Origin of the sequence: Mesorhizobium sp. INR15 (assembly GCF_015500075.1) — a bacterium.
In the GTDB taxonomy this organism is placed as follows: Bacteria; Pseudomonadota; Alphaproteobacteria; order Rhizobiales; family Rhizobiaceae; genus Mesorhizobium.
This window is the reverse complement of sequence record NZ_CP045496.1, coordinates 3295790-3524572: the sequence shown is the minus strand read 5'-3', so window position 1 is coordinate 3524572 and position 228783 is coordinate 3295790. Positions and strand designations below refer to the sequence as shown.

General features: G+C 63.1%; 213 protein-coding genes, 1 tRNA gene and 1 pseudogene (2 of these 215 only partly in view). 105 read left to right on the top strand and 110 right to left on the bottom strand.

Annotation, left to right across the window (positions count from 1 at the left end; all coding sequences use genetic code 11):
• Positions 1-311, bottom strand: the beginning of a protein-coding gene (locus GA829_RS17175; RefSeq protein ID WP_195173905.1) for a cystathionine gamma-synthase family protein. Its footprint begins 973 nt before the window's first position; 311 of the gene's 1284 nt are visible here — the first part of the coding sequence; it begins with the start codon at positions 309-311; the stop codon falls past the left edge of the window.
• Positions 312-432: 121 nt separating this feature from the next.
• Here GA829_RS17175 and GA829_RS17170 point away from each other — a divergent pair, with 121 nt between their 5' ends.
• Positions 433-891 (top strand): Lrp/AsnC family transcriptional regulator, encoded by a 459-nt coding sequence (locus tag GA829_RS17170; RefSeq protein ID WP_195173904.1) that lies wholly within the window; start codon positions 433-435, stop codon positions 889-891.
• 49 nt (positions 892-940) lie between these two features.
• Here the strand turns inward: GA829_RS17170 and GA829_RS17165 are convergent, their stop codons facing one another.
• The 4 genes from GA829_RS17165 to GA829_RS17150 all read right to left on the bottom strand — a co-directional run bounded on the left by GA829_RS17165 (position 941) and on the right by GA829_RS17150 (position 5060).
• On the bottom strand, positions 941-1912 hold the full coding sequence (locus tag GA829_RS17165) for an ABC transporter substrate-binding protein (RefSeq protein ID WP_195173903.1): 972 nt from the start codon (positions 1910-1912) through the stop codon (positions 941-943).
• 42 nt (positions 1913-1954) lie between these two features.
• Positions 1955-3109, bottom strand: coding sequence for an ABC transporter permease (locus tag GA829_RS17160; RefSeq protein ID WP_195173902.1), 1155 nt, complete (start codon positions 3107-3109; stop codon positions 1955-1957).
• The gene (locus tag GA829_RS17155) at positions 3106-3984 is read right to left on the bottom strand and encodes an ABC transporter permease (RefSeq protein WP_195173901.1); all 879 of its coding nucleotides are present in this window, start codon (positions 3982-3984) and stop codon (positions 3106-3108) included. The genes GA829_RS17160 and GA829_RS17155 overlap by 4 nt, the downstream gene beginning before the upstream one ends.
• Positions 3985-4268: 284 nt before the next feature.
• Positions 4269-5060 (bottom strand): ABC transporter ATP-binding protein, encoded by a 792-nt coding sequence (locus GA829_RS17150; RefSeq protein ID WP_195173900.1) that lies wholly within the window; start codon positions 5058-5060, stop codon positions 4269-4271.
• A 145-nt stretch (positions 5061-5205) separates the two neighbouring features.
• Between GA829_RS17150 and GA829_RS17145 the strand changes: the two genes are divergently transcribed.
• Positions 5206-5610, top strand: a complete 405-nt coding sequence (locus tag GA829_RS17145) for a cupin domain-containing protein (protein ID WP_195173899.1) — start codon at positions 5206-5208, stop codon at positions 5608-5610.
• 17 nt (positions 5611-5627) lie between these two features.
• On the opposite strand, the gene GA829_RS17140 is transcribed toward GA829_RS17145, so the two are convergent.
• From GA829_RS17140 to aptA, 6 genes are all read right to left on the bottom strand, one after another.
• A complete protein-coding gene (locus tag GA829_RS17140; RefSeq protein WP_195173898.1) occupies positions 5628-6005 on the bottom strand; it encodes a hypothetical protein in 378 nt (125 codons plus the stop codon).
• Between the two features lie 22 nt (positions 6006-6027).
• Positions 6028-6399, bottom strand: coding sequence for a hypothetical protein (locus GA829_RS17135; RefSeq protein ID WP_258051632.1), 372 nt, complete (start codon positions 6397-6399; stop codon positions 6028-6030).
• Positions 6400-6401: 2 nt separating this feature from the next.
• A complete protein-coding gene (gene hydA / locus GA829_RS17130; RefSeq protein WP_195173897.1) occupies positions 6402-7853 on the bottom strand; it encodes a dihydropyrimidinase in 1452 nt (483 codons plus the stop codon).
• Between the two features lie 64 nt (positions 7854-7917).
• Entirely contained in the window at positions 7918-9168 is a 1251-nt protein-coding gene (locus GA829_RS17125; RefSeq protein ID WP_195173896.1) for a Zn-dependent hydrolase, read from the bottom strand.
• Positions 9169-9609 (bottom strand): endonuclease domain-containing protein, encoded by a 441-nt coding sequence (locus GA829_RS17120; protein WP_195173895.1) that lies wholly within the window; start codon positions 9607-9609, stop codon positions 9169-9171.
• A gap of 112 nt (positions 9610-9721) precedes the next feature.
• A complete protein-coding gene (gene aptA / locus GA829_RS17115) occupies positions 9722-11050 on the bottom strand; it encodes an omega-aminotransferase AptA (protein WP_195173894.1) in 1329 nt (442 codons plus the stop codon).
• 239 nt (positions 11051-11289) lie between these two features.
• On the opposite strand from aptA, the gene GA829_RS17110 reads away from it, so the two are divergent.
• On the top strand, positions 11290-11913 hold the full coding sequence (locus GA829_RS17110) for a TetR family transcriptional regulator C-terminal domain-containing protein (protein WP_195173893.1): 624 nt from the start codon (positions 11290-11292) through the stop codon (positions 11911-11913).
• Positions 11914-11932: 19 nt separating this feature from the next.
• On the opposite strand, the gene GA829_RS17105 is transcribed toward GA829_RS17110, so the two are convergent.
• Positions 11933-12820 (bottom strand): helix-turn-helix transcriptional regulator, encoded by an 888-nt coding sequence (locus GA829_RS17105; protein ID WP_195173892.1) that lies wholly within the window; start codon positions 12818-12820, stop codon positions 11933-11935.
• Positions 12821-12922: 102 nt separating this feature from the next.
• Here GA829_RS17105 and GA829_RS17100 point away from each other — a divergent pair, with 102 nt between their 5' ends.
• Together GA829_RS17100 and GA829_RS17095 are read left to right on the top strand one after the other, a co-directional pair.
• Positions 12923-13768, top strand: a complete 846-nt coding sequence (locus GA829_RS17100; RefSeq protein ID WP_195173891.1) for an SDR family NAD(P)-dependent oxidoreductase — start codon at positions 12923-12925, stop codon at positions 13766-13768.
• Positions 13765-14487 carry an SDR family oxidoreductase gene (locus tag GA829_RS17095; RefSeq protein ID WP_195173890.1) on the top strand — a complete coding sequence of 241 codons (723 nt, stop codon included), beginning with the start codon at positions 13765-13767 and terminating at the stop codon, positions 14485-14487. Before GA829_RS17100 ends, GA829_RS17095 begins: the two co-directional genes overlap by 4 nt.
• 61 nt (positions 14488-14548) lie before the next feature.
• On the opposite strand, the gene GA829_RS17090 is transcribed toward GA829_RS17095, so the two are convergent.
• From GA829_RS17090 to GA829_RS17065, 6 genes are all read right to left on the bottom strand, one after another.
• The gene (locus GA829_RS17090) at positions 14549-14926 is read right to left on the bottom strand and encodes a DoxX family protein (protein ID WP_195173889.1); all 378 of its coding nucleotides are present in this window, start codon (positions 14924-14926) and stop codon (positions 14549-14551) included.
• A gap of 68 nt (positions 14927-14994) precedes the next feature.
• The gene (locus GA829_RS17085) at positions 14995-15453 is read right to left on the bottom strand and encodes a carboxymuconolactone decarboxylase family protein (protein ID WP_195173888.1); all 459 of its coding nucleotides are present in this window, start codon (positions 15451-15453) and stop codon (positions 14995-14997) included.
• A 27-nt stretch (positions 15454-15480) separates the two neighbouring features.
• Positions 15481-15999 (bottom strand): RrF2 family transcriptional regulator, encoded by a 519-nt coding sequence (locus GA829_RS17080; RefSeq protein ID WP_195173887.1) that lies wholly within the window; start codon positions 15997-15999, stop codon positions 15481-15483.
• A 111-nt stretch (positions 16000-16110) separates the two neighbouring features.
• Positions 16111-17424 (bottom strand): NAD-dependent dihydropyrimidine dehydrogenase subunit PreA, encoded by a 1314-nt coding sequence (preA, locus tag GA829_RS17075; RefSeq protein ID WP_195173886.1) that lies wholly within the window; start codon positions 17422-17424, stop codon positions 16111-16113.
• A gap of 2 nt (positions 17425-17426) precedes the next feature.
• Positions 17427-18791 (bottom strand): NAD(P)-dependent oxidoreductase, encoded by a 1365-nt coding sequence (locus GA829_RS17070; RefSeq protein ID WP_195173885.1) that lies wholly within the window; start codon positions 18789-18791, stop codon positions 17427-17429.
• A gap of 116 nt (positions 18792-18907) precedes the next feature.
• Positions 18908-19633, bottom strand: coding sequence for a gamma-glutamylcyclotransferase (locus tag GA829_RS17065; RefSeq protein WP_195173884.1), 726 nt, complete (start codon positions 19631-19633; stop codon positions 18908-18910).
• A gap of 179 nt (positions 19634-19812) precedes the next feature.
• Between GA829_RS17065 and GA829_RS17060 the strand changes: the two genes are divergently transcribed.
• The gene (locus GA829_RS17060; protein WP_195173883.1) at positions 19813-20589 is read left to right on the top strand and encodes a VOC family protein; all 777 of its coding nucleotides are present in this window, start codon (positions 19813-19815) and stop codon (positions 20587-20589) included.
• 36 nt (positions 20590-20625) lie between these two features.
• Here the strand turns inward: GA829_RS17060 and GA829_RS17055 are convergent, their stop codons facing one another.
• Positions 20626-21114, bottom strand: a complete 489-nt coding sequence (locus tag GA829_RS17055) for a hypothetical protein (RefSeq protein ID WP_195173882.1) — start codon at positions 21112-21114, stop codon at positions 20626-20628.
• Between the two features lie 185 nt (positions 21115-21299).
• On the opposite strand from GA829_RS17055, the gene GA829_RS17050 reads away from it, so the two are divergent.
• The gene (locus GA829_RS17050) at positions 21300-21692 is read left to right on the top strand and encodes a DoxX family protein (protein WP_195173881.1); all 393 of its coding nucleotides are present in this window, start codon (positions 21300-21302) and stop codon (positions 21690-21692) included.
• Between the two features lie 40 nt (positions 21693-21732).
• Here the strand turns inward: GA829_RS17050 and GA829_RS17045 are convergent, their stop codons facing one another.
• Positions 21733-24159, bottom strand: a complete 2427-nt coding sequence (locus tag GA829_RS17045) for a GcvT family protein (RefSeq protein ID WP_195173880.1) — start codon at positions 24157-24159, stop codon at positions 21733-21735.
• Between the two features lie 233 nt (positions 24160-24392).
• On the bottom strand, positions 24393-25931 hold the full coding sequence (locus GA829_RS17040) for a trimethylamine methyltransferase family protein (RefSeq protein ID WP_195173879.1): 1539 nt from the start codon (positions 25929-25931) through the stop codon (positions 24393-24395).
• A gap of 217 nt (positions 25932-26148) precedes the next feature.
• On the opposite strand from GA829_RS17040, the gene GA829_RS17035 reads away from it, so the two are divergent.
• Positions 26149-26739 carry a transglycosylase SLT domain-containing protein gene (locus tag GA829_RS17035; protein WP_195173878.1) on the top strand — a complete coding sequence of 197 codons (591 nt, stop codon included), beginning with the start codon at positions 26149-26151 and terminating at the stop codon, positions 26737-26739.
• A 12-nt stretch (positions 26740-26751) separates the two neighbouring features.
• On the opposite strand, the gene GA829_RS17030 is transcribed toward GA829_RS17035, so the two are convergent.
• From GA829_RS17030 to GA829_RS17000, 6 genes are all read right to left on the bottom strand, one after another.
• Entirely contained in the window at positions 26752-29082 is a 2331-nt protein-coding gene (locus GA829_RS17030; protein WP_195173877.1) for a dipeptide ABC transporter ATP-binding protein, read from the bottom strand.
• A gap of 63 nt (positions 29083-29145) precedes the next feature.
• The gene (locus GA829_RS17025) at positions 29146-30303 is read right to left on the bottom strand and encodes an ABC transporter permease (RefSeq protein ID WP_195173876.1); all 1158 of its coding nucleotides are present in this window, start codon (positions 30301-30303) and stop codon (positions 29146-29148) included.
• 12 nt (positions 30304-30315) lie between these two features.
• Positions 30316-31350 carry an ABC transporter permease gene (locus tag GA829_RS17020; protein WP_195173875.1) on the bottom strand — a complete coding sequence of 345 codons (1035 nt, stop codon included), beginning with the start codon at positions 31348-31350 and terminating at the stop codon, positions 30316-30318.
• Between the two features lie 224 nt (positions 31351-31574).
• Positions 31575-33227, bottom strand: coding sequence for an ABC transporter substrate-binding protein (locus GA829_RS17015; RefSeq protein WP_195173874.1), 1653 nt, complete (start codon positions 33225-33227; stop codon positions 31575-31577).
• A gap of 265 nt (positions 33228-33492) precedes the next feature.
• Positions 33493-39540, bottom strand: a complete 6048-nt coding sequence (locus GA829_RS17005; protein WP_195173873.1) for a translocation/assembly module TamB domain-containing protein — start codon at positions 39538-39540, stop codon at positions 33493-33495.
• A 3-nt stretch (positions 39541-39543) separates the two neighbouring features.
• Positions 39544-41469, bottom strand: a complete 1926-nt coding sequence (locus GA829_RS17000) for an autotransporter assembly complex protein TamA (protein WP_195173872.1) — start codon at positions 41467-41469, stop codon at positions 39544-39546.
• 270 nt (positions 41470-41739) lie between these two features.
• Between GA829_RS17000 and GA829_RS16995 the strand changes: the two genes are divergently transcribed.
• The 7 genes from GA829_RS16995 (at position 41740) to GA829_RS16965 (ending at position 54340) form a co-directional block, all read left to right on the top strand.
• The gene (locus tag GA829_RS16995) at positions 41740-47220 is read left to right on the top strand and encodes an alpha-2-macroglobulin family protein (RefSeq protein ID WP_195173871.1); all 5481 of its coding nucleotides are present in this window, start codon (positions 41740-41742) and stop codon (positions 47218-47220) included.
• 216 nt (positions 47221-47436) lie between these two features.
• On the top strand, positions 47437-49527 hold the full coding sequence (pbpC, locus tag GA829_RS16990) for a penicillin-binding protein 1C (protein ID WP_195173870.1): 2091 nt from the start codon (positions 47437-47439) through the stop codon (positions 49525-49527).
• An 18-nt stretch (positions 49528-49545) separates the two neighbouring features.
• On the top strand, positions 49546-50268 hold the full coding sequence (locus GA829_RS16985) for a M15 family metallopeptidase (protein ID WP_195173869.1): 723 nt from the start codon (positions 49546-49548) through the stop codon (positions 50266-50268).
• 242 nt (positions 50269-50510) lie between these two features.
• The gene (locus tag GA829_RS16980) at positions 50511-51542 is read left to right on the top strand and encodes a sulfate ABC transporter substrate-binding protein (protein WP_195173868.1); all 1032 of its coding nucleotides are present in this window, start codon (positions 50511-50513) and stop codon (positions 51540-51542) included.
• Between the two features lie 16 nt (positions 51543-51558).
• Complete coding sequence (cysT, locus tag GA829_RS16975) at positions 51559-52410, top strand: sulfate ABC transporter permease subunit CysT (protein ID WP_195173867.1); 852 nt, start codon at positions 51559-51561, stop codon at positions 52408-52410.
• Positions 52403-53287: a sulfate ABC transporter permease subunit CysW gene (gene cysW / locus GA829_RS16970; RefSeq protein ID WP_195173866.1), complete on the top strand. Its 885-nt coding sequence runs from the start codon at positions 52403-52405 to the stop codon at positions 53285-53287. The genes cysT and cysW overlap by 8 nt, the downstream gene beginning before the upstream one ends.
• Positions 53288-53299: 12 nt before the next feature.
• Entirely contained in the window at positions 53300-54340 is a 1041-nt protein-coding gene (locus GA829_RS16965) for a sulfate/molybdate ABC transporter ATP-binding protein (protein ID WP_195173865.1), read from the top strand.
• Between the two features lie 30 nt (positions 54341-54370).
• Here the strand turns inward: GA829_RS16965 and GA829_RS16960 are convergent, their stop codons facing one another.
• Together GA829_RS16960 and GA829_RS16955 are read right to left on the bottom strand one after the other, a co-directional pair.
• The gene (locus GA829_RS16960; protein ID WP_210337672.1) at positions 54371-54766 is read right to left on the bottom strand and encodes a type II toxin-antitoxin system VapC family toxin; all 396 of its coding nucleotides are present in this window, start codon (positions 54764-54766) and stop codon (positions 54371-54373) included.
• Complete coding sequence (locus GA829_RS16955) at positions 54766-55038, bottom strand: antitoxin (RefSeq protein WP_195173863.1); 273 nt, start codon at positions 55036-55038, stop codon at positions 54766-54768. The genes GA829_RS16960 and GA829_RS16955 overlap by 1 nt, the downstream gene beginning before the upstream one ends.
• A 223-nt stretch (positions 55039-55261) precedes the next feature.
• Here GA829_RS16955 and GA829_RS16950 point away from each other — a divergent pair, with 223 nt between their 5' ends.
• The 3 genes from GA829_RS16950 (at position 55262) to GA829_RS16940 (ending at position 58169) form a co-directional block, all read left to right on the top strand.
• A complete protein-coding gene (locus GA829_RS16950) occupies positions 55262-56248 on the top strand; it encodes a sulfate ABC transporter substrate-binding protein (RefSeq protein ID WP_195173862.1) in 987 nt (328 codons plus the stop codon).
• 254 nt (positions 56249-56502) lie between these two features.
• On the top strand, positions 56503-56952 hold the full coding sequence (locus GA829_RS16945) for an RrF2 family transcriptional regulator (protein ID WP_006202816.1): 450 nt from the start codon (positions 56503-56505) through the stop codon (positions 56950-56952).
• 161 nt (positions 56953-57113) lie between these two features.
• Entirely contained in the window at positions 57114-58169 is a 1056-nt protein-coding gene (locus GA829_RS16940; protein WP_308462067.1) for a hypothetical protein, read from the top strand.
• On the opposite strand, the gene GA829_RS16935 is transcribed toward GA829_RS16940, so the two are convergent.
• The 7 genes from GA829_RS16935 to GA829_RS16905 form a co-directional block, all read right to left on the bottom strand.
• Positions 58164-58643 (bottom strand): gluconokinase, encoded by a 480-nt coding sequence (locus GA829_RS16935; protein ID WP_195179700.1) that lies wholly within the window; start codon positions 58641-58643, stop codon positions 58164-58166. The genes GA829_RS16940 and GA829_RS16935 overlap by 6 nt on opposite strands.
• Positions 58644-58714: 71 nt before the next feature.
• Entirely contained in the window at positions 58715-59701 is a 987-nt protein-coding gene (locus tag GA829_RS16930) for an ABC transporter permease (protein ID WP_195173860.1), read from the bottom strand.
• The gene (locus tag GA829_RS16925; protein ID WP_195173859.1) at positions 59698-60678 is read right to left on the bottom strand and encodes an ABC transporter permease; all 981 of its coding nucleotides are present in this window, start codon (positions 60676-60678) and stop codon (positions 59698-59700) included. Before GA829_RS16925 ends, GA829_RS16930 begins: the two co-directional genes overlap by 4 nt.
• Entirely contained in the window at positions 60675-62216 is a 1542-nt protein-coding gene (locus GA829_RS16920) for a sugar ABC transporter ATP-binding protein (protein ID WP_195173858.1), read from the bottom strand. Before GA829_RS16920 ends, GA829_RS16925 begins: the two co-directional genes overlap by 4 nt.
• A gap of 77 nt (positions 62217-62293) precedes the next feature.
• Positions 62294-63421 (bottom strand): sugar ABC transporter substrate-binding protein, encoded by a 1128-nt coding sequence (locus tag GA829_RS16915; RefSeq protein ID WP_195173857.1) that lies wholly within the window; start codon positions 63419-63421, stop codon positions 62294-62296.
• A 301-nt stretch (positions 63422-63722) separates the two neighbouring features.
• Positions 63723-64751: an HTH-type transcriptional regulator GntR gene (gntR, locus tag GA829_RS16910; protein WP_195173856.1), complete on the bottom strand. Its 1029-nt coding sequence runs from the start codon at positions 64749-64751 to the stop codon at positions 63723-63725.
• Positions 64752-64919: 168 nt separating this feature from the next.
• Positions 64920-66089: an MFS transporter gene (locus tag GA829_RS16905; protein ID WP_195179699.1), complete on the bottom strand. Its 1170-nt coding sequence runs from the start codon at positions 66087-66089 to the stop codon at positions 64920-64922.
• 306 nt (positions 66090-66395) lie between these two features.
• Between GA829_RS16905 and iolE the strand changes: the two genes are divergently transcribed.
• The 3 genes from iolE (at position 66396) to mocR (ending at position 69235) form a co-directional block, all read left to right on the top strand.
• On the top strand, positions 66396-67307 hold the full coding sequence (gene iolE, locus GA829_RS16900; RefSeq protein ID WP_195173855.1) for a myo-inosose-2 dehydratase: 912 nt from the start codon (positions 66396-66398) through the stop codon (positions 67305-67307).
• A 232-nt stretch (positions 67308-67539) separates the two neighbouring features.
• Positions 67540-67746 (top strand): LacI family DNA-binding transcriptional regulator, encoded by a 207-nt coding sequence (locus GA829_RS16895; RefSeq protein ID WP_195173854.1) that lies wholly within the window; start codon positions 67540-67542, stop codon positions 67744-67746.
• A gap of 7 nt (positions 67747-67753) precedes the next feature.
• Positions 67754-69235: a rhizopine catabolism transcriptional regulator MocR gene (mocR, locus tag GA829_RS16890; protein WP_258051628.1), complete on the top strand. Its 1482-nt coding sequence runs from the start codon at positions 67754-67756 to the stop codon at positions 69233-69235.
• Here the strand turns inward: mocR and GA829_RS16885 are convergent.
• The gene (locus GA829_RS16885) at positions 69225-69668 is read right to left on the bottom strand and encodes an SRPBCC family protein (RefSeq protein ID WP_195173853.1); all 444 of its coding nucleotides are present in this window, start codon (positions 69666-69668) and stop codon (positions 69225-69227) included. The genes mocR and GA829_RS16885 overlap by 11 nt on opposite strands.
• 218 nt (positions 69669-69886) lie before the next feature.
• On the opposite strand from GA829_RS16885, the gene GA829_RS16880 reads away from it, so the two are divergent.
• Entirely contained in the window at positions 69887-70678 is a 792-nt protein-coding gene (locus GA829_RS16880; protein ID WP_195173852.1) for a pyrroline-5-carboxylate reductase family protein, read from the top strand.
• Here the strand turns inward: GA829_RS16880 and GA829_RS16875 are convergent.
• Entirely contained in the window at positions 70675-71919 is a 1245-nt protein-coding gene (locus tag GA829_RS16875) for a DegT/DnrJ/EryC1/StrS family aminotransferase (protein WP_195173851.1), read from the bottom strand. The two genes, GA829_RS16880 and GA829_RS16875, sit on opposite strands and share 4 nt — an antisense overlap.
• Positions 71920-72200: 281 nt before the next feature.
• Between GA829_RS16875 and GA829_RS16870 the strand changes: the two genes are divergently transcribed.
• From GA829_RS16870 to GA829_RS16850, 5 genes are all read left to right on the top strand, one after another.
• Positions 72201-73157, top strand: coding sequence for a polysaccharide deacetylase family protein (locus tag GA829_RS16870; protein WP_258051627.1), 957 nt, complete (start codon positions 72201-72203; stop codon positions 73155-73157).
• A gap of 89 nt (positions 73158-73246) precedes the next feature.
• Positions 73247-74215, top strand: a complete 969-nt coding sequence (locus tag GA829_RS16865; protein ID WP_195173850.1) for a rhizopine catabolism ABC transporter substrate-binding protein — start codon at positions 73247-73249, stop codon at positions 74213-74215.
• 145 nt (positions 74216-74360) lie between these two features.
• Positions 74361-75476 (top strand): ABC transporter permease, encoded by a 1116-nt coding sequence (locus tag GA829_RS16860; protein WP_195179696.1) that lies wholly within the window; start codon positions 74361-74363, stop codon positions 75474-75476.
• Positions 75473-76324: an ATP-binding cassette domain-containing protein gene (locus GA829_RS16855; RefSeq protein WP_195173849.1), complete on the top strand. Its 852-nt coding sequence runs from the start codon at positions 75473-75475 to the stop codon at positions 76322-76324. Before GA829_RS16860 ends, GA829_RS16855 begins: the two co-directional genes overlap by 4 nt.
• Positions 76325-76340: 16 nt before the next feature.
• A complete protein-coding gene (locus tag GA829_RS16850) occupies positions 76341-77450 on the top strand; it encodes a Gfo/Idh/MocA family protein (RefSeq protein ID WP_195173848.1) in 1110 nt (369 codons plus the stop codon).
• A gap of 8 nt (positions 77451-77458) precedes the next feature.
• On the opposite strand, the gene GA829_RS16845 is transcribed toward GA829_RS16850, so the two are convergent.
• Together GA829_RS16845 and GA829_RS16840 are read right to left on the bottom strand one after the other, a co-directional pair.
• Positions 77459-78247, bottom strand: coding sequence for a FadR/GntR family transcriptional regulator (locus tag GA829_RS16845; RefSeq protein WP_195173847.1), 789 nt, complete (start codon positions 78245-78247; stop codon positions 77459-77461).
• A 152-nt stretch (positions 78248-78399) separates the two neighbouring features.
• Positions 78400-79296 (bottom strand): NAD-dependent epimerase/dehydratase family protein, encoded by an 897-nt coding sequence (locus GA829_RS16840; protein WP_195173846.1) that lies wholly within the window; start codon positions 79294-79296, stop codon positions 78400-78402.
• A gap of 118 nt (positions 79297-79414) precedes the next feature.
• Here GA829_RS16840 and GA829_RS16835 point away from each other — a divergent pair, with 118 nt between their 5' ends.
• Complete coding sequence (locus tag GA829_RS16835) at positions 79415-80353, top strand: NAD(P)-dependent oxidoreductase (protein WP_195173845.1); 939 nt, start codon at positions 79415-79417, stop codon at positions 80351-80353.
• A gap of 13 nt (positions 80354-80366) precedes the next feature.
• On the opposite strand, the gene GA829_RS16830 is transcribed toward GA829_RS16835, so the two are convergent.
• Positions 80367-81149: a FadR/GntR family transcriptional regulator gene (locus tag GA829_RS16830; RefSeq protein ID WP_195173844.1), complete on the bottom strand. Its 783-nt coding sequence runs from the start codon at positions 81147-81149 to the stop codon at positions 80367-80369.
• 184 nt (positions 81150-81333) lie between these two features.
• Positions 81334-82323, bottom strand: a complete 990-nt coding sequence (locus GA829_RS16825) for a sugar-binding protein (RefSeq protein ID WP_195173843.1) — start codon at positions 82321-82323, stop codon at positions 81334-81336.
• Positions 82324-82781: 458 nt separating this feature from the next.
• Between GA829_RS16825 and GA829_RS16820 the strand changes: the two genes are divergently transcribed.
• The 12 genes from GA829_RS16820 (at position 82782) to GA829_RS16765 (ending at position 93796) form a co-directional block, all read left to right on the top strand.
• Complete coding sequence (locus tag GA829_RS16820; protein WP_195173842.1) at positions 82782-83522, top strand: ATP-binding cassette domain-containing protein; 741 nt, start codon at positions 82782-82784, stop codon at positions 83520-83522.
• Positions 83523-83562: 40 nt separating this feature from the next.
• Entirely contained in the window at positions 83563-84561 is a 999-nt protein-coding gene (locus GA829_RS16815) for an ABC transporter permease (protein ID WP_195173841.1), read from the top strand.
• Between the two features lie 13 nt (positions 84562-84574).
• Positions 84575-85342, top strand: coding sequence for an SDR family oxidoreductase (locus GA829_RS16810; RefSeq protein ID WP_195173840.1), 768 nt, complete (start codon positions 84575-84577; stop codon positions 85340-85342).
• 182 nt (positions 85343-85524) lie between these two features.
• A complete protein-coding gene (locus tag GA829_RS16805) occupies positions 85525-86352 on the top strand; it encodes an AraC family transcriptional regulator (protein WP_195173839.1) in 828 nt (275 codons plus the stop codon).
• A gap of 111 nt (positions 86353-86463) precedes the next feature.
• Positions 86464-86907 carry an SRPBCC family protein gene (locus GA829_RS16800; RefSeq protein WP_195173838.1) on the top strand — a complete coding sequence of 148 codons (444 nt, stop codon included), beginning with the start codon at positions 86464-86466 and terminating at the stop codon, positions 86905-86907.
• 12 nt (positions 86908-86919) lie between these two features.
• Positions 86920-87735, top strand: a complete 816-nt coding sequence (locus tag GA829_RS16795; RefSeq protein WP_195173837.1) for an FAD binding domain-containing protein — start codon at positions 86920-86922, stop codon at positions 87733-87735.
• Between the two features lie 52 nt (positions 87736-87787).
• Positions 87788-88270: a (2Fe-2S)-binding protein gene (locus GA829_RS16790; protein WP_195173836.1), complete on the top strand. Its 483-nt coding sequence runs from the start codon at positions 87788-87790 to the stop codon at positions 88268-88270.
• A gap of 11 nt (positions 88271-88281) precedes the next feature.
• Complete coding sequence (locus GA829_RS16785) at positions 88282-89649, top strand: xanthine dehydrogenase family protein molybdopterin-binding subunit (RefSeq protein WP_195173835.1); 1368 nt, start codon at positions 88282-88284, stop codon at positions 89647-89649.
• A 1-nt stretch (position 89650) separates the two neighbouring features.
• Positions 89651-90655, top strand: coding sequence for a xanthine dehydrogenase family protein molybdopterin-binding subunit (locus GA829_RS16780; RefSeq protein WP_195173834.1), 1005 nt, complete (start codon positions 89651-89653; stop codon positions 90653-90655).
• 9 nt (positions 90656-90664) lie between these two features.
• Entirely contained in the window at positions 90665-91546 is an 882-nt protein-coding gene (locus GA829_RS16775) for an AAA family ATPase (protein WP_195173833.1), read from the top strand.
• A 226-nt stretch (positions 91547-91772) separates the two neighbouring features.
• Positions 91773-92909 carry a vWA domain-containing protein gene (locus GA829_RS16770; protein ID WP_195173832.1) on the top strand — a complete coding sequence of 379 codons (1137 nt, stop codon included), beginning with the start codon at positions 91773-91775 and terminating at the stop codon, positions 92907-92909.
• Positions 92909-93796 carry an amidohydrolase family protein gene (locus GA829_RS16765; protein WP_195179695.1) on the top strand — a complete coding sequence of 296 codons (888 nt, stop codon included), beginning with the start codon at positions 92909-92911 and terminating at the stop codon, positions 93794-93796. The genes GA829_RS16770 and GA829_RS16765 overlap by 1 nt, the downstream gene beginning before the upstream one ends.
• A gap of 219 nt (positions 93797-94015) precedes the next feature.
• Here the strand turns inward: GA829_RS16765 and GA829_RS16760 are convergent, their stop codons facing one another.
• The 7 genes from GA829_RS16760 to GA829_RS16730 all read right to left on the bottom strand — a co-directional run bounded on the left by GA829_RS16760 (position 94016) and on the right by GA829_RS16730 (position 103511).
• Positions 94016-94423: a carboxymuconolactone decarboxylase family protein gene (locus GA829_RS16760; protein ID WP_195173831.1), complete on the bottom strand. Its 408-nt coding sequence runs from the start codon at positions 94421-94423 to the stop codon at positions 94016-94018.
• 365 nt (positions 94424-94788) lie between these two features.
• Positions 94789-96285 (bottom strand): sugar ABC transporter ATP-binding protein, encoded by a 1497-nt coding sequence (locus GA829_RS16755; protein WP_195173830.1) that lies wholly within the window; start codon positions 96283-96285, stop codon positions 94789-94791.
• Positions 96285-97340, bottom strand: a complete 1056-nt coding sequence (locus GA829_RS16750) for an SMP-30/gluconolactonase/LRE family protein (protein ID WP_195173829.1) — start codon at positions 97338-97340, stop codon at positions 96285-96287. The genes GA829_RS16755 and GA829_RS16750 overlap by 1 nt, the downstream gene beginning before the upstream one ends.
• Positions 97337-99460, bottom strand: coding sequence for an ABC transporter permease (locus GA829_RS16745; protein ID WP_195173828.1), 2124 nt, complete (start codon positions 99458-99460; stop codon positions 97337-97339). Before GA829_RS16745 ends, GA829_RS16750 begins: the two co-directional genes overlap by 4 nt.
• 256 nt (positions 99461-99716) lie before the next feature.
• On the bottom strand, positions 99717-100742 hold the full coding sequence (locus GA829_RS16740) for a sugar ABC transporter substrate-binding protein (RefSeq protein WP_195173827.1): 1026 nt from the start codon (positions 100740-100742) through the stop codon (positions 99717-99719).
• 62 nt (positions 100743-100804) lie between these two features.
• Positions 100805-101791: an ABC transporter permease gene (locus GA829_RS16735; RefSeq protein ID WP_195173826.1), complete on the bottom strand. Its 987-nt coding sequence runs from the start codon at positions 101789-101791 to the stop codon at positions 100805-100807.
• A gap of 271 nt (positions 101792-102062) precedes the next feature.
• Entirely contained in the window at positions 102063-103511 is a 1449-nt protein-coding gene (locus GA829_RS16730; protein ID WP_374940356.1) for a DHA2 family efflux MFS transporter permease subunit, read from the bottom strand.
• Positions 103512-103708: 197 nt separating this feature from the next.
• Between GA829_RS16730 and GA829_RS16725 the strand changes: the two genes are divergently transcribed.
• Both GA829_RS16725 and GA829_RS16720 read left to right on the top strand, forming a co-directional pair.
• Entirely contained in the window at positions 103709-104710 is a 1002-nt protein-coding gene (locus GA829_RS16725) for an ornithine cyclodeaminase family protein (protein WP_195173825.1), read from the top strand.
• Positions 104707-106188, top strand: a complete 1482-nt coding sequence (locus GA829_RS16720) for an HAL/PAL/TAL family ammonia-lyase (protein ID WP_195173824.1) — start codon at positions 104707-104709, stop codon at positions 106186-106188. Before GA829_RS16725 ends, GA829_RS16720 begins: the two co-directional genes overlap by 4 nt.
• A gap of 18 nt (positions 106189-106206) precedes the next feature.
• On the opposite strand, the gene GA829_RS16715 is transcribed toward GA829_RS16720, so the two are convergent.
• The 4 genes from GA829_RS16715 to GA829_RS16700 all read right to left on the bottom strand — a co-directional run bounded on the left by GA829_RS16715 (position 106207) and on the right by GA829_RS16700 (position 110421).
• Positions 106207-107295 carry a fatty acid desaturase family protein gene (locus tag GA829_RS16715; protein WP_374940355.1) on the bottom strand — a complete coding sequence of 363 codons (1089 nt, stop codon included), beginning with the start codon at positions 107293-107295 and terminating at the stop codon, positions 106207-106209.
• A 25-nt stretch (positions 107296-107320) separates the two neighbouring features.
• The gene (locus GA829_RS16710) at positions 107321-108235 is read right to left on the bottom strand and encodes a sugar phosphate isomerase/epimerase family protein (RefSeq protein ID WP_195173822.1); all 915 of its coding nucleotides are present in this window, start codon (positions 108233-108235) and stop codon (positions 107321-107323) included.
• Positions 108236-108291: 56 nt separating this feature from the next.
• Positions 108292-109380: a Gfo/Idh/MocA family protein gene (locus GA829_RS16705; protein WP_195173821.1), complete on the bottom strand. Its 1089-nt coding sequence runs from the start codon at positions 109378-109380 to the stop codon at positions 108292-108294.
• 93 nt (positions 109381-109473) lie between these two features.
• Positions 109474-110421 (bottom strand): heme/hemin ABC transporter substrate-binding protein, encoded by a 948-nt coding sequence (locus tag GA829_RS16700; RefSeq protein WP_195173820.1) that lies wholly within the window; start codon positions 110419-110421, stop codon positions 109474-109476.
• A gap of 192 nt (positions 110422-110613) precedes the next feature.
• Here GA829_RS16700 and GA829_RS16695 point away from each other — a divergent pair, with 192 nt between their 5' ends.
• Together GA829_RS16695 and GA829_RS16690 are read left to right on the top strand one after the other, a co-directional pair.
• Entirely contained in the window at positions 110614-112740 is a 2127-nt protein-coding gene (locus GA829_RS16695) for a TonB-dependent hemoglobin/transferrin/lactoferrin family receptor (RefSeq protein WP_195173819.1), read from the top strand.
• A gap of 5 nt (positions 112741-112745) precedes the next feature.
• Positions 112746-113828 (top strand): siderophore-interacting protein, encoded by a 1083-nt coding sequence (locus tag GA829_RS16690; protein WP_195173818.1) that lies wholly within the window; start codon positions 112746-112748, stop codon positions 113826-113828.
• Here the strand turns inward: GA829_RS16690 and GA829_RS16685 are convergent.
• The 10 genes from GA829_RS16685 to GA829_RS16640 all read right to left on the bottom strand — a co-directional run bounded on the left by GA829_RS16685 (position 113825) and on the right by GA829_RS16640 (position 122602).
• Positions 113825-114244, bottom strand: a complete 420-nt coding sequence (locus GA829_RS16685; RefSeq protein WP_195173817.1) for an aconitase X swivel domain-containing protein — start codon at positions 114242-114244, stop codon at positions 113825-113827. The genes GA829_RS16690 and GA829_RS16685 overlap by 4 nt on opposite strands.
• On the bottom strand, positions 114241-115491 hold the full coding sequence (locus GA829_RS16680; protein ID WP_195173816.1) for an aconitase X: 1251 nt from the start codon (positions 115489-115491) through the stop codon (positions 114241-114243). The genes GA829_RS16685 and GA829_RS16680 overlap by 4 nt, the downstream gene beginning before the upstream one ends.
• 72 nt (positions 115492-115563) lie before the next feature.
• On the bottom strand, positions 115564-116631 hold the full coding sequence (locus GA829_RS16675) for an ABC transporter ATP-binding protein (RefSeq protein WP_195173815.1): 1068 nt from the start codon (positions 116629-116631) through the stop codon (positions 115564-115566).
• Positions 116631-117419 (bottom strand): ABC transporter permease, encoded by a 789-nt coding sequence (locus tag GA829_RS16670; protein ID WP_195173814.1) that lies wholly within the window; start codon positions 117417-117419, stop codon positions 116631-116633. Before GA829_RS16670 ends, GA829_RS16675 begins: the two co-directional genes overlap by 1 nt.
• Positions 117419-118288, bottom strand: coding sequence for an ABC transporter permease (locus GA829_RS16665; RefSeq protein ID WP_195173813.1), 870 nt, complete (start codon positions 118286-118288; stop codon positions 117419-117421). The genes GA829_RS16670 and GA829_RS16665 overlap by 1 nt, the downstream gene beginning before the upstream one ends.
• A 65-nt stretch (positions 118289-118353) precedes the next feature.
• Positions 118354-119415, bottom strand: a complete 1062-nt coding sequence (locus GA829_RS16660; protein WP_195173812.1) for an ABC transporter substrate-binding protein — start codon at positions 119413-119415, stop codon at positions 118354-118356.
• Positions 119416-119454: 39 nt separating this feature from the next.
• Positions 119455-120438, bottom strand: coding sequence for a PfkB family carbohydrate kinase (locus GA829_RS16655; RefSeq protein WP_195173811.1), 984 nt, complete (start codon positions 120436-120438; stop codon positions 119455-119457).
• Positions 120435-121475: an ADP-ribosylglycohydrolase family protein gene (locus tag GA829_RS16650; protein WP_195173810.1), complete on the bottom strand. Its 1041-nt coding sequence runs from the start codon at positions 121473-121475 to the stop codon at positions 120435-120437. Before GA829_RS16650 ends, GA829_RS16655 begins: the two co-directional genes overlap by 4 nt.
• 3 nt (positions 121476-121478) lie before the next feature.
• A complete protein-coding gene (locus GA829_RS16645) occupies positions 121479-122204 on the bottom strand; it encodes a GntR family transcriptional regulator (RefSeq protein ID WP_195173809.1) in 726 nt (241 codons plus the stop codon).
• A gap of 128 nt (positions 122205-122332) precedes the next feature.
• The gene (locus tag GA829_RS16640) at positions 122333-122602 is read right to left on the bottom strand and encodes a DUF982 domain-containing protein (RefSeq protein WP_195173808.1); all 270 of its coding nucleotides are present in this window, start codon (positions 122600-122602) and stop codon (positions 122333-122335) included.
• An 85-nt stretch (positions 122603-122687) separates the two neighbouring features.
• On the opposite strand from GA829_RS16640, the gene GA829_RS16635 reads away from it, so the two are divergent.
• The gene (locus GA829_RS16635; protein ID WP_195173807.1) at positions 122688-122945 is read left to right on the top strand and encodes a hypothetical protein; all 258 of its coding nucleotides are present in this window, start codon (positions 122688-122690) and stop codon (positions 122943-122945) included.
• Positions 122946-123170: 225 nt separating this feature from the next.
• Positions 123171-123464, top strand: a complete 294-nt coding sequence (locus tag GA829_RS16630; protein WP_195179693.1) for a hypothetical protein — start codon at positions 123171-123173, stop codon at positions 123462-123464.
• 447 nt (positions 123465-123911) lie between these two features.
• Here GA829_RS16630 and GA829_RS16625 read toward each other — a convergent pair whose 3' ends face one another.
• From GA829_RS16625 to GA829_RS16615, 3 genes are all read right to left on the bottom strand, one after another.
• Complete coding sequence (locus GA829_RS16625; RefSeq protein ID WP_195173806.1) at positions 123912-124076, bottom strand: DUF3309 family protein; 165 nt, start codon at positions 124074-124076, stop codon at positions 123912-123914.
• Positions 124077-124323: 247 nt separating this feature from the next.
• Positions 124324-124857 (bottom strand): hypothetical protein, encoded by a 534-nt coding sequence (locus tag GA829_RS16620; protein WP_374940354.1) that lies wholly within the window; start codon positions 124855-124857, stop codon positions 124324-124326.
• A 474-nt stretch (positions 124858-125331) separates the two neighbouring features.
• A complete protein-coding gene (locus tag GA829_RS16615) occupies positions 125332-125553 on the bottom strand; it encodes a hypothetical protein (protein ID WP_195173804.1) in 222 nt (73 codons plus the stop codon).
• A 1-nt stretch (position 125554) separates the two neighbouring features.
• Here GA829_RS16615 and GA829_RS16610 point away from each other — a divergent pair, with 1 nt between their 5' ends.
• From GA829_RS16610 to GA829_RS16600, 3 genes are all read left to right on the top strand, one after another.
• Positions 125555-128317, top strand: a complete 2763-nt coding sequence (locus GA829_RS16610; RefSeq protein WP_195173803.1) for a tetratricopeptide repeat protein — start codon at positions 125555-125557, stop codon at positions 128315-128317.
• A gap of 22 nt (positions 128318-128339) precedes the next feature.
• Positions 128340-129128, top strand: a complete 789-nt coding sequence (locus GA829_RS16605) for a hypothetical protein (RefSeq protein WP_195173802.1) — start codon at positions 128340-128342, stop codon at positions 129126-129128.
• A 78-nt stretch (positions 129129-129206) separates the two neighbouring features.
• Complete coding sequence (locus tag GA829_RS16600) at positions 129207-129893, top strand: cytochrome c (RefSeq protein WP_258051626.1); 687 nt, start codon at positions 129207-129209, stop codon at positions 129891-129893.
• Positions 129894-129920: 27 nt separating this feature from the next.
• On the opposite strand, the gene GA829_RS16595 is transcribed toward GA829_RS16600, so the two are convergent.
• The 3 genes from GA829_RS16595 to GA829_RS16585 form a co-directional block, all read right to left on the bottom strand.
• Complete coding sequence (locus GA829_RS16595; RefSeq protein ID WP_195173801.1) at positions 129921-130835, bottom strand: formyltransferase family protein; 915 nt, start codon at positions 130833-130835, stop codon at positions 129921-129923.
• A gap of 447 nt (positions 130836-131282) precedes the next feature.
• Entirely contained in the window at positions 131283-131801 is a 519-nt protein-coding gene (msrA, locus tag GA829_RS16590; RefSeq protein ID WP_195173800.1) for a peptide-methionine (S)-S-oxide reductase MsrA, read from the bottom strand.
• A gap of 119 nt (positions 131802-131920) precedes the next feature.
• Positions 131921-133501, bottom strand: a complete 1581-nt coding sequence (locus GA829_RS16585) for a glycosyltransferase family 39 protein (RefSeq protein ID WP_258051625.1) — start codon at positions 133499-133501, stop codon at positions 131921-131923.
• 151 nt (positions 133502-133652) lie between these two features.
• Between GA829_RS16585 and GA829_RS16580 the strand changes: the two genes are divergently transcribed.
• Positions 133653-134234, top strand: a complete 582-nt coding sequence (locus GA829_RS16580; protein ID WP_195173799.1) for a DUF4337 family protein — start codon at positions 133653-133655, stop codon at positions 134232-134234.
• A gap of 55 nt (positions 134235-134289) precedes the next feature.
• The gene (locus GA829_RS16575; protein ID WP_195173798.1) at positions 134290-134997 is read left to right on the top strand and encodes a hypothetical protein; all 708 of its coding nucleotides are present in this window, start codon (positions 134290-134292) and stop codon (positions 134995-134997) included.
• A gap of 205 nt (positions 134998-135202) precedes the next feature.
• Here the strand turns inward: GA829_RS16575 and GA829_RS16570 are convergent, their stop codons facing one another.
• Positions 135203-135673 (bottom strand): GNAT family N-acetyltransferase, encoded by a 471-nt coding sequence (locus GA829_RS16570; RefSeq protein ID WP_195173797.1) that lies wholly within the window; start codon positions 135671-135673, stop codon positions 135203-135205.
• 147 nt (positions 135674-135820) lie between these two features.
• On the opposite strand from GA829_RS16570, the gene GA829_RS16565 reads away from it, so the two are divergent.
• The gene (locus GA829_RS16565) at positions 135821-136732 is read left to right on the top strand and encodes a hypothetical protein (protein ID WP_210337670.1); all 912 of its coding nucleotides are present in this window, start codon (positions 135821-135823) and stop codon (positions 136730-136732) included.
• Between the two features lie 335 nt (positions 136733-137067).
• On the opposite strand, the gene GA829_RS16560 is transcribed toward GA829_RS16565, so the two are convergent.
• From GA829_RS16560 to GA829_RS16545, 4 genes are all read right to left on the bottom strand, one after another.
• Positions 137068-138039: an IS110 family RNA-guided transposase gene (locus GA829_RS16560; RefSeq protein ID WP_195173796.1), complete on the bottom strand. Its 972-nt coding sequence runs from the start codon at positions 138037-138039 to the stop codon at positions 137068-137070.
• Positions 138040-138326: 287 nt separating this feature from the next.
• Positions 138327-138881 (bottom strand): terminase large subunit domain-containing protein, encoded by a 555-nt coding sequence (locus GA829_RS16555; protein WP_258051624.1) that lies wholly within the window; start codon positions 138879-138881, stop codon positions 138327-138329.
• 79 nt (positions 138882-138960) lie between these two features.
• The gene (locus GA829_RS16550) at positions 138961-139305 is read right to left on the bottom strand and encodes a hypothetical protein (RefSeq protein ID WP_195173794.1); all 345 of its coding nucleotides are present in this window, start codon (positions 139303-139305) and stop codon (positions 138961-138963) included.
• 2 nt (positions 139306-139307) lie between these two features.
• Positions 139308-139661 carry a hypothetical protein gene (locus GA829_RS16545; RefSeq protein WP_195173793.1) on the bottom strand — a complete coding sequence of 118 codons (354 nt, stop codon included), beginning with the start codon at positions 139659-139661 and terminating at the stop codon, positions 139308-139310.
• 75 nt (positions 139662-139736) lie between these two features.
• Between GA829_RS16545 and GA829_RS16540 the strand changes: the two genes are divergently transcribed.
• The 3 genes from GA829_RS16540 (at position 139737) to GA829_RS16530 (ending at position 141615) form a co-directional block, all read left to right on the top strand.
• Positions 139737-140552 carry a class I SAM-dependent methyltransferase gene (locus GA829_RS16540; RefSeq protein WP_195173792.1) on the top strand — a complete coding sequence of 272 codons (816 nt, stop codon included), beginning with the start codon at positions 139737-139739 and terminating at the stop codon, positions 140550-140552.
• 345 nt (positions 140553-140897) lie between these two features.
• Positions 140898-141167 carry a hypothetical protein gene (locus tag GA829_RS16535; RefSeq protein ID WP_195173791.1) on the top strand — a complete coding sequence of 90 codons (270 nt, stop codon included), beginning with the start codon at positions 140898-140900 and terminating at the stop codon, positions 141165-141167.
• Between the two features lie 142 nt (positions 141168-141309).
• Positions 141310-141615 (top strand): hypothetical protein, encoded by a 306-nt coding sequence (locus tag GA829_RS16530; RefSeq protein WP_195173790.1) that lies wholly within the window; start codon positions 141310-141312, stop codon positions 141613-141615.
• Between the two features lie 119 nt (positions 141616-141734).
• Here GA829_RS16530 and GA829_RS16525 read toward each other — a convergent pair whose 3' ends face one another.
• On the bottom strand, positions 141735-142163 hold the full coding sequence (locus GA829_RS16525) for a DoxX family protein (protein WP_195173789.1): 429 nt from the start codon (positions 142161-142163) through the stop codon (positions 141735-141737).
• Between the two features lie 853 nt (positions 142164-143016).
• On the opposite strand from GA829_RS16525, the gene GA829_RS16520 reads away from it, so the two are divergent.
• The 4 genes from GA829_RS16520 (at position 143017) to GA829_RS16505 (ending at position 144282) form a co-directional block, all read left to right on the top strand.
• Entirely contained in the window at positions 143017-143196 is a 180-nt protein-coding gene (locus GA829_RS16520) for a DUF3606 domain-containing protein (protein ID WP_195173788.1), read from the top strand.
• Between the two features lie 68 nt (positions 143197-143264).
• On the top strand, positions 143265-143711 hold the full coding sequence (locus GA829_RS16515; RefSeq protein ID WP_195173787.1) for a GFA family protein: 447 nt from the start codon (positions 143265-143267) through the stop codon (positions 143709-143711).
• Positions 143712-143785: 74 nt separating this feature from the next.
• Positions 143786-144037, top strand: coding sequence for a DUF982 domain-containing protein (locus tag GA829_RS16510; RefSeq protein ID WP_195173786.1), 252 nt, complete (start codon positions 143786-143788; stop codon positions 144035-144037).
• The gene (locus GA829_RS16505; RefSeq protein WP_258051623.1) at positions 144034-144282 is read left to right on the top strand and encodes a DUF982 domain-containing protein; all 249 of its coding nucleotides are present in this window, start codon (positions 144034-144036) and stop codon (positions 144280-144282) included. Before GA829_RS16510 ends, GA829_RS16505 begins: the two co-directional genes overlap by 4 nt.
• A gap of 65 nt (positions 144283-144347) precedes the next feature.
• Here GA829_RS16505 and GA829_RS36700 read toward each other — a convergent pair whose 3' ends face one another.
• The 3 genes and pseudogenes from GA829_RS36700 to GA829_RS16495 form a co-directional block, all read right to left on the bottom strand.
• Positions 144348-144482: a hypothetical protein gene (locus tag GA829_RS36700; protein ID WP_258051622.1), complete on the bottom strand. Its 135-nt coding sequence runs from the start codon at positions 144480-144482 to the stop codon at positions 144348-144350.
• A gap of 92 nt (positions 144483-144574) precedes the next feature.
• Positions 144575-144880, bottom strand: coding sequence for a hypothetical protein (locus GA829_RS16500; RefSeq protein WP_195173785.1), 306 nt, complete (start codon positions 144878-144880; stop codon positions 144575-144577).
• A gap of 173 nt (positions 144881-145053) precedes the next feature.
• Positions 145054-145577: pseudogene (locus GA829_RS16495) on the bottom strand (MgtC/SapB family protein).
• 566 nt (positions 145578-146143) lie between these two features.
• Here GA829_RS16495 and GA829_RS16490 point away from each other — a divergent pair.
• Both GA829_RS16490 and GA829_RS16485 read left to right on the top strand, forming a co-directional pair.
• Positions 146144-149035 (top strand): autotransporter outer membrane beta-barrel domain-containing protein, encoded by a 2892-nt coding sequence (locus GA829_RS16490; protein WP_258051621.1) that lies wholly within the window; start codon positions 146144-146146, stop codon positions 149033-149035.
• A 150-nt stretch (positions 149036-149185) separates the two neighbouring features.
• On the top strand, positions 149186-149374 hold the full coding sequence (locus GA829_RS16485) for a hypothetical protein (protein WP_195173784.1): 189 nt from the start codon (positions 149186-149188) through the stop codon (positions 149372-149374).
• A gap of 117 nt (positions 149375-149491) precedes the next feature.
• On the opposite strand, the gene GA829_RS16480 is transcribed toward GA829_RS16485, so the two are convergent.
• Entirely contained in the window at positions 149492-149914 is a 423-nt protein-coding gene (locus GA829_RS16480; protein WP_195173783.1) for a VOC family protein, read from the bottom strand.
• A gap of 306 nt (positions 149915-150220) precedes the next feature.
• Between GA829_RS16480 and GA829_RS16475 the strand changes: the two genes are divergently transcribed.
• From GA829_RS16475 to GA829_RS16455, 5 genes are all read left to right on the top strand, one after another.
• The gene (locus tag GA829_RS16475; RefSeq protein WP_195173782.1) at positions 150221-150703 is read left to right on the top strand and encodes a pyridoxamine 5'-phosphate oxidase family protein; all 483 of its coding nucleotides are present in this window, start codon (positions 150221-150223) and stop codon (positions 150701-150703) included.
• Positions 150704-150764: 61 nt separating this feature from the next.
• On the top strand, positions 150765-151127 hold the full coding sequence (locus tag GA829_RS16470; protein WP_195173781.1) for a VOC family protein: 363 nt from the start codon (positions 150765-150767) through the stop codon (positions 151125-151127).
• Positions 151128-151470: 343 nt separating this feature from the next.
• A complete protein-coding gene (locus tag GA829_RS16465) occupies positions 151471-151764 on the top strand; it encodes a hypothetical protein (RefSeq protein ID WP_195173780.1) in 294 nt (97 codons plus the stop codon).
• Positions 151765-151855: 91 nt separating this feature from the next.
• Positions 151856-151929 (top strand) — tRNA-Gln (locus tag GA829_RS16460).
• Positions 151930-152015: 86 nt separating this feature from the next.
• Positions 152016-152222, top strand: coding sequence for a hypothetical protein (locus tag GA829_RS16455; protein ID WP_195173779.1), 207 nt, complete (start codon positions 152016-152018; stop codon positions 152220-152222).
• A gap of 105 nt (positions 152223-152327) precedes the next feature.
• Here the strand turns inward: GA829_RS16455 and GA829_RS16450 are convergent, their stop codons facing one another.
• Positions 152328-152570, bottom strand: coding sequence for a hypothetical protein (locus tag GA829_RS16450; RefSeq protein WP_195173778.1), 243 nt, complete (start codon positions 152568-152570; stop codon positions 152328-152330).
• A gap of 279 nt (positions 152571-152849) precedes the next feature.
• Here GA829_RS16450 and GA829_RS16445 point away from each other — a divergent pair, with 279 nt between their 5' ends.
• The gene (locus GA829_RS16445; RefSeq protein ID WP_195173777.1) at positions 152850-153155 is read left to right on the top strand and encodes a hypothetical protein; all 306 of its coding nucleotides are present in this window, start codon (positions 152850-152852) and stop codon (positions 153153-153155) included.
• A gap of 381 nt (positions 153156-153536) precedes the next feature.
• Here GA829_RS16445 and GA829_RS16440 read toward each other — a convergent pair whose 3' ends face one another.
• The 4 genes from GA829_RS16440 to GA829_RS16425 form a co-directional block, all read right to left on the bottom strand.
• Positions 153537-155501, bottom strand: a complete 1965-nt coding sequence (locus GA829_RS16440; protein WP_258051620.1) for an AI-2E family transporter — start codon at positions 155499-155501, stop codon at positions 153537-153539.
• Between the two features lie 40 nt (positions 155502-155541).
• Positions 155542-156624, bottom strand: coding sequence for a D-alanine--D-alanine ligase family protein (locus GA829_RS16435; protein ID WP_195173776.1), 1083 nt, complete (start codon positions 156622-156624; stop codon positions 155542-155544).
• A gap of 23 nt (positions 156625-156647) precedes the next feature.
• Positions 156648-157271, bottom strand: a complete 624-nt coding sequence (locus GA829_RS16430; protein WP_195173775.1) for a C39 family peptidase — start codon at positions 157269-157271, stop codon at positions 156648-156650.
• Between the two features lie 113 nt (positions 157272-157384).
• Positions 157385-157813 (bottom strand): VOC family protein, encoded by a 429-nt coding sequence (locus tag GA829_RS16425; RefSeq protein ID WP_195173774.1) that lies wholly within the window; start codon positions 157811-157813, stop codon positions 157385-157387.
• Positions 157814-158061: 248 nt separating this feature from the next.
• On the opposite strand from GA829_RS16425, the gene msuE reads away from it, so the two are divergent.
• From msuE to GA829_RS16400, 5 genes are all read left to right on the top strand, one after another.
• The gene (gene msuE / locus GA829_RS16420) at positions 158062-158619 is read left to right on the top strand and encodes an FMN reductase (protein ID WP_195173773.1); all 558 of its coding nucleotides are present in this window, start codon (positions 158062-158064) and stop codon (positions 158617-158619) included.
• A gap of 67 nt (positions 158620-158686) precedes the next feature.
• Positions 158687-160057 (top strand): LLM class flavin-dependent oxidoreductase, encoded by a 1371-nt coding sequence (locus GA829_RS16415; protein ID WP_195173772.1) that lies wholly within the window; start codon positions 158687-158689, stop codon positions 160055-160057.
• Positions 160058-160081: 24 nt separating this feature from the next.
• Positions 160082-160933: an ABC transporter permease gene (locus tag GA829_RS16410; RefSeq protein ID WP_195173771.1), complete on the top strand. Its 852-nt coding sequence runs from the start codon at positions 160082-160084 to the stop codon at positions 160931-160933.
• Positions 160934-161002: 69 nt separating this feature from the next.
• Positions 161003-162001 carry an ABC transporter substrate-binding protein gene (locus tag GA829_RS16405; protein ID WP_195173770.1) on the top strand — a complete coding sequence of 333 codons (999 nt, stop codon included), beginning with the start codon at positions 161003-161005 and terminating at the stop codon, positions 161999-162001.
• A 7-nt stretch (positions 162002-162008) separates the two neighbouring features.
• Entirely contained in the window at positions 162009-162773 is a 765-nt protein-coding gene (locus tag GA829_RS16400) for an ABC transporter ATP-binding protein (RefSeq protein ID WP_195173769.1), read from the top strand.
• An 84-nt stretch (positions 162774-162857) separates the two neighbouring features.
• On the opposite strand, the gene GA829_RS16395 is transcribed toward GA829_RS16400, so the two are convergent.
• The 3 genes from GA829_RS16395 to GA829_RS16385 form a co-directional block, all read right to left on the bottom strand.
• Positions 162858-163667, bottom strand: a complete 810-nt coding sequence (locus tag GA829_RS16395) for a hypothetical protein (protein WP_195173768.1) — start codon at positions 163665-163667, stop codon at positions 162858-162860.
• A 44-nt stretch (positions 163668-163711) separates the two neighbouring features.
• Positions 163712-164428: an outer membrane protein gene (locus GA829_RS16390; RefSeq protein ID WP_195173767.1), complete on the bottom strand. Its 717-nt coding sequence runs from the start codon at positions 164426-164428 to the stop codon at positions 163712-163714.
• Positions 164429-164618: 190 nt separating this feature from the next.
• On the bottom strand, positions 164619-165578 hold the full coding sequence (locus GA829_RS16385; protein WP_195173766.1) for an AraC family transcriptional regulator: 960 nt from the start codon (positions 165576-165578) through the stop codon (positions 164619-164621).
• Positions 165579-165928: 350 nt separating this feature from the next.
• Between GA829_RS16385 and GA829_RS16380 the strand changes: the two genes are divergently transcribed.
• From GA829_RS16380 to GA829_RS16365, 4 genes are read left to right on the top strand one after another with little or no spacing between them, the layout of a single operon-like run.
• A complete protein-coding gene (locus GA829_RS16380; protein ID WP_195173765.1) occupies positions 165929-166261 on the top strand; it encodes an ArsR/SmtB family transcription factor in 333 nt (110 codons plus the stop codon).
• Positions 166258-166773, top strand: a complete 516-nt coding sequence (locus GA829_RS16375) for an SRPBCC family protein (protein WP_195173764.1) — start codon at positions 166258-166260, stop codon at positions 166771-166773. Before GA829_RS16380 ends, GA829_RS16375 begins: the two co-directional genes overlap by 4 nt.
• A 25-nt stretch (positions 166774-166798) precedes the next feature.
• Entirely contained in the window at positions 166799-167674 is an 876-nt protein-coding gene (locus GA829_RS16370; protein ID WP_258051619.1) for an alpha/beta fold hydrolase, read from the top strand.
• A 39-nt stretch (positions 167675-167713) separates the two neighbouring features.
• The gene (locus tag GA829_RS16365; protein ID WP_195173763.1) at positions 167714-168106 is read left to right on the top strand and encodes a VOC family protein; all 393 of its coding nucleotides are present in this window, start codon (positions 167714-167716) and stop codon (positions 168104-168106) included.
• 85 nt (positions 168107-168191) lie between these two features.
• Here GA829_RS16365 and GA829_RS16360 read toward each other — a convergent pair whose 3' ends face one another.
• The 5 genes from GA829_RS16360 to GA829_RS16340 all read right to left on the bottom strand — a co-directional run bounded on the left by GA829_RS16360 (position 168192) and on the right by GA829_RS16340 (position 173779).
• Positions 168192-169379, bottom strand: a complete 1188-nt coding sequence (locus tag GA829_RS16360) for an aminotransferase-like domain-containing protein (RefSeq protein WP_195179685.1) — start codon at positions 169377-169379, stop codon at positions 168192-168194.
• A 178-nt stretch (positions 169380-169557) separates the two neighbouring features.
• Entirely contained in the window at positions 169558-170016 is a 459-nt protein-coding gene (locus tag GA829_RS16355; protein WP_195173762.1) for a GNAT family N-acetyltransferase, read from the bottom strand.
• Positions 170017-170036: 20 nt separating this feature from the next.
• Entirely contained in the window at positions 170037-171242 is a 1206-nt protein-coding gene (locus GA829_RS16350; RefSeq protein ID WP_258051618.1) for a GNAT family N-acetyltransferase, read from the bottom strand.
• A 36-nt stretch (positions 171243-171278) separates the two neighbouring features.
• Positions 171279-172583: a polysaccharide biosynthesis protein gene (locus GA829_RS16345; protein ID WP_258051617.1), complete on the bottom strand. Its 1305-nt coding sequence runs from the start codon at positions 172581-172583 to the stop codon at positions 171279-171281.
• Positions 172580-173779 (bottom strand): glycosyltransferase family 4 protein, encoded by a 1200-nt coding sequence (locus tag GA829_RS16340; RefSeq protein WP_195173760.1) that lies wholly within the window; start codon positions 173777-173779, stop codon positions 172580-172582. The genes GA829_RS16345 and GA829_RS16340 overlap by 4 nt, the downstream gene beginning before the upstream one ends.
• A 436-nt stretch (positions 173780-174215) precedes the next feature.
• On the opposite strand from GA829_RS16340, the gene GA829_RS16335 reads away from it, so the two are divergent.
• Together GA829_RS16335 and GA829_RS16330 are read left to right on the top strand one after the other, a co-directional pair.
• A complete protein-coding gene (locus GA829_RS16335; protein WP_195173759.1) occupies positions 174216-175385 on the top strand; it encodes a DUF1972 domain-containing protein in 1170 nt (389 codons plus the stop codon).
• Complete coding sequence (locus tag GA829_RS16330) at positions 175382-176641, top strand: glycoside hydrolase family 5 protein (protein ID WP_195173758.1); 1260 nt, start codon at positions 175382-175384, stop codon at positions 176639-176641. Before GA829_RS16335 ends, GA829_RS16330 begins: the two co-directional genes overlap by 4 nt.
• Here GA829_RS16330 and GA829_RS16325 read toward each other — a convergent pair.
• Both GA829_RS16325 and GA829_RS16320 read right to left on the bottom strand, forming a co-directional pair.
• Positions 176604-177932 (bottom strand): VpsF family polysaccharide biosynthesis protein, encoded by a 1329-nt coding sequence (locus GA829_RS16325; protein ID WP_210337669.1) that lies wholly within the window; start codon positions 177930-177932, stop codon positions 176604-176606. The genes GA829_RS16330 and GA829_RS16325 overlap by 38 nt on opposite strands.
• The gene (locus GA829_RS16320; protein ID WP_258051616.1) at positions 177932-179944 is read right to left on the bottom strand and encodes a GumC family protein; all 2013 of its coding nucleotides are present in this window, start codon (positions 179942-179944) and stop codon (positions 177932-177934) included. Before GA829_RS16320 ends, GA829_RS16325 begins: the two co-directional genes overlap by 1 nt.
• Positions 179945-180308: 364 nt before the next feature.
• Between GA829_RS16320 and GA829_RS16315 the strand changes: the two genes are divergently transcribed.
• Both GA829_RS16315 and GA829_RS16310 read left to right on the top strand, forming a co-directional pair.
• Positions 180309-181820: a glucosamine inositolphosphorylceramide transferase family protein gene (locus GA829_RS16315; RefSeq protein WP_195173755.1), complete on the top strand. Its 1512-nt coding sequence runs from the start codon at positions 180309-180311 to the stop codon at positions 181818-181820.
• A 111-nt stretch (positions 181821-181931) separates the two neighbouring features.
• Positions 181932-183116 (top strand): FAD-dependent oxidoreductase, encoded by a 1185-nt coding sequence (locus GA829_RS16310; RefSeq protein ID WP_195173754.1) that lies wholly within the window; start codon positions 181932-181934, stop codon positions 183114-183116.
• A 106-nt stretch (positions 183117-183222) separates the two neighbouring features.
• On the opposite strand, the gene GA829_RS16305 is transcribed toward GA829_RS16310, so the two are convergent.
• The gene (locus GA829_RS16305; RefSeq protein WP_195173753.1) at positions 183223-183975 is read right to left on the bottom strand and encodes a pyridoxamine 5'-phosphate oxidase family protein; all 753 of its coding nucleotides are present in this window, start codon (positions 183973-183975) and stop codon (positions 183223-183225) included.
• A gap of 5 nt (positions 183976-183980) precedes the next feature.
• Between GA829_RS16305 and pdxR the strand changes: the two genes are divergently transcribed.
• On the top strand, positions 183981-185420 hold the full coding sequence (pdxR, locus tag GA829_RS16300) for a MocR-like pyridoxine biosynthesis transcription factor PdxR (protein ID WP_195173752.1): 1440 nt from the start codon (positions 183981-183983) through the stop codon (positions 185418-185420).
• Between the two features lie 249 nt (positions 185421-185669).
• Here pdxR and GA829_RS16295 read toward each other — a convergent pair whose 3' ends face one another.
• Complete coding sequence (locus tag GA829_RS16295) at positions 185670-186173, bottom strand: hypothetical protein (RefSeq protein WP_258051615.1); 504 nt, start codon at positions 186171-186173, stop codon at positions 185670-185672.
• 160 nt (positions 186174-186333) lie between these two features.
• Here GA829_RS16295 and GA829_RS16290 point away from each other — a divergent pair, with 160 nt between their 5' ends.
• The gene (locus GA829_RS16290; protein WP_195179682.1) at positions 186334-186906 is read left to right on the top strand and encodes a DUF922 domain-containing Zn-dependent protease; all 573 of its coding nucleotides are present in this window, start codon (positions 186334-186336) and stop codon (positions 186904-186906) included.
• A 118-nt stretch (positions 186907-187024) separates the two neighbouring features.
• Here GA829_RS16290 and GA829_RS16285 read toward each other — a convergent pair whose 3' ends face one another.
• On the bottom strand, positions 187025-188560 hold the full coding sequence (locus GA829_RS16285) for an acid phosphatase (protein ID WP_195173751.1): 1536 nt from the start codon (positions 188558-188560) through the stop codon (positions 187025-187027).
• 199 nt (positions 188561-188759) lie between these two features.
• Here GA829_RS16285 and GA829_RS16280 point away from each other — a divergent pair, with 199 nt between their 5' ends.
• The gene (locus GA829_RS16280) at positions 188760-190034 is read left to right on the top strand and encodes a cytochrome-c peroxidase (protein WP_195173750.1); all 1275 of its coding nucleotides are present in this window, start codon (positions 188760-188762) and stop codon (positions 190032-190034) included.
• A gap of 50 nt (positions 190035-190084) precedes the next feature.
• Here GA829_RS16280 and GA829_RS16275 read toward each other — a convergent pair whose 3' ends face one another.
• Positions 190085-190792, bottom strand: coding sequence for an SDR family oxidoreductase (locus GA829_RS16275; RefSeq protein WP_195173749.1), 708 nt, complete (start codon positions 190790-190792; stop codon positions 190085-190087).
• A 128-nt stretch (positions 190793-190920) separates the two neighbouring features.
• Between GA829_RS16275 and GA829_RS16270 the strand changes: the two genes are divergently transcribed.
• The 4 genes from GA829_RS16270 (at position 190921) to GA829_RS16255 (ending at position 196007) form a co-directional block, all read left to right on the top strand.
• Complete coding sequence (locus GA829_RS16270; RefSeq protein ID WP_195179458.1) at positions 190921-191814, top strand: LysR substrate-binding domain-containing protein; 894 nt, start codon at positions 190921-190923, stop codon at positions 191812-191814.
• Positions 191815-191907: 93 nt separating this feature from the next.
• A complete protein-coding gene (locus GA829_RS16265) occupies positions 191908-193038 on the top strand; it encodes an NAD(P)/FAD-dependent oxidoreductase (protein WP_195179457.1) in 1131 nt (376 codons plus the stop codon).
• A 52-nt stretch (positions 193039-193090) separates the two neighbouring features.
• Complete coding sequence (locus GA829_RS16260; RefSeq protein WP_195179456.1) at positions 193091-194695, top strand: ABC transporter substrate-binding protein; 1605 nt, start codon at positions 193091-193093, stop codon at positions 194693-194695.
• A 208-nt stretch (positions 194696-194903) separates the two neighbouring features.
• Positions 194904-196007: a serine hydrolase domain-containing protein gene (locus tag GA829_RS16255; protein WP_195179455.1), complete on the top strand. Its 1104-nt coding sequence runs from the start codon at positions 194904-194906 to the stop codon at positions 196005-196007.
• 8 nt (positions 196008-196015) lie between these two features.
• Here the strand turns inward: GA829_RS16255 and GA829_RS16250 are convergent, their stop codons facing one another.
• Both GA829_RS16250 and GA829_RS16245 read right to left on the bottom strand, forming a co-directional pair.
• A complete protein-coding gene (locus GA829_RS16250) occupies positions 196016-196729 on the bottom strand; it encodes a 3-keto-5-aminohexanoate cleavage protein (protein ID WP_195179454.1) in 714 nt (237 codons plus the stop codon).
• A 169-nt stretch (positions 196730-196898) separates the two neighbouring features.
• Entirely contained in the window at positions 196899-198989 is a 2091-nt protein-coding gene (locus tag GA829_RS16245; protein ID WP_195179453.1) for an EAL domain-containing protein, read from the bottom strand.
• A 289-nt stretch (positions 198990-199278) separates the two neighbouring features.
• Here GA829_RS16245 and GA829_RS16240 point away from each other — a divergent pair, with 289 nt between their 5' ends.
• The 6 genes from GA829_RS16240 (at position 199279) to GA829_RS16215 (ending at position 203976) form a co-directional block, all read left to right on the top strand.
• Complete coding sequence (locus GA829_RS16240) at positions 199279-199728, top strand: ester cyclase (protein ID WP_195179452.1); 450 nt, start codon at positions 199279-199281, stop codon at positions 199726-199728.
• 256 nt (positions 199729-199984) lie between these two features.
• Positions 199985-201076 carry a phosphatase PAP2 family protein gene (locus tag GA829_RS16235; protein ID WP_195179451.1) on the top strand — a complete coding sequence of 364 codons (1092 nt, stop codon included), beginning with the start codon at positions 199985-199987 and terminating at the stop codon, positions 201074-201076.
• A gap of 93 nt (positions 201077-201169) precedes the next feature.
• Positions 201170-202303: a bifunctional DNA-binding transcriptional regulator/O6-methylguanine-DNA methyltransferase Ada gene (ada, locus tag GA829_RS16230; protein ID WP_195179450.1), complete on the top strand. Its 1134-nt coding sequence runs from the start codon at positions 201170-201172 to the stop codon at positions 202301-202303.
• Positions 202304-202319: 16 nt separating this feature from the next.
• Positions 202320-202559, top strand: a complete 240-nt coding sequence (locus GA829_RS16225; protein WP_195179449.1) for a hypothetical protein — start codon at positions 202320-202322, stop codon at positions 202557-202559.
• A gap of 116 nt (positions 202560-202675) precedes the next feature.
• Positions 202676-203236 (top strand): methylated-DNA--[protein]-cysteine S-methyltransferase, encoded by a 561-nt coding sequence (locus GA829_RS16220; protein WP_195179448.1) that lies wholly within the window; start codon positions 202676-202678, stop codon positions 203234-203236.
• Positions 203233-203976, top strand: a complete 744-nt coding sequence (locus tag GA829_RS16215; RefSeq protein WP_195179447.1) for a 2OG-Fe(II) oxygenase — start codon at positions 203233-203235, stop codon at positions 203974-203976. Before GA829_RS16220 ends, GA829_RS16215 begins: the two co-directional genes overlap by 4 nt.
• Before the next feature lie 38 nt (positions 203977-204014).
• Here the strand turns inward: GA829_RS16215 and GA829_RS16210 are convergent, their stop codons facing one another.
• On the bottom strand, positions 204015-204602 hold the full coding sequence (locus GA829_RS16210; protein WP_195179446.1) for a dihydrofolate reductase family protein: 588 nt from the start codon (positions 204600-204602) through the stop codon (positions 204015-204017).
• 107 nt (positions 204603-204709) lie between these two features.
• Between GA829_RS16210 and GA829_RS16205 the strand changes: the two genes are divergently transcribed.
• Complete coding sequence (locus GA829_RS16205; protein ID WP_195179681.1) at positions 204710-205126, top strand: winged helix-turn-helix transcriptional regulator; 417 nt, start codon at positions 204710-204712, stop codon at positions 205124-205126.
• A 118-nt stretch (positions 205127-205244) separates the two neighbouring features.
• Positions 205245-206492 (top strand): DNA polymerase IV, encoded by a 1248-nt coding sequence (dinB, locus tag GA829_RS16200; protein WP_195179445.1) that lies wholly within the window; start codon positions 205245-205247, stop codon positions 206490-206492.
• Between the two features lie 119 nt (positions 206493-206611).
• Here dinB and GA829_RS16195 read toward each other — a convergent pair whose 3' ends face one another.
• The 4 genes from GA829_RS16195 to GA829_RS16180 form a co-directional block, all read right to left on the bottom strand.
• Positions 206612-207640, bottom strand: a complete 1029-nt coding sequence (locus GA829_RS16195; RefSeq protein ID WP_195179444.1) for a cupin domain-containing protein — start codon at positions 207638-207640, stop codon at positions 206612-206614.
• Positions 207641-207771: 131 nt separating this feature from the next.
• Positions 207772-208758 carry a L,D-transpeptidase gene (locus tag GA829_RS16190; RefSeq protein ID WP_195179443.1) on the bottom strand — a complete coding sequence of 329 codons (987 nt, stop codon included), beginning with the start codon at positions 208756-208758 and terminating at the stop codon, positions 207772-207774.
• Between the two features lie 81 nt (positions 208759-208839).
• A complete protein-coding gene (locus tag GA829_RS16185; RefSeq protein ID WP_195179442.1) occupies positions 208840-209127 on the bottom strand; it encodes a hypothetical protein in 288 nt (95 codons plus the stop codon).
• 718 nt (positions 209128-209845) lie between these two features.
• Positions 209846-210370: a hypothetical protein gene (locus GA829_RS16180; protein ID WP_195179441.1), complete on the bottom strand. Its 525-nt coding sequence runs from the start codon at positions 210368-210370 to the stop codon at positions 209846-209848.
• A gap of 278 nt (positions 210371-210648) precedes the next feature.
• Between GA829_RS16180 and rsgA the strand changes: the two genes are divergently transcribed.
• A complete protein-coding gene (gene rsgA, locus GA829_RS16175; RefSeq protein WP_258052343.1) occupies positions 210649-211701 on the top strand; it encodes a ribosome small subunit-dependent GTPase A in 1053 nt (350 codons plus the stop codon).
• Between the two features lie 194 nt (positions 211702-211895).
• Here the strand turns inward: rsgA and GA829_RS16170 are convergent, their stop codons facing one another.
• Together GA829_RS16170 and GA829_RS16165 are read right to left on the bottom strand one after the other, a co-directional pair.
• On the bottom strand, positions 211896-212426 hold the full coding sequence (locus GA829_RS16170) for a sterol desaturase family protein (protein ID WP_195179439.1): 531 nt from the start codon (positions 212424-212426) through the stop codon (positions 211896-211898).
• Between the two features lie 50 nt (positions 212427-212476).
• Entirely contained in the window at positions 212477-213664 is a 1188-nt protein-coding gene (locus GA829_RS16165; RefSeq protein WP_195179438.1) for a Gfo/Idh/MocA family protein, read from the bottom strand.
• Between the two features lie 298 nt (positions 213665-213962).
• On the opposite strand from GA829_RS16165, the gene GA829_RS16160 reads away from it, so the two are divergent.
• The 8 genes from GA829_RS16160 to GA829_RS16125 all read left to right on the top strand — a co-directional run bounded on the left by GA829_RS16160 (position 213963) and on the right by GA829_RS16125 (position 223345).
• Complete coding sequence (locus GA829_RS16160; protein ID WP_195179437.1) at positions 213963-214856, top strand: MurR/RpiR family transcriptional regulator; 894 nt, start codon at positions 213963-213965, stop codon at positions 214854-214856.
• Positions 214857-214926: 70 nt separating this feature from the next.
• On the top strand, positions 214927-215709 hold the full coding sequence (locus GA829_RS16155) for an SDR family oxidoreductase (RefSeq protein ID WP_195179436.1): 783 nt from the start codon (positions 214927-214929) through the stop codon (positions 215707-215709).
• Positions 215706-217238, top strand: a complete 1533-nt coding sequence (locus tag GA829_RS16150) for a mannitol dehydrogenase family protein (protein WP_195179435.1) — start codon at positions 215706-215708, stop codon at positions 217236-217238. The genes GA829_RS16155 and GA829_RS16150 overlap by 4 nt, the downstream gene beginning before the upstream one ends.
• Positions 217239-217278: 40 nt before the next feature.
• On the top strand, positions 217279-218193 hold the full coding sequence (locus GA829_RS16145) for a sugar phosphate isomerase/epimerase family protein (protein ID WP_195179434.1): 915 nt from the start codon (positions 217279-217281) through the stop codon (positions 218191-218193).
• Between the two features lie 158 nt (positions 218194-218351).
• Positions 218352-219389, top strand: a complete 1038-nt coding sequence (locus GA829_RS16140) for an ABC transporter substrate-binding protein (RefSeq protein WP_195179433.1) — start codon at positions 218352-218354, stop codon at positions 219387-219389.
• Positions 219390-219637: 248 nt separating this feature from the next.
• Positions 219638-221179, top strand: a complete 1542-nt coding sequence (locus tag GA829_RS16135; RefSeq protein WP_195179432.1) for a sugar ABC transporter ATP-binding protein — start codon at positions 219638-219640, stop codon at positions 221177-221179.
• A complete protein-coding gene (locus GA829_RS16130) occupies positions 221176-222150 on the top strand; it encodes an ABC transporter permease (RefSeq protein ID WP_195179431.1) in 975 nt (324 codons plus the stop codon). The genes GA829_RS16135 and GA829_RS16130 overlap by 4 nt, the downstream gene beginning before the upstream one ends.
• 208 nt (positions 222151-222358) lie before the next feature.
• Positions 222359-223345 carry an ABC transporter permease gene (locus GA829_RS16125; protein ID WP_195179430.1) on the top strand — a complete coding sequence of 329 codons (987 nt, stop codon included), beginning with the start codon at positions 222359-222361 and terminating at the stop codon, positions 223343-223345.
• Between the two features lie 6 nt (positions 223346-223351).
• Here GA829_RS16125 and GA829_RS16120 read toward each other — a convergent pair whose 3' ends face one another.
• Positions 223352-224572 carry a YcaO-like family protein gene (locus GA829_RS16120; RefSeq protein ID WP_195179429.1) on the bottom strand — a complete coding sequence of 407 codons (1221 nt, stop codon included), beginning with the start codon at positions 224570-224572 and terminating at the stop codon, positions 223352-223354.
• Between the two features lie 325 nt (positions 224573-224897).
• Here GA829_RS16120 and GA829_RS16115 point away from each other — a divergent pair, with 325 nt between their 5' ends.
• Entirely contained in the window at positions 224898-226820 is a 1923-nt protein-coding gene (locus GA829_RS16115) for a hypothetical protein (RefSeq protein ID WP_195179428.1), read from the top strand.
• A gap of 25 nt (positions 226821-226845) precedes the next feature.
• Here the strand turns inward: GA829_RS16115 and GA829_RS16110 are convergent, their stop codons facing one another.
• Complete coding sequence (locus tag GA829_RS16110) at positions 226846-227247, bottom strand: hypothetical protein (RefSeq protein ID WP_195179427.1); 402 nt, start codon at positions 227245-227247, stop codon at positions 226846-226848.
• Between the two features lie 53 nt (positions 227248-227300).
• Positions 227301-228783, bottom strand: the 3' portion of a protein-coding gene (locus tag GA829_RS16105; RefSeq protein WP_195179426.1) for a peroxidase family protein. It continues 188 nt past the right edge of the window; the window shows 1483 of its 1671 coding nt (coding positions 189-1671); its start codon lies beyond the right edge, outside the window — the gene reads right to left on this strand; its stop codon occupies positions 227301-227303.

Genomic DNA, 228783 nt, shown 5'->3' with positions numbered 1-228783 from the left:
AACAGGATGCAGGCATCCGTGCCCTCGTAGATCGCCAGCCGGTCCTCCACGATCTCGCTGTTGGGGTGGTTGAAGCGCGAATAGACCAGGCCGGATGCCGTTCCGCTCGGCGGCTCCTTGCGGCCGGAAGCGTAGTCGAAGAAATCGCGCCCCTCTTCCGCTGACTTGAACACGAAGGTCGAGGTGAGGAACACCGGCGGCTTGACCGCCCCTTCCGAAAGCTGCGGGTCGAAACCATAGCTCAGCATCAGCGTCTCCGGATGGAGCTTGTGGTTGCCGATATGGGTTTTCGAAGGGCGTGGTGCGGTCATGGCTTTTCCTGCTTCATGAGAGTATCGCGCGGCAATTTATGCGATCCCCATCACGCAGTCCTTGCTATTTCCGGACTTCCATGGCTGCACTCTCGCTATAAATTGCCGGAAGAGACCAAAAGTGCAGCAGAAGATAGCCGACGACTTCGACCGCAAGATCCTGCGTGAACTGCAGGCCGATGCGCGCATCACCAACAACGAACTGGCCGAACGCATCGGCCTCTCGCCATCACCTTGCTTGCGGCGGGTGCGGCGGCTGGAAGAAGCCGGTGTTATCAGGGGCTACACCACGCTGGTCGACCCCGCGGCCTTCGGCTGGAGCATGGTCGCGATCGCCACCATCCGCCTCGGCCGTCAGAACGAGGACGAGATCGTCATGTTCGAGGACGCGATCCGTGGCTGGGAGGAAGTGCTGGAGTGCCACCTCGTCACCGGTTCGCGCGACTATGTGCTGAAGGTGGTGACCGGCAGCCTCGAACAATACGAGCGCTTCATCAAGGAAAAGATCGCGCGGCTGAAATGCGTCGCGTCGATCGAGACCAGCTTCGTCATGAACACCATAAAGGAACGGCGCCTCTGACACTTGGTCGGAGGCGCCGTTTTCAACATCGAACTGTAGCCTGAGAGGCCTACTTGATCGCCTTGTCGGTGATGGCGGTCGTGTAGGCGCCGGTCGGCTCCTTGGTGATGATCTTCTGGTCGAGCAGCGCCTTGGCGGTACGCTCGTAGGTCGCCGGATCGAGCTTGCCGTCGGCATTGTCGACCAGCTTGGCAACTTCGCTCATCATGCGCTTCTGGTGGTTCTCGTCCTGGCCACCGCCGTCCATGACGATGCCTGCCGCCTCGTCATTGTGATCGACGGCATATTTCCAGCCCTTCATCGAGGCGCGCACGAAACGCACCATCTTGTCCTCGAAAGCTGGGTCCTTGAGCTTGTCTTCCGAAGCATAGAGCCCGTCCTCGAGCAGATCGTTGCCCATCGCCGAGTAGTTGAACACGGTCAGCTGTTCCGGCTTGTAGCCGGCGTCGATCAGCTGCCAATACTCGTTGTAGGTCATGACCGAGATGCAATCCGCCTGCTTCTGGATCAGCGGCTGCACGTCAAAGCTCTGCTTCAGCACGGTGACGCCGTCGGCGCCGCCTTCGGTCTTCAGGCCAAGCTTGTTCATCCAGGCATAGAACGGATATTCGTTGCCGAAGAACCAGACGCCCAACGTGTGACCCTTGAAGTCGGCTTCGGTCTTGATCGGGCCGTCCTTCGGGCAAACCAGCTCCATGCCGGCCTTCTTGAACGGCTGGGCGATGTTGACCAGCGGCACGCCTTTTTCGCGGGCGGCGAGCGCACCGCCCATCCAGTCGACGATGACATCGGCGCCACCGCCGGCAATCACCTGCTCCGGCGCGATATCGGGACCGCCCGGCTTGATGTCGACGTCGAGGCCTTCGGCCTCATAGAAGCCCTTGGCCTTGGCAACATAATAGCCGGCAAACTGGGCCTGCGTGACCCATTTCAGCTGCAACGTCACCTTGTCGGCCGCCATTGCCTGGAACGCGGCCAGCGACATCGCGCCGGCCAGAACGGGAATAATCAGTTTTTTCATCTTTTTTACCCTCTGAAGTTAGCACCCTAAAACCCACCGCCCCTATCCACCACGGACAGAGGGATGCCAAAACGTGGCTGCTCTTTCGAAGAGCGCGACCACGCCATAAAAGACCGAACCCGCAAGTGCTGCAACTGCGATTTCGGCCCAGACCATGTCGATGTTCATCCGCCCGACTTCCGTCGAAATGCGGAATCCCATGCCGACAACAGGCGTGCCGAAGAACTCGGCAACGATGGCGCCGATCAGGGCCAGCGTCGAATTGATCTTCAGCGCGTTGAAAATGAAGGGGGCCGCCGCCGGCAGCCGGAGCTTGAACAGCGTCTGCCAGTAGCTCGATGCATAGGTGCGCATCAGGTCGCGCTCCATGTGCCCGGAGGCGGCAAGACCGGCCACCGTGTTCACCAGCATCGGGAAGAAGGTCATGATGATGACCACCGCCGCCTTGGACTGCCAGTCGAAGCCGAACCACATGACCATGATCGGCGCGACACCGATGATCGGCAGCGCCGAGACCATGTTGCCGATCGGCAAAAGCCCGCGCCGCAGGAACGGCACACGGTCAGCGAGAACAGCCGTGACGAAGCCGGCGCCGCTGCCCACGACATAGCCGAAGATGACCGCCTTGAAGATCGTCTGCCGCACGTCGGCGGCGAGCACCGGCAGCGAATTGGCGATGCGCACGCCAATGGCACTTGGCGGGGGCAGCAGGATAAAGGGAACGCCCGCCCCTCGCGTCACCGCTTCCCAGATGATCAGGATCCAGGCGCCGAAGATGGCGGGGATGATCAGGCGCAAGCCTGTCCGCGCCCATTTCGCCATCGGCCGCAACGACGACAGCACCGCCACGCAGCGCCAGCCGAGCAGCCAGGCAGCCGTCAGCAGCAGGAAATACGGCGCCAGCGCGGTCCCTTCGAAACCTGCAATCCCCGATATCAGCATCCAGGCAACGATGTGGGCGCCGGCAAACAGCACCAGGGCTTCGGCGGCTGCCGGTATCCTGACCATCGAGATCAACGCCGCCACCACGGCGAGGCCGAGCATCAGCCCCTTGGTTCCGAGATACGGATAGTTGAAACTGGCTGTCGGGTCGGCAAGCGCGGCGGCTTCCGGTTTCGACATGGCGCCAAGCGCGACCGCGACCAGGCACAGCGCGATGGCCAGTACCGCTTGCCAGGATGGTTTCAGCCAGGTCATGCCGGCCTCCCGCCCATGGCGCGGTCGACGAGGCGGCCGGCAATGCCGACCACCATGACCAGCAGGGCCGCCACCACCGAGCCGGCGACCAGCGCTGACCAGATATCGATGGACTGGCTGTAATAAGCACCCGCCAGAAGCTTGGCGCCGATGCCGGCGACCGCGCCGGTCGGCAATTCGCCGACAATGGCGCCGACAAGGCTCGCCGCCACAGCAACCTTCATCGAGGTGAACAGGAACGGCACCGAAGCCGGCACGCGCAATTTCCAGAAAGTCTGCATGCGGCTGGCATTGTAGGTGTGCATCAGGTCGAGATGCATGATCTCTGGCGAACGCAGGCCCTTCACCATGCCGACAGTCACCGGGAAGAATGACAGATAGGTCGATATCATCGCCTTCGGGATCAGGCCGGTGACGCCGATAGCAGCCAGCACGACAATGATCATCGGCGCCACCGCCAGGATCGGAATGGTCTGCGAAGCAATGATCCAAGGCATCAGGCTGCGGTCAAGCGTCGCTACGTGCACGATGCCGACAGCAATGACGATGCCGAGCGCCGTGCCGAAAGCGAAGCCAAGCAGCGTCGACGACAGCGTTATCCAGGCATTGTAGACGAGGCTGCGGTTCGAGGTGATCGGCCGCAGGAATGTATTCTCGAAGAAATTCACCGCCACCTGGTGCGGCGCCGGCAGTGTCGGCTTCGGCTGCGACAGCGTCTTTCCGACGAGTTCGCTGAACGTGGACGTCTCGTTGGCACGACGGTCGAGATCGCGCTGGAACGGCGCGTTGAGAATGACGGCGAAAACATACCAGAGCACCACCACGCCCGCGAGGATCGAGGTGACGGGGACGAGCTTGTCGCGGAAGCTATCCATGGAGTTGCCCTCGCGGGCCACGCGCCTTCGTCATCCTAGGGCGAAGCAAGGAGCGAAGCGACGCGGCGCAGGCCCTAGGATCCATGCCGTCACCTGCACGCTCCGCGACGGTGCCCGACAAGGCTCTCTCCGCCTCGCTCCGCCCAATGGGCATCCTAAAACGCTTGTACCCTTCGACCGACGTCACGGCATGGATCCTAGGGTCTGCGTACGCCGCTCCGCGGCTACTTCGCCCTAGGATGACGAAGGCAAGGGTGGCCCCTTCATCGCCGATGGAGCACCCCTCAATCATCATAACTATGCCCTGCCCTTAAGCCGTCGCGCACGCGTGCGGCGATCGCCAGGAACTCCGGTGTCTCGCGGATATCGAGCGGCCGCTCCTTCGGCAAAGTCGATTCGATGATGTCGCTGACACGGCCCGGCCGCGGCGACATCACGACGATGCGCGTCGACAGGTACACCGCCTCGGGAATGGAGTGCGTGACAAAGCAGATGGTTTTGTTGGTGCGTGACCAGAGCTCCAGAAGCTGTTCGTTGAGATGGTCGCGCACGATTTCGTCCAGCGCGCCGAACGGCTCGTCCATCAGGAGAAGGTCGGCATCGAAGGCCAGGGCACGAGCGATCGAAGCGCGTTGCTGCATGCCGCCCGACAGCTGCCAGGGATACTTCTTCTCGAAACCCGAGAGGTTGACGAGATCGAGCGTGCGCTTGATCCGCTCCGCCTGTTCCGACTTGGAAAGGCCCATGATTTCCAATGGCAGCGCCACGTTGCGCTCGATGGTGCGCCATGGAAACAGCGCCGCCGCCTGGAAGACATAACCATAAGCGCGTTTCTCGCGCGCCTGTTCAGCCGTCATGCCATTGACCGAAATCGTTCCCGAAGTCGGCTTCTCCAGGTCGGCAATGACGCGCAGCAAGGTGGTCTTGCCGCAACCGGAAGGGCCGATGAAGGAGACGAACTCGCCCTTGCCGATGGTCAGGTCGACGTTCGACAGCGCCTGCACTGGCCCGTCATTGGTCTGGAAGGTGAGGCCAAGTTTGCTTGCCGCTACCACGGCTGGCGAAGTTCCCGTCATCGGCCGCGGCCTGCCAGTCCCCGCCACTGTGACGTCGGCCGGATTCCGATTGCTTTTATCGCGATGTTGTTTTCCACTCGCCCCGTCCCATTGGCCTCAGTCCCACTAACCTTGTTCCGTCAGATCGACGCCCGGAGTTTCCCCGATGTCGCCCAAGCCGACTTGCCATCTTATCCGCCCTGGAAGCACTTATGAAGGCAAACAGGGACTGACCTATTTCGCCGGCATTGCCACGGAGTCGGTCGGCGCCTCCGGCATCTGCATGCATATCCTCACGATGCCGCCCGGCGCACGCGCCAAGGCGCATATGCACGAAAGCCATGAGACGGCGATCTACGTGCTCTCCGGCGAAGTTCACACCTGGTACGGCGACCGGCTCGAACAGCATATCGTCGTCAAGGCTGGCGACCTCTTCTACATTCCGGCTGGCGTGCCGCATCTGCCGGCCAATCTGAGCGGCGCGCCGTCCTCGGCCGTCATTGCCCGCACCGATCCCAACGAACAGGAAAGCGTCGTCCTGCTGCCGGAACTGGACGCCCTGGTCGCCTGAGATCGATGGGGCGAGGCTTATCGGCACAAGGAGACTTCCCCCATCTTGTTGCCGTCTTCGTCGGTCACCACCAGCTTCCTAGGGTTTTTCTTGGCTCGTTTGATGGTGAACTGGGCTGGCGATTGCCCGTCTTCACCTTCCGCCTCGCATTGTGCCTTTATCACCAGCGAACCGTCGGCTTGCGCCTTCGTTTCCGTGAACGTGCAGGCGCTGGCCGCCGTGATCAATTCCTTGTCGGTCAAAAGCAGCATCTGATCGGCGGCGACTTCCTGGCCGTTCCTGTTGATGCAGCCATATTTGTCGCCATAGGGCTTCGACAGATCGATACCAGCCGCTGAAGCGTGGCCAGCGGCCAGAACGGCAACCATCGCAACGGAAAGACCAAAACCACGCATGCTCAACCCCCAATGACCAACGTTACGAACATGATTGCAGCGGCCCCATTTCTTCAAGGCCGGGAATGGTCACGAAGAAACCGTCCGCCCCTCTGTTGGTGACCACAACGGTTTCGGCCGTCGTCCCAGCCTCGCCTTCGGCCGAACAGGTAGCATCAAGCGATTGCGCGCCGGGCACCGATGTCAGCCGCTGCGCAAACCGGCAGCCGCTGCCATAGGTCTCGATACCCTCGGCGGTCAGCAGGATATAGGCGTCACTGTCCTGCGAACCGGCCTTGATGCCGGCGCAACCGGCTTCATTGCCCCAGGCGCCAGCCAGCACGCTGGCCGCCGACGCCGGACCGGCGGCAGCCATTGTCATGGCCAATAGGAAGAACGCGGTGGAACGCGCCAAGCCTAGACCCCGCTCACTGGGATACCGGTGCGCTCCACCTTGCGCGGCGCGGTGATGTCCTTCCACGTCGACAGCGCCCGGTTGACCGCTGCGTTCGGCTCGCGGCCGACGAATTCGCCATGCCCGGGCTTGGCCTTGACCTCGTTTTCCTGGATCGAGAGTTCGCCGCGCGAGAACACGAAGCGCGGCAGGCCGGTCACCTCAAACCCCTCGAACACGTTGTAGTCGATCGCCGACTGCTGCTTCTTGGCCGAAATCGTCTTTTTGCGCTTGGGGTCCCAGACCACGATATCGGCATCGGCGCCTTCGACGATGGCGCCCTTTTTCGGATACATGTTGAGTATCTTGGCGATGTTGGTCGAGGTCACCGCGACGAACTCGTTCATGGTCAACCGGCCAGTGGCGACCCCCTTCGTCCACAACACGGACAAGCGGTCCTCGAGCCCGCCGGTTCCGTTCGGGATCTTGGTGAAATCGCCGACGCCGTTGCGCTTCTGTTTGGTGGTGAAGGCGCAATGGTCGGTCGCAACGACCTGCAGCGATCCGGCCTGCAGGCCTGCCCACAGTGAATCCTGATGCAGCTTGTTGCGGAAAGGCGGGCTCATCACGCGGCGCGCCGCATGGTCCCAGTCCTTGTCGAAATACTCGCTCTCATCCAGCGTCAGGTGCTGGACCAGCGGCTCGCCGAACACCCGCATCCCCTTCTGCCGCGCCCGGCGGATGGCTTCATGCGCCTGTTCGCAAGAGACATGCACGACATAGAGCGGCACGCCGGCCATGTCAGCGATCATGATGGCGCGGTTGGTCGCCTCGCCCTCCACTTCCGGCGGGCGCGAATAGGCGTGGCCTTCCGGGCCATTGTTGCCGGCGGCAAGCAGCTTCTGCGACAGCGCGGCGACGACGTCGCCATTCTCGGCATGCACCAGCGGCAGCGCGCCCAACTCGGCGCAGCGCTGGAACGAGGCGTACATCTCGTCGTCGTCGACCATCAGCGCGCCCTTGTAGGCCATGAAGTGCTTGAACGAGGTGATGCCCTTGTCGACCACCGTCGCCATCTCGTCGAACACCTGCTTGCCCCACCAGGTGATCGCCATATGGAAGGAATAATCACACGACGCCTTCGAGGTCTTGTTGTCCCACATCTGCAAGGCTTCAAGCAGCGACTGCTGCGGCGCAGGCAGGCAGAAGTCGACCACCATCGTGGTGCCGCCGGCCAAGGCCGCACGGGTCCCGGATTCGAAATCATCGGCCGAATAGGTGCCCATGAACGGCATTTCGAGATGGGTGTGCGGATCGATGCCGCCCGGCATGATGTAGCAGCCGGTGGCGTCGAACTCATGGTCGCCATGCAGATTGGAACCGATGGCAACAATCTTGCCATGCTGCATCAGCACATCGGCCTTCCACGTGCGGTCGGCCGTGACGATGGTGCCGTTTCGGATGACTTTGGTCATTTCTGTGTTCCCTTGTTCTCTTCGCGCTTCTTGATGAGCGGCGTTTGGAATTCTGGTTGCTAACTCACTCCACGATAACAGCCGTCTCCACCACCGCGTGGAACAACACATCGCAGCCGGCGGAAGCCCATTCCTTGGAGATTTCCTCGGCCTCGTTGTGGCTGAGACCGTCGACGCAGGGGCACATCACCATCGCGGTGGGTGCCACGCGGTTGATCCAGCAGGCGTCGTGACCGGCGCCGGAGACAATGTTGCGATGCGTGTAGCCAAGCCGTTCGGCGGCGTCGCGGATCGCCTTGACGCAGCCAGCGTCGAAGGTGACCGGGTCAAAAGCGCCGACCTGCTCGATCTTGTACTGGATGTCGAGCGCATCGCAGATCGTGTCGATGCCTTCGCGGATGCGGCCATCCATGGCATCCAGCACTTCCTTCTCGGGCGAACGGATATCGACGGTGAAGACAGTGCGGCCGGCGATGATGTTGCGCGAGTTCGGAAACACTTCCATGTGGCCGACAGCGCCGACAGCATCGGGCTGGTAATCCATGGCGATCTCATGCACCAACTCGATCACGCGCGCCATGCCGAGCCCGGCATTGCGGCGCTTGGGCATCGGCGTCGAGCCGGTATGGGCTTCCTTGCCGGTCAGCGTCACCTGCAGCCATTTCAGGCCTTGGCCGTGGGTGACGACGCCGATGTCGATGTCTTCATCCTCCAGGATTGGTCCCTGCTCGATATGCAGTTCGAAGAAGGCATGGATCTTGCGCTCGCCAACCTTCTCGGCGCCCTTCCAGCCAATGCGTTCAAGCTCCTCGCCGAACTTTTTACCTTGCTTGTCGGTGTGCTGGTAAACGTCGGCCTGGTCGAGCACGCCGGCGAAAACGCCAGATGCCATCATCGCCGGGGCGAAGCGGGAGCCTTCCTCATTCGTCCAGTTGGTGACGACGATGGGGTGCCTGGTCTTGATGCCGAGGTCGTTGAGCGAGCGCACCACTTCCAGCCCGCCCAGCACACCCAGCACGCCATCATACTTGCCGCCGGTCGGCTGCGTGTCGAGATGGCTGCCGACATAGACCGGCGGCAGGCTGGGGTCGGTGCCTTCGCGGCGGGCAAACATGGTGCCCATCTCATCGAGGCCCATTTCGAGCCCGGCGGCCTCGCACCAGCGCTTGAACAGATGCCGGCCCTCGCCGTCTTCGTCGGTCACGGTCTGGCGATTGTTGCCGCCGGCAATGCCGGGGCCAATCTTCGCCATATCCATCAGCGAATCCCACAAGCGGTCTGAATTGATTCGCAGATTCTCGCCGGGTGCGGCCATTCAAAACCTCATCGATTGCGGGGCGTCCCCCTCCCCCTCGAGGGGAGGGTGGCCGCGAAGCGGTCGGGTGGGGTCGCCGCTCATGCGCTCGACCTTTTCCTTGACCACCTGCGCGACATGCCAAGCGCTGTTTATGACATCAGGTTCGTCGACACGGAAGACGTCGAACCCGAGTGATCTTAGATAGGCGTCACGAATGGCATCGTGCCGCTTGCCCTTTTCGTGCTCGTGCAAATCGCCATCGACTTCAACGATCAGCTTCGCGGCGAGGCAGGCGAAATCGACAATATAGGGGCCAATCGGGCATTGGCGACGGAACTTGATACCGCTCGGTTTTAGCTCACGCAGTTCATACCAAAGAAGAGATTCCCCCTTGGTCGCGTGAACTCGAAGCGCGCGCGCCTTCTGGCGCATTTCGAAGCTCACGCGGGTACGGGGCATCAGCAGCAACCTTGCGGCAAAAGATCAGGTCGGCGCACTGCCGCACCGACCCCACCCGACCGCTTCGCGGCCACCCTCCCCTCGAGGGGGAGGGATATCCGCGCCCAGTTCTTCAATCGATCATCCTCAGCACTTCACGCACGTGATCGACCAACTCGTTGATCTGGCCCTTGGTGATGATCAGCGGCGGCGACAGCGCGATGATGTCGCCGGTGGTGCGGATCAGCGCGCCGCGCTCGAACGCCTTCAAAAAGGCCGAGAAGGCACGCTTGGTCGGCTGGCCGGGAATAGGCGCCAGCTCGATCGCGCCGATCAGGCCGATGTTTCTGATGTCGATGACGTTCGGCTCGCCCTTCAGCGAATGCAGAGCATCTTCCCAATAGGGCGCCAGCTCCTCGCCACGGGTCAGGAGCCCCTCTTCCTTGTAGGTGTCGAGCGTGCCGAGTGCCGCCGCGCACGCAATCGGGTTGCCCGAATAGGTGTAGCCGTGGAAGAACTCGATCATGTGCTCGGGGCCGGTCATGAAGGCGTCGTGGATTTCCTTCTTCACGAACACCGCGCCCATCGGGATGACGCCGTTGGAGACGCCCTTTGCGGTGGTCATGATGTCGGGCGTGACGCCGAAATAGTCGGCGGCGAACGGCGTGCCGAGGCGGCCAAAACCGGTGATGACCTCGTCGAAGATCAGCAGGATGCCGTGCTTGGTGCAGATTTCGCGCAGCTTCTCGAGATAGCCCTTGGGCGGCAGGATGACGCCCGTGGAGCCGGCGACCGGCTCGACAATGACGGCGGCGATGGTGGAGGCGTCATGCAGGGCGACGATGCGCTCCAGCTCATTGGCCAGCTCCGCGCCATATTCCGGAACGCCCTTGGTGAAGGCGTTCTTCTCCGGCAGATGGGTATGCGGCATATGGTCGACGCCGCCAAGCAGCGTACCGAACATCTTGCGGTTGGTGACGATGCCGCCGACCGAGATGCCGCCGAAATTGACGCCATGGTAGCCGCGCTCGCGGCCGATCAGACGGGTGCGCGCGCCCTCGCCCCTGACGCGGTGATAGGCGATCGCCATCTTCAGCGCGGTGTCGACCGATTCCGAACCGGAGTTGGTAAAGAAGACGTGATCCATGCCCTTCGGTGCGATGTCGACCAGCCGGTTGGCCAGTTCGAACACGATCGGGTGGCCCATCTGGAAGGCGGGTGCATAGTCGAGCTCGGCGGCCTGATGCTGGATCGCTTCGGTGATCTTGGGCCGGCAGTGGCCGGCATTGACGCACCACAGGCCGGCGGTGCCGTCGAGCACCTTGCGGCCATCGCTTGTCGTGTAATGCATGTCCTTGGCGGACACCATCATGCGCGGTGCCTGCTTGAACTGCCGGTTTGCCGTGAACGGCATCCAGAATGCACTGAGATCGTTCGGCGTGACTTTCAGCCGGTTGGACATGACCAAGACTTCCCCTTGTAAACTGTTTCGGTGCGGCCAACGCTTGGTCTTGCTTGCGTTTTCGTGCTACGCAAATTTTTGACCGATTGGACAAACGTTAGCACCGCCCTGTCGGCGGTCAAGGGATTACTAGCGGAAATGCAGCACCTGAAGTGCGTTCCACAGGCCAGAGAAAAACTGGTCCAGAGAATTGGTCCAGATGACAGTCAAAGCGAGGGCTTGCAACGGTGACGACCAGCATGGAGGCCCCTCGCCGCACCCGCATCCAGCAGGAAAAGCGCGAACTGATCCTGGAGGCGGCGCTCGAGGTTTTCTCCACCAACGGCTTCCGTGGCTCGACCATCGACCAGATCGCCGAAGCCGCCGGCATGTCGAAGCCGAACCTGCTCTATTATTTCCGCCGCAAGGAAGACATTCACGAGACGCTGATGCAGCGCCTGCTCGACACCTGGCTGGCGCCGCTGCGCGAACTGGACGATATCGGCGATCCCCTGACCGAACTCAGGAGCTACATCAGGCGCAAGCTTGAGATGGCGCGGGATTTTCCGCGCGAGAGCCGGCTCTTCGCCAACGAGATCCTGCAGGGTGCGCCGCGCATCATGCCGCTGCTGGCGGGCGAACTGAAGACACTGGTCGACGAGAAGGCGACAGTCATCAAGGGCTGGATGCGCGCCGGCAAGATCGCCAAGACCGACCCCTGGCACCTGATCTTCTCGATCTGGGCGACAACCCAGCACTATGCCGATTTCGACGTTCAGGTCCGCGCGGTGCTTGGTGCGGACCGTGGCGGCGATGGCCGTTTCGAGGACGCCGCAAGGTTCCTGGAGCAGTTGTTCATCGACGGGTTGAAGCCGAAGGCCTGACGCTTCCCCGCATCGCGTCCTAGGCGCTACGCCGCTCAGGCGGCATGGCATCCAGCAACGCCCGCAGCTTGGCGATCGAGTTCTGTTCGGCCAGCGGCGTATAGACGATCAGCCTGATATCCGAGCCGTCATCGATCGAAAGGCTCATATGCTCGAAGGCCATCATGCCGGCAATTGGGTGCCGGACATGCTTCACGCCAGTCAGCCTCCGCGCCACGTCGCGCCGGGGCCACCAATCCCTGAACTCCGGACTTGAGCGCATCATCAGCGCGATCAACCGGTCGAAATCCGGATCGCCGACATATTTCGCACTCTCGGCACAGAACGAAGCGAGCACCACGTGGGCGAGTTCTTCCCAGTCGACCAGCAAGTGGCGATGCTGGGGATTGGTGAAAACCATATGGACGATGTTTCTGTTATCACCCTCAAGCAGACCGTAGTCGCCGAAGACAGCTGCCGCCGCCGGGTTCCATGCCAGCACGTCCCAGCGCCGGCCAACCACATAGGCGGGCTGCAGGACCAGGCTCTCCAGCATATGCAGCAATGGGCCGTCGGCCTTTTCAGGCGCCGCTATGCGACGCTCCGGCTGCTGGCGGCCGGCGAGGATGAACAAATGCCGCTTCTCGACGGCATCAAGGCGCAGCGCTTCGCAGAGCGCGGTCAGCACTTCCACCGAAGGCCGGACGTCCCTGCCCTGTTCCAGCCATGTGTACCAGGTGGTGCCGACGCCGGCGATCATCGCCACTTCCTCCCGCCGCAAGCCCGGGGTGCGGCGGCGCAAGCCCGTTGCGATGCCGGTGACCGCAGGCGTCAGCCTTTCGCGACGCGATCGCAGGAAGGCACCGAGCTCGCGCCGGCGGCTCTCATCGGCCGATTGGGTGGAGGCGGAGGAAATGGGACCGTTCATGCGTCTATTATAGCAGTATTGATACCAGGATAAAGTTTGAACTGTTTGGGATGCCCCAGGCGGACCATCTTCCGTTCAGAGCAGCAACAGGAGGCTCTGAACATGGACTTGAAGAACAAGACAATTCTGATCACCGGCTCGACCGACGGCGTCGGCCGCGTCGTCGCGCGAAAGCTTGGCGCCGCCGGCGCCCGTGTGCTGGTGCATGGCCGCGATACGGCGCGCGGCAAGGCGGCCATCGCTGAAATCGAAGCCCTGGGCGGCAAAGCCGAGTTTCTCACCGCCGACCTCTCCTCACTGGCCGAGATCCGCGGGCTCGCCGAGGCCGTGCGCGCCAAAACCAGTCGGCTCGACATCCTCATCAACAATGCCGGCGTCGGCACATCGGGCCAGGATGCGAAACGGCAGCTCAGCGCGGATGGCTATGAACTGCGCTTTGCCGTCAACTACCTCGCCGGCTTCCTGTTGACGGCAGAGCTCCTGGCGTTGCTGAAGGCGAGCGCACCGGCGCGCATCGTCAATGTCGCCTCCGCCGGCCAGCGGGCAATCGACTTCAGCGATGTCATGCTCACCCGCTCCTATGATGGCGTGCGTGCCTACTGCCAGAGCAAGCTGGCGCAGATCCTGTTTACCGTCGACCTGGCGGAGCAGTTGAAAGGCAGCGGCGTCACCGTCAATGCCCTTCATCCGGCCAGTTACATGGACACAACGATGGTTCGCCAAGCCGGCGTCACGCCGTGGAGCTCGGTCGAAACCGGGGCCGACGCCATTCTCAACCTCGCGGCGTCGTCCTCCCTCGAAGGGCGAAGTGGTCTCTATTTCGACGGCTTGCAGGAATCCCGCGCCGACGCGCAGGCCTATGACCCCAAGGCGAGACAGCAATTGCGGGCCTTGAGCCTCGACCTCGTCGGGCCAATCTCCCAGACATCGAAGGAACAGCACGCATGACGCAGACAATCCAGCACACTGTCATTATCGGCGGCTCATCCGGCATCGGCCTTGCCACGGCCCGCAAACTGGTTGGCCCGGGCATGAAGGTAACCATCACCGGCCGCAGTCCGGAACGGCTGAAGAGTGCGTGGGAAAGCCTTGACGGCATGGCGGAGAAAGCAGCTTTCGATGCCTCCAAGCCGGACGAGGTCAAGCGCTTCTTCAGTGAACTCGGGCCTTTCGACCATCTGGTGCTTGCAGCCAGCGGCGGCAAGGGTCTTGGGCCGTTCGAAACGCTTGACCTCGCCGACATCGGCGCAGGTGTCGAGGAGAAGGTTCGGCCGCAGCTTTCCTGCCTGCAGGCGGCCCTGCCGACCTTGAACAAAAGCGGCTCGGTTACCTTCATCTCGGCGGTGTCGGCCCAGGTCTCGATGCCTGGCGTCGCCGGCATAGGCGCTATCAACGGCATGCTCTTGACCGTCGCGCCGATCCTGGCCGTCGAACTGAAGCCGCTGCGTGTCAATGTCGTGGCGCCCGGTGTCATCGACACGCCATGGTGGGATTTTCTGCCCGACGAACAACGGCAGGCGATCTTTGCCGAATACGCCGGGAAGACACCCGTTGGCCGCGTCGGCCAGGCGCAGGACGTCGCCGACGCCATCGCCTTCCTCGTCTCCAACGGCTTCATGACTGGTCAGGTACTGACCTGCGATGGCGGCCTGCGGTTCGCGGCGTAGAAATGCGTGCGGGGCAGCGGCTCGAAAGCCGCTGCCCCGACAAGTCCTTCCAGCCAGCGTATCAAACCGACTGCGCTATCAGCGTCAGAACGCCTCCCGTCAGCGCGACATTGCCGACAAAACCATTGATGCGGGCGGCGCGGTCAGGGCCCTGATGGTCCCAGAAATTGTGAAACATCGGCGTGGCGACGATCAGGAACAGCACCAGCACCGCAGCGGCAATGGCGGTCCAGGTGCCAATGACGACAAGCACGCCGGCGATGACCTGCAGCACGATGCCGGCCCACAAGGCCAACCGCGCCTGCGGCACGCCACGCGCTGTCATCAGACCGGTCAGGAAAGCCGCGTTCTGGATGTTGCGCAGGCCGGCGAAGACAAAGGCGCCGCCGAGCAGCAGGCGGCCAACAAACAGCAGGATCGAAGGAAAATCGGCAGGCATGAAACTCTCCCTTTTGAAAAAGCTGGAGCGCCGCACGTCCGGCGGCGCTCCAAAACATATTTGACCAATCAGGCGGCCTTGGCCGCCGGCATTGGGTGAATGGCGTGGAACGGGATGCACAGCCGGTTCCAGATGTTGATCATGCCGAGCGCCACCGACAGCTTGACCAGTTCCTCGTCAGAGAAATGCTCGAGCGTGCGTGCATAAAGCTCATCCGAAACGCCATTGTTGGCAATCAAGGTGACAGCCTCGGTCCAGGCGAGAGCAGCGCGCTCGCGCTCTGAAAACAGCGGCGATTCCTTCCAGGCCGAGACCAGATAGAGCCGTTGTTCGGTTTCACCGTCATGCCTGGCTTCACGGCTGTGCATCTCGACACAGTAGGAGCAGCCATTGATCTGCGAGGCCCTGAGCTTGATCAGGTGCAGCAGGCTTACCTCAAGCCCGCACTCATCGACCGCCTTGTTGAGTGCCGACACCGCTTTCATGATCTCGGGCGCCTTGGCGAAGAATTGCATTCTTGGTTTCATCGTCTTTCCTTTCACATATGACGGGTTTTAGATCTGCTTGGGTGAACCGGGTTTCCGCGGCCGCTGGTGGCGCTCGACGAAGGCGCAGCTTGCGGCAAGCGAACGGGGATCGCCTTCCCGGTTGAATGTCGCCACGATGTCCGACAGTCTGGTTTCCGCGAGCGCGGCGCGATAGGCGCGCTCCGCCTTCAGCATCGCGGCATTGATGCCGCAGGGTTTTACATAGGCCGAGCCATCCAGCTTGACCGGGCCGTTGCGGCGGATTTCGCCGCAACGAAAAGCCGGCTGGCGCCCTTCTATGGCTAGCACGACATCCAGCAGCGTTATGCTGTCCGCCGCCTTGGCCAGCCGGTAGCCGCCGGATGGCCCCGGCACGGATTCCAGGATGCCCGCCGCACTCAGCATATTGAGGTGTTTCAGGAGATAGCTCGGCGACAGGCCAAAGGCCTCGGCAAGTGCCGCGCCCGGCATTGTGCTGTTGGCCTCAACGCTGGACAGCGTCGCCACGCAGTGAATGGCCGCCTCAACGCCCTCGCCCAGCTTCATGATATCCATCTCCAATTCATGGATATCTTTTATCGTGGATATTTTTTATCTGCAATAGGAAAGTTGAAAAAGCGGCATCGATGATGCCGCTTTTTCTCGAACTCTCTGGTGCTACTCGGCAGCCACCTTGGCCATCGGATTGTTCGGATGCGTCGTCCAGTTTGCATAGATCGGCGACACCGGCTTGCCGGTGCGTTGGTCCATCACGCCAACCGCCAGCGGCTCCATCGTGATGCAGTTCTCGACCGGGCAGACATTGACGCAGAGGTTACAGCCGACGCACTCGGCCTCGATCACCTCGAAATGCCTGGCGCCATCGACCATGCTGGTGATCGCCTGATGCGAGGTGTCCTCGCAGGCGATATGGCAGCGGCCGCATTTGATACAGGCTTCCTGGTCGATACGCGCCTTGGCGATGTAGTTGAGGTTGAGATACTGCCAATCCGTGACGTTTGGCGTCGCGCGGCCGACGATGTCGTCAAGCGAGGCATGGCCCTTCTCGTCCATCCAGTTTTCGAGGCCCGCGATCATCTCCTCCACGATCTTGAAACCGTAGGTCATCGCCGCCGTGCAGACCTGCACATTGCCGGCGCCCAGCGCCATGAATTCGGCCGCGTCGCGCCAGGTGGTGATGCCGCCGATGCCGGAAATCGGCAGACCCCGCGTTTCAGGGTCGCGGGCAATCTCGGCCACCATGTTCATGGCGATCGGCTTCACCGCGGGGCCGCAATAGCCGCCATGCGAGCCCTTGCCGTCAATGGTCGGCTCCGGTGCGAAACTGTCGAGATTGACGCCGGTGATCGAATTGATGGTGTTGATCAGCGACACCGCGTCGGTGCCACCGGCATGCGCGGCACGGGCCGGCTTGCGCACGTCGGTAATGTTGGGCGTCAGCTTGGTGATAACAGGCATGCGGGTGTTGGCCTTGCACCAGCGCACCACCATTTCGATATATTCCGGCACCTGGCCGACAGCGGCACCCATGCCGCGTTCCGACATGCCGTGCGGGCAGCCGAAATTGAGCTCGATGCCGTCGGCCTCGGTCTCCTCGACCACCGGCAGGATCGCCTTCCAGCTTTCCTCGACGCAAGGCACCATCAGCGAGACGACGATGGCGCGGTCTGGCCAGTCCTTCTTGACCTGCTTGATCTCGCGCAGATTGACCTGCAGGTCGCGGTCGGTGATCAGCTCGATGTTGTTGAGACCGAGCAAGCGGCGATCGGCGCCCCAGATCGCACCGTAGCGCGGTCCGTTGACGTTGACGACCGGCGGCCCTTCCTCGCCCAGCGTCTTCCAGACAACGCCGCCCCACCCCGCCTTGAAGGCACGGATGACGTTGTAGGCCTTGTCGGTCGGTGGCGCCGAGGCCAGCCAGAACGGATTGGGCGACTTGATGCCGACGAAATTGTTACGGATGTCTGCCATGCTCATGCCCTCCCATTCGAGGCCAGTGCCCGGTTAATCGATTCCGCCGCGTCGCGGCCTTGCGCCACGGCCGAGACCGTCAGGTCGTCACCGCCGAAGATGCAATCGCCGCCGGCCCAGACGTTGGCAAGCGAGGTGCGCCCTTCCGCGTCGACCTTGATGCGTCCGGCTTCGAGGTCGATCGATGCACCGCTGCCGTTGAGCGCGGCCGGCACGAAACTCTGGCCGATCGCCTTGAACACCTGGTCGGCGACCAGCGTCAGTGCCTCGCCGGTGCCGGCAAGCTTGTCACCCTTCATGGCCGTGTATTCGAGTTCGATGGCCGACACCTTGCCGCCTTCGGCGATAACGCGCTTCGGCTGCAGCCAGTGGCGGATGGTGACGCCGTTGGCGGCGGCCAGGTCCTGTTCGAATTCGGACGCGTTCATGTGCTCCTGGCCACGCCGGTAGCAGATCGTCACCTCCTCGGCGCCGAGCAGCTTCGATTGAACCGCGGCATCGATCGCCGTCATGCCGCCGCCGATGACGACGACACGGCGTCCAACCGGCAGGCTTGCGAGATCGCTGGCCTGGCGCAGTTCCGAGATGAATTCCACAGCGTTTGTCACGCCATCCGCGTCCTCGCCGTCGGCACGCAGCGCATTGACGCCGCCAAGGCCCATGCCGAGGAACACGGCGTCATAATTGCGCATCAGGTCCGACAATTGGTAGTCGCGGCCAAGCGCCTTGCCATTCTGGATGTCGATGCCGCCGATCGAGGTGACATAATCGACCTCGGCCTGCGCAAAATTGTCGACGCTCTTGTAGGCGGCGATGCCATATTCATTGAGGCCGCCGGCCTTCGGTCGGGCTTCCAGCACCGTGACTTCATGGCCATGGCGGGCGAGCCGGTGCGCGGCGGCAAGGCCGGCCGGTCCGGCGCCGACGACGGCGACCGACTTGCCGGTCGAGTCGGCGCGCTTGTAGAACTGCTTCTGTTCGGCCATCGCCACATCGGTGGCGTAGCGCTGCAGGCGGCCGATCTGCACCGGCTTGCCTTCCGCCACCTCGCGTACGCAAACTTCTTCGCACAGCGTCTCGGTCGGGCAGACGCGGGCGCACATGCCGCCCAGGATATTCTGGTCGAAAATCGTCTTGGCCGAACCGATCGGATTGCCGGTCGATATCTGGCGAATGAACAGCGGAATGTCGATCGAGGTCGGGCATGCATTCATGCACGGCGCATCATAGCAGAAATAACAGCGGTCGGATTCGACCAGCGCCTCGTGATGGTCGAGAGGCGGGTGCAGGTCGGCGAAATTGTCGGAATATTGTTCAGCCGAGAGCCGTCCGCCGGCAATGCCTTCCCTATACTGGCCTTCTGGCATCGTCAGTTCCCCATGTTTTCGTTTTGAGGAAGGCTAGCACGTTTTATTTTTTTATCAATTGGTCAATTTTTGGCATAAGTCATTGAAAAGCATCGATAAAAATATGATTATTTTACTCATGTTATGGGCAGCCCTGCCCCTGGGGCAGAACCGCGTTGGCCACCATGGATCGACCTGATCTCTTCGGCGACCAGTTGCTGCAGCCGCCACAGATTGCGGTCGCGAATGCCGAACTCTTCCAGGTGGAGCACGGTGTTATAGAGATATTCGGCACCGGAGCCAACATGGCCGCAGGCCCGGGCCAGCACCCTTGCCACCATTTCCAGGGCCAGGTTGAGCGAAGTGCCCTCGCCCGAGACCCCGACCCAGAAGCACAGGGCTCGAAGCTTGCCTTGCGCCGTGTGCACGGGAACCCATCGAACCGAACCGACGCTTTCACGGTCGCTGATCTCGCGCCGCAGCAGCGTTTCGATCTGCATCGCTCTGTCGTCGTCGGGCAAGCGGTAGATGACGCCATCGCAGCGGCCACCGCGTTCCAGCGCCATCATCAACCCTGGCTGCTCCGCGCTGCCGCGCCAGCGCACCATGTCAAGGCAGAACGACCGGTGCCAGCCGAAAACGGTGGCGCGTTGCTGCTCGACGGCTTCGAAGGCCGGCTTCCAGATCAGCGAGCCATAGGCGAAAACCCAAAGCGGCCCTTCGTCCGCCTCTCCCGCCAGCCGCTCAGCAATGATCCTGTAGTCTTCGTCGGAAAGCTCGGTCCATTTTGGATCTGGCCCGGGGTCGGGCTCGTCACGATGACAGAGCGCGACAAGCTCCGAAGTAAGCGACATCTGGCGCATGCGAATGGCGACCCCTCTCCCGGCTTCAGGAGAACCGAAAGCCGCAAGGCACGCAAGTGCTGGAACGCCAGGCCTTTGCCATCGTTATTTTCTGGTCCAGCTGTCGGATTCCTGTCCCTATGATCGTCCTGGGATGGATCGCACGGCGATCGATACCTGAACCGGTGAGGAGACCGACAATGCCAAAATCCCCAATGCCCTTCTTCTGGTATGAATTGATGACCACCGACCTCGACGCCGCTGAGGCGTTTTACACCGCCGTGGTTGGCTGGAAGGCGGAACCCTTCGACAAGGCGCCCGGCATGCCGCGCTACATCGTGGTGAATTCCAGCGAGCGTGGCGTGGGCGGGTTGATGACGATGCCCGAGGACGCCGCGAAGATGGGCATGCCGCCCGCCTGGATCGGCTATATCCATACCAAGGATGCCGACGCCTCGACAAAGGCCCTCAAGGATGCCGGCGGCGCCGTCCATCGCGAACCCGACGATATCCCCGGCGTCGGCCGCTTCTCGGTCGTCGCGGACCCGCAAGGCGCGACATTCATGTTTCTGCAGCCGAACAGGCCTGACCAGCCCACCCTTCCAGCCACCACACTGGGCCATGTCGGCTGGCATGAACTCTTCGCGTCGGAACGGCAGGCGGCCTTCGACTTCTATGCCAGCCAGTTCAGCTGGACCAGCGCAGGCGATTTCGACATCGGCGAAATGGGCATCTACCAGACCTTCAAGGCCGGTCCGGAATCGGGCGGCGGCATCATGAACAAACCGCCACAGCTTCCCGTCCCCGTGTGGCAATTCTACTTCAATGTCGACGCCATTGATGCGGCGGCCAAGCGCGTTGCCGACAATGGCGGCAAGGTCATCATGGGTCCGATGGCGGTTCCGACCGGCCAGTGGATTGTCCAGTGCCAGGACCCGCAAGGCGCGCATTTCGCGCTGCTCGCCCTGACACGTTAGCCATCCGGCAAAATTTTGCCGCTGGTTGGCGCCGGATTATTCTGGCGCCAACACCGCGACCTTGAGATCCTCAGTGTTCGCGCCACTGAGTTGGATCGTTGCCTGACCGGCCGACAGCTTGAACCGCAGGCTTTTGCGAATGCCCGGACAGGTTTTTATCCTGCTGAAACCCACGGACTTGATCGCGTGGCCATCCTGGATCACGTCGACCCATGCCTCATCGGAAAGGCTCAACTGCAGTTGCCCTTCCGACGGCACGGTCACGCTTGCCAACGCACCGAATGTGCCTGCAACCGGGGCGTGTTCTGGCGGTACAGCGAAGCTGATCGTATCGACCGGCGCGAGCGCGAAATTCACCGCTTGTCCAACCGCAAGGGAAGCGCCGGGCTGCGCCACGGGCGCGGCCAGGAAGAGCGTCTGCTCGCGTGTCACCGGCCATTTGAAGGCGGAACAGCCGGCGTCTTCAGCCATGGCGCAGCTGATGCCGGCAAGCGTTGCGAAGAGGCTCAGAACAAGTTTTTTCATGGCGAAGGGCGTCCATATGATTTGGTGTGACTACACTTTGATGCAACTATAACGAGAAAAATAGAAAACGCCAGAGGCGAATGAGTGGGCAATCACCGATTGTTGATGGCAGGCCGCGGGAAGTGAATGGTCCACCACAGGACGATCATCTATGGCCGAACCGGGAGGGTAAAATGGAGTTTCGGATGAAGCTTTTCGACGGCCTTTCCCAATACCAGCCGCTGGCGCTCGGCGTGCTGCGCATCGTGACCGCTTTGCAGTTCATCGAACACGGCTCGCAGAAACTGTTCAATTTTCCCGTCAGCGCCCGTCCTGGCGCCCTTAACGGGCTGACGACGACAGCCGGCATTCTTGAATTCGCGGGCGGCATCCTGCTGGCGCTCGGCCTGTTCACCCGTCCGGTCGCCTTCCTGCTGGCCGGCGAAATGGCGATCGCCTATTTCATGGCCCACTTGCCGCGCGACTTCTTTCCCGTCAACAACAGCGGCGATGCGGCGATCTCCTTCTGCTTCATCTTCCTCTATCTGGTGTTTGCCGGCGCCGGCGCCTTCGCGCTGGACAATCGCCGCAACGCATAACCCCAACGGCGCGCCTGACCTTGAGGCGCGCCCAGGGTCCTCAGCCGCGCATCCGCTCGAAATTGGCATCGAACAGCGGTGCCGGCTGCATGCGCGCGGCATGACGCTTGCCGAGAAGCTCGATCTCGAAACCGTCGCTCTCGTCGGCGATCTCCTTTGGCACATAGCCGATGGCGACGGACTTCTTGGAATGATGCGCGTAGCCGCCTGATGTGACCCAGCCGCGCACCGAACCGCCGAACCAGATCGGCTCGTCGCCAATCATGTCGGCGTCGTCGGCATCAACGACAAAGACGCGCAGGCGCAACTTGCCACCTTGGCTGCGCTCGGCCAAAGCCGCTTCCTTGCCGATGAAGCCGGCCTCCTTGCCATAGGCGACAAAACGATCGAGCCCGGCTTCGAGCGGCCCGTAGATCGGCCGGTATTCCCGCCCCCACGAGCCGTAATTCTTCTCCAGCCGCAGCGCATTCAACGCCCGCGAGCCGAACAGCCCTATGCCGAACTCCTCGCCCGCCGCCATCAGCGCCTGGAACGCGGCACGCTGGTATTCCGGCGCCACCCATATCTCATAGCCGAGATCGCCTGTGTAGCTGACGCGGCCGACCAGGCATGGCGCCATGCCGATGTCCATCCGGCCTATGGCCATGAAGGGAAACGCCGCGTTCGCGACATCCGAACGCGTTACCTTTGCCAGTACGTCGCGCGCCCTTGGCCCGGCAATCGACAGGCCTGTGAGCTTTGCTCCGAGGGCTTCGAGGCGAACAGAGCCATCTCCAGGCAGATGCTTTTCGAACCACCGCATATGATATTGCTCGGCAATGCCCGAACCAGCTAGGAACCAGCCCTCGTCGCCCAGATTGGCCAGGGTGAAATCACCGATCAGCCTGCCATCTTCCTTCAGCATCGGCGCCAGCGTCATGCGGCCTGGTTTCGGCAGTTTGCAGGCAAGCATCCGGTCAAGCCACGCGGCGGCGCCCTCACCCGTCACCTTGTACTTGGCAAAGCTCGAAATCTCCGAAAGGCCAACGCCGTCCCGCACGGTGCCGACTTCCTTCGCGACATGGGCAAAATCGCTCGAACGCCGCCAGGAGAACTCGTCCCTCACGCCCTCCGGCGCATACCACAGCGGCACTTCCAGCCCATAGGCCACGCCCCATTGCGCGCCGCTGGCCGACAAAAGGTCGTAGACCGGCGTTGTCTTGAGCGGCCGCCCGGCGGGCAGTTCCTCATTGGGGAAGCGGATGGAAAACCGCCTCGAATAGTTCTCGCGCACCTTGGCGTTGGTATAGGCCATCGTCGCCCAGTCACCATAGCGCGCGACATCCATGGCCCATATGTCGGCGCCGGGATCGCCCTCGATCATCCAGTTCGACAGCGCCAGCCCGACACCGCCGCCTTGGCTGAAACCGGCCATGACGCCGCATGCCACCCAGAAGCCCGGCAGGCCGCGCACAGGGCCAACCAGCGGGTTGCCGTCAGGCGCGAAGGTGAAGGGGCCGTTGATGATCTGCTTGATGCCGGTGTTCTGGAAAGCCGGGAAATGGCGGAAGCCGACCTCCAGCGACGGCGCGATACGGTCAATGTCGGGCTCCAGCAATTCATGGCCGAAATTCCACGGCGTCTGGTACTCGGACCACGGCTTGTTGGCCTTCTCATACGTGCCCATCAGCATGCCGCCGCGTTCCTGGCGCAAATAGAGCTCGCCGTCGAAATCAACCGCGTGGATGATCTCGGTGCCGGTTTTCTGGTTCCAGGCGGCAACCTCGGGCATGTCCTCGGTGATCAGGTACATGTGCTCCATGGCAAGGATTGGCAGCTCCAGTCCGACCATGCGGCCAACCTCGCGCGCCCACAGGCCGCCGGCATTGACGACATGCTCGCAAACCACCTCGCCCTTGTTGGTGATGACCCGCCACATCCCATCGGGACGCCGCACGATGTCCTCGACCTTGGTGAAGCGCTCGACTTCAGCGCCGAGCTTGCGCGCCGCCTTGGCATAGGCGTGCGTGACGCCGGAAGGGTCGAGGTGACCATCCTCCTTGTTGCGCACCGCGCCGACGAATTGCTTGGGGTCAATCAACGGCATCAGTTCGGCCGCTTCGTTGGCCGAGATTTCTTCAAGATCAATGCCGAGGTAGCGGCCCTTGGCGACGACGCCGCGCAGCCAGTCGAGCCGTGCCTCGGTCGCGGCCAAAAGCACACCGCCGGTCAGGTGCACGCCAGTCGCCTGGCCGGAGAGTTCCTCTATCTCCTTGTAGAGCGAGATCGTGTATTTCTGCAGCTTGGCGACGTTGGGGTCGCCATTGATCGTGTGCATGCCGCCGGCCGCGTGCCAGGTGGATCCGGACGTCAGTTCGTCGCGCTCCAAGAGCACGACGTCGGTCCAGCCGTGACGGGCGAGGTGGAACAGCACGGAGCAACCGACGACACCGCCGCCAATGACCACGACCTTTGCATGCGATTTCATGGGGTTTCTTCTCTGATATCAGGGAGTTGGATGGATTATTGGATTCTGAGCGAAAGCGGGCCGGATTAGTGTTGCGCTCCGTCCAGCAACCCTCATCCGACCGAGCTTTGCTCGGCCACCTTCTCCCACAAGGGGAGAAGGAAGAGCGGGCCTGACCTTCTCCCCTTGTGGGAGAAGGTGGATTGGCGCGAAGCCCCAAGACGGATGAGGGGTGCTGGACGGAGTGCTAACTGTCACGGCTCGCCCTGCCCGATCGCCTCGCGCCGCCTGGCCATATAGGCCTCAAGCTCCTCGCGTATGGCGATGTCCATGACGGGTTCGACATAATCCTCCAGAGCCTTCTTCCACAGCCGCGTCGCGCGGGCGGTTGCGTCGAGCCCGCCGGCCTCCTGCCAGGCCTCGTAATTCTGCCAGTTCGAGAGCATCGGCTGATAGAAGGCGGTGGCGTAGCGCTCCAGCGTGTGCGGCTCGCCGAAGAAATGGCCACCGGTCGGCACCGCGCCCAGCGCTTCGACGGCAAGCTCGGCCTCGTTGACCTCGATCGGCCGCAGGAACTCCATCATGTGCTGGATCATCTCGACATCGATGATGAATTTCTCGAACGACGCCGTCAGCCCGCCCTCCTGCCAGCCGGCGGCGTGGTAGACGAGATTGCCGTGCCCGAGCACCGCGCCCCACAGCGCCATCAGCGTCTCATAGGCGCCTTGCGCATCGGCGGCATTGGAGGCCGAGCCCGGCGTCGTGCGATAGGGCAACGCATAGCGCCGCGCCAATTGCCCCGAGGCGATATTGGCCTTGGTGTTCTCCGGCGTGCCGAAGGCGGGCGCGCCCGTCTTCATGTCGACATTGGAGGTGAAGGCGCCATACATCACCGGCGCGCCGGGCCGCACAAGCTGCGTCAGCACCACGCCGAACAGTGCCTCCGCGTTCTGCTGCGCCAGGGCACCGGCCAGCGTCACCGGGCTCATCGCCCCCATCAGCGTGAACGGCGTTACCGCCACCGACTGGCCGAACTCGGCCATGGTCATCAGCCCTTCCGCCATCATCTCGTCGAAGCGGCGCGGCGAGTTGACCGAGATGATGGTGGTGATGCCTGGATCGTCAGCCATTTGGTCGAGCGTCAGCCCGCGCGAAATCGCCATCATCTCGATCCCGTCCAGCGCCCTGCCCCGGCCGATCGCCGAGACATGAAAACTCTTGTCGGTCAGCGTCAGGTTGGCGAAATAGGTGTCGAGGTGGCGGGAATTGGCCGGCAGCTCGACCGGCGCACACACCTGGTTGCCGAGCATGTGAATGCAGTTGAAATGCTGCGCCAGCCGGACCAGATCGGAATAGTCGCGCAGATTGCCGGCGCGGCGGCCGCGCTCCATGTCGTGCACATTGGGCGGACCGGCCACGAGGGTAAAATTGATGGTGTTGCCGCCGAGGTGAACGGCATTGGCCGGGTTGCGCGGCGTCAGCGTGTAGTTGGACCGCGTGGTCTTCAGCACCTCTTCGATCAGTCCCCGGTCGAGGCGGACATTCGCGGTTGCATGATCGACCTTGGCGCCAGCTTTCTCGAACAGCGACAGCGCCCTTGGGCTCATCACCTCGATGCCGAAATTCTCCAATATATGCATCGACGCCTGATGAATGGCCTCGACCTGATCGGCTGAGAGCATCGCCATCGGCGGATACGGGTTTGTCACCCGCCGCCGTGGCAATTGCGGAATGGCGGCGGGACCCCTGTTGCTGGTCCGGTCAGCGCCGCGTTTGCGTCTTGGTTCGTTCATGCCGGCATCAAAGCCCCGGCAAACCATTCAGGCTGTCAGGAATACGCCATCTGCGGACGTGATTTTAGCCAAGGCGGCATTTCTGGACAATCTGTTTATAAAATCCGACACAAAGCGTCGGAATATCCATACTCTATCGTTCAACCACAAACGCACCGGTGCGGTGTTAACAAACGGCGCAAGATTCCTTTTATGTTTTCGGCCTATTGCTCTTCGCATGCGTAGTTCGAGTTTGAGTAAAATTGTAGCGGTTGGCGTGCTGCTGGCGTTGTCGGCATGCGCAACGGCGCCCAGCCACATCAACAATGTCTGCGCCGTCTTCGACCAGAATGACGGCTGGTTCGACAACTGGCAGTCGGCCGCCGAACGCACGCAGCAGAAATACGGCATTCCGGTTCCCGTGCTGATGGCGACAGTGCGCAAGGAATCCGGCTTCAAGAGCAACGCCCGGCCACCGCGCACCAAGCTGCTCGGCTTCATTCCGTGGAAGCACGTCTCCAGCGCCACCGGTTTCTCGCAGGCGCTCGACGGCACATGGTCGCAATATCAAAGCGAAACCGGCAACTGGGCGGCGCGGCGCACGAAATTCGCAGATGCCGTCGATTTCGTCGGCTGGTATCATTCCAAGACAGCCGACACATTCGGCATCGCCCGCAACGACACCTTCAATCTCTATCTCGCCTACTATCTCGGCTGGACCGCCTACCAGCGCGGCAATCGTGGCGATGCCGGTGTCCAGGGTTATGCCCGAGCCACCGACAAGATGGCGCAGGATTACGCAGCGCAGCTACGGCAATGCGGCTCCTGACGCCTGTCTGGGTCAGTGCCGCCTTGTCGTATCCTTTGGCTTTGACACACCGGTTTCCGAAACCTCGTCACGCACTTCATGGCGACGGGCTCGCATGCCGGCTTCACCCTGCTCCACGGCGTCCCCGATCTGGTCGGCTCCCGCGCTGCCCGTTTTGCCATGCGGCCGGTTGGGCGCTGTCCCGGCCAAACCCGGCCCGGTGCCGTGCGCATCCGGCGGCACGCCCTCAGGGGCCGCGTGCTCCTTGCCGAGCTTGATCACCGGCTCCATCGTTGCCAGCACGTCGTCGGCCAGCCAGCACAGGCTCATATGGCCGTCGCCCAGATGTTTGACCGGCGGCACCTTGGTTTCGCACAGATTGTCCGGCACCAGCTTCTTGTAGCCGCAGCGGGTCTGGAACGGACAGCCGGATGGCGGGTTCATCGCCGACGGAATGTCGCCTTCCAGCACGATATGCCGCTTGACCACGCTGGTGTCGGCGATCGGGATCGCCGACAGCAACGCCTCGGTATAGGGGTGATAAGGCGGTGCGAATATCTGGTCGGTCGTGCCTTGCTCGACGATATAGCCGAGATACATGACGACGACGCGGTCGGCGATGTAGCGCACCACGGACAGATCGTGGCTGATGAACAGCATCGTTGTCTTGTTCTTGCGCTGGATGTCCATCAACAACTCGGTCACCGCCGCCTGCACGGACACGTCCAGTGCCGAGACCGGCTCGTCGGCCACCACCACCTTGGCATCGCCGGCGAAGGCGCGCGCCACGCCGATGCGCTGTTTCTGGCCGCCCGAAAGCTGGCGCGGCTTGCGAGTCTCGAAGGCTCGCGGCAGCTTCACCAGATCAAGCAGTTCGAGCATGCGCTTGCGCCGATCGGCAACTGTCTTGCCAACGTTGAACTTTTCCAGCGTGCGGATGATCTGCGAGCCGACCGAATGGCTGGGATTGAGCGTATCGAACGGGTTCTGGAACACCATCTGGATCGACGACACGGTATCGACGCTGCGCTTCTCGATGCCGGTCGACTGGATTTCCTTGTTGCCAAGCGTCACGCTGCCGGAGCTTGCCGTTTCCAGCCCGAGCAGTACCTTGGCCAGCGTCGACTTTCCGCAGCCGGATTCACCAACGATGGCGACCGTCTCGGATTCGCGCGCCATGAACGAGATCGTCTCGTTGGCCTTGACGACACGGCCTTCGCTCGAGCCAAACACCTCGTTGCCGCCGACCTTGTAGTATTTCCGGAGGTCCTCGATCTTGAGCACCGGCGCGCCGGGCACCACACGCTCGTTCACCTTCTTGGCGCCGGGCGGCAGCGCCTCCCAGTCGATCTCGTTGAAGCGCACGCAGCGCGAGAAATGGCCTTCGTGGCCCTCGACTTCGATCATCGGGATCTCGGCGGCGTTGCAGACACCCTCGACGAAATGGTGACAGCGCGGACCGAAATTGCAGCCCTTGGGCCGCTCATGCGGCAATGGCAGCTGCCCTGGTATGGCAATCAGCGGCCGCGAATTCTTGTCGGCGCCGGGCAGCGGGATCGAGCGGAACAGCCCCTGCGTATAGGGGTGCCGCATCCGGTCGAACACATCCTTGATCTTGCCGGTCTCGACGGCTTCTCCCGAATACATCACCGTGATGCGATCGCAGGTTTCGAGGATCAGGCCAAGATTGTGCGAGACGAAGATCATCGAGGTGCCGAACTTTTCGCCCAGTCCCTTGACCAGTTCGACGATGCCGGCCTCCACCGTCACGTCGAGTGCCGTGGTCGGCTCGTCGAGCAGCAGCAGCGCCGGCTTCGACAGCAGCGCCATGGCAATGACAATGCGCTGCTGCTGGCCGCCTGAGAGCTGGTGCGGATAGGAGCGCATCATGCGCTCGGGATCTGGCAGCTTGACCGAGCGCACCATCTCGAGCGCCCGTTTGTAGGCCTCTTCCTTCGACACCTTGTCGTGGATCAGCGGCACTTCCATCAACTGCTGGCCGACCTTCATGGCCGGGTTGAGACTGGCCATCGGCTCCTGGTAGATCATCGCGATCTTGTTGCCGCGGATGGAGCGCAGCTCCTCATCGGAGAGCTCGCCCATGTCCTTGCCCTGGAACTTGATCTTGCCGCCGACGATCTTCCCGATGTTGGAGAGGTCGCGCATAATGCCCAGCGACACGGTCGACTTGCCGCAGCCGGATTCACCGACGATGCCCATCGCCTCGCCCGGCATGACCGTGCAGGAAAAATCCATGACGGCCGGTATCTCGCCCTTGCGGGTGAAGAACGAGATCGACAGGTTCTCGATCTCGATGATCGGCCCAGAGTTCGGCTTGCCGGGATTTCGAACTGCCTCGTTCATGGGTCGCTCCAATCCTAGGTTTTCGTCGGGTCGTTCAAGGCACGCCGGATCAAGACCCGGCGATCAGTCTTTCATCGATTGTTCGCGCAGCGAGTCGGCGAGCAGGTTCAAGCCCAGCACGAACGACATCAACGCGATTGTCGGCGGCAGCGCCGGGTGGATGAAGGAGCGCAGCAGGCGGCTGGCATCCTTGATGGCGGTGCCCCAGTCCGGGCTTTCCGGTGCAAGGCCAAGGCCGAAATAGCCGAGCGTGCCGAGCAGGATGGTGGTGTAGCCGATGCGCAGGCAGGCATCGACGATCAGCGGCCCGCGCGCATTGGGCAGGATCTCCCACAGCATGATGTACCAGGGGGATTCACCGCGCGTCTGCGCCGCCGCCACATAGTCGCGTGTCTTGATGTCCATCACCAGGCCGCGCACGATACGGAACACGCCGGGGCTGGAGGCGAACACAACCGCCACGAAGATGTTGAGCTGGTTGGGATCGATATGGACGATCTTCAGCGGATCCTTGTCGAAGACCAAGCCGGTATAGATCCAGCCGCCCAGGATCAGGGTGATGCCGAGCAGGATGTAGATCCGGTCGGGCCGATTCTTGTAGCGCGTCCAGAACAGCACGCTGAAGAAGATGATCGGGAACAGGAAGAACACGCCCGCCATGGCGTAGGGGATCGGCGTGTCCATGATGCCGGGCGTTACCAGCAGGTAGAACAACAGGATGACCGGGAAGGCCAGGACGAGGTTGGCCAGGAACGACAACACGGTGTCGATCTTGCCGCCATAATAGCCGGCAGGCAGGCCAAGCGTGATGCCGACCATCAGCGCGAAGCCGGTGGCCGCCGGCGCGATGATCAGCACGATCTGGCTGCCATAGACCATGCGGGAAAACACGTCGCGCGCCAGCTTGTCGCCGCCGAACAGATAGACCAGCCCCGATTGCGGCTCGATTGCTCCGGGCAACGCGTCCTTCATCACCGGGATCTGGGCCAGCGGATCGAAGGGGGAGATGGTCGCGGCGAAAATCGCCGTGAACAGCCAGAACAGGCAGATGCCGACACCGACGATGCCAACGCCGCTGTCGAACAACTGGCCGTAAAGCGCCAGCTTCTTCTTGTAGGCGAAGCTCGCCCCCATGACGATGACGAGCGCGATCCAGACCGGCCAGAAGCGCGACAGCACTTCGAGCACGATGGTGAAGGCGCTGATATATTGGACCTGCATCCTCTTCGCCCCCTACTGGACTCTGATACGCGGATTGAGAAACGCGTAGCCGACATCGGAAATAAGCTGCGTGATCAGGACGATGAACACCGAGACCAGCGAGCAGCCGAGAAGCAGATCGATATCATTGTTCCCAGCAGCTTCGACCAGCGTGTAGCCGAAGCCCTGGTAGCGGAACATGACCTCGACAATGACGACACCGGTGAGCAGCCAGGGAAACTGCAGCATGATGACGGTGAAAGGCGCGATCAGCGCGTTGCGCAGCGCGTGTTTCACCACGACGTTGCCGAAGGAGAGGCCTTTCAGCCGGGCGGTGCGGATATATTGCTGCGTCATCACTTCGACCATCGACGCACGCGTCATGCGGGCAATGTAGCCGATGCCGTAGATTGCCAGCGTCATGACCGGCAGCGTGAAATTGTAGAACGTGATGCCCTGGCTGGCCGAGGCCGCCGAGCCGTTCAGCCAGCCAAGCCACGAGGCGAAGATGACGGTGAAAATGACGCCCGACACATATTCGGGCGTCGCCGTCGAGGCGATCGAAGCGACCGACAGCACGCGGTCGGTGCGCGACCCTTCGCGCATACCGGCCAGGATGCCGATCAACAGCGAGATCGGCACCATCACCACCAGCACCCAGAACATCAGCAGGCCGGTGGCGCCAAGCGCCGGGAACAGTTTTGAGGCTACCGTTGCCTTGAACTTGGTCGAGCAGCCGAAATCGCCCTCGAAAACTCCGGAGAATGTCGGCACGAGCGGATCATTGCAGAAAGAGAAACGTTGCGCCGGCTTGCCGGTCGCCGGGTCGGTCACCGGCTGCTTGGGCATGACACCCAGCCACTGGCCGTAGCGGACGAAGAAGTTCTGCCGATAGCCGTGATTGACCAGCCAGCCCTCGAGCTGCTCGGCGGACGTATGCATCTCGGTCTGGCTGATCGCCAGTTTCTTCAGGTTCGGCTCAAGATTGATCAGGAAGAAGACGACCATCGTCAGACACAGCATCGTCAATGCCATGGTGCCAAGACGCCTGATAACGAAAGAAAGCATGGCGGCCCCCTGCCGGTGGGTTGGGGTTTGAGCCGGCTATGAAAACCAACCCTGCCGTGACTGGCGGGGCTGGCTGTCAAACAGGCCTTCGGATGCGATCAACCCTGTATTTGCTGCATGGCCCTGCCGGACGGAACCGCATTTCAAGACACGCGGATCCGAGACGGCAAGATTGCGCAACAAGCGAGGGAAAGGGGCCAGGGCCCCTTCCCCCTCCGGTCCCATCAAGCCTGGTCGAGCCAGACCTTGCCGTAGTCGCGCTCGAAGGTCGGATGCATCTTGTAGTTCTGCACCGCCTTGACCGAGTGGCTGTAGAGCTTGCGCCAGTACGGCTGGATCATGATGCCGGAATCCTGCAGGATCTGCTCGATGTCCTTCATCATTTCCTTGCGCTTGGCGGCGTCGGCGACGGCAAGCGCCGCATTGAGCTTGGCATCCCAGTCCGGGTTCGAATAGGCAGCCTCGTTCCAGGCCTCACCGGTGCGGTAGGCGATGGCCAGAACCTGCACGCCGAGCGGGCGCATGTTCCAGTTGGTCATCGACAGCGGATACTTGGTCCAGTCGTTCCAGAACGTCGAGCCCGGCAGAACCGTACGCTTCACCTTGATGCCGGCGTCGCGCATCTGCGCGGCGATGGCATCGCCGGTGTTCTTGTGCCAATCCTCGTCAACGGTGATCAGCTCATGCTCGAAGTCGGCCTGGCCGGCTTCCGCCATCAGCGCTTTCGCCTTTGCCGGGTCACGGGCAATCTTGGGCAGCTCGTAATATTCCGGATGGATCGAGCAGACATGGTGGTTTTCAGCCACAGAGCCGGCATTGCCGTAGCCGAGCTGGAGGACGACGTTGTTGTCGACCGCGAGCTGCAGCGCGTTGCGCACCTTCTTGTCGCCATAAGGCTTGTTGTTGATGTTGGTGCGGCAGACGATGGTCGACGCGGTGACGATTTCCGACTTGACCAGGCTCATGCCGTCGAGGATCGACACGTAGTCGGCCGAGGTCTCGAAGTTGGTGTGGACTTCGCCAGCTTCGAACGCGCTGACCATGGCGGCCGGGTCGGTGCCGTAGTCGATGAATTCGATACCGTCGAGGAAGACTTCGCCGTCCCACCACTTGTCGTCGGTGCGGCGCTTGTAGACCACCTTCTGGCCGACATCGTAGGAGACGAGCTCGAACGGACCGGTGCCGATCGGGCAGGCTTTGAAGTCGCCGCCCTTCTCATCGAAGCTCTTGTGCACGATGAGGCCGGGATAGTCGCACATGTTGGGGATCAGCGCGATGTCGGGCTTGCTGAGCTTCAGCACGACCGTGTGGTCGTCCGGCTTGGTCACGGCGCTCTCGTCGAGCTTGTCGTCCTTGACCAGCGAGCCGAGACGGCCAGGCATCGAATTGCCCTCGGCCTTCTTGTCGGCCCAGCGCTTGAGATTGAAGATGACGTCATCGGCGGTGAAGGCATCGCCGTTCGACCAGGTCACGCCCTTGCGCACATGCAGCGTGTACTGCGTGGCGTCGTCGTTGACGTCCCAGCTCTCAAGCAGGTACGGGCGGAACGTGTATTCGGAGGTGTACTTGACCAGCGGCTCGAGTGCCTGGCGCTCGGCATTGGCGATTTCAGACCAGTCGGCCTTGCGCGGGTCCTTGGGATCCTTGATCCACTGCGCGACCTTCAGCGTGCCGCCCTTCTTGCCTTTTACCTCTTCGGCCTTGGCCGGGGTCGGGTCGGCGAGGCCGAGCAAACCATAAGCCATCGCCGTCGACGCACCAAAGACGCTGGCCATGGCCAGGAATTCGCGGCGGTCCACCTTGCCTGCCTTGGCGTCTTCGGCCATGGCCAGGATGTGATCCGGAACGCTGTCGCCATTACTCTTGTAGATTGTCATGACTAACTCCCATTGTTGGCTTTCTGCCTTTTAACATTCCGCATCCGGGCCGTGATGTCAAAGACGGCATGGATTGAGAACATGTTAGAGAATGTGCAACTTTGGAAGGGGGGCGGTTCGCGTGATAACGACAGTCTTGACGCAAAAGTGCTACTGCCCGGCAGATTCCGCAGGAATCTCTATAGTCGATTAAATTGAGACATTTGCCCAAGATTGGGCAGCGCCAGTTCCGAGGCACCGTGAGGCCAAAGCCCCAGCTGAAACCTCAATATTCCTTCTCGTAGAATATGCCGCCCTTGGCTTCACCGGCGTCGTTGGCCTCGCCGCGCAGCTTGACGCCGCGCCCGACATTGAGGTCGATCGTCGCCTTGCCCGAGCCTGGCTTGTCGCCTTTCTGGATCGTCACATAGGTGCGGTCGTTGAGGTATTTGCCCGCCGAAACGGCCGTGCCGCCCTTGTCGTCGGTGGTCACGTCGAGGTCGTCGACGCCGATGGCGCTGCGCAGGTTCTCGAGCAGAGAGGTCGAGCCGCCAATGCCGGCCAGTTGCCCGGCGGCTTCGGCAAGCTGGGCGATCTGCAGCGGCGACAGGTTCGACATCGAGCGGCCGAAGATCAGCTGCGCCAGGACCTCGTCCTCCGGCAGCGCCGGAACCGAGGAGAAGCTGAATTTCGGGTTGGTCGCCTCGCCTGAAACCACGATGGTGACCGTGGTGCTCGTCGTCGTCGTTTCGGCGGTCAGGTTGAGATAGGGCACCAGCGAGCCCGAGAAGCCGACCGTGCCTTCTGTGAAAGTCAGCCGCTTGCCGAGGATCGACAGCCGCCCGCGCTGCAAGGTGAAGGTGCCGACCGCCTGTGGCGACGAGGCCGGGCCGGTCAGCCGGAGTGAGCCGCCAAGTTCGGCGTCGACGCCCCTGCCCTGGATGAAGATCTGATTCGGCGCGTTGACCGTGACATCGAGGTTGAGCCCGCTGCCGCCGCCCCCGCTGGCGGTGGCCGGGCGCAGCGCCTTGTCTTGGCGCTGCACATCGGCAGGCGCGTTCTTGTGTTTGACGTCGAGCGCCGACAGCGACCCCGGGAGTTTCTCGGGGACGGTGATCACGGTTTTCGCCAGATTGATGGTGCCGGCAACCACAGGCGCCGAGGTGAGCGGCCCCTTGATCGTCAGGTCGCCCCCGAGATTGGCCGTGACCACGCGGCCGTCGGTGTAGCGGCCATCGGTCAGCTTGATCGAGAGGTCGGCCGGAAAGCCTTGCGCCGGATTGATGCCGACCGTGCCGCTGGCCGACAGGCTGCCGCGGGTCGATAGCGTTCCGGTCAGCCGGTTGATTCGGGCGACCCCTCCGCCGATCGAGATGTCGGCGGCGATATTGTTGACGGCAAGGCCGGAGCGCGCATCGACAAGGCGCGCGCCGGAGGTGCTAATTGTGCCGCCGATAACAGGCGATGTGGCGGGGCCACGCACCTGCACGTTGACATTGGCCGTGCCCGTCAGCGACAGGCCTTGGGCGGCCAGCTTCTGGCTAAGGAAGCCGAACGGCACGCCGCCGTTGAAATCGAGTACAAGTGCCGGCGTGCCAGCGGTGGTTACCGTGCCGCCGCCCTTGAGACCAAGGCCGGCGCCGTCGGCCAGGTTGGCGTTGAAGGTCAGCTTGTTGCCGGCGAAGGTGCCGGAAGATGAAACGCTCACCGCGCCAAGGCCCGCGCCGCGCGTCTGTGACGTCTGCACGCCTCCGGCGTCGATGTTGAAGGCAACCGCCGGGTTGGCTGGAGCTCCTGTCACCTTCACCGTGCCGGAGATCGAACCGGCAGCATCGAGGCCTGGTGAAAAACTGTTGGCGAGCGAAACCGGCACCTTGGCCAGCAAAGCATTGATGTCGAGCGCCTGCCCGACCTTGCCGGTTACTGTCGCCGTGCCGCCGCCGAGATTGAGCACCAGCCGGTCCAGTGTCGTCGTGCCATTGGCGATGCTGATGGTCGAGGCCTGGGCAATGGCTGCCTTGATGCCCTGGACGGTTGCCTGGCCGGAGGCGATCTCGATGGTTGTCGTGCCGTTGGCGACCTTCACGCGGCCAGCCGCCTTGGCCGGAATGCCCTTGACGGTGGCGCCGCCGGAAAAGCCGGTCCAGTCGCCATCCTGGCTCAGGTCGACGTTGATGCCGCTGATGACCGTGCCGCCGGAAGTGATGGTATCGGCGCGGACCGTCCCTGATATCACCGGCGCGGCAAGATAGTTGGCGATCAGCGCATCGATTGACACTGTCTTGGCCGACAGATCGCCACGCGAGATCGAAGCCGTGGCCGCCTTGACCGTCACCTCAGGTGTCGTGCCCTTCTTCGTGAAGGCGATCGTGCCGCGCACATCGCCTTCGGCTTTCTCCAGCGCTAGCGCTGCCAGCGGGCCGATGTCTGGCAGGTCGAGCGACACGGTTCCGACTGGGACGAAGGCCTCGTCCAGCGCCAGGTCGCCGGATATTCTGTTCTTGCCCAGCGACAGCAGCAGCCCGTTGATGGCGCTCTTGCCGTTGGCCGTCGCCAGCACCGCGCTGCCTTGCAAGGCCTGGCCCGCGACATTGCCGGTCAGTTGCACATTCGCCGCCGGATTGGCGGCGTCCGCCTTGCCCGTGGCGGTCAGCTTCAAGCCGGTGATTTCGCGCGCTGCCACCAGAAGCCGGTCGCTGTTGACGGTTAGAGACAGGTCGGGCGCCGTGGCCGATCCTTGTGCATTCAAGGCAAAGGCAATCGCACCCTTGGCGTCCTTGGAAAGCAAGGAAATGTCCGACAGCGCGCCCCTGATGTCGGCCGCGACCTTGCTGTCGGCAAGGCTTGCCTGCCCATCCGCGGTCAGTGCACCCGATGCCAGCTTCAGTCCATCGACGGTGACATTGCCCGCGGCGTCGCGCTTCAGCATGGCGCTGACCTCGGTGCGCTCGGCAAGCACACCGCGCACGGCAGCCGGCAGCGCCGCTGATGCAGCGTCGGCCTTCAGGTTGAGGTCGATCGCGCCGTCGGCCAGCGAGACGCGGCCCTTGAAGCCGCTGTTCAGCGCATCGCTCTTGATCGAGCCGCTATCGATGGTGATGGCATCGGCGGCAAGGCTGCCGGCGACTTCGGCTGTAACCTTTCCAGCGATCAGCGGAGCGATCGTCGGATTGTCGAGCCCGATCTTGTCCACCGACACGGTGCCAGAGATCGGTCCGGTCCGGCCTTTGAGATCAAAAGCGTCCGAATGCAGGGCGACCGCGATACCTTCGACCTTGGCCAGCTTGGTGGCGATAGAGGGCAGCGTTGCCGAGATATCGAGTTTCGGCTGGGTGCTCTGGCCCGCAACCTTCACCGCCAGAGCCTGAAGCTCGATCTTGATCGGGCTTTCAGCACTGCCGAACGACAGTGGCAGACTGGCGCCTGTCGATGCGAGATCGAGCGCGAAGTCGCTGGCGCCGTTCGGATTGATGGTGCCCGCCGCCTTGCCGGAAATCTTGTCGCCGGACAGCGCTGCGTGATCGATGACCACGCCGGCTGCCGTGGTGAAGCCGCCGGCGGCGTCGACAGCCAGCGCTCCCAAGCCGGCCTGCCGGGTCTGGCTGGTTTCGACGCCGTTGAGCTGCGCATTGAAACGAACATCGGGCGCCTCGGGCGATCCGGTCACACGCGCCGTGCCGCCCAAGGTGCCGACAGCATCCAGCCCCGGCGAAAAATCATTGGCAAGCGCTGCCGGCAAGGCAGCGAATTCCGCCGCGAGGTCGAGCGTCTGGCCGGCGGTGCCTGAGACCGTCACCGAGCCGCCACCGATATCAAGCGCCAGCTTGTCGATGCTCGTCGTGCCATTGGCGATGGAAACCGTCGATGGCGCGGAGATCGCCGCCTTGATGCCGCGAACCGTGGCCTCACCCGAGGCAATCTCGACACTGGTCGTGCCGTCGGCGATCTTGACCCGGCCGGCGGCCGTCGCCGGAATGCCCGCGATGGTGGCGCCACCGGTAAATCCGGTCCAATCACCATCGCGCTTCAGATCGACCCCAATGGCGCTGATTTCAGTTGTTCCTGAAGTGACAGTGTCGGCCTTGATGGCGCCCGAGATCGCCGGAGCCTTGAGATAGTTGGCGATCAGCGCATCAACCGTGATGGCCTTGGCCGCTGCGTCGCCGCGCGAAATCGATCCGCTCGTGGCGTTGACGGCGACGGTCGGCGCCTCGCCGTCCTTGGCAAACGCGATCGTGCCGTTGATATCGCCCGTCACATTTTGACCGGCAAGCGCCGCCAAAGGCGCGATGTCCGGCGCGGCAAGCGTCAGTGTGCCGAGCGGCATGAACTTGTCATCCAGTGCGAGATCGCCCGAAACCTTGTTGTCGCCGAGCGAAATCAGCAGACCGTTGACCGAACGCTTGCCTTCGCTCGTCACCAGCGCCGCCTTGATATCGAGCGGCTGGTCGTTGGCGGAGCCGGTCAGCGACACATTGGCGGCCGGATTGGTGATGTCGGCCTTGCCGCTCGCCGTCAGCTTGATGTCCTTCACCGTGCGGCCGGATGCCGTCAGGCTGCCGCTGGTGGCCGAGACCGAGAAATCTGGCGCCGTGCGCGCGCCGCTCGCCGTCAGCGAGAAATCGATGGCGCCGGCAACCGGCACGCCGACTGTCGGCGACAACACCGAGACGTCGCCCAGCGTGCCCTTGATGTCGGCCTGGATATCGGTGCCTTGCGCGCTTGCTGTGCCGCTGGCGCTGAGCTTGCCGGAGGTGAATTCGAGTGCGTTGGCGGCAAACGATCCCTTCGGATCGCGGGTCGCCGTGGCCGAGAATTTCACACGGGCGCCGAGAACCGAACTGATCTGCGGCGGCAATGCCGTCGACATGGCATCGGCGTTCATCTTCAGCGTCATCGACAGATCGGCCAGCGCCACGGCCGCGGTCAGCGAGGCGTTCAGCGCGTCGCTGCGCAGCGTGCCGGTGTCGATCGTGATGGCATCCTTGCTGATCGAGCCAGCCAGATCGACCACCACCTTGCCGGTGACCAGCGGCGCCAGTGTCGCAAGGTCGGTGTTGAGACCGCCGGCCTCCAGTTTGACGGAAACCGGCCCGCTGCGGTTCTGGATGTCGAACCCGTCGGAATGGATCTGTGCAGCCAGATCATCGAGCCGCGTGCCGCCGGCGACGATCGATACAAACGATGCGCCGATATCGACCATTGGCGCCTTGCCGTCGCCGAAGGCGCGCGCCGTGGCGTTCTTGATGGCTACGGTGACCGGCTGCGCCTCGCTGCCAAGGCTCACCACCACTGGCGGTCCCTTGGCTGCGAGCTCGACGGAAAGATCACTGGCGCCGTTGGGATCGACGAGGCCCGCCGCTGAGCCATGCACGGCTTCGCTGTCGACGGTGGCATGCTCGATATCGACGCCACCCGCGGTGGTCGCGGTCCCCGCGACATCAAAGCTGGTCTTGCCGGAGAACAGCTGCTTCAGGTTCTCAGGCACGAGGCGCGCGAAGTCGCCGTCGCCCTTGGCCTCGATGTGATTGCCCTTGTCGGTCAGTTGATGGCGACCGGTGAGCTGGGTGACGATCTGGCCGTCGACGACAAAAGTACCGACACCACTCCAGTTGGCCAGTGGCCCCGAGCCCGACACGACAATGTCGACCGGTGGTGCATCCGGCAATTTAAGCAGGTTGGCAATGATGCCGCCCGCCGGCTCCGACGCCTTCAGATCAAGATCGAGCTTGTTGTCGGCTGGTGCGAAATGGATCTTCGCATCGACATTGCCTTGCTTGCCGTCATGGCGGGTGATGTTGAGCGCGGTTTCGACCGCCAGCGGCGAGGCATCGGCCTTGAGCATCCCCTTGGCGGCGAGTTCGGCGATGCCGCTGCCGGCCAGCTCCTGTCCGAGTGCGATTTCCGGCAGGTCGATCTGCCTGATGTCGAGCGAGACTGGCAGCGTCGTCGTGCCGCTTTGCGCGGGCTGTGTGCTGGCCACCGGCAACCTCGCCAGTTCGATGCGCTCGGCAGCGATGCGATCGGCGCTGAAGTTTTTCGACAGCAGCGCCAGCGGCGACCAGTCGACAGCGACCTTGCGCGCCACCAGCCAGGCGCCCTCGCGGTCCTCAAGCACGACATGGTCGACGCTCAGCGCCCCCGACCAGATGCCGTCGATGCCGCTGACCGTGACTTTGCGATCGTCGCTCGATGCCATGCGCGAAATGATGCCGGCGAGATTGTCGCGGCCACGCTCGGTCTTGGTCAGCACGACAAGCGCGCCGATCGCACCGGCGACGACGATCAGCAGCGCGTAAAAAGCAATACGGAGGATGCGTTTGAACAATTTCATGGCTCAGAAGGCCTGGCCGATGCCGGCATAGATGCCGAAACGTGGATCGCCGGGATCACGGTTGAGCGGCAACGCCGCGTCGATGCGCAGCGGGCCGAACGGCGTGACATAGCGCAGGCCGACGCCCGCGCCGACCTTGACGTCGGAGAAGTTGGGGACCGACTTTGTCGACACCGTGCCGGCATCGATGAAAGGCACGATGCCGATCGTGTCGGTGATGGCAATGCGCATCTCGACCGAGGTTTCGAAGAACGAAAGTCCGCCGATCGGCTGGCCGGTGGGGTCCTTGGGGCCGATGCCCTGATAGGCGTAGCCGCGCACCGAGCCGCCGCCGCCGGAATAGAAGCGCCGGTCAGCCGGCACATGTTCGAGCCCGGTGCCGACAATCGAGCCGACGGCAACACGCTCGGCCAGCACGAATTTCGAAGCCGAATCCAGCGACTGGTAGGCCGACCCCTCGCCTTTCAGCTTCAGGAAGGCAGCGCCGCTCATGATATCGTAGCTCGGCTCCGCATAGGCCAGCACCCGGAAGCCCGTGGTCGGGTTAAGCCTGTTGTCCCTGTTGTCATAGACATATTGCAGCGGAATGCTGGCGATCAGGTATTTGTGCTTGCCGAAAGCATCGGTGATCCTGGAATAGTCGAGCGCCACCTCTGCCGAAACCGTCTGCTTCTTGGTCAGTTCGTAGGACAGGCCGGTGCTCCCCTTGACCGAGAAATGGTCATAGGCATCAGGGTGTTCGAGCACAGTCTTGACGCTGGCGAAGAATTTCGACGCCGGCCCGATGACGCCGGGCTTCTCGAACATAACGCCGGCGTTGTAGTTGAGCTTGCTCAGATCGTTGCTGCCGATGCCGGAGATGGCGCCGTCGATGCGCAGCTTCTCGGCCCGGCCGAACAGGTTGCGGTGGCCCCAATAGCCTTCGAGGCCGAGGCCGTCGGTGTTTGAGAACGTGCCGCCGACGCCGAAATAACGCGGCTTGCGCTCACTGACCTGGACGCCGATTGGAATATTGCCGTCGGCGTCGAGCTTGTCGGCTTCCTTCAGCGTCACGCTGTTGAACACCTCCAGCGCCAGCAGCCGGTCGCGTGCGTCACTGATCTCCTGCGGCGAATATTGCCGGCCGCGCTTCAGGCCGGTCATATATTCGGTGAAGTCACGATCGACCTTTTCCGTGCCTTCGACCGTGGTGTCGCCATAGCCGGCGACCGGCCCGGCGGCGACCGTCAGCGTCACGTCAAGCGTCGAGGTGGCGTGGTCGGCGACGATATGGCGATCGGCCACCTTGGCCAGCGGCCTGCCTTCCTGCTTCAGCGCCCGCACGATCAGCGCTTCGGCCTTGAGCACGGCGCCCGAACCGGCATCGCCGCCTGATATCAGGCCGTAATCGGCGCCCATCAGCCCGGCCGCATCGCCTTCCAGCCGGATATTGCCAAGGGTGAATTTCGGCCCGCTGGCAATGTCGATGACGACGGGGATCGGCTGCGGTCCCTTGAATTCGGCATCCGGCGGCAGATCGTCCAGCGGTGTGCCGTCGATGGTGATGTTGACGACGCCTTCATAGCGCGCGTCGGCATAAAGTGCTGCAACCAGCTGCTCGCGGTCGCTGCGCGCCTTGGCCATCAGACCGAGCGAACCGGATACCGGACGCTCTTCGTCCCCTTTCAGGGCCGAAGCGTTTTCGAGCTTCTTGATCAGATCCTTGTCGGCGTCGGGAACCGAAATTGTCACGCCATAACGCAGCGGATCGACGATATCGGCGTCCTCGCTCGATGCCCCCCACAACTTTATGCCGAAAATCTCGAAGGCAGCCGCCGGCCTTGATTCTGCGACGAGCGCGGTCGCGCACATCATGGCCAACAGCAGGGCGCGCGGAAGCACGCGCCCTGGCGCGGTACCTCCTGACATCTGCTCTTCATGCGCCGGCATTAAGACAACCTAGGTCATAAAACTAAAATTGGAATGAAGTTCTGAAGTGCTCGTAAAGGGGCCACAATCCAATTGTCTCAAATAGGACGGGCTTGGAATTCACACCTTTTGCGTCGCCGCAAGAAAGCGTGATCCCTGTCCTATGGAGGTACTACCGGCCATCGGCCGGAAAGGAAACCGTTGGCAGGCGGAACCCTGCCTCGTCCTCGTGTTGACAAGCCTGACTGAAGCTTGAACATGCCTGGACGTCAGCTGTGTCTGGAGGGTGTTATGGCAATGCGCGCGGCTCGTGGTCTTTCGATCCTTATCCTTCTCTTTTTCGCCTGGGGCAGCGTCGCGCAGGCGGCCGAGGCCCGGCGAATCGCAACGACCAACAATTCCGATTATTTCGGTTTCGATCTGCGATCCGACCAGAATGTCAGCCTCGACCAGTGCAAGACGACATGCCTCGGCGACCCGGCCTGCCGCGCCTTCACCTACAACACCAAGGCCAAATGGTGCTTCCTCAAGTCCGACTATAACCAGATCAAGACGTTCAACGGCGCTGTTGCCGGCAAGGTCGTCAATGTCGATGGCGACCCCGACATCGGTGCGCCGCCGGAACTGGCCTTCTTCCCCAACTGGATGGCCGATCAGGCGCAGCAATATATCAACAAGCTGTTGGGCCCGGGCTACACCAAGCCGACCGATGGGCTGACCGCGCTGCGCACCGCCGCCGAACAGGCCGTGCTGACCGGCGACCATCGTTCCGCCATGCTGAAATACGAAGCCGCGGTCTCCGTGCTGCCGGAAGACGGCCCACTCTGGCTTGCCCTGGCGCGCGAAACGCTGGCCGTGCAGCCTGCCGCCAACACCTCCGAAGCCTCCACTTTGCCGGCAAACGGCACCTCCGCCGCCTTCAACGCCTACAAGCTGTCGCGCACCACCAAGGCCCGCGCCGAGGTGCTGGCCCTGCTCGGCAATGGCCTCGACAAGCGCGACCTCTACCGGCCGGCCCTGCAGGCCTATGAGGCCAGCCTCGCACTGGTCACCTCGCCATCGGTCCAGGCCGACTATGCCGATCTCAAGGCGCGCAAGGGTTTCCGCGTCATCGACCATTCCGTCGATGCCGACACCAGTGCACCGCGCATCTGCGCGCAGTTTTCAGAGGATCTGGTCAAGACCGGTGTCGACTACGCGCAGTTCGTCACTGTCGACAACGCGCCGCCGAAGGGCGTCGAAGCCAAGGACAAGCAGATCTGCGTCGAGGGGCTCGAACACGGCCAGCATTATGACGTGACCTTCCGCGCCGGCCTGCCGGCCGCGATCGGCGAAGTCACCGCCGCTCCCGTGGTGCTGTCGATCTACGTGCAGGACCGGGCGCCGTCGGCCCGCTTCACCGGCGACAGCTTCGTGCTGCCGGCCGGCGCGCGCCGCGGCATCCCGGTCGTTACCGTCAACATGAACGCCGCCCGGATGAAGCTCTACCGCATTGGCGACCGTTCGCTGGCGCAGCTTCTGTCCGGCTACCAGTTCCTGAAGCAGCTCGACGGCTACGACCTTTCCAACATTTCCGACCAGATGGGCTCGCCGGTCTGGCAAGGCCAGCTCGATATCGCCAGCGATCTCAACAAGGAGGTCACCACTTCCTTCCCGATCGATGAGGCCATCCCCCAGCGCAAGCCCGGCGTCTATGTGCTGACCGCCCAGGCGGTCACCGACAAGAGCGACGACTACAACTCGATCGCCACGCAGTGGTTCGTCGTCTCCGACATTGGGCTCTCGACCTATACCGGTCAGGACGGCCTCAACGTCTTCACCCGCTCGCTGGGGTCAGCCAAGCCGATTGCCGGCGCTGAGCTGACGCTTCTGGCCCGCAACAATGAAATCCTCGGCACCGCGACGTCGGATGCGGAGGGTCATGCTGTCTTCAATCCGGGCCTGACCCGTGGCGACGGCGGCATGGTGCCGGCCGTGCTGATGGCCAAGCAGGGCGACAACGACTTTGTCTTCCTCGACATGGGCAAAGCGGGCTTCGACCTGTCCGACCGTGGCGTCACAGGGCGCGCCGCGCCTGGCGCACTGGATGTCTATGCCTGGACCGAGCGCGGCATCTACCGCGCCGGCGAGGACGTGCATGTCGCGGCCCTTGCCCGCGACGGTGCGGCCAAGGCGGTCGAGAACCTGCCGCTGACCTTCATCTTCTCGCGCCCCGATGGTGTCGAGGACCGCCGCATCATCAGCGACGGCGCGTCCGCCGGCGGCCACGCGGTCGACCTCGGGCTCGAACCCAACGCCATGCGCGGCACCTGGTCGGTGTCGATCTACACCGATCCCAAGCAGGCAGCCGTTGCCACCCAGATGTTCCTGGTCGAGGACTTCGTGCCGGATCGCATCGAATTCGACATGACCGCCGACAAGCAGGAGATCGCACAGGGCGAAACCGCAAACATCAACATCGACGGCCGCTTTCTCTATGGCGCACCGGCGGCGGGCCTGGCGCTCGAAGGCGAGATGACGCTGTCGACGTCCCGCGACTGGGACCGCTTCCCGGCGTTCTCGTTCGGCCTCGCCGACGAGCAGTCGGCCCAGCCGACGGTTACCCCTTTCACCGATCTGCCGGTGGTTGGCGATGACGGCAAGGTGACCTTCCCGGTCTCGGTCGAGCAACTGCCCTCGACCACCAAGCTGGTCGACGCCAAGGTCACGGTGCGCATGCGCGAAACCGGTGGCCGCGCCATCGAGCGTTCGCTCAACATCGGCATCCGCCCGCAAGGCCACATGATCGGCATCCGGCCGGATTTCGCCGACAATGAAGTGCCGCAAGGCGGCACGGCGAAGTTCAGCCTGATCGCCGTCGACCCAGACGGCAAGCGCGAGGCGCTGAAAGGCGCGCAGTGGACGCTGGTCAAGGTTGAACGCAATTACCAGTGGTACCGCTCCAACAACTCCTGGAACTACGAGCCGGTGACCTTCACCAAGTCGATTGCCAACGGCCAGGTTGATCTCAGCGCCGATGGCGATGCGACGGTCTCCGTGCCGGTCGACTGGGGCCAGTACCGGCTTGAGGTCGAAACATCAGATCCCGAAGGGCCGGCGACCAGCTATGAATTCGATGCCGGTTGGTATGTCTCCTCGACCACGACCGAAACCCCTGACGGCCTCGAGATCGCCCTCGACAAGGATACCTATGCCGCTGGCGAAGTGGCCAAGCTCAAGGTCTCGCCGCACTTTGCCGGCGAACTTCTCATCAACATCGGCGCCGACAAGCTGCTGAAGACCATCACGGCCACCGTGCCGGCCGGCGGCAGCACGGTCGATATTCCTGTTGGTGACGACTGGGGCGCCGGCGCCTATGTCACGGCCACCCTGTTCCGGCCGGGCGATGCGCAGGAGACGCGCATGCCGGCCCGCGCCATCGGCGTGAAATGGCTGAAGGTCGATCCGGGCTCGAAGAAGCTCGCCGTAACCTTGACGCCGCCGGGCAAGACCATGCCGCGCCAGCAGCTGTCGATCCCGGTCGCCGTGGCCGGCGTGCAGCCCGGCGCCAACGCCTATGTCATGGTCGCGGCTGTCGATGTCGGCATCCTCAACCTGACCAACTACAAGGCCCCGGATCCGGAAAACTGGTTCTTTGGCCAGCGCATGCTGGGCATGGAAATCCGCGACATCTACGGCCGCCTGATCGATGGCTCGCTCGGCACCACGGGCAAGCTGCGTACCGGCGGTGACGGCTCCAACATGCAGACGCAAGGCAGCCCGCCGACCGAAAAGCTGGTCGCCTTCTTCTCCGGCCCCGTTCAGCTCGACGCCGACGGCAAGGCACGGATCGACTTCGACATCCCGCAGTTCAACGGCACCGTGCGCGTCATGGCTGTCGCCTGGACCAAGGAGTCCGTCGGCCATGCCCAGACCGATGTGATCGTGCGCGATCCGGTGGTGATCACCGCCGGCCTGCCACGCTTCCTGGCGCCGGGCGATGCCGCTGTCATGCGCCTCGACGTGGCCGACACCGATGGTCCGGCCGGCGACTACAAACTGTCGATCGAGACAACCGGCGACCTGTCGACCGGCGACAAGCCGCTGCCTGAAAAACTGACGCTGGCCAAGGGCAAGCGGCAGACATTGACCGTACCGCTGATCGCACAGACGGCCGGCAATGCCTCGCTCACCATCAAGCTGGCGCATGCCGATGGCACCGCTGTCGAACAGACGCTCTATGTGCCGGTGCGTCCGGCGCAATTGCCGGTCACCACCCGCCTGGTGGTCGACCTCAAGGGCAATGGCGGCGCGCTTCGCGTCGACAAGGAGCTTCTCGCGGCAAGCCTGCTCGACGGCGCGTCCGTCAGTGTCGGCGTGTCGCAGGCGGCTGCCTTCGATGTGCCGTCGCTTCTGATGACGCTCGACCGCTACCCCTATGGCTGCGCCGAGCAGACGACCAGCCGCGCCATGCCGTTGCTCTACGTCAACGAGATGGCGTCCGGCATCGGAATGACCAGCGATCCTGAGCTGCACACCCGCATCCAGGATGCCATCTACAAGGTCCTGAGCTACCAGGCCTCGGCCGGCAGCTTCGGCCTGTGGGGTCCAGGCTCCGGCGACCTGTGGCTCGATGCCTATGTCACAGACTTCCTGACCAGGGCGCGCGAGCAGAAATACGACGTGCCGAGCCTGGCCATGAACCAGGCGCTGAGCAACCTGCAGAACTCGCTCGGCTACGACCAGAGCGTACAGGACCGTGGCAGCGAGATTGCCTACGCCCTCTATGTCCTGGCCCGCAACAAGAAGGCCTCGGTCGGTGATCTGCGCTACTACGCCGATACGCAGCTCGAAGCCTTCTCGAGCCCGATGGCCGTCGCCCAGTTGGCGGCGAGCCTGGCGCTCTACGGCGATACGCCACGCGCCGAAGCGACCTTCCAGACCGCCTTGCAACTGGCCAAGTCGAGCACCGACTATGATTACTACCGCTCCGACTATGGCTCAGCGCTGCGGGATGGCGCCGCGATGCTGGCGCTGGCGGCGGAATCCAAGCCGGTGCCGACCATTGTGCCGGAACTGATCAAGCTGGTGGCCAGGGAACGCGCCCAGGCCCGCTGGACCAGCACCCAGGACGATTCCTGGATGCTGCTGGCGGCCCGCGCGCTGAAGGAAGGCAATGATTCGATCACGCTTTCCGTCAACGGCGCTCCGCACTCCGGCGGCTATTCCAACCAGGTCAAGGGCAGTGACCTGGTCGATAGCCCGCTGACCATCGCCAACACCGGCAAGACCCCGCTGCAGGCCGTCGTCACCACCGTGGCGTCGCCGAGCCAGCCTCTGCCGGCAGGCGGCGACGGCTTCACCATCAGCCGCACCTACTACAAGCTCGATGGCACCGAAGCCAATGTGACGGAGGCAACCCAGAACGAGCGCTATGTCGTCGTGCTCAAGGTCAATGAACAGAACACCTGGCCTTCGCGCCTGCTGATCACCGACCTGCTGCCAGCCGGCTTCGAGATCGACAACCCGGGCCTGGTCTCCAGCGCCCAGTTGACGAACTTCTCCTGGCTGGCACAGACCGACGCCGCTCATCTCGAATTCCGCGACGACCGTTTCATTGCGGCCTTCAACCCGAGCGACGGCGACCATGACCACAATCTAACGCTCGCCTATGTCGTGCGCGCGGTGACGCCGGGCACCTATGCCCATCCGGCGGCAACGGTGGAGGACATGTACCGGCCGCAATACTCGGCCCGCACAGCCACCGGCATGATGGAGATCAAGGCGCCGTAAGGCACCGATGGTGGCGATGATGAACATGGCGATGGCGCTGCCCCTCATTGCCCTGCCGGGCATTTCTCCCCGTATAGCGACGGGGAGAAAGGGGCTTTTGTCGACGATTTCGCCAATAGTCGGTGTTGCAGAACAGGCAACGACGTTGCGGCCAGTTCCCTTCTCCCCGCCACTATGCGGGGAGAAGGTGCCGGCAGGCGGATGAGGGGCAGCACCATGCTCTCCAGAAAACTCTTGCACCGTTTGGCGATTACCACCGCCTCCCTCGCCGGCATCCTCGCCCTTTCCGTCGCCACCCTTTGGGAACTCGACCGCGCCTTTCCGCCACCACTGCCGGCGGAACTCACGGTCTCCACCGAAGTGCAGGACCGCGACGGCGCCCTGCTGCGCGCCTTCGCCACGCCGGACGGCTACTGGCGGCTCGAAACCAGGCTGGACCAGGTCGACAAGCAGTTCGTCGACATGCTGGTCACCTATGAAGACAAGCGCTTCTGGGACCATGAGGGCGTCGATCTTCTGGCGCTGGCGCGTGCTGCCGGTCAATTCGCCAGCAGTGGCCATATCGTTTCCGGCGGCTCGACCCTGTCGATGCAACTCGCCCGGCTGATCGAACCGCGCGAAAGCCGCAGCCTCGGCTCCAAGATCAAGCAGATGCTGCGCGCCATCCAGATCGAGCGCCGGCTGTCCAAGCGCGAGATCCTCGAACGCTACCTGACGCTGGCGCCCTATGGCGGCAACCTGGAAGGCGTGCGTGCCGCTTCGCTGGCCTATTTCGGCAAGGAGCCGAAGCGGCTCACCGTTTCGGAATCAGCCCTGCTCGTCGCCCTCCCGCAATTGCCCGAGAGGCGCCGGCCCGACCGCAACCTCCAGATCGCCCACGCAGCCCGCGACCGCGTGCTGACCCGCATGGTCTCCTCCGGCCTGCTGGGCGAGCGCGAGGCCGCGCGCGCCGCGCTCGATGACGTGTCTGGCCTGCGCCGCACATTGCCGGCACTCGCCGCCCATGCCGCCTACGCGATGTTGCCGAGGGCTGTTCCCGGTCAGCCGCTGAAGCTGACGATCCGCAAGAGCGTCCAGGAAGGGTTGGAACAGGTTGCCAGGGACGCCGCGACAAAACTTGGCCCTCGCCTGTCCGTCGCCATGGTTATGGCCGACGCACGCACCGGGGACATTCTCGGCGAAGTCGGCTCGGCCAATTTCTTTGACGCCAGCCGCTCCGGTTGGATCGACATGACCAAGATCGTGCGCTCGCCAGGCTCGACCTTGAAGCCTTTCATCTACGGGCTCGCTTTCGAGCAGGGGCTGGTGGCGCAGGAAACGCTGATCGAGGACAGCCCGGTCGACTTCTCCGGCTACCGGCCGAAGAATTTCGACATGGGCTATCAGGGTGATGTCAGCATCCGGCAGGCGCTGCAACTGTCGCTCAATGTTCCAGCGATCCGCGTGCTCGATGCTGTTGGCCCGGCGCGGCTGACGGCGCGCTTCCGCCAGGCCGGCGTCAGCCCGATCCTGCCGATCAACGAGGCGCCGGGCCTTGCCATCGGCCTCGGCGGCGTTGGCGTGACGCTGCGCGATCTCGTTCAGCTCTACACTGGCCTCGCCAATGGCGGCAAAACGCACACGCTGCATGACGGCACCGAGCCGGCGAATGCCGAACGCACCAGCGCCACCATCCTCGATGGCCAGGCGAACTGGCAGATCACCGACATCCTGTCCGGCGTCAAGCCGCCGGAGGGTGCCTCCCAGCGCGGCATCGCCTACAAGACCGGTACATCCTATGGCTACCGCGACGCCTGGTCGGTGGGCTTCGACGGCCGCTATGTGCTCGGCGTCTGGGTCGGCCGGCCCGATGCGGGTGCCGTGCCCGGCCTGTCCGGCTACGTCTCGGCCGCGCCGATCCTTTTCGAGGGCTTTGTCCGCTCGGGCATTGCCACCGTTCCATTGCCGGGCAAGCCGCCCGGCGTCTTCAGCCCAAAGCGCAACGACTTGCCTGTCACGCTTGCCCGCTTCGGCGCCGGCTCGGACGGACTGGTGCAGGCAACGCAGACCGAACCGGCGCCAACCATCATCTTTCCGCCAGACGGCGCCCGCGTCGATCTCGGCACCAATTCGGCCGACGCCTCGCCGCTGGTGCTGAAGCTGCAAGGAGGCCGAGCACCATTCCGCTGGCTGGCCAACGGCAAGCCACTGCTCGGCATCGATCGACGCCGCACGGCGACCTGGCTGCCTGACGGCGCCGGCTATTCGACGCTGACCGTCATCGACGCCGTCGGCCGCGCGGCCAGTGTGAAGATCTTCGTCGAGTGAATGCTTCCGTTGAATAGAATGCGCCAGGCGATTCAGCGCGTTGGGTTTTATGCCTTGATGGTCACGGCTGCCATTCCGGCGGCATATGCCGACACCCTACCCGCCGGCTTTGTCCGTCTCGCGGACGTCGATGCATCGATCCGCCAGGATATCCGCTACGCCGGCTCGGACAATTTCCTGCACCGCAAGGCCAATGGCTATGAGGCGCCGGTGTGTATCCTGACCCGGCAGGCGGCAGAGGCTCTGGCCGGTGTCCAGAGGTGGGTCACCGCCAAGGGGCTGACGCTGGTCGTGTTCGACTGCTACCGCCCTGCCCGCGCCGTCACCGACATGGGCGCATGGACCCGCGCCGGCGGCCCCGCTGACCCGCGATGGTATCCGAAGGTCAAGCGCGACGACCTGATCGCCAAGGGCTATATCGGCGAATTGTCGACCCATTCGCGCGGATCAACCGTCGACGTCGCCCTCGCGCGAACCGGCGATGCATCCAACCCCGGCCCGGCCTGTGGTGCTCCAGATGCCGACACGCTCGATTTCGGCACCGGCTTCGACTGTTTCGATCCGCTGAGCGAAACCACGCACCACCCGCTTGGCAAGGAAGCGGCGGCAAATCGCCTGTTGCTGGTCGAAGCCATGCGCGCCGCCGGCTTCAAGAACTATGCGCGCGAGTGGTGGCATTTCACTCTGGAACACGAACCGTTCGCAAAACAGCGCTTCGACTTTCCCGTTACCGCTGAGTGAACCTGCCCGGCCACGGTCGTGCCGCGCCATCGCATTCACAAACGTTTTTCGAACCCGTGACCTCTAGCTGGAGCACGCATCCGCTTCGCGTGGATTCCGGTCGCCAGCATTTCGAGGAAAAAATTTCTGTATAGCCCGGAATATCGGCGGGAATTTCCTTCTGGGGACCGAAAAAGGCAACATTGAATGCATCTAAATTCTATCAATTCGGTAGAGTTCGCTCCAGTTCAACGGAGGCGGAAATGACCAACCCTCATCATTTCAGGAAACTGCTCGGCGCACTGGTCGCCACATCTGTACAGTTCGGGACGCTCGGTTTCGCGTTTGCCGATACAACCATTCTCAACGTCTCCTACGATCCGACGCGCGAGCTTTACAAAGCCTATGACGAAGCCTTCGTGGCGCACTGGAAGGCCGAGACCGGCGAAACGGTCACCATCCAGCAGTCGCATGGCGGATCGGGCGCACAGGCCCGCGCCGTGATCGATGGCCTCGACGCCGACGTGGTAACGCTGGCGCTGGAGGGCGACATCAACGCCATCGTCTCCAAGTCGAAGAAGATCAACCCGGATTGGCGCACCAAGTTCGAGAACAATTCCGCCCCTTACACCTCGACCATCATCTTCCTCGTCCGCAAGGGCAATCCCAAGGGCATCCATGACTGGAACGACCTGGTCAAGGATGGCGTCCAGGTGATCACGCCAAACCCGAAGACCTCGGGTGGCGCGCGCTGGAACTACCTGGCCGCCTGGGCCTATGCCAACGCCAATGACGGCGGCGACGAAGCCAAGACCAAGGAATTCGTCGGCAAGCTCTATGCCAATGCCCCGGTGCTCGACACCGGAGCGCGCGGCTCCACCGTGACCTTCGCGCAAAAGGGCCTCGGCGACGTGCTGATCGCCTGGGAAAACGACGCCTATCTGGCGCTTGACGAGTTTGGCTCCGACAATTTCGACATCGTCTACCCCCCGACCTCGATCCTGGCCGAGCCGCCTGTTGCCGTGGTCGATGCCAATGTCGATGCCAAGGGCACGCGCAAGGTCGCCGAAGCCTATCTGGGCTACCTCTATTCCAAGGAAGGCCAAACGATCATTGCCAAGAACCACTATCGCCCGTCGAAGCCAGATCTGGTGCCGCCGGAGGATCTCGCCAAGCTGCCCGCCATCAAGCTGATTACCATCGACGATCCGCTCTTCGGCGGCTGGAAGAAGGCACAGCCTTATCATTTCGGCGACGGTGGTATATTCGACCAGATTTACAAGCCGGCCCAATAGGAAGATCCAGGACCACATGAGCATAGCACCCGCCCAGGCGGGGTGGCGGTTCAGACAGCCGAGCGTCATTCCGGGTTTCGGATTGACGCTCGGCTTCTCGCTTGCCTACCTCACGCTTATCATCCTCATCCCTCTTTCCGGGCTTGTATGGCGTTCGGCTGCCCTCGGCTGGGCTGAATTCTGGGCAATTGCCATCGACCGACGCACCATCAACGCGCTTCAGATCAGCTTCGGAACCGCGTTCATCGCGGCGGCCGTCAATGTCGTCTTCGGCACGCTCGTCGCCTGGGTGCTGGTGCGCTACCGCTTTCCCGGCCGCCGCGTCGTCGATGCCATGGTCGACCTGCCTTTCGCCCTGCCGACCGCCGTGGCCGGCATCGCGTTGACCACGCTTTATGCGCCGAACGGCTGGATCGGCCACCTCCTGGCGCCGCTCGGCATCAAGGTTGCCTACACGCCGCTCGGCATCGTCGTCGCGCTGATCTTCATCGGCCTGCCCTTCGTCGTGCGCACCGTGCAGCCGATCATGGAAGAGATAGACAAGGAGGTCGAGGAAGCCGCCGCCACGCTCGGCGCCAGCCGCTTCCAGATCATCACCCGCATCCTGTTTCCGGGCCTGGCGCCGGCCATCATCACCGGCTTTTCTCTGGCCTTCGCGCGCGGCGTCGGCGAATACGGCTCGGTCATCTTCATCGCCGGCAACCTGCCCTACAAATCCGAGATCGCGCCGCTTTTGATCGTCATCCGGCTTGAGGAATACAACTACCCCGCCGCCACCGCGATCGCGGCGATCATGCTGATCTTGTCGTTCGTCATGCTTCTGGTCGTCAACCTGGCGCAGACATGGAGCCGCAAGCGCTATGGCTGATCCCGAAATCAAATCCTACGAGCCCTACCACGAAAGCCGCTCGGCAGCGGTCACCGAGAGCCGTCCGGCACAAGCCGTGCTGATGCTGATTGCCTTTGCCTTCCTTGGCATCTTCCTGCTCTTGCCGCTGATCATCGTGTTCCACGAAGCGCTCGCCAAAGGCATCGGTGCCTATACGCAGTCGCTGAGCGACGCCGACACGCGTTCGGCGATCCGGCTGACATTGCTGGTGGCGGCGATCTCGGTGCCGCTCAACATCGTCTTCGGCATTTCCGCTGCCTGGGCGATCGCCAAGTTCGAGTTCAAGGGCAAGGCCTTCCTGACCACATTGATCGACCTGCCCTTCTCGGTCTCGCCGGTCATTTCAGGCCTCGTCTATGTGCTTCTGTTTGGCGCGCAAGGCTTGCTCGGCGGCTGGCTGAAGGCGCATGGCATCGTCATCCTGTTTGCCGTGCCCGGCATTGTGCTCGCCACCGTCTTCGTCACCTTTCCCTTCGTCGCCCGCGAGCTGATCCCGCTGATGCAGGAACAGGGCAATGGCGACGAAGAGGCAGCCCTGTCGCTCGGTGCCAATGGCTGGCAGACCTTCTGGTACGTCACCTTGCCCAACATCAAATGGGGCCTGCTCTACGGCGTGCTCCTGTGCAACGCCCGCGCCATGGGCGAATTCGGCGCCGTCTCGGTGGTGTCGGGCCACATACGCGGCCTGACCAACACGATGCCGCTGCATGTCGAAATCCTCTATAACGAATACAACGCCGTCGGCGCCTTTGCCGTCGCCTCATTGCTTGCGGGCCTGGCGCTCGTCACGCTGGTCTTGAAAACACTTCTCGAGATGCGCTACGGCGCCGAGATCGCCGCAGCGCGCGGACATTAGAAGGTTCAATCGATGGAAGTTCGCGTTGCCAATGTGCGCAAGGAGTTTGACCGGTTTCCGGCGCTGCACGACGTGTCGCTCGACATCAAGTCGGGTGAGCTGATCGCGCTGCTGGGGCCGTCCGGTTCCGGCAAGACGACGCTGCTTCGGCTGATCGCCGGGCTGGAGCGGCCGACACGGGGAAAAATCTTCTTCGGCGATGATGATGCCTCGCAGAAGTCGATCCAGGAGCGCAATGTCGGCTTCGTCTTCCAGCATTATGCGCTGTTCCGGCACATGACAGTGGCTGACAATATCGGCTTCGGCCTCAAGGTCCGGCACGGGTCGACGCGCCCGCCGGCACAGGAGATCCGCCGCCGCGCCTCCGAGTTGCTCGATCTCGTCCAGCTTTCAGGTCTGGAAAAGCGCTATCCAGCGCAACTCTCCGGCGGCCAGCGCCAGCGTGTGGCGCTCGCCCGCGCCATGGCGATCGAGCCAAAGGTTCTGCTGCTCGACGAACCGTTTGGCGCGCTGGACGCGCAGGTGCGGCGCGAACTGCGCCGCTGGCTGCGCGAAATCCATGATACCACCGGCCACACCACCGTCTTCGTCACCCACGACCAGGAAGAGGCGCTGGAGCTTGCCGACCGCGTCGTGGTGATGAGCCAGGGCCGCATCGAACAGGTCGGCACCGCCGACGATATCTACGACACGCCGAACTCACCCTTTGTGTATGGCTTCATTGGGGAATCGAGCTCGATCCCGGTCAAGGTCGAGAATGGCGAGGTCTGGATCGCTGATCGCCCGATCGGGCTGTCGGCGCCAAATGCCCCTCCCGGCGAAGCGACCCTGTTCTTCCGCCCGCATGATGTCGAACTTTTGGACGGCTGCAGCGGCTGCATTGCTGGCACGGTCGCCGCCAGCCGCCGCGTCGCCGGCACAAGACGCGTCGAGCTCGAGATCGGCGGCGCGCGCCAGCGCGTTGAGATCGAATTGCCCGTCGACCATCCGGCGGCGCAGAAGAGCCGGGTGGCCTTCCGCCCGGGACGCTGGAAGCTGTTCCCGGCTGCTTGATCCATAGAGGCCACGACGGTCTCCATGGCATCAAGCCAGCCAGTTCTCGACCTTCAGGCCTCTGATCCGGGTGAACTCTCCCCAATTCGCGGTCACCAATGTAATTCCTAGGACATAGGCGTGGGCGGCAATAAACAAGTTGTGGCCGATGGCCTGGCCCGCACCTTCCAGCTCGGCACGAATAGCGCCGTACTCGGCATCGACCGGCACATCGAGCGGCAAGACAGGAATCTCAGCCAGCAATTGCTCAACTTTGCTGAGCAGCTTGGCGGATCCCTTTTTGGCGCAGCCATATCTCAGTTCCGAGGCGACCACGATGCTGGTGCAGACGGCATCGTCGCCCTCGCGGGCCATGGCGCTCGCGGCATTTCCCGCCGGGTTTCGGATCATGTCGCTGATGATGCTGGTGTCCAGCATGAACCGCATCAAAAAATGTCTTCTGGGTGAATTGGCGCATCGCCGATCTCGGGAAAATCATCCTCAGGACCGAGCGGCGCCTCTTTCGCCCACTGTGAGAGCAATGCGGTGAGGCCAGGTTTGCGAACTGCCTCGATGACGAGGCGGTCCCCTTCCCGACTGATCAAAACCTTGTCGCCAGGAAGCTCGAACTCAACCGGAATGCGCACCGCCTGGCTGCGATTGTTGCGGAATAGTTTTGCCTCCTTGGGCAGCGTTGTCGAATGACGGTGCTGAGGCATCGCGGCTCCCTTGTATATGCCATATGTATATGCCTTGCGACACCATCATGCAACCTGTCAGGCCGCGATGAAGACTCAACTTGGAAGGAAATCCTAACAACGGGCTGTTTCGGCGATATCTTTTCTCACAGCGCTTCCGCGGAGCCGCAAGGCGTACCTCGTCGCGCGCCACTGCGCCGCTATGTTCGTGCTATAAACGCATTGCATCCGGAGCCTTGTTTTCATGAAGCGATTTCTCGTTGCCACCGCCGCTTTGGCCGGCCTGTTCCTCGCATCCTCCCAAGCCTGGTCAGCCGACAAATTGTTGAACGCATCCTATGACGTCGGCCGCGAATTGTTCGTGCAGGTCAACAAGGCCTTCATTTCCGGACATCCCGGCGTCACCATCGACCAGTCGCATGCCGGAACTTCGGCCCAGGCACGCGCTATCGCCGAAGGGCTTGGCGCCGACGTCGTCACCTTCAACCAGGTCACCGACATCGACTTCCTGGTCAAGAAGGGTCTGGTCTCCGCCGACTGGCAGAAAGATTTTCCCGACAACGCTTCGCCCTTCTACTCGCTGCCGTCCTTCCTGGTGCGCGCCGGCAATCCCAAGCATATCAAGGACTGGAACGATCTCGTCCGCGACGACGTGCAGGTGATCTTCCCCAACCCGAAGACCTCTGGCAATGCGCGCTATACCTACCTGGCGGCCACCGCCTACGCCAAGGAAGCCTTCAAGGGCGACGATGCCAAGGTGAAGGAGTTCATCACCAAGCTGTTCAACAACGTGCCGATCTTCGACACCGGCGGGCGCGCCGCGACCACCACCTTCGTGCAGCGTGAGATCGGCGATGTGCTGATCACCTTCGAATCCGAGACACGCGGCATCCGCAAGGAGTATGGCAACGACAAGTTCGAGCAGGTCACGCCTTCGGTCAGCCTGCTGGCGGAATTCCCGGTGGCGATCGTCGACAAGGTCGCCGACGAGCACGGCTCGCGCGATCTCGCAAAAACCTATCTCGACTTCCTCTACACGCCCGAAGGCCAGGACATCCTGGCGCAGAACGGCAACCGCGTTCGCGACGCCGCCGTCGCCGCCAAATACAAGGCCGACTTTCCAGATGTCCGCCTGCTGACGGTTGAAGACGTCTTCGGCGGCTGGGACAAGGTCCAGCAGGAGCATTTCGCCGCCGGCGGCCTGCTCGACCAGACCTACGGCAGCCGCTAGGAATCAGGATCCTTCGAAAGGATTGAAAGCCGGCGTTTTGCCGGCTTTCTTCGTTTCCAGGCCTCGAGCGGTGATTTCCCGTGCATTGCTCGCGCCAATGATCAAAACGTTACAAAGAATCAACGCGTTTGTGCCTAACGTGTCGTCCTGCGGCTAGTTTTGTGCGAAACGGCTCCGCGCGGCCAAATTGTCATCATTTGCACACAAACAGTCGCCAGATGCGGGTTGTTGGGGCTTTTTGGGTTGAACAGGGCATGCTGACAAAAAAAGGCAAATACGGCCTCAAGGCCCTCGTGCATCTGTCCGGCCTGCCGGTTGGCCAATTGGCCTTCGTCAACGACATCGCAGTCGCCAACAACATCCCGAAGAAATTCCTCGACGCCATCCTGGGCGAATTGCGCAATGCCGGCTTTGTCCAGAGCCGCAAGGGCAAGGAGGGCGGCTACCGCCTCGCCCGGCCAGCCTCCGAGATCAAGATCGGCCATGTCGTGCGCGTGCTCGACGGGCCGCTGGCGCCTATCCCTTGCGCCAGCCGCACCCAGTATCAGCGCTGCGAGGATTGTGACGAGGCGACCTGCCAGGTCCGCCACATGATGCTGGAAGTGCGCCAGGCCATCGCCGAGGTACTCGACAACCGCAGCCTCGCCGCCATGCGTGACGCTGACAATGACGACTTTCCGGTCGAGCTGACCTCGCAGATCTAGTTTGTATCGCCTAAAAGTGCGTCGCAACTTTAGAAAGACGACATGCACAGAATGAAGGCACCGGCTGGATGAGGCTATTCTGGTTCACAAAACCCGAAAAAGCCTTTCGTGGATTACCACCAGGCGACATCTATCACACTGAAATCATCGCCGATGTTGCCGTGCCCGAGAGCGCGGAAACGGTTCGCTTTTTCAGCCGCAAGCCGGTGCGAACCTCTGGGGATCGCGTTCTCTCCAGCAAGGATCTTCGCGAGACGGTGCTCTTGGCTTTCTATCTCGGAGTAGCAGCCTTGCTGCCGGTGCGCTGGTGGGCGCCGGTTTGCAACTGGGTGTCCGGCCTTCGTCTGAAGCGCCATATGCGCAAGGATTTCCCGCGCTACGCCGCCGCCATGCGCGCGACCCTCGGCCAAGATGTCGACGCGGAAGGGCTGTTCAGGCGCCTCCTTGCCGCGGGGCACCGCCGGCGCCTGCAACCCATCGCGCATCTGGTCAGCGCGCGATGGTCGCCGTCAATCCGGTTGGAGGGCCTGGAAGGCTTGCAGGAAGCCCTGCTGCGTGGCCGCGGCGCCATCATCTGGTGCGATCAATTCACCGCCCAGACCATCATGGGCAAGCGCGCACTCCATGAGGCGGGCATCGAGGCGCATCAGGTCAGCGTGCGCAATCACGGGGTATCGAGCACAAGATTTGGCGCGCTCCTGCTCAACTTGCCGATGGTCAATGTAGAGAACCGTTTCCTGAAAAGCCGGCTCGTCTTCGAGCGGAACGATGCCTACCAGGTCACCGCCCGGATGCAGAAGATCCTGAAGTCCAATGGCGTTGTCCTGATGACCAACAACATCCACGCCGGATCGACGTTCACGGAGGTTGCCATTGGAGAGAGCGCCTGGGCCCAGCTTGCCTCCGCGCCCGCGAATTTCGCCGCGAGGAACGGGACAGCGCTGTTTGCCATGTCGACTTTCGAGACCGCTCCGTTCCGCGAGTATCTCGCGATGATCAGCCCGGAGCTGGCCCCGACCCCGGCGGGCGAAGCCGTGATTCCGGTCAAGGACGGCGCGAAGAACATGGCCCTCCAGGCGCGCTACATTCTGCTCAAGCGCGACCGTCTGCTCGAGGCCGCGAAACGCCACCCGGAGCAACTGATGACGTGGTTCGCCGGGCACCGGATGAGCGAGCAGGCCGATAATATCGTCGCCGATGATGAAACAGCTTCATGAGCGCAGCGCACGGGCAACGGTTCGCACCAGATCACCGATAGGGCGCGTGGCATCGAGCGTCAGCGCACGCTCGTCCGATCCTGGCGCTTCGAGAATGGCGAACTGGCTGTCGACCAGGCTTGCCGGCATGAAATGGCCCTTGCGGTTGCCAACGCGGCGCCTGGCTGTGGCTCGGTCGACCTCCAGATAGACGAAGACGATGTCCCCGCAGAAACCACGCAGCCGGTCACGATAGCTACGCTTCAGCGCCGAGCAGGCAGCGACTACGCCTTGCCCCTCGCCAACCAGCGTTGCGATACGCTGGCCGATCGCATCGAGCCAGCCTTCGCGCAGGGCGTCGGTAAGCGCCTCGCCGCTGGCCATGCGCTTGACGTTCTCAGGCGGATGCAGCTTGTCGCCCTCGACGAAGGCAACGCCAAGCGCGGAAGCCAGAGCGATGCCGACAGCCGACTTGCCGCAACCGGCGACACCCATCACCACGATGGCCGGCGCCGGCCGGATAGCGCCCGTCGGCGAGTGGACGATATCCACACCCACGATGCGGATCAGCGGCTTGCCGGCGCGCGGCCGTAGAGCAGCAGCATGGCAACGATGACGACGCCATAGATGATCTGCCGCCCGGCCTCCGGCATCTGCATGACCGAAAGAATGGATTGCAGCAGCGTGATGAGGATGACGCCGGCGACAGTGCCGAGATAGGAGCCGCGCCCGCCACGGATGGAGGTGCCGCCGAGCACCACGGCGGCGATCGACGGCAAGAGATAGGCGTCGCCCATCGATTGCGCCGCCTTGGAGGCATAGCCGGCCAGGAGCACGCCGCCGAAGGCTGACAGACCACCGGAGACGGCAAAGGCGATCATCACCACGCGCCGCGTGTCGATGCCGGAGAGATAGGCGGCGCGCTCGCGGTTGCCGATGCCGTAGACGGTGCGGCCAAAGCTGGTCCGGGTCAGCACGAAAACCATGGCCGCGCCGATCAGTGCCCAGATGATCACAGCGTTAGGCACACCCGGAATGATGAAGCCGGTGGCCAGGTAACGCATCGCGCCAGTGGCCGAATCCTGCGGTGAGTAGCCTCCGGTGTAGACGACCATCAACCCTTGGGCGACGGCGTTGGTGGCCAGCGTGATGATCATCGAGGGAATGCGCAGATAGGCGACACCGATGCCGTTGACGATGCCGATCCCGACGCCGCAGAGAATGCCGAAGGGAATGGCCAGCGCCACGCCGACCGGTCCATACGCCGCCGCCGCGCAGGCCATCATGGCGCCCGCCGCCACCGCCCACGGCACCGACAGGTCGATCTGGCCGAGCAGGACGACCAGCATCATGCCGGTGGCGATGACGCCGAGAAACGATGCCACCTTGAGCTGCTGCAGAAGATATTCGGGCGACAGGAAGCTGCGCGAATAGAGACTGCCGACGAAAAGCAGCAGCACGATGCAGGCAAAGGCTGTCAGCACCGCCGGATCGGCGCGGCGGATGAATTTCGGCATGTGCCCGGCGATGCCGTTCAAGGTCGTTTCGCTCACAAGAACCACTCCAGCCGGTTGCGGACCCGAAACAGGGCGAAAGCGCCGAGACTGACCGCGACCAGCAGGATAACGCCCTGGAACAGGGGCTGCCAGAGCGGATCGAAATCGAACACGAACAAAAGGTCGCCGATGGTGCGGAAGGCCAGTGCGCCGAAGATGGCACCGATGGCGCTGCCCTTGCCGCCGAACAGCGAGACGCCGCCAAGCACGACCGAGGCGATCGAAAACAGAGTATAGGCGTTGCCGCTCGCATACGCCGCATCGCCCGTGTAGGTGAAGAAGGTGAGGAACAGCCCGCCGATAGCGGCCAGCAAACCGGCCAGGGTGTAGGCGGCGAACTTGCCCCGGCGGATCGGCACACCGGACATATAGGCTGCCGTCTCGGACGATCCGGCGGCGTAGGCGGCACGGCCAAGCACCGAGCGGCTGAACGGCACCCAGACCACCAGCACGACGGCAAGCAGCACCACCAGGCTGGCCGGCACGACACCGAACACACGGCCCGTCAGCGCGTCGGCCAGATCCTCATTGACCGAACCGCCCGGGAACGGCCGCAGCAACAGGCCGACGCCGTAGTAGACCGCACCCGTGGCAATGGTGGCGACGATCGGCTGCAGCCGGCCATAAATGACAATGGCGCCATTGATCGCCCCGCACAGCAGCCCAACAGCCAGCACAGCCACGACGCCAAGCGCCGTCTGTGTTGGCGTGCCCACCACCAGCCACGAGGCAAGGCAGTTGGTCAAAAGGAAGATCATGCCGACGGACAGATCGATACCGGCGGTGATCACCACCAGCGTCTGCGCCATGGCGACGAAGGCAAGCAGGACGCCCTTGTTCGATGCCGTCTGCACGACATTGGCGGTGAAGCCCGCCGGGTGGTTCGCGGTGTAGATGATGAACATGACGATGAAGATGCCGAGCGCCAGCAGCGTTCCGCGCTGCTCGGCCAGCCAGTAGCGCCAATCTTTCACGCATCCGCTCCTTGGCTCACAGTGCTCTCATGGATGTTGAGCGCGCTGGATATCAGCGCGCGCTCGGTGATCTCGGCCCCAACCAGTTCACGCTTGACCGCCCCGTCATAGAGCACCAGCACCCGGTCGCAGCAGCCGATCAGTTCGTCATAGTCGGTCGAATAAAACAGGATCGCGGCGCCGGCATCGGCGAGCTTGCGCATCAGTTGGTAAAGCTCCTGCTTGGTGCCGACATCAATGCCGCGCGTCGGATCGTTGAGCAGGATGATGCGCGGCTGGCGCATCAGCCATTTGGCGATGACCACCTTCTGCTGATTGCCGCCGGACAGCGCGCCAACCGGGATGTCGAGACCCGCCGTCTTGATCGCCAGTAGCCCGACCATGTCGTCGATCAGCCGTTGCTCGGTGGTACGGTCGATGATACCGGCCTTCGACAGCCGGTCGAGCGCGGCAAAGGACAGGTTTTCGCGCACAGTCATTGGCAGCATCAGCCCCTCGGTCTTGCGGTCCTCGGGAATGAGCGCCATGCCGATGCCGTCCTCCCGCGCTTTCGAGGGGCTGGCGATCGTCACCGGCTTGCCGTCGATCAGGACCTCGCCGGACAAGCCGCGCAACACGCCGAAGAACGCAAGCAGCAATTCGCGCTGGCCCTGGCCGTCAAGCCCGCCAAGGCCGACAACCTCGCCTGCCCTGACGGTCAGCGAGATATTGTCCAGCCGGTCCGTCCAGGAGAGCTTGCGCGCTTCGAGCACGGGCGCGGTCGTGGCTGCCACGGCCGGCGGCTTGGCCGGGAAGATGTGGCTGTATTCGCGGCCGATCATCAGTTCGACCACCTCGTTGTCGCTCTTCGAACCGGCAGGATAACTGGCGACATTGCGGCCGTTGCGGAACACCGTGCACTGGTCCGCCAGTTCGGCGATCTCGTTCATGCGGTGCGAGATATAGAGCAGCGCCAGTCCCTCGGAGCGCAGGCGTTTCAGCACGCCGAAGATCTTCGAGACATCCGTCGCCGTCAGTGCCGAGGTCGCCTCGTCGAGGATCAGGATGCGTGGCTTTCTAGCCAGCGCCTTGGCGATCTCGACCATCTGGCGCCGCGACAGCGGCAGGTCCTTGACCAGCGCCAGCGGATGAATGTCGGCGGCTCCCGCGCGCGCCAGGGCTTCCTCGGCAATGCGGCGCTGCGCCTTGCGGTCGATCATGCCGAAACGCGTCGGCGGATCTGAAATGACAATGTTGTCGGCGACGCTGAGTTCAGGCACCAGCGACAGTTCCTGGAAGATACAGACGATGCCTGCCTTGTTGGCGGCACCCGGTGAGGCAAAGGTCACTTCGCGTCCGTCCAGCATCATGCGGCCTTCGTCGGCAGCGACAACGCCAGCCATGACCTTGATCAGCGTCGACTTGCCGGCGCCATTTTCACCAAGAACGGCATGGATGCTGCCGGCCTCAACCGTAAGCTCAGCCTGTTCCAGCGCGCGCACGCCGCCATAGCGCTTCGATATGCCTTCCATGCGAAAGAGCGGCACCGCACCGTTCATGGCCCCTCCCAAGGCGCTTGGACAAAATCAGGGGTAGGTTCGGCGCCGCGGCAAAGCCGCGGCGCCGAGTGACAGGCCTATTGATTTTCCTTGGTCTGACCCATGATTTCCTGCGCCGTGAAATTGATGCCGCAGGTCGGGAAGGAATTGCCGACGAAGAAGTTGTCGGACTGGTCGGGGAAGAAATCCTGACCTGCCTTGAAGTTCGGATCCTCGACGATCGCCAATGGCAGCTTCACCGACTGCGGAACGACATTGCCTTCAAGCGCGGCGATCGCCGTCTTGATGGCAACGGCAACCTGCGCAGGGCCGGTGCCGGCCGATGAGCACTTCAAACCATCGGCAGCATGCGCCGCGCAGAACTTGCGGAAGCCGTTTTCGGTTTCACCGCCAAACGGCACGAAAGGCTGCTTGGCATCGATCATCGCCTGGACAATGCCAGTGTCGCCACCTTGTCCGGTGACGCCGTCGAAGGGCCCGTTGGTCGCGATCGCGTCGGCAGATGCCTTTTGCGCCACGCCGTCATCCCACTTGCCGACGACCTCGGTGACGGCCCATTTCTTGCCGGAGGCGTCGAGCACCTCATGGATGCCATTGTGGCGGTCGGTGTCGACCGAAGTACCGGCAACGCCGCGCACTTCAAGCACCTTGCCGCCGTTCGGCACATGCTTGACCAGCCAGTTGCCCCAAAGCGCGCCAAGGCCTTTCTGGTCGACATTGACGTTGATGGCGTCCTTGGTGTCGAGAATGTTGTCGAAGGCGACCAGCACCACGCCAGCTTCCTTGGCGCGCTTGATGACCGGCCCGAATGCGGTCGGGTTCTGGGCATTGACGACGATCGCGTCATAACCGGAATCGATGAAGTTGTTGATCGCCGATATCTGTGCCGGCACATCCTCGCCGGTCGAGACGACCTTGAATTCCTTCAACTTCGCCGCGACGTCCTTCTGCGCCGCATAGGCTTTCGCCGTCTGCACCATCTGGATACGCCAGGTGTTGGCGATATAGCCATTGGCGAGCGCGATCCGGTATGGGCCGGCTTTCTTGGGGAACTTGAAGAACTGGGTGTCGGCGGCCCACGGCGTGAAGCAAGCCGGTTCGGCGGCGGGGCCTGATACGATCTCGGGGCCGGCGGCCATGGCGGCTGAATTGAGCGTGACGAATGCAGTGGCGGCAATGATGCCACCAACAAGTGACTTGATCATCGATAGTCCTCCCATTTGCAGTTCTGATTGTCGTTTGCTGTATGAATTCTCGCGCATGGGCCGGCACCTCCTGCCTTGTCCATACGCGCATTCCGGCGGCTGAATGCCGACCCGCACCCTCCCCTTCGCGGCCTCCATCAGGTGCAGGAAATTATCATATTATCCATAATAAACAAGTATCAGTTGTCGCTTATGTATAATAAACAGGCTTGGCACCTTTGCTCCCGCACCTGCTCGCCCAAAATGGTAGCGCTACCATGACGTTGTGTAAAGCACCATTTGCAGAGCGTCTAAAGTAAGTTCAGCGGGCTGTGCTCTCGCGGCGCATGAGCTCGAAACCGAGATCAACGACACGCTCTTGCGGCCTGTTGCCGGCGATCGCCGCCAGCGCCATGGCGACCGACCGCCGGCCGATTTCATAGCGATAGGTGCGGATACTGGTGATCGAAGGGAACGCCACCTGCATCATGTCGAAATCGTTGAAGCCGACGATGCCGATCGTCTTCGGCACGGCGATGGCGGCGCGATGGCATTCAAACAGCACGCCGACCGCGATATCGTCATTGTTGCAGAACACCCCGTCGAGCGTCGGCATCTTGGCCAGCGCGTCACGGAACAGTTCGCGCCCGAGGGTGACGCTGGACGGCACCGGCGTGGTGGTGATCAGGCGCGGATCGAACAGGCCGGCCTGCTCCATCGCCGCGCGATAGCCGGCAAGGCGCCGCTGCGAACGCGGGTCCATGCGTGCGCCGATGAAGCCGATACGGCGGTAGCCCGCCTCGATCAGATGTTCGGTCGCCCGCCTGCCCCCGTCGAGATGCGAGAAACCGACCATCATGTCGACCGGATCGGGCCCGGTCTCCATCACCTGCACAACCGGGCAGCCCGCAGTTTCCAGCAGCTTTCGCGATGTCGGCGTCTGGTCGATGCCGGCGACGATCAGCGCCGCAGGGCGTTGCGGGCCGAACACTTGCAGGAGGCGCTCTTCCTCGAGCCCGGAATAGTGGGTGTTGCCAAGCTGGATGCGGAATGGGCTGTCCGACAGGCTGTCATAGATGCCGCGCACCACCTCGGCGAACACGTTGTTGGTCAGCGACGGCACCAGCACGCCGAACACCTCGGCCCGCGCCGAGGCCAGCGCCCGCGCATTGGGATCAGGCACGTAGCCAAGCTCGTCAACGGCGGCCTGGATCTGGCGGCGCAGGTCTTCCGAGACACGTCCCGGTTCGCGAAGCGCGCGGGACACCGTGATGGCGCCAACGCCGGCCTTGCGCGCCACGTCGGCGATGGTCGGCCGGCCGCCGCCACGGCGTGAGCGCGGCTTGATCAAGAGGCGGCCCTTCGGTCAAATCCACCAAAGCGCGGCCGAGAAACAATCGTCGCTGTTGTCGCCATGTCACCGGCCCGTTGCCGCACCCCGTCGGCCACTGGCGTCGCTCAGCCCTCGCACAATGTCAAGCGGAGCCGATCTCCAGGTACCCCAGGCTGGCGCCGGCGCTCAGGCCATCGCCATGGCGCTGCGCCTTGCCCTCCAGAACACCATCAGCATGACCACCAGGTTCAGCACGTTCCAGGCGATGCCGTTCAGGAAAGCCGCTGCGTAGGAGCCGGTCAGATCGTAGATCCAGCCTGACATCCAGCCGCCGATCGCCATGCCGAAGATGGTCGCCATGATGACGATGCCGACCCGCTGGCCGGCTTCCTTGGCAGGCATGTATTCCCGCACGATGATCGCATAGCAAGGCACGATGCCGCCTTGCGACAGGCCGAACACCAGCGACACGATGTAGAGCGAGGCGAGCCCATCGAAAGGAATATAGAAGAACAGCGACAGGCACTGCAGCACCGAACCGATCAGCAAGGTTTTGACGCCGCCGATGCGGTCCGCGACAAAGCCGGAAACCAGGCGGCTGACCACGCCTGCTGCCATCATGATCGACAACATGTCGGCGCCATGCGCCACGCCATAGCCGAGGTCCATGCAATAGGCGACGATGTGCACCTGCGGCATCGACATTGCCACGCAGCAGCCGAGACCGGCAATGACGAGCAGCACCTGAAGGGCGGTCGGTGACAACGAGATCGGCTGCACCACGCGGCTGCCAGCGGAACCGGCCGCTACGACAGGGGCGCCGCGGCGCAGCATCAGCACCAGCGGCACCATGGTCACCAGGCAGGCGAGGCCGATGGCGACATAGGTGAAGCGCCAGCCTTCGGCTTTCATCAACGGCGGCATGATGGTTGGCCAGATCGTTCCCGCGAGATAGCTCCCGGCGGCGGCAGCAGCCACGGCAACACCGCGCCGGCGGTTGAACCAGTGCGAGATGTCGGCGATCAACGGCCCGAAGATCGCCGAAGTGCCGACACCGATCAGCAACCCTTGAACGAGGGTAAATTGCAGGATGGAGGTCGAAAGCGCCGCCAGCAGGAAGCCGGCAACCAGCGCCATCGAGGACACAAGCGCCGGGATCCAGTAGCCGACACGATCAATGGCGCGCCCGACGAGCACATTGCCGGCGGCGAAACCGACCATGGTTGCCGTATAGGGCATCGATGCCGCGGCGCGATCGACCCCGAACTCGGCCTGCACGGACGGCAGGACGATGACCACCGCCCACATGCCGACGCCGCCGATCGTCCCCAGCAGCATGGAAATGCCGAGCCGCATCCAGGCGTAAGGACTGTCGATCGCTGGGCTGTCTCCAGCCTGGGCAGAAAAGATGGAGGGCAAGGCGTATCCTGTCGGCGGTTCGGATCGACCGCGCTGGCACCACTATGGCGCATTCGCGATGGAGAGCAGCGCCACGTCAGGCAATTCGTCGCGCCAGCGCTGGCTATGACCTGCGCCCCCGCCGGTGGCAGGCTCGACCGCCTCCTAAAGCGGTTCTGTCAAACTCATCCCAACTGGACCTAGTGACAGAACCTCTTTGCCGCCAGTTTGCAACCTCTGCATTGCTCTAGCGAGTCCGGCCGCATGACAGTCAAGATCGGCATCAATCCCATCACTTGGAGCAATGACGATGTGCCCGCGCTCGGTGGCGACACGCCGCTGGAGACGTGTCTCTCCGAAACCGCCCAGGCCGGCTATCGCGGCACGGAACTTGGCGGAAAATTCCCCCGCAAAAGCGCCGAGCTTGCACCGATCCTGTCTTCCCATGGGCTCGAGCTTGTCTCCGGCTGGTATGACGGTCGCATTTTCGACAGCACGGTCGATGAAGAATTCGCCGCGATCACGCCGCACCTGACATTGTTGCGTGATCTCGGCGCCAAGCTTGTCGTCTATGCCGACACCTCACGCGGCCGCCATGACGCGATCTTCGCACCGATCTCGCAGCGCCCGCGCATCTTCAACGGCCAGTGGCGCGATTATGGCGAGAAGGTCACCCGCCTTGCGGAACGCATGGCGGCGTTCGGCGTCGGCATGGCCTTCCATCACCATATGGGCACAATCGTCGAAACCGACGAAGAGGTCGACCAGTTGATGGCAACGACGGGAAAAAGTGTCGGCCTGCTCTTCGACACCGGCCACTGCCTGTTTTCAGGCGGCGATCCGCAGGCACTGCTGCAGCGCCACCTCGACCGCATCGTGCATTTCCACTGCAAGGATGTGCGTCGGCCAGTGCTGGACAGGGCGCGGCGCGAGGACATGAGCTTCATGGCGGCTGTCATGGAAGGCATATTCACAGTGCCTGGAGACGGCTCGGTCGATTTCCTGTCGCTGCTGACGCCGCTGGCCGCACGCGGCTACGAGGGCTGGATCGTCGTCGAGGCCGAGCAGGACCCGGCCAAGGCGCATCCGCTGACCTATGCCACGAAAGGGTATGCATCGCTGCTCGCAACCGCCTGCAAGGCCGGTTTCGACGTGGCGATACGAGACAGGGCCTGACGATCGCCGGGCGGCGGTTGACAGGCTGATTGGGCGCGCCTCGGCTGGGGTAGCGATGCGACGCGCCCGGCGACCCGTGCCGCCTTGCTCCCGATGCGGCGCGGGTCGCGGAATTGTCCCTGCTGGATTTCCGCGCCCAAACTTTCCAGGCTTGCGGACTTTCCAGGCTTGTGGACTTTTCGAGCTTGAGGCCGGCGGAAAGCCGTGCCTTGATGGCGGGCGGAGGAGTGACATGGCTTTCGAAGCAGCGCTTGGCATGGAACGGCTGTGCACGATCCGCGAGATCGCCGACAAAGCAGAGCTCGGCACGGCGACCGTGCACCGCGCCTTGAAGAACAGCCGCGAAATCCATCCCCGGACCAGGCGGCTGGTGATCGACACGGTGTGCCGGCTGAACGAGGAAAAGATCGCGCGCGCCGCGCGCCTTGTCTTGGACTAGCGCTGGCATGGCCGACCACATGCGCCTTTCCCTCGATATCATGTCTGTCGACCGCGCGTCGGAAGAACCGATGCACCGGCAGATTTACGGGGCGCTGCGGCGTTTCATCCTTGATGGCCAGATCCCGCAGAACACGCTGCTGCCGTCGACGCGGTCGCTGGCGGAGGATTTGAAGGTCGGGCGCAACACCGTCATCGCCGCCTACGACCAGCTGCTTGCCGAAGGCTTCATCGAGGCGCGCGCCGGTTCGGGCACCTGGGTGGCGCCGATCCAGCAGAACCGGCCGCTGGCCTCGCTGCGAACTGGTCTGGCCGCGCCACGGAAATTGTCGCGGCGCGGCCAGACCATCGTCAACGGCCCGCAGCCGCCACGCAATGCCGGCGTCATCAACTTCCATCCCGGCGTACCGGAAACCGCGTCCTTTCCCTTCACCATCTGGTCGAGCCTTCTGGTACGCAACGCACGCAGCCGTGATGAAAATCTGCTCGGCTACATCTCCTTCGCCGGTCACCCAGGCCTGCGCCAGGCCATCGCCTCGACCATCAGCCTGTCGCGCGGCATCAATTGCACCGCCGACCAGGTGATCATCGTCACCGGTGCGCAGGCAGCGCTGGACCTTGTCTCACGCGTGCTGATGGACGAAGGCGATCATGTCTGGATGGAGGAGCCCGGCTACCTCGGCGCCAAGAGCGCATTCCTCGCCAGCGGTGCCCAGCTCGCACCCCTGAAGGTCGATCGGCGCGGCTGGCATCTCGCCGATCCCGACCTGCCGCCGCCTCGGCTGATCTACGTCACGCCGTCCTGCCAATGGCCGTTCGGCACCATCATGCGCATCGAGGAGCGGCTGCAGCTGCTCGACATCGCCGAACGGCACGGCGCCTGGATTGTCGAGGACGACTACGACGGCGAGTACCGGTATCGCGGCCGGCCGGTGCCGGCGCTGCGCGGGCTCGATCACGCCGACCGCGTCGTCTATATCGGCAGCTTCGGCAAGACACTGATACCGGCGCTGCGTATCGGCTATCTCATCGTGCCGCGTGAACTGTCGGTTCCCTTCGACAGGGCGGTGTCGATCACCGGCCAATTCGCACCGCTGATCCTGCAGGCAACAGTCAACGACTTCATCACCCAGGGCTATTTCGCCACGCATCTGAAACGCATGCGCCGGCTCTACGCCCGCCGCCAGGCCAACTTCGTCAAGCTCTGCGAGGAGCACCTTGCCGAGTGGATCACAGTCTCGGAAAACGATTCCGGCATGCAGCTGCTGGCGAGCTTCACCAGGCCCTACAGGGACAGCGACGTGGTCGCTGCCGCCGTCAGGGAAGGCCTCGACGTCCAAGGCATTTCCATCAACTACCATTCCAGCGAGCCCGAACATGGCCTGCTGCTCGGCTACGCCGCGATGGATGAACGCCAGATCTTGCGCGCGGTTCTAGCCTTGCGCGCGGCGTTCATGCGGCTGGACAGAAGCCAGAGCCTTACTGGTTGATCTCGGGCTCGACGAGCTTCGCCAGATTTCGCAACGATTCCTGCCAGCCGAGATAGCAGGCCTCAACCGGAATGGCATCGGGAATGCCGGCCTGCGTGATATCCACTTCGGTGCCGACCGAAACTTTCTTCAATGTCACGGTCACCTGGATCTCGCCGGGCAGGTTGGGATCGTCGAACCTGTCGGTGTAGCGCAACCGCTCACCGGGAACGAGCTCGACATATTCGCCGCCAAACGAGTGGCCCTGGCCGGTGGTGAAGTTGCGGAACGACATCTTGAACGTGCCGCCGAGTTTCGCGTCGAGGTGATGGACCGTGCAGGTGAACCCGTTCGGCGGAAGCCATTTGGCAAGCGCGTCCGCTTCGAGGAAGGCGCGGTAGACTTTCTCCGGGCTGGTTGTCAGAACACGGTGCAAACGTACGGTGCCGGGCATTTCTACAATCCTCTATGGTTGCGTATCGATGTCCAAAGGACGAATGGCGTTCGGCCAATCCGACACAGGCTCTTCGTTTTTTCAATGCCCTGCGGCCACAGGGCTGCATTGGGAGCCTATCTTGGGCCACCCAGCGCCGCCAGACCACGCCGGTCGCCTTGGTGCTGGACAAGGAGGCCTGCCTCCCTCACCCTGCCCCAGTGAGCGGAGGCAGGCATATGAGTGGTTCGGTCAGGCTCGGCATTGTTGGCGGTGCGGGCTGGCTGGGCGGCGCCATCGCCGGCGCGGCTCTCGAGGCTGGCGCCGTGCGCGTGGAAAATCTCACCCTTTCCTACCGCAGCGCGAAGCCCGAGCGCTTTCCTGGCGTCTTCTGGACCGACGACAACCAGGCACTCGCCGACCGCTCCGATGTCATCCTGCTTTCTGTGCGGCCCCAGGATTGGCCTTCTCTCAATATCGACGCCACGGGCAAGCTGGTGATTTCGGTTATGGCCGGCATCCGTCTGGCCGATCTGGCTGAAAAGCATAACACCAGCCGCGTCGTCCGCTCGCTGCCCAACGCGGCGGCCGAGGTGGCAAAATCCTACACACCGTGGATCGCCGCTGGCGACATCACCGAAGCAGACCGCGCGACCATACGGGCTGTGTTCAACGCATGCGGCGTACAGGATGAAGTCGGCAGCGAGCGAGACATCGACTACCTGACCGGGCTCACCGGATCCGGGCCAGCCTTCCCTGCCCTGCTGGCGGACGCAATGATGCGCGACGCGGTCCGCTTCGGCCTTTCGCCTGGGGTTGCACGCCGCGCCGTCAACACTGTGCTGGCAGGCACTGGCCGGCTGCTCGAACTGCGGGATGCCTCTCCGGCCGACACGGTCGAAGCCTTTCTCGACTATCGCGGCACCACCGCCGCCGCGATCGAAACCATGCGCGAAGCCGGTTTCGCCGAAGCGGTGGCGAGGGGACTGGCGTCGGCTTTCAGGAAGTCGGTCGAGATGGGCGAGGCCTAGTTCACGCTGTCGAATTTCTGCAGGTCGACAGGTGCTGCCTTGCGCAGCTCGATGCCGTCCAGCGAGGCGTTCTCCAGCGACACCCGAGCCGCCGCGTCGATGTTGTGGATCATGTCGTCGATGTCAGCATCGCCATGTGCCGGGTTCATGGCAATCATCACCGTGCGGTTGAGGATGTCGAGCGAGTTCTTGCCAAGGTCGTCGGCGTAGGTCAGCCGCAGGCCCTTGTTTTCCGGCAGCGTGTAAGGGTTGAGCGCCGGGTGATGCGCGCCCTCATGCATCAGCACCTGGTCCCATTGGGTGAAATTGTGGCGGCCGGTCTTGCCGGCAATGACGCTCGGAATGGTCTTGGAGAAGGTCTGTGCCGCCTGTTCGCTCGGCAGGAGATACATGATCTGCGCCGCGCAATCATCGTCCGGACTGTTCATCGGCGATGGCGTCAGGCCGAGATTGCCGAGATGGCGGGTTCCGGCCAGCACCTTCTTCTTCTCGGCCCGCATCGCGTCGATGATGCCGTCGAGCCGGTCGAGTTGGACGTTGAGCATCGCCCCCATCAGTTCCGAAGCCCGTGCGCCGATGCCGGCGAAGGGCTTGATGCTGTCACTGCGGCCTTGCCAGTAGAAATGGCAGGGATCGATGGCGCAGCGCGCCCTTTCCGCCACTTTCGGATCGCTGGTGGCGATGCCGCCGCCTTCGCCCGAGGTCATGTTCTTGAAGTAGTTGAATGAGTAGGCGCCGGCATGGCCGATCGAGCCGAGCTTGCGCCCTTCATAGCCGCCGCCGATGCCCTGGCAGACATCCTCCAGCACCAGCAGGCCGCGCTTCCCCGCAATGTCCATGATCGCGTTCATGTTGCAGGCAGCGCCCCACATATGCACGGGGATGACCGCCTTGGTGCGCGGCCCGATGGCATCGCGCAGGGCGGCGGGATCGATGGTGAGGCTCTCGTCGATGTCGACGATGACCGGGATCGCCCCCACCGACAGCACCGCTGTTGCCGTTGCCATATAGGTGTGCGCGGGAACCAGGACCTCGTCGCCAGGGCCAATGCCGAGGCCGATCAGGCCAGCGGCGAGCCCATAGGTGCCGCTGGCTGCGAGCGCGAAATGCTCGACACCGAGATGCTGGGCGTAGCGCGCTTCGAAGCGGTCGCATTCGCTGTCCTTGCCATAGCGGAACAAGGCGCCCGACCGGATCACCCTGGCAATGGCTTCGATCTCTTCTTCACCGGCACTGTACATGGCGGCCTCCGTTCGTTTGATGGTGTGGACAGCTGTACGCCTGCAAGCCCCGTTTGAAAGAACCACTCCGCCGCGATCGGACCGGACCATGTTGCCGCCAGCACCCCGTTTCTGGCCGGCATACAAATCGTACCCATCCGAATTCAGCAAAGTGGCTCTGTTGGACAGACGGGTTTCGGCGTTCCATTCCGGCCAGTTGGGCAAACGGCGGGTTCCATGCAGCACGGAACACACTTTGGAAGACCCTCGGAACCGGAATGCCGGCGTGACGGTGGCCGTCCGTGACCGCCGCCGGTTCCAGACGCAGGATCGTGCTGCATGAAGACGATGTCGGCATGTGCCACGGCGCCAACAGCGCCTTCCTCGAACTGAGCCGGCTTGGTGTCTGCAGTTCGGGCGCGGTCATGGTGCCTTGCCCCTGGTTTCTCGAAATGGCGGAAAGCGCTGCCGCGGACCCGCGGCTCGATCTCGGCGTCCATCTGACGCTGAACAGCGAAAAACCCCACTACAAATGGCGGCCGCTGACCGCACCGTCGCGTGCCGCCGGGCTGACCGACGAATACGGCTTCTTCTGGCCGGATGTGGCAACGACACGCCGCAAGGCGGTGCCGCAAGCGGTCGAGACCGAGCTGCGCGCCCAGATCGACACCGCCTATCGCGCCGGCATCGACGTCACCCATCTCGACGCGCATATGGGCGCGGCGCTGTCGCCGGAATTCTGCGACATCTACATCCGGCTTGGCCTGGAATACCGCCTGCCTGTGTTGTTGACCCGCACGCTTGCCGCCTACTCGCCCAACGACAATCTGGTCGGCGTCACGGAAGAGGGATTTCAGCGCGGCGTGGTCCAGGCGCGCGACAAGGGCTTTGTCATTTTCGACGCCGCCATCCAGACGACATGGGGTCGGCCGCGCTCCAGGCCGATCGAGCCTGCCTACCGAGCGCTGATCGAAGGCGTGCGCGAAGGGCTGACCTTCTTCTGCCTGCATTTCAACGCGCCGGGCGAACTCGAACTGATCGAGCCCCGGGCGGCCTATATCCGCACCGAGGAATATGAACTGTTCCGCGACCAGGGTTTTCGTGACTGGCTGGCAGGACAAGACCTCGATATTATCGGCATGAAGCCGCTGCGCGAGGAGCTTCGCGCGACACTTTCAGCCCGGGCGTCAAAACCCCAGGGCGCACAGCAAATGGCATCGGCAAGAGCCCGCAAAGCGGCCATCCGATCCACGACGTGAGCCGGTCCAGCGACCATCTCACGGCATGAGGAGAACGAAAGCCTGCCCATGGCAGGCTCCGCGACTGCAACGGCAAATGGGAGAGTGAAATGAAGACAGTGTTGAAAATGGCATTGGGCGCGCTCGTCTCGGCGAGCGTTCTGGCGGGCATCGCGCATGCCGCCGGATTGAAGGACCCGAAGGATGTCCGCGTCACCTTCGTCGTACATGGCTCAGCCTCAGACCCCTATTGGTCAGTCGTCAAGCGCGGCGTCGATGATGCTGCCAAGCTAACGGGCGCCAAGGTCGAATATTACGCACCGCAGGTGTTCGACGTGGTCGAACAGGCAAGGCTTCTCGACGCGGCCATCGCCACCAACCCGGACGGCATCGCGGTTTCGATCGCCGACGCCAACGCCCTTGGCAAGTCGGTCAAGGCCGGGCTTGCGGCCAACATTCCAATGGTGGTGCTCGATTCCGGCGAGAAGGAAGGCGCCGAGCTTGGCACGACCATGTATGTCGGTACCGTCTCGGAATACGATTCCGGCAAGAAGGCCGGCGAGCGGCTGGCCAAGGAAGGCACGCTCAAGGTCGTCTGCATCAACCACGAAGTCGGCAATGTCAGCCTCGATCAACGCTGCCAGGGCCTCAATGACGGGCTGAAGCCGTCCGGCGGCGGCACGCAGGTCTTGACCGTTTCGCCCGATCCCGCCGACATCCAGCGCCGCACGGAAGCCTACCTCTCGGCGCATCCGGACACGCAAGCCGTGTTCGCGCTCGGCGCCACGGCGGCCAACCCGCTGATCCCGTTCTTCAAGGATCACGAACTGTTCGGCAAGATCAAGCTCTACACGTTCGACATCAGCCCCGAAGTGCTTGATTCGGTGGTCGCCGGCCAAATGGGCTTCGGCATGGACGCCCAGCAATATCTGATGGGCTATCTGCCGGTCATCTATCTGGTCGAGCACGCCACGCACGGCTTCTGGCCGCAGAACAACGCCTACACCGGCCCGCTGTTCATCGATACGCCGGACAAGGCGAAAGCCATCCTGGCGCTGGCCAAGGACGGCATCCGCTAGTTGGCGAAAAGCCCATGGGCTCGGGAAACGCGCCAACGTTTCCCGGCCATCTCGGATATTGCGAAGCAAGTGATTGGGGAGCCTAATGGCTGTTGTGGAAGACAAGGCGATACCTCCCGACGCAGCGGCCGAGAACCGTTTCGGCATGACGTCGAAACGGGCGGGCGGCGCCGACGAACGGCTGGCCAGCACCGGCCGGATCACCCAGTGGCTGCGCCGGCCGGAAGCCGGTGCCGCCGGCGGGCTCGTCGCCACCATCATCATCTTCGCGCTGCTGCCAGGGGCGGCGAACCTCTATTCGCTGCAGGGGTCGATGACCTTCCTGACGCTGGCGGCGGAACTCGGCATCATCGCCACCGCCGCCGCCCTTCTCATCATCGCCGGCGAATTCGACCTCTCCGTCGGCTCCATGGTCGGCTTCGCCGGCGTCGTCATCGGGCTGACGGTGAAATACTGGGGCCTGCCGCTATGGGGCGGCATTGCCTGCGCTTTCGCGGTCGCCATCCTCACCGGATATCTCAACGGCCTGATCGTGGTGAAGACCCGCCTGCCCTCCTTCATTGTCACGCTGGCCTCGCTCTACATCCTGCGCGGCCTGTCGATCGGCATCACCCGTGCCGTGACCGGCCGCACGCAGATCCCCTATATTCTCGACGGCGCGCCGGATCCGGCGACCGCCGGCCTGTTCAACGGCCACATCCTGGTCGGCCTGTTCCACTGGATGGGCGCGCAAGGCTGGATCGCAACCCGTAGCGACGGCATTCCCTTTGTCGCCGGCATTCCGATGTCGATCGTCTGGTGGCTGGGCCTGACGGCATTGGCCGGCTACGTCCTGACCCAGACCAAATACGGCAACTGGATCTTCGCCACCGGCGGCGACCTCAACGCCGCCCGCAATGTCGGCGTGCCGGTCGACCGGGTGAAGATCAGCCTATTCATCTACACCGCCTGCGCCGCCACCTTGCTTGCCACCATCCAGGTGATGGAGGCCGGTTCCGCCGACACCACGCGCGGCTTGCTCAAGGAATTCGAGGCCATCATCGCCGCTGTCATCGGCGGCGTGCTGCTCACCGGCGGCTACGGCACGGTCTATGGCGTGCTGTTCGGCGCTTTGATCTTCGGCCTGGTGCAGATGGGCATCTTCTACACCGGCATCGACACCGACTGGTTCAAGGTCTTCCTCGGCATCGTCATCCTGATGGCCGTGCTGGTCAACAACTACATCCGCCTGAAGGCGCTTGGACGCGGAGGCGGCAAATGACCGAACCGGCCCAGAACATCCCGCCAGCCCAAAACATCCAACCGGCCATGGAACTGCGTGGCGTCTCGGTCAATTTCGGCTCGGTGCGCGCGCTGCAGGACATCGACATCAAGGTCTATCCGGGCGAAGTGCATTGCCTGCTCGGCGACAACGGCGCCGGCAAGTCGACGCTGATCAAGGTTCTGTCGGGCGTGCACCGGCCAACCAAGGGCGAAATCCTGGTCGACGGCAAGCCGGTCACCTTCCGTAGCCCGCGCGATGCGCAGGATCTCGGCGTCGCCACGGTGTTCCAGGATCTCGGCATGATCTCGATGATGTCGATCACCCGCAACTTCTTCCTCGGCCGCGAACCGACGAAAAGCAGCCTGCCCTTCTCGCGTATCGACAAGGAGCGCGCCAACACCATTGCCCGCCAGGCCATGGCCGACATCGGCATCGACCTGCGCGACCCGACGCAGGCAGTCGGCACGCTGTCCGGCGGCGAACGCCAATCCGTGGCGATCGCGCGGGCCGTGCATTTCGGCGCCCGCGTGCTGATCCTCGACGAGCCGACATCGGCGCTCGGCGTGCATCAGGCGGCTATGGTGCTGAAATTCATCATCGAGGCACGCATGCGGGGGTTGGCGGTCATTTTCATCAGCCACAACATCCACCACGCCTATCCCGTCGGCGACACGTTCACGCTGCTCAACAGGGGTCGCAATCGCGGCACCTACGCCAAATCGGACATCTCGCGCGACGAGGTCATCTCGATCATGTCGGGCGGCGAGGACCTGAAGGCGGTCGAGGCCGAGATTGCCGGCCTGCTCGCCCAGATCGGCAAGCGGCCATCCGCCACCCCGTCGTGATTGAGAGAGTGATTGCATGAAAAGGCTACGCGTTGGCGTCATCGGCGCCGGCATGATTTCGCAGGTCGAGCATATTCCCAATCTTCTGCGCCTCGGCGATCTGTTCGAAGTCGTGGGCGTCACCGATCCCTCAAGGATTTCAAGGCAGTTCGTCACCGAGACCCATGGCGTTACAGGGTTCGAAACACTGGATGAACTGTTCGGCCAACGCCTCGACGCCGTCGTCATCGGCTCGCCCGACCCGCTGCATCACGAGCAGGTGCTGGCTGCGCTGTCGCACGGCCTGCACGTCTTCTGTGAGAAGCCACTCTGCTATTCGCCAGCCGAAATCGCCGACATCATCGCCGCCCGCGACAAGGCCGGCAAAGTGATGCAGGTCGGCTATATGAAGCGCTTCGACCCGAGCTATCAGCTGGCGCTTACCTCACTGCCGGGCAGTGCCGGAACGCTTCGCTCGGTCTCGGTCGAAGTCAACGATCCCGATGCCTGGCCATTCATCGCCCACCAGCGCTACAAGCGCGGGACCGACATCTCCAAAGAGCTGATAGAAGCAGTTGTCGCCAAGCAGAAAAGCCAGGTCGCGCGCGCCATCGGCCAGCCCATGACGGGCCTCGCTTTCCGTGGCTTTACCGGCGCTTACAGCTCTGCCTTGATTCACGATGTCAATGCCGTGCACGGCCTGCTCGACGCCCTGGAAGTCCCTGACGGCGAGATCGTCGGCGCGCAGGTATTCGCCAATGGCGACGGCGGCCAAGGTGCCGTGAAACTGCTCAGTGGCCAGGCGCTGTGGACGATGACGCATCTGACGGTGCCGAAACTCGCCGACTACAAGGAACGCATCACGCTGTTCTTCGACGATGCCAGCCTCGAGCTCGAATTCCCCTCGCCCTGGCTCAACCACCATCCGACACGGCTGACGGTGAAGACGTCGGACGGCCACACGCTTTCGACCAGGGATTTGCGCGCCGGTTATGGCGAAGCTTTCGTCGAGGAAATGCGCGGTTTCTGGGGAGCGATCGTCAACGATGACGAAGTGGTCAACCGGCCCGAACACGCCGCCCGCGATCAGGCCTTGCTGATCGGCCTGACCAGGCAACATCTGGCGACTTCTACACAGACCGGCTGAATATCAGCCTACCGCGAGCGGATGACGCCATCGGTGTTGGCGAGCAGTTTGCGCACCGCGTTGCGCGCCGCGTCCGGCCGCTGCAGCCGTATGTTCTTCTCGATCGCCTCATGCAGCTTCTGCGCATGGTTGAGATCGTCCACGGCCCGCGTGGTAAAGGCGAACAGGTGATCGAAGGCGGATTCGATCAGCACGCCAAGCGGCACCAGCAAATCGTTGCCGGAGGCACGCAGGATGGCGAGGTGAAAGCGCGTATCGGCGCGGGTCCGCTCCTGCAGGCTGGTCGCCTCGCCCATCTCCCGGCAAGCCTGGCTGATCTCGGCCATCTGCGCATCGGTGCGCCGCATGGCGGCAAAGGCTGTGGCTTCCGGCTCGATGATGTGGCGGAATTCCTGCACGGTCTTCAGGAACACTTCGCGGTCCGGCGAAGTCGCGTACCAGGCCAGCACATCGCGGTCGAGCAGGTTCCAGCGTTCCCTCGGCTCGACCCAACTGCCGATCTTGGGGCGCGAGGCCAGCAGGCTCTTGGCCATCAGCATTTTGATCGCTTCGCGCACAGCCGAGCGGCTGACGTTGAAGGTCTCCGACCATTTGGCCTCGTTGGGCAGGATGGTACCAGGCGGATAGTCGCCGCGCACGATCCTCAAGCCGATTTCGCTGGCCAGCGAGGCGTGAACGCTTGACCCAGGCATCCGTGCCGAGTCGGCGCGGCGAACCGGGGCTGGACGGTCGGCGATAAGGCCGCCAGGTGCCGCCTTGACTGGTGCTTTGCTCTTTTTGGAATTCCCGTCCCGCATCCGCTTCACAAAGTCTGGATTTCGGAATGTGTCAAGCGTGTGAAACGGGCTCTCCCGCAAAGCTTGCAGTCGCCGCGCGGGCCAACTTCAGATGAGACCGCGCGCCCGTCTAGGCTTTGAGACACCCGAGGAGGCCACAAGACGTCGTTCCATCAGGCCGTCTTGACGTATTTCCGCCAGCTGTGTTCAGGCCGAAAGCCGAGCAAATCCCGTGCCTTGCGGTTGGACAGCAAGGTCTCGAATTCGCCGAGTTCGCCCTTGACCGGCACGCCGGGGTAAAAACGTTTCCGCAGTTCAGCGGTCGGTAGGTCGGATGACGTATCGTCATTGGCGGCGTTGAACACCTGATAGCCGAGCCCATCCTTTTCGATGGCGCGCAGCGTGATCTGGCCAAGGTCGCGCGCGTCGACATAGCTCCAGGCGATGCGCTTGCGGAAGCCGGGATCGGCGAACCACTTTGGAAACAGCGAATATTCGTGCGGCTCGATGACATTGCCGATGCGCAAGGCATAGATGTCGATGCCGCTGCGCAGCGCGAAGGCGCGTGCCGTCTTTTCGTTGACGATCTTGGACAGGGCATAGCTGTCCATCGGGTCGACATCATAATCCTCGTCGAGCGGGAAATGTGTCGGGTTGCGCGGCTCATTGGCGAAGACCAGGCCGTAGGTCGTCTCGCTGGAGGCGATGACCACCTTGCGGATGCCGAGCTTCACCGCCGCCTCGATGACATTGTAGGTGCCCATGGCGTTGATGCGGAACACTTCGTTGTCGGGCGTGATCATGATGCGCGGGATAGCCGCGAAATGCACCACTGCGTCGACCGGCTGGGCGCGCAGCGACGGGTCGAACTCATGCAGGCCCATGTAGCTCGACAGCGCGTTGAACACCTGCCCGCTGTCGGTGATGTCGGTGATCAGCGTGCGCACCTTGGGATTGTCGAGCGGCTTGGTGTCGATGTTGAGCACCTGACAGCCCTGCTCGACCAGATACTGCACCACATGACGCCCGGCCTTGCCGCTGCCGCCGGTGAACATGATCCGCTTCGCCATTTTGCTCTCCAATGCCTAGGATTTATGTGTATTGTCAGACAATATGCCATTCCGCAACCACCCTCGCCTGCAAAATGGCAGCGCTGAATATCAATCATTGCAAACGGGACGAAACGACATGAACACGACTGCCGCGAGCGAGACGATCGGCTTCATCGGCCTTGGCCTGATGGGGCATGGCATCGCCAAGAACATCGTCGACAAGGGCTATGGCCTTACCTTTCTCGGTCGCAAGAACCGCAAGCCGGCGGAAGACCTGCTTGGCCGTGGCGCAAGGGAGGCAGCGACCTCGCGCGATGTGGCGGCGGCATCGAGCATCGTCTTCATTTGCGTTACCGGCTCACGCGAAGTGGAGGCCATCATCCGGGGGCCTGGCGGTCTCAAGGAAGGCTTGAAAAAGGGGGCCGTCGTCGTCGATTGCTCGACTTCCGATCCGGTCTCGACGGTGGCGCTTGCCGCCGAAGTCAAGGCACTCGGCGTCGACTATGTCGATGCCCCACTCAGCCGCACGCCAAAGGAAGCCTGGGAAGGCACGCTCGACGCCATGGTGGGCGCGCCAGACGCCGTCTTTGCCCGGCTGAAGCCGGTGCTCGAAACCTGGGCCGGACGCATCGTCCATATCGGCGACACCGGTGACGGCCATCGCATGAAGCTGCTCAACAACTTCATCTCGCTTGGCTACGCCGCGATCTACTCCGAGGCGCTGGCGCTGGCCGAAAAGGTCGGCATTTCGCCGCCGCGTTTCGACAGCGTCATCCGCAACGGGCGCATGGATTGCGGCTTCTACCAGACCTTCATGCGCTGGACGCTGGAAGGTGACCGAGACGCCCACAAATTCTCCATCGCCAATGCCTTCAAGGATCTGACCTATCTGGAATCGATGGCTGGTGCCGCCGGCATCGCCAACCCGCTCGGCAATGCCACGAAAAACTCGTTTGCCGGTGCCTTCGCCACCGGTCCGGCCGAGCAGTTCGTGCCGATGCTGGCAACGCATATCGCCAAGGTCAACGGCGTCGATCTGATGCCAATGAGGGATGGCAAGAAACAGACGATCTGACGTCAATGCGATATCAGCGCCGCCAGCGCCCGATCCCCTCGTCAGTGTTGGCAAGCAGCTTGTGCACCGCATTGCGGGCAGCGGTCGGCCGCTGCAAGCGGATGTTCTTCTCGATCGCCTCATGCAGCTTCTGTGCGTGCCGCTGATCGCTGACCTTTCGCGTCGTGAAGGCGAAGAGATGGTCGAGCGCGGATTCGATCAGCACGCCAAGCGGCACCAGCAAATCGTTGCCGGAGGCACGCAGGATGGCGAGGTGAAAGCGCGTATCGGCGCCGATACGCTCCGGCAGGTTGGCCGCCTCGCCCATCTCGCGGCAGGCCTGGCTGATCTCGGCCATCTGCTCGTCGCTGCGCCGCATGGCGGCAAAGGCTGAGGCTTCCGGCTCGATAATATGGCGGAATTCCTGCACGGTCCGCAGAAAGGCTTCGCGGTCCGGCGCGGTTGCATACCAGGCCAGCACATCGCGATCGAGCAGGTTCCAGCGCTCCCTGGGCTCGACCCAGCTGCCGATCTTGGGGCGCGATGCCAACAGGCTCTTGGCCATCAGCATCTTCATGGCTTCGCGCACCGCCGAGCGGCTGACATTGAAAGTCTGTGCCCACTTGGCCTCGTTGGGCAGGATGGTTCCCGGCGGATAGTCGCCGCGCACGATCCGCAGGCCGATCTCGTTGGCCAGCGAGGCATGCACACTCGCCCCCGGAAAATGCGCAGCATCGGCGCGGCGGACGACAGCAGGGCGTTCGGCAGGAACTGCCTTCGCCCCTGCTGATCGTACCTTTGATCTTTTGTCCGGCATCCACGTTCCAATGCGTCGGCCGTCTGCGGTCCGGTGAATGTCCAAACCCGGCGGCGCGCCGATCTCGTTGCCGAAAATCCAAAACATGGGCGCGACAAAGCCGGAGCCGGTAGCCCCATTCACCGCGTCCGGTTCAAGAATGGTGTGACGGGGCGCCCGCCAGGGAGCGCCCCGAAACCGCGTCCTACTTCTGGATGCAGGTATCGACGGTTTCCTTGGTGCACTCATCAAGACCAGTGAACACCGGATCGGCAACCTTGGTGCCCTTGACGAGATCGATCATCACCGACGGCGCCTTGTAGCCCATTTCGAACGGCCGCTGGCCGACCAGGGCGGTCACCAGTCCGTCGCGCGCGATCGCCACTTCGTCGCCGATCGTGTCGGCGGCGCCGATGACGAAGTCATTGCTGGCCAGACGGTCCTTGAGTGGTCCGATCAGGTCGCGGTAGGGCTGCGGGGCGCCAAACAGCGGCCAGCCACCCATGATGCCGAAGGCGTCTAGCTTGGGGTTGGCGGCGAGGATGTCGGTCATCGCCTGCACGCCCTTGGCTCCGTCGTCATTGGTGAACACCGGGCAACCGGCGACTTCGGTCCAGCCACCTTCGCCGGCGAGCTTGGCAAGGCCCTTCTTGCCCGAAAGCGCATCGCGCAAGCCTTGCGCGCGCTGCAGGATATTGTCGGCCGCCGGGTTGCCTTCGATCGTGCAGATCGTGCCGCCCTTCGGCTTGGCCTTGGCGATATAGCCGCCGATCTTGGAGCCCATCAGATAGTTGTCGGTACCGAGATAGGTCTTGCGCAGCGCGGCATCCGCCTTGGTCAGGTCGGCGTCCAGGGTCATGATCGGGATCGTAGGATTGGCTGATTTGATCGTCTGTGCGATCAGCGGTGCGTTGGATGGCGAAATCGCCATGGCCACCGTGTCGGGCTTGCTCAGCATATCCTGGACGATCTGCGCCTCGCCGGCTTCATCGGAAGTCGATGCCGGGCCGGTGTAGAAGCATTCGTATTCCGAGCTGGCATTCTCCTTGTTCCATTTCTCACAGCCCTGGTGGATGGCTTCGAAGAACGGATTATCGAGACCCTTCACGACGATGACGAGCTGTTTCTTGGCCAAAGCCGGCTCGGCGCCCATCACCATCATGGCGGCGGCGGCGAGCAGTAATGATTTCTTCATATCAGTCCTCCCTTTGAAACAGACGGACACGACGTGCCCGCCATACAGATCAACCAGGATGCGAGATGACAGAGGATCGTTCCACGAGCGCTCGTGTCGCCAAGCCAAGTCGATAAGCATTTTCAGATACGGCCGGGCCGGCTCAACAATGCCGATGCGACCGACGATCATCCGCTGGTCCCGCCTTTAAAACGGCATTGGGGACCGGCATGTCTTCCTCCGATGCTTAGCTAATATCGGCGCGGCGCCAACGTCAATGACATTTGTCCTACAAAACGGATTTTTCCGAGCGGCTTGACCTTATTCGTCCGACAAATGCCGATCCGACAATTGACGCCCGCGCGGGCATTTGCGTAAATGCATGCAAGCGCTGTTTCCGGGAGGAGCTGGGAGCGCGCCGCGAAAAGCTGCACCCGGTCCGTCGGTGGAAGCAGCGAAGCACGGGGAGGCAAAAGCTGGTGGCGGTTCTCGAACTCACCAACATCTCGAAGCATTTTGGCGCCATCCAGGCGGTCAACGACGTGTCGCTGTCGATCGAGGCCGGACAGGTGGTCGGCCTGATGGGCGACAACGGCGCCGGCAAGTCGACGCTGGTCAAGATGATCGCCGGCAATTTCCGCCCCAGCCACGGCGCCATGCGGATGGACGGCAAGGAGCTCATCCTCCACAAGCCGGTCGAGGCCCGCCAGCACGGCATCGAGATCGTCCACCAGGACTTGGCGCTCTGCAACAATCTGACCGCGGCCGCCAATGTCTATCTCGGCCGAGAGCTGCGCCGTGGCGTCGGCCCGTTCCGCATCCTCGACTACGCCTCGATGTACAAGCGCGCGGGCCAGATTTTCGCCGAGCTGAAATCCGAGACGCGCCCGCGCGACCTGGTCAAGCAGATGTCCGGCGGCCAGCGCCAGGCCGTGGCGATCGCCCGTACCATGCTGTCGCAAGCCAAGATCGTGCTGATGGATGAGCCGACGGCGGCGATCTCGGTGCGCCAGGTTGCTGAAGTGCTGAACCTGATCCGTCACCTGCGCGACCAGGGCATCGCGGTCGTGCTGATCAGCCACCGCATGCCCGACGTCTTCACCGTCGCCGACCGCGTCATCGTCATGCGGCGCGGCCGCAAGGTTGCCGACAAGACGATCGCGTCAAGTTCGCCCGAGGAAGTCACCGGCCTGATCACCGGCGCGATCGAACAGGTTTGAGTCCAGCGCGTTCACCACGCACAGCAGATGAAGGTCGACGATGGCACTGACAATTGACCAGCCGATCGTGCAGAAGCAACAATCCCTGCCGGCAAGGATGTTTGCCAGCCAGACCTTCTGGGTGGTGATCGCGGTTATCCTCGCCTGCCTGTTCCTGTCCTTCGCCACGGATGCCTTCGCCACCTCGAAGAACCTCTACAACATCACCCGCAACATCACCTTCGTCGCCATCATCGCGCTGGGCATGACCTTCGTCATCATCACCGGCGGCATCGACCTGTCGGTCGGCTCGGTTCTGTGCCTGTCGTCGATGGTGCTCGCCGTCACCATGCATGCCGGCTATTCGATCGAGGTCGGCATCCTCGCTTCCATCGCGACAGCACTCGCCATCGGCGCCTTCAACGGCATCCTGATCGCCTATCTCGGCTTTCCACCTTTCGTGGTGACGCTTGGCATGCTGTCGATCGCCCGCAGCCTGGCCATGGTCGCCTCCAACAACACGGTGGTCTTCCAGTTCGGCCCGGACCACGACAAGTTGCTGGCGCTCGGCGGCGGCGCGTGGGTGTTCGGCATTGCCAATCCGGTGCTCTACACCATCCTTCTGGCGCTGATCACCGGCTTCGTCCTGCGCTGGACCAAGTTCGGCCGGCACATATTCGCCATCGGCGGCAACGAGCATGCGGCGACGCTGACCGGCGTCCCGGTGAAGCAGATCAAGGTCGCGGTCTACATGATCTCTGCACTGTCGGCGGGCATTGCCGGTATCATCGAGACCGGCTGGCTTGGCGCCGTCACCACCAACATCGGCACCGGCATGGAATTGCAGGTCATTGCCGCCACCGTCATCGGCGGCGCCAACCTTGCCGGTGGCGTTGGCACCGCCTTTGGCGCGATTGTCGGCGCGGCCCTGATCGAAGTGATCCGCAACAGCCTTGGCCTGCTCGGCATCAACGCCTTCTGGCAAGGCGTCTTCATCGGCGGCGCCATCCTGCTCGCGGTGCTGTTCGACCGGATCCGCAATTTCCGGCGGAATGATTAGGCCGGGACGCCACGTGACAAAACCCCTGTTCAGCCTTGAAGGCCGGCTGGCGCTTGTGACTGGCTCCGGCCAAGGCATCGGCTTTGCCTTGGCGCGCGGTCTCGCGGAACATGGGGCAAGCGTGGTGCTCAACGGCCGCGATGCCGGCAAGGTCGGAGCCTCGGTCTCCAGCCTGCGCGATGCCGGCCTCACGGCGCATGCCTCGATCTTCGACGTCACCGATTTTCAGGCGGTCAATGCCGATGTTACCCGCATCGAGGCCGAGATCGGTGCCATCGATATTCTCGTCAACAATGCCGGTATCCAGTTCCGCGCCCCGCTCGAGGACTTTCCCGAGGAACAGTGGGAGCGGCTGTTCAAGACCAATGTCTCGGGCGCCTTCCATGCCGGCAAGGCCGTCGCCCGCCACATGATTGCGCGGAAGAGAGGCAAGATCATCAACATCGGCTCGGTACAGAGCGAGCTCGCCAGGCCCAACATCGCGCCCTACACGGCAACCAAGGGCGCGATCCGCAACCTGACACGCGGCATGTGCGCCGACTGGGCGAAACATGGCCTGCAGATCAACGCCATCGCGCCCGGCTATTTCCGCACCGAGATGAACCAGGCGCTTGTCGACAACCCGGAGTTCTCCGGCTGGCTGGAAAAGCGCACGCCGGCCGGGCGCTGGGGCAATGTCGACGAACTGATCGGCGCCGCTGTGTTCCTGGCTTCGGACGCATCGTCCTTCGTCAACGGGCATACCCTTTATGTCGACGGCGGCATGACGGCTTCGGTGTGAAGGTGCCGCTTCACCGCCGAAGCGTTATTCGCTTCAGTGCCTATCGCTCAGTCTGAAAATAAGCCCCCCGGCCTCGCGAAAGGTGCACGCCATGGCCTCGCGCCTTGACGCAAGCCCGAACTCAGCCGCACAATCCCGGCGTGGATGACAGGGAGGCCAGTCGTCCACGGGAGGATATACCCATGACGGAAGCGATCAGGCTCTACTGGGGCCGGTTCGGGCATGTTTCTATCCTGAATGTCGCCAGCGACTTCGTCACCCATGCCCATGTCGAGGCGCATCTGATCATCTGGCTCGAAGGCACCGCCGGTGAAATGACCATTGGCCGCGAGACCGTGCCGCTCGGCCCAAGCATTGCCGCCGGCATCAACTCCTTCCAGCCGCACAGCCATATTCTGTCGCGGGATGGCACGCCGGGCCTGTTCCTTGCTTTCTACATCGATCCGGATTGGGCGCGACGCCGCCGCGACCTGCCATCGTCCGCGCCTCTGTTCTCGCAGGCCACGATCACGCTTGAGCCCTGGCTGCACCAGGCCGCCGCCAACCTGCTCGACCATCTCAGCGACAACGAAGGCGTCGATGACATCGCCAATTACGAGATTGAGCGCTTCATCGACAGCGTGCTCGATGCCGCCGACGCGTCGGCGCCGCAGGAAGCGCGTGTGCGCATCAACACCATGCAGGATTTCCGTGTCCGCAAGGCGATCCAGCTGATGAAGGCCAATGTCTGCGAGCGCATCTGCTTCGACGATGTGGCGCGCAGCGTCGGCCTGTCGCGGCCGCATTTTTTCGCCCTGTTCAAGGAACAGACCAACCTGACGCCCAATGTCTACTGGAACACGCTGCGCATGGAGGAAGCCGTGCGGCAGCTGCAGTGGTCGCAGGAACCGCTGACCTCGGTTGCCTGCAATCTCGGCTTCACCACGCAAGGCAATTTCTCGCGCTTCTTCCGCGACCATGTCGGGGTGCCGCCGACGCTTTATCGCGAAGCGGCGCGGGCGATCGCCTGAGCAGGCTGTGGTTTTTCAGACTGCTTGATACGCGGCCAAGACGCATTGATAAGCGTCACTCCGCCATCGCCCTACCTTTGCGCCAAGAGAAAATTCGCAAGGGAACGCAACATGGCTGATGTCACTATCTCCAGCGTCATCGACGCGCCCGTCGAAAAAGTCTGGGCGCGCATTCGCGACTTCAACGGGCTTCCCGGCTGGCACCCGCGCATGGTCGAAAGCCATATCGAGGATGGCAAGGACGCCGCCACGATCGGCTGCGTTCGCAACTTCCAGCTCGTCAGCGGTGCGCGCCTGCGTGAAAAACTGACTGACTTCTCTGATCAGAACTTCCTCGTCAGCTACTCTATCCTTGAGACACCGCAGCCCCTGACCAACCACAAGGCGACGCTGCAATTGCGGCGGGTGACCGACGGCGACCGCACCTATGCCGAATGGACCGCCAGTTTTGACGCCGCCCCGGAGGATGCCGACAAGCTGGCCGAGGGCATGGGCGCCAACGTGTTTCAGGGCGGCTTCAACGCCTTGAAGAGCCACTTTGCCGGTCAAAGCTGACGGGAGCCGGCCATGGCGCTAGCGCTGCAGACATTCTCAACCGTGAGGGACGCCAACACGGCGCTGAAGGCCGCTGGCACTCGCTACCTCGGCGGCGGCACGCTGGTGGTTCGCGCCGCCAATGAGGGCGATGTCTCGGTTTCCGGTCTCGTCCGCTCGACCGAACCGTCACTGTCGGCCATCTCTGTCGCCGGCGGCACGGTCCGCATCGGCGCTTCGGTGACCATGGCGGCCATTGCTCGCCACCCCGACCTCACCGCCCTCGCCCGTGCGGCGCGAGCGGTCGGCGGCCCGGCCATTCGCAACATGGCAACCGTCGGCGGTAATCTGTTCGCGCCGACGCCTTATGGCGATTTCACCGTTGCCTTGCTGGCATTGGACGCGTCGGTCAGCACGGATGACGGCCACATGACGGTTGAAAAATTCCTCGCGGCACGTGACGGCAACCGCGCCATTGTCACCTCAGTCAGCTTCGCGCTGCCGCAAGAAGGCAGCTTCCGCTTCCTGAAAGTGTCGCGGGTCAAACCGAAGGGGGTGTCGGTGCTGAGCATTGCCGCGACGCTGGAGCAGGCTGCCGACGGCACCGTCTCTTCGGCGCGGATCGCGCTTGGCTGCATGGCCGACCGGCCAATGCGCGCCATGGCAGCGGAAAAGGCTCTGATCGGCCGCGCATTGACCAAGGATGGCATCTCGGCGGCATTGGCGGTAGCCAACGACGGCACTTCGCCAGCCACGGATCCGATCGCCAGTGCCTGGTATCGAAGTGAGGTTCTGCCGGTTCATCTCGGCCGGCTGTTGCTCGGCCAGATCGTGGACACGAGGGGTTAAGCCCGTTGGGGGCGCGCGCCTGCCCCTCGGGGCAGGCGCGCAAGGAGGAAGAATGGCAAAGGTTCCTGTCCAGTTCACGCTCAACGGTTCGGAAAAGGCCGAATTCGTCGACAGCGGCACGACGCTGCTCCACGCATTGCGCGACAAGATCGGGGATACCTCGCCAAAAGGCGGCTGCCATCAAGGCACCTGCGGCGCCTGCTCGGTGATCATCGATGGCGAACTCCGGCTCTCTTGCCTGACACTGGCCGAGACCTGCAACGGCGCCTCTATCACCACGACATCAGGCCTTTCGGAAGCCGGCGTGCTGCATCCACTGCAGCGCGCTTTCCTCGATGCCTTCGCCACGCAATGCGGTTTCTGCACGCCGGGCATGATCATGGCGGCCAAGGTTCTGCTTGACCACACGCCAGACCCCAGCCGCGAAGAGGTGGTCGAGGCCCTGTCAGGCAATATCTGCCGCTGTACAGGCTACGAGCCGATCATTCAGGCGGTGCTGACCGCCGCGCGTGCCAACTCACAGCACGCGGCCTGAGGGAGGCAAAAATGGAGCTGCGCAAAAACTACTTCGCCGATGTGCGCAAGGACGACCTGCATGAGATTGGCCAACCCAGGCCACGCCTGGATTCGCCGGGCCATGTCACCGGCAAGACAGCCTTTTTCGCCGACCGCAATTTCCCCGGCATGTTGCACCTGAAGATGGTGCGCAGCCCGCACCATCATGCCCGCATCCGCTCCATCGACACATCGGAGGCGGAAAAACACCCGGGTGTCGTCAAGGTTCTGACCGCCAGGGATGTACCCCACAATGTCTACACCATCCTGATCCTGATCCAGGTCGGCCCGGAGGACGAAACCGTTCTGGCCGACGGCAAGGTGCGCTGGAAGGGCGAAGCCGTGGTGGCGGTGCTGGCCGAGACCGAGCGCGCGGCACAAGAGGCCGCAGCCAAGGTGAAGGTCGACTACGAGGTGCTGCCGGCGGTGTTCGACATGGAGGAAGCGCTGAAGCCTGGCGCGCCGCTGGTCAACGAATATCACGGCCAGAACTACTATCTCTATGACAGCGGCGAATGCCGCAAGGTGCGCTTCGGCGATGTGGAGGCGGGGTTTGCCGGCGCCGACCATGTGCTCGAGCAAAGCTACCAGTCCTCGCCGATCGAGCATGCGCCGACAGAGACCACCGGTTGCGTGGTCATGCCCGAGGGCAACGACCGCTTCACCTGCTACACCAACACGCAGGCGATGTTCTTCACGCTCGACAACACATCGATCATCCTGCAGATGCCGGGCAGCAAGCTGCATTTCGTCGGCGGCACGGTCGGCGGCGGCTTTGGCGGCAAGGTCGATGTCATCGTCGAACCGATCGCCATCCTCGGCGCCAAGCTCACGGGCCGCCCGGTCTCCTTCATCTACAGCCGCGAAGAGGAGATGCAGATCTCCTCGCCGCGCGCAGCCGAAAAGGTCGTCATCAAGGACGGCGTCATGAAGGATGGCCGCATCGTCGCACGCAAGGTCACCGGCTACACCGATGCCGGCGCCTATTCGCGCCATTCGCCCTATGGAGCGCAAAAGGGTGCCGGGCATTATCCCGGCCCCTACACCATCCCCAATGTCTGGATCGACACCTACTGCGTCTACACCAACCGAACGCCATCCTCGGCCATGCGCGGCTTCGGCGTCACCATTGGCGATTTCGCGCTGGAGGTGCAGATGGACAAGCTGGCGCGGCTGATCGGCATGGACCCGCTCGAATTCCGCTTCATCAACGCCTACCGCGACGGCGACATGAAGGCGCATCGCCAGCCGACCGAGGGTGCGGCGCTCATCGAATGCATGCAGGAAGCTTCGCGCGCCGCCAATTGGCCGGTGGCGGAAAAATACCTGGCGATGTCCTCCTACAAGAACGGGACTTGAAATGGCGATCAGGCGCGGACGCGGCGTCGCCGCGATCAACTATCCCACCGGGATGAATCTTGGCGGCGACCCGACCCAGGCGCTGGTCCATTCGACACCGACCGGAAATTTCATGGTGACGCTTTCCAGCGTCGATCTCGGTCAGGGCATGAAGCAGATCATGGCGCAGATCTGCGCCGAGACCATCGGCGTGCCGACAGACCGCGTCGTCGTCGACACCGCCGACACCGACACCGGCCCGCACTGCATGGGCACCTTCGCCTCGCGCGGCACGCACCGCGCCGGCAACGCCGTCATCCAGGCCGCCAAGGAGGCACGCCAGGTCATGCTGGAAGTGGCGGCCGAGGAACTGGAAGTGAACGCCTCGGACCTGGAGACCGATGGTCAGGGCAACATCCTGGTCAAGGGCGCTCCGCAAAAATCCATCTCGATCTTCGATGTCGCGCTGTCGGCGCATTTCAAACGTGGCCGCTCGATCTCCGGGCGCGGCATGTTCCTCATCCCGCGCTCCTATCCGGAAAAGGAAACCGGCGCGATGAAGCCGTCGACCTGCTACGCCCATGCCTGCACCGTGGCCGAAGTGGAGGTTGACGACGAGACCGGCGAAGTCACCGTGCTGACCGTGAAGAACATCTTTGAGATCGGCCGCGCGCTGAACCCGAAAATGGTCGAGCAGCAATTGGTCGGCGGCTCCTGGATGGGCATCAGCCACGCGCTCTACGAAACGACAGAGCCCTATTATCCCAACCGCGATCATGGCGGCACCGACTTCAACCAGTATCTGATGCCCGGCCCCGGTGACCTCGCCGAGACCGAGATCATCGTGCTGGAGCGGCCCTCGGCCGACGGACCCTACGGCGCCAAGGGACCGGGCGAGATGTGCGCCAACCCGCAGATCCCTGCGGTCGCCAATGCCGTGTTCGACGCCGTCGGCGTGCGCATCGATACGCTGCCAATCACGCCCGAGCGCATCTTGCGGGCGCTGAAGGCGCAAGCGCTGAACTGAGTGGCCGACATGCCGGAAACGAGCGCCGAAACTGTCGCCACATCGCCAGAGGCGATAGCGGAGCGCCTGGCCGCTTCGCGTTACCTGGCCGACGAAAGCCTGGCGACGGCAATCTTCCTCGCGATCCGTCTGGGCAAACCCCTGCTGCTGGAAGGCGCGCCCGGTGTCGGCAAGACCGAAGCGGCGAAGGCGATCGCGCAATTGCTGGGCCGCGATCTGGTGCGGCTGCAATGCTATGAAGGCATCGATGCCGCGCACGCGCTCTACGAATGGAACTACCAGCGCCAGTTGCTCGCCATCCGCCATGCCGGCGAGCACGAGATCGATATCTATGACGACCGTTTCCTGATCGCCCGACCGCTGCTGCAGGTGCTCCGGGCGCCTCGGCAACGCGTACTCCTGGTCGACGAGATCGACCGCTCGGATCATGAATTCGAGGCGTTGCTGCTGGAATTCCTGTCCGACTTCCAGATAAGCATTCCAGAGCGCGGCACCATCCGTGCGGAGGCTCAACCGATTGTCATCCTGACATCGAACCGCACCCGCGAACTCGCCGAAGCCCTGCGCCGCCTCTGCGTCTACCACTGGATCGGCTATCCCGACGCCGAGCGCGAGGCCGCCATCATCATGCTGCGCGCCTGCGATGTGGCAGAGGCCACGGCACGCGCCGTGGCGGCGGCGGTACAGACCATCCGCGCCCGTCCGCTCGCCAAGCCGCCCGGCATCGCCGAAGCGGTCGAGTGGGCCAATGCCGCCACCATTCTCGAAAAGGGCGGCAGCCCGTGGCCGGAAGCCTTCCGCCGCGCCATCGGCGTGCTGATCAAGGACGAGGAAGACCTCTCCTACATCGCGCCCGAACTTGGCCGCATCGTCGAGGAGGCGCTGGCGTGAGCCGCGACCTCAACACCCACTTCACGGCGGGGCGGCCAATTCCGTTACGCCGGCGGGACAGCGCCCCCCTCTGTCCTGCCGGACATCTCCCCCTCAAGGGGGGAGATCAGCTGTCATCGCGGCTTTCGCTAATCCCCAGCGCTGCAGAACCAAGCCAAGCATCGAAGCTGCCAATCTCCCCCCTTGAGGGGGAGATGTCCGGCAGGACAGAGGGGGGCGCGAAGGAATGATGCGGGGAGAAAGCCTGCCTCGCGCCGCCGCACCGTTCCTCGGCTTCGCCCGGCTGCTGCGCCGCCATGCCTTCGCCATCGCGCCGGAACAGGCGACCAGCTTCATGCAGGCGGTGACCTTGCTCGGGCCCCGCTCGATGAGCGACATCCGCGAGGCCGCGCTCGCGACGCTGGCGCCCTCGCCCGATCGCCATATCGAATTCGAGGCACATTTCCGCAGCCACTTCTATGGCGATGCCAAACCGTCGGTCGAAGGCGAAGCCGACGAGGAAACTCGCATCAAGGACGATGGCGGCATGGACGAGCGAGAGAGTGAGACCGAGCGGCGCGAGGAAAGCGGCGAGCTATCCTCCGCGCTGGAGCAACTCAGTGCCCGCGACTTTCAGCGTGCCGACAATGGGCTGGCCGCCTTCCGCCGCAAGCTCACTGCCGCCTTGCCCGTCCGCCGCTCTTTCCGCACCGTGCGCGCGCATCTGCGCGGCAAGCTCGATCTGCGCCGATCGCTCAGGGAAATCGTCAGTGCCGATGGCGATGTCCCCTCGCCGCTGTTGCGCCGCCGCCAGACAGTGCCGCGCAAGCTGCTGATCCTCATCGACGTTTCGGGGTCGATGAAACTGCACACCACCGACTACCTGAAGCTGGCACATGCAACCGTCCAAGGCGCCGATCGCGCCGAGATCTTTACATTCGGCACGCGGCTGACCCGCATCACGTCAGCATTGCGCATTCGCGACCGCGACCAGGCGCTGGCCCGCGCGGCAAGCCAGGTAGACGATTGGGACGGCGGCACACGCATGGGACCGACGCTGCTCGCGTTCCTCTCGGTACCGCGTTTCTCATCCTTCGCGCGTGGCGCCGCCGTCGTTATCCTCTCGGACGCGCTGGAGCGCGGCGACCATGCGGAGTTGGAGATGGCCATGCGCCGGCTGAGCGCCCGCGCTTTCCGGCTGTCGCTGGCGACACCATTGGCGGGCGACCCGCGCTTCCAGCCTGCGACGGCTGCGCTGCGCGCCATCCTGCCGCTGCTCGACGATCTGGTCGACGGGTCGTCCATTGCGAGCCTCACCACTTTCATCCTGTCGCTCGCCCGCCCGGCTCCCGCGGCCGAGGCAATCTGGAAAAGGGTTTCGTGATGCAGAAGGCTATCGACGCGCATTTCCACATCTGGCGCCAGCAGGATCAGCCCTGGCTGGTCGGACCGATGGTGCCGCGCATTTTCGGCCCCTACGAGCCGATCCGCCGCGACTATCCCATCACGGAATTTCTAGGCGATCAGCAGGGTTCCGGCGTTGAGAAGGCCGTCTATGTCCAGACCAATTGGGCCAAGGAGGATTTTGAAAAGGAAGTCGCCCTCCTGCAGAAAACCGCTGATGAAACTGGCTGGCCTCACGCCATTGTCGGCTATACCGACATGACGGTCGACGACATCAGGCCGCAGATAGACCGGCTGAAAAAATATCCGCTGCTGCGCGGCGTGCGCATGCAATTGCATTGGCACGAAACACCGGCCTTCCGCTTCGCCGCCTCGGCCGACCAGGTCATCGATCCAAAAGTCCGAGCCAATGTAGCGCGGCTGAAAGACTACGGCCTGTCCTTCGACCTGCAGCTTTTCCCGGCCCAGATGAAGGATGGGCTGACGCTGGTCGGGGAGAACCCTGAAACGAACTTCATACTGACCCATGCCGGCATGCTGACCGGCATGGAGCCGGAAACATCAGACGCCTGGAAGGCCAGCCTTCGCACGCTGTATGAAGCGCCCAATTTCTACGCCAAGCTGTCCGGCCTTGGCACCTTCGCCCACCGCAACGACTCGGCGCTGATCGCCTACATCGTCGACAACGCCATCGAAATCCTGGGCAGCGATCGGCTGATGTTCGGTTCGAACTTCCCGATCGAGAAACTGTGGACCAGCCACGCCGAACTGATCACGGCGCACCGGGCGGCGGTGGCGAAACATGGTACGGCTGCGGAGGCGGACATCTTCTGGAACACGGCGGAGAGGGTCTATCGGCCGGTGTAGGGAGCGTAGCGCCGACCTTCTCTTCTCCCCCTGTGGGAGAAGGTGGCCGAGCGAAGCTCGGTCGGATGAGGGGTGTTGGACAGATCTCCGCCGTTGGGAAGCAAGTACTTAAAATTACTCGATATTATCGCTCCGCGTTCCTTCCAACACCCCTCATCCGTCTCGGCGCTGCGCGCCGATCCACCTTCTCCCACAAGGGGAGAAGGAAAATCCCGCACCTCACTTCACCTCGAACTGCGGATCGACGGGGATTTGCATTGCCGTGACCAAATGGTTGGTCTGCCCGGCAAGCCCGATGATCGAAACCAGCTCGCCATGCTGCGCGTCGGTCATGCCCTTGGCGCGGGCGGCTGCGGTGTGCGAGTGGACGCAGTAGGAACAGCCATTGGCGGTCGATACCGCGATGTAGATCATCTCCTTGGTCAGCGGATCGATGGCGCTGTCGGCGACCATCACCACCTTGAGCTGTTCCCAGATCCGCTTCAGCGCCGCCGGATCATTGGCCAGACCCCGCCAGAAATTGTTGACGAAATCCGATTTGCGCGTCGCCCGGATGTCGTCGAACACGGCTTTCGCCGCCGGGATTTTCTCCACCTCGGCATCGGTCAGAAGTTTCGTCGTGGCCATGGTGATTTCCTTTCGTTTGAACCGTTGGTGAATTGAATCAGATGTTGAGCAAATGCGGCCAATCAGTTCGACTGATTCAGTTTCTGGCGCGGGGTGGGGCAGAACCTTGCAGGTTGGCCGAAGCACCTCATCGTCGTCATCCTAGGGCGGAGCAGCCGCGAAGCGGCGTCGCGGAGACCCTGGGATCCATGCCGCGACATCAGCCGAGGCGTGCAGCGATGCAGAATTCGGCAACGTAGCGGCGCTTCCGAGTCCCGGCATGGATCCTGGGGTCTGCGCCGCGTCGCTTCGCTCCTTGCTACGCCCCAGGATGACGAAGAGACAGGCGTTTTCGCCAATTGTCGACATACGCACCGGCCAGAAATCTAATGCACCGCCGCGTACATGATTTTCTCCTCCGTCGCCTCCGCAGGCGAAAACTCCTCGACAATACGGCCTTGCCGGCAGACCAGAATGCGGTCGGACAGGTTCATGATCTCCGGCAGGTAGGACGAGATGACGACGACGGCCAGGCCCTCATCGGCCAGCCGATTGATGATCTGGTGGATTTCGGCAATGGCGCCGACATCGACACCGCGCGTCGGCTCGTCGAAGATGACGATGCGCGGCTGCTGCACCAGCCCCTTGCCGATCACCACCTTCTGCTGGTTGCCGCCGGACAATTCAACGACGCGCGCATTGTCGTTGATCGCCTTGATGTTCAGCGTCTTGGTCCACTCGGCCGACAGCGCACGCATCTCCTGCGCATTGATCACCCAGGCCTTTTCACGGCCGGCCGCCAGCAGGCCGCCGAACAGGTTCTCGGCAATGCACATCGTCTCGAAAATGCCTTCGCTCTTGCGGTCCTCGGTAACATAGACAATGCCGTCCGCCACGGCCTCGCTCGGCACGAGATAGCGCACCGGCTTGTCGTCCAGCTCGATCGTTCCGCCACGCAAAAAATCGCGCTTGTAGATGCCCGACACAATCTTGAACGTCTCCGTGCGGCCCGACCCGATCAGCCCGAACACGCCGGTGATCTGGCCCTCGAAGATCGAGAAGGAATTGTTGCGCACGACATTGCTCATCGAAATGTCCTGCACCGAAAGCACCTTCTTGCCGGCCTTGCGCAGCCTCGCCTCGTCGCGCTGCCGGTAGAGCTGGCCCGACAACGTGCGCCCCACCATGGCGGCGACAATCTTGTCGCGGTCGAAGGCTGACGTGTCGTCGGTGATCACCAGTTCGCCGTCGCGCAGGATGGTGATGCGGTCGGCAATATCCAGCGCCTCTTCCAGCGCATGGCTGATGAAAACGATCGACACGCCACCCGCCTTGAGCCGGCGGATCAGCGCGAAGAAGTGCCGCTTCTCTTCCGGCGTCAGCGTTGCCGTTGGCTCGTCGAAGATGATGATCTCGGCGTTGTGGTGGACGGCGCGCGCAATCTCGACCATCTGCCGTTTGGCCGCGCCCAGCGTTGCCACCATGGCGTTCGGGTCGACCGGAAAATTCAACGACTGCAGGAATTGTTGCGCCGAAATGTAAGTGCCGCGCAGTCGGTTGAGGAACTTTTCCGTGCCGAGATAAAGGTTCTGGGCAACCGTCATCGACGGCACCAGACTGGTTTCCTGGAACACCATGGCGATGCCAGCCTCGAGCGCCGCGTGCGGCGACGCATAGGCGATCTCGGCACCTTTGTGGAACATCTTGCCGGAGGTGGCGTCGACCACGCCGGCGATGATCTTGGTCAATGTCGACTTGCCAGCGCCGTTCTCGCCGAGCAGCGCGTGGATCTCGCCCTTCCTGAGATCGAAGCTGACATTCTTCACCGCCGGCACGCCGCGATAGTTCTTGGTGACATTCTCCAGGCGAACGATCGGTTCCATCAAAAACCTCCCGACGCGAGGTCGACCGACAGCACGCAGCCACCGCCTTTGGACGCGACGAACAGAAGCCCATCTCTCTCCGCCACACTGCAGATGCCGTGGCGCGTGCCGTTGGCGCGGCTGTGCAGGCTGAATTGCGGCTGCATGTCCCGGTCGAGCCGGACCACCAGCCCGTAAGAGCGGCTGGGCGACCACGGCTTGTGGATGCCCATGGTGCGGATACCGCCGCATTGCAGCGGCTCGAGGAAACTGCGGTTCGAGGCGAGCGCGGGCGCGATCCAGTAGGCCGGCGGCACTTGGTCGATCATGTCTCGCCGGTAGTGGGTTTCCTGCAGCACGAATTCGATGAGCCGGTTGCGCGGCGCGAACAGGCTCAGCCACGCTCCCCCGTCACTGGCTGGCGTCAGCCGTGCCGGATAGCCGGGCAGATGCGTCAACACGGTCGACCGGCTCCCGGTCGCGCCATCGAAGCGGACGAGTTGGTGACGCCAGCTTTCCGCGACCAGCACATCCCGCCCCATCGGGCGAAGACCGTAAGGAAACGCGATGTCGCCAGCCATTTTCTGAAAGCCGATGGCGCCCGGCCCGCATTTCCACAGCGAGCCCGACACACCCTTTTTCATAAGGTCGGCGGCCCATTGCGACGGCGCGTGTTCGGCCGAGCCATTGGCCAGCCACAGTGTTCCATCATCGGCGTAGGCAAGTGCGGTGATGCAGCGGATATCGCCTGGCAAGGAAACCTCCCTGCTCGCGATCAACAGCTTGCCGCTTTCCAGCCCCACCGCCAGTTCGCCCGATGGCGACAGTGCCATCGCCGTGATCGTGGATGGGAAAGTCTCGAACACGGCAAGCTCGCCGCCGGTGGAAATCGCGTGGATAGCATTGCCGCCAGAGGCCAGCAGCCGGCCATCGGCAACCAGCAAATTGTCGGGTTCCACCAACTCGGCGAAGGCCGAGACATCATCGAGCCGCGTGTTCGGCCGAAAGGCGCCATCCAATGGCGGTATGGTGACGGCCTTGCCGCGAAAGATATCCAGGATCGGATCGAGGATCATGATTTCGCCCCCCAATAGGAAGCGGAACTCGTCCAGTTCGGGTCGGCGCCTGATATCTTGTAGCGGCCGACGCGGTTGTTGAGGATGCCGCCGACGAAGAGATAACCCTTGTGCTCGCGCATCGAGGTGACCATCGGATGCGCGCCGCCGGTGAGGTCGCCCATCGCCTCGACAATGCCGCCCTTCTCATTGAATTTCACCACACCGCCGGTGTTGATGTTGGGGAACAGCCATTCGTCCTGCGGCAACCGCCGCGTCATGCGCTTGCGCATATCAGGGTGGCGCAGCGAGAGATCAAAGCTCGGTGTGCGCATGCCGAGCCACGCCATCCAGTAATTGCCGTCCGAGGCACGGTTGATGTTGTCAGGGTAGCCCGGCATGTCGCGGATGACGCATTCTGCGGTGCCGGCCTTCGGCCCTTCCAGCCAGTAGCGGTGCACGCGGCAGGCCCAGCTTTCGGCGAAGAACAGTGACTTGCCGTCATGGGCCATGCACACACCATTTGTGTAGCGGTAGCCATCGAGCAGCGTCTTCGTCGACCCGTCCTTCGGGTCATAGACCAGCAGCCGTCCGGTGGCGCGGTTCTCGATCGAGTCCAGCGCCCAGTCATGGGCATCATAACGCTTGGTCGAGTCGGTGAAATAGATACGGCCGTCTGGCGCGATGTCGCAGTCGTTGGGATCGCGCAGCCGCGCGTCGTCGACGATCGAGGTCCATGAGCGCGACGTCTCCGCCGACAGCCGCTTGACCTCGCGGTCCGGCGACACCGAATACAGGCCCATGGCGCCGACGCAGCTGATCAGGTTGCCTGATTTGTCGAAGGCTAGGCCCAGCGGAAAGCCGCCGATATGAGCGAACACTTCCGACCTGACGTAGTCCGGCGCGAAGAAGCGGACGATCTCGCCATGCCGCGTGCCGCAATAGAGATGATCGTCGCGGTCGAGGATGACGTCTTCCGGCCCTTCCAACTCGCCAAGCCCGATATGGTCGGCCGCCGACAGCCGGTTGTCGAGTTCATAGGGCGTGCCCGAACCGGGCGCCGCCGACTGCGTTTCGCCCATCTTGAGATAGACCGGCGCGACATAGACCTCGTTCAGCACCTTGTGGCGGTTCTTCAGCCAGCGGATGTCGATGGTCACGGCCACCGCCAGCATGATGCCCAGCACCATCTGGTTGGTGCCGGTGCCGTAGCCCAGCCGGATCAGCCCGTTGGTCATGGTCAAGACGATGATGGCGCCCATCAGCCCCTTGATCACCGAGCCACGGCCGCCGCCAAGGCTGACGCCGCCGACCACCGCCGCCGTCAGCGCCATGATTTCGAGGTTGAGGCCGGTACCCGGCCCTGCCCCGCTCAGCCGGCAAGCAATGAGGAAGCCGCCGATCGAAGCGCAGAAGCCGGAGAAAACATATGTCATGAACACGGTGCGGCGCACGCGGATGCCGGCATTGTGCGCCGAACGCCTGGAGCCGCCGACCGCCAGCACATGCCAGCCGGGCCGCGAGCGCGTCAGCGCGATATGGGTGACAATGGCCAGGATGATCGCCAGCCAGACCGAGACCGACAAGCCCCAGAATGTGCTGTCGCCAATGAAGTCGAGCACATCGGATGTCGCGGTGGAGAACTGCACGTCGGCGGCGTAGGTGGTGACCAGGATATCGAACAGGGCGCGGCCGAAGATGAAGGTGACGAGCGTGGTCAGAAAGGCGCGCAGCCTGAGGTAGCCGACGAGGTAGCCGTTGATCGCGCCGAAGAGGAGGCCAGCGGCGAGAGACGCGGCCAGTGCCAGCCAGATCGACTGTTCAAGGATGAAGAAGACGTAGACGGCTGAAAAGCAGGACAGCGCGAAGATCGAACCGACCGACAGATCGATGCCGCCGCCCAGCATCACCACCGTCATGCCGGTAACGACCATGGAGAATTCGCCAAGCTGCCGCGTCGATTCCTGCAGCGAGGTCAGCTTGAAGAAGCCGGGGATGATCGAGCCGAAAGTGGCCAGCGTCACCACCAGCGCCAGGAATGGAATGGCGTTGTCGGTCCAGCGCTTGGTCAGGATCTCGCCGACGACATGGTCGGGCACGAGATTGTAGCGCCAGGACTGGAGGCGTTCACGAAAGGACATCAGGTCACTATTGCAAGAGAAAGAGGGCTGGCTTGTCCCCGGGGAAATTGCTTCGAAGTAACTCTCGATCTCGGCGCCGCCCCTCATCCGCCTGCCGGCACCTTCTCCCCGTATAATGACGGGGAGAAGGGAGAAGCTCCAGCGCTGACGCCCCCCTCTCCCCGTCTCTATACGGGGAGAGGGTAAGGGTGAGGGGCAGCGCAAACCTCAAGCAGTTAGGACAACCCGAGCACCTCATCAGGAGCAAACCGGCGGCTTATTTCGCCGCCGCTTCGGCCTGCAGCGCCTTCAAATCCCAGCAGCTGTCGGGCTTGAGGTCGGCCTTGGTCGTCGCCTTTTCCAGCGTGTAGATATAGGTATGCGACGTGCCTGCCGGCTGGCCGCTCTGCAGCAGGAACTTGATGATGGCGTTCATGTCGCCCGACTGACGGGCAAGGTCGGTCATCACGACAGCGCCGTAGGTGCCGTCCTGCAGCTTGTCGCAATCGGCCGCCTTCTCGCCACCGCCGGTGGTTACCAGGAACACCTTGCCGTCGAGCTTGGCATCGCGGATCGCGGCGGAAGCGCCGGTCGCGTCGCCGTCCCAGAAATCGATGATCGAGCAGATGTCAGGGTTCTGCTGCAACATCGTGGTCGTCACGTTGCGCGAGGTCGTCGCATCCCAGTTGGAGTCGGGCTTGGCCACGACCTTGAAGTCTGGGTTCTTGTCCAGCACCTTCATGATGCCGGCATATTGGTAGAGGCTCGACGAATTGGCCTGATCGCCCTGCACCAGTCCGATCTTCTTCGACGAATTCGGTCCGCAGCCCTTGATTGCGGCTTCTGCCTCGAGCTGGCCCAGACGATCCCAGTCGCTGCCGACAAAGGCGTCAGCAGGGAAGTTCGCCGGATTGTCGACCAGGATGACATAGGTCCCGGCGGCCTGCGCCTTCTTCATCAACTTGGAATAGGAGTTCAGGTCGGGTGCATGGATGATTAGAACGTCAGGCCTGGTGTCCGATGAGATCGCATCGGTAATGGCCTGCGCTCCGGCGTCGACGACCCAGTTCGGATCGCGTGTTTCAAACACACCGCCCCAGGCCTCGACTTCCTTCTTCAGGTAGTGCGCCCAGCCCTGCGCCAGGTCGAAGCCCATCGCCAGCGGCACCAGCATGACGCGTTTGCCTTTGAGCGCCTGCGCGTAGGCGGCCGGGCCTGGATCGTCGGCGGCGAAAGTGGGCACCACGAAGGCTGTGACCGCAAGCGCGGTGGCGGCGGCCATTAATGTCCGAATGAATTTCATGTCAGATCCTCTCGTTTCATTTTTCATTGCCGGCTGACCGTTCGCGATCGCACCGGGTACCCCTAGATGTCGCCTTGCTGTGCTGTCTGTTCGTCGCGTGGATTGATGATGCCGTCGACGATGATGGCGCCGAGCAGGATCGCCGCCTTGATCAGGTTCTGATAGAGCAGCGGAATGTCGATAATGGTCATGGCGTTGAGCAGGATGCCGATCAGCGCCGCGCCCACCAGCACGTTGCGCACCCCGCCTCGCCCGCCGGACAGGCCGATGCCGCCGATCACCGCCACCAGAACGATGTCGTAGAGCAGCGTCGAGTTGACCACGCGCGTGTTGATCGAATGCAGGCTGGCGGCCGTGAGCAGGCCGGCAATCAGCGCCACGAAAGCCGAGAGCACATAGCGCAGCACCAGCATTGGCCGCACCGGAATGCCGATGTTGCGCGCCGCCACCGGATTGTCGCCGGCGAAATAGATGTAGCGGCCCCATTTTGTGTAGCGCAGGAACAGGAAGAACAGGAAAGCCAGGCCGGCGAAGACGAACACTTCGATCGGAACGTCGAGGAAACGCAGGCCGCCCAGCAACTCGACCCAGTGGCCTTGCGGCACCGGCACGGCGTCCTGAGTGATCAGTTGCGAGCGCACATAGCCGAAGGTGAAGGAACCGGTGGCGAGCGTCACGAAGATCGCCGGCACATCGGCATAAGCGACGAGAAAGCCGTTGAGCAGCCCGATGGCGAGCACGCCTGATAGTACATAGGCGAAAGCCAGCCCGTCGGGCGTTCCGGAATTCAGGAGTTGCAGATACCAGGCGACCGACATCGCCATGATCGCCACCGCCGACAGGTCGATGCCCCTGCCGATGATGACGACAGCCATGCCGAGCGCCAGGATGCCCAGAACCGATACCGAGCGCACGATGGCGACGAGATTGTTCGGATCGATGAAACCAGGCAGACCGATCGCAGCGGCAACGAACAGAACCACGGCGATGGCAAAGACAATGCCTTCCTGATTCAGGCTCCTGATGTTCAGCCAGCCGGCCATGTTCATTGCTTGCTTTCACCCCGATGGCAGCGCTGCCATCCCGAAAAACGAAAGCTAATCGGCTCCGCGCCGCTTCGTCAAATGAATCCGCGTTCAGAACCTGGGCTTGAGACGATATTCTTGGAGTGGACGCATCGATTTCCAAAACTGGCGCAATGCCCGGAATCTACAGCACTTTTGGCAATGGCTCGCGCCATTCAAGGCGCACGCGAAATCTCCGCTTCACGGCGAAAGGAGGAGACGGAATTTATCTCCACGATTGCCAGAAAAAGCGACGTCAATTCCTTGAGGCATGGCCGGAAACCTCGGCCCCTGCTGTCGCGGGCAGGATCAGGAAACGGAACGATGCCACCAGCCCGATGGCGCCGATCACCAGGAAGGCGATTCGAAAATCGACGAGGTCGAGCGCGGGCCGGTTCCTCGCGATCTGTGACAGATTGAGGATCGCCGTCGCGCCCGCGACGCCGAACAGCATCGCCAATTGCTGCAGCATACTGGACAAGGTAGCGGCGGAGCTCCGTTGCTCGGCAGCGATATCGGCGAAGGCCAGAGCGTTGAGCGCCGTGAACTGCATCGAGCGCGTCAGGCCGGCAAGCAACATCAGCGCCATTACCAGAACCTGCGGCGTCTGCGGCGAGATCGCTGCGCAGGCCATGATCGATGCGGAAGCGATGACCCCGTTCACGACCATCACCGCGCGGAAGCCGAAACGGCGCAGCGTCGGCGTCGTCACCGTCTTCATGCCGAGATTACCAAGGAAATAGGCCAGGATCATCACACCGGCATCGACCGGCGAGAGACCAAAACCGACCTGGAACAGAAGCGGCAACAGGAACGGCGTGGCATTGATCGCCACCCGGAAGATGGTGCCGGCCGCCAGCGTCGAGATGGCGAAAGTCAGCACCTTGAACGACGACAGGTCGAGCAACGGATGTGCGGCACGATAGAGGTGGCGCACCGCCAGCCAGCCGATGAGAATGCCGGCACCAAGCAGCAGAACTGTTGGCAAGATGCCATCTTCAGGATGGGCGATGCGCTCCAGACCATAGAGCAGGCAAGCAAGCCCCAGTGACGTCAGGAAGAACCCCGGCCAGTCGAGCGGCTTGGGGTCAGCCGCGCGGTCACCGGGGACGAAGCGGGCAACCAGCGCCAACCCGACAAGACCGAGTGGAATGTTGATGAAGAAATTCCAGTGCCAGGACAGGTACGTGGTGATGAAGCCGCCCAGCACCGGCCCGACTACCGGGGCGAACAGTGCCGGCCAGGTGATCAGCGCCGTGGCATTGAGCAGTTCCGATCTGGGAGCGTTGCGCAAAACCAGGATGCGGCCGACCGGCGTCATCAGCGCGCTGCCCACGCTCTGCACGGCGCGAGCGGCGACGAACTGGATCAGGTTCTGCGAAAAGCCGCAGGCGATTGAAGCCAGCGTAAACAGCGCGATGGCGATGAGAAAGATGTTGCGCGCGCCGAAGCGGTCGGCGAGCCAGCCCGACAGCGGCACGAAGACAGCCATGGTCAGCATGTAGACGGTGATGCCGATGCTCATCGCCACCGCCGGTACCCCGAAGGACGCCCCCATCTGCGGCAATGAGGTCGAGATGATCGTCGAATCCAGCAGTTGCATGAAGAAGGCGATCGCAACGATCAGCGCCACACGCCGCGCATTGGTTGCTGTCATTGCCGTTGAAGGCTGTTGCGAGGTTTCGTCTGGCGAAATGGCTTTCATGCGCGGAACCGTCCGGGGAAACTCTCCCATGTCACCAGGAATCATGGGGAATTGTCCGACAAGTCGATAACGGGTTGGGTTGAACAGCATTTGAATGGCACCGTCCAGACAATGCGCCAACAAACTTTCGTGTCGCCTCGCGGCCTGTTATGGAATGAATGGGGCTCAGGACGTGGATCAGCAGGAACCGTGTACGCATGAAGCCGATCTATATCGACTATCTCAACGCCCTCGACATCGAAGCCCTTCAAATGACCGATGGCGAAATCATCGCCGCGGTCGAGGCTGGTCTCGTCGCGCAAGGCAATGGCGAGACGGTGATTGAACCGCGCGTCCACCTCGAACCGGACCCGGCCTTCCATGGCCACTTCAACGTCCTGCGCGGCTACGTCGCGCCGCTCGACACCGCCGGCGTCAAGATCGTCGGCGACTATGTCGACAATTACCTGCACGGCCTGCCGTCGGAATTCGGCATCCTCAACCTGTTCGATCCGCGCACCGGCACACCGCGCGCCATCCTCGACGCCACTGTCATCACCGACATGCGCACCGGCGCCGTCACCGCCATCGGCGCGAAGTACCTGGCACGCAAGAATTCGAAGGTGCTTGCCCATATCGGCGCACGCGGCACAGCCTACTGGAATGTGCGGCTGCTCGACCATCTCTTCGACTTCAACGAGATCCGCGTCCATTCGCGCCGGCCGGAAAGCCGCGATGGCTTCGCCGCGAAACTGGCCGCCGATCTTGGCAAGCCGGTCAAGGCGGTGGCCGATTGGCAAAGCTGCGTCGAAGGCGCCGACATCGTCATCGAGGCCTCGCGCTTGCCGGAGCCGGAACCGCTGCTGAAGACCGCCTGGATCAAGCCTGGTGCGCTGGTCGTGCCCTACGGCACGATGAGCGCGGTGGAGCTTTCCCTGACCGACATCATGCAGAAAATGGTCGTCGACGACTGGGGCCAGTGCAAGGGCGGCAAATTCGGTTCGCTGCGCGCCCATGTCGAGACCGGGCGGCTCAGCGAAAAGACGCTGCATGCCGAACTCGGCCAGATCGCCGCCGGTCTCAAAGCCGGGCGTGAAAGCGACGACGAGACGATCCTATTCTGGCATCGCGGCCTGTCGCTGTCCGATATCGCGCTCGGCAAGGCGATGCTGGCCAAGGCGCAGGCGCAAGGCATCGGCCAGAGGCTTCGCTTCGCATGAGCGCGCTCATCCTCACCGGAGCCGGTATCAGCGTCGCCGACGTCGCCTCTGTCGCCCGCGAAGCGCGCAAGATGGAAGTGGCACCCGAGGTCATCGAGCGGCTCGACAAGGCACGAAAAGTGCTTGATGGCGCTGCCGCTTCCGGCCAGCAGATCTATGGTCTCAACACCGGCCTCGGCGCCAATCTCGGCACGGCGGTCGAAGGCGATGCCAGCACCTTCCAGCGCCAGCTCCTCGATGGCAGGGGTGCTGCGGTGGGCGAAACCTTGCCCGTCGAGGCTGTACGGGCCACGATGTTTGCCCGGGTGGCGATGCTGGCCGCCGGTGGCTCCGGTCTTTCACCACATGTGTTTACCGCCCTGGTTGAGGCGCTCAACGCCGGCGTACATCCGGTCATGCCGTCACTGGGCTCGATCGGCGCTGGAGATCTGGTGCTGATGACCGCCCTCGCCCGCATGCTGATCGGCGAAGGCGAGGCCGACTACCAGGGCAGGCGCATGCCGGCGGCCAAGGCGTTGATGATGGCGCGCCTCGCCCCGATCAGCCTGGCGCCCAAGGATGGGCTTTCGCTGATCAACGCTTCCGCGGTCTCCGCCGGTGGCGGCGCCCTTGCGGTGACGGACGCGCTGGCGGTCTTTGCCCAGCAGCAGCAGGCCGGTGCGCTGACCATGGAAGGCATCGGCGCCAACCGCACAATCCTCGACGCGCGCCTGCATATGGCGCGGCCAGCCTTCTGCCAGCAACAGGCGGCGAAAGGCTTGCGCGAATTGCTCGACCGCGACGAGGTAACCGCGCCGTCCACCCTTCAGGATCCGCTTTCGATCCGCTGCATGCCGTCGATCCATGGTGCGCTGATCCACGCGATCGATCAGGCGCGGCTGGCGATAGAGATCGAGGTCAACGCCGCTGCCGACAATCCGCTGGTTCTGGGTGACGATGACCTGGTTCTTTCCACCGGCAATTTCCACACCGCCTCGCTGTCGCTGGCGTTTGAGACGCTGGGTTTGGCGATCGCCCAGACAGCCGCCGCCAGTGCTGCCCGCTTCATCCAGCTCACCGGTTCGGGCCGCAACGGCTTGCCCAAATACCTGTCTCCGGTCGGCGGTGCATCGGCCGGTTTTGTGCCGCTGCAGAAGACGGCGACATCAATCGTGGCCGCGATCCGCCACAAGGCCAATCCGGTGATGCTTGACTTCCTGCCCGTGTCCGAAGGCGTGGAGGACCATGCCACGCAGACCCCTCTTGCCGTTTCGAAATGCGCCGGGATGATTTTGCTGTGGCGGCGGCTTGTTGCCCTCGAGCTGATGGCTGCGGCCCAGGCGATCGACCTGCGCGACGGGTTCGTCCCGGCGCCGCGCACCGCCGCGATCCATGCCGCGATACGCGCGCTGGTGCCAACGCTCAACGAAGACCGCCCGCTCGGCACCGACGCCGAAGCGCTGTACACCGCGCTCGGCAGTGGCACGTGGCCGGAATAGCGTTCGCCTCGAGGCTGCCTATTCTGCTGCTGCCGGAATGGTCAGTGCGTGAAACTCGTCCCGGTATGGCCGCGCCGTCGGCGGCAGTTCGCGCTCGAGAAAAGCGTCTTCGTAGCGGAGTTGCCTGATGAGCACCGGCCACACCTCGCGATAGGCATGCCACATCGACGGGTTCGGCTCCGGCAGATCGTGCTTGATCAATGCGTGAAGCCTCGGCAGCGCGTGATAGGGCACCATCGGAAACATGTGATGTTCGACATGGTAGTTCATGTTCCAGTAGATGAAGCGGCTGATCGGGTTCATATGGACGGTGCGAGTGTTCAGCCGGTGGTCGACGACGTTGTCGGCGAGGCCGATATGCTGCAGCAGGCCGGTCAGAACCATGTGCCAGCTGCCATAGAGGCGCGGCAGGCCGATCAGCACCAACGGCAGGAATGACCAAAGGTAGAGCGCGAGCGCCACTGCCGTAACGTAGATCACGAGATGCCAGCGCGCGGCTGTCACCGCCTTTGCCCACTCCATTTCGGGGACATAGCTTTTCTCGTCGTCCGACAATTTGCCGAACGCCTGGCGGACCAGGGTCGGCAGCGCATAGCGAAAATCGAGGACGCCGGTGAAGGCGAGCCCTGCCCGCAGAAGATCGGGCGGCCGCATCACCGCGATCTCGGCATCGCGGCCAACAATGATCGTGTCGGTGTGGTGGCGGGCATGGCTCCAGCGCCACTGCACGGGATTGCGCACCAGCATGAAGCTGGCGATCTGATAGACGATATCGTTCATCCAGCGGGTGCGGAAGGCCGTGCCATGGCCGCACTCGTGCCAGCGCGAGTCGCTGGAGGAGCCGTAGAGCACGCCATAGACGAACAGGAACGGCACCACCCACCACGTGCCCCAGAACCCGATGATGCCGGCGGCAGAGCCCAGGATGGCAGCAACCCAGACGATCGTGTCGCGGATCGCCGGTCCGTCGGAGCGCTGCATCAGCTCCTTCATTGCCTTGCGCGGCACGTCGGTGTGATACCATTCTGCTGAGGCCAGCCCGGTCTCGATCGCGATCCGGGTGCTTTCGCCAATCAGGCTGTAGTCACGCTTTGTCTTGGCTGCCATCGCCATCGTCTTCTCCCGCTCGGCCTCAAAGGCCGTTGGCGCGGAATTTTCCATCCAGAAATGTCTTGGCGCGCGGCACGTCGTCCTCGGTCAGATGCTCGATGATGACGGGAATGTTGGGATGCTTTTCGCTTAGCCGCTTCAGATAGAGGTCGTAGTTCAGCGAGCCGAGCCCCGGCGCCGGCAGTTCGATCTCGCCGACACCACGAAATGTCAGCCCCTCATGCGCATTGTCGTCACCGATATCGGCATGCTTCTCTGACTTGTCGCCGCCCGAGCGCTTGACGTCCTTGGCATGCGCGATCCTGATCTTGTCCGTCAGCGTGTCGAACACCTGGTTCAGCACCTGGTCCATCCGGTCGATATTATGCGCCTCGAAATAGTTGGTGGGATCCATCAGCAGCCCAAGCCCGGGATGGTCGACCTGCGCGAACATCTTCACCGTCTCCTCGACCGAGCCGACGACATTGTTGACATAGGTCTCGAGCAGGAAGACCGCGCCGTGGTCATAGGCGGTCTGGGCGAGATCAGAGATCACCTTGCGGCACTCTTCGAACCCCTCTTCCGTCTTGTTCCTGGGGTGATGCACCCAGTCGGATTCTGTGTTGTAGGTGCCGGTTTCCGAAATCACATAGGGGCTGCCGAAATCGCGCGCGTTGCGGATGATCTCCTTGAGATAGCCAACGCGCTTGTCGCGCTCGGCCTTTTCAGGGTGGATGATGTTGGTGTAGCCGGAAATGCAGCAGACCGGCAGGTTGTGGCGGCGAAACGTATCGCGGACCTTTTTCGCCTTGTCTTTGGTGATCTGCCCGGCCGAGAGATCGATATCCCTGAAATGCAGGTCTAGCTGCACGGTGTTGAAATCGAGCGCACGGATGCGTTGGGCGACCTCCTCGAGGCCGTAAGGGAAATAGCCGGTAAAGATACCTGCCTGCATCATGATGTGAATTCCTCCCCGTAAGCGATTCAACCGCAAAGCGATTCAGCCGCCAATGTTTAGTCCGTCGATATTTCCGACAGCCGCACCGTGCGGCCCTCGGCGATCGAGCGATAGCCGGCTTCGACCAGCGCCATCGTCTTGACGTTGTCGGCGACTGAAAGTGCTGGCGGCGTGCCTGTCTTCACCGCATGCTGAAGCTGCTCCATCACACCGATGAAGGCATGTGGAAACCACATCGTCTCCCAGCTTGGGCTGATCCATTCACCGCCAGTCGTGTCGGTCGAAGCATAGGTCAGCGTCGAGGCGACGCCTGTTGGCCAGCCGATGGTGCCCTTGGCGACGCCCTTGGTGCCGTCGACACGCCAGTTGATATGCTGGTCGTCGTGATAGCCCTCCTGGCGCGGGCCGGACCAAACGTCTTCAAGCGACACGGCCAGCACGCCCGACGGAAACCGGATCGTCGAGACGGTAATACCGTCGGCATGGTCAAACGTCGTGCGCGGGTCCTTGCGCGTCAGCGTCGTGATTTCGTCGGGGTCGCCGAACAGGAAACGCAGCACGTCGAGATGATGCACGCTCATATTGGCGAGCGTCAGCCGGTCGTAGTTTTCCAGAAATCCCTGCCAGTGCGGGATCGCATGCATGTCGATCTGCGCGAACACGATGTCGCCCAGCGCGCCGCTGTCGATGATCTGCTTCAGCACGCGCATCGACTGGTCGTAGCGCATATTCTGGTTGACCGAGAGGATCTTGCTGGCCCTCGCCGCCTCGTCGCGCAGTTGGACAGCCTCTTCCAACGAAAGCGCCAGCGGCTTCTGCGCCAGGATCGCCTTGATGTGCTGCTGCGTCAGCGCATGGCGGATCAGCGCCGGCTGCTGATCTGGAGGAAAGGCCAGGTCGACGATCTCGACATCCTTGTCCTCGATCAGCTGTTCGGGCGTGTCGTGGACGGTCGGAATGCTCCAGCGCCTGGCGACCTTCTCGGCGCTGGCCTTTGTCCGCGAGGCAATCGCCACCACCGGGAAGCCGGCTTGGTCATAGGCGGCAAGATGGCATTCGGCCATGATCATGCCGGCGCCGACGCAGCCGATCCGGTATTCCCGCGTGCGGACCTTCACATCCGGCTCGAAATCCGTGCCCGCCATCCAATCCTCCGCTTTGCCGGAGGTATAGCGCGACGGCTTGGGCATCGGCCAAGGCCGGCACCATCATTTCCCATCAGATGGCTGGCATGGCACCTATCCCTGGGGATAAAGCGCCTTTGCCAGATCGCGGATAGCGTCGGCTGTGCGTGGCCCGAAGCCGATCATGTAGGCGCCGTCGAGCACGACCAGCGCCTTGGTCGCCGCTGCCGGCGTGGCGGCCAGCGCCCGGTTGCCGAACACTTGCTCCAGGGTCGGCCCGCCCTTGCCGTCGCTCATCATCAGGATGACATCTGGCGCCATCTCGATCAGCTTTTCTTCCGATGCCGCCTTGTAGCCCTGCACCACATCCATCGGGTTGAGGCCACCGGCATAGCGGATGATGGCGCCGGCCGACGTGCCGGCACCGGCAGCGCTCAACCGCACGAGCCCATGGAAGAACACCACCTTCTTGCGCCGCTCGGGTGGGATCCTCGATGCCAGATCAGTCGCCGCCTGGAATGCGTTCAGCACCTGGCTCGAAACCACCTTGCCCTTGTCCTCGAGGCGAAGCGCGGCGGCGATCAGCGTGATCTTGCGCTCTATGCCCTCCCTGCTGTTGTCCTGCGGAATGAAGACGATCGGGATCGCCAGCGACTTCAGCACTTCGACCGCCTCTGGCGGCCCGCTGTCCTGCGCCGCCAGGATCAGATCAGGGCGCAGCCCGGCAATACCTTCGACAGAGAGTTGGCGCCGGTAGCCGACATTGGGTTTCTGCGTGACGGTGTCAGGGTATTTGCTGCCCCGGTCGACAGCAACAATCCGCTGGCCGGCGCCCAGCGCGTAGACGATCTCGGTAACGTCGGAGCCGAGTGTCAGGATCCGGCTTGCCTGTCCCGGCGCGACAGTTCGTCCCAGCGCATCCACAATCGTGTCCGCGGCGAGCGCCTTGAAGCCGCAGGACGGTGCCAGCACCGACAGCGCCAGCAGCAGCATCGCCGCGATCCGGCCCGGTTGAAACCATGGCATGCCGTGCCGCCCGCGCTCGCTCTCAGTGCCAACCATGCTGTTCCGCTCCTGTGCCAGATGCTCGTTGATGACGCTGGTTGGCCTATAAATTTAAAGTTGACTTATGTCATCATGTTTTAATATGTGACCCCTGCCCTGACCCGCTGGTCGAGGGATTCTCGATCATGCCAGCCAAGGCCATTCAGCCACCGCCAGCAGTTTTTGCTTTGCTTGGGGGCTTGCATCACCATGAGAACGACAACCAACACGACCTTGATGGCGAGCACCGCGCTCGCCTTCGTGCTCGGTCTTTGCGCCGCGCCAATGGCCAATGCGCAGGAGCAGGAAAAGAAGGGCGCCGCCGCCAAGGCAGGCCGCCTCGTTCCGGCCAAGGCCGCACGGAACCAGCCGGCGACAATGCTGGACCTCATCACCATCTCGGCGACGATGATCAAGACCGCCGTCATCGATTCGATGGCCGCCATCAGCGCCGTCGACCAGGACGAACTGGCGCACATCCAGCCCAACACCGCAGCCGACATCTTCCGCACCACACCCGGTGTCGCCGCCTCGATGAACGGTGACGATCCGGCGACCGCCATCAACATTCGCGGCCTTGAGCAATATGGTCGTGTCGTCGTGACACTCGACGGCGCCCGCCAGGACTATTGGCGCGTTGGCCATGGTTCAGGCTCGTTCTATGTCGAGCCCGATCTGATCAAGGAAGCCACCGTCATTCGCGGCCCGGTGTCCAATGCCTATGGCTCGGGCGGCATCGGCGGCGTTGTTTCCTTTGAGACCAAGGATGCCGGCGATTTCCTCAAGAAGGACGAGCGTTGGGCGCTGAGCGAGAAGCTCGGCTATGAGGACAATGGAGGCGGCTTCACCACCAGCACCACCAGCGCCTATCGCTTCAGCGACAACGCCGACATTATCGGCAACCTGATCTACCGCGATCGCGACAGCTACACCGATGGCAACGGCGCCACTGTGCCTTGGACCGGCGAGAGGGTGACCAGCGGCTACCTGAAGACCGCATTGCGGCCGGCCGACGGCCACGAACTGAAGCTCGGTGTCATCCTGCAGCGCTACAACGACCAGATCACCAGTTCGAGCGGTTCGACCTCGCCAACGCTGAGCCGCTACGACGCCAACACCACCAACCAGACCTACACCGCAGCATACACCTGGAAGCCCGACGACAACGACCTGATCGACCTCAGCGCCAACGCCTATCACAACCGCACCCGCGCCGAGCAGACGCAGGTCTGGCCGACCAACATGATCGGCAATTTCCGTTTTTATGACGTTGCCACCTCGGGCTTCAACATCAAGAACTCGTCACGTTTCGACGCCTGGGATATCGCTCACACGCTGACCTACGGGCTCGATTATTACTATCTCGAAGCCTCGTCGGAAGCAGCGCATTTCGGCGCCGGCGAGCAGCAGGGCTATGGCGGCTTCCTGCAGTGGCAGGGCGACTACAAGGAGTGGCTGCAGGTCATCGGCGCGATGCGTTATGACGGCTATCAGTTGGATGGCGAGACACGGACCACACCAGCGCAACAGGCCTCGATCTCGGGGGATCGGTGGTCGCCGCGCCTGACGGTCGGCGTTACGCCGTTCGAAGGCTTCCAGCTTTACGGCACCTATTCCGAAGGTTACCGGGCGCCCGGCCTGCAGGATGTCTTCCGTGGCGGTGGCGCGCATGGCGGCACCGACGCTTACCGCCCCAATCTTCTTTTGCAGCCCGAGACGGCCAAGAACTGGGAAGCCGGCATCAACGTGAAGTATGATGATGTGCTGATGGCGGGCGACCGGTTGCGCGCCAAGGTCAACGTCTTCCACACCCATGTCGAGGACTATATCGAGGCCGACCTGCGCGCGGGTGTGACGCGTACCGCGATCAACATCGGTGACGCTCGGCTGAAAGGTATCGAAGCGGAGGCCGTCTATGATTACGGCTGGGGCTTCGTGAACCTTGCCGGTGCGCTGATCGACGCCAAGGTCGTCAGCGGCCTCTATGCCGGCCAGGCGCTGAACAACACGCCGCTCGACCGCATCTCGGCAACCTTCGGCTTCCGCATGCTCGAAGACCAGCTCACTATCGGCGCGCAATATCTTAGCGTCGGCAAGATCACGCGCACCAGCCGCACCAATCCAACCCTGGCTCCGGTGGTCGATGACGGTTTCAATCTGGTCAATGTCTTCGCCAACTGGACCATCAACGACAATCTGAAGCTCGATTTCGGCGTCGATAACGTTTTCAACACCGCCTACACCGACCCGCAAAGCGCATGGTCGACAACGGCGGCTACCGAACAAGGCAAGGGCCGCACCTTCAAGGTGGCCCTCTCAGGCCGGATTGGAGGCTAATCACAATGGAATCATCGGTGCGCGAACTCGCCTGCGAGGCACGGCTCAACCTGCAGCGCCTGCCCGACTACATGGACAGCATCACGGACAGGTTGCAGAGCTTCGAGGCCGATGCTTCCCATGACGGCCAGCGCATCGACTTCCGCTTCGCTTTCGGCGGCGCCTCCTTCGACATGGAGCGACTGGTGATGCGAGCCAACGCCGCCGACCGCGACGGCCTTGCCCGTATCAAGGACCTGCTCGCGACCGCTGTCCAGGTCTATGCAAGGGATGAGAACCCGGAGATCGTCTGGACCGGCGATCTCTCCAGCGAGACCAGCCTTGCCCAGTTCCGCGAAATGACCGTGACTGACGTTCGCGACCTCACTGCGCATATGCGCCGCATCCGTTTTGCTGGTGAAGATCTCTCCCGCTTCGCCAAGTTCGGCGGCATGCACATCCGCATGCTGTTCCCGACAAAGGATGTGCCCGATCCACTCTGGCCGGTGCTCGGCGCCAGTGGATTGCCAGTCTGGCCTGCCGATGACCGCCGGCCAGTGGCGCGCGTCTACACCATCCGTTCGCTCGATGTGACCAAGGGCATCATCGATGTCGATTTCCTTGTCCATCCGGGCGAGAGCGTCGGCTCGACCTGGGTCATGCAGGCGACGCCTGGCATGAGGCTTGGCATCATGGGGCCGGTCGGCCGCCCGGTGCGGCAAGCGGGCTGGTATGTCATGGGTGCCGATGAAACCGGGTTGCCGGCGCTGGCCCGCATGCTCGAGACCTTGCCTGCCGCGACCAAGGGCGTGGCCTTTGTCGAGATCGCCGATGAGGGGGAAAAGCAGGCTATCGATAATGCCACTGGCATCGAGTTGCATTGGTTGACCAGGGATGGCGTGCCAGCCGGCGAGGACAACCGCCTCGCCAACGCCGTCCGCTCTGTGACGTGGCCGCAGGGTGGTTCGGGCTTTGGCTGGTTCGCGGCGGAGGCAGCCGCTGCCAAGGTCGTGCGCGAATACTGGCGCGGCACGCTTTCGCTCGGCCGTGACGAGACATTGGCGGCAGCCTATTGGCGGCGCGGTGCTGCGGGACTGATGGCGGGCTAGAGTGTGACGCGGGCCTTGCCATCCTCGCCAACATCAATCGCAATCCGCTCGCCGGAGACGACGCCCGAAATGTCACAGACAACCAGCGGCATGCTGATCCCGTAAAGAAACTCCGCAACGATAGCGCCGACGGCCAGGATCGGGTCCGGCCGCTCCATGAGAATGCCGGCCGGCGCCGTGCCCTTGCGGATGGCCTCTGCCAGCACTGAGGATGCAGACGACGATCCGCGCCCGCTCGGCATGACCAGGATCTTGCCGGCGACATTCTGGCCGAGGCCAGGGTGCGAGTGATCGATGATGTCGCCGGTCGCGGCATCGATGCCACCCCAGAAGCTGAGCGGTTGGGAAAACACCAAGGACTGGCCTTCGGCGGCACCGGCCAGCTGGAACGTGCCGGCTCGCTCGGCGGCTCTCATGATGCACCTCGCACGACGTGCCCGACCGCCGCCGAGCGGATACAGTCCCGCATGTCGGCAAAGGCCACGGACACCCCGATATTGCCAGGCGCGTAATGCGCCCATTTGCCGGAATTGGTCATCACCACGCCGTCGAGCCGCTCCAAGATCGAAGTGACATAGGTGCAGGTATCGGCAACCGGGATCAAGCCGAACGCTTCCATTCCGTCCAAGGCGCCCTCGTCCCGCAAACGTGTCAAGGTCGCACGCCCGGTGTTGACGTAGATCGGGATGCCTTTGCCCGGTGCGACGTCACGCAGCAGCGGCAACAGGCGCATCCACTCCTGATGCGAAAAATGCGGCGTGCCCAGGGACACTGCCGCCAAGGGCGCTCCATCGGGCACCGTGGAAAGCCTGGCCAGCGCATGATCGATGTCGGTCTTGGTGACGCGGATTGTCTCCTCCTGGGCGTGACCGTGGAACGCCTCCTCGATCGTCCCCGCCTCCGGCGTGATGCCGACCGCATGAAACAGCGCCACGGCACCTGTCGTTGCCGCCGCCGCGCCCAGCGCCTTCAACTGGTCCTCGTCGCGCGGCTGAGGCAGGCCTGCAATTACCGGGATGCGATCGTTGCTCGCCTGCCCGATGATCAGCCCAACACCAACGAACAGGCCGTCGCTTGGCTCCGGATCAGCGACGTCCAGCTCGAACAGGATGCGGCCGCGCCGGTTCTCGCTCAGATGCAGGCCCCAGGCCGGCGCGCGCCCAGTCATGGCGCAGCACAGGTCGATGAAATCGCCGTAACGGTTGGTGCGCGCGCCGATCACCGAATTGGCGAACACGATGGCATTGGATTCGCCCCAGGCGATCTGCTGGCCGAATTCAGGCCGGAAGCGTGTCTGATAGGGCGCGCAGGTGAAGGTCGCCTGGCAGCCAAGCTCCCTATGCGCCTTCATCAACCGCCGCGCCGGGACTTCTTCGGCCGCCGGCATCTTCACCATGCCGGGATGGATGAGGTCGAACGAACCGACATTGAGCGTCGTCGGCACCTGGACGCGGCCACCGCCCTCTACCAGCCTCTCGACGAAATCGAGCCCGGCCTTGCCATGATAGAGGCAGCCGTCGATATGGGCGCTGGTGATATCAAGCAGGCTGCCTGCCCCGACCGCATTCGAAAAGGCGACCAGGATATTCATGGCGGCGCCAGCGGAAGGGCCTTGCTCGCCCCGCAACATCGACTGGTCGTCGGCAGTCAATTCCAGCGTCATCGGCATGCTCCGGACTCTTGCCTGTTATGCTGTCCCCGATTGCGTACAGCATGGCAAGGCCCGGTATGAAGATCAGTTCGCCGCGATCAACACGGTGCTCTCCGGCGACCAGCGCAGCACCACCTCCTGCCCCTCGTCCAGCCGATCCATGCCTGTGTTCTGCACGATGACCTTCAGCGTCTGGCCACCGCGCTCGACGAAATAGGTGCTGTTGTTGCCGGCGAAGATGCGCTTCGACACTTGCCCCTTGAGCATGTTGGCGTTGACGGCGTCGATCGCGCCGGCATCCGTTGCAATGCGAATACGTTCTGGCCGCACCGCACAGCTTGCCTTGGCGCCGGCGGCCAGCGTAGCGCCCGCCCCTGCGGCAATCGCTGTGCCGTCCGGCAGGCGGATACCATTGCCGGTCGTATCGCCGCGAAAGATGTTGGCGTCGCCGAGGAAGGTGGCGGCGAATTCGCTCTTCGGCCGGTCGTAGATTTCCTCCGGCGGCCCTTCCTGAACCAGCTTGCCGTCGCGCAATATTCCGATGCGGTCGCTCATCGTCAGCGCCTCTTCCTGGTCGTGCGTGACGAAGATGGTGGTGATGCCTATCTCGCGCTGGATGCGCTTGAGCTCGATCTGCATGTCGACGCGCAACGCCTTGTCGAGCGCGCCGAGCGGCTCATCGAGCAAAAGCACGCGCGGCTTGGTGACGATCGCGCGCGCCAGCGCCACGCGTTGACGCTGGCCGCCGGACAGCTGGTGCGGGCGCCGACCGCCGAGCTTGCCGAGTTGCACCAGGTCTAGCGCGCGCTGAACCTCAGCATTGATCGTCGCTTTGGCCTCGCCGCGCACCGACAGGCCGAAGGCGACATTGTCGGCAACACTCATGTTGGGAAACAGCGCGTAGTTCTGGAACACCATGCCGATGCGCCGCTTCTCGACCGGCACCCGCTCGACGCTCTCGCCCCCGATGGAGATGCGGCCACTGTCGGGAAAATCGAAGCCCGCGATCTGCCGCAGCAGCGTGGTCTTGCCGCTACCGGATGGGCCTAGCAGTGCATAGAAGCCGCCATCGGCGAAATCGATGGAGACGTCGTCCAGCGCCTTGTGGGCGCCGAAGCTGCGCGAGACATTCGATACCTGGACGCCGGCCATTATTTCTCTCCGCCGAATTTGAAGAAGCGCGCCGTGAGCAGCATCAGCGCCATCGACACGACAATGATGATTGTCGAGACCGCATTGATCTCGGGCGTGAAGCCCTTGCGGATCGCGGCGTAGATTTCGACCGGCAACGTCGTCTGCCCGGGCGTCGCCAGGAAATAGGACACCACGAACTGGTCGAAGGAGACGGCGAAGGCAAACAACCCGCCGGCAATGACGCCGGGCATGATCCAGGGCAGCGTCACACGCGCTGTCACCTGCCACTGGTTGGCACCGAGAGAACGCGCCGCCTCTTCCAGCTCCGGCGCGAAGGTCTGCAGCCGGGCGGAAACCACGACGATGACATAGGGCAGCGCCAGCGCCACATGGCCAAGCAGGATCGCAAACAGGCCGCGCCCGATGCCGACGCCGAAGAAAAAGATCAACATCGCGGTGCCGGTGATCAGCCACGGAATGGCGATCGGCGGAAACAGCAGCGCCTGCAGGAATTTCTTGCCGCGAAACTCGTAACGAAAGAGCGCCAGCGATGCCGCCGAGCCGAGCACCACGCAGATAACAGTCGTGATGACCGCGATCTCGATGCTGTTCCAGGTGGCAGCGATCAACTGGTTGTTCTGCCACAGCGAGGCGTACCATTCCGTCGTCCATTCGAACGGCAGTTGGTAGAATTGCGAGACGTTGAACGACATCAGCGCCATGATGATGATGGGCAGGTAGAGGAAGGCGAGCAGCAGCCCGATGTAAGCCCGGCCGAGCCATTCGAGAATGCGCGTCGTCGCCATCACGCGGCCCTCCGCAGCACCGGCGACGCCACCGCCAGGATGACGAGGACAACAGCCAGCAGGATGAAGGACAGTGCCGCTCCCAGCGGCCAGTTGAAGACGGCGACGAACTGGTCTTCGATGACAGTGCCATAGAAAGTGCCGGTACGGCCGCCGAGAATGCGTGGTTCCATGAAGGAACCGACGACCGGTACGAAGATGAGCGCCGCGCCCGCGACAAGTCCCGGCATAGACAGCGGAATGATCACCCGCTTCAGCACCTGCAACCGCGAGGCGCCGAGCGAGCGTCCGGCTTCGATGAGGGAGTCGTCGATAGCCTGCAAGGTGAGATAGCAGGTCAGCACCATGTAGGGCACGTAGGAATGCACCAGCCCGATGATGACGGCTGGATAGGAGTACATCAGGTCGATGTTGATCTTGAACGGCAGCACCGCGTTCAGCCCCGTATCGAGAATGCCGCCCTCACGCAGCACCATCGCCCAGGAGAAAATGCGCACCAGCCCGTTCGACCAGAACGGCAGGATGACGAGCAGGAAGATCGCCTCGCGGCTACGGCCCTTCAACACTTTGGCCAGCACATAGGCAGCGGGATAGCCGATGACGACGCACCATAGCGTCACCTCGAGGCCAAGCCGCAGGGAGGCCAGCAGCAATGTCAGGTAAAGGCTTTGCGAGAAGAAGGCGGCGTAGTTGCCGAGCGTGAACGCCCAGGGCTTTCCGGAAAGCGGCAGGTCGGTCATGAAGGAGAAAAAGACCATCGCCGAAAGCGGCAGGAAGATCGCCACCGTCAGCCAGAGATAGGCAGGCGCCAACAGTGGCAATGCCGATCTCAGCCCGCCGCGCGACGCGACCGCGCCTTGTACTGCCATGATACCCTCCTCCCCAGGATTGAAGGCCAGCTGGCGCGAACCGCCGGCTGGCCCGGACGCGAATTTTACTTCACATCGACCTTCAGCTGCTGCCACAGCGCCAGATAGGCTTCGCGCTGCGCGTCGGTGATCGGCGCCTGGAACTGGATCCGCTTGGCGACATCAGGGTCGCCCATCACCTTGCGGTTGAAGGCATCTTCAGGGAGAGCTTCCACGGCCTTGGTGTTGGCCGAGACGGGCGCACCAACCTTGGTGACCCATTCGACGTAGAATTTCGGATCGATCATGTAGTTGATGAAGGCCTCGGCGCCGGCGACGTTCTTGGAGCCAGCCGGAATGGAGAATGCGTCGAGCCAGGCGACAGCACCTTCCCGAGGGATGACCAGCGAGACCGGCAGTTTGAAATGCGTCTTGGCACGGTCGGCCGAGCCGCTCCAGTAGGTGCCGATGTCGATCTGGTTGGAGGCGACCATCTGGTTCCAGTCGTTCTCGGCGCTCCAAAAGGTCTTGATCTGCGGCATCAGCGAGGTCAGTTTCGCCTTGACCGCATCCATATCCTTGATGTCGTTGATGTTCTGGCCGGTGGCGATGGCGCCGAACTGAACGGCCTCGACCGCGTCGTCGCGAATGATCACGCGGCCTTTATGCGCCGGATCCCACATCTCGGCGATGCTGGTTGGTGCCTTGTCAAAGGATTTGTCGTTGATGGCGAGCGCCGTCAGGCCCCACACCCACGGCACGCCATAGACCTTGCCGTCATGGTCGAGCATCGGCGATCCCGCCTTGTCCTTGCTGATGTCGGCATAATTCGGCAGCTTGGAGGTATCTATCGGCTGGATCAGTTTTTCCGCCATCGCCTGGTCGTTGAAGGCGGCGTTGATCATGACCACGTCGTAGAGGCCCGGATTGGTCCTGATCTTGGTCAGCATTTCCTGTTCGGAATTGAAGAAGTCATTGATGACCTTGTTGCCGGTCGCTTTCTCGAAGGCTTCGATCGCCCAGGGCTCGTCGGCGCCGTAACCCTTCCAGTTGAGCACATGAACGTCATCCGCCTTGGCGGCGAACGCGAGTGCGGAGGTGAAGACGGCGGTCGCCGTCAGCAAAGCGGTCAGTTCAGGCATGCGCATTGTTTGTTCCTCTCTGTGTTGCCCGCTTCCGGGGCTTGGTCAGGCTGTCTGATGGGCCTTGTGGGTCTGGCCTGGCTCAGTGATCGATGGACCGCCTGCCTGGCTCAGGAATGTCTGAATCTCCGCGTCGGTCGGCGCCGACGAACCGCCGTGCCGGGTGACCGATATCGCGGCTGCCGCATTTGCGTAGCGCGCCGCCTCGAAAGGCTGCACGCCTCGTGCCAGCGCGCTGATAAAGGCACCGATATGGGTATCGCCGGCGCCGTTTGTGTCGATCGCCGCAACCCGGAAGCCAGGAATGGCCTGGGCCGTGCCGTCGGCCAGCCGCACATGGCAGCCGCCAGCCCCGGAACGGATGACGACGCCATCCGCGTGCGGGCAATGGATTTTCAACAGCTGCGCCGCGACCGTCTCGACATCGCCCGGACCAGCAATCTCGGCTGCTTCGGTGGTGTTGCAGCTCAACCATGTCGTGCGGGCAAGCACCCGCGCCAGGATGGGATGCGGAATGTCCGAAATGATCGGTGTTGGATCAAAGGCGAAGGGAATGTCCGCCGGCAGCAGCTCAAGCCAGTCGGTCAGCGCATCGCGGCTTTCAGGATAGCTCAGCGTGTAGCCCGAGGTAAACACCCAATCTCCAGGCACGACCGACACAGGTGCCATCATGTCCAGGCTGAGCACGCTCTCCGCACCCGGCCATGAGATAAAGGTGCGTTCGGCATCCCTCGAGATCATGGCGACGCAATTCCCGCTGTCCATGACAGGCGATGGCGGTGTCAGCGTCTCGATGCCTGCCATGGCGAAGGCAGCGCGCAGGAAGTCGCCGTTCGGCCCGCTGCCGAGCTGGCCGCCGAAGACCACCTTCATGCCGGTACGGGCCGCCGCCACCATCATGTTGAAGCCGCCGCCGGCGACCTGGGCAAAACTCGAAGCGGTCTTTTCCGTGCCTGGCATCGGCAAGGCGTCGATACGGTAGACATAGTCGACCACCGCACTGCCGATATGGACGAGACGCCCACTCATGCCGCCGCGTCCTTGCCCGAACGGGCCTTTGTTGCCCTGGCGGCGAGGAGATCGATCGCCAATGCCTTCACCTCAGCAAGGTCGATGCCTCGCAGCTTGGCGATGCGATCCTGCGGTAGGTGCGCGAAACCGGTGCAGGCGCCGGCCATGCCGGCGGCTATGGCGCCGATCGTGTCGGTGTCGCCACCAAGATTGGCGCTGATGACGGCCGCCTGCCATGGATCTCCACCTGCGACTTCCAGCACGGCGAACGCTGCCGGAACCGATTCCTGGCTGGCAACGCCGGTGCCAACCAGATCAGTGATCAGCCGGATCGCGTCCTTTACCCGGTTGCCGCGAACAAGGTCCTGCGCCCACACGATCCGCGCGGCGATGTCGCCGCCGGTCACCCAGTTGCCGAGCATCGCCCCTCGCCTCGCCGCCGCGACGGCGCTGTCGGAAGCGGCGCGCCAGTCGCCACCGCCAATGCCACGGCTGACAGCGGCGGCAACGGCAGCCGCAGAGGCGATGGCAATCGAGGTATTGTGGGTGGCCCGGCAAGTCTCCGCCACCTTGGCGACAAACACATCCAATGGCTCGAGCGGCATCATGATGCCGACTGGCCCGATGCGCATGGCCGCACCATTGGTATCGCCGCTGCGCCCGGCCTCCTCAGCCGACACGCCATTGTTGATCGCATCGATGGCACGTTTGGTCGATGGCCCAAGAAGGTCATAGCTGCCGCGCGCCTTGACCTCGCGCTCCCAGTCGAGCAGCGCGTTGACCCAGCGCGCATGGTCGAAGCCATCGCCTGAAGCAGCCAGGATGCGCCCCAGCAGCAGCGCCTGCTCCGTGTCGTCGGTGATCGTGCCCGCAAGCAGCCCCTTCGACACCGGATGGTCGGCGAAAGGCGCGATGAAATCCTCGACATGGCCGTAGAGTTCGGCGATGCGGGCTGGAGACAGGAGCTGCGTCGGCATACCCAGCGCGTCGCCCAACGCGCCACCAATGAGAGCGCCCATGGCGCGATCGAGATGTTCCGTGGCGGTGTCCGACATTGCTCAGAACCTCATATGCAGCGCGAAATGCGCGGGGTTGAGCAGGCTGGTGACATATTCGATCGGCCGTTCGTCCGCGGCGCGGGTCAATCGGCGCCCGCGCAGGAACGGCGCTCCCAACGGACAACCGAGAATGGCAGCGTCCTCGGCGTTCAGCATTTCGATCCCGACCCATTCCTCGCCATGGTCGGGGACCAGACCGGCGGCACGCAACGTCTGGTGCAACGAACCTTCGCGCAGACCGCGCAAAGGCACATCCTCAAGTTCCGGCGACAGGGGCAGCCGGCTGCGTTCGATCGAGATTGCATGGCCATCGCTGGCATTGGTGCGCACGCGGTCAACAGCAATGAAAAACGGGCTTTCGATGCCAAGCAGCGCGGCAAGATCCGCATCCTCGATCACCTCGAGCCGCAGTGTTCGGGTCTCGGCATTCGCGCCGGCATTGGCCAGTGCCCGCGACCAGCCAATGGCATCGTCGACAGGCTTGCCATCGAAGGTGACGAAAGAGCCGATGCCGACCTTAGTGGTGATCAATCCGCGGCTGGACAGTTCTTCGAGGCCCTTGCGGACCGTATTGCGGCTGACGGAAAAGCGCTGGACGAGCTCGTTCTCGCTCTGCAGGCGGTCGCCAAAGCCAAGCACGCCGGAACGGATTTCATGTTCGAGAACGGTGGCGATCTGCTCGGGCTTGCCCGTGCCGGGAGACAGTTGAACCGCGCGCCGTTTCATATGGGTACCTGTTCACTATACCTGTATAATCCTGTTCAATATCGAGGTGTGACAGACTTGTCAACGGCATGTGCATGGAGATGAAAATGGCGGCAGGAGGCGCTGGCAGGCCTTGTGAAACCCGATCGCTACCGGCTTGGAACCTTGCTTGGCTCGACAAGAATGTCCGCCTCGATGGCAGCATTGATGAACGCCGCCCGCGCCACCCACGCTTCACGGCTGCCTTCGAGCACGGCCAGGCAAGCCTTTCTGGCAGCCATATGTTTCTGCCCGGTCGCGACAGGCCAGCGGTTGATCAGGATATCGGCGGCTTGGGCAACCCGCTCGACATTGAAAATCGTGTTCCCCGATCGGCCGAGCACAACCCGGACCGGCTCGTCGAAACGCTGATCTTTCACGATGCCACCTCCCCGAAGTTGGTATTCATCGATTCGCGGCCTTCAACCTCTCGCAATGTGATAGGTTCCGCGCCAAAGGTGCAATATGTCCGATACCATTGACCAGAAAAGACCCAAGCTGATCGTCGTCGTCGCCTTTGATCGCGGTGAGGATGGCGAACTGTTTCCCGCCTTTGGTCCCGCCGACCAGCAGAGCGAGGACCGTGCCATCCGCACCGCCAGGGCGTTGGCGGCAAAACATGCCGGCGTCATCGCCTGGAGCCGCGATGCGGACCCGATGCTTGGCGACTACGGACCACCAAACACGCTCTTCAGCAGCGGCGATCTCCCTGACATGGAGTGAATTCACTACATCGCCCGGCAGCGCGGAGCTAAGTTTGCCCTGCCGCACCTGAACGGGCCGAGCAAAAGGCTGCAGGCCTCGACATGACCGTTCAGAAATCCTGGCACCGATCTCCAAACTGAAATGAGATGCTGATCAGGAATAATCGGAAGGAACTGTTTGCCGAGCCGCACATTATTCTATCGGTCGTTTATTCCAATGACCTCCACAGAGAGGAATACTCAGATGAACATCAAGATGCTCAGCATGGGCGCGATGGCGCTTGCAATGATGACTGGCGCTGCATTAGCGGGCGGCAGCACCGGAACTTCGGCGCTCGACGATCCGGCAAAGATGACTCCGTTCTTTACCGACGCCGGCATGAAGACCATGAAGTCGGACGATGAATTCAAGGCTGCATGGATGGCGCTGACCGAGGAAGATCGGGCCTCGATGACCAAGGATTGCGGAGATAATGTCATCGGCAAATCGCACGACAATTTCTGCGCCAAGACAAAGCAGCTCGGCGGCGCGAACTGACAGGCGAAAACTTGGGCGCACATGCGCCAATCGAATATCGGAGAAAGGCGGGCAATGTGCTCGCCTTTTTTCGTTCAGCGACGATTACGCGTCATCTCCTCAAGCGGTCGCGGTCGTCCAGAATGCATAAACCTACCGCCTCAAGAAGAGTGGATTCTTCGAGCGATTTATGAGGACGTCCGAGGAACCGGCCATCGAGAGCGGACAACCGTTCTCCCTCCTTGCTAGGTCATTAGGGTCATTCGTATGTGATAAGTGAAAAGCAAAAGCCCGCCACGGCTAAGCCGAAGCGGGCCTGTTTGAAAGAACGGGGTGGGACCTCGTTCTTTTTGGTCCACAGGGGGTTTGTGGACCAATGGCACATTATCAAATTTCGAAAACGCGTCTGATCACATAGAAAGGTGCCTACATCACGATCCGGTTACGGTCTTCCGCGCACTCGTATCGCTAAATTCGCCCTAGCACGACCAGAACGACAATGATGATCAGCACCAGTCCGAGGCCACCGCCGCCATAATAGCCGGTGCCGTAGAACGGTCCGCCGCCAAGGCCGCTGAAGCCGCCCAGCAGAGCTATTACAAGAATGATGATGAGTATGGTTCCAAGACCCATGGTCTTCCCGCTCCCTTAGTGCGCTCTCGCGCTGGTTTGAACATCGCCACGCGGTGTCCGTGATGAGGTGAACGCTCAAATGGCATTAGCGTTCCGCACGCGGTGACTGGTTTGCGAGCCGACCGGCCGACGAAATGCAGAAAGCCCGCCAAATGGCGGGCTTTCCGACTGGCCGGAGGCCAGGAGAGTGCGGCCAAAGCCTCACGGCTGGTCTGACACTTCCATTCCTGCGGCGTCCTGACCAGCGTCAGCGACGGGCAATCAACAGACACAGCTGACGCAGGTCGCGATCGTAGACCCCGGAACTGCCGAGTACATCGACGCAACGCTTCTTCATCCGTGCCACCTGACTATCCGACATGTCAGCGACAACGCTTGGAAGGTTGGGGTTCCGCGGATTGCTCGGGTTGGACGGATTGCTCGGGTTGATCCCACCGCCAACGCCAACGCCGACACCAACCCCAATGCCGCCAGTACCGCCGACATTGGCGCCCAGGCCGGCCGTAATGCCGCCACCGCCACCAACATTGGCACCAAGACCAGCTGTGACACCATTGCTGCCGCCGACATTGGCGCCGACACCCGCGTTCACGCCCCGGGCCCCGCCGATGGAGGCACCAGCACCGGCATTGACACCACCACTGCCGCCAACCGACGCGCCAACACCAGCGCTGACGCCACCGCTACCACCGACCGAAGCTCCGACGCCGGCATTGACGCCGCCACTGCCACCGACCGAAGCACCGACGCCAAGACCAAGGCCGGCGGCGCCAGCGGGCATCGAAAGAGTCAAAATTATTGCGCTACCTGCCAACATACTGGCGACTGTTTTGATGGTAAAAGCCATAACACTCTCCTGTTGTCGTTGCACTAAGACAGCCGGCACATCGCCGATTGCACATAAACTAACGTCAGAAAGAGTTTCTCAGTTTCAAATTCCAAATACAGAATGATTCTAATGGTGTTTGATCGTGAAATGAGCGAAGTAAAATAATATTAAAACTTGAATTTATCTTTGCATATATCAAATATTTCAAGTAAAATATCGATATACATACGAAGAGTACAAAAAAATCGTTTTTATGAGAATTGAGCGAGACGGGCTCGTCTACCGGCCTCTACAAATGCTTCGATTCCTTTGGCGGCAGGCCAACCCGCCCTATGCGAACGGCACCAAACCCGGATTGGCGGCTCCAAGCCCGCCACAGTCATCTCCATGAGGGCGAATGCGCCGGATCTTGCGAATCCACCGGTTTCAAAAACCCGCCATCGAGTTCACCAGATTGCAATTCCTGCTTGCATTTTGGAACAAATAAGGAACAATAACCTGAACGCCATCGAAGTGGCCGGGGTTTTCGGGGGAGGACCAGTAAATGGCGAGTTGGAATGGTGCGGGGCTGGCCGCCGCCGCGACAGGGTTGTTCGTTTTGGCGAAATGTTGGCCTTGCCGGCGGTGGCTGGCTGGCTTTGCTGTCATTTTGGCCCTGAGCACTCCAGCGCTTGCTGATGATTTCACGCGCGGCAATTACGATAGCGCCGCCGCCGCCGACTGCAGGCAAGCAATCAAGCTCGACCCGAAAGGGGCCATCGCCTGCAACCAACAGGTCGCAGGCGATGTTGCCCAGCCAAACGCACCGGCCCTTGTGGAAAGGCGCCCCGACGCCGCCAAGGTGCTGTTCGAACGGGGCATGGTGCGGCTGTCAAAATATGGTGTCGAGGGTGCGATTCTCGATTTCGACAGGTCGATCAGCCTGGACCCGAACAACGCCGCCGCGTTCTTCAGCCGCAGCCGGGCAAAGACGCTCAAAGGCGATTATGCTGGCGCCGCCGCCGACTGCCGGCGCGCGATCGATCTTGATGCGAACCGGGCCGGCAGTTGTAGCGAGCAGGCCTCGGCCGTCGAGAGCTCCCCGTCGGCGCCAAGCGGAAACCAACCACCCAACGCATCCGGCCAGACGATGGCTGAGATTGCGAATGACACGCCAGTACCGTCACCGCCAATCCCGCTAACCAGGACCGCCGACCCACGCGCCCTGGCCGCTGTCGCCGCGGGCAAGCTCCAATATGGCAAGGGCAAATACAAAAGAGCCATTTCCAAATTCGACAGCGCCATAGCCTTGGACCCTGACATTGCCGAGGCTTATGGCTATCGCGGCCTTGCTTGGGCTCAGCAAGGTAAATACGGCCGCGCCATCGTCGACTATGACCGCGCCATTGCGTTGGAACCGACGAACGCCAACTACCATTTCGCCCGCGCCCTGGCTTGGAGCGAGAAGAATGACGACGACCGTGCCATCGCTGACTATGACAAGGCGATAGAGATCGATCCGAACTTTGCCATCACCCACTACTTGCGCGGCATCGCTCGGCTGAAGAGGGCTGACTACGACGGCGCTATCGCGGACTTCGACCAGGCAATTCAGCTCGATCCCAACCTTGCCGGAGTAGCCGCGCGTCGTAAGTCGGCGATCGCGGCCAAGGCCAAAGTCGGCAATACCGACCCGCCAGATCCCAATGCCACCGACCCGGTCGCCCTGGCTGCCGTGGCAAGAGGCAATTCCTCGTATGACGGAGGCAACTACGACCGTGCCATAACCGAGTACGACAAGGCCATTGCGATCGCTCCGGACAGCCCATTCGCGTATCTCAGGCGAGGTGACGCCTGGTCAGCCAAGCGCGTTTACGACCGCGCCATTGCCGATTACGATCAGGTCATCCGGCTCAATCCAGACCAGATACGGGCGCATATAAGCCGGGGCATCGCCAAGGCCACACAAGGCGATGCCGACGGAGCTCTCGTTGATTGCGGCCGCGCAGCCAGCCTCGATCCCACCGCCCGTGACGCCTATTTCTGCAAAGGCATGGTATGGCATACGAAGGGCGACTACGCGCGCGCAATCGCCGCTTACACGACAGCGCTTACCATCGATCCGAAAGACGCTGCCAGTTACTACGGGCGCGGTTTGGCCTGGGCAGACAAGAAAGGCTATGACAGCGCTATTGCCGACTTTGACAAGGCAATCAGGCTCAACCCCGAAAATGGCGAGTTCCGCGCAGGACGCAAGGCGGTCATCGCGGCGAAGGCCAAGGGTAGCAAAGCCGCCGATGCCGTTGGCTCGGATCCCAAGAACGTCAACTCATTCATAGATCGGGGCAAAGCCCTCTACCAAAAGGGCAAATATGACAGCGCCATTGTCGAATACGGCCGCGCCATCGCGCTCGAGCCGGAGGGGGCCTCGGCATATGTCTGGCGAGGCATGTCGCGGGTCGAGATTGGTGATTACGATAGTGCCATCGCCGACTACAGCAAGGTGATCGCGCTTTATCCCGCCTATTTCGACGCCTTCCTGGGCCGCGCGGTTGCCTGGGGCAAAAAGAATGAACTGGGTCGCGCAATCGCGGATTACGATCGCGCGGTCGAGATCGACCCTAAATATGCGCCCGCTTATTTCGGCCGTGGAAGCGATTGGTTCGCCAAGGGCGACTACGATCGCGCCATCGCCGATTTCGACAAGGCGATCAGGCTCGATCCAAACCTGGCGATCGTCCAGAAGAGCCGGGAACTCGCAGTGGCCGCGAGGGCGAAATCATCGGCCGCGAAAAATGGCGCCCGGATCCTGAGTTCCGTCGCCAGGCAAGCAATAGAACAAGGCACGATCTGGCGTTCTCAAAACGACTTCGACCGGGCCATCGCACAGTACGATCTGGCAATCATGGCGGACCCCACCTACGGCCCGGCCTACACTCTGCGTGGCTTTTCCCGGGCTCTGAAAGGAGACCACGACAAAGCCATGGAAGACTATGACAAGGCGATCGAACTCAGCCCCGAATTCATCGATACTTATTTCTATCGCTCCGCCATCTGGTGGCAGAAAGGCGACATCGACCGGGGCATTGCGGATCTGACCACGATCATCGCCTTGCAGCCCGACAATGCGGATGCCTATGTGCTACGCAGCCGTGGCTGGGCCGCCAAACACGATTGCGACCGCATCCTCGCGGACTCCAACAAAGCGGTCAGCCTGCGTCCCACCGATGCAGAGGCCTATTACAACCGTGGTTTCTGCTGGCACAAAAAGAAGAAATACAAAACCGCCATTGCCGATTTCGACAAAGCGATCAGCCTCAATCCGAAATATACCGATGCTTATAGCGCCCGAAGCCTGGCTTGGGAGGCAAAGGGCAACCGCAAGCGAGCACAGGCCGACCGCGACAAGGCGCTTGGCCTCGGCGCGAAATAGGTAGTTTGCAAGGAGACCCCTTATGGTGAATTGGAAAGGTGCGGGTGTGGCCGCCGTTGCCATTGTGTCGTTCGTTTTGGTGAAGGCGCTACCTTGGACGCTCGGCCTCGCGGGCGGCAAATATCTCTATGAAACGGCCATGGGTACGCCGGCCGCAACGCCGCGCACACTGACGACGGCTCAGGTCAGCGACCAATTGCTGAGCCAGGAATTCAAGATCTTCCTGGCAATCAAGCAGGAATTTCCTGAAGACTATGACGAAATTGTCCAGAAGATCACGGCCGTGGCCAGAGCGGAAGGAAGCGTGAATCAGGTGCGCGAGGTGAGCAGGACAGCGGTGGCCGATCTTAGGCACAAATATGCCTCGGTGCTGCCCTCGACCCCAGACAGCGATGCCTCGGAAGCGCTCCGCGCCCAACTCGACATGCTCAACCACGTCATGGCACGGGAATCTCCCACGACCTGCAACGGCTATCTCAAAAACGGGCCGGGCGCCCTGAGCGCGCCTGCTCATGAGCAGATGATGGATATGGATGCTATCGGCGCGACCTTGATCCGCGCCTATGGAGCAGCAAGGCGTAGCGGCCTGGCGGCGGCTCCCGCCAGCGACGAGGATTGGTCGATGGCCGCCAGCGCTTTTGTCGCTGCCGGGGGGACACAGGCCGACATGGAAGCAATCGGCACCGCCAACCAGGCGTATGAGGGCCTATGCCCGGCGCTTTCGAAATTCTATGCCGCAGCGTTGTCAATGCGGGGAGAACCGGGTCGGCATGTCAAAACCGCCCTGCTCTATGAGATCGCCCGAAACTAGAACTGGCTTTTGTTTTGTTGGCCAGATCCGATTTCATAGGAAAAGCGACAAGCTTTGGCCCATATGGCTATCGCTAGAATGGATTTTGAAATCAGGTCGCTGGGCACTACCGGGCGTCCGGCATCGCACAAGATGCCGGAGGCAGCGCGGCGTCGCGCAGCAAGAACCATGTCCGCGTGGGACCACCGCTGGATTCGAAGGCATGATGCCATGAACCGTATTTCGATATGCCTGAGCCTGCTTGTGGCCTGCGGGGCAACCATGGCTGCCGTGCTTCCCGACAAGGGCGTCGTCGAGCGGCGCCAGGCCTCGATGAAAGAGATGGCCGCTTCCGTCAAGACGATCGCCGGGATGTTTGGTGGAAAGGTGGCTTACGACGTACAGGCGTTCAAGCAGGCGGCCGGGAAGGTTCCTCTTTACACCAGTGCCCTGGCTGCGGAATTCCCGAACGAGACACTGGGGCAGCCTTCGGCGGCAAAGCTCGAAATTGGCCAGTCGCGCGAGGAATTCAACGCGCTGGCCGACCACATCGCATCGCTCGCGAGCGCTTTGTCGCGGCAAGCAGACGGAGCACCGGCGGATGGCATCCCAAAGGCCATGAGGATGGGACCGGGGATGGCGATGGGCGGCGGCAGCTTGCTGGGCAAGCGGTCTGGCGCTGCTGAGCATGCCGATCCGTCCGCCCTGGCTGCCGAGCATCTCGTTCACCTGATCCTCCAGGACTGCACCAGCTGCCACGCGAAATTCCGCGAGAAGGCACCGTGACGGATGGGCCGTACCCGGCCCATCCGTTCAGCCCTCTACCTTGCCGAACAGCTGTATCGCGGGGCGCGGTCTTGGGATGGGGGTCCGCGCGAACAGGCGGCGAAAATTCACGAGTCGTTTGAGCAGACGGCTGTAGGTAAAGTACAGCACTCGACCGTCGGCAAGATCCAATGCCACGGTTCCCCAACGTTTGGCGGCCGCCTTTCCGGTTGGCGGTCCCAGTCTTCGGATCTGGAATGCAAGCCGGACATTTTGACCGGCGACATCCACGTAAATCCCTGGATGCAGGCCGAGCACCTGCCACATGCGGTCGGCATGCTCCCTCGTCAGCGCCTGCGAAATCATCAGATGTCTGGGCTCGAGCCGCGCCCAGCCAAAGTCACCAGCAGGCTGTGGCAATCCAGTTAACGCGCCCCTGCAATAGGCCGGCACCGCCTCGCTTGCCAGCATCCGCATTGACGTTGCCGCCGCATTGGTCAGGCTTCCCAGCGAGTGCCAGTCCCCCGCGCAAAACGGCACCTGTGCGAGAATGTCGCCTTCATCAAATCCAGCCGTCATCCTGTGCAACGTCACCCCGCCGTGCACAGCTTGCTGGCCATCAGCCACGAGGCGATGAAACGGATGCGGGCCACGATAATAGGGCAATAGCGCGGGATGAAGATTGAGGCCGCCCCTTGGAAAGGCGTCAAGCAAGCTTTGCGGGATCCGGTTGGGAAAGGCGTAACAGATCAGCACGTCGGCTTTGGCACCCGACAACTGCTTGCCGAGCATGTCCCAATCGTAAGGCCGGCCAAATTCTATCAGCCTTACCTGCGTGTTGCCGACATAGTGCGCGAGCAAACGCTGGCGCTTACGTCTCCTGCGGAAATTGCTGATGCTGAAGTGTGTGTGCTTCCGCAACCCTGGCACCACGATCGCGGCGATATGGTTTCCCGCTTCCACCTATCCCGCGAGCATCGGCCCGTTATATCTGGAGATGCCCAGCACAAAGATTGCGGAGACCGGGCCTTGCCCAGGCAACGGGTTCAATCGCATCCAGACTTCCAGTGTCCGGCGAAAGCAGGCCTTCCCCGAGACCGTTCACGAACACCATCCAGGTAGTTTCAAAGGCCCAGCCGGGCAGCAACAGTTTGAGCGGTACCGATCAGACCGCCGGCTTTGAAGAAAGCGGCGCTGTTGCGGTAATGGCCAAAAGCCGCTGACGCCTCACCAGAGCGGGCTTTTCATAAACTTTCTTCATGCACACCTCCTAGGATCAAATCAGCATCGGCAGTTGGCCAGCGATGGGACAAGCTGTCAACCATCAGCCGGATTGGCCCGGCGACGGCGTATGGCGGAGGTTGCGGCAGGATTGGATCGGGGCCGAGGCCCCGATCCGGCTCGTCAATCTCAGGAAACGGCCTTCTCGCGAACCGGCAGTTTCCAGCCCGGCCTGACGAAATGGCAGGTGTAGCCGTTGGGGTATTTCTCAAGATAATCCTGGTGCTCGGGCTCGGCCTCCCAGAAAGGGCCGACCGGAGCGACTTCGGTCGCGACCTTGCCTGGCCAAAGGCCGGAGGCATCCACATCGGCGATGGTGTCTTCCGCGACGCGCTTCTGTTCATCGCTGGTGTAGTAGATCGCCGAGCGATAGCTCATGCCGACATCATTGCCCTGGCGGTTGCGGGTCGTCGGATCGTGGATCTGGAAAAAGCGTTCCAGCAGTGTGCGATAACCGATCACTGCTGGATCGAAATTGATCTCGATGGCTTCGGCATGGTTGCCATGGTTGCGGTAGGTTGCATTGGGCACATCGCCGCCGCTGTAGCCAACGCGCGTCGACGTCACGCCGGGATAGCGTCGTATCAGATCCTGCATGCCCCAGAAGCAGCCTCCCGCAAGGACTGCGCGTTCGGTCGAAGTCGCCATGGTCACGTCTCCTCTTTTTTGGATTTCTCCATAAGTGGGCATTGTCACGGCTTTCGTCCAGTCAATCACACGCGAGGTGAAGGCGCGGCGCCCAAGGCCGACGGTCAGTTGCGCCAGTCCTACTCCTCGGGCTCGGCAGGCGGACCACTTGGCAGGTCGCTTGTTCCCGGTGGTATGACGACGAAATTGATCGCCAGCGGCGGCGCCTGGCGTGACCAGTCGAGCAGAACGGTCTTGACCGGAAACGTCTTGATCCAGGGTACGAGGCGCCGTGGCGGCTCTTCGCTGCCTTGCCAGACCAGGAGCATGCCTTGCTCCTGGAGCCGCTTCGGCGTGATCCAGGGAGCAAAGCGCATGTCGAGACCAGTAAAGATCGACGGCTTGTCATAAGCATTCAGGCCGGCAAGCATGGCCAGGCCACTATCGCCGCCGACGATGCCCAGTGGGCCCTTGACGTTCTCATGCCAAACGGTTTCCGCTTGCTCGGACATCAATTGCGCCGGCCAGCAGACCGACACCATATGCCCGAACACATTGCAGCTTGCCGACCGGATTGCCGCGTATGCACTGGACATGCCGACAATGCAAACCGCCGCGCAGATCGCCAGCCTGCGCATCTCGGAAACGCCCAGCCTCTTCCCAAGACCGGCAACGGCCACAAGGCCTATGAGATTGTACATCGGCGCCCCCCACGCCTCGCCCGCACCGGTGAACAGCGAGGCCACCATCACAAGGCCCGCCGGCCCCAACCCCATCCATAGGAGATAGGTGAACGCCCGCGGCTCGACGGGCGCCTCCTGCGATACGGGCTCGTCTGGTGACGGGCGCCGCAGCAGCCCCGATATGGCGAGAACGGCAAGGAAGCCCGCGAGCCCGGCCAGTTGCACACCGATATAATAAAGGCGGGCGCGATGAGCGAGCACCCAGCCGTCGCGACCGGCGACGTAGGTCAGCGGCAGGAAATCGATGCGGAAGAGTTCCATCACGAGCGGCGCCGCGACGCCGAGGAAAACCGCGAACCCAAGCCAGGGCCACGGCGTTGCGAGCCGGCTGCGCGCGCGGGCATCGCACAACAGCCAAAGCGCGCCGAACACAAGCAGCAGCCCGGTGGAGAACTTGGCGTAGAGTCCGACGCCGGACACAAGTCCCAATGCAACCCACCAGAGCGCTCCATTACCACGCGTTGCGCGCCACAAAAGCCATGAAATGGCGGCCCAGAACGGCATCTGCGCGAAGTCGTGGTTGAATTGCGGGGTTGGCCAACCGAAGAAATAGATCGAGGGCATCAAGAGCACGGCAGCCAGCGCGCGTGTCCGCCCCACCATGTCGCGGCCCAGCAGGTAGACGAACACGAACGTCGACGAGACGACAAGCTGCGCGAGCAGGTATTGCGGCCAACGGAAAGAGCCGGTGAGTAGATGGCTGGTTTCAAGCAGCCATGCCGGAAGCTGCGGGTGCTTGTAGGTCAGCAGCACCCATTCGCGCCCCCACATGAAGCCTTCGACGACGTCACCCGGCGGCGCCGAGGTGACGAGCGCCGGCATGATGGTCCAGCACAGGATCTGCGTCAGGCACAAAAGCGTGAGAGCCAATTCCGGATGGCGGACCAGAGCCGACCAGACCGACGATTGATGCCCGCCGCCTTGAATTGGCGCGCCGGCTGGCCGCCAGCTGTCCATGGATTCGTCGATTTGCGTCATGCGGCGGATAAATCACACCGGACGGTTTTCCGGATAGCCCAGAACACAAAGCTTACGAAAATGTATACTTACGCGACCACAGCAAGACCAAGATTGAGGCGGTATTTTGCGCCCTTATGCTACCCCTCCCCTCATAGCAAGCAGAACAGGAATGGAAGACGCCACCCAGGAGCATCTCGAGAACGCCGAGCATCTCGAGAACGCCGAGCATGCCGAGCGCGCCGCGCATGAAGGCAGTTCATTTCTGACCACTGTATCGGTGACCATAGCCGTGCTTGCCGTTCTAGCGGCAACGGTGGGCAGCTTCGAATCGCTGGAAACCGCCGAGACGATCAATGACAAGAGCGAAGCTGCCTATTTGCAGAATAAGGCAAGCGACCAGTGGAGCTTCTTCGAGGCAAAAAGCATCAAGAAAAACAGCTATGAGATCGCAGCAGCGATGGGCGGGGCTGCGGCGGACCGATTTCAAGCCGAGGCGAACCGCAACGATGCCGACAGCACCGCGATACAGGCCAAGGCAATCAATCTTGAAAAGCAGGTCAACGACAAGCTCGATGACAGCACGGTGCGCGAGCATCGCCACCACGTCCTGACATTCGCTGTCACACTGCTGCACATCTCGATCGCTGTCGCCACTCTGTCCATCATAACGCACGGCAGGCGCTGGCCATGGATCGGCTCGCTGGTACTTGGCGCATTGGGCGTCGTAGCCGCTGGTGTTGCCTACGTCTGACGGAATCCGCCACCCGCGCTCCAAACCATTTCACCAACAAGCCCCAGGACTTACAATGCGCCATAAGCATGCCGTCATCCACTACCGTGCCCTGGATTTCTGGCTAGCGCGCGCGTCGGTACTGGTCATCATCTGCCTGCAGCTGCTGGTCATCAACGATCTCTCTTTTGGTCCGCGCTGGCTGGCGCCGGCACTGGAAGCCGCCTTGCTGCTGCCGCTGTCAGTGGCAACGGCCTGGACACAGGCCGCCACCCGAAAGGCGGTCGAGGATCACGAGTGGCACGCGATCGGCCAGTTTCGCGTCATGATCCGCAGGACAGCCCTGACCATGACCGCCGTCATCAGCGTCATGAATTGCGGTTCGCTGGTTCTGCTGGTTCGTGCGTTGCTGGAAGGTCATGCCGGCAACAACGGCACGACGCTGCTCATTGACGCCCTCAACATCTGGATCACCAACGTCATTGTCTTCGCTTTGTGGTTCTGGAGCACGGACCGAGGCGGGCCGCCAACCTGCGGTCTGGTCAAGCTCGCACAGGCGGATTTCCTCTTTCCTCAAATGACGCTGAACGACCGCGAGCTACGCGACTGGCTGCCCGGTTTTGTTGACTATGTCTTCCTCGCCTTCACCAATGCGACAGCCTTTTCCCCGACCGATACGCTGCCGCTCAGCCAGCGCGCCAAGCTGCTGATGATGGCCGAGTCGATGATTTCGCTGCTGACTGTCGCCCTTGTCGCGGCGCGCGCGGTCAACATTCTGGCGTAGGAGAGGTCGTCGAGAAGCGCAGCGGCCTAGGGCGCGACATGCACTACACACCGGCCTGACGCGCCCAGCACTCGGAAACGAAAAATAACCCGCCCGTCGAACCGGAGCGGGCTGTTTGATCATTGTGGAAGTTTCCGTTGTCTCAGCGGCGCTTGCCAAGCTTGCAACCGCCGAGCAGATTGACACGGATGCCGGTCGTTGGCCGTCAATCCAACGTGAGATCGCGTTCGAAGAAGACCTGGTCGCGCAGCGGTATGCCGTCCACGAGCGCCTCCTCGGGATAGCCGGTCGACGGCACGAATGCATCCTGGACAATGCGGTACATCCGAAAACCCTGCCTCTGGTAGAAACGCAGATTGCCTATATCGGCGGTGGCAGTGGACACGATCAGGCGCCTCCCGTTGCCCTCGCGACAGCGGCTGACCGCGGCCGCCACGAGAGCACGGCCCAGCCCCTCACCTTGCCGTTCCTCGCGAACCGCCATGCTCTTGAGTTCGAACACGCCAGCGTCACCCGTCTCGAATATCTGCACATGGCCAAGGATCAGGCCGCCCTCACAAGCCACCAACACCTCACCCAGGCGAAAGTAGCTCGAAATCTGCGCGCTGGAGTCGTCGGCAAGCGCAAACAGCGGTAATAACACGTCGCGGTCTGCATCGTATTTCTCAATATGCATAGACAAGTCCGGGAATCCTGTGGCGATCGACGGTTACGATCTTGAGCGCCAGGATATCGCAAGGAACGGCCACAAGCCAAACACACACGACCCAGAGGACCGAGCATGGCATGAGACCTCAGCCAAAAATCGGCGACCAGAGCCAATATGGCGAAGCCCGCCACCTTTGAGGGAAAGGCAGCGGGCTCTTTGGTGTTCGAAACACGGCTAGGGGTTGCGACCACCACTAGCAATACGCACAAGGCATGGTTTAGTTCCACAAATGGAAAAAGCCCCGCCGAGCGGAGCAAGTGCGCGAGGACAGAGATGGTCCCAACTGTCGACTTCGAAACCAAATGTTACGACAACGATTGGGAGATCGTTCTCGGCAAGGGATATCTGCGAACCGTCGTGGATCGCTGCGCCCATGATTTCTCCAGGCGCCGGCTGATTGTTAACAATGTAAAGGCACGCGGGCCCGTCGAAGCGGCCGCAAAGGCGGCAATCGCCCGCGGCGACCTTGACGAGTACCTGTTCGCGGAGGATCGCGCGGCGGCGGCCCTAGAGTTTTTCCAGATTGAAAAATCATCCTTCGGCCGCGGCTATCTCTACTCGATCAGCGAACTGGTTGGCCTCCATGCCAGCACTGCTGATTACCTACTTCATTTCGCCAGCGACTCATATCCGAGGCGTCGTCACCAGTGGGTGGCATCCGCGATCGAACTTATGGAAAGCAGAAGCGATTTCGTAGTCGCCAACCTGTGTTGGAACAAACGAGCTAGAGCAGCAAGAGCCGAGAGTTTCGATCGGCAGGGTGAATTCTTCATCGGTTACGGCTTCTCCGATCAGTGTTATCTGGCAAAGACATCTGTCTTTCGCGCGCCGATCTACAATGAGCACAACGCAGCTTCAGAACGCTATCCGGATTATGCCGACGAGCTTTTCGAAAAACGCGTCGACGCGTATATGCGCAACCATGATCTGAAGCGCCTGACTTATGGCAGCCAGAGCTATAGACACCGCAACATTCCCAAAAGCGGCATCAAGAGAGCCTGGCGTCGGTTGTGGCCGCTGGCTTAGCTATCCTCCCCGTCAGACAAACGCGTCGCCAGTTTTGCCGGCACACAGTCATTCCTCCGGCGCCGACCTGAAGCGCCGCACCAGCACCTCGAACACGATGTCGGAGAGGCGGCGATAATCTCGGCGCGCTCCTGCGGCGAGTAATGCTCCGCGTCGTCGATGGTCATGAAGGTGACGTGACGGGTCATGGAGTGCCTTGGTGGGTCGAGATGCCGACGTAGCGCATTGTTTTCAAGACGATTTTCGCTGCGGCCACGCGCGCCTTTCCTTCTCCCCTTGTGGGAGAAGGTGGATTGCCACGAAGCGGCAAGACGGATGAGCATCTGTGTTTGTTGTCAAGGAGCGATTTGGCTCCAGATGCGGTCCTGAGTTACGAGCGCGTTGGCCGTAACGACGAGCTTTCGCATGACGGCGACGAGGATGACCTTTTCGGGTTTAGCTGCCTTGCGCAGACGGGCGGCGAACACTGCAAGGTCCTTGTTGTAACGACTTGCAGACAGTGCGGCCATGTAGAGGGCGTTTCTGACACCCTTTCGGCCGCCCCTGATAGCTCGGCGTCCCTGGCGCGGGCCGCTGTCATGGGCGACGGGAGCAAGGCCGGTCAGCATTGCCGCCTGCTTGGCGTTGAGCGTACCCATCTCAGCGAGGCCCGCCAGGAGCGTGGCGGCAGTGATCGGGCCAATGCCGGGGATCGAGATCAAGATTGTGTAGCGGCGGGCAAGAGCGGGATCAGCTGAGATCCGGCGACCGGTCTCGGCTTCAAGACGCACGATATGGCTGTGAAGCGCTTTGAGCCTGCGGTTGAGTTCAGCACGCAGGAAGGGGCTTTTGAGCGTCGCCAAGCGGTTGATGAGCGCGATGCGTTCGGCACAGGCGGCATTGCGCGCGCCGATCATCTCCTGCAGCGCCTCCATCGCAAGGGAAGGCGGCACCGTCTCGGCCGGATTGAGCGCGACCCCCATTTCTGCCAGCAGCCTGGCATCGATCTTGTCGGTCTTGGCAAGCTGGCCGCAGGCTTCCGCGAACAGCCGAGCACGCAGCGGGTTGACGACGGCCACTACCAATCCCGCTTCATGCAGCGAGCGCTGTGCCGCACGATGGTATTTGGACGTCGCCTCCATGATCGCCCGCCTCACTGCGAGATCACCAAGCCGGCGCTTCAGCCGCCGCAGGCCACCACCATCATTGGCCACACGAAAACTCTGGCCGGTTGGATGGACGTACACATCCAGCCACTCTTTACACACGTCGATGCCGGCATAGACTGACGGCGTCGCATTCGGTTCGGACAATACCTTGCCTTGCATGCGGGACTCGCTCCCCATCATCTGTTCAGGACCAGTGCGAGAACGAATGGACCTTGCTCATCCGCGGTTCACACCAAGGGGCGTACGGTCCCATCCGTCCACTCCCCGGCGGACGGCCATCTGTCGGGGAGTGCAGCTATCTTGCACAAATAGCCGCCAGCCCAACATGCAAGGGGTGCTGGAAGGAATGAGGCGTTGGTATTTTCTGGAACACCCCTCATCCGACCTCGCTGCGCGAGGCCCCCTTCTCCCACAGGGGGAGAAGGGAGAGCCTTCCGGTCGCCGTCTCACCCCTTCGCCATCCCCTCCACCTGGTCCGCGGACAAGAACAGCAGCACAACATCGGACATTCCTAGCAGCGGCGTAAACGTGACGATGGTGATGCCGCCGGTGGCGTTGGTGCGGGTCAGGCCTTCGGAATAGATGTCGAGCGGCGGTTCCTCGTCGTACCAGACGCCGTGCAGCGTCTCGCCTTGCCACTTCTCGCGGCCCTTTTCGAAACTCTTGAACGACAGCACGGATTCATCGGCCTGCACATCGCCGCCGCCGCCATGGCGCACGACAACGCTGTCGAGCCCGCCCGGCGCGCCGCGCCCCATGATGGTGTTGACGATGGTATCGCCCGGTATCATGCCGGTGCCCCAGGCCGCCTGCTGCTGCGGCGGGCCGACCAGCACGCGTTGCGGGTTGTCGCGCGTGCCTTCGCCGGTGACGCCGGCGGCCCACAGCCGCACGGCCCCGTCAAACACCTTGCCTTGCCACCACGAGGGATAGCGGCCCGTCAGGTGCATCGCCCATTCGGCGCCCCCTGCCCTGGTCTTGCCCAGCTGGTTGCCGGCCATGAACAGCCGTTCCCGATTTTGGGCGCCGGCGGCGTGAAATTCCGCCTGGCGCTGATATGGCTTGTAGCAGGCCAGCTGATTAGTGCGCTTTCTGCGGTCCAGTTCCGCCAGCAGCGCCAGATACTCCATCCTCGCCGAGGAGGAAGGGGCGGACGGCGGCTTCGAGCGCGCGGATGCGCTGTCTGATTTCGTCATCGCTCAACGCGTCCAGATGGTTGATGGTGACATTGACATCCTTGGGCAGCACCGACAGCACGATCTTCAGATACTGGTCCGGCTTGTCGGCCCGAACCTCGGCGATGACGCCGGCGCCATGCGCGCGGAAATCGGCGCGCACGGCGGCGAGAAAATCATCGCCCAGCGTCTTCTTGGCCCGCTTGGGCCTGGCGGCCGGCCTGCGCGCCGGCGAAGGGGCGGAAGCCATGCCTATGCCTTGCCGCGCCGCGCGGATTTCGCCCGCGCCGGTTTCCGGCCGGGCTTCGCCCTGGTCCGCTTTGCCGGCAAGGCGTCCAGCCTTGCAGCAACATCCCGCAAGGCCTTCAGGTTGGCCCGCGCGGTGATGACAGCGCGGCCATTGACGCCCAGCGCCCCTTGGGGGAAACCAAAGCCGCCAACCGCCTCGACCGGGCCACCCCGCACCATGCCGATCCGCACGCCGGGCGCGACGATCTCGACACGGCCCGCACGCGGATCGGGGCGGCCGGTGCCCTCGAATTCGCCAACGGCGCTGACAAGCTCGCGGCCGTCATTGTCTGTAATGATGGTGGCGTAACGGGACATGGATTTCACCCCAGATGATCATGCGTTGCGAACGGAGCGCTTAGGTGGGAAGCTGCCCGCCGAGAAGGAGGCGCCTTGAGCAACGTCACCGAGCACTATGGCAGCAACGGCATCGTCGAGCGCATCCTGGCGGCAATTCCTGAAGCAGCGCCAGGCGCCCTGGCCGCGCGCCACCTCTATCCGTTCGACCAGCTTCATGGCCGCGAACTGATCGCCACGCAGGAGCATGCCGCACGGCTTGCCCCCACACCAGACAATCGGATTCTCGATATCGGCAGCGGCATCGGCGGCCCAGCCCGCTTCCTGGCCGCGACCTATGGCTGCCAGGTCGAAGGCATCGACCTGACGCCGGCTTTTGTCGAGGCATCCAGCCAGCTGACGGCATTGTGCGGCCTGCACGGCAAGGTTCATTTCCGGCATGCGAATGCCGCCGACATTCCTTTCGCCGACAACAGCTTCGACGCGGCGATCTGCTTCTATGTCGGGATGAACATCGAGGCGAAGGCTCCGGTCATCAAGCAAGCGCTGCGCGTGTTGAAACCGATGGGCAAACTGATCTGGACCGAAGCCGTGCTTGCATCTGGTGAACCCTACTATCCCTTGCCATGGGCGGTTTCGCCGGCGACCAGCCATCTTGTCGAGCGGCAGACTTTGAAAGAGTTGTTTGAAACCACGGGGTTTGTCGTCGACGAAATCATCGACGAGACGAGCGAACATGTCGAACTGGCGGTCAAACGGGCCAATGCCGGCATCGTGCCAAGCCCTGCCCAGCTTCAGGCCAACGAGATCGTGCTCGGCGCGGAATTCGTGCAGCGCCGCAAGAACTACATCAGGAGCCTGAGCGAGGGGCGTCTGGCCTCAGTGGCGGTGATCGCCTCGAAGGCGGGTTGATTTCCATTAGGCCTGGCGAAATCCCGTCTCTTCCGAGGAGGAGATCGCTGGTCGCGACTGCTTTCCGTCGGCTCGTAGGTCACCGGCGAGCCCGCCGCCCCGAAAACAAAAACCCGCCGATGTGGCGGGTCGGTGGCGCAAATCAGCACCATGGGCGAATATGTAGCATGGCTGCCCTCACCCGGTCAACGAACTTCTAAGAAAATATTCCTACGTAATTTATGAGGCTAAACCCTCACCACAAGCCATGCCTGCGGGGCCGGCTGGTCATGAGCCGGCTCCTGTGAAATCATCATGGACAGCTCATGGAATGATTCCCGTCGTACGGCCTTGTGGGAGAGGACGATGGACAGACCAGCCATGGCATCCGTGTTCAGGATGCGGCATGAGACAGCCACGGTTTCCGGTGTGCGTAGCACCGGTCAGGGTCAGGCTGACCCGGTCATCAGCCCACGGCCGCTGGGTGAAGCGATCCGGTTCGTCGCCAACGCCCACCTCCACTACGACATCAGCGCGGTGGCCATCATCTATGGCGATGCTTCGACGCCCCGCCTCGGCGGCCTCGACGTGAAGTCGCTCTGGCGCGAATATGGCGAGAGCTGGACTGAAGGCTAGGTCATTCCAGGCGCCAGCCAGCCGCTATCGCCGCAATGACATACGGCACTCGGCTCGTTCGTGGTCATCGGCACTGGCGTGCAGCCGTCGGATCGGAACAGGCGGTCCTGCGTTGGAATAGACCCAATGGGAGCAAAAGCAAATGAACGTTGCCAATCTACAACTCGAAGGCCTGTTGATGGCTATCGCATCGATCAACCACGTCCTTGTCCGCAAGGGCGTGCTCTCGATTGAAGAAATCGACATCGCCTTGCGGAAAGCCGAAGCGAGCGAAACCAGCGAACCGCGATCCGACAGCATGTCGGCATCAAGCCGCGATGCGGTCAACTTTCCGATCAGGCTGCTGGAACTGGCCAATCAATGTCAGCCGGAGACGGATTTGCCGTCGTTCTCAAAATTGGCTCGAATGGTTGGCCAGATGAAGGAACCTTATAACGACCAGATGTGAAATCGCGTTCGACGATACGCGATTGCTCCTGATTTTGCAGCGCGGCAGCGACAGGATCAAGGCCATCGCCTGACTTCAAAGCCACTCCCGCCACATCCCGGCTGGCTTGAGCCTCTCAGCTACGCCCTGCCCGGCCATCCCAGGTTGAGCGACAGCACCTTGCCCGGCCCATGCACGGCGGCGAACAGCAGGCCGGCCAGGAAGGTAAAGTGGTCGACGAAGAAGCCGAACTCGTTCTGGTTGGCGGCCCAGCGGCCAGGGCCATGGAAAGCGAAGCCGAGGAACAGCACATAGACTGCCGCGACCAGCGCGGCCTGCGAGAAGAAGGCGCCGGTCAGGAAGGCGACCACCAGCAGCACTTCCAGGATCGCCGCGCACCAGGCCAGGAACAGCGGAAACGGAAAGCCGGCCGCCGCGATATAGCCTGCGGTATCGGCCATGCCCATGAACTTGAAGGACACCGCCATCAGGAAGACGGCGGCGAAGATCAGGCGGGCGACAAGCAGGCCAGCGGTCCGCAGGGGGGATTGGGCGATTTCCGGCGACATGGTGCTCTCCAGCTTTGCAAGACGTTCGCTCCTAGGACGCACGAGCGGGCGTCAACCCGACAGCCCTCGCAGAATTTTCCCGGAAAGCCCTCTGGCGCACCGGCGCGCCGGAACATCCGGCAATGCACGCCGCCTATGAAAAGGAATGCCGGAGGTGCTTGCTCCCCACCTTGATGCCTTGCTCGAAAAGGCCGAGGCCGCCGGTTGGGAGCGCGTGCAAGCGGCCTCGGCCCTCATGTGTCTCGCCGCGATGCGTTGAAACCCTCCGGATCCGGTCTGTCCGGCCTGGCCTCGCGAAATCGTGAAACTTGTCAGTAACGAACATCGTGCTACAATTGAGACGGGGCTAATGTATCGGGACGATGGACCGGTGCAGGAAAATTTTGGGCGGGTTTGACGTTGGGCACAAACGTGAGGTTTGGGGCAAGATCCCTTTCTGTCCGTTCGGCGGTCGTGGAATGCAGCAGCTGCGGCGGCGCCGGGCAGGTTTTCCAATGCCCACGCTGGACAAGCTCCAACGGTCATTGCTGTCCTGCAGGCACCCATCAGCGCGGCTGCCCCGGTGAAACCACGGCATGCGCCCAGTGTGACGCGGGCAATCCGCAAGGCGCCAAGCTCGTCTCCTCCGCCAAGTTGAAGCCAGCCGGCTAAAAAACCGTTCCAGCGCAATCGCGATCGCATTGGCCAGGGCCGCACCAGCGACAGACGTCGCGCGCCGCTGCATTGTCGTGTCCGCGGCCTCACGATACCTATATGTGCTATATCCAGTTGCACCGCAGGGATCGGGCATTGACCCAGTTGCTCAGCTGCATCTGTCTTTCCTGCTTGCCGATAACAGAAAGCGAGGCCCAAGATGGCTGACGACAAATCGAAGACAAAACAAGACCGCAAGCTGGTTTCAGGCGAGGAACCTTACGAGATCGCCGCCTTTGCCAGGAAATACGGCATTCCGCCCAGCGAGGCGCAGACCATCATCAAACGCTACGGCCCATCGAGGAAGAAACTCGATTCCTATATGGCTGCCCGCAGCTAGCCGCCTGTGGCGGACGAACATCCGGTTCGCCCGCCCGCCGCGCTATACCCAGATGGAGGGTCGCGAGATTGTCTGACACCGCACGCAGGACAGGAAGCTGCCTGTGCGGCGGCGTTCAGTTCTCTGTCAGCGGTGCACCGCTCAGGGTCGGGCTGTGCCACTGCAAGGACTGCCGCAAGGCTGGTGGCTCGGCCTATTCGGCTTACGCCATCTGGCCGCTCGACGCCTTCGAGACGACAGGCATCGTCAACACCTACGCGCGCCGCAGTTTCTGCCCAACATGCGGCAGCCGCGTCACCTGGGTCGAGGATGACGAGGCCGAGGTGATGCTCGGCAGCCTGGATGTGGCGCCGACAGACCTCAAACCCGAATACGAACTATGGACAGGCCGCCGTGAAAGGTGGCTGCATGCATTGCCCGGTGCCGAGCAGTTCGAGCATGACCGTGTGGTCGGCCAAAACGACGATCCGGTCAGACAGTCTGGCGTCCTTCCGGACGCCGACGCCCACGACTAAAAATCAATACAGCTGTTGGAACCCTCCCCTGCCGCTGGCGTTAACCGGCGCCTCGCAGCAATGGAGACGCGGTCTTGAACGACAAGATTTTCCCCCGCCCGATCCGCTTGAAATTCGCTCCCGAACGCGAACGCGTGGTGCGCAGCGCCTGGGAGGGCCTTGAATGCCTGGAAGACTGGCCAGTTGGTCACGGCCGGCGGTATCGTGCGGCGTTGCGAAGCTGCCGCGATGCGCTGGATGGCTGGACGCTGCCGGAAAAGGCAATGCGGGCCATGATCGAGGCCGCCCGCGAGGCGGAAGTCCTCGCCAATGCGGAGAAACAATGATGCTGGCCCTTCGCTTGTCCGCGCCGCTACGCATCAAATCGGCCGGCACCGAGACCATTCGAGACGTCTCTACCTTGCAGGATGCTAGCGAAATTCTCGTCGATTGGCCGCACGCCAAACGCGGCCCCTTCTATCAAACGGCGCGCGAACAGATCGAGGCGGCTTTGGAAGGCCGGGCAACGGCGGCGCAGGCACAGGAAGCGTTCTCGGCCTTCTGCGCCCACGCCGGCGTTCTGGTTCGCTAGATCGCGGAAACCAACGAAAAGGCAGGCAAGGCATTGTGCCAAGCCTGCCTTTTTGTCGTAGCCTACTATTCTCCAGAAATCTCGCCCTGCACGATCTTGTGGGATGTCCCGAGATCGAAACTCTTTGGTGCCATCAGCATCAGGGTAATGACGATGGCGATCGACGCAAGAAACGTGGCGGTGCTGGCTATATCTCTCAAGACCTGTCCTCCTCCATTTCGAAATCAAGACAGAAACGTTTCTCCCGCACCGTGGTTCCGCTCCCGGGACATCTTGTCTGCAATCGTTTCGCCTACTGCTTGGGCGGCTGCGCGGGCACTTCGCCGGGTTTGATCACCGGGGTCTTCCCCTGATCCGGTGGCGGCGCGGTCATGCCCTGGTCGCCGGTGGCCGGCGGCTTCAGCACCCCGCCGCAGTCAGTCAGTGTCTCCGTCAGATCGGTGCCGCTCGGCTGCTGCTTTGCGCCGGGATCGTTCTGGATCCGGCATTTGTCGACCTGCGGCGCCGCCTGGCCAGTGCCGTTCTGATCGGTCTGGGCCACGGCTGGCGCGGCAAGTGCGAGCATTATGGCGATTGGTGCGATGGCGAGAATTTTCATCCCGGCTTCCTTTCATCCTGCTAGGGTCGCCGGCGGCGGCCTTCCCAGGAGAAACAACGCCTGTCAGCCAAAAAGGTTGGCCCAAAAAAGGTTGGCTATGCCGGCGCAAGCGCGTGCCGCCCCGGCCGATTTCTCATCCATCTCACCGGGATGGGGGCAAGCCACCCACTTCCTTACCGGCGCTTGGGTGGCACTGAAGTCGAAGCCTTGCTCGATTGCTTGTCATCGGCACCAGGCTTCAGTTCGAGCCGATGCAGAAGCCCTGCGACAACCAGCACGATCAGCGTGCCGAGCCCGGCCACCTGCCACAACCCAAGTCCACAGGCGACGCCGATCGCGCCAGCCAGCCACATGCCGGCTCCGGTTGTCAGGCCCTGCACTTCTCCGCGCGAAAGCATGATGGAGCCAGCTGCCAGGAAGGCACGCCAGCGGTGACCGCTTCGACAACACGGATCGGATCGACTTTCAACGAGTCCATGGCGAACATCGGCGCATGGATAATCTCGATGGTGAGGATGCCGAATGTCGCCGCCGCCACACAGATCAGAATATGGGTGCGCAGTCCCGCCGGGCGATTGCGCCATTCGCGTTCGAAACCGATTACGGCCCCGTAAAGGGCCGCCAGCATCAGCCGCGCCGCGATGACCGGGAACGATATGTAGGTAGGGTGTCCGAATTCCTCAGCGAGCTGCTCCATGCGTCCTCTTTCAAAGGCTTGACGCGCAAAAATGTTGCCAAGCTCCCCCGGTTCCCCAGCGCCTGAGAAATCTCTCAAAAACGGCCGGATGCATGTGCACAAACGTGAAAGTTTACACCAGATGGAAACACAACCAAAAGATGTACCCAATAAAGGTGCTTGACTGTTATGACTGCCAGAAACGTTGGCTTTGTGGGTGAAAGACAGAAAATAATTGGCCGGCTACAAGTCAAATTTCGAATCCAAATCAATGACATATTAAACGAACCTAATATTTAGACCCACCCTGCGGTATCTGGTCCAACCAGATTCTTGCTGCCACCCCAGATTGCCACTTGCCCTCACGGAAATTTGATTCAATAACGTTTTTCGAGTCTTGGGGGCTTTGGTTTGGGGTTGGTCCATCCCCGGCAGAGCTTTTGCGCTAGCCGCAAAAGCTCACGGCTGGGTAGGACACCGCTCTCTTCAAAGTACGGCTTAACGATCTGGAACGGCCCGTCTTCGGACAGGGCCCATTCGTCGGCTTCGAACATGACGTTCGACCGGCAAGAGCGCGGGGATATGTGATGATCTTGAAAATTGACAGCCGGCCTAGCGGGCGATTTGCGCCTTTGTTCAAGCTGGTCGACAACGCGCCGGTGAAAAGGGCCAGTTTCATGGCCCTGGCCAGCGCATCCGTTGTCGCACTGGCGACGTCGCTGTCGGCAACCCCAACCCATGCGGCCGACCTGGTTCTGGGCACCGGGACATATGCCGGGCCGATCACGGGCCCGGATGGCGTCCACAAGGACGGTACCGCCACCGCCACCTTGACTGGAACCAACACCTACACTGGCGCCACCACAATCGATCCCGGCGGCACGCTGGCACTGTCGGGTAGCGGCAGCATCGCCTCGTCGAGCGGCGTCCTTGCCGGCGGTACGTTCGATATCTCGGCCACCACCAGCGGCGCGTCGATCAAGGCGCTGACCGGCGGCGGCAAGGTTGTGCTGGGTGCCCAGACACTCACCATCACCGCCGCGTCCGGCAATTTCGTCAACATCATCGAAGGCACGGGCGGCCTGACCATCGCTGGCGGCACGCAGAAGCTCGACTTCATGAACACCTATACCGGCACGACCACCATCGACAGCGGTGCCACGCTGGCACTGACCGGTCAGGGCCGGGTCAACAAGTCAAGCGGCGTCGAGGTCAACGGCACCTTCGACATCTCGGCCTCTGTCGGCACGCAGATCAAGGCGCTGACCGGCAGCGGTACGGTCGAGCTCGGCGCACAGTTCCTGCGCATCACCAACGCATCGGGCACATTCTCGGGCGCCATCCATGGCACCAATGGCATTAGCCTCGACAGCGGCACGCAGATACTGACCGGCGCCAACGATTTCAGCGGCAGCACGGGTATTTCGCAAGGAGCGACTTTACAGCTTGGCAATGGCGGCACGACCGGCTCCATCGTCGGCGATGTAAACAATGGCGGCACCCTGATCTTCAACCGCTCAAGTGAACTGAGCTATGGCGGCGCCATCACGGGGCTAGGTACGGTCTCCATCACCGGTGGCGGCAAGATCATCCTCAGCAACGACAACAGCGTGCGGAATGCCATCATCGCCGCCGGCAACACGCTCCAGCTCGGCACTGGCGGCACCACCGGCACCATCGGTGGCAGCAGCGCCGCGAGCATTACCAACAATGGCGCTCTGATCTACAAGCGCTCCAGCGGCTTGACCTACAGGGGCGTGTATTCCGGCTCCGGCACCATGGAACAGGCTGGCACCGGAACGCTGACCCTGACCGGCAACAGCTCGGGTTTCACCGGCAGCACGACCGTATCGTCCGGCTCGCTCATGGTCGGGTTCGCCGGCACAGGCAAGCTCGGCGGCGATGTCGAGGTGAAGTCCGGCGCCCGCCTCGGCGGCACCGGCACGATTGGCGGCGATGTCACCATCCAGGCCGGCGCGACCCACGCGGTCGGTGACCTAACCGGCGCGCAGATAATCGGCACCCAGACCGTCAGCGGCGATTACATCAACCACGGCAGTTTCGAAATCCAGGGCACGCCCACTGGCACCGACAAGCTCGTCGTTGGCGGCACGGTCGACATTACGGGCGCAAAGCTCAAGCTGTCGCTGTCTCCCACAACGGCGGCGAGCTGGAGCTTGCTCAACGGCCCATATACGATCATCGACAACCAGGGCAGCGGTGCCGTCGTCGGTCAGTTCGATGCCAGCGTCCTCAACAACCTGGTCTTCCTCGATCACCTTATCGACTATCATGCGGGCCTCGGCAGCAATGACGTCACGCTCAGCCTGAGCCGCAACGACGTCGCGGTCGCCGATATCGCTGAGACCGCCAACCAGGATGCGACGGCGCAGGCCATCGATCAGCTTGGCACCGGCAATCCGCTGGCAATGGCCATCCTGCTGCTTACCGACGAGGACGCCGCGCGCCTCGCCCTGGATGCCGTGTCTGGCGAGGCCCTTGCTTCTACCAAGGGCATGATGCTGCAGGACAGCCATTTCGTCGTCGATGTCGCGACGTCCCGCATCCGCTCGGCACTGGACGGCGTCGCCACCGCCTCGATCCCGGTCATGGCCTATGGCGAAGGCGGCCCCGAAATGGTGGCGGCCGACAGCAACCGCTTCGTCGTCTGGGGACAGGCTTTCGGCTCCTGGGCCAGCGGCAAGGATGACGGCAACGCCGCCGCCTTCAAGCGCTCCACCGGCGGCTTCCTCGCTGGCGGCGACGGCGCGGTCGGCGACACCTGGCGGGTTGGCGTGCTGACCGGCTACAGCCAAAGTTCCTTCGATGTCGCGGACCGTTCTTCCACCGGTTCCAGCGACAACTACCATCTTGGCGTCTATGGCGGTGGGGAATGGGGAGCTTTCGGCCTGCGCGGCGGCGCTGCCTACACCTGGCATCACATCGAGACCGGCCGAACGGTTGGCCTGCCGGGCTTCACTGATGCCCTGACGGCGGCCTACAATGCCGGCAGCGCGCAGGTTTACGGCGAGGCTGGTTACCGCGTCGACACAAGCCGGGCCTCGTTCGAGCCCTTCGCCAACCTTGCCTACGTCAACCTGCATACCCAGGGCTTCACCGAAAAGGGAGGCGCCGCGGCGCTGACAGCGGCGGCATCGACCACCGACACCACCTTCACCACGCTTGGTGTCAGGGCATCGACCGACGTCTCGCTCGGCAGCATCCCGGTGACTGCGCGCGGCATGCTCGGCTGGCGTCATGCCTTCGGCACGGTCGCGCCGACGTCGCAAGTTGCCTTTGCCGGCAGCGATCCATTCTCGATCGCGGGTGCCTCGATCGCGCGCGACACAGCCATCCTCGAGGCCGGCATCGACCTCGACATGGGCAGCGCCACCAAGCTCGGCCTCAGCTACACCGGCCAGTTCGGCGGCGGGTTGAGCGAGAACGGCTTCAAGACCAGGCTTGGCATGGAGTTCTAGGCAGACATCCGCCCGTCCTGATTCAACGGTGAGCGTGTCCAACGCTCACCGTTGATTGCAGGCGGTTGCAAAAAATCGCCCGCGCACGCGCCCCTCGCTGGAACGTGACCCAAGCCTTGCCGTTTGCACTGTCCCCAACAGAGGTGATGGATGCAGCGCTATGAAGTGGTCGAGGAGCCGGTCGGGACCTGGGTCGTCCTGGATAGTCTTGACGGGGTGCCGGCCGAACGGGACGACCGGGTGCTGATTGGCTTGACCTGGCATGAAGCGACCTATGCGGCCGCATCGCTGGAAACCGCGCTGTGGAATGACAGTCCAGGCAGACCATCGGCCGCATGACTGCATCAGAAACTCGAACAACGCGCCTGATGCGGCAAAGGCATTTCCAAGCCGAGCGAGCATTGGCAAGCAAGTTCCGGCAGCGCGCCAAGGGCGCGCCACCGGGATTGTCAGCGCCTAAAGTCCGAAGGTCACCAGACCTTGGGCGTCGATCCGCCAGCCCGGGTTCCAGGCGATTTCCCAGGCGTGATCGTCGGGATCGGCGACATAGCCGCGAAACCCGCCGTGCGGCGGTGCGTCCGCTGGCCTCAGCACGCGGCCGCCAGCGCGGACAAGACCGGCCATGACGACAGCCACCTCGTCTTGGCTGGACACATTATGCGCCAACGAGAAAGCGCCGGGCGACAGCATGCCGCGTCGGTTCATATCGGCTTCCAGGGCTGGCTTGGAGAAGGTGCCGAGCATCAGCCCATTCATTTGATAGAAAATGATCTCCTCATTCTCGAACACGGGCGACCATCCGAACCCGTCGGCATAAAACCGCCGCGAGCGGGCAAGATCGAGAATTCCAAGCGTGATGACGGAAATTTGCTGTTGCATCTCAAGTCCTTTCGTTCAGCCAGGCACCATGCATGGCTGTTGAAGGTCTTGGGACTCAGCGCCAGGGCGAAGGCCAGGACCCGCTTGCGCGGGGGTTGGGCTAACCGCACCAACCTCTCCTTTTTCGACAGGCGTGATTTTGAATCCGGCCCGCCTCGAATGCAAGCGCCAGGGAAAAGTCTCCTGACAATCGGGGCGCCGCCCGGTTCCGCGAGCAATTATTTTCGAACTCGAACGACCGGTCATTTTGGAACCTTGCCGTGCGGTTGGAGTTGGCTCCTTGACCCTCATTCAAGGAGTAAGGACATGAACAGCGACAAAAGCGATCTCGACCGTACCTGGAAGCTGATGGAGAAGATCGGCTTCTGCATGCTGGCCACGCGCGAGGGCAAGGATATCCGCTCCCGGCCGATGTCGGCGCATGTGGTGCGGGAGGAGAACGCCGTCTATTTCCTCACCGATGTCGACAGCCACAAGGATGATGAGATCGATGCCGAGCCCAATGTCGGGCTGGCCTTCGCCGATTCAGGCGGGCAGAAATATGTTTCGGTCAGCGGTCAGGCGGTAGTGTCCAACGACCGCGCTAAAATCAAGGAATTGTGGTCCACACCAGCCAAGGCCTGGTGGGACAGCGCCGACGATCCGGCGATCCGTGTGCTGAAGATCACGCCAAAGGATGCGCAATATTGGGACAGCCCCGGCACCGTCGTCAGCTACGTCAAGATGCTGGCAGCGGCCGTTACCGACAGCCGCCCCGAGATTGGCGACAGCGGCAAGGTCAGGATGTAGCGGCGCATCAGGCAACCCCAGCGAACCTGCCGACGCAGGCCGGCTCGGCAAGGAGGAGACGATGACAGTCAAGAACGCCTTGGCCGGTATCGCGGTCAACGATCTGGAAGCAGCTATACGCTGGTATGAAAACCTGCTCGACAGGGAACCCGATGCCCGCCCCATGGACAGTCTGGCCGAATGGCGCTTCGCAAGCGGCGGCTGGATTCAGGTGTTTCAGGATGTCGAACGCGCCGGCCACTCCTCGGTGACATTCGCCGAGAACGACATGGACGCCCGGCTGGCGGATCTCGCCGCCAAAAGCATAGAGATCGGTTCAACCGCCGATGGCGATCTGGTCAGGACCGCCATCATCACCGACCCCGATGGTAACCAGATCGTTTTCGCCCAAGGCAAGGATTTCGAGCACCGATCGACATCGTGAGCGCCAGGCTGGCGACACCAATCATCAGACGGGCCTAGCTCCGGGACCGCGTTGATCGTCATAGGGTAGTCCGACCGTGGCATCCCTTTGTGGGCACTGTTCGTAGCTATGGTCGCGGCCGCCGCAAAACGAACAGCACATGGCTTCGCGATCCTCACCGCCGGGGCGCCATGTCTGCGCGCCAGGCCACCATTTAGGCGTCTCGTAGGGTTTTCTGTTGTCCATGCCCAGCAATGCGCGAGTTCACTTTTGGTTGCGCTGCAAAATGGTGGCGTGCGCACCGTTGCGGAACCACCATCGGGAATGCGAGTTTAGGAGACAGAATTTCTCCGAGGCCACTGCCATGCTCATTCGTCGACTTGTCCCGCTGACCGCCGCGCTCATTTTGGCTGCTACCAGCCTCGCCGATGCTCGCCCTGACACACGCGCCATGAACTGCGAGCAGATCCAGAAAATGGTCCAGAGCCGCCGTGCTGTCGTGCTGACCACCGGCCCCAATACCTATGACCGCTATGTCAGGCAGTTCGGCAATGAATGCGACTGGCCGGAAGTGCCTATGAGCGCCTATGTGCAGGCCCGGGATGGGCGATGCCCGCTCTACAGGTGCGACGAGCCGGTCTTCGACTTTCCGGATTGATCAACGCCACCGGGCCCTATTCACATACGTTGCACGGATCGCGTTGATCCCGCCGCCCGAACCAGCTAGGGGTGTATGGCTGATTGCATTATCCCGCTTCGTCTAATGGTAGGACAGCGCCCTTTGAAGGCGTGAATCGTGGTTCGAGCCCATGAGCGGGAACCAGCATCTCCAGCGAGCGATCCCCGGTTTCCTGAAACCATTTCGCCGAACCTGCGTTGACCAACACCCGTCAGACACAGGAGATACCCATGACCGTCAACTGCCGCATATCCGTCGACAACAGGCCGGATGCCACCGACGCCGTTTTCCAGGCGGTGCCCCGGATCGGCGAAAGCGTATCGCTATCGCTTGAAGGAAATGCCCAGGACTTTCGCGTATCGCGCGTCGTTCACGTGCCGAATGGCTCGCTCGAAGGTGCCGCGATCATTGTCGAAGTGACGACCAATCTCATGTAGGAGCCGGCGACCGCCGCCGCGTCGGCGGCCGGTTGAGTTGTAGCGCTGATTATCCGTGCGAATGAGCCCCTCATTCCCACAAAGAGCCATCACCAGAAAAATTGGCTAGGAGTTCTCGTTGCCGGCGGCGCCGTTAACGGCATCCGCCGGCAGAATTCCGTAGTCCTGCGACTTGATGCCCTGCTCTGCCGTCAGGAACCCATCGGCGGCCAATCCGCGCCGCAGCAATTCCCTGACAGCGGCGGATCGGCTTGGCATGCGCTTGTCATAGCGCCAGTTTTCCAACGCCGACAATTCGTCGGCGGTCAGCATGATCTGCAACCGTTCCGGACGTTCCAGTTCAGCCATGGCGCTTCCTCGCTCAGGACCAACAATGCGTTGAGTTAGTATCTACCTCACTCACCTAACAATTAGGGCAGCTCTCATAATGCGTCAAGAGCCGCCAGTGGGTGACTCGCATATCGCGCACATGATGAGCATCAAACACCTGCTGCGCATTTCCAGCACTATGCTAACTAATTGATTTATTTGTATATTTTTACGATTTTAGTTGCCAAGAGCTAACAATCGCTGCATGGTCGAATGAACAGAAACCGGGCCTCTGATGGTCTTCTGCGGGAGGTTTCAATGCGGTATGATTACTCGGCGCGCCTGCGCGATGACGTTATTTCGGCGGTCCAGACAGCCATCAAGATGGCTGGCATCGTCAACATCTCAACGGTGGCCGAACAGGTCAGGGTCAGGAATCTGGCCGAGAATGTAGCACTGGAAGACATCGAACACCTCGTCATGCAGGCAGCCCAACTCTTTGGCGCGGCGATAGAATTCGATGGTCTGACCGCCATGGGGGGAATGGCCAACGGAAAGACCGAAGACGGCATTGAGCGCTTGATCGTCCCTGTCGAGCTGCTTCGCTCCGGTCCGCTTCAATAGATCAGGCCGCTTCAATAGATCAGGAAAGGCCGCCGCGCAGGCAGCGATCATGGCGATGGAACAAGTCTGACAGTCGGAAATTGGTGCATGACCTGACATGGGAGGATCATGTGAAGGATTTGCGCAGTCTTCTTGCCGAACTGTCTTCCAGCTGGCTCTTGCGCCACAAGACGCGGATGCGAAACAGCCCGCCCAAGACCGTCCCCCGCACGGCTGCCCCGCAAACGGCCCGGCAACGGCCCGCGCACAGGCCCAAGCCTCCGTCCACCCGCGACATCGCATCAACATGTGAGTCGCCGCTAACCGCCGAGCAACAATCACTGTTGGTCAGAGCAATTGGCGCGCTCAATTCTCGAAGCCTGCCGGATCGGTGCGGCGTGACTAACGCCCCGCCACGGCCACCTTCTTGCGAACGGTTGGGCGGCGCCGGCGTTTGACGGCTTTGACGGCCACCGGCGGATCGTTGGACAGCGCGCCGACCACGGCGCCGATCATGCCATGCGCCACGAAGTCCGCATTGATGCTGCTGGCAAGTTCATCGGTTGCCTTCTCGTCGCCAGCTTCCGACCAGAACACGATCCCGACCCTGAGCGTGGCTTTGGCGCGCTTCAGCCGGCGGACCAGAAAACGGGCATGGTTGAGTGAATCCCTGTTGAGGAAGCCGACCACGACGGTGCCGACCTGGCCGAGTTCCAGCCGGCGAATAGCCGCCGGCTCCATGTCGGCGAAGCTCGCCTTTGAGACCGTCGCACCTTGCACTTCCAGCACCTGCGCCAGCATTGCCGCGGCGGCATCATCCAGTTCGCCACGCCCCCCAGCGCAGAGCACGGAAAGGCCAGCGCCTTCAGGCAACTCAGGCTCGTCTACGGCATCCCCAGCCTCGCGGGGTCCGGCGTCGGAGGCGGCATCCGGCTCCTCGTCCTCGTCGGCCTCCTCCCTTGCATCATCCTCCAGATTTGCCACCAGGGCTTGGGCACTGGCCGCCACTTGCCGGCGTTGCTGGTCGCCCATGACGCCACGTACGCGGTCCTGTTCGCCCAGCATGAGGGCGGGAATCGCCACCTTGCCGTAGAAGTCGACAAGGTATTTTTCCTCCAGGATCTCTTCGGCATGGTCAGTGGCCTCGTCCGGGTCACCGGCCAACAGCCGCTGGTAGAGCCTGGCGTGCGGTTCAAGCACAGGTTCGTTGCCGAATAGAACGTCCAGGAACTCGAACTGCGGCACGTGCCGGCCGAGCACCACGAGGCAGACAGTCAGTGGCGTTGACAGGACCAGGCCCAGTGGCCCCCACAGCCACGTCCAGAAGATCGCCGCGACAATGATGGCCAGCGGCGACAGGCCCGTGCGCGAACCGTAAAGCCAGGGCTCGATGACATTGCCGGTGACCAGTTCCATCACCACGAACAGGGCCGCTGTCCACAAAAGCAGCGACCAGCCTGGTGCGACGGCCAGCGCCAGGAACAGCGGCAAAAGCGCGCCTATGACGGGGCCGATGTACGGAACGAAGCGCAGCGCCAGCGCCAGCAACCCCCATAACAGCGCGTTGGGGATGCCAAGAACCCAGAGCCCGATGGCGATCGGAATGGCGTAGACGGTGTTGACCACCAGCTGCATGATGAGATAGCGGCCAACCCGCTTGCCGGCGTCCTGCAGCGCCTGCGTCGTCCGGTGAAGATCGCCATAACCGACAAGGCGGATGAAACGGTCGCGCAGGTCCTCCCGCTCCATAAGCATGAAGATGACCACGATGATGATCAGTCCTGCCGAGGCCAACGGACTGATCAGCGGGCTGACAATGTTTTGCAGGACCTCGAGCGGCTTCTCACGCGAGACGATCTCGACCGGCACCGGATCGCGCTTTGTTTTGTCGGCACCAGGTTGTGAAGGATCCTGCGTGTCGATCTCCTGGCCGACGCGCTCGATCACCCCGCTCAATCTGGCGATGATCCCTCCCTCCACCCCGCTTTGCTTGAGCGAATGGATCTTGGTCAGGATGTTGGTCTGGTAGACCGGGATGTTCTGCGCCAGTTCGCTGACTTGCGAGGCAATGATGAAACTGAACAGGCCAAGGGCCGCGAAGGCGGCCAGTACGCTCAAGATGACAGCCGGAAGGCGCGGCATGCCGGCCCGCTTCAGAGCGGAAACCACCGGAGCAAGCGCGAAGGTCAAAAGCAGCGCGATAGCGATCGGCAGGAAGACCTCTCGGCCGAAATACAGCGCTGCAACGGCTGTGACGATGCTCGCCACGGTGGGCAATGACGTGCGCTGATGCGGCCCGATGGCCGCCACAATGCTTCCCAGTCCAGAATCCGGCGGCTGCATGCCGTTTCGACGATTGGCCGCCACTTGAAATCTCCACCCTGCCAACCGCGATGATCAGCTTATTTTAGCTGGCTTGCAACTTGCTTCCTCCATGCCTTGCCAGCGCGTGCTCGATCAGCACATCGATGATCTGGCTGTAGCTGATGCCACTCACCGCCAGCGCCTTGGCGAACATCGAGATGTCGGTGAAGCCGGGAATGGTGTTGACCTCGTTGACCAGCAGGCTGCCATCGGCGCGCAGGAAGAAATCGACCCGCGCCATGGCCTCGCAGCCGAGCGCCTGGAAGGCCTGCCGCGCCATCTCCCCAGCCTTGCCGGCGATGGCCGCCGGGACATCGGCGGGCGCCTTCACCAACGCTCCGTCGGCATCGAGATACTTGGCCTCGTAGGTGTAGAACCCGTGCCGATCGGCCGGAATGATCTCGCCGGGCAGCGATACCGTCAGTGTGCCGTCGGCCCGTTGCAGCACCGCGCACTCGATCTCGCGGCCTTCGACAAACTCCTCGATCAGCGCCTTGCCGTCATAGCGGAAGGCGGTGTCGACAGCGTTCTGGAAGCCGTCGCGGTCCTCCACCTTGCTGACGCCGAAGGACGACCCCTGGCGCGCCGGCTTGGCGAAGAAAGGCAGGCCAAGCGCGCCAGCAACCTCCTGGAACGAGCCGACATCGCCCCGATGCACGGTGACGGAGCGGGCAACGGCAAGCCCGGCCTCGCGCAGCAGCCGCTTGGCGACATCCTTGTCCATGGCGGCGGCCGAGGCCAGGATGCCGCAGCCGACATAGGCGACATCGGCGACCTCGGCATAACCTTGCACCGAACCGTCTTCACCGAACGGGCCGTGCAGCACTGGGAAGACGACGTCGACGGGTGCCATGTCAGGCTGCTTTCCATCGCTCGAGACGGCGACCAGCCTGCCCTTGCCGCCCGGCAACAACGCCACCTCAATCCCCTCGCCGGACGCAGGAACCACCGCGCCGTCATCGCTCTGCCCCAGCAGCCATTGGCCGTTTCTGGAAATGGCGATCGGCACGACCTCGTAGCGTGTCCGGTCAATCGCCTTCATCACATTGGCCGCGGAAAGACACGACACGTCATGCTCGGCCGAACGCCCGCCAAACAAGATGGCAACCCTAATCCTTGCAGTCATCGAAATCCCTCAGGTCCTGAAAATCAAATGGCGACGGCAATGCCGCGATTGGCGAAAAAGCGGTCGAAATCCGCTGGGGTCAATTCTGCGTTTTCCCGTGTGGCGCTGGTATGGCCGGACGGATTGTGAAAGCGAAAAAAGCCGTCCGAAGCCGAGGTTACGAGAACAAGGTGTCCGCCCTTCCTCGGCGGCTCGCGCTCGGGCCACCGTATCCCGGCGCTGACCGACGCGATAAAGAAGCGCTGCTCCGCCAGGATATCAGGTATGTCCGACGTGGCGACATTGGTCAGCACTTCCGCCTGAAGACCAAAGACCTCTTCGACGAAAGTGACGAGCGGCGCATAGATCAGGCCCTTGATCGACTGCTCCGCCTCGTTGACGACATAGCCGCCATATCGAGTGCATTGCCTTGCCAGTTCCAGCGTCGGGATGATCTCGCCGCGTGCCGCCAGGATCATCTTCAGGCAGGCCATGCCGCAGACGTGACTGGCCCAGACGACATATTCATCCTGCGTTGCCGCGCCTGACCCCTTCCACAGCGGATCGCGCCGAAGGGCGACGGCGGCACCCTCGGCCAGCACGTCCAGGGTCATACCTGGCGTCTCCCACTGGCTGAAAAACGGCACGGATACAGGTGGTGGGCGCATGCGATCCCCTAGGGCAAATCAGTCTGAACTCTCAAGCGAGTTGAGACCGAACCGCCCATGCAGGGCAATCCCCTGATGAACCCACTCTTGCTTCCCGGTCAGCCAAAACCCCGTCAAAACGTGATCTTCACCGAGGCAGCGCTGCGCGTCGCCTGCCCATGATGGACGGCCTCGATATTGTTGCCGTCCGGATCGAGCAGGAAGGCAGCGTAATAGCCGGGATGATAGGGCCGCTCGCCCGGCGCGCCATTGTCCTTGCCGCCGGCTTCAAGCCCGGCCTTGTAGACCGCATCGACCATGGCTCGGTCCTTTGCCTGGAAGGCGAAATGGTGCCGCCCGGTAAGTTTTCCTTGCGCCGCCCGGCTGTCGGCACTGGAGATGAACAATTCGTCGGTCCAGAAAAAATCCGGGCCAACGCCACCGATCGGCACATCCAGAGCCTTGAGCACCGCTTCGTAGAAGCGCCGGCTGGCGGCAAGATCCCGCACCACCAGCTGGATATGGTCGATAAGACGGCCGCGATGCAATTCCTGGATTTCCATACAAGCTCCTCCCTTGAAGCCGCTCAATCTAGGTGCCGGCCTGAGCCCGTCAATGCAGGCATCGATGTCGGCTGACAGTCCCGCTCTGTGCTGGCCCAGTCGAACGCCGGCGCTTCGAATTGTCCAATCAACGGCGATCCGCCGCAAACCCGTTCCGCTTGCAGCTTCTGTTTTGAAATCTTCTCGCTCATTTAATTCTACAAATTCCGTAGGCTTAATAGGAATGTTGTTCTCGCAAGGAGCCTGCGATGTCGAAACTTGTTGTGGTTGGTGTGTCGGGCAACCTGACCCGTCCATCGAAGACCAAGGCGTTCGTCAGCCACATCGCGTCTGGGGTGGCGCAGAACATCGGCGCCGCGTCGGCGGTTTTCGACATCGAGGATCTCGGCCCCTCTTTCGCCCAGGCACGCTGGCTGCGCGACCTGGATCAGACCGCCCGTGGCCTCATCGAACAACTGACGGCCGCCGATGTGCTGGTGGTCGGCTCGCCGACCTTCAAGGGCAGCTACACCGGACTGTTCAAGCATTTCTTCGACCTGCTCGATCCCGCATCGCTGCGCGGCAAGCCGATCATCCTGGCGGCAACCGGCGGCGGTGAGCGCCATTCGCTCATTGTCGAACACCAGTTGCGGCCGCTGTTCGGCTTCTTCGAGGCACAGACCCTGCCGACCGCGATCTATGCCTCCGACAAGGATTTCGTCGATGGCGCGCTGGTGTCGGAATCCATCCAGGCCCGTGTCCGGCAAGCGGTCGCAGAGGCCACCCGGGCGGTGGGCGCACCCCGCCGCGTCGGCCTCGCCGCCTGAGGCAAGCCCTGTAGCGCTCTGAGTTCAAGCAAGAATTTCCTTTCACCCAATCCAGAAGGAGCCAGCGATGACCAAGACAGCAAAGTCCAGGCAGATCAAACTCGGTGCCTTCCTGCCCGGTGGCGGCCAGCATATCGCCGCATGGCGTCACCCCGACGCCGCTGCCGACGGTGCGACCAATTTCGAGTTCCACAAGCAGTTGGCGCTGACCGCCGAACGTGGCCTGTTCGACGCCTATTTCCTTGCCGACAACCTGACGGTCGGCCTCGGCGCCCGCGAGGGCGGCAATGCCAAGATCGCAGGTTTCGAGCCGGTGACCCTGTTTGCGGCGCTGGCGCCGCTGACCACCCATATCGGCTTCATCGCCACGGCGTCCACCACCTATGAAGAACCCTACACGCTGGCGCGCAAATTCGCCTCGCTCGACCTGTTGTCGAATGGCAGGGCCGGCTGGAATGTCGTGACCTCGGCCGGAGACGAGACGGCGCGGAACTTCAACCGCGACATCCAGCCCAACCACGCGGAGCGCTATGCCCGCGCGCACGAGCATGTCGATACGGTCAAGGCGCTGTGGGACAGCTGGGAGGACGACGCCTTCATCCGCGACAAGCAGTCCGGCCGCTTCTACGACAAGGACAAGCTGCACGACATCAATCACAAGGGCGAGCATTTCAGCGTCAAGGGCCCGCTCAATGTGCCGCGTCCCGTTCAGGGCCACCCGGTGGTGGTGCAGGCAGGGCAGTCCGAGGACGGGCGCGGGCTCGCCGCGCATTCGGCCGAGGTGATCTTCACCGCCCACCAGAAGCTCGGGACGGCGCAGGAATTCTACCGCGATATCAAGGCCCGCGTGGCCGAGGCTGGCCGCGATCCCGGCCAGGTGCTGATCATGCCTGGCGTAGCACCATTCGTCGGCGCTACCCGTGAAGAAGCGCAGGCCAAGTACCAGCTACTGAACGACCTGATCTTGCCCGAGGATGGCGTCGCCCTGCTCAATGGGCTCGCCGGGCAAACGCTCGACATCACCGGCTATCCGCTCGACGGCCCGCTGCCGCCGAGCAAGGAGACCGAGGGGATGAAGAGCCGCCAGGCGCTGATCCACCAGATCGCCGACGAGCACAACTTCACCATCCGCCAGCTCTACCAATGGGTGGCGACGGCGCGCGGCCACTACACCATCGTCGGCAGCGCCACTGATGTGGCCGACCAGTTGGAAGAATGGTTCACCAGCGAGGCCGCCGACGGCTTCAACATCCTGCCGCCATGGCTGCCCGGCGCGCTCGACGACTTCGTCGACCTGGTCATCCCCGAACTGCAGCGGCGAGGCCTGTTCCGCACCGCCTACGAAGGCAGGACGCTGCGCGAAAACCTCGGCCTCAGGCGGCCGGAAAATCCGTGGACCGTGGCCCGCGCACGCTCGACCGTGCTGGCCGCCGAATAGTCTCCCAACACGAAAGGCAAGACGATGAGTTTGCAGCACATCGAGCGGCCGATGGTCATCGGCCGGCCTGGCACGAACGGCAGCGGCATCAGCGCCGACGCCTTGCGCCTCGGCTTCCGGGCAATCAGGCATTTCTTGGCGCGCTATGGCGTGCTGGTCGCCTTCCTCCTGCTCTGGCAAGTGTCGAGCAGCGCCGGATGGGTCAATGCGGCGGTCTTGCCGCCGATCGACATGATCGCCGCCGCCCTGTGGAAGGGGCTCGCCGGCGGCACCTTGCTCGGCGACATCGCCATCAGCCTGCAGCGCGCCGGCATCGCCTTTGCCGCCGCCGTGCTGATTGCCATTCCGCTTGGCCTGTTCATGGGCCAGGTCCGCGCGGTCGAAACGGCGCTCGATCCGATCCTGCAGGTGTTCCGGCAGACCTCGGCGCTGGCGCTCTATCCCGTGTTCATCCTGCTTCTGGGGCTCGGCGAAACCTCCAAGATCTTCGTCATCTTCTGGGCGACGCTGTTTCCGCTGCTGCTCAACACCACCAGCGGCGTCAAGGAAGTCGACCCGAAGCTGCTCGAAATGGCGCGCGTCTATGGCGCGACGCGGCTGACCGTGTTCCGCCGCGTCGTGCTGCCGGGCGCCGTGCCTTCGATCTTCGTCGGCTTGAGGCTCAGCGCCACCACCGCCCTGCTGCTGCTGATCGCCTCCGAGATGATCGGCGCCAACAAGGGCATCGGCTTCCAGGTGATGAACGCGCAGTACAATTTCCAGATCCCGCTGATGTTCGCCGCCATCGTCGTGCTCGCCGGCCTCGGACTAATCGCCAACCAGGCGCTGGTGCTGATGCAGCGGCGGTTGTGCCGGTGGAGCCAGCCGATCGGGTGACCTTTTTGCGAGGAGGACCCCCACCTTCGTCAAACGCTACAAATCCCCTCAACAAGGAAAGACCGGACTATGAAAATCACGCGCCGTTCCCTGCTTGCCCGCGCGCCGCTTGCCGCCGGCATCATCGCCGCCGGCCTGCCGCGCTTCGCTTTCGCTGAAGCGGCACCCGTCAAAATCCGTTACCTCGCCAGCCGGGGCGGCATCGCCCCGCATGAACTGGCCGGCGAACTCGGCTACTACAGGGGGCTCGGTGTCGAACTGGAAAATGTCGGCTATGCCGCCGGCGGTCCGGAATCGCTGTTCGCGCTTGCCTCCGGCAGCGTCGATCTCGGCTCGGCCGCCACCGCTGCGGTGATCAACTCGATCTCGGGCGGCAACGACTTCGTCGCCGCCTATCCGAGCAACGGCATCAACAAGGACGTCAAGAGCGTCTTCTACGTGCTCGAGGACAGCCCCATCAAATCGATCGCCGACATTGCCGGCAAGACCATCTCGGTCAACACGCTCGGCGCTCACCTCGACTATACGGTGCGCGAGGCGCTGCACAGCGTCGGCCTGCCGCCGGACGCCGCCAACCTCGTCGTTGTGCCGGGGCCGCAGCTCGAACAGACCTTGCGATCACGCCAGGTCGATATCGCCGGCCTCGGCTACTGGCAGGCGACTTTTGCCGGGGCGCTTGTCGCCAATGGCGGCGTGCGCGGCGTCTTCAACGACACCGATGTGCTGGGTGAACTGGCCGGCGGCTTCGTCGTGTTGCGGCGCGACTTCATCGCCGCCAACCCGGACGCCGCCCGCAACTTCGTCGAACAGGCGGCGCGCGCCTCCGACTGGTCGCGCCAGAACCCGGACGAGGCGCGCAAGGTTCTGGCCACCATCCTCGACAAGCGTGGCGAGAACGGCGATCTCGCCCGCTACTGGACCGGCTTCGGCCTGCGTGAAGGCGCGAAGGCCAGCGACCGCGACATCGACTTCTGGGTCAGCGTGCTTGAGCGCGACGGCCGCCTGGGCAAAGGCAAGCTGAAGGCCGCCGATATCCTGTACCGGCCAGGCGAAACCAAGACCAATTGAGGCTGAGATGACCAGCACCAATCGCGGCGGCGAGGTCTCGATCCGCGACCTCTCCAAATCCTTCAGCCTCGGCGGGCGCTCGCTTGCCGTCTTGAGGACGCTCAACCTGGACATCCGCTCCGGCGAATGTCTGGTCATCGTCGGCGCCAGCGGCTCGGGCAAGACCACGCTGTTGCGGATTCTTGCCGGGCTGGAGGCCGCCGACAGCGGTGCGGTGGCAATCGATGGCCACCCGGTTCACGGCGTCGGCGCCGAGCGCGCGGTGATCTTCCAGGAGCCGCGCCTGCTGCCCTGGCTGACCGTGCTGGGCAATGTCGCCTTTGGGCTGGAGGTGCGCGGCGTGCCCAGGCATGAGGCCGAGGAACGCGCCCGCTTCTACATCGCACTGGTCGGTCTCACCGAGTTCAGCGACGCCTGGCCGCGCCAGCTGTCCGGCGGCATGGCGCAGCGCGTCGGCATCGCCCGGGCGCTCACCGTGCAGCCCGAAATCCTGCTGCTCGACGAGCCGCTCGGCGCACTCGACGCCATGACGAAGATCGGCATGCAAGAGGAGCTGGCGCGCATCTGGAGCGAGGAGAATGTCACCATGGTGATGGTCACCCATGATCTCGAAGAGGCGATCTATCTCGCCGACCGGGTGCTGATCCTGCCCAAGGAGAAAGGCGGAGCGGCGCGGCTGATCGACATCGACCTGCCCCGCCCGCGCGAGCGCAGCGAAACCCGCTTCGTGCGCCATCGCGAAGAGCTGCTGCGCGAGTTTGGCTTGCACTGACACCACGGCTCGTATCGCTGATGTCAGTCATCGGCGAAGGCCGGCAAAGGCCCGCCATCCGCCCGTCACGATCAGTGGACCGGATCAGTTTATGTTTATCATCGAATTGGCCCGGTAGGTATCCATGGTCGCCCCGTTGCGATCCTCATCGAACAAGGACTTGCTGCCAAAGCTGGCGCGCAGGCCGATCACGCATTTGTCCGCGCCGAACGACCCACCCTTTATCCGTTCGAATTGATAGCGTCCAAACAACGACCACGGCGTTGCGTCGAACCGGTACATGGCCTGAACGGCGCCGCCAAATACGTCCAGGTTGAAGCCTTCGTCCAGCCTGTTGAACATGAACTCGCCATCCAGGCGAAGGTTCTTCCGCACGAAGTAACGCGCGACAGCGCGAACACCCCATTGGTCGCCATGAAAATCCCCGAAGGTCAGCCGGCCAAAATAGGCCTGACCGTAAAGGGTCAAATTGCCGGCATAGATCTGGGCTTCCGGGCCGATCGAATAGCTGCTCGGATTAAAGTCATCGCCGAAATCAAAGGAGGTGTAGCTGGCGAAGACGCCGGCCGCGAACCTGTCGGGATCGCGGTAGTAGCCATGGATGGCCCCACCGATGCCACTCTGGCTGCCGAAGCCGTCCCAGTTGCGATCGTAGGTCAGGTCGCCCTGGAGGTTCCAGCGCCCTGCGAACGGAATGTTGACGCGGGCGGCGCCACCGCCGGTCCTCATCGTGTCGTCGTAGTCGGGGTAGCGAAGCCCGCCGAGATTCAGCTCGCCGTAGCCGGAGATATGCGGCGTCACTACGGTCTCCCCGGCCAGTGGCGGCAGGGCATCCCCGGCGAAAGCGGATGTCGCGGCGGCCAGCGACGCGACGACGGCAAGAAAGCGATGCATTGAAAGTCCCCGAAGATGAAGTGCGGACATCACGTCCGGTACGTTCAGAATTTGTAGGCGATGCCGAGCCGGATATCGCGCGTCTTCAGCTCGATCGCGTCGGCATTCAAAGCGGCTCCATCGAAGGTCGAGTGGCGTATGGAGGCATGGCGGCCGAAATCGGCAAAGCGGTATTCGCCGCGTACCACCCAATTGTCGGTGACGGCGTATTCGGCGCCGGCGCCCAGCGTGTAGCCCGTGACGGTGTCCTCGGCGTCGGCATAGGCCGCTCCGCTCGGCAGGTCGACCGTGGTGTGCTTGTAGCGTGCCACCGCCAGGCCGCCGGTGACGAATGGAAGCCACCGGTCCATCGCATAGCCCGCCCTCAGGCGAACGGACCCGATCGCATCCAGTTCGAGCACGCCGCCGAAGGCGGGATCATCGACGCCAAGCGCCTGGTAGCCTGTCGTGTCCTTGAGATTCGCGAAGCTGTAGTCACCCTCGATGCCAAGGACCAGACCGCTGTCGAACTGCTTCATATAGCCGGCGAAAAGCCCACCGAAGCCGCCCGACAGGCTGCCATAGCCCCAGCCGTAACCGTCGAAACTGCCAGGCGCGAAAGTCTGGCCAACCCGAGCGTCGCCCCAGCCATATCCGGCTTGCGCGCCGATATAGCCGCCGGACCAGTTGTAGGTCGCCGAGACCGGCAGGCCGGTGTCGGCGGCGGCCGCAATGCCGGCAGGCGCCAGAAGAAGGACGGTGGCGAGAAGAGTGGTTTTCATGGCTTGGCTGTGACCCCCGAGATGCTGCACCGCTGCGGAAATGCTCCGCGACCGGTCGAGGCTCCGGTGTTGCACCGTTCGCCGTCCCGCGTCTTGGGCTGGACCGCACCTGAATTGTCCTGGCGTGTGCAGTAGCGTTTTCCCGGCCGGTGTGACTGTTCCGCACACCAGACACGGCTGGACAGCCCGATTATCTGGCGCCGCTCGGGGTCGAGCCGAAGCGGCGGCGGAAACAGCGGTTGAAATAGGAAACGTCGGAGAAGCCGCTCAGCAGCGCGATCTCGCTGATACGCATGCGGTCGTTGCGCCTGTCGCACAGCATGCGACGGGCCCTCTGCAAGCGCAGCTCGAGAATGCGCTCGGCAAAGCTCGCCCCGGTTTCCTGCAAGAGGTCGTGGACATAGCGCACGGAGAGCCGCAATTGCTGCGCGACCTGTTGGGCCGAGATGGCGGGATCGGCGAAGTTGTCGCGGATTTTGTCCAGTATGGCCTGCAGCCTTGCCGCGCGCAGGCCGCGCATGCCGGCAAGCTCGGCCGGCTCGCCCTTGGCCCCGGTCTCCAGGCCGATGAGATCGACGATCGTTTCCGTGGCATGGGTGACAAGGTCCGGCGAGACGAGCGCGGGGCCTGTCTCCAGGAAGCTGCAATAGCGCCTGAGCATGCCGAGCGCCTCATTGTCGGCCGCCACGGTCAGCGCCAGCCGGTCCTCGACCCGGGCGAAGGCATTCTCCAGGATCTCGCGCGGGACGACGATGTTGGCCCACACATTGCTGTCGCCGCCGCTCATTTCCAGTGCTTCCGAGGCCGAGACCAGCGCTGCCTCGCCCTTGCCGACGCTGTAATCGCGGCCGGCCTGGGCGCCGCTCAGCCTGGTGTCGCCGTTGTTGATCAAGAGGAGATAGCCATCGCGCCCATCATCGGCGATGTTGCGGGCCTTGCGGCTGGCATGCTGGATCGTTCCAGCCATTTGCCCGAGCACCAGCGGCCCGATGGCGGTTGCCTCGATCGCCGCCGCGAAGGGCCGGTTGCCGGAAATGGCATATTCGACCGACCATATCTCGGCGACGTGGATGTCCTGCCAGAGCGCGAACCGGGCGCGGTCGTCGAGTTGTGACGGCAGGTCGGCCGATGAGAAGACGTTCTTTTTCAAGCAGGGCCTTTTCTGTCCGCGCCAGCAAAATGGAGCCATACCGTAGGGGACCAATTCAGGCCTTGTCCAGCGTTCGAAATACTTGTGCGCGGCGCGACAATTCCATTGCCGTTCAGGGCAAGAATTCAACCGGACTTTGCCCCCTTTAGCGCCGGCAGCCGCCGTACCACCCGGAGATATCAAGGCATGGGAATCAGCATCTAAATCGATGCGCCGTGCAAGGTCCCGCTGGCTCGATTGGTCGGCGGTCGACCGCGCCTTCGCGGCAAGGAACCAAGCACCGCTGTTGACGAGCGGGTTTCATCTCTTTATAGAACTAATCAGTTCCAGAACTAATTGGTTCCAAAGAAATGCCTCAGCTCTCGCTTGATCACACATTCGCGGCCCTTGCCGATCCGACGCGCCGCGCCATTCTTGCCCGGCTGCTCGACGGCGAGGCCTCTGTCGCCGAACTCGCCCAGCCCTTCGCGCTCACCGTGCGCGCCATCTCCAAACATGTCGGCGTGCTTGAACAGGCCGGCCTGGTGACGCGCAGCCGCGATGCGCAAAAGCGGCTCAGCCGCATCGAGATCAGCCCGTTGCGCGACATCGACCAATGGCTGGCCGACTACAGGAAGCTGTGGGAAGAGCGGTTCGACCGCATGGAGGATCTGCTGCGGCGCGGGCAGGATCAGGTGAAATGAGCGCGCGCCCAACCATTGAACCAGCCGAAAGGCGCGGCTTTGCCATCGAGCGGGTCTTCGCCGCCTCGGTCGACAGGGTGTTCCGGCTGTGGACCGATCCGCTGCTGGTGGCGCAATGGTGGGGTATCAAGGACTGCACCATCCCGCATTGCGTGCTCGACGTGCGGGCCGGCGGCCGCTGGCGCATCGATATGCGGACCGCAAGCGGCGCGCTCTATCGCAACCAAGGCAGCTATGTCGACGTCATCGCCAACCAGCTTTTGAGCTATACCGACGAGCCGGATCCGGAATTGCTGGAGTGGGCCGGCAAGCCGCCTGGACAAGGCCTGCACACAATCACCTTCACCGCCGAAGGCGACAGAACCCATGTCCGCTTCGAGGCGACGCTGGCCAGCATCGCCGACCGCGAGCGCCTGCTGGCGTTGGGCATGCAACGCGGCTGGACGCAGACCTTCGACCGGCTGGAACATCTGATCGACAGCGCCGCCGCCGGCCAGCCGCCGACCGCGTAATCGGCCTGCTACAAAGGAGAGCGCCTTGGAACAGGCAGCACGAACATCCGTCAACCGAGGCGTGCCGGCTCAGAGCCGCGCCCTGCCCAAGACCACCGCGACCGGCGGAAAAGCCATATCGCGGGACGGCACGCCAATCGCCTATGAGCGAACCGGAAGCGGCCATCCGCTCATCCTCGTCGATGGCGCCCTTTGCTGGCGGGGCATGGGCCCAAGCCGCCCGCTGGCGAAGGCATTGGGCGGCCACTTCACCGTATACAGCTATGACCGCCGAGGCCGTGGCGAAAGTGGCGACACCAGACCCTACGACACCGAGCGCGAGGTCGAGGACATCGAGGCCGTGCTCATGGCAGCCGGCGGCGAGGCCTTTGTCTGGGGCATGTCGTCGGGCGCCATGCTGGCGCTGATGGCCACCACGCGCCTGCCCGGCATCACGAAGCTGGCGCTTTACGAAGCTCCGCTCATCGTCGACGGCAGCCGCGCGACGACCGAGGCCGACTGGGCCGCCATCAGGGCAGCCGTCGCGGCGGGACAGCTTGGCGAAGCCGTTCGCGCCTTCCTCAAATCCGTCGGCATGCCTGGCCTGTTGATCGCGCTGATGCGGCTGACACCGATCTGGCGCAAGCTCAAGGCGGTGGCTCGCACCTTGCCCTATGACGGCGCGATCGTCGCCGGAGATCAGTTGGGCAAGCCGCTGATATCAGGCCGCTGGGCTTCGGTGACGCCACCGGTTTTGGTGAGCGATGGCGGGAAAAGCCCCGCCTGGATGCGGCACGGCAACCGCGCCCTGGCCGAGGCCTTGCCCAATGCCAGCTATGTGACGCTCGCCGGCCAGAACCACATGCTGAAGGCCAAGGCGCACGCACCTGTGCTGGTCGACTTCTTCAACCGGCAGCCATAGCCGCCACGGTTGCCCCGCGAACCTGACAAAGGAAAAACCATGCAGCTCCGCCACATCCTCATCAAGGTCGACGACCAGGACAAGGCGCTTGCCTTCTACACATCGGTGCTGGGCTTCAAGAAAGGGCATGATCATCTCAACGGCGAGATCCGCTGGCTGACGGTCGTCTCACCCGACGACGATGGCGGCGCCGAACTGGTGCTCGAACCCAACACGTTTCCGCCGGCGCGCGCCGCGCAAAAGGCGCTCCACGACGCCCATTTTCCGGCGGCGCTCGTCACCACCATAGATATCCTTGCAGAACACAAGCGGCTCGAAGCACTGGGCGTCGCGTTTCTCGGCCCGCCACAAGAGATGGGACCCGTGACAGCCGCCTTCTTCGACGACAGTTGCGGCAACATCATCGTGCTGGCGCAGCAGGCTGGTGCGTAAAGGCCTGAAAACGTGATCACAGCCCGGAAGCGCTCTGACGGCTTACGCATCTGGCTCCAGGCCGCAGCGACGCGATGTCCAGAAACTAGTCTTTCAGCAGCGCCGCGAGCCTTGGAATGCCTTCCATCACCGCGCGCCGGTCGGCGAGCGTGAAGGAGAGCCGCAGCGTGTTGCGGCCGCCGCCATCCGCGTAGAATGCGCTGCCGGGCACGAAGGCGACGCGCGCCTCCTTCACCGCCCGCGCCAGAAGCGCCGTGGCATCCGAGCCCTCGGGCAAAGTTACCCAGACGAACATGCCGCCGTCGGGCCGTGTCCATGTCACGCCCTTCGGCATGTTGGCTTCGAGGGCTGCCAGCAGACCGTCGCGGCGCTCGCGATAGGCGCCGATGAGTTTCTCCACCTGGGTGTCGAAGACCGCTTCGGCGACACGGTGCATCACCACCTGGTTGATCGACGGGCTGTGGAGGTCGGAGGCCTGCTTCATCAGCACCAGTTTCTCGATCACATGGCGCGGCGCGCAGACCCAGCCGACGCGCATGCCTGGCGACAGGATTTTCGAGAACGAGCCGCAAAAGATGGTGCGTGCCTTGTCGATGCCGCCGGAGCGGGCGCAGTCGAGCGCCAGGATCGACGGCTCGCCCTCGCCATCATAGCGCAGCGCGCGGTAGGCGGCGTCCTCGATGACAGCGATGTCGAGCTCGCCGGCGAGATCGAGCACCGCTTCGCGCTGCTGGCGGTTCAGCGTGTTGCCGGTCGGGTTGGCGAAGTCAGGCACCAGATAGGCGAATTTAGGCCGCCCGCCCGCCGGAGAAGAAGCCGTCGGCGCCGCTGCCGCCGCGCGATAGGCGTCCGGCGTCATGTTGCCGCCTTCCGGCCTCAGCCGATCGTAGCGTGGCTCATAGGCGTTGAAGGCCTGCAGCGCGCCAAGATAGGTCGGCCAGGTAACGAGTGCGGTGTCGCCCGGCGACAGGAACAGCTTGCCAAGATAGTCCAGCGCCTGCTGCGAGCCTGACGTGATGAGGATATTGCTCTCGTCGCACGGGACACCAAGGCGGCCCATCGTGCCGACAAGCCAGCGCCGCAGCGGCAGATAGCCTTCCGAGACCTGATACTGCAGCGCCGCCCCCGCCTCCGGGCCGCCCAGCACGTCGGCGTAGGCATCGCGGATCGCCTCGGCCGGAAACAGCGCCGGGTCGGGAATGCCGCCGGCGAAGGAAATGATGTCAGGCTGGTCGAGCAGCTTGAGCAGCTCACGGATTTCGGACGCTTTCATGCGCGACGAGCGCGAAGCCAACAGGTTCAAAAGGGTCAAGAACGCCTCCCCGACGTTTTCGATATAGGTCAACCTAACTGACCTATATCAGCTGTCTCCAGCCATTTGAATAGGGCCTGGCCGGTTTTCAGGACTGCGCCAGCCGTCACCGGCCCGCGGCAGACAATGATACAATTGGCTACAAGGTCTTCTTGTAACCAATGTGGCTGGCGGCGAAGCCAAGGCCTTCATAGAAGCGATGCGCGTCGGCTCGCCCCTTGTCGGTGGTGAGTTGCACGACCCCGCAGCCGCGTGAGCGGCATTGCTCGACCGCCCATTCGAACATCTTTTTGCCGATGCCGTCGGAGCGCCTGCCGCTAGCGACGCGGACCGCTTCGATCTGCCCGCGCCAGCCGCCCTTGCGAGAAATTCCGGCGAGGAAGCTGATCTGCAACGTGCCGATCACATCGGCGCCGTCGACCGCCACGGCGAGCAACTGGTTGGCATCGGCATCGATGGCGTTGAAGGCATCGGTATAGCCGCGCGCCAGAGGCATCGAGCTATCCTCGCGCGCCGCGCCCAGCGGGTCGTCGGCAAGCAGCGCCACAATGGCCGGCAGGTCTGATGCCTGCGCGCGGCGGAACTCGATCTCATTCATGCGACGGTGAACACCATGGCTCAGGGCTTCAGTTTCCTCAGTCCGCGCACCAGCCCCTGGCCTGCCTGGAGCAGCCGCGGGTTCGCCCGCACCATGGCTTCGGTCCGGTCACGCAGGGCGGAGATGGCGAACACGCCCTTGCCGAGCGGCGTCAGCGTTTCCTCGATCTTGGCCAGAAGCGAACTCCCGGCGCCGATATTTTCCTTGTAGTGCTGGCTGCCCACAGACAGGTCGAAATAGCCAAAGCCTTGCCGGCAGCCCCACTCCATCAGCTTGCCGATGATCACAAGGCCGGTCGCGGCGTTGGAGACCACGTCCTGATCAATCGCGATCAAGATCGTATGCACGGTGTTCTTCCGCGCCAGCATGTATTGCACGGCGACCCAGGCGTCTCCGACACGCAACCCGAAGAGCCGCACCGATCCATCCGACAGGCCCTGAATGGCCGCGTTCCGATAGAAATCGGCGACCGCTGACTGGGCCAGCAGATCAAAACGCCCGAGTTCGCGGAAACGCTTCAGCCTAAGCTCAACCAGGGTGCCGAAGATAAGCTCCGTCAGGGTCGGTGTGTTGGCCTCGACCAGATCCACGGTGCCGTGCCGCTCGAGCCGGCGGGAATCCTTGTTGAAATTCTTGAGGAAGGACGGTTTGCATATCCGCTTGAGGAGTGTCTCGGGGTCGCCGTCAAGGACGACGCCGGACGTGACCTGTGTCGAATCGCGTGCTGCCGCCAGCAGCGCCAGCGGATTGTCCATGCCCGATATCTGTCGCGGAATTCCTGTAATCTGGATCCGGTCGGCGCGCGGCAGGACGGATCGGATCGCGGCCCAGGCCGCTTCGGCGGCCTGGCTTGTCCAGGGAGTTGCATCCGCAAGCAGCGGCGCTGAGTAATCACAGACGCCGCAGCTCAGCCATTCGATGACGCGATGGCCAAAGCGAGAGCGCCGCATCAGCGGCACCAGCATCCGGAGTTCGCCTGTCGCGGCGTCGATCACTTCCACGACGAGCAGTTCGGCTCCCTTGGGCATCAACCGTTGGGCAATTCCCTCCACCCACGCGTAGCATTGATAGGCGGTGCAGACGCCATTTGCCTGGCATCGAAGCCAGAGCGGCTGGACCGCTTCGAGGCTGGTATGCAGCCGCGCTGTATACGCGCCTCCCCCCGCGACGGCAGCGCGGTCGGTGGCACCCAAGGGCTGCCCGGCGGCTGTCGGTGCTTCGGACATTGGCGCTACTTTCATTGTTTGGCCCGACACATTTTCCTACCTCTTTTTGGTGGCAAGGGAGGTTTGTTCCCGTGGCCACGACAATGACGGCGCGTGATGCAGCTGATCCGGACGCTCGCGCGCCCGCATCTGGCGGCGCGCGAAATACCAGGTGGCTACCAGCACGACCATCTCGGACGTCGCCGCCCCGGCAAGCGACCATGGCGGTGAAGCGATCCCCAGCAGGATTGCGATCAGGATCAGCCCAACGATCGCGGCGGCCGTGGTGATGATCGCGATGAGGCGGAAATCGCCGAGTATTTCGAGGATCACGCGGGGCATGATGTAGAGCATGACCGGCACGTAATTCGCGATGGCGAACAGCCCAATGAAGGTTACGGAAGCATCCTGCAGAGCCTGGGGCCTTATCATCGGCAAGATAAACAGCACGCCGAATCCGTAAACCAGGCTGCAGAGCCCCATGACCACGGCCCAGATCTTGGCCTGCTTCCAAACTTTAGCGACTTCATTATTCGCCATCAGTTTCGCGAGATCGGGTTGCGTCATGTTGACGAAGGCGATGCTGACGATGCGCAGCGGCGCGAACAGCACCAGGACGGCTGCTATGGGTGCGTAAGCAGCAGGTCCGGCAATGCTTGCCACGAGCAGCGCCATGCTCTGCCCCTGGATGGTGGTCGTGGTCGCGCTGAACCCGGACCAGCGAAGCTGGCGCCATAGCCTGGCGTAGCGTCGGCGGGTCGGCGCTCGAAAGCTGACGCGAACCGTGTGCTTGGCGAGGTAAACCAGGACTGCGATACCAAGCACATTGGCCACGGCAAGCGCATCGAACACCGTTTCCAGGACGTTGGGGGCTTTCCAGATTGCCAGCGCCGTCAGCGCCGCGCCACTCAGCGTGAACGCCAAATCGCTGATGCTGACGGTTTTCTGCAGACGGCGAGCGAAGAATGCCGTCCGCATATGGCTGCGCAGGGACCATGCCCCGACGAAGCAGCCGGCGGCTATACCGCCAGGGTCACCCCACAGCCGCATCAGCAGCGCCGTTGCGGCGGCCATGACGAAAGCCACCACCAGTGCGGCTGTTCCAAACGTCACGTCGTGAGCGTCGACGCCGGCTCGGTTCGTACTCTTGCCCATCCATATGATGGCCGGAACGGCGGTGAGAGATCTGATATAGGCCAGCCCCACGCCTCCCATCACCATCGCGATCGCGAAGATTCCGTATTCCTGTGCCGACAGCACGCGCAGCAGCGCGATGTTCAGCGCGAAATGAAAGCCGCTCTGCATGGCTTCGCCGCCGATCATCAACACCAGGCGCCGCAGCAGATGGCCGCTTAAGGTCACGGGCGGGTCTCCGCCTGGCGCACGGCATGCGTCCGGCCAGGCTTGGCCATCACGGCCTTGAGCTTGTCCGTAGCGATCGCCGCGATCGCCGCCGCCGCGACCGGCTCACTGAAAATCTCTTCGTATCGCGACCGGCCGGCGGCAACGAAACCGCGCCAGGCGTCGGGCCGCAGGATGATCTCTTCCAGTTTCTTCGCCAGGGCTTCGGCGTCACCAGGCGGAACGTGCCAGCCGGTCTCGCCGTCGCTGACGACTTCCACAAGCCCGCCAATGGCCGACACCAGCGGCGGCCGGCCATAAGCCATCGCCTCAATGGCGACGCGTCCCAGCGATTCCGGACGTCGCGACGGAACCGTGACGATATCGGCCCAGCGATAATGCTCGGACGGGTCCGGCACGAAGGGTAGCACACTGACCCGCCCGGCCAGTCCCATTGTCCGCACCAGATCGGCCAAGGCGCGCTCACGCTCGGTGCTTTCGAATGCACCGCCCACCAGCCGTACTTCGACCCTGGCCTGCAGTGCCGGCGGCATCGAAGCAACCGCCTGCAGCAGGACTTCCTGGCCCTTGATCCGGTTGATGCGGCCCAAAAGCAGCACCCGCAACGGGCGCTTGCCATCATAGGTCATGGCTTCGGCCGCCGGCGGGCCGGCGACGCCATTGTAAATCACGTATGTATTTGGGCCCCTTGAGCCGCCGGAATTGGGGCCAACGGAACCGCGGTCGCCGAACGCGGCGCGCGTGGCACGGGAGTTGAAAATGAGATCCGCATGGCTCCAACGCATCAGTCCGACGAGCACCCTGCGCATGGCGCCTTCGGGAATCTCGTGGATATGCAGCAGTGCCTTGTGCGGCAGGAAGCGCGCGGCCAAGGCATAGTCGGCGACGATGGAGGTGTTGACGTAGACCAGGTCACACGCCCTGAGGCGCCGCCATGCCCGCCACACCGCGACCGGCAATCGCGCCATCTCGACCGTCGCAAGGCGCAGGATGGCCTGGCGCCGCAGCACCCAGAGCGGCTCGAACACGATGCGGCTGGCACTGCCTTCCAGGATCTGGACGATTGGCCCGCTGCGCGGCAACACCACTTCGATATCGGCGGACGGGAACGTGGCGCGCAGCGCGGCGACGCTCTCCGCGAAGCTGCGGTCGGAACCGTAGAGTTCATAGCCCTGATGAACGCAGGCAATCCGCATCGTCATATCCCGCTAGCGTGGTGGATTTGAAAATCCTCCTGTTTTGCCGGCATCACTATTCAGGAGCTTTCAATCCAGGACCACACAGGATTTCACGCTGTAGTGGCTCATGGCTTGGACATTTGCTCACAGCGCTGCTCCTCGAATGCCGATTTATTCCCTACACCAGTGTACACCCGCGTGCATCAAGCTGTGGGAGCCAAGAGGAAGAAGCTTGCATGTTCGTTGAGAGTATGGCCCGTTTCGAGACAGATACGCCCCGAAAGTTGACCGACAGTGAAACAACCAACGGTTTTAACACTGTTTTTTCACAACCTGAAGCGAAGATCATGCCCACCAGGCCTCAATACGATGAAGCTGGCACGGAAGTTGCGAAGTGGCGTGGATGATGCTGCAAGCACTGATTGGACACTGAACACCTGAAAGCTCGCCGGCCATGATGCCCAAAACGCCTTCTATCCTGATCCTGGGAACACGCGGCATCCCTGCGTCCCATGGCGGCTTCGAGACCTTCGCCGAAAAACTGGCGTTGTTCCTTGCCGGACGTGGCTGGAAGGTTGGCGTCTATTGCCAGGAAGAGGTCGAGCGGGTCGACCAGAGGGTGCGCAGCGAAACCTGGCGTGGCATCGAGCTCATCCATATCCAGGTTGCCTCGAAGGGCCCGCGCGCAACGCTGGAATTCGATTGGCAATGTGTCCGCGACGCGGCCAGGCGGTCGGCCGTTTGCCTTGTGCTTGGCTACAATGGCGCGCTCTTCCTGATCTGGCTCAGGCTGATGCAACGCAAGATCATCACCAATATGGACGGCATCGAGTGGCGGCGCCCCAAATGGGGGATAGCCGCGCGCACCTGGTTCTGGCTCAACGAATGGATCGCGGCCTGGACCTCGCATCGCCTCGTCGCCGATCACCCCCGCATTGCCGACCATTTGTCGACGCGCCGGCCGCGCAAGGCAATCGCCACCATCCCCTATGGCGGCGATCCGGTCACCTCGGCACCGGAGGCGCCGGTCCGGGCGCTTGGGCTGGAGCCTGGAAAGTACTTGGTCTCGATCGCGCGCATCGAACCGGACAACAACATCCTGCCGATCGTCGAGGCTTTTTGCCGTGCCAAGCGCGACGTGAAACTGGTCGTCCTTGGCACGCTGCTCGACGAAAACCCCTATCACGTCGCCATTCGCAAGGCGGCCAACGAAACGGTCGTTCTTCCCGGCGCCATTTACGACCAGCCGACGGTAAAGGCGCTGAGGTATCATGCCCGCGCCTATCTGCATGGCCACACGGTCGGCGGAACCAACCCGTCCCTGGTCGAGGCGCTGGCCGCCGGGAACATGGTGATCGCGCACGACAATCCCTACAATCGATGGGTTGCCGGTGCGGCCGCGATCTATTTCACGGATACCGACAGTTGCAGCGACCGGATGCAGCAGGCCATTGATGACGACGAACTGGTCAGGACATGCGGCCAAGCGGCAAGGGCCCGCGCCCAGGAAGCCTTCCGCTGGGATGATGTGCTGCTTGCATACGAGAAAGAAGCATATCGGCTGCTCGGTGTGACAAACACAGAAGCCATGGCGATCGACGACACGTCGCCCGGCACAGCATGACAGGCTGGTCGCGGCGGCGGATTCTGAAGACCGCGCTTTCCACCGCGGCCATACTCGGTTCCGGTTCAGCCGCGTCATTGGCCGCTCTGGGCGAACGACGCTTTCAACGTGGTGTCAACGCCTGGCCCTGGTTCTCGCTGACGCGAGAATTCCCCGCCCCACGCACCGACTATGACTGGCCGCCGTTCCAGCCGGAACGGCCGGTTCCAACACCGGCGGACTTGCGCCGATTGCGCGAAACCGGCCTGGATTTCATCCGCCTGCCTGTCGATCCCGGCCCTTTCCTTGCGGCCGACGCCAACAGGCGCGGCTTGTTGCTGGACAGCGTGGTCGCGGCTGTCACCGCCGCCATCGACGCCGGCCTCGGCGTCATCGTCAACGTGCAAGGCAACGGCGCCACCCACTACTGGAACCCCGACCGCATGTATTCCAGTGTCGATGCGCCCGTCTTCGGCCAGTATCGGGCGCTGATCGGCGAGTTCGCCGGCCGGCTGGAGCCATTCCGGGCCAACCTTGTGGCGCTTGAGCCGATCAACGAGCCGCCGCAGGACTGCGCCTCCGACGTCTGGTCGAACATCCAGCTTGAACTTCTGACGGCGGCGCGGGTGGCGGCGCCAACCTTGCCGCTGCTCGTCACCGGCGGCTGCGGCAGCATGGTGCAGGGGATGATCGAGCTTGACCCGGCGCCGCTGACGCCGTTCGAGCCGATCCTGTTCACCTTCCACTTCTACGAACCTTACCTGTTCAGCCATCAGGGCGCGCCATGGATGCGCGAGCCTGTCTACCGCTCGCTCAACAACGTGCCATGGCCGGCCTCCGCCGGTTCGCTCGAACAGACGCTTGCGTCGGTCAGGACGCGCATGGCTGAGGACACCGAAACCTCAAAGGAAGCCAAGCAAGCCGCCTATGCCGAAACCGAGCGCGTGCTGAAGGTCTATTTCGACGCCCAGCCGGACCGCTGGTTTGTCGACAAATACCTGCGCCAGGTCCGCGCATGGGGTGATGCGCATGGCATCGCGCCGGAGCGGATCGTGATGGGCGAATTCGGCGCGCTGCGCACCGACACCAACTATGTGGCCGCACCAAACCCGGACCGTGCCCGCTATATCAGGGATGTCCGTCAGGCCGCCGAGGACCTCGGTTTCCCCTGGGCATTCTGGAACCTTTTCGACGGCATGGGCATGATGGAAAGTGCAACGCGTGCCTTCGATCCGCCGATCATCGAGGCGCTTGGCCTGACGATGCCGGCCGACTGACGGGCGTGAACAAGGTTCGCGCCGGACGATAGAGAACCAGGCACAACACCACGAATTTGCTCAGGATCGTGCTCTTGGAGGCAAGGCTTTCCGAGGTGTTGAGCAGCATGAGCCAGCCCATCATCGGCAGCCAGACGCCGGGGTGGCAACGGCGGGCCACCTCATACATAAACAGGCCGAAGCCGAACAGCATCAGAAGGGTAAAAGCGGCGCCGTGGTAGACGGTCATGCTGATGATCGGGTTCTCGATACCTTGTTCAAGACCGTTGATCCGCCGCAAGCTGCTGACGAAATCGACGCTTGGGCCGACAATCACGTCGCGCAGTTCCAGATACTTGAAGATCTCGAACATCTCGACGCGAGCATTGGCGCTGCCGCCATCCGAAACAAAGCGCTCGGCAAGCGCGTCGAAGAAGCCCAGCGACGCCGCAACCACAAGGGCGACAGGCAGCAGCGCGGCAAGCATGAATGCCAGCGCCGCGCCAAGCAGGCTGATGCGTCCCTTGCGCAAGGTGCGCAAGCCATGAAAAAGCAGATAGCAGCCGCCCAGCACGATCGTCACCACCATGGCGGAGCGGCCACCAAAGGCGACAAGAGCCGCGCATTGCAAGCCGATCAATCCAAGACGCATGGGCGCCGAAAGCGACCTTGAGCCGCTCAGCAGGGCAAGGACGTAGACCGACGTCAAAGTGGCATTGGAAAGCGGATGCCCCTGCAGCGCGCTGGAGCGCAGATCCGTGACAAACGCCACACCGTCGAGACGATAGGGGAAAAGCAGCGTCTTGGTGGCGAACTCGAAAAGGCCAAGCAGCGCATTCGCCGTCATGACCGCGTGGATCGCGGTCTGCAGCCGCGTAAAAGTCTTTTCGTCTCCTTCGCTGAGCATCAGCACGAACAGCGCCGCCGCCACGAACGTATCGATCATGCCGGCCATGCCGGGGCGCTGCCTGAGGATAACGACAAACAACAGCACGATGGAAATGACCGCCATCAGCGCCGTTGCCGGCCGTTTGTCGGCGACGCTGACGCAATAGCCGACCGGATTGCCGAAGGTGCAGGAGCGCCACGCAAAAAGCAGAACGATGAGATAGGTGGAGGGGTGTATCTTTGTCGCCGGACTGCCGAACAGGCCGTCGTAATTGTAGCCGACGAGCCAGAGCATGCCGCCCGATATGCTGAACAACACCACCACCGTGACGACCAGCCCCAGCCGCGTCACCAGATCAATGGAATTGCGCGAACGCGGCGCGGCGGCACCGTAACCCGAAGCAGCTCCGCTCCAGCTCGACATCACATCGTCTCGTCGACCAGCAAGGCGCCTGTCGGCACCCGCCCCATGACGGAAATGGCTTGCGATGCCGCCACGACGTCACCCATCTGGGTTGCGTTCAGCCTGGCAACGAGCACGATCTCGTCCACCACTGCGACAAGCGGCGAGGCATTCAGGTTTTCGACCAGCGCACCGCCATCGACGACGACGAGCTCAAAGCTCCTTGCCGCTTGCGCCAGCATATGCTGCGCGAAATGCACGCCATGCGCCTCCTGGAAAACCGCCTTTGGCCGCCCGCTGCCCAGCACCGCGACATTGCTGCCTGCCGTATAGTGGCTGACGGCTTCGAATGCGTACTCGCCGCGCAGCACGTCGAGTATCCCCGGCCGCGGTTCCTTCTGGCCATTGCCGGCATTTGTATCGATAAACAGGACACGGCTGCCTCGGGCGGCGGCGGCGTTGGCGAACAGACGCGCGATCCGGTTGCGCTGCGCGCCGTCTTCCGGCGCTGATGTCACCAGGATGCTCGGCACCAGCGGCCAATCCGCCGGGCGCCTGCCGGAACTGAACATGCGCCGCAGCGCCAGCCCTATGACAGCGTCGGTTTTCTGATTGATCGGGGCCGACTTCCTGGAAAAAGGCCACCAGCCCCGCCTTGCTTTCGCCCCTGCCGGCAGGATGCCGAGCACCGGCGCCTCGATCGCGGCCTGCATCTGGCCGCCCGAGAGGACCGTCGGTGACAGATATTCTGCGATCAGCGCCAGGCCCGTGCCCAGTCCCAATCCGCCGAACATGGCGCCGAACAACAGCAGCCCAAGCGGCGGCCAGCTCTTCTTCAGGGCCGGCATCGCCTCCGAGATGATCCGCGCGTTGGTGCTGTCGACCGTGATCTGTTCGCGCGTTTCCTGGGCGCGCTGCAGATAATTCGCATAGACGGAACGGATCGCTTCGAGATCGCGCTGCAATTCGCGCAGCCGCACGGAAGCCTGGTCGGTGTCGAGCGATTTGCTCTTGAGGCCGGCGACTTTCGCGGCCACCGCCTGCTCGTTGGCCAGCGCCCGCTCATAGTCGGTCTCGGCGGCGGTCACGATGCGGCCGAGTTCACGCGCGATGAGCTGGCGTGTGTCGCGCAGCTGCTGCTGGGCAGCGATCATCGAGGGATGGCGCGGTCCGAGTTCGGTGCCGAGCTGCGAGACCTGGTCGACCAGCGTTGCTTCCTGCGTCCGCAAGTTTGAAATCACCGACGAGCGCATTGCTTCCGAGGTCGCATCCGGCGCGCCGCCTTGCCTGCGCAACTGGTCGACCTGTGCTTTCAGCGTCGCGGTGCGGCTCTGCGCCGCCGAAAGCTCGGTATTGAGTTGGGTCAGTTCCTGGTCGCTGACCAGATTGCCGGCCGCCATCACCATCTTGTTGGCTGACTTATAGGCCTCGACGGCGTTCTCCGCCTGCTGAACGCGCTTTCGCTGTTCCTCGAGACGGGCGGTGATCGACTTCGAGGCATCCGTCGCGCTTTGCGCGCGCGCGCTCGCCTGATCGACCAGATAGGCTTGCGCGATCGCGTTGGCGATCTTCGCGGCCTTGTCGGCGTTCTTGGCCGTGATGATCACATCGATGACCAGAACCTTGTCGGCTCGCTTCACCGCCAGACGGCTGCGCAGCGCGTCGAGCGTTTTCACGGTGTTGTCGCTTTCGGCCGAACCCGAGCCGAACAAACGTGACAGCAGGCCCTGCCCGTTGAATTCCGGATCCTCGGTCAGCTTGGTCGCCGCCATTGCGCGCAGCAGCACGCCGGACGACTGGATGACACTGACCTGGCTTTCCACCTGCGTGATCCCGCCATCGGGCGAAATCCGGCTCGGATTGACGTCGTTGGAGACCACCTGCAGGTCTTGCGGATCGATGATGATTTCCGCCACCGAGCTGTACAGCGGGGGCGTGAGAAGGCCGTAGAGCAAGGCCCCCATCATGAACAGCACCGCCGTGCCGATGATCCACAGGCGGCGGCGCACCAGGATGCGTTTCAGGTCGCCCAATTCGACAGTCGAAGGTGCATATGATCCCGCCGATCCCGTTTCCGGAGAGTATTGCTGAGGAACCATGGGCAGAGATGATAGCATAGCTGCCTCCGACAATACTCCATATGCCGGCAAGATCAAATTGCGGCGCTAACCTAGCTATTCCTCCAACTGTTAAAACATTGTTAATTATGTTAACAACTCATCTGATTTTTGGCACGAAGTTTGCTTAGTTAGGGATACAGGATCGCCGCGCGACACAGTTGAGCAGGAGACGGACAAAAATGGGGCAACACGGCGATCGCGCTGACTCCGTCAGCCACATCCGCGGTCCAGATCCTGGACGCCGCGGTGCTGCGTTTCGCGACGTCAGGGGTTCGACATGCGCGTAAGCCTGCGCCTGGACAGCGCATGCGTCCGTGCCTTCCACCTGATGCTGCTGCAACGGCTGACCGCACTCGATAACGTAACGGTCTCCGTCGACGCCAAGCCGGCCGACGGCGGTATTCCAGGCAACGCCGAGGCGCTGTTTCAGCTTGAGACGGCCATACATGGCCTGTCCCGGACCGGGCTGGCGAAGCGCATGCCGCTTTCAGCGCTCGCTGCCTACAAGACAACGCCGCCGGCTCCAGCCGACCTTGTCCTCGATCTCTGCGGCGACGTCGCGCTTGAAGGAACCCGCGTCTGGCGCGTCACTTATGGCGGCGCCAGCGGCGAAGCGGCCTTGCTGGCCCTGATCCTCGATGGCCAGACACCGGTTGCCCGTATCGAAGAAGGCGACATCGCGATTGCCGCCGGGCGGCTGGGAACGGAATATGGCGGCATTGCCCTGGCGTCCTTCCAGGACATGCTGGCGCGCACCGCGACCCTGATCGTCGCGGCGATGACAGGCGCCGCCAAGGGTTCCGCCCTGCCGGTACTGCCCGAGCCGTTGCAAGGCAACGCCCTCCCTGCGATGCCATCGGCGGCAAAACTTGGCGTCAGGGGTGCCAAGGCTCTGGCGCGGCGGATCGTCCAGAAGATCTATCACCTCTGCTACAATGCTCCGCACTGGAAGGTCGGCTGGCGCGAAACCGGGGGACGTGACCTTTTCGACCTGCGCGCCCATCCGGCCTCGGGATGGCAGGTGCTGCCGGACGACGGCAGCCGCTTTTACGCCGATCCGTTTCCGATCCTTTACAAGGGGCAAGTAACCCTCTTCGTCGAGGACTATATTCACCGGCTCGGCAAGGCCATCATCTCCGCCGTCCCCTTCGGCCCTTCCGGGCCGCTCGGGCAGCCGGTGCCGGTGCTCGACCTGCCCTACCACCTTTCCTATCCTTTCGTTTTCGAGCGCGACGGCGAGGTCTGGATGGTTCCGGAAAGCTGCGCCAACGGCACGGTCGATCTCTACCGGGCCACCGCCTTTCCCGGCGGGTGGGTCAAGGAAGCCACGCTTCTGTCCGGTGTCATCGCCAGCGATGCCACCCTTGTCGAGCACGGCGGACGCTGGTGGATATTCGCGACCGTCCGCGATGGCGGCGGCGCGTTCTCCGATGCGCTTCACATCTGGTCGGCGCCGGACTTCCGCGGACCCTGGACACCGCTTCCAAACAATCCCGTGCTGGTCGACATCGCCTCCGCCCGGCCCGCGGGCCGCATGGTCGAGCGCGGCGGCCAATTGCTGCGTCCGGTGCAGGACTGCCGCAAGAGCTATGGCGCGGCCCTTGGCATCGCACGTGTCACTCACCTTGATTTGAACGGCATGGAGCAAGTCGTCGAGACGATTTTAACCCCAGGTGCGCTATGGAATGGGCGCAAGCTGCACACGCTCAACGAGGCGGGCGGGCTTGAGTTCATTGACGGTTCGGCAATCTCGCCGCGCTGGAAACAACGAGGCCGGGCATTAACCTAAACATCGGTTACTACCGGTTGCGCGCCTTGGTTGCTTGAGGTTGAATTAGCTCTGGATGATATCTCTACCATGGATAGCGGTGACAAGTTAACCAGCGGAAAGGGTAGCGGAATGACCATCGCTGAGGCTGGCCAAGCCGAAGTTGACGTGGCGATTGTCGGTGCGGGACTGGCCGGCACCATCATGGCAACCGTGCTGGGCAAGGCGGGGCACAAGGTCGCCCTTATCGATCCGCACCGCGTCCATCACGACGAGTTCCGGGCCGAGAAAACCCGCCTGGAGTCGATGCAACTGTTCGAGAAGATGGGCCTCGGTCCCGTCATCAAGTCCCTTGTAACGTCGACGACCGAGATCCAGATATTCCGCCTCGGGCAGTTCTTCCAGCGCAAGCAGGTCTCTGAATTCTCATTCTCCTACGGCCCGCTGATAAACGGCCTGCGCGAGGCCCTGCCGCCGGAAGTGCCACTGACGGTGGGTAAGGTCTCGGAAGTCTCGACCGGGCCGGACCGGCAGCGACTTGTGCTCAACAATGGCACCGTCATCGATGCCCGCTTGCTGGTGGTGGCCACGGGCTACAGCGAGGCAGTGCGGCGCGCTATCGGCGTGGAGCGCGTCGAGCATTCGAAGGCGCATTCGCTTGCGATCGGATTCGACCTTGGGATCTCGCCACAGGAATTCGGCTCTCGGTCGCTCACCTTCTATCCCGGGCGCTTCGGGCAGCGCATTGCCTACCTTAGTGTTTTCCGGATCGGCAATCGCATGCGGGCAAACATGTTTGTCTACCGGACCGTTGCCGATCCCTGGGCGCAGGCGTTCCGCGCTGATCCGCAACGAATGCTGCTGCAATTGATGCCCGAGATCGCCCCGCAATGCGGCAACTTCGCCGTGGCTAGCCCGGTCGAGGTCAGGCAAGTCAGCCTGACGACCACCACCGGTCACCGCCGTGACGGCGTGGTCTTCATCGGCGACGCTTTCTCCACGACATGCCCGGCGCAAGGTGACGGGATCCTCCGGGCGGCTACGGATGTTGACCGCCTGTGCTCGACCTACATCCCCGCCTGGCTGGCCACGCCCGGCATGGGCGCCGACAAGATCGGCACCTTCTACGATGACCCGGTCAAGGTGGCCGCCGACGCCAGCGCCATGCACTTCAGCATCTACGCCAAATCGATCGCGACCGGGACCGGGCTGGAATGGCGCATACGCCGCCTGCGCAACAATTCCGCGCGCCAGCTGATGATCATCGGCCGCAAGATGCGGCATTTGGGACAGCGGCGCGCGCCGGGCATGGCCTGAACGGCCTGCCGGGTTGACCAATGCCCGGCGACGGTGAGGCGCTTGAAACCACTTGCAGCCTCAACGCGATGACGCCCTTGGCTCGCGCCTTCACCTGTGGCGACGGCTACTGCCCGCCCTCATACGCCAGTTGCGCCTGCGTCAGCGCCTGATCGAGCCTTGCTCCCTCGGCATAACCAGCCAGATTCTCCGGCTGGACAATACCAGGCAAAAGCCTCGGACATGGTTCGGCCGCGCCGACCACCATGCGCACCGGGATGACACCGGCCCATACTGGATGCCCATAGTCTTCCTCGTCGTCGGCGACGCCCTTCGCGCGCACTTTCGCCGACGCCTCTTCGATCCGCATGCCGATCACCGTCGTCGCCTTGGCTTCCTGTGCCGAGATCGCCCGCAACGTCTGGGTGCGGCCGGGATAGAAGCGGTCGACGACGCCGGCCAGCGCCTTCAGCTTCTCTTCCGGTTCGTCGATGATCCGCGCCATGCCGAAACACATGGCCGAGCGGTAATTGGCGGAATGGTTGAAGCCCGAGCGCGCCAGCACCAGCCCGTCGAGATGCGACACCGTCAGGCAGGCCGGCGTGCCGCCACGCAGTTGGCGCAGCATGCGGCTGGCCGACGAGCCGTGCCAGTACAGCATCCCGTCCTCGCGCCAATGGATGGTCGGCGTGCAATAGGGCTGACCGTCGAAAGTGTAGGCGACGTGGCACAACAACCCGGCATCGAGCACCGCGAACACCGCCTCATGGTCATAGCTGCCACGGTCGTGACGGCGCTTCAGCCGGTTGCGCTTGCTGGTTGGAAAGCTGGCGGTGGTGTCGTTCACGGCTTGCATCCTTGTCTCGTGTCTGCCAACCATGCGCCATGACATTGGTCGACAAAAGAACCAATCCAATTAAGAAAATTCAGACCAATCAGCCGGATTGGTCGGCGCTGATCCCGGTGCTGCCGGGCGAAGGCCCGCGCAGCCGCGAGCTCTACGCGGCCCTGCGGCGGCTGATCGAGACCGGCGCGCTGGCTGCCGGCGCCAAATTGCCAACCACGCGCGATCTCGCCCGGCGTTTTGGCCTGTCACGCTCGGCGGCGGTCGCCTGTTTCGAAATGCTGATCTCGGAAGGGTTTGCCACTGCGAAAGTCGGCGCCGGAACCTTCGTCGCGGCTGACGTGCCGCGTCTGCCCGCGGCGCGGCTGAGCGAACATCCGCCGGAAATCGGTGTCGTTCCGTCGCTGCCTTGCGGCATTGGCGTCGCGGTGTCCGATCCGCGCACGCTGAACATCTTCCGCATCCTGTTGTCGCGCCATCTCGCCCGCCCCGGGCCGGAGCATTTCCGCTACGGCGATCCGCGTGGGGGCATCGCTTTGCGCACGGCGATCGCCACCTATCTCAGGACCGCGCGCGGCGTGCGCTGCGATGCCGGCCAGATCGTGCTGACCTCCGGCACGCAGCAAGGGCTGGACGTTCTGATGCGTGCCGCCATTCGCCCTGGCGACGCCGTTTGGCTCGAAAATCCCTGCTATCCCATGGCGCATGCCGCGCTCGCCGGCAGTGGCGCCAGGGTTTTCGGCGTGCCCGTCGACGGCGAAGGGCTCGATCCCGAAATCGGCGAAGCTCTATGCCCGGGAGCCCGCGCGGCCTATGTCACGCCCTCGCATCAATATCCGCTTGGCGTGACGATGACGATGCGCCGCCGCCTCGCGCTGCTCGACTGGGCCCGGCGCAACAATGCCTGGATCATCGAGGACGATTACGACAGCGAGTTCCGCTATGCCGGGCCGCCGCTGACCTCGCTGCAAGGCATGGATGGTTCAGGCCGCGTCGCCTATCTCGGCACGTTTTCCAAAGTGCTGTTCCCCGGCTTGCGTATCGGCTACGCCGTGGTACCGGAAGCCTTGCTCGATGCCGTCCTAGCGGTCAGGATGCGCTCCGATCGCTATCCCTCGACATTGGCCGAGGGCGCATTGACCGATCTCTTGAACGAAGGGCATTTCGCCGCGCATCTGCGGCGCGTGCGCCGCCGCGTGCAGGCCTCGCGCGACGTGCTCGTCGCCGGCCTGAAGGCGCATTGCGAGAGCCTTGACGTGACGGTGCCAGAACAGGGCCTGCACCTGGTGGCGGCGCTGAAAGGTGCTGGACCGGACACGGAGATCGTCGAGGCAGCCAAGGCCGCCGGCGTCGGCGCCCGCGCTTTGTCCGCCATGTTCATCAGCGGCTCGCCGCGCCAAGGCCTAGTGCTGGGTTTCTCGGGTTTTTCGGACGAGGAACTGCTGGCGGCGACCGTAAGGCTGGGTGGGGTGATGCGGTAGCGGGCCGGCTCTGTGCCGCTGGTCGAGGACATCTTTCGCGCTGCCCCTCATCCGGCTGCCGCCACCTTCTCCCCGTATAGTGACGGGGAGAAGAGACTTGCCACAGGCCTTGGCCCTCTTCTCCCAAACATTGATGATTGGCGAAACCGCTGATGATGGCGACCTTTCTCCCCGTCCCTATACGGGGAGAAATGCCCGGCAGGGCAATGAGGGGCGGCGCCAGCGTGGATATCCGCGTGGCGCAGCACCTCAATCGCCGTCGTCGCCGGCCTTCGCGTTGCCGCACTGCGCCAGCACCTTGCCTATTGCCGCGCTCGAGCCGGTCAGCGCAAAGCTGTTCGCACCATATTTGTCCGCGCTGACGGTCACCTCGCCCTTCGACCGGAACAGGTCGAGCAGCGGATCGGCGCGGGTCAGCGTCAGCGTGAAATAATTGTACATGGCTTCGAGCTGGAGCGTCTTCTTCACGCTTTTGCCGCCGGCCTTGAATTCAAACGACGCGCTGATGCCGGGTTCCGGCTCCTGGCCGTTGGCGCCGAGGTCGTAGCTCAGCACCGGCGTGTCGAAACAGACCAGCATCAGGTGCGCATCGGCTTTCGGCCCGCCGCAGACCGAGGCCGTCAGCACGCTGCCGCCCTCGTCTTCCTCCATCTTCGCGCTCCAGCCGCCGCAGGGCGCCGCCAACACCGGTTGCACCGCCTGCAGTGCCAGGACGGCACCGGCAACGCCTGACTTAACCCAGTTGATTCCCATGACTTCCCCCCTAGGACATCGAGATATTTGCGGTCGTATCTGTCTGGAGCATATAGAACAAACAGCCTGGTGGCATTACCTGTCGCGGCAGTGGTGTTTGGGCTTTGATGGCCGGTCGCGGAGAGTAGCGTTGCGTGCATATGTCCGATTGTTTTCGCTGATGGCCGCCCTCGTGGCCGCGCCGGTCGTTGCCCACGCCGCGTGGAAGCCGGTCGAGAAGGTCGAAACCTATGCGATTTCAGGCCAGTCCGGGCCGCAGCTCTACCAATCGATTGGCGAGAATGGGCCGCTGATCCGCGGCGCCAAAACGCGCACCATCGCATATACCAATTTCAAACTGACCTGGGTCAGGGATTACAAGCCCAAGGGCAAGGACTGCGTGCTCGCATCGGCGCGGCCGAAGCTCACCATCACCTACACCTTGCCCAGTCCTTCCACGCCGCTGCCGCCGGCGGTTCAGAAGAACTGGGAGATTTTCATCGCCGGCGTCAGCGCCCACGAGAAGGTGCATGGCGCCAGCATGATCCAGATGGCCCATGACATCGAGGTGGCGACGATCGGCCTGACCGTCCCCGACGATCCCAAATGCAGCAAGATAAGGGACGAGGTGGTCAAGCGCCTGGACGCTATTTCCAAGGCACGCGTGCAGGCGAGCCGCGATTTCGATCGCGTCGAATTCGGCCCGGGCGGCAATCTGCAGAAATTGGTTTTCGCGCTAGCGACCGGCCCCTGATCCCTGCCGCCGGGAAGCAGGCCATCAGCGTTCCGACCGAAGGTGCGCAACGGCTTCTGGGACATACAGGACGATTGCCGCCGCGCCATGGCGACACGGCGGCAAAATAATCTATCCCCTACCGGCCGAGATCGAGCGCGGCTGAGAGATCGCCCATCGGCGGCTGGCTGTTGTCGCGCAGGGCCTTGTCGCGGGCGACGATGCCGGAGAGAACCGGCAGGTCGTAGCGCGCCGTGATGAAGCGCAGGATCGACGCCGTGTCATATTGCGTGTGATCGACTGTCCCCATCTTCGCATAAGGCGAGATGATGAAGGCCGGGATGCGGTTGCCCGGGCCCCAGCGATCCGCCTTGGGCGGCGCGGCATGATCCCAGAAGCCGCCGTTTTCGTCATAGGTGACGACGACCAGCATGTGGCCCCATTGCGGGCTTTTCTCCAGATGCGAAACGATGTCGGCGAGGTGCTGGTCGCCGCTCGCGACATCGGCATAGCCGCCATGTTCGTTGAGATTGCCTTGCGGCTTGTAGAAGCTCACCGCCGGCAGCTTGCCGCTGTCGATATCGCCGATGAAGGCAGCGCCGTCGAGGCCGCCGTCCCGCAGGTGCTCGGCGCGGGCAGCCGTGCCCGGCGCATAGGCGGCGAAGTAATTGTAGGGCTGGTGGTGGAACTGGAAGTTCGGCACCGGTGTCGCGTTCTTGCCGTCGAGTGCCGCCTGCCAGGCGCCTGCGTACCAGGCCCAGCCGATGCTCTTCAACGACAACAGGTCGCCGATGGTCACGTCATGCTGCGGTGGCAGCGTGCTCGCCACCGACGGATCGGCAAACGCCTTGTCGCCACCTTCGGCCGGCTTGTTGTTGCTCGGCTGATAGGGCGGTTGCATGGTGTTCACGGCGTGGAAGTCGGGGGTGATGGCGCCGTCATTGACGAATTTCGGCGCCCCGACAAGCGCGGAAGCCGGTGAGGTGTCGGCCACTTTCAGCGTCGTGCCATCGGCTTCCACGACAGCGATCTGGCCCTTTACCGGGCTGTTGTCGGCGTTTGGATAGACTGGCACGCAGGCGCAGGCGAGCTGGAAATGGTTGAGGAAGGAGCCGCCGAAGGCACCCTGGAAGAAATTGTCGGCCAGCACATATTTTTGCGCCACCGCCCACATCGGCAGGCCGGAACCATCATAGTGGCCCATGACAAGGCCGCCGGAATCGGCCCAGGCGACGAACTTGTCGTTCTTGCCGCCGTCGATCTGCATCTGCTCCTGGTAAAAGCGATGCCAGAGATCGCGCGTGATGACGTTGGTCTTCTCGTTGAAACCTTTGGGATCGTCGATGGCAAAGCTCGCATTGGCGAGATGCGCCGACTGCGCCTCGGTCACCGGCGGCGTCACGCCCTTGGCGGTCAGGCCGCCCCAGGCGGGCGGCAATTCGGCAAGCGGCTGGCCGTCGCGGTCCAGCTGGCGCGTCTGGTCTGCCGTCAGGTTCGACACGCCGTTGGCGCCGGGGAAGCCGCCATAGAGATTATCGAAGCTGCGGTTCTCGGCGTAGATGACGACGACCGTCTCGATCTTGTCATAGCCGGGGGGTGCCGCGACCGCCGTGGAGAAAGGGGCCAGGGCCGAACCGGCCAGGCAGAAGGATGTGAGGAGCTTGAGCCTCGTCATGGGAAGACCTCGTGGCTTGACTGTGGCTGGAGGGCGATGATGGCGCGGGGGCGACGAGCCATCAATGCAGCTAACGTCCATGCCTTGTCACCTTTGTGACAATTGCCTTGCAGGCGAACACGGTTGCGTGAGCGGGCGGGCCGGTCATCAATCCGTTGCAGTGCGTTCTTACTGCCGAAGCGAAAACCGGGCGAACCGCATGACAGCGAGACGATGGAAAAGCCGGGCGATCGCGATCGCCGTGGCATCGGCATCTGGCCTCGCGGCGGCCGTGCCCGCGAAAACGGCGGGCTTGGACAGCGTCCATCCTGGCCCGATGTCGCGTGCCGACGCTTACACCAGGGCCGCCGCTCTCACCGCGCTCGGCCGCGAGCTGTTCTTCGACCCGTCGCTGTCGGCCTCCGGCCAGCAATCCTGCTCATCGTGCCATGATCCGCGTCACGCCTTTGGTCCGGCATCGGCGGCACCCGTCGAGCTTGGCGGACCGCATGGCGACCAGCCCGGCCTGCGCGCAGTGCCTTCGCTTCGCTACCTCCAGGCGGTGCCGGCCTTCACCGAGCATTTCCACGATTCCGATGATGAGGGCGACGAAAGCGTCGACAACGGGCCGACCGGCGGCCTGACCTGGGACGGGCGCGCCGACCGTGGGCAGGATCAGGCGAGGATTCCGCTGCTGTCGCCGTTCGAAATGGCCAACAAGGATGCTGGCGAGGTTGCTGCCGCCTTGCGCAAGGCGCCCTACTCCGGCGATTTCAGGGCGGTGTTCGGCTACGCCGTGTTCGACCGGCCGGACGACGCCTTCGCCGCCGCCGTGGAGGCGCTCGGCACGTTCGAGCAGAGCGCCGCCGACTTCTACCCCTACTCCAGCCGCTATGACGCTTTCCTCGCCGGCAAGGCGACGCTCTCCGCCCAGGAATTGCATGGCCGCGCGCTGTTCGAGGATGAAAACAAGGGCAATTGCGCCAGCTGCCATCTGAGCGAGCCGGCCAATGACGGCGAGCCGCCGCAATTCACCGATTTCGGCTTTCTCGGCGTCAGCGTGCCGCGCAACCCGGCTGTCCCCGCCAATGCCGATCCCGCCTATTTCGATCTCGGCCTATGCGGCCCGCTGCGCACCGACCTCAAGCGCCGGGCCGAATATTGCGGCCTGTTCCGCACCCCGACGCTGCGCAATGTCGCGCTCAGGAAGACCTTCTTCCACAACGGCTATTTTCATACCTTGCGCGACGCGGTCGCCTTCTACGCGACGCGCGACACCGATCCCGGCCGTTGGTACTCCAGGGGCGCCAACGGCGCGATCCGGCAAAATGATGACCTGCCAATGGCTTATTGGGCCAACATTAACCAGAACCCGCCGTTCGGCAAGAAACCCGGCGGCAAGCCGGCGCTGACCGACCCCGAGATCGACGACATCGTGGCCTTTCTCCAGACCCTCACAGATGCCGATCAATTGGCCGCGAAGCCGGCGCGCTGAGGCCCAGCCCTAGCCTTCTCCCCGTGTGGGAGAAGGCAGGAACCGATCCCTCACATCGCCGAACGGATCAAACCGCCGTCAACACGGATGTTCTGGCCGGTGATATAGCCGGCGCCTTCCGAAGCGAGGAAGGCGATGGTGGCGGCGACTTCCTCCGAGGTGCCGTAGCGCTGCATCGGCACGCTGTCGCGGCGCTCCTCGGTGGCGGGCAGGCTGTCGATCCAGCCGGGCAGGACATTGTTCATGCGAACATTGTCGGCGGCATAGGTGTCGGAGAAAATCTTGGTGTAGGCGGCAAGCCCTGCCCGCGCCACCGCCGAGGTCGGGAACATCGGGGTGGGATGGAGGGCCCATGCGGTCGAGATGTTGATGATGGCGCCGGCCTTCTGCTTGATCATCTGCGGCGCGATGATGCGGGTCGGGCGGATGACGTTCATCAGATAGACGTCGATGCCGGTGTGCCACTGCTCGTCGGTGATCTCCAGGATCGGCGCGCGCGGCCCGTGACCGGCGCTGTTGACCAGCACGTCGATGCGGCCCCACTGCTTGAGCGTCAGGTCGGCCAGCCGCTGCAGATCCTCATTCGACTGGTTGGAGCCGGTGACGCCAATGCCGCCAAGCTCCTTGGCCAGCGCCTCGCCCTTGCCCGAAGAAGACAGGATGGCGACCTTGAAGCCGTCGCTGGCCAGACGCTTGGCCGCGGCCGCACCCATGCCGCTGCCGCCGGCGGTGACAACAGCCACTTTTTCTACACTCATCTGGTTTTCCTTCTTGGGTTGGCGCAACCGCGCAAGCAGTGTCTTCAAGCTTCGGGCAATGATATAGCTGGTTTTCTCGGGCGGTTCGAACCAGAAAGCCTGAAATCAACCTGTAGAAAAACTACTGCATGCCCGAAGCCTTCCTCAGCCTGCCGCCGTTGAACGCCTTGCGCGCCTTCGAAGCCGCCGCGCGCCATCTCAACTTCCGCGTCGCCGCCGAGGAACTGAACGTCACCCAGGGCGCGGTGGCCCAGCATATCCGTGGACTGGAGGCCGATCTCGGCACCAAGCTGTTCGAGCGGCTGCCGCGCGGCCTGGCGCTGACCGATCAGGGCCGCGCCTATATGCCCAACATCCGCCGCGCCTTCGACCTGATCTCCGAGGCGACCTTGCTGCTGCGCCCGGAGCCAGCGCGGCTGACGATCAGCGTCACCCCAAGCTTCGCCACCAAATGGCTGATCCCGCGGCTGCAGGATTTCATGGCGCACAACCCGCTGGTCGACCTCAGGGTGCTGGCCAGCGAAAGCCTGTCGAGCTTTCAGGCCGACGGCGTCGATATCGCCGTGCGGCAAGGCCGCCCGCCCTTCGGCGCCGGCCTGATCGTCGACCTGCTGTTTCCGCAGCAGATCATCGCCGTCTGCGGCCCGGCCCTGCTGCCTCCGGGCGTCAACGAAATCCCGGCAAGCGAAATCCAGCATCACGTCCTCCTGCACGACGCGCACAATCTGTGGCCGGAATTCATGGAGAAGGCGGTCGGCCTGAGGATGACGGCCGAGCTGAAGCGCATGCGCTTCAATCAGACCAGCCTGGCCATCGACGCGGCACTCGCCGGCCAGGGCATAGCGCTGGCCAGCCGCTTTCTCGTCGCCGCCGATCTCGCCGCCGGCCGGCTGGTCCAGCCAGTCCGCGCCGAAATGCGCGGCACCCAGGACTTTTACGTCGTGGTGCCCCGCAAGCAGCGGCACCCCGAGCCGACACAGGCCGTGCGGCAATGGCTGCTGGATGCGGGAGCGATGGCGTAGCGCCCGCCAGCAATTGCTAGATCGCGGCAATGCTAACAATTTTCTTATCCGCTAAATATTGACTGTATACGAAAACATTTTTACGACTGGCCGATGCAGTCGAATTCTCCCACCAAGATCGTCGTCATCGGCGGTGGCATTGCCGGCCTCTCGCTGGCTGCCGCTGTTCAATCCTGGGCTTCGGTCACCGTGCTTGAGCGCGAGCCGCATCTTGGCTATCACGCCAGCGGCCGCTCGGCGGCGCTGTTTTCCGAGACCTATGGCAATGCGCTGGTCCGGGCGCTGTCGCAGGCAAGCCGGCAGGCGATCGTCGACGGCGGCTTCGTTGCGCACCGGCGCGGCGCCCTGCATCTCGGCGGCGCCGATGACGATGCCGCCATAGACCGCATGGCCTCAGAACTGCAGGCATTGGTGCCGAGCGTGCGCCGGCTGTCGGCGGCGGAAGTCATCGCGCTGGTGCCGGTCATTCCTGCCGAAGGCACTTGCGGCGCCGTCCATGAGCCCGGCGCTCTCGATGTCGACGCGGCCAAGATGCTGGAGGCTTCGGCCTCCGCTCTGAAGGCCGGCGGCGGCACCGTCCGCACCAGCGAAGAAGTGCGTGAGATTTTCCGAACGGAAAACGGCTTTCGCGTCACCACCAGTGCCGGCGTGCATCATGCCGACATCGTCGTCAACGCGGCCGGCGCCTGGGTTGATGTCATAGCGGGGCTCGCGGGTCTCTCCGGCCTCGGCTTCAGGCCCAAGCGGCGCACCGCCTTCCTGTTCGATCCGCCCGCCGGCGCCGACATCGGCACGTGGCCGCTGGTGGTCGACCTGCACGAGCAATTCTACTTCAAGCCGGATGCCGGCCGGCTGATCGGCTCGCTGGCCGACGAGGCCGATTCCGAACCTTGCGACGCCTATCCCGAGGATATCGACGTCGCCATCGGCGTCGACCGCATCGAGCGGGCGACGTCGATGCGCATCGGCCGCCCGTCGACACCCTGGGCCGGCCTGCGCACCTTCTCGCCCGACCGCACCCCGGTCGTTGGTTTCGACCCCCGCCTGCCCGGCTTTTTCTGGCTCGGCGGCCAGGGCGGCTATGGTTTCCAGGTGTCGCTGACGCTGGCGCGGCTGGGTTCGGCGCTGATGCGCGGCGAGACGCTGCCGCACGATCTCGCGGCTCTCGGCGTCACCACGGCGGCACTCGCTCCCGACCGCTTCCTCACCGAGGCAGCGTCATGAATTCAGCCTGCCCTTCTCCTCAACCCGTCACGTGTCAACAGGAGCGTTTGCGATGAAACCCACCGTTCTGCGCGCAGTGCTTGCCTCGTCCCTTCTGGCGTCCTCGATCCTTGTCAGTGGACAAGCCTGGGCGAAAACCCTGGTCTACTGCTCGGAAGCCAATCCCGAGACCTTCAACCCTGCGATCGGCATTGCCGACTCCACCATGGACGCCGCCGCCAAGACGATCTTCAACCGGCTGGTCGAGTTCAAGCCGGGAACGACCGAGGTCGGCCCGGCGCTGGCCGAAAGCTGGGATGTCTCGCCCGACGGCAAGACCTACACATTCCACCTGCGCCATGGCGTGAAATTCCAGTCGAACGAGCATTTCACGCCATCGCGCGATTTCAATGCCGATGACGTGCTCTACACATTCAACCGCCAGCGCGACGCCAACAATCCCTACCACAAGCTCGGCGGCGGCTCTTACGAGTACTTCAACGCACTGGGCATGGGCACGCTCATCGACAAGATAGACAAGGTCGATGACTACACCGTGCGCTTCACGCTGACGGCGCCCAATGTCACCTTCCTGCCGGGCATCGCGCTCGACTATCTCTCCATCCTGTCCCTGGAGCAGACCGAGAAGATGGTCGCCGCCGGCACGCCGGAGCTGATCGACAGCCAGCCGGTCGGCACCGGCCCGTTCGTGCTCGAGGCCTATGTGCCCGACAGCCAGGTCCGCTACGCCGCCAACAAGGATTACTGGCGCGGCGCGCCGAAGATCGACACGCTGGTGTTTGCCGTCACCCCCGAGCCGACCACCCGCGTCGAGCGCCTCAAGGCCAATGAATGCCAGGTCGCCGCGCCGCCGCCGCCAAGTGCCGTGGCCGACTTGAAGGCCGACCCTGATATCACCGTGCTGGACCTCAAGGGCCAGAACATCGGCATCCTCGGCTTCAATGTCGAACACCAGCCGCTCGGGGACGTGCGCGTGCGCATGGCGCTGGCCAAGGCCATCGACCGCAAGGCGATCGTCGACGCGGTCTATGCCGGCGCCGGCACGGTAGCCGGCAGCGTGGTGCCGCCGGCGCAGCTTGGCGCGGTCACAGACGCCGGCATCGACTATGATCCCGATGGCGCGAAGAAATTGTTGAAGGAGGCAGGCCATGAAAGCGGCCTGTCGATCAGCCTGTGGGCAATGCCGGTGTCGCGCCCCTACAACCCCAATGCCAAGCGCATGGCCGAGATGATCCAGGCCGACTGGGCCGCCGTCGGCGTCAAGGCCGAGATCGTCAGCTTCGAATGGGGCGAATATCTCAAGCGCACGGCAGCGGGCGAACAGGATGCCTTCCTGCTTGGCGGCAGCAGCGACAATGGCGATCCCGACAACATGCTGAGCTATCTGCTCTCCTGTGACGGCGTGAAAGGCGGCTCCAACCGCTCGCGCTGGTGCGACAAGGATTTCGAAAAGCTGCTCGGCGACGGCCGTGTTGCAGCCGATCCCAAAGAGCGCGCCGCGATCTACGCTAAGGCGCAGGAAATCCTGAAGGTCGAGGTGCCGGTGGCGCCGATCGCCCATTCTATGGTGGCGATCCCGATGCGCAAGAGCGTGCTGAACTACGTGCTCGACCCGTTCGGCCGGCAGAATTTCGCCGCCGTCGATATCGCTGAGTAGAAGTCGGCGCCATCTTTCTTGTGAAGCCGGATTGCGAAGAACTCCCCTTCTCCCCCTGTGGGAGAAGGTGGCCTCGCGCAGCGAGGTCGGATGAGGGGTGTTCCAGCTTGACACCATCGGCACCCCGTCCAGCACCCCTCAACCGTCTCGGCGCTACGCGCCGATCCACCTTCTCCCACAAGGGGAGAAGGAAGAAAGCCAGACCACAATGCGTCAAGAATTAACCGCCCTCCTCGACACCTACCTCGCCGATGGTGCGGTGGGCGCTTCGCTGGCCTATGCCTTGAATGGCGCCGCGCCAATGGCGGTCACCGCCGGGCTGGCCGACCGCACGGACGGCATCGCGGTTCTGCCCGACCGGCTGTTCAAGATCGGCAGTTGCACCAAGACCTTCGTCGCCGCCGCTCTGGCTAAACTCGCCGAGAGCGGCAAGGTTGATCTCGGCGCGCCGATCGCCGTCTGGTTTCCCGACCTGCCAGGCGCCGCCGGCATCTCGGTGCGCCAGCTGGTCAACCACCGCAGCGGCCTGCCGGAATTCGAATATTCAATCCCGATGGACCCGACCCGGCGCTGGACGCCACAGCAGCTGGTCGACCTGGCCTTCACCGCCGAAAGTCCGAAAGCGCCAGGCGGTGCCGCCGTCTACAACAACACCGGCTACGTGCTGGCCGGCATGCTGATCGAGGCCGTCTCCGGCCAATCGCTGGGCGGCTATGTCAGGAGCGCCGTGCTCCAGCCGCTCGGCCTCAGGAACACCTGGTCGCCGGCCACCGAAGCCTTCCCGGAAAAATCCATGGTGCGTGGCTATTACCACCGGCCGCCGCCACCGGCGAACGCGTCGGCCGACATCGCTTCGGGCGGCGAGATGTGGCGCATGGATGGCGTGCTGCCCTATTCGAACGAGTTGCAGGATTCGTCGGACTCGTTTCCGTTCAGTGGCGCCTATGGCTGCGGCGACATGGTGTCGACCCCGTCCGACATGGTGCTGTTCATGCGCGGGCTGTTTTCCGGCAAGCTTCTGTCGCCGCCCTTCTTCGCCGAGATGTTCGAGGGCCGCGTGCCGGCGAGCTTCCCCGGCACCCGCATGCGCGAAACGGGCGCGGGCATGTTCCAGAGCGCCTACGCCGACCGCGCCTTCTACGGCCATCAGGGCAGCATTCCCGGCTATGTCGCGGTCATGCTGCACGACCCGCTCTCGGGCCTGACCATCGCCATGACCAGCAATGTCGGCTCCGGCAACCGGCTGTCCTTCCAGGCAAGCGGCCTGCATCCGGTCGTCGATCAGGCGATCCGGATCATTCTGGCGGGGTAAAGCGCGGATCAGCCGCGAAAAACAGCCACGGCAGCAGCGACGATCGCCGCGTTGTCCTTCGCCGTCGTCCCATCGGCAAGCGTCTTGCCGTCCTCCAGGCCTACCCGCGTCGACCATCGCCTTTGATGCGCAAGCTCAACGAACGGCCACACGGTTGCGTCGACGCCGTGCAGGAGGATGGGCCGGCGCAGCCCGGCCCGCGCGAGCACGGCGGCAATGCCATGCGCTTCCTCCAGCGCTAAGGACAGGTCCTGGATGTCGATCTCGATCAGGATGCGCAGCACGCTCTCGTGCCCGGCGAGGCTGACATAACGCTCGGCATCGGCGACTGTGGCAAGTCCGGCCTCGATGCCGACGCCGCGCTGCCGCAGCAGGTTCATCACGTCAGGTGCGTCGGCTTCCGACAGATTGACCGAGGCGTAGTCGGGCAGCTCCCGCCAGCCGGCAATCGCCTTCCGGGTCCGCTCGGCATCGTTCTCGATCCAGGCGCCTGTCGAGACGCCGACGAGCGTGCCGGGGCAGGCTTGCCGCACCGCCAGCACCGTTGCGTCGACGGCGCCCAGGCTTTCGCGCCCGTCGGCGCCGCGCGGATGGATGTGCAGTTCGGCGGCGCCGGCGGCAACGCAGGCTGCCGCATCATCGGCCATTGCCTCGGCATCAAGCGGCAGCCGGGGATGGAATTCGCGCGGGCGCGCGCCGTTGATGCAAACCTGGACAATCATGGAGCTCACCCGGACAAGGGAGGTTGTACTCTAGCCGCGCGGCAAGGCACGGCAAAGGGCCGGCAGCGTCACTCCTGACAGGATGGAGTGACGCCCCGGCGCAATTCCAAACGGTTTTCCATCGAGAATTGCGGAAAACAATGAGATGGAGCGGGTCAGCGTTTCCGCCTTAAGCACTGCGCCGATCCGGCATTGTCGCGCGTGCGACGATCGCCTCCAGCGGCTCTGGCTTGTGCAGCAAATAGCCTTGACCGAAGGCGACGCCCATCTCGCTGAGCATGATCAGAGTCTCCTGCCGTTCGATCTTCTCGCCCACCACATGGCAGCCGAGGCTGCGGGCAATGCTGGTGATGGCCAACACGATCTCGCGGTCGAAGCGGCTTTCGGAAATATTCTGGATGAACGAGCCGTCGATCTTGATCGTGTCGACGGGGAAGCGCCTGAGATATTCGAACGAGCTCATGCCGGCGCCGAAATCATCGAGGCTGACCCGGCACTTCCGCTCACGCGCCTTGCGCACGAACTGTTCGGCGGCGTCGAAATTAGTGACGGCGGCGGTTTCGGTGATCTCGAAGCCGATGCCGGAATGTGGCGCCCCGGTCTCGTCGATGACGCTGTCGACAAAATCCCACAGTTGCGGATCGCTCAGCGTCTGCGCCGACAGGTTGAAGCCAAGCGTCAGCGCGCCCGAGCGCATCGCCGCGCCATGCCGCGCCAGCGCCGTGCGGATGATCCAGCGGTCGAGCCTGGAAGCAATGCCGAAGCGCTCGGCCACGGGAATGAACTCGCCAGGCGGCACCAGACGGCCGTTGCGCGCCACCAGCCGTGCCAGCACCTCGACATGGCGGCTATCGTGCCAGGGCTTGCCCAGGAGATGGATTTCCTGGCCGAACAGGATCAGCCGGCCCTCCTCCATGGCGTCCACCGTATCGGCGGCGACGCGAGCCGCGTTGAGGCCGCCGGAACCCGATTTCGCGTTGGCCGAGAACACCGAGAAACGGTTGCGCCCGGCCGCCTTGGCGGCGTAGCAGGCGTCGTCGGCGCAGGCCAGCGCGTCGGCCACGGTGGTTTTGCCGTCGTCGACGAAGGCAATGCCGATCGAGGCCGCGAGCCTGCGCGACGATGTCGCCGGGCCGAGATCGGCCTCGCGCACCGCGCCAAGCACGGCGACGGCGATCCGCTCGGCCTGCGAGGTGTCGCAATGCGGCACCAGCAGCGCGAATTCGTCGCCGCCCAGCCGCGCCGCATGCGCCAGCGGCGGCAGGCAGCCGCGAATGCCGGCAGCCACGCTTCTCAGCGCCAGGTCGCCGGCGGCGTGGCCGGCAAAGTCGTTGAGTGCCTTGAAGTAGTCGAGATCGACATAGAACACCGCCAGAGGAACGCCCATCGCAATGTGGTCGCCGAGCAGCCGGTCGAAGGCGGCGCGGTTCCACAGGCCGGTCAGCGCATCGTGACGGGCCGCATAGGCGAGCTCCAGGGCGCGCAGCTTTTCCTCGGTGATGTCGCGTACCGTGCCAAGGATCTGGCCGGCCGAGCCGGCGGAAGCAATGAAGCGCACGAGTGACTCGACATGGCGAATCTCGCCATCACGCTTGATGATGCGGTATTGGCTGGCGGTCACGCCATCGGTTCCCACCGGCGCCTGGTGGGCATCTTCGGCTGCGTCCTTGTCATCGGGATGCAGATAGCTGTGCCAGAGATCGGCGGCCACCTCGTCGCTGTCGGCGACCAATCCAAAGATGTCGCGCGTGCGCTGGTCCCAGTAACTCTTGTTGACGCCGATGTCGTGATGCCAGATGCCGGTGCCGCTGGCGGCGAGCGCAAGGCGGAAGCGCACATTGACCTGCGCGAGCTCGGCCTCGGCTGCCTTCTGCCTGGAGATGTCGGTCTGCACGCCCATCAGCCTGACCGGCTTTCCAGACGCGTCGCGCTCGACGATGCCGCCGCGGTCGAGCACCCAGACCCAATGTCCGTCCTTGTGCCTGAGCCGAAGCTCGGTCTCGATGGTTTCGGTCTGGCCGGCAATATGGCGGTCGCCGCTGGCCTGCGCCCGCTCGCGGTCGTCGGGATGGGTCAGTTGCAGCCACAGATCGCTGGTGTTGGCAAGTTCGCTTTCATCATAGCCCAGCATCCGCGCCCACGTGGCGGAATAAAAACAATCACCGGTCCGAATATCCCAGTCCCAGACGCCAAGATGGGCGCGTTCCAGAGCCTCTGCCCAGAACGTTCCATTGCGACTTTTCTTGATCTGACCAGCCATCTGACGTTTCGCCTGCCCCCGCCGACGCCAATCTGCGGCAAAACCAGAGAAGAAAGCGTTACTTGGCCCTGAAGCAGCGACGGACCCGCCATTTCATCTGTCATTGACTGTCGCACGGGCTTTCGATTGGCGGGCAAGAACCGGAGTTCCGCTCCTGCCGGATCATCATAGTTCTTGTCCCGGATCACCGGCAGCCGGCGATCTCAAAGACATGCCACGGCCACGGCTCCGAACGTGCCTGGCGGTTTTTGCAATACGGCATGCATGACAGCAAACAAGAGGACTTTCCATGACTATCCAGGAAGACAACAAGGCCATCGTCGTTCGCTGGTTCACTGACTTTTGGGGTGAAACCTGTGATCTCTCGGTGGTCGATGACATCGCGGCACCGGACATGCTGCTGAAATATTCGCTGCATGAGCCGCGCCGTGGCCGTGAAGACATCAAAGCCTTCATGACCGACTTCCGCGCCGCGTTCCCGGACCTCAATTTCTGGGCCACCGCCGACCTGATCGCCGAAGGCGACTATGTCGTCGGCCAATGGGAAGGCGGCGGCACCCATACCGGCCCGGCCTTCAGCGATTTCCTCCTCGGCGCGCTGCCTGCCGGCACGGGCCGGACCATGCGCTTTACCGGCACCACGGTGCTGAAGGTGATGAACGGCAGGATCGTCGAGGAAATCGGCCTTGACGACGGCGTTGCGGCACTCACCCAGCTCGGCCTCATCAGGACCGCGTGATCAAGCGGGCCGTCGCCCTCCTGGCGATGGCCCGACGATCGAAAGGGAAGGCAGGTGGCCTGAACCAGCCTCGGCGCGAGATGGCGCCGGCGCGCGGCGTTGCAACCGCCGCTATCAACATCAGGTTGAAATCGGAAACACTATTGTAACTATATTATATTGGGCATTAAATACAATGGCTTCCGTAACCAGTTAATAACCGATTCCTTGCCAAATACCGGCATAAATCTCTCGGGCAGCTGGCGGGATGTCCTCAATGAGTACGATTAGCGAACAGCGGAGCGGCTATGGTCCCTCTGTTGTCCTTCATGATCTTGATATCGCGTCAACCCGGAGTGGTTGGCTGCTGACCGCCCTTTGCCTTACCTATGCGGTGCTTGTATTCTGCTTGTGGCCGGATCGCTATGTGGAGCTGGCCCGATCCTATGCCGCGCCGTTCATCTTCTTCCTGCCTATGCTTTTGGCGGGCGGCCTCGGCGTGGCGGCGTTGATGTTTGCCTGGCGCAACCCAGCAAACTTCATGCTTGGCACACTCAGGGCACGCTGGATAGGCGCCGCGCCGATCATCCTCTTGTTCTATCTCTGCATCACTGCCTTCACCACCGTCAGGATCGCCATCCCGGACATGGTGCCATTTCACGCCGACCGTTTCCTGGCGGACTTTGATGTCAGACTGCTTGGTGCCGATTCCTGGATATGGGAGCACAGGTTCGTCTCCGGACCTGTTTCGGCGTTGATTTTCTGGAGTTATGAATATTGTTGGGTCTTGCAATGGTTCGGCACCGTGCTCTTCGTCGCCTTTTGGAACAACGCGGCTGGACGCTTGCGCTATCTGTGGGCACTCGCACTGACCAGCATCCTGTGCGGCGCCGTTCTTGCGACTTTGCTGTCGTCCGTCGGGCCAATATTCTATGATCAGCTTTACGGCGGCAACCGGTTTGCCGGGCTGCATGCCGCCCTCGCGGCGACTGGGTACGGGGGGTCTGTCGAGACCTACGCCGCCTATCTCATGGGAATACACGCAAGCGGCCGGCCAGAACTGGGCGGCGGCATCACCGCCATGCCAAGCATGCATGTCGCGTTCGTCACGCTCAACGCCTTCTTCCTGACCGGCTTCGGCCGCCGTTGGGCCATCGGCGGCTGGTCCTTCGCGGCGCTCATTCTGTTCGGTTCTGTCTATACCGGCTGGCACTATGCCGCCGATGGCTATGTTTCGATCCTAGTCGTCTCCCTGATCTGGTACCTGACCGGGCGTTTCGTTTCACCCAACGCGAGCCAGCTTTCAAGGGCTGCGAGTGAGGCCGCTTCCGACATCGGATTGCCGATCCCCGACCCAGCACGGACGTAGCGGTCCGGCACGAGGGGTAACCGGTCCAGACATCGCCAGACATTGGCAGGAAACGGGTGGCGGAACCGGCCCGCGGCCGCTTCTATATCAGCCATGCTCACTAGCCCTCGAAGAAATCTGAACTCCGCACCGCTTCCGGTCACCGCTGATCCGCGCTGGGCTCGCGTCGTTGCCCGCGACAGGCTGGCCGACGGACATTTCTGGTATTCGGTCGTGACGACCGGCGTCTACTGCCGGCCATCCTGCCCTTCGCGGCAGGCGAACCCCAGGAATGTAGCACTTCACGACACGCTGCAGGCGGCCCGCGACACCGGCTTCCGGCCATGCCGGCGCTGCAATCCGGACGGGATCTCGACCGAGACCGGCAATGCCGCGATCATCGCCGGTGCCTGCCGCATGATCGAGCGGAGCGAAGAGGAGCCATCGCTTGGCGAACTGGCGGCGGCCGCGGGTTTCAGCCCCGGCTATTTCCACCGCCTGTTCAGGGCAGTCGTCGGCCTGACGCCGAAGGACTATGCCACGGCCAACCGCGCCGCCAGGGTGCGCCAGGGCCTTGAGGACAGCGCCAGCGTGACGGCGGCGATCTACGATGCCGGCTTCAACTCGAGCGGGCGCTTTTATGAAAAGTCCACCGGCATGCTTGGCATGACCCCGACGCAATACCGTGCCGGTGGCGCCAATGAGGAGATCCGCTTCGCCGTCGGCGAGACTTCGCTTGGCGCCATCCTGGTCGCATCGAGCCGCAAGGGCGTTGCCTCGATCCTGCTTGGCGACGACCCCGACGCGCTGGTGCGTGATCTGCAGGACCGTTTTCCCAAGGCGCGGCTGATTGGCGGCGACCACGACTACGAGGCGCTCGTCGCCCGCGTCGTCGGTTTCGTCGAGGCCCCGAGCATCGGTCTCGACTTGCCGCTCGATGTGCGCGGCACCGCGTTCCAGCAGCGCGTCTGGCAAGCCTTGCAAGACATCCCTGTCGGCCATACCGCCTCCTATGCCGAGATCGCCCGGCGCATCGGTGCGCCCAAGGCGACCCGCGCCGTCGCAGCCGCTTGCGCGGCCAATGCCCTGGCCGTTGCCATCCCTTGCCACCGCGTCATCCGAAAGGACGGCGCGCTGTCGGGCTATGCCTGGGGAGCGGAACGCAAGCGCGCGTTGCTCGGCCGCGAAGCCCCAACTGGCGGGCTGGCGAAAGCAGTTGCCGGCACATCCCGCCCGCAACGGACCTGAGGAGAACCGGCCCGCGATGCGCGCCATGGCAAAGCTGTCCGAGAGCGTCGCCGACGAGAACCGCCGGAGCCGCAAAAGTCTTGGCCATCGTCGGCCAGCCGATGCCGCCAAGGCGCTGGTGATGACCGCCATCGGCCAGATGGTGGACGACGGCGCGGCGGAGTGGAGCCTTGCCGCCACCGGCGAGATCGAATTGCGGCTGGTCACCGGCGAAGTGTTCCTGCTCGGCGATCAGGAGATAACCCGCCTCGCCTGAGCCCGCTCGCGCCTGCCGGCTCTCGACGTCAGACAAATGCGAATTTGAAAGCAAGCATCGGAGTGAGCGTCCGTCGCGGTGTGGCTAAGGTCGGGAAAGACAAAGGAGTGAAGACCATGAACCTCATGCAAACCGAAATCGCCTTACCGGCACGGGCGACAGTCCGCGGCGCCGCCAACACCATTACTTATGCCATCACTGGCTCGCCGATCGGCAAGGTCCTGACGGCGCGCAGCAGCGTTGGCGTATGCGCCATCCTGATTGGCTCCAGTGCGGACGAGTTGGAGCAGGACCTCCGCAACCGCTTCCCCGACAGCCGGTTGGCCGAAGACGAGCGTGGACTGCGCGGCGATCTTGCCGCCATCGTCCGCTTCATCGAGATGCCCGGCGCCGGTCTCGATTTGCGGCTCGACACGCGGCGTGGCACACCGTTCCAGCAGCGTGTGTGGGAGATGCTGCGCGTCATCCCGTGCGGCGCCACCATCACCTACACCGGCCTTGCCCGGCGCCTTGGCCAGCCGAACGGCGCGCGTGCCGTGGCAACCGCCTGCGCGGCCAATGCGATCGCGCTTGGCATTCCCTGCCACCGCGTGTTGCGCGCCGACGGCACATTGGCGGGTTACCGCTGGGGCGTCGAACGCAAGCGCGCCCTGCTCACCAGGGAGGCAGCGATATGAACGCCCACGCCAAGGTTGCAACATCAGTGGCCGAAGCCGCCGAGATGCGTGTCGCCGGCTACGACTGGCCGGCGCTCAGCGCCGAACTCGACGGCTTCGGCTGTGCGGTGATCGAGAAACTGCTGTCGCCGCAGGAGTGCCTAGAGATCGCCGGTCTCTATCCCGACGAGCAGCATTTCCGCAGCCACATCCACATGGCCAGGCACGGTTTCGGCAAGGGTGAATACCGCTACTTCAAGTATCCCTTGCCCGACGTCCTTGGCGGGCTGCGCACCGCGCTCTATCCAAGGCTGGCGGATGTCGCCAACGGCTGGAACCAGCGCATGGGGCTGGCCGAGCGCTATCCGGCAAAACATGCGGATTTCCTCGAACAGTGCCATGCCGCCGGTCAGACGCGGCCGACGCCGCTGTTGCTGCAATATGTGCCGGGCGACTTCAACTGCCTGCACCAGGACCTCTATGGCGATCTCGCCTTCCCGCTGCAGGTGGCGATCCTGCTTTCGGAACCGGGCGAGGATTTCACCGGCGGCGAGTTCGCGCTGACCGAACAGCGGCCGCGCATGCAGAGCCGGGTCGAGGTGGTGCATTTGCGCCAGGGCGACGCCGTGGCCTTCGCCGTTCACAACCGGCCTGTGCAAGGCACCAAGGGCAACTACCGCGTCAACCTGCGCCACGGCGTCAGCCGCCTGCGCTCAGGCATGCGGCACACCGTCGGCATCATCTTCCACGACGCCAGGTGAGCTGGCACCCCCTTCTCTCCTGTGGGAGAAGGGGGTGCCTATCCCGCCGGCGCGTAGCGGCTGACCACCATGCCGCAGGCATAGGCCTTCGAGCCGAGCAGCCGCAGCTTGGCAAAACCGCTCTGGTCGAAAATCCTGCGGCCGCCGCCCAGCACGGCCGGATTGATGAACAGCTGGAACTCATCGATCAACCCCGCCGCGATCAGCGCCGAGGCGAAGCCTGCGCCGCCGAACACCGCCATGTCGCCGCCCTCGCCCGATTTCAGCGCGTTGACCTCGCGCGGCAGGTCGCCGCTGGCAACGGTGGTGCGCTCCCACTGCGAGCCCTTCAGCTTGTCGCTCAGCACAACCTTGCAGGCGTCGACGACGCGTTGCGCGAAGGCATGGAAACCGTCGCGCGGATAATTCCTGGCCGCGTTGCCCCAATGCGTGAGATATCCCTCCTGCACCATTTTGCGGCTGAGAAGGATCGTGTCGATCTTCTCGAATATGGCATTGAAGTCGCGCTTCAACTCGTCGTCCCACTCGCTTTTGTCGCCCCATTCCCAGAGTTGCCAGGGATGGTCCGCGTCGGCGCCGACAAACCCGTCGACCGACATCTGCATCTGAAGGATGAGCTTCTTCATTCGACCTGCCTCCGGTTGGATCGCCGTCAATGCTTTACATTTGGAACCATTGATCAAATGTGAAAATGATGTCAATAGTAAAGCGATTGAAAAATGGAACCATGGATATGTCGATCATGGGAAGATCCGGCTGCCCCATCAGCCTGTCGCTTGAACTGCTTGGCGACCGCTGGACGTTGCTGATCATTCGCGACCTGGTTTTCGCCGGAAAGAGGCATTTTCGCGAGTTCCTGCAATCCGACGAGGGCATTTCTTCGCGCACGCTGGCCGAGCGGCTGCAGACCTTGCAGGATGAAGGCATCCTTACCAGAGGCGATGACCCGACACACAAGCTGAAAGCTGTCTACCGGTTGACCGAGGCCGGCATCGACCTTCTGCCGATACTCGCCACGCTGGGTGCGTGGGGCAGCAAGCATCGCAAGGCCGACGACGTGCTGGCCAGGATCGCCGACGAACTGGCGGCCGGCGGCGAGCCGGCGCTGGAAACAATAAAACGGACGCTGCGGGTCGAGCATATCGTGTAAGGCGCCGCCTTCCTTCGCCCACAGGTGGATAAGGGAGCCTCGTCTTCCCCGCTTGACAGCCGACCCCATTTGTTCTCTATTTGTTCATATCCATCAACAACCCCTGATATGCCGCCGGATGGAAACAACAGCCACCATCCTGCATGCCGACCTCGACGCTTTCTATGCGTCGGTCGAACAGCTGCTCGATCCGTCATTGCGCGGCAAGCCGATCGCCGTCGGTGGCGGTGTGGTGCTGGCCGCCTCCTACGAGGCCAAGGCTTTTGGCGTTCGCGGCGGCATGCCGGGACGCAAGGCGCGTGAACTGTGCCCGCGACTGATCTTCGTCGGCGGCCATTTCGGCGACTATCAGCGGCTGGGCGACGCCGCCATCAAGGTGCTCGACGATTTCACGCCGCTGGTCGAGCGCATTTCCATCGACGAGGCCTTCGCCGATGTCGCCGGCTGCACGCATCTGTTTGGATCGCCTGAAGAGATCGCCAAGACCGTGCGCAGCCGGGTGCGGGCCGAACTCGGCCTGCCGATCTCGGTCGGCGTGGCGCGCACCAAGCATCTGGCCAAGATCGCCTCCCAGGTCGCCAAGCCCGACGGGCTGGTGGTGGTCGAACCCGGCACCGAAATCGCCTTCCTGCACGACCTGCCGGTCGGGCTGATGTGGGGCGTCGGCCCGGCGACAAAGGCACGCCTTGCCGAAATCGGCGTCGAGACCATCGGCCAGCTGGCCCGGACGCATAGTGGCGCGCTGACCCGGCTGCTCGGCCCCGCCGCCGGCGAGAAGCTTGCCGCCCTCGCCTGGAACCGCGATCCGCGCAAACTGGTCACCTATCGCCGTGCGCGCTCGGCCGGCGCCCAGTCCGCGCTCGGACAGAAGCCGGCGGTGGCGCGGATCATCGTGCCCACACTCCTGCACCTGGCCGACCGCGTCGCCAGCCGGCTGCGCGCCAAGGCGCGGCCCGGCCGCACGGTGACGGTGCGCGTGCGCTTTGCCGATCTCCGCGCCGTCACCCGCTCCATAACCCTCGACCAGCCGATCTCGGCAACCACGATGCTGGCCGAGATCGCGCAGGACCTCGTGCGCGGCGTGCTGGCCGACCACCACCAAGAGAAAACCATCTCGCTGCTGGCGATCTCGGTGTCGCATCTGGAAGAAAGCGCCGAGCTGCAACTGGAACTGCCGCTCGGCCTCGCCGACGAGAAACATCGGCCCGGCACGAAAAAGGGCCTCGCGCGCTTTGGCGCCGACCGCGCCATCGACAAGATCCGCGAGCGCTTCGGCAAACAGGCGGTCGGCTACGGCACCGTGGCGCTGGAAGCCGCGCGCTCGGTCCCCGACGCGTTCAGGGAACTGGCGGAGAAGGAGCTATGAGCAATTCCAGGAAAAGTGTGTAACGGTTTTCCGTCCGGAATTGCGTAAAAACAAGAGTTAGAGCGGTCCGACGATTCAATCAAACGTTGAACCGCTCTGGGCAGCGAAATGCCGCCCTGTTACGCCTCGCCGTCCCAATATCGACGCACCGCCGCCATGTCGAAAATACCGTCGCGCCGGCGCAACGCGTCGACCGCCATCTTGTTGGAATCGGGATAGACGCAGACCTCATTGGAATTGTGCTCGCCGATCATGAGATAGCGGCAAGGCCCACTGCCTGAGTTGAGGAAGGAATGCCCAACCGGCAGGCCGGCGGGAAAGCAGACATAGTCGCCGGCTTTCATCTCATGGCGTTCCTCGCCGAGCAGCAGCGTCACCTGCCCTTCCAGGATCAGCGCATGCTCTTCTTCCAGCATATGGTAGTGCCGGGGCGCCAGCCGCTTGCCGGGGTCCGGCGCTTCGATCAGCAGGCCGACATGATAATCTGGCCGTCCAAGCGCGGCATAGGTCAAATGCCTGGAATGACCGCCAAAGTTCTGGCCTTCGCCTTCCACACGCCACTCGACGGCATCGCCGGAGACAGGCGGGACGGGTTTGGCCGCTTCCCTGGTGACACCAGCCAGCGAATCTCCAGGCAGCGGCTGGCCGGCGGGAAGGCCCGTATCCTCGCCATCCCAGTAGCCCCGCACCGCCGCCAGATCGAAGATCGCGCGCGGGCCAAGCGCTCGCACCAGAACCTTGTTGGAAGCGGTGTAGACCACGACGTCGTCAGGGTTGCGCTCGCCGACTATGACATAGCGGCACGGCGCATCGCTGGTGTTGACGAGACAATGCCCGGCCGCGGCGCCCGCCGGAAAGCAGATGTAATCGCCTGTTTTCATGGCGTAGACGGCATCGCCGACATGCGCGGTCAGCTCGCCCTCAAGGATGAACACATGCTCTTCCTCAAGCATGTGGTAATGCGCCGGCGCGGTCCGCATAGCAGGCGGCAGTTCCTCGATCGCCACGCCGACATGGTAGTTTTCGCCCATGGCTGCGCGTGACAGATGCCGGTAGCGCAAGCCGAAGCGCGGCACATCGGACCATTCGGTCCACGGCACGCTCTCCGATGCGAAAGGCATTGGCGGCTTGGCTTTCTCGTCGGCCATCTGGCTGAACCTCTCATCCATATCGCCCGACCGCCACCGGACGAGCCTATCAAGCGGCGGGGTGTATCGCAATTTCAGCGGCCGGCGCCGCTGGCCGCTGAAGGGGTTTTGAGCGGAAGCCTGGCCGACAATCAATCCGTCGCGGACATCACGACGAAGTCCTGGCCGGAGCGGCTGTCGGGATGCAGCGGGGCATCGGTCAGCACCATCACCATGCCTGGATGCATCCGGGCCTGCATGGCGTCAAGGAAGCTCTTTTGCGTGCTGAGCCGCTTGAGCATGTCTTGCTCGCTGTTGAAGAACGAGCCGGAGCTGGCGCTGCGGCTGATGTCGACCCACTGCCAATCGTTGGCGGCGCCAGCCACCTGCAGGGTCAGCACATGGCTGCCAAGCCCGCCGGAGCCGGTGATGGTCAATGGTGCCTGCGTGACGACCACGCCGTTCTCGATCAGCATGATCTGCTTGTCGCCCGATGAAGCGATGATCGAGGTGACCGGAAAATCCTCCGGCTCGACCCAGTCGGCGGACCGCTTGTGGCCGTCCTTGCTGGCGACCACGTTCTGGAACTGCCCGGCCGCATAGCCGCCCAGCACCATACCGGGGTTGGTCAGTTCGGCCGAGTCGCCACGCGCGCCCGAAATGATGACCGGCGTACCGATATGGGTGATGCCATAGAGGTCGCTGGAGAAGGCGAGCGGCAGCCGCACGCAACCGTGCGAGGCAGGATAGCCTGGCAGGTTGCCGGCATGCAGCGCGATACCCGACCATGTCAGCCGGTTCATGTTCGGCATCGGCGCGTCATTGTAGGTGCTCGACTTGTGGTCCTTGTCCTTTTCGAGAATGACAAAGATGCCGGTCGGCGTCTCATGCCCGGGCTTGCCCGACGAACAGGTCGAGACGGCAATGCGCACGCCGTTGCGATAGACATGCACGCGTTGCTGCGGCAAGGAGACGATAATGGCGACCGGCCCCTTCTTCTGGCGTTCTGGATGCCAGGTGAACTCGCCGGGCTTGAGATCCTTGATGTCCTGAAGCGTCTCCACGGCGAAGCTTCGCGTGGCCGGCAACAATGCCAGCAAGCTGCCGCCAATGACCACATGCCGCCGATCTAACCTCATTGCGCCCCTCTTGTGGTAGCCCCGCTAGTTACAGGCAGGGTATTTGTACCGGTCGGCTTGTGACACGTCGGCAGGACACGTTCACTTTGCGGCGGACTTGCCGCCCTGGCCGCAGCTGGAAGCCGCCACCTTGGCGATGCTGGCATATTTGCCTTGCGAGACCTTCACTTTCACGCAGATTTTGGAGCCGTCGTTCCACCAGTTGTTGTTCTTCACATTCGTATATCCGCGCGACTGCATTGCGGTCTCGGCACCGGGAGCGCGCGCGCCGACCAGATCGGCAACATCGGCGGGCGCTTTGGCTTGCGCGGTGGAAACCGAGAGCGTCGCGAAAGCGAGAGCGGCAAGAAATTGCAAACGGCGTGTCATGCGTCACCCTCTCAAAGAGCCAGCCATGACACAGTAAGCGCAGTTCGAGCATCGTTCGACCGAAATTTTCAACAAACCGCTTTCAACCCCCGATCGCCTTGCCGGCCTGCTGCAGCAATTCGAACGCGGCGAAGCGCTTGGCATGCCAGCCGGCCAGCGCCGCGCCGGGGGCGATAGACCTCGCCAAGCTCCGACATCGCTGCCATCGCCGTCACCAGATCCTTGCGTGCTCCGGCGGCGACGGCACCCAGCATCGGGGTGAAAGTGCGTGTGGAACGGGTAGCCATGCGACCAGGCCTTGAAGGCCTCACCGCGTCGTATCTGGACAACTTCCGGGTCCGGTTCCTGATGCGCTCGGCATTTTCGCCAGATTTGCAAAAGTCCCCTGCCTCTCGGGAAGCCCACGCATTCCGTCAGGGCTTCAGGACCGGGACAGGTTCCCGTTGGCCCGGTTGACGTAACGTTCATCGCGGACATCACATCACGGACGTCAAGAATAACTTCAGAAAGCCGCCGCCAAGCGCAACGAGAACGGGGCGAGGACAACAGCGTGGCATTCCGACCTAGAGCACTTCACCGTTTCACGGAAGCGGCGATCCGCTCTAACTCATTGTTTTTACTAAATTCAGAACGAAAAACCGCTCCACATTTTTCCTGGAGTTGCTCTAGCCACAATAGCGTCAGTTAAAGACCACAAGATCTTTACGGCTGTGCGCGCCTACATATCAGCTGCGGCGTCGGTTATATAAAGTTGCGCGTCCCAAATAACGTCGCCAGCATTTCCAAGCGAGAGTGTGCTCAACGTCGCCATGACCTCGATGGCGTGTTGCGCTGACTTTATCGGCGGCTCAGCATGCCCGCCTTGCGCGAGGATCACGTTGTAGACCTCGTCTGGCGTATTGTTCACATACTGGATTTTATCGCCGATCATGAGCGCGGATCGAATCTGACCGTACGGCATAGGCTCTTGATCAACCTTCGCGACCGGAACGGGGCCGCTGGCTTTCGCGCCGTTAAACCATACAGGTTTTCCGCCCGGCTGCGCTAGGCTGATGAACGAGGCTACTTCAGCGTGTACTGCCGTTGCAACCGCCGAAGGGATATCATTGTAAAAAGGAATAATCAGGCCATCCACGCGAGAATTTCCTTTCTCGCCCAAATCGGCTTCGGTTTGGCGAACTCTTACTATATCGGTAGCCTTAATTTGGACTGCCACACCGTCGAACCGAGTTAAAGTAATCATTTCCCACTCCACCTAGCCATAAGATTGAGAAAATCAGAGATATTTGATCTTGGCAAGTGTGATCACGAATTGTTGTTGGCAATGCTTCTCGTGCGAAATTCTAATACAGTATCACATGCTAGAGCGCTGCCTCGCACCTCCAATCCGCTAAATTCGTCGCATTGCCAATGCTGCTTGCCAAATCCCGCCGTGCCGCCCATACACCTGCTCGCGTGATCGCCCTGCCCGGCCGCGCCTCTTCTCATTTGCCAGGGATACTGCCCGATGCCTGCGACGCCGTGGTCAAAGTCGTGACGGATCCTTCCGCTCCAATTTCGCTACTGAATCTCGGATGGTCGGATTTCTTCGGCGATCAGCTTGAGCCTGATGAGGCCAACCTCGTCCCGACGCGCATTGCCATGGTCCACCGCGACCGCCTGACAGGCCTGTCGCAAGCCGGGCATATGGACCTGACCTTGCCGGCGCAGGCCAACACCGGCGACTACGCTGTCGGCGACTGGGTGCTTGCCGAGCCCGATACTTATCTGCTGCGCCGCCGGCTGACCCGCAAGACGGTGCTGGAACGCCGCACGCAGGGCGGCCGAATTCCGCAGCTGGCCGCCGCCAATGTCGACACGCTGTTCATCGTCACCTCCTGCAACGCCGATTTCAATCCGGCCCGGCTCGAGCGCTACCTGGCGCTGGCCAACGAGGCTGGAACGACGCCGGTGATCCTGCTGACCAAGGCGGATACGGTGGCGGATGCCGAGCCCTACCAGAAGCAATCGCTGGCGCTGCAGCGCGGATTGGCGGTGGTGACGCTCAACCCCAAGACCGCCGATGCCGCAAGCGCACTCGCCGCCTGGTGCGGCACGGGCCAGACTGTTGCGCTGGTCGGCTCCTCCGGCGTCGGTAAGTCGACGCTGGTCAACACGCTGGCCGGGTCGGCGCAGCAATCGCCGCAGCAGACCGGTGGCATTCGCGAGCACGACGCCAAGGGGCGCCACACCACCACCGCGCGGTCGCTGCATGCCATCGCCGGCGGCGGCTGGGTGATCGACACGCCCGGCATGCGCACGCTGCATGTCAGCGATGTCGCCTCCGGCATCGACACGCTGTTCGCCGAAATCACCGAACTGGCGCCGCTGTGCAAGTTTCGCGACTGCACGCATGTCCATGAGCCGGGCTGCGCGGTGCAGGCGGCCTTGAAGGCGGGCACGCTCGACCCGGAGCGCCTCGCCCGCTGGCGCAAACTGTCGGACGAGAACCAGCACAACACGCCGGTTCAAAGCGGCCCGCGTGGCGGCAAATCTCCAGCCAAGCCTGCCGGCGGACGCGGCAAGCGGCGCTGACCTGACCGACTAGGCAACCTGCCACAGGGACTGTTTCGAAATTCGCTCTGGCGAGCCATATGGTGGTGGTTTCGAGAACCGAAGCGCAGCGGACATTTGGTCCGTGAGCTCAGTTCTACTGCGACGCAGTAGAACTGAGGAAGCGCAGAAACCGCCGCCAGGTGGCCGCCTGAGTAGAATTTCCAAACAGTCCCTCAAAGACGCGCCGTGCCGAAGACCCTGTCCCAGAATGCCGACGTCACGCCAAAATTGATCGTCTCGTCGGTATGGTGATGCAGGGCATGGCGGCGCTTCAGCGTGTAGAGATAGCTTGGGTGGGCAGGATGCCAGTGGTGGATCATGTGGTGGACACTGATGTACCAGAGATAGCCCAGCATCAGCCCGCAGCTGACGGCACTCGCGATCGCGAAATCCGAGAACAGCCACACCGGCAATGCGATCAGCGCATGCACGCCAAGGCTGAGCCAGGTGGGCGTGCCCACGGAACTGCGTTCCTCGACATGGTGACGGTCGTGCAGGTCCTTGATGTAGGGAATGTGGTGCAGGACGAACCTGTGCAACACGTATTCGGTCAGCGTCCAGAGAAGGAGACAGGCGGTGGCCGTGGCGATCCAGCCTGGCGCACCTTCTTCACCCGCCTCGATCAGGCCGGCCACCGCCAGCACGGCGATCACCAGGGGATACACCACGAAGTCGCTATAGTAGCCAATAAGACCGAGTTGCATTGGGGGCGCCCCAGACGGAAATATCGAAATGGCAAACGCAGCGTGACGATCTATCCACCAAACCGTGCCGGCGTCCACGCCCCGCCGGCGGAATTCGAATCCACCGCCGCCGCGACGAACTTCACGCCGCGTGCGCCGTCGACGACATCGGGCACCTGTGCCGCACGCGCCGGATCGACCGCCACGCCCGCGCGATGCGCGCGGATGATGTCGGCGGCGTCACGGTAGAAATTGGCGAAGGCCTCGATATAGCCCTCGGGATGCGCCGCCGGCATGCGCGACACGCGCCGGCTTTCCTCGGTCGAGCCATGACCGCCGCGCACCAGCGTGCGTGTCTCCTCGCCGTAGCGTGAGAAGCGCAATTCCTCCGGCCGCGCGCCAGACCACTCCAGCCCGGCGTTTTCGCCATAAAGGCGCACGGACAGATCATTGTAGTGGCCGGGCGATGTCTGGCTGGCGAGGATCGTGCCGCGCACGCCGCCCGTCCAGCGCACCAGAACATGCGCATTGTCGTCGAGCCGACGCCCCGGCACGGCGGTGAACAGGTCTGCCGAGACCGCCTCGGCCTCGCGGCCCGAGATATAGCTCGCCAGGTTGAAGGCATGCACGCCGATGTCGGCCAGCACCGCCGACTGGCCGGCGCGCGCCGGGTCGGTGCGCCATTCCGCCTGCTTCTGGCCATCGGCATCGATCGGTTTGGTCAGCCAGTCCTGGATATAGGCGCCATGCACGGAAACGAGCCGGCCAAGTTCACCCGCCGCCACCATCTCGCGCGCCTGGCGCACCATGGCGTAGCCGGTGTTGTTGAGAGTGACGACGAAGCGACGGTTTTTCGCCCGCGCCAGCACTACCAGCGCTTCGGCTTCCGTCAGCGTCGTCGACAAGGGCTTGTCGCAGATCACGTCGATGCCGGCCTCGAGGAAGGCGGTGGCGACCGGCGCATGCAGATGATTGGGCGTGACGATGACAACGGCGTCGATGCCATCCGGACGCACGGCCTCGGCGCGCGCCATCTCCCGGTAGTCGGCATAGCTGCGCTCAGGGGCGATGCCGATTTCGGCGGCCGAGGCAGCGGCGTTTTCAGGACGCGAGGACAGCGCACCGGCAACCAGCACGATCTGATCGTCCAGACGCATTGCCAGCCGGTGCACGGCGCCGATGAAAGCGCCCTGCCCGCCGCCCACCATGCCGACGCGCAGGCGTTGGCGTGTCGACCCTTCGGAAATTGCATAGACCATGATTCGAGAACCCCTCAGGAGAAGACCATTTCTGACGGCATTTAGGGCGGAAGTGCGGTCTGTCCCCGCGCATGCCGTTGCCCCAAACCGCTGCGCACTTTTGGGCGACATGCAGCTTACCCCCGCGCATGTCGTTACCCCAAAACCGCTGCGCACTTTTGGGCGACATGCAGCCTTCCTTTGCGCATGTCGTTGGCCCAAAACCGCTGCGCACTTTTGGGCGACATGCGCTAGCACTTTCGAATATGATTTCCAATTTCCATTTTGTAAAACGATCATGCCGCGCTAGCCTGCGGCCATGGGTGGAGCGCAGAAAAATTCACAACGATCGAGCGTCGACGAGGCCGCGACGCGCAAGCGTGGCCGCTCGCTGGCGGCGCTCGGTTACATCAAGCCACAGACCTATGAGGAACTGCGCGCGGTGCTGTCATCCGGCACCGTGCATTTCCCCAAACGCCTGCGCCAGGTCGCCATTTTCCTGTGGCAGCACCCCAGCGACGTGGCGCTCGGCACCATCGCCCAGGTGGCCGATCAGGCCGGCGTGCAGCCCTCGACGCTGGTGCGCTTCGCCCAGATCTTCGGCTACAGCGGCTTTTCCGATTTCCAGGGCCTGTTCAAGGATCATGTGAAGGCATCATGGCCCGAAGGGCGAGGCCAGGAGCGCACCGCCGCCGAGCCTCATGCCGACCTGCATTTCCTGCGCGGCATGGTTGGAGCCTCGCAGGCCTCGCTCGGCCGCATCGAGAGCGGCTTCGACATCGAGAGTTTCGAGAAGATGGTGGCGCTGCTGTCCGCCGCCGAGCTGATCTATGTCATCGGCAGCAAGCGCGCCTTTCCGGTCACCACCTATCTGTCGCTTACCTTGTCGCAGCAAGGCGTGCGCAATGTGCTGGTCGACAATGTCGGCTCCTCGGCGCTCGATCAGGTCGGCTGCATCGGCCAGCGCGACACGGTGCTGGCGGTCTCGTTCAGCCCCTACAATTCGATCACGCCCGACCTCGTCGCGGTGGCGCATGAACGGGGCGCCCGCATCGTCACCATCACCGACAGCACGTTCAGCCCGCTGGTCAGGCTGTCGGACGGCTGGCTGGAAGTGGTGGAGTCCGATTTTGCCGGCTTCCGCTCGCTGGCAGCGTCGCTGGCGGTCGGCATGGCCCTTGTTCACGGCGTTGCCGCCCGCCGCGCCGGCTGACCGCTCCGGTTGACTATCGGGAATTCACGTTCCATATTTAAAAAAATAGAAAATTTGTTCGGGAGGCGGGATGGAGCTTCGGCTCGACGGCAAGGTGGTGCTGGTCACCGGCGCGACGCAAGGCATTGGCCGCGCCATCGCCGAGGAACTCGCGCGCAATGGCGCCGGCGGCCTGCTGATCACCGGGCGCGAGGCCGAGCGCGGCAACGCGGCGGCTGTTGAGCTTACGGGGCTTGGCACACCGACGCATTTCGTTGCCGCCGATCTCTCCGACCCCGCCACGCCCGCCCTGCTGGCAAAGGCCTGCATCGATCGCTTCGGCCGCATCGACGCGCTGGTCAACGCCGCCGGCCTGACCACCCGCGCCTCCTTCCTCGATGCCGGTCCCGACGACTGGGCATCGCTCTTTGCCGTCAACGCGCGTGCGCCTTTCTTTCTGATGCAGGCGGCGATTGCCGACATGAAGAAGCGCGGCCAGGGCGGTGCTATCGTCAACATCCTGTCGATCAATGCGCATTGCGGCTCGCCGGAGCTTGCCGTCTACTCCGCCACCAAGGGCGCGCTGGCGACGCTGACCAAGAATGCCGCCAGCGCCCACCGGTTCGATCGTATCCGCGTCAACGGCATCAATGTCGGCTGGACCGACACGCCGGCCGAACGCGTCATGCAGGCCGAGACGCTGGGCAACGGTCCGGGCTGGCTCGACAAGGCTAATGCGGCGCAGCCCTTCGGCAGGCTGCTGACACCGAACGATATCGCGAACCTCGCCGTCTTCCTGATTTCCGACGCCGCCGGCCCTATGACCGGCGCCGTGATCGACCAGGAGCAAGCGGTGATCGGGGCGAACCGGTGAGCGCGGCACCCGAAACACTCAGCACTGCACTGCTCGACCGCCTGCCCACGGACGTGCGCAAGCCAGCCTATGACCGTGCCGCGCTCGGCATCGGCATGGCGCATCTCGGCGTCGGTGCCTTTCATCGTAGCCATCAGGCCGAATATACCGACGATCTCCTGGAACATCGGTTCGACCGCTGGGGCGTCGTCGGCATCAACATCCGCCCGCCTCACCTCGCCGATACGCTCGGCCGTCAGGATGGGCTCTACACCAGGCTGATCCGCGAGAACCAGCGCATCGAGGCGCGCGTCGTCGGCAACATCGTCAAGGTGGTGGACAGTGAGGCAAGTGCCGCACCAGCGCTGGAGATTCTCTCCTCATCCGGCATCGAGATGGTGACGATGACGGTGACCGAGAAAGGCTATTGCCACATTCCGGCGAGTGGCGAACTCGATCTCAACCAACCCGACATTATCCACGACCTTGCCAACCCCGCGGCACCGCGCAGCGTGCCCGGCATCCTGGCGCGGGCACTGGACCTGCGCAGGCAAACGCATGGCCGTCCGGTCACGCTGCTCTCCTGCGACAACATCCCGGCCAACGGCATCATCCTGGCCAATGTCGTGCGGACCTTCGCGCAACAAAACGGCGACAGCCTTGCCAAATGGATCGACGCCAACGTTGCTTTCCCCTCGGCCATGGTCGACCGCATCGCCCCGGCGGTCACCCAAGCCGACATCGACACGGTCGAACAGCGGTTCGGCTACCGCGACGCCGCTGTGGTTGTCGGCGAGCCATTCCGGCAATGGGTGATCGAACAGAAATTCGCCGGCCGCGCGCCGCGCTGGGATCTGGTCGGCGCCACGTTCGTCGACGATGTCACGCCCTTCGAACATCTGAAGATGCGGGTGCTCAATGGCGCCCAGACAACGCTCGCCACGCTCGGCGTGCTGGCCGGCCTTGAGCATACGTTCGATGCCATTGCCGATCCGCTGCTCGAAACCTTCGTGCGGCGCATGCTGGTCGAGGAGACCTTGCCAACGCTGATGCCCGTGCCCGGCATGGAGCCGCAGGCCTATGTCAGGCAGAGCCTTGACCGCCTGCGCAACACGGCGATCCGCCACCGCAACCACCAGATCGCCACCGACGGATCGCAGAAGATCGTCCAGCGCCTGCTCAACCCGGTCCGCGACCGCCTGGCCCAGGGGGCGGGCATCGGGCTGCTGTCGGTGCCGGTCGCCGGCTGGATGGCCTATCTGGTCCAGGCATCGTCGAGGTTCGGCAAACGCTGGCCGGTTTCCGATCCCTATGCCGGCAAGGTCGCTGATATAGCCGATACCGCTGGCCGCGACGCGCAGGCGCTTGTGTCAGGCATCCTCGCCATCGACACGATTTTCGACCCCGGCCTTGCCACGAACGACACCTTCCGCAAGACCGTTACATCAGCGCTCGGCGGCCTGCTCTCGGATGATCCGATGGCGGCGGTCAGGCGCGCTCTGGAACAAACCGAGGCCGCACGGTTGAAGCTGTCAGCACAATCGGCATAGTAGAAATCGGCCGTGAATTCACGGCCAGGGGAGGCATTGAATGAAGCTTGGCGTGCTCACGGCACCATTCGCGGAGACACCGCTTGGCGAGGTCGCCGATTGGGCGCAAACAGCCGGTTTCGAAGCGCTCGAAATCGCCTGCTGGCCGAAATCCTCCGGCTCAAGCCGCCGCTACGCCGGCACCAGCCATATCGACGCCGCCTCGACCTCGAAGGCTGAGGCGAAGGAAATCGTGGCATCACTCGCCTCGAAGAACCTTTCGGTCTCCGGCCTCGGCTTCTATCCCAACCCGCTGCATCCCGATGCCGGCCACCGCCAGACCGTCATCGATCACTTGAAGAAGGTGATCGTGCTGGCGGCCAACATGGGCGTGCCTGTCGTCAACACCTTCTGCGGCGGCGATGCTTCCAAGACGGTCGACGTCAACTGGGAGGAAGCGCTCAAGGTCTGGCCCGCCATTATCGCCCATGCGCGCGAACATGGAGTCAAGCTCGCCTTCGAGAACTGCCCGATGATCTTCAGCTATGACGAATGGCCCGGCGGCCACAACATCGCCTATTCGCCCTACGTCTGGCGCCGCATCCTCGAGGCCTGGGGCGGTGATGTCGGCATGAATTTCGACCCGTCGCACCTGGTCTGGCAGATGATCGACCAGGCCCGCTTCATCAAGGAGTTCGGTCCGCACATGCTGCATGCGCATGCCAAGGACCTGATGATTGATCGTGATGGACTCTACGAGCGCGGAATTCTCTCAGTTGGCATAGGGTGGCAGGTGCCGCGCATGCCGGGGCTGGGCGATGTCGACTGGAATGTCATCTTCTCGGGCCTCTATCGGGCCGGTTACGATGGCCCGATCATCATCGAGCATGAGGACAGGCGATTTGAAGGGAGCGACGACAAGGTGAAGCGCGGATTCCTGCTCGCGCGGGACGTGCTGCGGCCCTTCGTGAAGTGACGAGAACAATGCATGTCGCCCAAAAGTATGAAGCGGTTTTGGAGACAACGACGTGCACAACCAACAAGACCTTGAGGCACACCGCCTGAATCTCTTTCTACGCGGCGCGCTTTAACGGCTTGGAACTGAACTGAAAATCAAAGTGGAGGAAGTCTGACATGAACAAGAAATATCTGACCATGGTCCCGCTGCTTGCCGGCGCGGCCTTCCTGGCCTCGGCAGGCGCCTCGTCCGCCGAAGGCAAATACACGATCGGCATTTCCAACACCGTGCAGGGCAATGGCTGGCGCGAGGAAATGGTCTGCGCGATGAAGGCGCAGGCGCTCGCCTCGGGCGAAGTCACCAAGCTCAACATCGCCCACCGCAACACCGACGCGGCCGGCCAGTTGGAAGACATCCGCAACCTGATCAGCGCCAAGGTCAACGCCATCGTCGTCAACCCGGCTGATCCGGCCGGCATCAAGGCCGGTCTCGAGGAAGCCACCAAGGCCGGCATCGTCGTCGTCGCCGTCGACCAGGCCGTCACCGAGCCGTCAGCCTACATCATCTCCAACAACCAGGAACAATACGCCTATCTCGGCGCCAAGTGGCTGTTCGGCCAGATGGGCGGCAAGGGTGAAGTGTTCTACATGCGCGGTGCCGCCGGCGCGTCCGCCGACTCTGACCGCGACAAAGGCTTCAAGAAAGCGCTGGCCGAATTCCCCGGCGTGAAGGTTGCACAGGAAGTCTTCACCGGCTGGCAGCAGGACCAGGCCAAGCAGCAGATCCTGTCGTTCCTCGCCACGGGCACCCCGATCAACGGCATCTGGACGTCGGGCATCGACAACGTGATCGTCGACGCGCTGGTTGAATCGCAGGCGCCATTGGTGCCGGTGGTCGGCGCCGACAATGCCGGCTTCGTCGGCCAGTTGAGCTCGGTCAAGGGCCTCGTCGGCGCGGCCGTGACCAACCCCGGCTCGATCGGCGGTGCCGGCGTGACGCTCGCCCTGCAGATCCTCGACGGCAAGAAGCCGGCACAGCAGACCGTGCTGGTCGACCCGCAGCTGTGGGACAATGCGACCGACGAAGGCAAGGCCAAGCTGAAGGCCGCCGCTGATCCGTCGCTCAGCCCCGAATGGCCGGTCTCGATCTCGATCCCGGGCTGGACGACCTACACCAAGGAACAGATCGTCGCATGCAAGGGGCCGGGCGAATAAGCAGGGACTTCGACCACCGGTCGGCGCTGCCCCTCACTGTCCTGCCGGACATCTCTCCCCGTATAGTGACGGGGAGAGAGAAGCGGATGCAACGCCGGCACCCTTTTTTGCTACGCTGAAAAATCGGCGAAACCTGCGACGAGCCCCCTCTCCCCGTCCCTATACGGGGAGAGGATGCCGGCAGGCAGGTGAGGGGCGGCGCCGATGTTCGCAATTTATTTGAGCACATAGATCGAGAACCGCACGATTTGACAACCAACCCGCTCCTCGACGCCACTGGCGTCGCCAAGAATTACGGCGCCGTGGCGGCGCTGCGCAATGCTTCGCTGTCGGTGCTGCCGGGCGAGGTTCACGCGCTGATGGGCGCCAATGGTGCCGGCAAGTCGACCTTGGTGAAAATCCTGACCGGCGCGGTTCCGGCCACGTCGGGCCGTATCCTGATCCGTGGCGAGGCCCGCGACATACGCTCGCCCGCCGCCGCGCGCCGGGCCGGCCTGCTTCCCGTCTACCAGGAACCGTCGCTGATCCCCGATCTCGACGTGCTTTCCAACTTGCGCCTCACCGGCACGCCGGTCGAGCCGTTCCGCGCCTGGGTGCGCGAACTCGGCATTCCCGACCTCGACATCCGCGAGACCGCGCGCGACATTCCGCTGGCCGTGCTGCGCGTGCTCGATCTGGCACGCGCGCTGGCTGTCGAACCCGACGTGCTGCTGCTTGACGAGACGACCGCGGCGCTGCCCGCCAATCTCGCCGAGAAAGTGCTGGAAGTGGTGCGCCGCCAGGGCGACAGCGGCCGCGCGGTGATCTTCATTTCACACCGCTTCGTCGAGATCTCGGCACTCTGCGACCGGGCCACCGTGCTGCGCGATGGCGCAACCGTCGGCGTCGTCGATATCGTGCCCGGCGTCGAGGAAAAGATCGTCGAGCTGATGCTCGGCACGCGCATCGAAAAGACCAAGGTCACGGCGCGCAGCGCCGGCCAGTCGACTGCCGCACCCCCTGCCCGCCCGCGCCTTGGCGTACGCAACCTGCGCGTCGGCACCAAGCTCGATGATGTCTCGTTCGATCTCGCCGATGGTGAAGTCGTCGGCGTCGTGGCGCTGGAAGGCCAGGGCCAGGACGAGCTGTTCGCCGCGCTTGCCGGCTCCATCAAACCATCGGGCGGCACCATCGAGGTCGACGGCCAGCCGGTGAAATTCTCGCACCCGATCGACGCCATCCGCACCGGCATTGCCTATGTGCCGGGCGACCGCTCCGAGGCGCTCGCCATGCAGCGCTCGGTACGCGAAAACATCGCGCTGCCCTTCAGCGCCGCCTTGCGCAATTGGGGGCCTATTCCCATGCGCCAGGAGCGCGCCAAGGTGGTCAGCGCCATCGAGCGGCTGCAGATCGATACCCGCGCCCAGCGCGAAGTGCAGCGCCTGTCCGGCGGCAACCAGCAGAAGATAACCATTGCCCGCTGGATCGCCGCCGACACCAAGACCATCCTGTGCTTCGACCCGACGCGCGGCATCGATGTCGGCACCAAGCAGGAGATCTACAAATTGCTGCGCGAACTCGCCGAACACGGCAAGTCGGTGCTATTCTACACATCCGAACTCGAGGAGGTGCAGCGTGTCTGCGACCGCGTCATCGTCATCTTCGGCGGCCGTGTCGTCGATATCTTCAAAGTCGAGGAGGCCGACGAGCCGGCGCTGATGCGCGCCGCTTACGGCTTGCCGCGCGGCGCCAAGGCGGATGTCGGCATCCTTGCCGCGCCAAGCTCTCCCGCACCGGAGGCGGCGCCATGAGCCACCTGTTGCGCCGCCAGGGCTGGGTCGCCGGCCTGTTCGCCCTCTTCATCGCCCTGTTCATCATCACCAAGCTGATCCAGCCCGGCTATGGCAGCGGCGACTTCGGCTCGCTGGTGCGCGCCGTGCTGCCCTATGCCTTCGCCGTTGCCGCCCAGACCGTTGTCGTCATTGCCGGCGGCATCGACCTGTCGGTCGCCGCCATGATGGCGCTGACCAGCGTCACCGCCGCCTCGATGATGGCGGGCGCCTCCGAGGAATACGCGCTGTTCGTGGTGCCCTTCGTTCTGGCCATGGGTTTTGTGCTCGGAGCCGTCAACGGCCTGCTGATCGTCGTCACCCGCGTGCCCGACATCGTCGTTACGCTGGCCACGCTGTTCGTGCTGCAGGGCGCCGCCTTGCTGGTGCTCGACGCGCCGGGCGGCGGTGCTGCCGAATGGCTGAAGGGCCTGATCGTTGGCACAGTGCCGATCCCTGGCCTTCCCGACAGCATCGACGCCTGGATACCGAAGGCGCTGCTGCTGCTTGTGGTCTGCCTCTGCGTCATCTGGATACCGCTCAGGCGCTCGCGGCTTGGCCTTTCCATCTACGCCATCGGCTCAAGCGAGCTGGCGGCCTTCCGCAGCGGCGTGCCGGTCGCCCGGACCCGCATCATCGCCTATGCGCTGTCGGGCCTTTTCGCTGCCTTTGGCGGTCTGGCGCTGACCATGAGCACCGGCATCGGCGCCCCCATCCCCGGCCCCTATCTGCTTGCCAGCGTCGCCGCGGTGGTGCTGGGCGGCGTGGCGCTTGGCGGCGGCAAGGGTGGCCTGCTCGGGCCGATCGTCGCCGTCTTCGTGCTGCGCCTGGTGCGCACGGACCTGACGCTGCTCGCCATCGACCCCAACGTCACCGCCATCATCGAGGGCCTGATCATGGTCGCCGTGGTGATGTTCGGCGCGTTTATTACCATGCGGGGGCGGCAGTCATGAGGGGCCATCCGCACGCGCTTCTTCCTTCTCCCCTTGTGGGAGAAGGTGGCCTCGCGGAGCGAGGTCGGATGAGGGGTGTTCCAGGGAACGCCAAAGCCTCACTCCGTCACCCACCCCTCATCCGTCTCGGCGCTGCGCGCCGATCCACCTTCTCCCACAAGGGGAGAAGGGAGAGATGCGTCGCCCCACCCCAATCGCGAGCCACCCCATGAGCACCACCGCGATCACGCCCCTGCCCGTGCCCTTCGGCCGCCGCGTCAAACGCTTCATGGCCGACCGGCCGCTGATCCCGCTGATCATCCTGCTCGTCATCCTTGTCGTGATCCTGCAGATCCTGCGGCCCGGCATCGTCAATGAGCGCTGGATCGCCAACACCATCAAATTCGCCATTCCGCTGGCAATCCTGGCGGGGTGCCAGACCATGACCATGCTGACCGGCGGCATTGACCTTTCGGTCGGCACGGTGGCAACGATGGCGGCCTTCATCATGGCGACGCAGGTGGTCAATCAGGATCCGGCGGTGGCCTTCCTGCTGGCGATGATGCCGGCGGTGCTGATCGGCCTCGTCAACGGCATCGGCGTCGGCGTCTTCCGCGTCCATCCGCTGATCATGACGCTAGGCACCAGCCTGATCGGCACCGGCTGCCTGCAGGTCTACCAGCGCACGGTGATCGCGTCGGGCGCCAAGATCCCAGACTTCCTCGCATGGCTCGGCACCGGCCTGACCTTTGGCTTTCCGAACGCCCTGCTGCTGTTCGTGCCGCTGGCGGTGCTCATCGTCTTCGCCTTGAGCCGCACCGGCTTCGGCCGGCTGCTTTACGCCGTCGGCGACAACGAGCGCGCAACCCGCCTGTCGGGCGTGCAGTACTGGCAGGTCATCACCGCGCTCTATGTCCTTTCCAGCGTGCTCGCCGGCATCACCGGCCTGCTCTATATCGGCCTGATCAAGGCCCCGTCCCTGTCGCTCGCCGAACCGCTGGTCCTGCCCTCCGTCGCCGCCGCCGTCATCGGCGGCACCTCGATCTTCGGTGGCCGCGGCGGCTACACCGGTACCATCATCGGCGCGCTGATCCTGACCGTGCTGACGACGCTGCTGACCATCCTGCAGATGCCGGAAGGCGCAAGGCGGATCCTGTTCGGACTGATCGTGCTGTTCGTGACGGCGGCCTATTTGCGGATCGTGGAGGACCGGTAGGCGCTGTCAGATCAGGAGTTTTCTGGCCTGCGAAAGGCCGCTGATTGTTCGGCTCGAAGCGTTGGGGTTGGACAGGACGGCGTTTCGCCGGCAGCCCCAGCGCGGTTTGAAATGGGACAGTCCCCCGCAGATTGCCTTCGTGACCGGTATTGCGATCTCGGATCTTGAAAGGTCGGCGAACCAGACCTGCTGGCCGCAGGTTTCCCTGATTTCATCCAGCAAGGCCTCGACGCTACCGGTGCCAACAGTCTCCAGACCTTGCGGAGGCTTGCCTATGGCGAAGCGAAAGTTGCGCACGTCCGCGAAGCGCTTCCAACGGGTCATCCGGCAATCGTCTTCGCTTGACGTCGCATGGCGGGGCCTCTCGGTTCGTTCGGCGTGAGCCTGCATGGCGGCCTCGGACTGTATCAGTTCCAGGAACGCGGAGCGGGCCGCACTTACCAGGCGGAAACCGGCCCCGAAGCCGACCGCCATGTCCTCGCCGCTGTCCTCGCAGCTGATCGCCGCCACCACGGCAGCCGCTTCGAAGGACGAGATATCCAGAAGCCAGACCCTGCGCCCCGTGTCGGAGCGATGCTGCCGGATGTGAGACATCAGTTCCGGATCGTCGAGTTTTGCGATGTCCAGCCGCGTTCTCAGGCAGCCCCGGTGCCACCAGATCCCCGTGGCGTCCCGTTCCACCAGTTCAAGCAAGGCACGCGTTCTCGCCTCGGCCCTGGTTGGCCCCGCCGCGCAGCCATTGGAATCGACATTCAAACTGGCATCGCCGGAAGCGATCTCGCCGAACCGGCCATAGCAGAGAAATGCCGGACAAAACGCTGCCCTGTCGTCGTGGAAGCTTGCGACGGAAACCCATTGCCGAGCGCCTTCCAGATGCTGCCTTGAAGGGATGCGGTCCCAGCCGCGCCAGGCCTTGTTGAGACGCTCGCGATTTTTGATCTGTTCGGGAGAAAACCCCAGCACATCGGTCGCATCGATCCTTGTTGCGTTGCCCAGGGAGCCTGTGTCCGCGAAGCTCTTGACGTCTTCTGGGCGGCAGATCCAACTGCCGATCTCCGCCGCTTCTCCAATGCAGGCCAGTACCGCCCGGGCCACATCAAAGCCCTTTCCACTGACAGTAACCCGCTCGTGGCGGCCTGCGCTCAGGACAATGTTTGACATCGCCAGGAATGCGCCCGGAACGTTGAACACCTCGATCTCGATGTCGCGGCTGGCCGCGAAGCGCAAAAGCGGCAGGCCATTGTCGGGCGCGGCAGCAAGTGCCGCTGCCAGGCTCCGCGGGACGTTCAAATCATCGGCGATCGACCGGCCTCGCTGGCCGGCGCCGTTCTCGATCAGCATGTCGGGCAACAGCGAAGCGAGCTTTATCCAATGGGGCTCGCGCAACAGCATCTTGGCTCTTTCAAAGTTTTAGCTTCTGCTGTTGATTACGTAGAGTAAGCAGGCCGACTCCCGTCGGCCGGAAAGACGGCAGCCGGCGGAGTTTCCAATTTCCACAGACAGTCTGGCGATTAGGCTAATCGGCGGTTTCGAGCTTCGCAAGGGCGGGGTGATGTTGTCGCTGGGCAAGCGCAAGGCCTGCGCGATCCTCGCCTATCTGCTGCTGAGCGGCAGATCGCGCGAGACGCGCGGGCGTCTGGCCGCATTGCTGTGGAGCGAGCAGGATGAGGAGCATGCGCGCGGATCGCTGCGCCAATGCATCAAGGACCTCCGCCGCCTCGCGGACGAGACCCGTCTCAACTACCTCTCCGTGGACAAACTTGTCCTGGGAATAGACCCGACCGCGATCCGATCCGACATCGACGAGCTTGAGCATGCGCTTGACGCCCGCGACTATGACGGCGCCCTGCTCTTGCTGGCCAAGGCCAGGGATGGACTTTGCGCGGGACTGGACGACTGTGATCCCGTTTTCGACAACTGGCTGAGAATGCAGTCAACCATGCTGACCGACAGGCTGGTCACACGGCTCGCGGCCTGGCTCGCCGCTGAGGTGGACCCCCGACAGCGCAAGTCCATCGCTGCGTGCATTCTGCAACTCGATCCATTCTTCGATGACGCAGTGATGGAGACCATCCGCAGGGTTTGCCAGGAAAGCGGCTACTCCCGCGCCCTGGCATTTTTCGAGCGCTACGCGGCCGAACTCAAAGCGGATATGGACTTGCGGCCATCGGACGAGATCCTGCACCTTGTTGAGACACTGAAGAAGCCCGGCAAAGGCAGTGACAAGCAGGCGGTTGCCTCCCGCCTTGCCCAAAGTGATCACGACAGCCGCATCCCCGGCAAGCCGACGATCGCCATCATCATTGCCAGGCGCGAAGCTGAAAACGAGCATCTCCAATTCGCGCTCGCCACGGAGCTTCTGGCCTCCATTTCCCGCTTCAGGCACTGGACGGCGGTGTCGACGGAGTTGCAGGGCAGCGCCATCTCGTTCGAGCAGGTGCGTCGGGCGGCGGGCGAACACGTGGACATCGGTGTGCTCATCCGTCTGATCGATTCCGGTGGGCCTGCCGCCTTCGAGATTACCTGCTATGACTTCCTGCAAGGCGAGGAAGCATTCGTCCTCACCGTGCCCTCGGATCCATCGTCCTGGCGGTCGGCTTTCAACGAGGTCTGCGCGCGCTTTTCGGCACGCCTCCAGATTGCCTTGTCCAGCGCCAGGCTGCATCGCATATCGCAGGCTTCACCCGATCATTTCTCGGCCTATGACTGCTGGCTGGACGGACAGCGGCTTTCGATCATGTGGCGAAAGGACACTGAAGAGGCTGCAATCGCCCGCTACGAGGAAGCGATCCGCCTTGATCCCGACCTGTCCTGCGCGTACTCCAGCCTCGCCGCGGTGCTCAATTCGCGCTGGATCGTCGTTCCGGGAGCGCCGTCGATCGAGCAGGATCTCAAGCGCGCTTTCGAACTCTCCAAGCGCTCTGTGCTGCTCGACCCGTTCGACCATCGCAACCAGGTAAATCTGGCCTGGAGCCATCTTCTGGCGCGACGCTGGGACCTCGCGGATTTCCATTTCAGCCTGGCGCATGAGCAAAACGCTGGCAATCCGGCGACACTGATCGCCTACGCCCTGGCCAGTTCTTTCATGGGCAATCATGAGCGGGCCGTGGAACTGTCAAAGCGCTGCTTCGAACTCAATCCAACGCCTGACGCTCACTACCATGGCTACCAGGCAACCATTGCGTTTCTCGCCGACGATCTGGAAGGCTGCGTGGCGGCCGCGGCCAAGAGCGATCAACTGTTCGCCGACATCCATGGCTGGTCGGCAGCTGCCCTTGCGCTGCTGAAACGCAACCGCGAGGCTGGCGACGAGTTCAGGCGCTTCCAGCGCAACCTTGCCGCCGCGTGGAGTGGCAACAGCAGGCCTGACCGCCTCGTTGCCGTCGACTGGTTCAAAACCGCCTTTCCCATCCGGCTTCCAGCCGACCAGGATAAGCTGGCGCGCGGCATCGAGCTGGCGGCGCAGTCCGGCTAAGGAGCAGCCGCCCGCCCCTGCGATCTCACTTGCAGCGTGACATCACGTAGTCGCCCAGGCGGCTGTAATATGCCCGCAAGCGGTTTTGTTTTTTCTGGTCGGGCGGGCCGGCATTCGGATCGATCTTGTAGTGATCGGGAAATGTATAATCCTCGCCGGGTCCTACATCAGGTGCGATGGTGACGATCGTTTCCTCAACGTCGCCGGTGAAGGGAAACGCGATGTGGGCGACCAGGTTCTCGTCGAAATGCGGAACGATGGTGATCTCCTCCCACGTCTTGTCCTTGGGCGTCATGAAGCCACGCAACAGATCCTTCATTGCCTTCTGATCTCCGCTTCTGAAGACCACCTGTTTGCTCGGGTCCTTGATCAGGTCCCGGATGAATTCGCCAAGCGCCTCGAACTGCACATCCTTGAATTTCACCATTTTCGCTTCCCCCTGAAACCAGATTGAACGACGTCACGCCGCCGCGCGGAGCGTTATTGAAGACCCTGATTGCTGATCAGACCGCCAAGCACCTCATCCGATACTTTTGCAGCATCGCTGAGATCGAGCAGTCCTTCCAGCGTTTTCGGCTCCACGTCCGGAATGAACCTGCGCGGTGCCAGATCGGCATCGACAGCTTTGAACAAGGCGGATGCCACCGTGGCGCCCACCACATACGAACCGACAGGCCCGAGATGGGTGCCGTCGTTGCCCAGAACAGCCGCCTCCTGGATGATATAGTAGGAGAGCGGCGTCTGGCTCAGGAAGTCCGGGTGTCGCTGCAAGGCTTCCCGCAGGCGGCCGGCGTTGTAGACATAGCGGCTGGCGCACGCCGCCGTGGGAAGCATGTCGTCTCCCTGGAGCACCGGCACATCGATGCCGCTGTCACCCACGGCCGCTTTCACCGCGCCGGCCGCATCCTGACCCGAAGGCAAGCTCAGGTCGTAGCAGCGCCAGCAATCCATGAAGGCAACCGGCCGGACCGTCCCGTCCAGTTCCGCGCTCAGGCCGGCAATGGTCAGTTCCTTCGACAGGAATGGCCCGATGCGCCGAGCGCTTTGCGCCCTGGACGGTGTGTTGGTCGCGGCGAAACGGCTCCAATCGACGATCCAATTCACGGGAACGGGAATGTCCCCATCGGGGCGCAAACTGGAAAATGACAGCATCTTGCGCAAGTTGGCGGGTTCTTCGACCGAGGTATCGTTCACGACGTAGAATTGCCGGACCATCGCGTGGGCGAAGCGCGACGCACCGAAGGTGAATTCCAGCGGCAGGGCGTTGAATGTCCCAAGCGTCGAAACGCCCGGCCCGCGAAAATCCTCGCCATCGAAAAAATACGCCCAGATTTCCGGAGCCAGTATCCGTTTCATGTAGTCGTTCATGATCACGGTGCGGTAGACCGACGTCAGATAGACCCTGGCCTGCTTGTAGGCCTCGGCAGGATCGACGGTGCCGTTTGCCAGCAGGAGATCGACGATCCGGTTGTGGATGCGCATCAGCGTGCAAAGCAGTTGCGACAGCACGAGATTGTCGTCATTGCGCGGGTCCGCCACCAGCGGCCGATAAGGCGCCCGGCGGCCTTCAACGTCCATGAACTTGCCGGACATGTCGATGCGCGGCAAATCCCGGCCTTGCTCGCTTGTGCCGTCGACCGGCAGCTTGCTGTTTTTCATGCAGGGCAAGCCGATCGGAAACCGGCAGGGCGACAGATCGGTGCCATCAGGGACATCGTAGAGATGACCGTCAACGACCGGGCCGCGTCCGTAAAGGCCCGAGAGATCAAGGCCTTGCGATGACGCATTCTTCAGATGGTGGATTTTGCCGGTCGGCCTGGGAAAGCCGAACACCTCGCTGAACACGATGTCGTGGAACACGAATTGGCCGAAATAGGTAAAACCGGCGGGCGTCGGGCTGAGATCGCCGTCCTCCAGGCCATCGCTCGGGCCGACCATCTCCGTTGTGATGTCCAGCAACGCC

Excerpts from the sequence above, each read along its gene's own strand:
- GA829_RS16965 (WP_195173865.1), top strand. The coding sequence starts at position 53,300 with ATGGAAGTTCGCGTTGCCAATGTGCGCAAGGAGTTTGACCGGTTTCCG.
- GA829_RS16710 (WP_195173822.1), bottom strand. The coding sequence starts at position 108,235 with ATGATGCAGGCAGGTATCTTTACCGGCTATTTCCCTTACGGCCTCGAG.
- GA829_RS16555 (WP_258051624.1), bottom strand. The coding sequence starts at position 138,881 with ATGGCCGGCAACCAGCTGGGCAAGACCAGGGCAGGGGGCGCCGAATGG.
- GA829_RS16210 (WP_195179446.1), bottom strand. The coding sequence starts at position 204,602 with ATGAAGAAGCTCATCCTTCAGATGCAGATGTCGGTCGACGGGTTTGTC.
- GA829_RS16485 (WP_195173784.1), top strand. The coding sequence starts at position 149,186 with ATGCAGCGCTATGAAGTGGTCGAGGAGCCGGTCGGGACCTGGGTCGTC.
- GA829_RS16775 (WP_195173833.1), top strand. The coding sequence starts at position 90,665 with ATGCCGGAAACGAGCGCCGAAACTGTCGCCACATCGCCAGAGGCGATA.
- GA829_RS16220 (WP_195179448.1), top strand. The coding sequence starts at position 202,676 with ATGAACCTCATGCAAACCGAAATCGCCTTACCGGCACGGGCGACAGTC.
- GA829_RS17120 (WP_195173895.1), bottom strand. The coding sequence starts at position 9,609 with ATGCCCCGTACCCGCGTGAGCTTCGAAATGCGCCAGAAGGCGCGCGCG.
- GA829_RS17065 (WP_195173884.1), bottom strand. The coding sequence starts at position 19,633 with ATGCGCCAGATGTCGCTTACTTCGGAGCTTGTCGCGCTCTGTCATCGT.
- GA829_RS16630 (WP_195179693.1), top strand. The coding sequence starts at position 123,171 with ATGAACATCAAGATGCTCAGCATGGGCGCGATGGCGCTTGCAATGATG.
- GA829_RS16185 (WP_195179442.1), bottom strand. The coding sequence starts at position 209,127 with ATGACACGCCGTTTGCAATTTCTTGCCGCTCTCGCTTTCGCGACGCTC.
- GA829_RS16655 (WP_195173811.1), bottom strand. The coding sequence starts at position 120,438 with ATGAGTGGGCGTCTCGTCCATATCGGCAGTGCGGTGGTCGACTATGTC.
- GA829_RS16165 (WP_195179438.1), bottom strand. The coding sequence starts at position 213,664 with ATGGTCTATGCAATTTCCGAAGGGTCGACACGCCAACGCCTGCGCGTC.
- GA829_RS16465 (WP_195173780.1), top strand. The coding sequence starts at position 151,471 with ATGCTCATTCGTCGACTTGTCCCGCTGACCGCCGCGCTCATTTTGGCT.
- GA829_RS16435 (WP_195173776.1), bottom strand. The coding sequence starts at position 156,624 with ATGACTGCAAGGATTAGGGTTGCCATCTTGTTTGGCGGGCGTTCGGCC.
- GA829_RS16250 (WP_195179454.1), bottom strand. The coding sequence starts at position 196,729 with ATGATTGTCCAGGTTTGCATCAACGGCGCGCGCCCGCGCGAATTCCAT.
- GA829_RS17000 (WP_195173872.1), bottom strand. The coding sequence starts at position 41,469 with ATGCCGGCGCATGAAGAGCAGATGTCAGGAGGTACCGCGCCAGGGCGC.
- dinB (WP_195179445.1), top strand. The coding sequence starts at position 205,245 with ATGGAAACAACAGCCACCATCCTGCATGCCGACCTCGACGCTTTCTAT.
- GA829_RS17090 (WP_195173889.1), bottom strand. The coding sequence starts at position 14,926 with ATGCCTGCCGATTTTCCTTCGATCCTGCTGTTTGTTGGCCGCCTGCTG.
- GA829_RS16780 (WP_195173834.1), top strand. The coding sequence starts at position 89,651 with ATGGCGATCAGGCGCGGACGCGGCGTCGCCGCGATCAACTATCCCACC.
- GA829_RS16605 (WP_195173802.1), top strand. The coding sequence starts at position 128,340 with ATGGTGAATTGGAAAGGTGCGGGTGTGGCCGCCGTTGCCATTGTGTCG.
- GA829_RS16880 (WP_195173852.1), top strand. The coding sequence starts at position 69,887 with ATGAGTGGTTCGGTCAGGCTCGGCATTGTTGGCGGTGCGGGCTGGCTG.
- GA829_RS16935 (WP_195179700.1), bottom strand. The coding sequence starts at position 58,643 with ATGGGTGTCGCCGGTTGCGGCAAGTCGGCTGTCGGCATCGCTCTGGCT.
- GA829_RS16685 (WP_195173817.1), bottom strand. The coding sequence starts at position 114,244 with ATGAGAGCCGCCGAGCGAGCCGGCACGTTCCAGCTGGCCGGTGCCGCC.
- GA829_RS16950 (WP_195173862.1), top strand. The coding sequence starts at position 55,262 with ATGAAGCGATTTCTCGTTGCCACCGCCGCTTTGGCCGGCCTGTTCCTC.
- GA829_RS16695 (WP_195173819.1), top strand. The coding sequence starts at position 110,614 with ATGAGAACGACAACCAACACGACCTTGATGGCGAGCACCGCGCTCGCC.
- GA829_RS16290 (WP_195179682.1), top strand. The coding sequence starts at position 186,334 with ATGGCCGCCCTCGTGGCCGCGCCGGTCGTTGCCCACGCCGCGTGGAAG.
- GA829_RS16340 (WP_195173760.1), bottom strand. The coding sequence starts at position 173,779 with ATGCGGATTGCCTGCGTTCATCAGGGCTATGAACTCTACGGTTCCGAC.
- GA829_RS17060 (WP_195173883.1), top strand. The coding sequence starts at position 19,813 with ATGCCAAAATCCCCAATGCCCTTCTTCTGGTATGAATTGATGACCACC.
- GA829_RS16360 (WP_195179685.1), bottom strand. The coding sequence starts at position 169,379 with ATGAAAGCGTCCGAAATCCGTGAGCTGCTCAAGCTGCTCGACCAGCCT.
- GA829_RS16330 (WP_195173758.1), top strand. The coding sequence starts at position 175,382 with ATGACAGGCTGGTCGCGGCGGCGGATTCTGAAGACCGCGCTTTCCACC.
- aptA (WP_195173894.1), bottom strand. The coding sequence starts at position 11,050 with ATGTCCAACCGGCTGAAAGTCACGCCGAACGATCTCAGTGCATTCTGG.
- GA829_RS16985 (WP_195173869.1), top strand. The coding sequence starts at position 49,546 with ATGCGCCAGGCGATTCAGCGCGTTGGGTTTTATGCCTTGATGGTCACG.
- GA829_RS16295 (WP_258051615.1), bottom strand. The coding sequence starts at position 186,173 with ATGGGAATCAACTGGGTTAAGTCAGGCGTTGCCGGTGCCGTCCTGGCA.
- GA829_RS16885 (WP_195173853.1), bottom strand. The coding sequence starts at position 69,668 with ATGCCCGGCACCGTACGTTTGCACCGTGTTCTGACAACCAGCCCGGAG.
- GA829_RS17100 (WP_195173891.1), top strand. The coding sequence starts at position 12,923 with ATGGACTTGAAGAACAAGACAATTCTGATCACCGGCTCGACCGACGGC.
- GA829_RS16565 (WP_210337670.1), top strand. The coding sequence starts at position 135,821 with ATGGCGAAGCCCGCCACCTTTGAGGGAAAGGCAGCGGGCTCTTTGGTG.
- GA829_RS16980 (WP_195173868.1), top strand. The coding sequence starts at position 50,511 with ATGACCAACCCTCATCATTTCAGGAAACTGCTCGGCGCACTGGTCGCC.
- GA829_RS16265 (WP_195179457.1), top strand. The coding sequence starts at position 191,908 with ATGCAGTCGAATTCTCCCACCAAGATCGTCGTCATCGGCGGTGGCATT.
- GA829_RS16475 (WP_195173782.1), top strand. The coding sequence starts at position 150,221 with ATGAACAGCGACAAAAGCGATCTCGACCGTACCTGGAAGCTGATGGAG.
- GA829_RS16245 (WP_195179453.1), bottom strand. The coding sequence starts at position 198,989 with ATGGCTGGTCAGATCAAGAAAAGTCGCAATGGAACGTTCTGGGCAGAG.
- GA829_RS16665 (WP_195173813.1), bottom strand. The coding sequence starts at position 118,288 with ATGGCAGTACAAGGCGCGGTCGCGTCGCGCGGCGGGCTGAGATCGGCA.
- GA829_RS16845 (WP_195173847.1), bottom strand. The coding sequence starts at position 78,247 with ATGCGGGACGGGAATTCCAAAAAGAGCAAAGCACCAGTCAAGGCGGCA.
- iolE (WP_195173855.1), top strand. The coding sequence starts at position 66,396 with ATGACAGTCAAGATCGGCATCAATCCCATCACTTGGAGCAATGACGAT.
- GA829_RS16790 (WP_195173836.1), top strand. The coding sequence starts at position 87,788 with ATGGCAAAGGTTCCTGTCCAGTTCACGCTCAACGGTTCGGAAAAGGCC.
- GA829_RS16400 (WP_195173769.1), top strand. The coding sequence starts at position 162,009 with ATGACCAGCACCAATCGCGGCGGCGAGGTCTCGATCCGCGACCTCTCC.
- GA829_RS16350 (WP_258051618.1), bottom strand. The coding sequence starts at position 171,242 with ATGTCCGAAGCACCGACAGCCGCCGGGCAGCCCTTGGGTGCCACCGAC.
- GA829_RS16865 (WP_195173850.1), top strand. The coding sequence starts at position 73,247 with ATGAAGACAGTGTTGAAAATGGCATTGGGCGCGCTCGTCTCGGCGAGC.
- GA829_RS16875 (WP_195173851.1), bottom strand. The coding sequence starts at position 71,919 with ATGTACAGTGCCGGTGAAGAAGAGATCGAAGCCATTGCCAGGGTGATC.
- GA829_RS16920 (WP_195173858.1), bottom strand. The coding sequence starts at position 62,216 with ATGAACGGTGCGGTGCCGCTCTTTCGCATGGAAGGCATATCGAAGCGC.
- GA829_RS16310 (WP_195173754.1), top strand. The coding sequence starts at position 181,932 with ATGACCATCGCTGAGGCTGGCCAAGCCGAAGTTGACGTGGCGATTGTC.
- GA829_RS16745 (WP_195173828.1), bottom strand. The coding sequence starts at position 99,460 with ATGTCCTTTCGTGAACGCCTCCAGTCCTGGCGCTACAATCTCGTGCCC.
- GA829_RS16305 (WP_195173753.1), bottom strand. The coding sequence starts at position 183,975 with ATGGTTGGCAGACACGAGACAAGGATGCAAGCCGTGAACGACACCACC.
- GA829_RS17040 (WP_195173879.1), bottom strand. The coding sequence starts at position 25,931 with ATGAACGAACCAAGACGCAAACGCGGCGCTGACCGGACCAGCAACAGG.
- GA829_RS17110 (WP_195173893.1), top strand. The coding sequence starts at position 11,290 with ATGGAGGCCCCTCGCCGCACCCGCATCCAGCAGGAAAAGCGCGAACTG.
- GA829_RS16955 (WP_195173863.1), bottom strand. The coding sequence starts at position 55,038 with ATGCCTCAGCACCGTCATTCGACAACGCTGCCCAAGGAGGCAAAACTA.
- GA829_RS17095 (WP_195173890.1), top strand. The coding sequence starts at position 13,765 with ATGACGCAGACAATCCAGCACACTGTCATTATCGGCGGCTCATCCGGC.
- hydA (WP_195173897.1), bottom strand. The coding sequence starts at position 7,853 with ATGACCAAAGTCATCCGAAACGGCACCATCGTCACGGCCGACCGCACG.
- GA829_RS17025 (WP_195173876.1), bottom strand. The coding sequence starts at position 30,303 with ATGCAGGTCCAATATATCAGCGCCTTCACCATCGTGCTCGAAGTGCTG.
- GA829_RS16815 (WP_195173841.1), top strand. The coding sequence starts at position 83,563 with ATGGCACTGACAATTGACCAGCCGATCGTGCAGAAGCAACAATCCCTG.
- GA829_RS17150 (WP_195173900.1), bottom strand. The coding sequence starts at position 5,060 with ATGACGGGAACTTCGCCAGCCGTGGTAGCGGCAAGCAAACTTGGCCTC.
- GA829_RS16365 (WP_195173763.1), top strand. The coding sequence starts at position 167,714 with ATGCAGCTCCGCCACATCCTCATCAAGGTCGACGACCAGGACAAGGCG.
- GA829_RS16625 (WP_195173806.1), bottom strand. The coding sequence starts at position 124,076 with ATGGGTCTTGGAACCATACTCATCATCATTCTTGTAATAGCTCTGCTG.
- GA829_RS16905 (WP_195179699.1), bottom strand. The coding sequence starts at position 66,089 with ATGCGGCTCGGCATTTCCATGCTGCTGGGGACGATCGGCGGCGTCGGC.
- GA829_RS16535 (WP_195173791.1), top strand. The coding sequence starts at position 140,898 with ATGGACAGACCAGCCATGGCATCCGTGTTCAGGATGCGGCATGAGACA.
- GA829_RS16740 (WP_195173827.1), bottom strand. The coding sequence starts at position 100,742 with ATGAAATTCATTCGGACATTAATGGCCGCCGCCACCGCGCTTGCGGTC.
- GA829_RS16415 (WP_195173772.1), top strand. The coding sequence starts at position 158,687 with ATGACCAAGACAGCAAAGTCCAGGCAGATCAAACTCGGTGCCTTCCTG.
- GA829_RS16705 (WP_195173821.1), bottom strand. The coding sequence starts at position 109,380 with ATGGCGGGCACGGATTTCGAGCCGGATGTGAAGGTCCGCACGCGGGAA.
- GA829_RS16670 (WP_195173814.1), bottom strand. The coding sequence starts at position 117,419 with ATGGCGACGACGCGCATTCTCGAATGGCTCGGCCGGGCTTACATCGGG.
- GA829_RS17020 (WP_195173875.1), bottom strand. The coding sequence starts at position 31,350 with ATGCTTTCTTTCGTTATCAGGCGTCTTGGCACCATGGCATTGACGATG.
- GA829_RS16355 (WP_195173762.1), bottom strand. The coding sequence starts at position 170,016 with ATGAATGAGATCGAGTTCCGCCGCGCGCAGGCATCAGACCTGCCGGCC.
- GA829_RS17140 (WP_195173898.1), bottom strand. The coding sequence starts at position 6,005 with ATGCGTGGTTTTGGTCTTTCCGTTGCGATGGTTGCCGTTCTGGCCGCT.
- GA829_RS16945 (WP_006202816.1), top strand. The coding sequence starts at position 56,503 with ATGCTGACAAAAAAAGGCAAATACGGCCTCAAGGCCCTCGTGCATCTG.
- GA829_RS16850 (WP_195173848.1), top strand. The coding sequence starts at position 76,341 with ATGAAAAGGCTACGCGTTGGCGTCATCGGCGCCGGCATGATTTCGCAG.
- GA829_RS17070 (WP_195173885.1), bottom strand. The coding sequence starts at position 18,791 with ATGCCAGAAGGCCAGTATAGGGAAGGCATTGCCGGCGGACGGCTCTCG.
- GA829_RS16835 (WP_195173845.1), top strand. The coding sequence starts at position 79,415 with ATGAACACGACTGCCGCGAGCGAGACGATCGGCTTCATCGGCCTTGGC.
- GA829_RS16180 (WP_195179441.1), bottom strand. The coding sequence starts at position 210,370 with ATGATTACTTTAACTCGGTTCGACGGTGTGGCAGTCCAAATTAAGGCT.
- GA829_RS16525 (WP_195173789.1), bottom strand. The coding sequence starts at position 142,163 with ATGTCGCCGGAAATCGCCCAATCCCCCCTGCGGACCGCTGGCCTGCTT.
- GA829_RS16285 (WP_195173751.1), bottom strand. The coding sequence starts at position 188,560 with ATGACGAGGCTCAAGCTCCTCACATCCTTCTGCCTGGCCGGTTCGGCC.
- GA829_RS16770 (WP_195173832.1), top strand. The coding sequence starts at position 91,773 with ATGATGCGGGGAGAAAGCCTGCCTCGCGCCGCCGCACCGTTCCTCGGC.
- GA829_RS16215 (WP_195179447.1), top strand. The coding sequence starts at position 203,233 with ATGAACGCCCACGCCAAGGTTGCAACATCAGTGGCCGAAGCCGCCGAG.
- GA829_RS16600 (WP_258051626.1), top strand. The coding sequence starts at position 129,207 with ATGGATTTTGAAATCAGGTCGCTGGGCACTACCGGGCGTCCGGCATCG.
- GA829_RS16735 (WP_195173826.1), bottom strand. The coding sequence starts at position 101,791 with ATGAACATGGCCGGCTGGCTGAACATCAGGAGCCTGAATCAGGAAGGC.
- GA829_RS16915 (WP_195173857.1), bottom strand. The coding sequence starts at position 63,421 with ATGATCAAGTCACTTGTTGGTGGCATCATTGCCGCCACTGCATTCGTC.
- GA829_RS16765 (WP_195179695.1), top strand. The coding sequence starts at position 92,909 with ATGCAGAAGGCTATCGACGCGCATTTCCACATCTGGCGCCAGCAGGAT.
- GA829_RS16700 (WP_195173820.1), bottom strand. The coding sequence starts at position 110,421 with ATGGTTGGCACTGAGAGCGAGCGCGGGCGGCACGGCATGCCATGGTTT.
- GA829_RS16425 (WP_195173774.1), bottom strand. The coding sequence starts at position 157,813 with ATGGAAATCCAGGAATTGCATCGCGGCCGTCTTATCGACCATATCCAG.
- GA829_RS16795 (WP_195173837.1), top strand. The coding sequence starts at position 86,920 with ATGGCGCTAGCGCTGCAGACATTCTCAACCGTGAGGGACGCCAACACG.
- GA829_RS17050 (WP_195173881.1), top strand. The coding sequence starts at position 21,300 with ATGAAGCTTTTCGACGGCCTTTCCCAATACCAGCCGCTGGCGCTCGGC.
- GA829_RS16125 (WP_195179430.1), top strand. The coding sequence starts at position 222,359 with ATGAGCACCACCGCGATCACGCCCCTGCCCGTGCCCTTCGGCCGCCGC.
- GA829_RS16720 (WP_195173824.1), top strand. The coding sequence starts at position 104,707 with ATGAGCGCGCTCATCCTCACCGGAGCCGGTATCAGCGTCGCCGACGTC.
- GA829_RS17030 (WP_195173877.1), bottom strand. The coding sequence starts at position 29,082 with ATGAACGAGGCAGTTCGAAATCCCGGCAAGCCGAACTCTGGGCCGATC.
- GA829_RS16190 (WP_195179443.1), bottom strand. The coding sequence starts at position 208,758 with ATGAGGTTAGATCGGCGGCATGTGGTCATTGGCGGCAGCTTGCTGGCA.
- GA829_RS16255 (WP_195179455.1), top strand. The coding sequence starts at position 194,904 with ATGCGTCAAGAATTAACCGCCCTCCTCGACACCTACCTCGCCGATGGT.
- GA829_RS16505 (WP_258051623.1), top strand. The coding sequence starts at position 144,034 with ATGATGCTGGCCCTTCGCTTGTCCGCGCCGCTACGCATCAAATCGGCC.
- pbpC (WP_195173870.1), top strand. The coding sequence starts at position 47,437 with ATGCTCTCCAGAAAACTCTTGCACCGTTTGGCGATTACCACCGCCTCC.
- GA829_RS16895 (WP_195173854.1), top strand. The coding sequence starts at position 67,540 with ATGGCTTTCGAAGCAGCGCTTGGCATGGAACGGCTGTGCACGATCCGC.
- GA829_RS16115 (WP_195179428.1), top strand. The coding sequence starts at position 224,898 with ATGTTGTCGCTGGGCAAGCGCAAGGCCTGCGCGATCCTCGCCTATCTG.
- GA829_RS16335 (WP_195173759.1), top strand. The coding sequence starts at position 174,216 with ATGATGCCCAAAACGCCTTCTATCCTGATCCTGGGAACACGCGGCATC.
- GA829_RS16620 (WP_374940354.1), bottom strand. The coding sequence starts at position 124,857 with ATGCCCGCTGGCGCCGCCGGCCTTGGTCTTGGCGTCGGTGCTTCGGTC.
- GA829_RS16375 (WP_195173764.1), top strand. The coding sequence starts at position 166,258 with ATGAGCGCGCGCCCAACCATTGAACCAGCCGAAAGGCGCGGCTTTGCC.
- GA829_RS17035 (WP_195173878.1), top strand. The coding sequence starts at position 26,149 with ATGCGTAGTTCGAGTTTGAGTAAAATTGTAGCGGTTGGCGTGCTGCTG.
- GA829_RS16110 (WP_195179427.1), bottom strand. The coding sequence starts at position 227,247 with ATGGTGAAATTCAAGGATGTGCAGTTCGAGGCGCTTGGCGAATTCATC.
- GA829_RS16530 (WP_195173790.1), top strand. The coding sequence starts at position 141,310 with ATGAACGTTGCCAATCTACAACTCGAAGGCCTGTTGATGGCTATCGCA.
- GA829_RS16545 (WP_195173793.1), bottom strand. The coding sequence starts at position 139,661 with ATGTCCCGTTACGCCACCATCATTACAGACAATGACGGCCGCGAGCTT.
- GA829_RS16680 (WP_195173816.1), bottom strand. The coding sequence starts at position 115,491 with ATGACGCTGGAATTGACTGCCGACGACCAGTCGATGTTGCGGGGCGAG.
- GA829_RS16160 (WP_195179437.1), top strand. The coding sequence starts at position 213,963 with ATGGGTGGAGCGCAGAAAAATTCACAACGATCGAGCGTCGACGAGGCC.
- GA829_RS17045 (WP_195173880.1), bottom strand. The coding sequence starts at position 24,159 with ATGAAATCGCATGCAAAGGTCGTGGTCATTGGCGGCGGTGTCGTCGGT.
- GA829_RS16785 (WP_195173835.1), top strand. The coding sequence starts at position 88,282 with ATGGAGCTGCGCAAAAACTACTTCGCCGATGTGCGCAAGGACGACCTG.
- ada (WP_195179450.1), top strand. The coding sequence starts at position 201,170 with ATGCTCACTAGCCCTCGAAGAAATCTGAACTCCGCACCGCTTCCGGTC.
- GA829_RS16860 (WP_195179696.1), top strand. The coding sequence starts at position 74,361 with ATGACGTCGAAACGGGCGGGCGGCGCCGACGAACGGCTGGCCAGCACC.
- GA829_RS16560 (WP_195173796.1), bottom strand. The coding sequence starts at position 138,039 with ATGCAAGGCAAGGTATTGTCCGAACCGAATGCGACGCCGTCAGTCTAT.
- GA829_RS16615 (WP_195173804.1), bottom strand. The coding sequence starts at position 125,553 with ATGACAGCAAAGCCAGCCAGCCACCGCCGGCAAGGCCAACATTTCGCC.
- GA829_RS16445 (WP_195173777.1), top strand. The coding sequence starts at position 152,850 with ATGCGGTATGATTACTCGGCGCGCCTGCGCGATGACGTTATTTCGGCG.
- GA829_RS16715 (WP_374940355.1), bottom strand. The coding sequence starts at position 107,295 with ATGGCAGCCAAGACAAAGCGTGACTACAGCCTGATTGGCGAAAGCACC.
- GA829_RS16760 (WP_195173831.1), bottom strand. The coding sequence starts at position 94,423 with ATGGCCACGACGAAACTTCTGACCGATGCCGAGGTGGAGAAAATCCCG.
- GA829_RS16520 (WP_195173788.1), top strand. The coding sequence starts at position 143,017 with ATGGCTGACGACAAATCGAAGACAAAACAAGACCGCAAGCTGGTTTCA.
- GA829_RS16855 (WP_195173849.1), top strand. The coding sequence starts at position 75,473 with ATGACCGAACCGGCCCAGAACATCCCGCCAGCCCAAAACATCCAACCG.
- GA829_RS16575 (WP_195173798.1), top strand. The coding sequence starts at position 134,290 with ATGCGCCATAAGCATGCCGTCATCCACTACCGTGCCCTGGATTTCTGG.
- GA829_RS16380 (WP_195173765.1), top strand. The coding sequence starts at position 165,929 with ATGCCTCAGCTCTCGCTTGATCACACATTCGCGGCCCTTGCCGATCCG.
- GA829_RS17165 (WP_195173903.1), bottom strand. The coding sequence starts at position 1,912 with ATGAAAAAACTGATTATTCCCGTTCTGGCCGGCGCGATGTCGCTGGCC.
- GA829_RS16405 (WP_195173770.1), top strand. The coding sequence starts at position 161,003 with ATGAAAATCACGCGCCGTTCCCTGCTTGCCCGCGCGCCGCTTGCCGCC.
- GA829_RS16645 (WP_195173809.1), bottom strand. The coding sequence starts at position 122,204 with ATGAAACGGCGCGCGGTTCAACTGTCTCCCGGCACGGGCAAGCCCGAG.
- cysW (WP_195173866.1), top strand. The coding sequence starts at position 52,403 with ATGGCTGATCCCGAAATCAAATCCTACGAGCCCTACCACGAAAGCCGC.
- GA829_RS16390 (WP_195173767.1), bottom strand. The coding sequence starts at position 164,428 with ATGAAAACCACTCTTCTCGCCACCGTCCTTCTTCTGGCGCCTGCCGGC.
- GA829_RS16280 (WP_195173750.1), top strand. The coding sequence starts at position 188,760 with ATGACAGCGAGACGATGGAAAAGCCGGGCGATCGCGATCGCCGTGGCA.
- GA829_RS16490 (WP_258051621.1), top strand. The coding sequence starts at position 146,144 with ATGATCTTGAAAATTGACAGCCGGCCTAGCGGGCGATTTGCGCCTTTG.
- msrA (WP_195173800.1), bottom strand. The coding sequence starts at position 131,801 with ATGGCGACTTCGACCGAACGCGCAGTCCTTGCGGGAGGCTGCTTCTGG.
- GA829_RS16260 (WP_195179456.1), top strand. The coding sequence starts at position 193,091 with ATGAAACCCACCGTTCTGCGCGCAGTGCTTGCCTCGTCCCTTCTGGCG.
- GA829_RS16730 (WP_374940356.1), bottom strand. The coding sequence starts at position 103,511 with ATGAAAGCCATTTCGCCAGACGAAACCTCGCAACAGCCTTCAACGGCA.
- GA829_RS17055 (WP_195173882.1), bottom strand. The coding sequence starts at position 21,114 with ATGAAAAAACTTGTTCTGAGCCTCTTCGCAACGCTTGCCGGCATCAGC.
- GA829_RS16830 (WP_195173844.1), bottom strand. The coding sequence starts at position 81,149 with ATGCCGGACAAAAGATCAAAGGTACGATCAGCAGGGGCGAAGGCAGTT.
- GA829_RS16500 (WP_195173785.1), bottom strand. The coding sequence starts at position 144,880 with ATGAAAATTCTCGCCATCGCACCAATCGCCATAATGCTCGCACTTGCC.
- GA829_RS16650 (WP_195173810.1), bottom strand. The coding sequence starts at position 121,475 with ATGTCGGACACCGCCACGGAACATCTCGATCGCGCCATGGGCGCTCTC.
- GA829_RS16995 (WP_195173871.1), top strand. The coding sequence starts at position 41,740 with ATGGCAATGCGCGCGGCTCGTGGTCTTTCGATCCTTATCCTTCTCTTT.
- GA829_RS16570 (WP_195173797.1), bottom strand. The coding sequence starts at position 135,673 with ATGCATATTGAGAAATACGATGCAGACCGCGACGTGTTATTACCGCTG.
- GA829_RS17005 (WP_195173873.1), bottom strand. The coding sequence starts at position 39,540 with ATGAAATTGTTCAAACGCATCCTCCGTATTGCTTTTTACGCGCTGCTG.
- GA829_RS16140 (WP_195179433.1), top strand. The coding sequence starts at position 218,352 with ATGAACAAGAAATATCTGACCATGGTCCCGCTGCTTGCCGGCGCGGCC.
- GA829_RS16690 (WP_195173818.1), top strand. The coding sequence starts at position 112,746 with ATGGAATCATCGGTGCGCGAACTCGCCTGCGAGGCACGGCTCAACCTG.
- GA829_RS17155 (WP_195173901.1), bottom strand. The coding sequence starts at position 3,984 with ATGGATAGCTTCCGCGACAAGCTCGTCCCCGTCACCTCGATCCTCGCG.
- GA829_RS17015 (WP_195173874.1), bottom strand. The coding sequence starts at position 33,227 with ATGACAATCTACAAGAGTAATGGCGACAGCGTTCCGGATCACATCCTG.
- GA829_RS16395 (WP_195173768.1), bottom strand. The coding sequence starts at position 163,667 with ATGCATCGCTTTCTTGCCGTCGTCGCGTCGCTGGCCGCCGCGACATCC.
- GA829_RS16270 (WP_195179458.1), top strand. The coding sequence starts at position 190,921 with ATGCCCGAAGCCTTCCTCAGCCTGCCGCCGTTGAACGCCTTGCGCGCC.
- cysT (WP_195173867.1), top strand. The coding sequence starts at position 51,559 with ATGAGCATAGCACCCGCCCAGGCGGGGTGGCGGTTCAGACAGCCGAGC.
- GA829_RS16805 (WP_195173839.1), top strand. The coding sequence starts at position 85,525 with ATGACGGAAGCGATCAGGCTCTACTGGGGCCGGTTCGGGCATGTTTCT.
- GA829_RS16800 (WP_195173838.1), top strand. The coding sequence starts at position 86,464 with ATGGCTGATGTCACTATCTCCAGCGTCATCGACGCGCCCGTCGAAAAA.
- GA829_RS16455 (WP_195173779.1), top strand. The coding sequence starts at position 152,016 with ATGACCGTCAACTGCCGCATATCCGTCGACAACAGGCCGGATGCCACC.
- GA829_RS16675 (WP_195173815.1), bottom strand. The coding sequence starts at position 116,631 with ATGGCCGGCGTCCAGGTATCGAATGTCTCGCGCAGCTTCGGCGCCCAC.
- pdxR (WP_195173752.1), top strand. The coding sequence starts at position 183,981 with ATGACATTGGTCGACAAAAGAACCAATCCAATTAAGAAAATTCAGACC.
- GA829_RS16170 (WP_195179439.1), bottom strand. The coding sequence starts at position 212,426 with ATGCAACTCGGTCTTATTGGCTACTATAGCGACTTCGTGGTGTATCCC.
- GA829_RS16325 (WP_210337669.1), bottom strand. The coding sequence starts at position 177,932 with ATGTCGAGCTGGAGCGGAGCTGCTTCGGGTTACGGTGCCGCCGCGCCG.
- GA829_RS16155 (WP_195179436.1), top strand. The coding sequence starts at position 214,927 with ATGGAGCTTCGGCTCGACGGCAAGGTGGTGCTGGTCACCGGCGCGACG.
- GA829_RS16430 (WP_195173775.1), bottom strand. The coding sequence starts at position 157,271 with ATGCGCCCACCACCTGTATCCGTGCCGTTTTTCAGCCAGTGGGAGACG.
- GA829_RS16840 (WP_195173846.1), bottom strand. The coding sequence starts at position 79,296 with ATGGCGAAGCGGATCATGTTCACCGGCGGCAGCGGCAAGGCCGGGCGT.
- GA829_RS16205 (WP_195179681.1), top strand. The coding sequence starts at position 204,710 with ATGTCGATCATGGGAAGATCCGGCTGCCCCATCAGCCTGTCGCTTGAA.
- GA829_RS16450 (WP_195173778.1), bottom strand. The coding sequence starts at position 152,570 with ATGGCTGAACTGGAACGTCCGGAACGGTTGCAGATCATGCTGACCGCC.
- GA829_RS17080 (WP_195173887.1), bottom strand. The coding sequence starts at position 15,999 with ATGAAGCTGGGCGAGGGCGTTGAGGCGGCCATTCACTGCGTGGCGACG.
- mocR (WP_258051628.1), top strand. The coding sequence starts at position 67,754 with ATGGCCGACCACATGCGCCTTTCCCTCGATATCATGTCTGTCGACCGC.
- GA829_RS16480 (WP_195173783.1), bottom strand. The coding sequence starts at position 149,914 with ATGCAACAGCAAATTTCCGTCATCACGCTTGGAATTCTCGATCTTGCC.
- GA829_RS16225 (WP_195179449.1), top strand. The coding sequence starts at position 202,320 with ATGCGCGCCATGGCAAAGCTGTCCGAGAGCGTCGCCGACGAGAACCGC.
- GA829_RS16470 (WP_195173781.1), top strand. The coding sequence starts at position 150,765 with ATGACAGTCAAGAACGCCTTGGCCGGTATCGCGGTCAACGATCTGGAA.
- GA829_RS16275 (WP_195173749.1), bottom strand. The coding sequence starts at position 190,792 with ATGAGTGTAGAAAAAGTGGCTGTTGTCACCGCCGGCGGCAGCGGCATG.
- GA829_RS16750 (WP_195173829.1), bottom strand. The coding sequence starts at position 97,340 with ATGATCCTCGATCCGATCCTGGATATCTTTCGCGGCAAGGCCGTCACC.
- preA (WP_195173886.1), bottom strand. The coding sequence starts at position 17,424 with ATGGCAGACATCCGTAACAATTTCGTCGGCATCAAGTCGCCCAATCCG.
- GA829_RS17125 (WP_195173896.1), bottom strand. The coding sequence starts at position 9,168 with ATGGCCGCACCCGGCGAGAATCTGCGAATCAATTCAGACCGCTTGTGG.
- GA829_RS16755 (WP_195173830.1), bottom strand. The coding sequence starts at position 96,285 with ATGGAACCGATCGTTCGCCTGGAGAATGTCACCAAGAACTATCGCGGC.
- GA829_RS16315 (WP_195173755.1), top strand. The coding sequence starts at position 180,309 with ATGCGCGTAAGCCTGCGCCTGGACAGCGCATGCGTCCGTGCCTTCCAC.
- GA829_RS16825 (WP_195173843.1), bottom strand. The coding sequence starts at position 82,323 with ATGAAGAAATCATTACTGCTCGCCGCCGCCGCCATGATGGTGATGGGC.
- GA829_RS17145 (WP_195173899.1), top strand. The coding sequence starts at position 5,206 with ATGTCGCCCAAGCCGACTTGCCATCTTATCCGCCCTGGAAGCACTTAT.
- GA829_RS17105 (WP_195173892.1), bottom strand. The coding sequence starts at position 12,820 with ATGAACGGTCCCATTTCCTCCGCCTCCACCCAATCGGCCGATGAGAGC.
- GA829_RS16145 (WP_195179434.1), top strand. The coding sequence starts at position 217,279 with ATGAAGCTTGGCGTGCTCACGGCACCATTCGCGGAGACACCGCTTGGC.
- GA829_RS16130 (WP_195179431.1), top strand. The coding sequence starts at position 221,176 with ATGAGCCACCTGTTGCGCCGCCAGGGCTGGGTCGCCGGCCTGTTCGCC.
- GA829_RS16410 (WP_195173771.1), top strand. The coding sequence starts at position 160,082 with ATGAGTTTGCAGCACATCGAGCGGCCGATGGTCATCGGCCGGCCTGGC.
- GA829_RS16635 (WP_195173807.1), top strand. The coding sequence starts at position 122,688 with ATGTCCGATACCATTGACCAGAAAAGACCCAAGCTGATCGTCGTCGTC.
- GA829_RS16195 (WP_195179444.1), bottom strand. The coding sequence starts at position 207,640 with ATGGCCGACGAGAAAGCCAAGCCGCCAATGCCTTTCGCATCGGAGAGC.
- GA829_RS16960 (WP_210337672.1), bottom strand. The coding sequence starts at position 54,766 with ATGCGGTTCATGCTGGACACCAGCATCATCAGCGACATGATCCGAAAC.
- GA829_RS16660 (WP_195173812.1), bottom strand. The coding sequence starts at position 119,415 with ATGCGCATGCCTGAACTGACCGCTTTGCTGACGGCGACCGCCGTCTTC.
- GA829_RS16725 (WP_195173825.1), top strand. The coding sequence starts at position 103,709 with ATGAAGCCGATCTATATCGACTATCTCAACGCCCTCGACATCGAAGCC.
- GA829_RS17085 (WP_195173888.1), bottom strand. The coding sequence starts at position 15,453 with ATGAAACCAAGAATGCAATTCTTCGCCAAGGCGCCCGAGATCATGAAA.
- GA829_RS16550 (WP_195173794.1), bottom strand. The coding sequence starts at position 139,305 with ATGGCTTCCGCCCCTTCGCCGGCGCGCAGGCCGGCCGCCAGGCCCAAG.
- GA829_RS16580 (WP_195173799.1), top strand. The coding sequence starts at position 133,653 with ATGGAAGACGCCACCCAGGAGCATCTCGAGAACGCCGAGCATCTCGAG.
- GA829_RS16235 (WP_195179451.1), top strand. The coding sequence starts at position 199,985 with ATGAGTACGATTAGCGAACAGCGGAGCGGCTATGGTCCCTCTGTTGTC.
- GA829_RS17160 (WP_195173902.1), bottom strand. The coding sequence starts at position 3,109 with ATGACCTGGCTGAAACCATCCTGGCAAGCGGTACTGGCCATCGCGCTG.
- GA829_RS16240 (WP_195179452.1), top strand. The coding sequence starts at position 199,279 with ATGACTATCCAGGAAGACAACAAGGCCATCGTCGTTCGCTGGTTCACT.
- msuE (WP_195173773.1), top strand. The coding sequence starts at position 158,062 with ATGTCGAAACTTGTTGTGGTTGGTGTGTCGGGCAACCTGACCCGTCCA.
- GA829_RS16585 (WP_258051625.1), bottom strand. The coding sequence starts at position 133,501 with ATGACGCAAATCGACGAATCCATGGACAGCTGGCGGCCAGCCGGCGCG.